General features: G+C 69.0%; 202 protein-coding genes, 4 tRNA genes and 1 other RNA gene (1 of these 207 running past the window's edge). 112 read left to right on the forward strand and 95 right to left on the reverse strand.

Features of this window, described 5'->3' with window-relative positions:
* Window positions 1–913 precede the first annotated feature (913 nt).
* Window positions 914–1003: transfer RNA gene (locus ACZ6ZD_RS09870), tRNA-Ser, on the reverse strand.
* A gap of 239 nt (window positions 1004–1242) precedes the next feature.
* Between ACZ6ZD_RS09870 and ACZ6ZD_RS09875 the strand changes: the two genes are divergently transcribed.
* The 5 genes from ACZ6ZD_RS09875 (at window position 1243) to ACZ6ZD_RS09895 (ending at window position 6165) form a co-directional block, all read left to right on the forward strand.
* Window positions 1243–2817, forward strand: a complete 1575-nt coding sequence (locus ACZ6ZD_RS09875) for an LCP family protein (protein ID WP_465670248.1) — start codon at window positions 1243–1245, stop codon at window positions 2815–2817.
* A 100-nt stretch (window positions 2818–2917) separates the two neighbouring features.
* Window positions 2918–3877: a hypothetical protein gene (locus ACZ6ZD_RS09880; RefSeq protein ID WP_465670250.1), complete on the forward strand. Its 960-nt coding sequence runs from the start codon at window positions 2918–2920 to the stop codon at window positions 3875–3877.
* Window positions 3878–3897: 20 nt separating this feature from the next.
* A complete protein-coding gene (locus ACZ6ZD_RS09885) occupies window positions 3898–4356 on the forward strand; it encodes a hypothetical protein (protein ID WP_465670252.1) in 459 nt (152 codons plus the stop codon).
* 31 nt (window positions 4357–4387) lie between these two features.
* Window positions 4388–5347 (forward strand): acetylxylan esterase, encoded by a 960-nt coding sequence (locus ACZ6ZD_RS09890; protein ID WP_465670254.1) that lies wholly within the window; start codon window positions 4388–4390, stop codon window positions 5345–5347.
* A 38-nt stretch (window positions 5348–5385) separates the two neighbouring features.
* Window positions 5386–6165, forward strand: a complete 780-nt coding sequence (locus ACZ6ZD_RS09895; protein ID WP_465672654.1) for an MBL fold metallo-hydrolase — start codon at window positions 5386–5388, stop codon at window positions 6163–6165.
* On the opposite strand, the gene ACZ6ZD_RS09900 is transcribed toward ACZ6ZD_RS09895, so the two are convergent.
* Window positions 6078–6452: a hypothetical protein gene (locus tag ACZ6ZD_RS09900; RefSeq protein ID WP_465670256.1), complete on the reverse strand. Its 375-nt coding sequence runs from the start codon at window positions 6450–6452 to the stop codon at window positions 6078–6080. The genes ACZ6ZD_RS09895 and ACZ6ZD_RS09900 overlap by 88 nt on opposite strands.
* Before the next feature lie 107 nt (window positions 6453–6559).
* Window positions 6560–7495, reverse strand: a complete 936-nt coding sequence (locus ACZ6ZD_RS09905) for an aminoglycoside phosphotransferase family protein (protein ID WP_465670258.1) — start codon at window positions 7493–7495, stop codon at window positions 6560–6562.
* Between the two features lie 22 nt (window positions 7496–7517).
* Between ACZ6ZD_RS09905 and ACZ6ZD_RS09910 the strand changes: the two genes are divergently transcribed.
* The gene (locus ACZ6ZD_RS09910) at window positions 7518–8384 is read left to right on the forward strand and encodes a DUF72 domain-containing protein (protein ID WP_465670260.1); all 867 of its coding nucleotides are present in this window, start codon (window positions 7518–7520) and stop codon (window positions 8382–8384) included.
* Here ACZ6ZD_RS09910 and ACZ6ZD_RS09915 read toward each other — a convergent pair.
* On the reverse strand, window positions 8377–9207 hold the full coding sequence (locus tag ACZ6ZD_RS09915) for a carbon-nitrogen hydrolase family protein (RefSeq protein WP_465670261.1): 831 nt from the start codon (window positions 9205–9207) through the stop codon (window positions 8377–8379). The genes ACZ6ZD_RS09910 and ACZ6ZD_RS09915 overlap by 8 nt on opposite strands.
* A gap of 347 nt (window positions 9208–9554) precedes the next feature.
* Here ACZ6ZD_RS09915 and fgd point away from each other — a divergent pair, with 347 nt between their 5' ends.
* Window positions 9555–10562, forward strand: a complete 1008-nt coding sequence (gene fgd, locus ACZ6ZD_RS09920; protein ID WP_465670263.1) for a glucose-6-phosphate dehydrogenase (coenzyme-F420) — start codon at window positions 9555–9557, stop codon at window positions 10560–10562.
* A gap of 51 nt (window positions 10563–10613) precedes the next feature.
* Window positions 10614–11189, forward strand: coding sequence for a hypothetical protein (locus tag ACZ6ZD_RS09925; RefSeq protein WP_465670265.1), 576 nt, complete (start codon window positions 10614–10616; stop codon window positions 11187–11189).
* Between the two features lie 105 nt (window positions 11190–11294).
* On the opposite strand, the gene ACZ6ZD_RS09930 is transcribed toward ACZ6ZD_RS09925, so the two are convergent.
* On the reverse strand, window positions 11295–11834 hold the full coding sequence (locus ACZ6ZD_RS09930; RefSeq protein ID WP_465670267.1) for a GNAT family N-acetyltransferase: 540 nt from the start codon (window positions 11832–11834) through the stop codon (window positions 11295–11297).
* Window positions 11835–11904: 70 nt separating this feature from the next.
* Here ACZ6ZD_RS09930 and ACZ6ZD_RS09935 point away from each other — a divergent pair, with 70 nt between their 5' ends.
* Window positions 11905–12672 carry an SDR family NAD(P)-dependent oxidoreductase gene (locus ACZ6ZD_RS09935; RefSeq protein ID WP_465670269.1) on the forward strand — a complete coding sequence of 256 codons (768 nt, stop codon included), beginning with the start codon at window positions 11905–11907 and terminating at the stop codon, window positions 12670–12672.
* Between the two features lie 32 nt (window positions 12673–12704).
* Here ACZ6ZD_RS09935 and ACZ6ZD_RS09940 read toward each other — a convergent pair whose 3' ends face one another.
* Both ACZ6ZD_RS09940 and ACZ6ZD_RS09945 read right to left on the reverse strand, forming a co-directional pair.
* Window positions 12705–13499 (reverse strand): ABC transporter permease, encoded by a 795-nt coding sequence (locus ACZ6ZD_RS09940; RefSeq protein WP_465670271.1) that lies wholly within the window; start codon window positions 13497–13499, stop codon window positions 12705–12707.
* Complete coding sequence (locus ACZ6ZD_RS09945; protein ID WP_465670273.1) at window positions 13496–14449, reverse strand: ATP-binding cassette domain-containing protein; 954 nt, start codon at window positions 14447–14449, stop codon at window positions 13496–13498. The genes ACZ6ZD_RS09940 and ACZ6ZD_RS09945 overlap by 4 nt, the downstream gene beginning before the upstream one ends.
* A 97-nt stretch (window positions 14450–14546) precedes the next feature.
* Between ACZ6ZD_RS09945 and ACZ6ZD_RS09950 the strand changes: the two genes are divergently transcribed.
* The gene (locus ACZ6ZD_RS09950; protein WP_465670275.1) at window positions 14547–15344 is read left to right on the forward strand and encodes a TetR/AcrR family transcriptional regulator; all 798 of its coding nucleotides are present in this window, start codon (window positions 14547–14549) and stop codon (window positions 15342–15344) included.
* 121 nt (window positions 15345–15465) lie between these two features.
* Here ACZ6ZD_RS09950 and ACZ6ZD_RS09955 read toward each other — a convergent pair whose 3' ends face one another.
* The 9 genes from ACZ6ZD_RS09955 to ACZ6ZD_RS09995 form a co-directional block, all read right to left on the reverse strand.
* Window positions 15466–16077, reverse strand: coding sequence for an FMN reductase (locus tag ACZ6ZD_RS09955; RefSeq protein WP_465670277.1), 612 nt, complete (start codon window positions 16075–16077; stop codon window positions 15466–15468).
* Window positions 16074–17186, reverse strand: a complete 1113-nt coding sequence (locus ACZ6ZD_RS09960; RefSeq protein ID WP_465670279.1) for an LLM class flavin-dependent oxidoreductase — start codon at window positions 17184–17186, stop codon at window positions 16074–16076. The genes ACZ6ZD_RS09955 and ACZ6ZD_RS09960 overlap by 4 nt, the downstream gene beginning before the upstream one ends.
* 80 nt (window positions 17187–17266) lie before the next feature.
* Window positions 17267–17779, reverse strand: a complete 513-nt coding sequence (locus ACZ6ZD_RS09965) for a hypothetical protein (protein ID WP_465670281.1) — start codon at window positions 17777–17779, stop codon at window positions 17267–17269.
* 13 nt (window positions 17780–17792) lie between these two features.
* Window positions 17793–18740 (reverse strand): hypothetical protein, encoded by a 948-nt coding sequence (locus tag ACZ6ZD_RS09970; protein WP_465670283.1) that lies wholly within the window; start codon window positions 18738–18740, stop codon window positions 17793–17795.
* Window positions 18741–18742: 2 nt separating this feature from the next.
* Entirely contained in the window at window positions 18743–19135 is a 393-nt protein-coding gene (locus tag ACZ6ZD_RS09975; protein ID WP_465670285.1) for a hypothetical protein, read from the reverse strand.
* The gene (locus tag ACZ6ZD_RS09980) at window positions 19135–20700 is read right to left on the reverse strand and encodes a hypothetical protein (protein ID WP_465670287.1); all 1566 of its coding nucleotides are present in this window, start codon (window positions 20698–20700) and stop codon (window positions 19135–19137) included. Before ACZ6ZD_RS09980 ends, ACZ6ZD_RS09975 begins: the two co-directional genes overlap by 1 nt.
* A 293-nt stretch (window positions 20701–20993) precedes the next feature.
* Window positions 20994–21476, reverse strand: coding sequence for a hypothetical protein (locus tag ACZ6ZD_RS09985; RefSeq protein WP_465670289.1), 483 nt, complete (start codon window positions 21474–21476; stop codon window positions 20994–20996).
* Window positions 21477–21507: 31 nt separating this feature from the next.
* A complete protein-coding gene (locus ACZ6ZD_RS09990; protein WP_465670291.1) occupies window positions 21508–22887 on the reverse strand; it encodes a type IV secretory system conjugative DNA transfer family protein in 1380 nt (459 codons plus the stop codon).
* On the reverse strand, window positions 22887–24311 hold the full coding sequence (locus tag ACZ6ZD_RS09995) for a M48 family metalloprotease (RefSeq protein ID WP_465670293.1): 1425 nt from the start codon (window positions 24309–24311) through the stop codon (window positions 22887–22889). Before ACZ6ZD_RS09995 ends, ACZ6ZD_RS09990 begins: the two co-directional genes overlap by 1 nt.
* Before the next feature lie 214 nt (window positions 24312–24525).
* On the opposite strand from ACZ6ZD_RS09995, the gene ACZ6ZD_RS10000 reads away from it, so the two are divergent.
* Complete coding sequence (locus ACZ6ZD_RS10000) at window positions 24526–26211, forward strand: glycosyl hydrolase family 28-related protein (protein ID WP_465670295.1); 1686 nt, start codon at window positions 24526–24528, stop codon at window positions 26209–26211.
* On the opposite strand, the gene ACZ6ZD_RS10005 is transcribed toward ACZ6ZD_RS10000, so the two are convergent.
* Window positions 26192–26527, reverse strand: a complete 336-nt coding sequence (locus tag ACZ6ZD_RS10005) for a tetratricopeptide repeat protein (RefSeq protein ID WP_465670297.1) — start codon at window positions 26525–26527, stop codon at window positions 26192–26194. The two genes, ACZ6ZD_RS10000 and ACZ6ZD_RS10005, sit on opposite strands and share 20 nt — an antisense overlap.
* 91 nt (window positions 26528–26618) lie before the next feature.
* Between ACZ6ZD_RS10005 and ACZ6ZD_RS10010 the strand changes: the two genes are divergently transcribed.
* On the forward strand, window positions 26619–27302 hold the full coding sequence (locus ACZ6ZD_RS10010) for a hypothetical protein (protein ID WP_465670299.1): 684 nt from the start codon (window positions 26619–26621) through the stop codon (window positions 27300–27302).
* A 21-nt stretch (window positions 27303–27323) separates the two neighbouring features.
* On the opposite strand, the gene ACZ6ZD_RS10015 is transcribed toward ACZ6ZD_RS10010, so the two are convergent.
* Together ACZ6ZD_RS10015 and ACZ6ZD_RS10020 are read right to left on the reverse strand one after the other, a co-directional pair.
* A complete protein-coding gene (locus ACZ6ZD_RS10015) occupies window positions 27324–28199 on the reverse strand; it encodes an aldo/keto reductase (RefSeq protein ID WP_465670301.1) in 876 nt (291 codons plus the stop codon).
* 76 nt (window positions 28200–28275) lie between these two features.
* Window positions 28276–29856, reverse strand: coding sequence for an alkaline phosphatase D family protein (locus ACZ6ZD_RS10020; protein WP_465670303.1), 1581 nt, complete (start codon window positions 29854–29856; stop codon window positions 28276–28278).
* A gap of 114 nt (window positions 29857–29970) precedes the next feature.
* Here ACZ6ZD_RS10020 and ACZ6ZD_RS10025 point away from each other — a divergent pair, with 114 nt between their 5' ends.
* Window positions 29971–30450 carry a GNAT family N-acetyltransferase gene (locus ACZ6ZD_RS10025; protein WP_465670305.1) on the forward strand — a complete coding sequence of 160 codons (480 nt, stop codon included), beginning with the start codon at window positions 29971–29973 and terminating at the stop codon, window positions 30448–30450.
* Here the strand turns inward: ACZ6ZD_RS10025 and ACZ6ZD_RS10030 are convergent.
* The 14 genes from ACZ6ZD_RS10030 to ACZ6ZD_RS10095 all read right to left on the reverse strand — a co-directional run bounded on the left by ACZ6ZD_RS10030 (window position 30431) and on the right by ACZ6ZD_RS10095 (window position 43639).
* Entirely contained in the window at window positions 30431–31516 is a 1086-nt protein-coding gene (locus tag ACZ6ZD_RS10030; RefSeq protein ID WP_465670307.1) for a hypothetical protein, read from the reverse strand. The two genes, ACZ6ZD_RS10025 and ACZ6ZD_RS10030, sit on opposite strands and share 20 nt — an antisense overlap.
* A gap of 54 nt (window positions 31517–31570) precedes the next feature.
* Window positions 31571–33004, reverse strand: coding sequence for a diguanylate cyclase domain-containing protein (locus ACZ6ZD_RS10035; RefSeq protein ID WP_465670309.1), 1434 nt, complete (start codon window positions 33002–33004; stop codon window positions 31571–31573).
* Window positions 33005–33060: 56 nt separating this feature from the next.
* Entirely contained in the window at window positions 33061–33801 is a 741-nt protein-coding gene (locus ACZ6ZD_RS10040; RefSeq protein ID WP_465670311.1) for a sugar phosphate isomerase/epimerase family protein, read from the reverse strand.
* An 18-nt stretch (window positions 33802–33819) separates the two neighbouring features.
* Window positions 33820–34635: a sugar phosphate isomerase/epimerase family protein gene (locus ACZ6ZD_RS10045; RefSeq protein WP_465670313.1), complete on the reverse strand. Its 816-nt coding sequence runs from the start codon at window positions 34633–34635 to the stop codon at window positions 33820–33822.
* The gene (locus ACZ6ZD_RS10050) at window positions 34632–35768 is read right to left on the reverse strand and encodes a dihydrodipicolinate synthase family protein (RefSeq protein ID WP_465670315.1); all 1137 of its coding nucleotides are present in this window, start codon (window positions 35766–35768) and stop codon (window positions 34632–34634) included. Before ACZ6ZD_RS10050 ends, ACZ6ZD_RS10045 begins: the two co-directional genes overlap by 4 nt.
* Window positions 35765–36928 carry a Gfo/Idh/MocA family protein gene (locus ACZ6ZD_RS10055; RefSeq protein ID WP_465670317.1) on the reverse strand — a complete coding sequence of 388 codons (1164 nt, stop codon included), beginning with the start codon at window positions 36926–36928 and terminating at the stop codon, window positions 35765–35767. The genes ACZ6ZD_RS10050 and ACZ6ZD_RS10055 overlap by 4 nt, the downstream gene beginning before the upstream one ends.
* A gap of 925 nt (window positions 36929–37853) precedes the next feature.
* Complete coding sequence (locus ACZ6ZD_RS10060; protein ID WP_465670319.1) at window positions 37854–38210, reverse strand: hypothetical protein; 357 nt, start codon at window positions 38208–38210, stop codon at window positions 37854–37856.
* 580 nt (window positions 38211–38790) lie between these two features.
* Window positions 38791–39789, reverse strand: coding sequence for an ImmA/IrrE family metallo-endopeptidase (locus ACZ6ZD_RS10065; protein WP_465670321.1), 999 nt, complete (start codon window positions 39787–39789; stop codon window positions 38791–38793).
* On the reverse strand, window positions 39767–40108 hold the full coding sequence (locus ACZ6ZD_RS10070; protein ID WP_465670323.1) for a hypothetical protein: 342 nt from the start codon (window positions 40106–40108) through the stop codon (window positions 39767–39769). The genes ACZ6ZD_RS10065 and ACZ6ZD_RS10070 overlap by 23 nt, the downstream gene beginning before the upstream one ends.
* Window positions 40101–40340 (reverse strand): colicin E3/pyocin S6 family cytotoxin, encoded by a 240-nt coding sequence (locus ACZ6ZD_RS10075; protein WP_465670325.1) that lies wholly within the window; start codon window positions 40338–40340, stop codon window positions 40101–40103. The genes ACZ6ZD_RS10070 and ACZ6ZD_RS10075 overlap by 8 nt, the downstream gene beginning before the upstream one ends.
* A gap of 705 nt (window positions 40341–41045) precedes the next feature.
* The gene (locus ACZ6ZD_RS10080) at window positions 41046–41675 is read right to left on the reverse strand and encodes a glyoxalase superfamily protein (RefSeq protein ID WP_465670327.1); all 630 of its coding nucleotides are present in this window, start codon (window positions 41673–41675) and stop codon (window positions 41046–41048) included.
* Window positions 41676–41811: 136 nt separating this feature from the next.
* A complete protein-coding gene (locus tag ACZ6ZD_RS10085; RefSeq protein WP_465670329.1) occupies window positions 41812–42051 on the reverse strand; it encodes a hypothetical protein in 240 nt (79 codons plus the stop codon).
* A gap of 63 nt (window positions 42052–42114) precedes the next feature.
* Window positions 42115–43008 carry a neutral zinc metallopeptidase gene (locus ACZ6ZD_RS10090; protein WP_465670331.1) on the reverse strand — a complete coding sequence of 298 codons (894 nt, stop codon included), beginning with the start codon at window positions 43006–43008 and terminating at the stop codon, window positions 42115–42117.
* 37 nt (window positions 43009–43045) lie between these two features.
* Entirely contained in the window at window positions 43046–43639 is a 594-nt protein-coding gene (locus ACZ6ZD_RS10095) for a TetR/AcrR family transcriptional regulator (RefSeq protein ID WP_465670333.1), read from the reverse strand.
* A gap of 79 nt (window positions 43640–43718) precedes the next feature.
* Between ACZ6ZD_RS10095 and ACZ6ZD_RS10100 the strand changes: the two genes are divergently transcribed.
* The 5 genes from ACZ6ZD_RS10100 (at window position 43719) to ACZ6ZD_RS10120 (ending at window position 49127) form a co-directional block, all read left to right on the forward strand.
* Complete coding sequence (locus ACZ6ZD_RS10100; RefSeq protein ID WP_465670335.1) at window positions 43719–44873, forward strand: DUF418 domain-containing protein; 1155 nt, start codon at window positions 43719–43721, stop codon at window positions 44871–44873.
* An 83-nt stretch (window positions 44874–44956) separates the two neighbouring features.
* On the forward strand, window positions 44957–46291 hold the full coding sequence (locus ACZ6ZD_RS10105) for a threonine/serine exporter family protein (RefSeq protein WP_465670337.1): 1335 nt from the start codon (window positions 44957–44959) through the stop codon (window positions 46289–46291).
* Window positions 46292–46303: 12 nt separating this feature from the next.
* On the forward strand, window positions 46304–47494 hold the full coding sequence (locus tag ACZ6ZD_RS10110) for a winged helix DNA-binding domain-containing protein (protein WP_465670339.1): 1191 nt from the start codon (window positions 46304–46306) through the stop codon (window positions 47492–47494).
* A gap of 246 nt (window positions 47495–47740) precedes the next feature.
* Entirely contained in the window at window positions 47741–48139 is a 399-nt protein-coding gene (locus ACZ6ZD_RS10115) for a cyclic nucleotide-binding domain-containing protein (RefSeq protein WP_171674591.1), read from the forward strand.
* Complete coding sequence (locus ACZ6ZD_RS10120) at window positions 48129–49127, forward strand: adenylate/guanylate cyclase domain-containing protein (protein WP_465670342.1); 999 nt, start codon at window positions 48129–48131, stop codon at window positions 49125–49127. The genes ACZ6ZD_RS10115 and ACZ6ZD_RS10120 overlap by 11 nt, the downstream gene beginning before the upstream one ends.
* Window positions 49128–49174: 47 nt before the next feature.
* Here ACZ6ZD_RS10120 and ACZ6ZD_RS10125 read toward each other — a convergent pair whose 3' ends face one another.
* The 3 genes from ACZ6ZD_RS10125 to ACZ6ZD_RS10135 all read right to left on the reverse strand — a co-directional run bounded on the left by ACZ6ZD_RS10125 (window position 49175) and on the right by ACZ6ZD_RS10135 (window position 52822).
* Window positions 49175–50395 carry a DUF1700 domain-containing protein gene (locus tag ACZ6ZD_RS10125; RefSeq protein WP_465670344.1) on the reverse strand — a complete coding sequence of 407 codons (1221 nt, stop codon included), beginning with the start codon at window positions 50393–50395 and terminating at the stop codon, window positions 49175–49177.
* On the reverse strand, window positions 50392–50724 hold the full coding sequence (locus ACZ6ZD_RS10130; RefSeq protein WP_465670346.1) for a PadR family transcriptional regulator: 333 nt from the start codon (window positions 50722–50724) through the stop codon (window positions 50392–50394). Before ACZ6ZD_RS10130 ends, ACZ6ZD_RS10125 begins: the two co-directional genes overlap by 4 nt.
* Window positions 50725–50884: 160 nt before the next feature.
* A complete protein-coding gene (locus ACZ6ZD_RS10135) occupies window positions 50885–52822 on the reverse strand; it encodes a Xaa-Pro dipeptidyl-peptidase (RefSeq protein ID WP_465670349.1) in 1938 nt (645 codons plus the stop codon).
* Between the two features lie 181 nt (window positions 52823–53003).
* Between ACZ6ZD_RS10135 and ACZ6ZD_RS10140 the strand changes: the two genes are divergently transcribed.
* A complete protein-coding gene (locus ACZ6ZD_RS10140) occupies window positions 53004–53984 on the forward strand; it encodes a LacI family DNA-binding transcriptional regulator (protein ID WP_465670351.1) in 981 nt (326 codons plus the stop codon).
* A 15-nt stretch (window positions 53985–53999) separates the two neighbouring features.
* On the forward strand, window positions 54000–54902 hold the full coding sequence (locus tag ACZ6ZD_RS10145) for a 1,4-dihydroxy-2-naphthoyl-CoA synthase (RefSeq protein ID WP_465670353.1): 903 nt from the start codon (window positions 54000–54002) through the stop codon (window positions 54900–54902).
* Window positions 54903–54909: 7 nt separating this feature from the next.
* Here the strand turns inward: ACZ6ZD_RS10145 and ACZ6ZD_RS10150 are convergent, their stop codons facing one another.
* Window positions 54910–55755, reverse strand: coding sequence for a ricin-type beta-trefoil lectin domain protein (locus tag ACZ6ZD_RS10150; RefSeq protein WP_465672656.1), 846 nt, complete (start codon window positions 55753–55755; stop codon window positions 54910–54912).
* Window positions 55756–56215: 460 nt separating this feature from the next.
* Here ACZ6ZD_RS10150 and ACZ6ZD_RS10155 point away from each other — a divergent pair, with 460 nt between their 5' ends.
* Genes ACZ6ZD_RS10155 through ACZ6ZD_RS10165 form a run of 3 tightly spaced genes read left to right on the forward strand, consistent with a single transcriptional unit; the run spans window position 56216 to window position 62225 of the window.
* Entirely contained in the window at window positions 56216–56683 is a 468-nt protein-coding gene (locus ACZ6ZD_RS10155; protein WP_465672658.1) for a sigma-70 family RNA polymerase sigma factor, read from the forward strand.
* Entirely contained in the window at window positions 56680–57735 is a 1056-nt protein-coding gene (locus tag ACZ6ZD_RS10160) for a hypothetical protein (protein WP_465670355.1), read from the forward strand. The genes ACZ6ZD_RS10155 and ACZ6ZD_RS10160 overlap by 4 nt, the downstream gene beginning before the upstream one ends.
* On the forward strand, window positions 57726–62225 hold the full coding sequence (locus ACZ6ZD_RS10165) for an FtsK/SpoIIIE domain-containing protein (RefSeq protein ID WP_465670357.1): 4500 nt from the start codon (window positions 57726–57728) through the stop codon (window positions 62223–62225). Before ACZ6ZD_RS10160 ends, ACZ6ZD_RS10165 begins: the two co-directional genes overlap by 10 nt.
* A gap of 230 nt (window positions 62226–62455) precedes the next feature.
* Here the strand turns inward: ACZ6ZD_RS10165 and ACZ6ZD_RS10170 are convergent, their stop codons facing one another.
* Window positions 62456–63958, reverse strand: a complete 1503-nt coding sequence (locus ACZ6ZD_RS10170; protein WP_465670359.1) for a peptide deformylase — start codon at window positions 63956–63958, stop codon at window positions 62456–62458.
* Between the two features lie 171 nt (window positions 63959–64129).
* On the opposite strand from ACZ6ZD_RS10170, the gene ACZ6ZD_RS10175 reads away from it, so the two are divergent.
* Complete coding sequence (locus ACZ6ZD_RS10175) at window positions 64130–65605, forward strand: class I SAM-dependent methyltransferase (RefSeq protein WP_465670361.1); 1476 nt, start codon at window positions 64130–64132, stop codon at window positions 65603–65605.
* Window positions 65580–66152, forward strand: coding sequence for a class IV adenylate cyclase (cyaB, locus tag ACZ6ZD_RS10180; RefSeq protein ID WP_465670363.1), 573 nt, complete (start codon window positions 65580–65582; stop codon window positions 66150–66152). Before ACZ6ZD_RS10175 ends, cyaB begins: the two co-directional genes overlap by 26 nt.
* Before the next feature lie 62 nt (window positions 66153–66214).
* Here the strand turns inward: cyaB and ACZ6ZD_RS10185 are convergent, their stop codons facing one another.
* Both ACZ6ZD_RS10185 and ACZ6ZD_RS10190 read right to left on the reverse strand, forming a co-directional pair.
* A complete protein-coding gene (locus ACZ6ZD_RS10185; protein ID WP_171678164.1) occupies window positions 66215–66523 on the reverse strand; it encodes a hypothetical protein in 309 nt (102 codons plus the stop codon).
* 35 nt (window positions 66524–66558) lie between these two features.
* Window positions 66559–67455, reverse strand: a complete 897-nt coding sequence (locus ACZ6ZD_RS10190; RefSeq protein WP_465670366.1) for a hypothetical protein — start codon at window positions 67453–67455, stop codon at window positions 66559–66561.
* A gap of 152 nt (window positions 67456–67607) precedes the next feature.
* On the opposite strand from ACZ6ZD_RS10190, the gene ACZ6ZD_RS10195 reads away from it, so the two are divergent.
* The 3 genes from ACZ6ZD_RS10195 (at window position 67608) to ACZ6ZD_RS10205 (ending at window position 86011) form a co-directional block, all read left to right on the forward strand.
* On the forward strand, window positions 67608–82484 hold the full coding sequence (locus ACZ6ZD_RS10195; protein WP_465670368.1) for an actin cross-linking domain-containing toxin: 14877 nt from the start codon (window positions 67608–67610) through the stop codon (window positions 82482–82484).
* Window positions 82481–85009, forward strand: a complete 2529-nt coding sequence (locus ACZ6ZD_RS10200; RefSeq protein WP_465670370.1) for a right-handed parallel beta-helix repeat-containing protein — start codon at window positions 82481–82483, stop codon at window positions 85007–85009. The genes ACZ6ZD_RS10195 and ACZ6ZD_RS10200 overlap by 4 nt, the downstream gene beginning before the upstream one ends.
* A gap of 162 nt (window positions 85010–85171) precedes the next feature.
* Window positions 85172–86011, forward strand: coding sequence for a phage baseplate protein (locus tag ACZ6ZD_RS10205; RefSeq protein ID WP_465670372.1), 840 nt, complete (start codon window positions 85172–85174; stop codon window positions 86009–86011).
* Between the two features lie 7 nt (window positions 86012–86018).
* Here the strand turns inward: ACZ6ZD_RS10205 and upp are convergent, their stop codons facing one another.
* Window positions 86019–86660: a uracil phosphoribosyltransferase gene (gene upp / locus ACZ6ZD_RS10210; protein ID WP_465670374.1), complete on the reverse strand. Its 642-nt coding sequence runs from the start codon at window positions 86658–86660 to the stop codon at window positions 86019–86021.
* A gap of 100 nt (window positions 86661–86760) precedes the next feature.
* Here upp and ACZ6ZD_RS10215 point away from each other — a divergent pair, with 100 nt between their 5' ends.
* The 5 genes from ACZ6ZD_RS10215 to ACZ6ZD_RS10235 all read left to right on the forward strand — a co-directional run bounded on the left by ACZ6ZD_RS10215 (window position 86761) and on the right by ACZ6ZD_RS10235 (window position 89765).
* A complete protein-coding gene (locus tag ACZ6ZD_RS10215) occupies window positions 86761–86955 on the forward strand; it encodes a hypothetical protein (RefSeq protein WP_465670375.1) in 195 nt (64 codons plus the stop codon).
* Between the two features lie 122 nt (window positions 86956–87077).
* Complete coding sequence (locus ACZ6ZD_RS10220; protein WP_465670377.1) at window positions 87078–87575, forward strand: tRNA adenosine deaminase-associated protein; 498 nt, start codon at window positions 87078–87080, stop codon at window positions 87573–87575.
* A gap of 31 nt (window positions 87576–87606) precedes the next feature.
* On the forward strand, window positions 87607–88035 hold the full coding sequence (locus ACZ6ZD_RS10225; RefSeq protein WP_465672660.1) for a nucleoside deaminase: 429 nt from the start codon (window positions 87607–87609) through the stop codon (window positions 88033–88035).
* A gap of 13 nt (window positions 88036–88048) precedes the next feature.
* Window positions 88049–88139, forward strand: a tRNA-Ser gene (locus ACZ6ZD_RS10230).
* A gap of 114 nt (window positions 88140–88253) precedes the next feature.
* On the forward strand, window positions 88254–89765 hold the full coding sequence (locus ACZ6ZD_RS10235; protein WP_465670379.1) for a potassium/proton antiporter: 1512 nt from the start codon (window positions 88254–88256) through the stop codon (window positions 89763–89765).
* 13 nt (window positions 89766–89778) lie between these two features.
* Here the strand turns inward: ACZ6ZD_RS10235 and ACZ6ZD_RS10240 are convergent, their stop codons facing one another.
* Window positions 89779–90342: a LytR C-terminal domain-containing protein gene (locus tag ACZ6ZD_RS10240; RefSeq protein WP_465670381.1), complete on the reverse strand. Its 564-nt coding sequence runs from the start codon at window positions 90340–90342 to the stop codon at window positions 89779–89781.
* 5 nt (window positions 90343–90347) lie between these two features.
* A complete protein-coding gene (locus ACZ6ZD_RS10245) occupies window positions 90348–90641 on the reverse strand; it encodes a type II toxin-antitoxin system VapB family antitoxin (protein ID WP_171678174.1) in 294 nt (97 codons plus the stop codon).
* A 202-nt stretch (window positions 90642–90843) separates the two neighbouring features.
* Between ACZ6ZD_RS10245 and ACZ6ZD_RS10250 the strand changes: the two genes are divergently transcribed.
* The 6 genes from ACZ6ZD_RS10250 (at window position 90844) to ACZ6ZD_RS10275 (ending at window position 96990) form a co-directional block, all read left to right on the forward strand.
* Complete coding sequence (locus tag ACZ6ZD_RS10250) at window positions 90844–91338, forward strand: PH domain-containing protein (RefSeq protein ID WP_465670383.1); 495 nt, start codon at window positions 90844–90846, stop codon at window positions 91336–91338.
* Window positions 91335–92819, forward strand: coding sequence for a PH domain-containing protein (locus ACZ6ZD_RS10255; protein WP_465670385.1), 1485 nt, complete (start codon window positions 91335–91337; stop codon window positions 92817–92819). Before ACZ6ZD_RS10250 ends, ACZ6ZD_RS10255 begins: the two co-directional genes overlap by 4 nt.
* A 29-nt stretch (window positions 92820–92848) precedes the next feature.
* Window positions 92849–94411: a helicase HerA-like domain-containing protein gene (locus tag ACZ6ZD_RS10260; protein WP_465670387.1), complete on the forward strand. Its 1563-nt coding sequence runs from the start codon at window positions 92849–92851 to the stop codon at window positions 94409–94411.
* Between the two features lie 337 nt (window positions 94412–94748).
* Window positions 94749–95999: a GGDEF domain-containing protein gene (locus ACZ6ZD_RS10265; protein WP_465670389.1), complete on the forward strand. Its 1251-nt coding sequence runs from the start codon at window positions 94749–94751 to the stop codon at window positions 95997–95999.
* 65 nt (window positions 96000–96064) lie between these two features.
* The gene (locus ACZ6ZD_RS10270) at window positions 96065–96589 is read left to right on the forward strand and encodes a SigE family RNA polymerase sigma factor (protein WP_465670391.1); all 525 of its coding nucleotides are present in this window, start codon (window positions 96065–96067) and stop codon (window positions 96587–96589) included.
* Window positions 96590–96591: 2 nt separating this feature from the next.
* Window positions 96592–96990: a hypothetical protein gene (locus ACZ6ZD_RS10275; RefSeq protein ID WP_465670393.1), complete on the forward strand. Its 399-nt coding sequence runs from the start codon at window positions 96592–96594 to the stop codon at window positions 96988–96990.
* Between the two features lie 32 nt (window positions 96991–97022).
* Here ACZ6ZD_RS10275 and ACZ6ZD_RS10280 read toward each other — a convergent pair whose 3' ends face one another.
* Window positions 97023–97502, reverse strand: a complete 480-nt coding sequence (locus ACZ6ZD_RS10280; RefSeq protein ID WP_465670395.1) for a hypothetical protein — start codon at window positions 97500–97502, stop codon at window positions 97023–97025.
* A 78-nt stretch (window positions 97503–97580) separates the two neighbouring features.
* Window positions 97581–98765, reverse strand: a complete 1185-nt coding sequence (locus ACZ6ZD_RS10285) for a hypothetical protein (protein ID WP_465670397.1) — start codon at window positions 98763–98765, stop codon at window positions 97581–97583.
* A 176-nt stretch (window positions 98766–98941) separates the two neighbouring features.
* Here ACZ6ZD_RS10285 and ACZ6ZD_RS10290 point away from each other — a divergent pair, with 176 nt between their 5' ends.
* A complete protein-coding gene (locus tag ACZ6ZD_RS10290; protein ID WP_465670399.1) occupies window positions 98942–99457 on the forward strand; it encodes a SigE family RNA polymerase sigma factor in 516 nt (171 codons plus the stop codon).
* Window positions 99457–100458 (forward strand): hypothetical protein, encoded by a 1002-nt coding sequence (locus ACZ6ZD_RS10295; protein WP_465670401.1) that lies wholly within the window; start codon window positions 99457–99459, stop codon window positions 100456–100458. Before ACZ6ZD_RS10290 ends, ACZ6ZD_RS10295 begins: the two co-directional genes overlap by 1 nt.
* Window positions 100459–100601: 143 nt before the next feature.
* Here the strand turns inward: ACZ6ZD_RS10295 and ACZ6ZD_RS10300 are convergent, their stop codons facing one another.
* Entirely contained in the window at window positions 100602–101381 is a 780-nt protein-coding gene (locus ACZ6ZD_RS10300) for a helix-turn-helix domain-containing protein (protein WP_465670403.1), read from the reverse strand.
* A 110-nt stretch (window positions 101382–101491) separates the two neighbouring features.
* Here ACZ6ZD_RS10300 and ACZ6ZD_RS10305 point away from each other — a divergent pair, with 110 nt between their 5' ends.
* Window positions 101492–102910, forward strand: coding sequence for an alpha/beta hydrolase (locus tag ACZ6ZD_RS10305; RefSeq protein ID WP_465670405.1), 1419 nt, complete (start codon window positions 101492–101494; stop codon window positions 102908–102910).
* 362 nt (window positions 102911–103272) lie between these two features.
* On the opposite strand, the gene ACZ6ZD_RS10310 is transcribed toward ACZ6ZD_RS10305, so the two are convergent.
* The 3 genes from ACZ6ZD_RS10310 to ACZ6ZD_RS10320 all read right to left on the reverse strand — a co-directional run bounded on the left by ACZ6ZD_RS10310 (window position 103273) and on the right by ACZ6ZD_RS10320 (window position 105460).
* Entirely contained in the window at window positions 103273–103590 is a 318-nt protein-coding gene (locus tag ACZ6ZD_RS10310; RefSeq protein ID WP_465670407.1) for a hypothetical protein, read from the reverse strand.
* A complete protein-coding gene (locus ACZ6ZD_RS10315) occupies window positions 103587–103781 on the reverse strand; it encodes a hypothetical protein (protein WP_465670409.1) in 195 nt (64 codons plus the stop codon). The genes ACZ6ZD_RS10310 and ACZ6ZD_RS10315 overlap by 4 nt, the downstream gene beginning before the upstream one ends.
* 287 nt (window positions 103782–104068) lie before the next feature.
* A complete protein-coding gene (locus ACZ6ZD_RS10320; protein WP_465670411.1) occupies window positions 104069–105460 on the reverse strand; it encodes an MFS transporter in 1392 nt (463 codons plus the stop codon).
* 67 nt (window positions 105461–105527) lie between these two features.
* Between ACZ6ZD_RS10320 and ACZ6ZD_RS10325 the strand changes: the two genes are divergently transcribed.
* The 4 genes from ACZ6ZD_RS10325 (at window position 105528) to ACZ6ZD_RS10340 (ending at window position 108384) form a co-directional block, all read left to right on the forward strand.
* Window positions 105528–105950, forward strand: a complete 423-nt coding sequence (locus ACZ6ZD_RS10325; RefSeq protein WP_465670413.1) for a winged helix-turn-helix transcriptional regulator — start codon at window positions 105528–105530, stop codon at window positions 105948–105950.
* Between the two features lie 75 nt (window positions 105951–106025).
* A complete protein-coding gene (locus ACZ6ZD_RS10330; protein ID WP_465670415.1) occupies window positions 106026–106802 on the forward strand; it encodes a GNAT family N-acetyltransferase in 777 nt (258 codons plus the stop codon).
* A gap of 59 nt (window positions 106803–106861) precedes the next feature.
* Window positions 106862–107374 (forward strand): SigE family RNA polymerase sigma factor, encoded by a 513-nt coding sequence (locus ACZ6ZD_RS10335; RefSeq protein WP_465670417.1) that lies wholly within the window; start codon window positions 106862–106864, stop codon window positions 107372–107374.
* A gap of 11 nt (window positions 107375–107385) precedes the next feature.
* Window positions 107386–108384 carry a hypothetical protein gene (locus ACZ6ZD_RS10340; protein ID WP_465670419.1) on the forward strand — a complete coding sequence of 333 codons (999 nt, stop codon included), beginning with the start codon at window positions 107386–107388 and terminating at the stop codon, window positions 108382–108384.
* 166 nt (window positions 108385–108550) lie between these two features.
* Here ACZ6ZD_RS10340 and ACZ6ZD_RS10345 read toward each other — a convergent pair whose 3' ends face one another.
* The 3 genes from ACZ6ZD_RS10345 to ACZ6ZD_RS10355 form a co-directional block, all read right to left on the reverse strand.
* Window positions 108551–110986 (reverse strand): Tex family protein, encoded by a 2436-nt coding sequence (locus ACZ6ZD_RS10345; protein ID WP_465670421.1) that lies wholly within the window; start codon window positions 110984–110986, stop codon window positions 108551–108553.
* Window positions 110987–111106: 120 nt separating this feature from the next.
* On the reverse strand, window positions 111107–112531 hold the full coding sequence (locus ACZ6ZD_RS10350; protein ID WP_465670423.1) for a DHA2 family efflux MFS transporter permease subunit: 1425 nt from the start codon (window positions 112529–112531) through the stop codon (window positions 111107–111109).
* Window positions 112532–112584: 53 nt separating this feature from the next.
* Complete coding sequence (locus tag ACZ6ZD_RS10355) at window positions 112585–113208, reverse strand: DUF624 domain-containing protein (RefSeq protein WP_465670425.1); 624 nt, start codon at window positions 113206–113208, stop codon at window positions 112585–112587.
* 81 nt (window positions 113209–113289) lie between these two features.
* Here ACZ6ZD_RS10355 and ACZ6ZD_RS10360 point away from each other — a divergent pair, with 81 nt between their 5' ends.
* The 9 genes from ACZ6ZD_RS10360 to ACZ6ZD_RS10400 all read left to right on the forward strand — a co-directional run bounded on the left by ACZ6ZD_RS10360 (window position 113290) and on the right by ACZ6ZD_RS10400 (window position 121762).
* Complete coding sequence (locus ACZ6ZD_RS10360) at window positions 113290–114375, forward strand: LacI family DNA-binding transcriptional regulator (RefSeq protein WP_465670427.1); 1086 nt, start codon at window positions 113290–113292, stop codon at window positions 114373–114375.
* Window positions 114376–114385: 10 nt separating this feature from the next.
* Window positions 114386–114796, forward strand: a complete 411-nt coding sequence (locus ACZ6ZD_RS10365) for a hypothetical protein (protein ID WP_465670429.1) — start codon at window positions 114386–114388, stop codon at window positions 114794–114796.
* A gap of 5 nt (window positions 114797–114801) precedes the next feature.
* On the forward strand, window positions 114802–115896 hold the full coding sequence (locus ACZ6ZD_RS10370; protein ID WP_465670431.1) for a hypothetical protein: 1095 nt from the start codon (window positions 114802–114804) through the stop codon (window positions 115894–115896).
* A gap of 20 nt (window positions 115897–115916) precedes the next feature.
* The gene (locus ACZ6ZD_RS10375) at window positions 115917–116330 is read left to right on the forward strand and encodes a hypothetical protein (protein WP_465670433.1); all 414 of its coding nucleotides are present in this window, start codon (window positions 115917–115919) and stop codon (window positions 116328–116330) included.
* Window positions 116327–117400 carry a hypothetical protein gene (locus tag ACZ6ZD_RS10380; protein WP_465670435.1) on the forward strand — a complete coding sequence of 358 codons (1074 nt, stop codon included), beginning with the start codon at window positions 116327–116329 and terminating at the stop codon, window positions 117398–117400. Before ACZ6ZD_RS10375 ends, ACZ6ZD_RS10380 begins: the two co-directional genes overlap by 4 nt.
* 180 nt (window positions 117401–117580) lie before the next feature.
* A complete protein-coding gene (locus ACZ6ZD_RS10385; protein WP_465670437.1) occupies window positions 117581–118861 on the forward strand; it encodes an extracellular solute-binding protein in 1281 nt (426 codons plus the stop codon).
* A complete protein-coding gene (locus ACZ6ZD_RS10390) occupies window positions 118858–119796 on the forward strand; it encodes a carbohydrate ABC transporter permease (protein WP_465670439.1) in 939 nt (312 codons plus the stop codon). The genes ACZ6ZD_RS10385 and ACZ6ZD_RS10390 overlap by 4 nt, the downstream gene beginning before the upstream one ends.
* Window positions 119789–120694, forward strand: coding sequence for a carbohydrate ABC transporter permease (locus tag ACZ6ZD_RS10395; protein ID WP_465670441.1), 906 nt, complete (start codon window positions 119789–119791; stop codon window positions 120692–120694). Before ACZ6ZD_RS10390 ends, ACZ6ZD_RS10395 begins: the two co-directional genes overlap by 8 nt.
* A 321-nt stretch (window positions 120695–121015) precedes the next feature.
* Window positions 121016–121762: a class I SAM-dependent methyltransferase gene (locus tag ACZ6ZD_RS10400; RefSeq protein WP_465670443.1), complete on the forward strand. Its 747-nt coding sequence runs from the start codon at window positions 121016–121018 to the stop codon at window positions 121760–121762.
* Here ACZ6ZD_RS10400 and ACZ6ZD_RS10405 read toward each other — a convergent pair.
* A complete protein-coding gene (locus ACZ6ZD_RS10405; RefSeq protein WP_465670445.1) occupies window positions 121753–122568 on the reverse strand; it encodes a nitroreductase/quinone reductase family protein in 816 nt (271 codons plus the stop codon). The two genes, ACZ6ZD_RS10400 and ACZ6ZD_RS10405, sit on opposite strands and share 10 nt — an antisense overlap.
* Before the next feature lie 162 nt (window positions 122569–122730).
* On the opposite strand from ACZ6ZD_RS10405, the gene ACZ6ZD_RS10410 reads away from it, so the two are divergent.
* From ACZ6ZD_RS10410 to ACZ6ZD_RS10420, 3 genes are all read left to right on the forward strand, one after another.
* Window positions 122731–123474 (forward strand): glycosyltransferase family 2 protein, encoded by a 744-nt coding sequence (locus ACZ6ZD_RS10410; protein ID WP_465670447.1) that lies wholly within the window; start codon window positions 122731–122733, stop codon window positions 123472–123474.
* 106 nt (window positions 123475–123580) lie between these two features.
* Window positions 123581–124063: a GNAT family N-acetyltransferase gene (locus ACZ6ZD_RS10415; RefSeq protein ID WP_465670449.1), complete on the forward strand. Its 483-nt coding sequence runs from the start codon at window positions 123581–123583 to the stop codon at window positions 124061–124063.
* On the forward strand, window positions 124060–124608 hold the full coding sequence (locus ACZ6ZD_RS10420; protein ID WP_465672662.1) for an SDR family oxidoreductase: 549 nt from the start codon (window positions 124060–124062) through the stop codon (window positions 124606–124608). Before ACZ6ZD_RS10415 ends, ACZ6ZD_RS10420 begins: the two co-directional genes overlap by 4 nt.
* Before the next feature lie 54 nt (window positions 124609–124662).
* On the opposite strand, the gene ACZ6ZD_RS10425 is transcribed toward ACZ6ZD_RS10420, so the two are convergent.
* Both ACZ6ZD_RS10425 and ACZ6ZD_RS10430 read right to left on the reverse strand, forming a co-directional pair.
* The gene (locus tag ACZ6ZD_RS10425; RefSeq protein WP_465670451.1) at window positions 124663–126447 is read right to left on the reverse strand and encodes a GmrSD restriction endonuclease domain-containing protein; all 1785 of its coding nucleotides are present in this window, start codon (window positions 126445–126447) and stop codon (window positions 124663–124665) included.
* Between the two features lie 254 nt (window positions 126448–126701).
* Window positions 126702–126786: transfer RNA gene (locus ACZ6ZD_RS10430), tRNA-Ser, on the reverse strand.
* Window positions 126787–126968: 182 nt separating this feature from the next.
* Here ACZ6ZD_RS10430 and ffs point away from each other — a divergent pair.
* Together ffs and nadE are read left to right on the forward strand one after the other, a co-directional pair.
* Window positions 126969–127065: signal recognition particle sRNA small type (gene ffs, locus ACZ6ZD_RS10435), an RNA gene on the forward strand.
* Window positions 127066–127113: 48 nt separating this feature from the next.
* Complete coding sequence (gene nadE, locus ACZ6ZD_RS10440) at window positions 127114–127932, forward strand: ammonia-dependent NAD(+) synthetase (RefSeq protein WP_465670453.1); 819 nt, start codon at window positions 127114–127116, stop codon at window positions 127930–127932.
* Here the strand turns inward: nadE and ACZ6ZD_RS10445 are convergent.
* Together ACZ6ZD_RS10445 and ACZ6ZD_RS10450 are read right to left on the reverse strand one after the other, a co-directional pair.
* A complete protein-coding gene (locus tag ACZ6ZD_RS10445; protein ID WP_465670455.1) occupies window positions 127929–128327 on the reverse strand; it encodes an SRPBCC family protein in 399 nt (132 codons plus the stop codon). The two genes, nadE and ACZ6ZD_RS10445, sit on opposite strands and share 4 nt — an antisense overlap.
* Before the next feature lie 2 nt (window positions 128328–128329).
* Entirely contained in the window at window positions 128330–128809 is a 480-nt protein-coding gene (locus ACZ6ZD_RS10450) for a MarR family winged helix-turn-helix transcriptional regulator (protein WP_465670457.1), read from the reverse strand.
* Window positions 128810–128949: 140 nt separating this feature from the next.
* Here ACZ6ZD_RS10450 and ACZ6ZD_RS10455 point away from each other — a divergent pair, with 140 nt between their 5' ends.
* The gene (locus ACZ6ZD_RS10455) at window positions 128950–130575 is read left to right on the forward strand and encodes a long-chain fatty acid--CoA ligase (protein WP_465670459.1); all 1626 of its coding nucleotides are present in this window, start codon (window positions 128950–128952) and stop codon (window positions 130573–130575) included.
* 201 nt (window positions 130576–130776) lie between these two features.
* Here ACZ6ZD_RS10455 and ACZ6ZD_RS10460 read toward each other — a convergent pair whose 3' ends face one another.
* Window positions 130777–131592 carry a hypothetical protein gene (locus tag ACZ6ZD_RS10460; RefSeq protein WP_465670461.1) on the reverse strand — a complete coding sequence of 272 codons (816 nt, stop codon included), beginning with the start codon at window positions 131590–131592 and terminating at the stop codon, window positions 130777–130779.
* 78 nt (window positions 131593–131670) lie between these two features.
* On the opposite strand from ACZ6ZD_RS10460, the gene ACZ6ZD_RS10465 reads away from it, so the two are divergent.
* From ACZ6ZD_RS10465 to ACZ6ZD_RS10490, 6 genes are all read left to right on the forward strand, one after another.
* Window positions 131671–135144 (forward strand): DNA polymerase III subunit gamma and tau, encoded by a 3474-nt coding sequence (locus tag ACZ6ZD_RS10465; RefSeq protein WP_465670463.1) that lies wholly within the window; start codon window positions 131671–131673, stop codon window positions 135142–135144.
* 648 nt (window positions 135145–135792) lie between these two features.
* Complete coding sequence (locus ACZ6ZD_RS10470; protein WP_465672664.1) at window positions 135793–136365, forward strand: LysE family translocator; 573 nt, start codon at window positions 135793–135795, stop codon at window positions 136363–136365.
* Between the two features lie 224 nt (window positions 136366–136589).
* The gene (locus ACZ6ZD_RS10475) at window positions 136590–136994 is read left to right on the forward strand and encodes a YbaB/EbfC family nucleoid-associated protein (RefSeq protein WP_465670465.1); all 405 of its coding nucleotides are present in this window, start codon (window positions 136590–136592) and stop codon (window positions 136992–136994) included.
* Window positions 136995–136996: 2 nt separating this feature from the next.
* Entirely contained in the window at window positions 136997–137596 is a 600-nt protein-coding gene (gene recR / locus ACZ6ZD_RS10480) for a recombination mediator RecR (RefSeq protein WP_171678221.1), read from the forward strand.
* Entirely contained in the window at window positions 137589–138221 is a 633-nt protein-coding gene (locus ACZ6ZD_RS10485) for a DUF5063 domain-containing protein (protein WP_465670468.1), read from the forward strand. The genes recR and ACZ6ZD_RS10485 overlap by 8 nt, the downstream gene beginning before the upstream one ends.
* A gap of 1 nt (window position 138222) precedes the next feature.
* A complete protein-coding gene (locus ACZ6ZD_RS10490; protein ID WP_465670470.1) occupies window positions 138223–138879 on the forward strand; it encodes a hypothetical protein in 657 nt (218 codons plus the stop codon).
* On the opposite strand, the gene dinB is transcribed toward ACZ6ZD_RS10490, so the two are convergent.
* Window positions 138876–140060 carry a DNA polymerase IV gene (gene dinB / locus ACZ6ZD_RS10495; RefSeq protein WP_465670472.1) on the reverse strand — a complete coding sequence of 395 codons (1185 nt, stop codon included), beginning with the start codon at window positions 140058–140060 and terminating at the stop codon, window positions 138876–138878. The genes ACZ6ZD_RS10490 and dinB overlap by 4 nt on opposite strands.
* Window positions 140061–140146: 86 nt before the next feature.
* Between dinB and ACZ6ZD_RS10500 the strand changes: the two genes are divergently transcribed.
* Window positions 140147–141358, forward strand: coding sequence for an MFS transporter (locus ACZ6ZD_RS10500; protein ID WP_465670474.1), 1212 nt, complete (start codon window positions 140147–140149; stop codon window positions 141356–141358).
* Here ACZ6ZD_RS10500 and ACZ6ZD_RS10505 read toward each other — a convergent pair.
* Both ACZ6ZD_RS10505 and ACZ6ZD_RS10510 read right to left on the reverse strand, forming a co-directional pair.
* Entirely contained in the window at window positions 141244–141864 is a 621-nt protein-coding gene (locus ACZ6ZD_RS10505) for a dihydrofolate reductase family protein (RefSeq protein WP_465670476.1), read from the reverse strand. The genes ACZ6ZD_RS10500 and ACZ6ZD_RS10505 overlap by 115 nt on opposite strands.
* A 32-nt stretch (window positions 141865–141896) precedes the next feature.
* On the reverse strand, window positions 141897–142232 hold the full coding sequence (locus ACZ6ZD_RS10510) for an ArsR/SmtB family transcription factor (RefSeq protein WP_465672666.1): 336 nt from the start codon (window positions 142230–142232) through the stop codon (window positions 141897–141899).
* 136 nt (window positions 142233–142368) lie between these two features.
* Between ACZ6ZD_RS10510 and ACZ6ZD_RS10515 the strand changes: the two genes are divergently transcribed.
* The 3 genes from ACZ6ZD_RS10515 (at window position 142369) to ACZ6ZD_RS10525 (ending at window position 145303) form a co-directional block, all read left to right on the forward strand.
* Window positions 142369–143637 carry an aspartate kinase gene (locus ACZ6ZD_RS10515; RefSeq protein ID WP_171678226.1) on the forward strand — a complete coding sequence of 423 codons (1269 nt, stop codon included), beginning with the start codon at window positions 142369–142371 and terminating at the stop codon, window positions 143635–143637.
* On the forward strand, window positions 143634–144716 hold the full coding sequence (locus ACZ6ZD_RS10520) for an aspartate-semialdehyde dehydrogenase (RefSeq protein ID WP_465670479.1): 1083 nt from the start codon (window positions 143634–143636) through the stop codon (window positions 144714–144716). The genes ACZ6ZD_RS10515 and ACZ6ZD_RS10520 overlap by 4 nt, the downstream gene beginning before the upstream one ends.
* Window positions 144717–144877: 161 nt before the next feature.
* Window positions 144878–145303, forward strand: a complete 426-nt coding sequence (locus tag ACZ6ZD_RS10525) for a hypothetical protein (RefSeq protein WP_465670481.1) — start codon at window positions 144878–144880, stop codon at window positions 145301–145303.
* Window positions 145304–145357: 54 nt separating this feature from the next.
* Here the strand turns inward: ACZ6ZD_RS10525 and ACZ6ZD_RS10530 are convergent, their stop codons facing one another.
* The gene (locus ACZ6ZD_RS10530) at window positions 145358–146350 is read right to left on the reverse strand and encodes a helix-turn-helix domain-containing protein (protein ID WP_465670483.1); all 993 of its coding nucleotides are present in this window, start codon (window positions 146348–146350) and stop codon (window positions 145358–145360) included.
* 1165 nt (window positions 146351–147515) lie between these two features.
* Here ACZ6ZD_RS10530 and ACZ6ZD_RS10535 point away from each other — a divergent pair.
* From ACZ6ZD_RS10535 to ACZ6ZD_RS10600, 14 genes are read left to right on the forward strand one after another with little or no spacing between them, the layout of a single operon-like run.
* The gene (locus ACZ6ZD_RS10535; RefSeq protein WP_465670485.1) at window positions 147516–148382 is read left to right on the forward strand and encodes an ABC transporter permease; all 867 of its coding nucleotides are present in this window, start codon (window positions 147516–147518) and stop codon (window positions 148380–148382) included.
* Between the two features lie 16 nt (window positions 148383–148398).
* Window positions 148399–149187, forward strand: coding sequence for an ABC transporter ATP-binding protein (locus ACZ6ZD_RS10540; protein WP_465670487.1), 789 nt, complete (start codon window positions 148399–148401; stop codon window positions 149185–149187).
* Between the two features lie 2 nt (window positions 149188–149189).
* Window positions 149190–150287, forward strand: a complete 1098-nt coding sequence (locus ACZ6ZD_RS10545) for a glycosyltransferase family 4 protein (protein ID WP_465670489.1) — start codon at window positions 149190–149192, stop codon at window positions 150285–150287.
* On the forward strand, window positions 150287–151618 hold the full coding sequence (locus ACZ6ZD_RS10550) for a glycosyltransferase (protein WP_465670491.1): 1332 nt from the start codon (window positions 150287–150289) through the stop codon (window positions 151616–151618). Before ACZ6ZD_RS10545 ends, ACZ6ZD_RS10550 begins: the two co-directional genes overlap by 1 nt.
* Window positions 151615–152376 carry a hypothetical protein gene (locus tag ACZ6ZD_RS10555; RefSeq protein ID WP_465670493.1) on the forward strand — a complete coding sequence of 254 codons (762 nt, stop codon included), beginning with the start codon at window positions 151615–151617 and terminating at the stop codon, window positions 152374–152376. Before ACZ6ZD_RS10550 ends, ACZ6ZD_RS10555 begins: the two co-directional genes overlap by 4 nt.
* 10 nt (window positions 152377–152386) lie before the next feature.
* Complete coding sequence (locus tag ACZ6ZD_RS10560; protein WP_465670495.1) at window positions 152387–153574, forward strand: hypothetical protein; 1188 nt, start codon at window positions 152387–152389, stop codon at window positions 153572–153574.
* Window positions 153571–154182 carry an acyltransferase gene (locus ACZ6ZD_RS10565; RefSeq protein ID WP_465670497.1) on the forward strand — a complete coding sequence of 204 codons (612 nt, stop codon included), beginning with the start codon at window positions 153571–153573 and terminating at the stop codon, window positions 154180–154182. The genes ACZ6ZD_RS10560 and ACZ6ZD_RS10565 overlap by 4 nt, the downstream gene beginning before the upstream one ends.
* Window positions 154179–155270 carry a DegT/DnrJ/EryC1/StrS family aminotransferase gene (locus ACZ6ZD_RS10570; RefSeq protein WP_465672668.1) on the forward strand — a complete coding sequence of 364 codons (1092 nt, stop codon included), beginning with the start codon at window positions 154179–154181 and terminating at the stop codon, window positions 155268–155270. Before ACZ6ZD_RS10565 ends, ACZ6ZD_RS10570 begins: the two co-directional genes overlap by 4 nt.
* 1 nt (window position 155271) lies before the next feature.
* Window positions 155272–156267, forward strand: coding sequence for a Gfo/Idh/MocA family protein (locus ACZ6ZD_RS10575; RefSeq protein WP_465670499.1), 996 nt, complete (start codon window positions 155272–155274; stop codon window positions 156265–156267).
* Window positions 156264–157316 carry a non-hydrolyzing UDP-N-acetylglucosamine 2-epimerase gene (gene wecB, locus ACZ6ZD_RS10580; protein WP_465670501.1) on the forward strand — a complete coding sequence of 351 codons (1053 nt, stop codon included), beginning with the start codon at window positions 156264–156266 and terminating at the stop codon, window positions 157314–157316. The genes ACZ6ZD_RS10575 and wecB overlap by 4 nt, the downstream gene beginning before the upstream one ends.
* 4 nt (window positions 157317–157320) lie before the next feature.
* Complete coding sequence (locus ACZ6ZD_RS10585) at window positions 157321–158481, forward strand: acyltransferase family protein (protein ID WP_465670503.1); 1161 nt, start codon at window positions 157321–157323, stop codon at window positions 158479–158481.
* A gap of 10 nt (window positions 158482–158491) precedes the next feature.
* On the forward strand, window positions 158492–159793 hold the full coding sequence (locus ACZ6ZD_RS10590) for a nucleotide sugar dehydrogenase (protein ID WP_465670505.1): 1302 nt from the start codon (window positions 158492–158494) through the stop codon (window positions 159791–159793).
* Window positions 159790–161700 (forward strand): glycosyltransferase, encoded by a 1911-nt coding sequence (locus tag ACZ6ZD_RS10595; RefSeq protein ID WP_465670507.1) that lies wholly within the window; start codon window positions 159790–159792, stop codon window positions 161698–161700. Before ACZ6ZD_RS10590 ends, ACZ6ZD_RS10595 begins: the two co-directional genes overlap by 4 nt.
* Complete coding sequence (locus ACZ6ZD_RS10600) at window positions 161690–162874, forward strand: glycosyltransferase (protein WP_465670509.1); 1185 nt, start codon at window positions 161690–161692, stop codon at window positions 162872–162874. The genes ACZ6ZD_RS10595 and ACZ6ZD_RS10600 overlap by 11 nt, the downstream gene beginning before the upstream one ends.
* Window positions 162875–162974: 100 nt before the next feature.
* On the opposite strand, the gene ACZ6ZD_RS10605 is transcribed toward ACZ6ZD_RS10600, so the two are convergent.
* From ACZ6ZD_RS10605 to ACZ6ZD_RS10615, 3 genes are all read right to left on the reverse strand, one after another.
* The gene (locus ACZ6ZD_RS10605) at window positions 162975–164927 is read right to left on the reverse strand and encodes a CocE/NonD family hydrolase (RefSeq protein ID WP_465670511.1); all 1953 of its coding nucleotides are present in this window, start codon (window positions 164925–164927) and stop codon (window positions 162975–162977) included.
* Between the two features lie 158 nt (window positions 164928–165085).
* Window positions 165086–165904, reverse strand: a complete 819-nt coding sequence (locus ACZ6ZD_RS10610; RefSeq protein ID WP_465670513.1) for an NAD(+)/NADH kinase — start codon at window positions 165902–165904, stop codon at window positions 165086–165088.
* Between the two features lie 121 nt (window positions 165905–166025).
* Window positions 166026–167021 carry an SPFH domain-containing protein gene (locus ACZ6ZD_RS10615; RefSeq protein ID WP_465670515.1) on the reverse strand — a complete coding sequence of 332 codons (996 nt, stop codon included), beginning with the start codon at window positions 167019–167021 and terminating at the stop codon, window positions 166026–166028.
* Window positions 167022–167097: 76 nt separating this feature from the next.
* On the opposite strand from ACZ6ZD_RS10615, the gene ACZ6ZD_RS10620 reads away from it, so the two are divergent.
* Together ACZ6ZD_RS10620 and ACZ6ZD_RS10625 are read left to right on the forward strand one after the other, a co-directional pair.
* The gene (locus ACZ6ZD_RS10620; protein ID WP_465670517.1) at window positions 167098–167781 is read left to right on the forward strand and encodes an NUDIX hydrolase; all 684 of its coding nucleotides are present in this window, start codon (window positions 167098–167100) and stop codon (window positions 167779–167781) included.
* A 34-nt stretch (window positions 167782–167815) separates the two neighbouring features.
* Window positions 167816–168496 carry an SDR family NAD(P)-dependent oxidoreductase gene (locus ACZ6ZD_RS10625; protein ID WP_465670519.1) on the forward strand — a complete coding sequence of 227 codons (681 nt, stop codon included), beginning with the start codon at window positions 167816–167818 and terminating at the stop codon, window positions 168494–168496.
* Here ACZ6ZD_RS10625 and ACZ6ZD_RS10630 read toward each other — a convergent pair.
* Window positions 168453–169298: a carbohydrate kinase family protein gene (locus ACZ6ZD_RS10630; protein ID WP_465670521.1), complete on the reverse strand. Its 846-nt coding sequence runs from the start codon at window positions 169296–169298 to the stop codon at window positions 168453–168455. The genes ACZ6ZD_RS10625 and ACZ6ZD_RS10630 overlap by 44 nt on opposite strands.
* A gap of 126 nt (window positions 169299–169424) precedes the next feature.
* On the opposite strand from ACZ6ZD_RS10630, the gene ACZ6ZD_RS10635 reads away from it, so the two are divergent.
* Complete coding sequence (locus ACZ6ZD_RS10635) at window positions 169425–170648, forward strand: alpha/beta hydrolase family protein (protein ID WP_465670523.1); 1224 nt, start codon at window positions 169425–169427, stop codon at window positions 170646–170648.
* 46 nt (window positions 170649–170694) lie between these two features.
* On the opposite strand, the gene ACZ6ZD_RS10640 is transcribed toward ACZ6ZD_RS10635, so the two are convergent.
* The 8 genes from ACZ6ZD_RS10640 to ACZ6ZD_RS10675 form a co-directional block, all read right to left on the reverse strand.
* Window positions 170695–173868 (reverse strand): S8 family serine peptidase, encoded by a 3174-nt coding sequence (locus ACZ6ZD_RS10640; RefSeq protein WP_465670525.1) that lies wholly within the window; start codon window positions 173866–173868, stop codon window positions 170695–170697.
* Between the two features lie 134 nt (window positions 173869–174002).
* Window positions 174003–174632: a CoA transferase subunit B gene (locus ACZ6ZD_RS10645; protein WP_465670527.1), complete on the reverse strand. Its 630-nt coding sequence runs from the start codon at window positions 174630–174632 to the stop codon at window positions 174003–174005.
* 2 nt (window positions 174633–174634) lie between these two features.
* On the reverse strand, window positions 174635–175393 hold the full coding sequence (locus ACZ6ZD_RS10650) for a CoA transferase subunit A (RefSeq protein WP_465670529.1): 759 nt from the start codon (window positions 175391–175393) through the stop codon (window positions 174635–174637).
* 67 nt (window positions 175394–175460) lie between these two features.
* On the reverse strand, window positions 175461–176372 hold the full coding sequence (locus tag ACZ6ZD_RS10655) for a hypothetical protein (protein ID WP_465670531.1): 912 nt from the start codon (window positions 176370–176372) through the stop codon (window positions 175461–175463).
* Window positions 176373–176407: 35 nt separating this feature from the next.
* Entirely contained in the window at window positions 176408–177112 is a 705-nt protein-coding gene (locus ACZ6ZD_RS10660; RefSeq protein WP_465670533.1) for a carbohydrate-binding family 9-like protein, read from the reverse strand.
* The gene (locus ACZ6ZD_RS10665; protein ID WP_465670535.1) at window positions 177105–177506 is read right to left on the reverse strand and encodes a hypothetical protein; all 402 of its coding nucleotides are present in this window, start codon (window positions 177504–177506) and stop codon (window positions 177105–177107) included. The genes ACZ6ZD_RS10660 and ACZ6ZD_RS10665 overlap by 8 nt, the downstream gene beginning before the upstream one ends.
* Before the next feature lie 58 nt (window positions 177507–177564).
* A tRNA-Pro gene (locus ACZ6ZD_RS10670) sits at window positions 177565–177641 on the reverse strand.
* 30 nt (window positions 177642–177671) lie between these two features.
* Entirely contained in the window at window positions 177672–178604 is a 933-nt protein-coding gene (locus tag ACZ6ZD_RS10675; protein WP_465672670.1) for a metallophosphoesterase, read from the reverse strand.
* 32 nt (window positions 178605–178636) lie between these two features.
* Between ACZ6ZD_RS10675 and ACZ6ZD_RS10680 the strand changes: the two genes are divergently transcribed.
* The 4 genes from ACZ6ZD_RS10680 to ACZ6ZD_RS10695 all read left to right on the forward strand — a co-directional run bounded on the left by ACZ6ZD_RS10680 (window position 178637) and on the right by ACZ6ZD_RS10695 (window position 182802).
* Window positions 178637–179104 (forward strand): GatB/YqeY domain-containing protein, encoded by a 468-nt coding sequence (locus ACZ6ZD_RS10680; protein ID WP_465670537.1) that lies wholly within the window; start codon window positions 178637–178639, stop codon window positions 179102–179104.
* A 375-nt stretch (window positions 179105–179479) separates the two neighbouring features.
* A complete protein-coding gene (locus ACZ6ZD_RS10685) occupies window positions 179480–181852 on the forward strand; it encodes a glycoside hydrolase domain-containing protein (RefSeq protein WP_465670539.1) in 2373 nt (790 codons plus the stop codon).
* A 49-nt stretch (window positions 181853–181901) separates the two neighbouring features.
* Complete coding sequence (locus tag ACZ6ZD_RS10690; protein WP_465670541.1) at window positions 181902–182291, forward strand: hypothetical protein; 390 nt, start codon at window positions 181902–181904, stop codon at window positions 182289–182291.
* A 79-nt stretch (window positions 182292–182370) separates the two neighbouring features.
* Window positions 182371–182802 carry a hypothetical protein gene (locus tag ACZ6ZD_RS10695; protein WP_465670543.1) on the forward strand — a complete coding sequence of 144 codons (432 nt, stop codon included), beginning with the start codon at window positions 182371–182373 and terminating at the stop codon, window positions 182800–182802.
* A 63-nt stretch (window positions 182803–182865) separates the two neighbouring features.
* On the opposite strand, the gene ACZ6ZD_RS10700 is transcribed toward ACZ6ZD_RS10695, so the two are convergent.
* The 4 genes from ACZ6ZD_RS10700 to bagA form a co-directional block, all read right to left on the reverse strand.
* Window positions 182866–185277, reverse strand: a complete 2412-nt coding sequence (locus ACZ6ZD_RS10700) for a penicillin-binding protein (RefSeq protein ID WP_465670545.1) — start codon at window positions 185275–185277, stop codon at window positions 182866–182868.
* Window positions 185278–185409: 132 nt separating this feature from the next.
* Window positions 185410–187761, reverse strand: a complete 2352-nt coding sequence (gene lon / locus ACZ6ZD_RS10705) for an endopeptidase La (RefSeq protein WP_465670547.1) — start codon at window positions 187759–187761, stop codon at window positions 185410–185412.
* An 88-nt stretch (window positions 187762–187849) separates the two neighbouring features.
* Window positions 187850–188965: an ATPase BagB gene (bagB, locus tag ACZ6ZD_RS10710; RefSeq protein ID WP_465670549.1), complete on the reverse strand. Its 1116-nt coding sequence runs from the start codon at window positions 188963–188965 to the stop codon at window positions 187850–187852.
* Complete coding sequence (bagA, locus tag ACZ6ZD_RS10715; RefSeq protein ID WP_465670551.1) at window positions 188962–189912, reverse strand: ATPase BagA; 951 nt, start codon at window positions 189910–189912, stop codon at window positions 188962–188964. Before bagA ends, bagB begins: the two co-directional genes overlap by 4 nt.
* A gap of 60 nt (window positions 189913–189972) precedes the next feature.
* Here bagA and ACZ6ZD_RS10720 point away from each other — a divergent pair, with 60 nt between their 5' ends.
* From ACZ6ZD_RS10720 to cynS, 5 genes are read left to right on the forward strand one after another with little or no spacing between them, the layout of a single operon-like run.
* Window positions 189973–190134, forward strand: a complete 162-nt coding sequence (locus ACZ6ZD_RS10720; RefSeq protein WP_132413438.1) for a DUF4177 domain-containing protein — start codon at window positions 189973–189975, stop codon at window positions 190132–190134.
* Entirely contained in the window at window positions 190131–190589 is a 459-nt protein-coding gene (locus ACZ6ZD_RS10725; RefSeq protein ID WP_465670553.1) for a RidA family protein, read from the forward strand. Before ACZ6ZD_RS10720 ends, ACZ6ZD_RS10725 begins: the two co-directional genes overlap by 4 nt.
* 55 nt (window positions 190590–190644) lie before the next feature.
* A complete protein-coding gene (locus tag ACZ6ZD_RS10730) occupies window positions 190645–191475 on the forward strand; it encodes an NUDIX hydrolase (RefSeq protein WP_465670555.1) in 831 nt (276 codons plus the stop codon).
* Window positions 191472–192248 (forward strand): MBL fold metallo-hydrolase, encoded by a 777-nt coding sequence (locus ACZ6ZD_RS10735; protein WP_465670557.1) that lies wholly within the window; start codon window positions 191472–191474, stop codon window positions 192246–192248. The genes ACZ6ZD_RS10730 and ACZ6ZD_RS10735 overlap by 4 nt, the downstream gene beginning before the upstream one ends.
* A 12-nt stretch (window positions 192249–192260) precedes the next feature.
* The gene (gene cynS, locus ACZ6ZD_RS10740) at window positions 192261–192566 is read left to right on the forward strand and encodes a cyanase (RefSeq protein WP_465672672.1); all 306 of its coding nucleotides are present in this window, start codon (window positions 192261–192263) and stop codon (window positions 192564–192566) included.
* On the opposite strand, the gene ACZ6ZD_RS10745 is transcribed toward cynS, so the two are convergent.
* A complete protein-coding gene (locus ACZ6ZD_RS10745; RefSeq protein WP_171678263.1) occupies window positions 192563–193240 on the reverse strand; it encodes a cyclic nucleotide-binding domain-containing protein in 678 nt (225 codons plus the stop codon). The two genes, cynS and ACZ6ZD_RS10745, sit on opposite strands and share 4 nt — an antisense overlap.
* 134 nt (window positions 193241–193374) lie before the next feature.
* On the opposite strand from ACZ6ZD_RS10745, the gene nth reads away from it, so the two are divergent.
* The 6 genes from nth (at window position 193375) to ACZ6ZD_RS10775 (ending at window position 197919) form a co-directional block, all read left to right on the forward strand.
* The gene (nth, locus tag ACZ6ZD_RS10750) at window positions 193375–194166 is read left to right on the forward strand and encodes an endonuclease III (RefSeq protein WP_465670560.1); all 792 of its coding nucleotides are present in this window, start codon (window positions 193375–193377) and stop codon (window positions 194164–194166) included.
* Window positions 194167–194384: 218 nt separating this feature from the next.
* Complete coding sequence (locus ACZ6ZD_RS10755) at window positions 194385–194786, forward strand: TlpA disulfide reductase family protein (RefSeq protein WP_465670562.1); 402 nt, start codon at window positions 194385–194387, stop codon at window positions 194784–194786.
* Window positions 194783–195538: an NUDIX hydrolase gene (locus ACZ6ZD_RS10760; protein ID WP_465670564.1), complete on the forward strand. Its 756-nt coding sequence runs from the start codon at window positions 194783–194785 to the stop codon at window positions 195536–195538. The genes ACZ6ZD_RS10755 and ACZ6ZD_RS10760 overlap by 4 nt, the downstream gene beginning before the upstream one ends.
* Complete coding sequence (locus tag ACZ6ZD_RS10765) at window positions 195535–196707, forward strand: MarP family serine protease (RefSeq protein ID WP_465670566.1); 1173 nt, start codon at window positions 195535–195537, stop codon at window positions 196705–196707. The genes ACZ6ZD_RS10760 and ACZ6ZD_RS10765 overlap by 4 nt, the downstream gene beginning before the upstream one ends.
* A gap of 50 nt (window positions 196708–196757) precedes the next feature.
* On the forward strand, window positions 196758–197255 hold the full coding sequence (locus tag ACZ6ZD_RS10770) for a SigE family RNA polymerase sigma factor (RefSeq protein ID WP_465670568.1): 498 nt from the start codon (window positions 196758–196760) through the stop codon (window positions 197253–197255).
* Between the two features lies 1 nt (window position 197256).
* Window positions 197257–197919, forward strand: coding sequence for a hypothetical protein (locus ACZ6ZD_RS10775; protein WP_465670570.1), 663 nt, complete (start codon window positions 197257–197259; stop codon window positions 197917–197919).
* On the opposite strand, the gene ACZ6ZD_RS10780 is transcribed toward ACZ6ZD_RS10775, so the two are convergent.
* From ACZ6ZD_RS10780 to ACZ6ZD_RS10795, 4 genes are all read right to left on the reverse strand, one after another.
* The gene (locus tag ACZ6ZD_RS10780) at window positions 197912–198757 is read right to left on the reverse strand and encodes an alpha/beta fold hydrolase (RefSeq protein WP_465670572.1); all 846 of its coding nucleotides are present in this window, start codon (window positions 198755–198757) and stop codon (window positions 197912–197914) included. The genes ACZ6ZD_RS10775 and ACZ6ZD_RS10780 overlap by 8 nt on opposite strands.
* A 53-nt stretch (window positions 198758–198810) precedes the next feature.
* Window positions 198811–199215 carry a phage holin family protein gene (locus tag ACZ6ZD_RS10785; RefSeq protein WP_465670574.1) on the reverse strand — a complete coding sequence of 135 codons (405 nt, stop codon included), beginning with the start codon at window positions 199213–199215 and terminating at the stop codon, window positions 198811–198813.
* A 34-nt stretch (window positions 199216–199249) separates the two neighbouring features.
* A complete protein-coding gene (gene nhaA / locus ACZ6ZD_RS10790) occupies window positions 199250–200416 on the reverse strand; it encodes a Na+/H+ antiporter NhaA (protein WP_465670576.1) in 1167 nt (388 codons plus the stop codon).
* A 69-nt stretch (window positions 200417–200485) separates the two neighbouring features.
* Window positions 200486–201433 (reverse strand): glutathione S-transferase family protein, encoded by a 948-nt coding sequence (locus ACZ6ZD_RS10795; protein WP_465670578.1) that lies wholly within the window; start codon window positions 201431–201433, stop codon window positions 200486–200488.
* A gap of 186 nt (window positions 201434–201619) precedes the next feature.
* Between ACZ6ZD_RS10795 and ACZ6ZD_RS10800 the strand changes: the two genes are divergently transcribed.
* A complete protein-coding gene (locus ACZ6ZD_RS10800; RefSeq protein ID WP_465670580.1) occupies window positions 201620–202378 on the forward strand; it encodes a GntR family transcriptional regulator in 759 nt (252 codons plus the stop codon).
* A gap of 506 nt (window positions 202379–202884) precedes the next feature.
* Here ACZ6ZD_RS10800 and ACZ6ZD_RS10805 read toward each other — a convergent pair.
* On the reverse strand, window positions 202885–203547 hold the full coding sequence (locus ACZ6ZD_RS10805) for an SIS domain-containing protein (protein ID WP_465670582.1): 663 nt from the start codon (window positions 203545–203547) through the stop codon (window positions 202885–202887).
* A 364-nt stretch (window positions 203548–203911) separates the two neighbouring features.
* Here ACZ6ZD_RS10805 and acs point away from each other — a divergent pair, with 364 nt between their 5' ends.
* The 4 genes from acs to ACZ6ZD_RS10825 all read left to right on the forward strand — a co-directional run bounded on the left by acs (window position 203912) and on the right by ACZ6ZD_RS10825 (window position 207480).
* A complete protein-coding gene (gene acs, locus ACZ6ZD_RS10810) occupies window positions 203912–205840 on the forward strand; it encodes an acetate--CoA ligase (RefSeq protein ID WP_465672674.1) in 1929 nt (642 codons plus the stop codon).
* A gap of 55 nt (window positions 205841–205895) precedes the next feature.
* Window positions 205896–206549 carry a type III secretion system chaperone family protein gene (locus tag ACZ6ZD_RS10815; protein ID WP_465670584.1) on the forward strand — a complete coding sequence of 218 codons (654 nt, stop codon included), beginning with the start codon at window positions 205896–205898 and terminating at the stop codon, window positions 206547–206549.
* Window positions 206549–206989, forward strand: a complete 441-nt coding sequence (locus ACZ6ZD_RS10820) for a hypothetical protein (protein WP_465670586.1) — start codon at window positions 206549–206551, stop codon at window positions 206987–206989. The genes ACZ6ZD_RS10815 and ACZ6ZD_RS10820 overlap by 1 nt, the downstream gene beginning before the upstream one ends.
* Before the next feature lie 74 nt (window positions 206990–207063).
* Window positions 207064–207480 (forward strand): MarR family winged helix-turn-helix transcriptional regulator, encoded by a 417-nt coding sequence (locus tag ACZ6ZD_RS10825; RefSeq protein WP_465670588.1) that lies wholly within the window; start codon window positions 207064–207066, stop codon window positions 207478–207480.
* Window positions 207481–207586: 106 nt separating this feature from the next.
* Here ACZ6ZD_RS10825 and ACZ6ZD_RS10830 read toward each other — a convergent pair whose 3' ends face one another.
* From ACZ6ZD_RS10830 to pseB, 9 genes are all read right to left on the reverse strand, one after another.
* Entirely contained in the window at window positions 207587–211162 is a 3576-nt protein-coding gene (locus ACZ6ZD_RS10830; RefSeq protein WP_465670590.1) for a discoidin domain-containing protein, read from the reverse strand.
* 200 nt (window positions 211163–211362) lie between these two features.
* Window positions 211363–213009, reverse strand: coding sequence for a solute symporter family protein (locus ACZ6ZD_RS10835; protein ID WP_465670592.1), 1647 nt, complete (start codon window positions 213007–213009; stop codon window positions 211363–211365).
* Window positions 213006–213347: a DUF485 domain-containing protein gene (locus ACZ6ZD_RS10840; protein ID WP_465670594.1), complete on the reverse strand. Its 342-nt coding sequence runs from the start codon at window positions 213345–213347 to the stop codon at window positions 213006–213008. The genes ACZ6ZD_RS10835 and ACZ6ZD_RS10840 overlap by 4 nt, the downstream gene beginning before the upstream one ends.
* 94 nt (window positions 213348–213441) lie before the next feature.
* Window positions 213442–214263 carry a class I SAM-dependent methyltransferase gene (locus ACZ6ZD_RS10845; RefSeq protein ID WP_465670596.1) on the reverse strand — a complete coding sequence of 274 codons (822 nt, stop codon included), beginning with the start codon at window positions 214261–214263 and terminating at the stop codon, window positions 213442–213444.
* A 38-nt stretch (window positions 214264–214301) separates the two neighbouring features.
* Complete coding sequence (locus tag ACZ6ZD_RS10850; RefSeq protein WP_465670598.1) at window positions 214302–215039, reverse strand: cytidylyltransferase domain-containing protein; 738 nt, start codon at window positions 215037–215039, stop codon at window positions 214302–214304.
* The gene (locus ACZ6ZD_RS10855; protein ID WP_465670600.1) at window positions 215027–215842 is read right to left on the reverse strand and encodes a hypothetical protein; all 816 of its coding nucleotides are present in this window, start codon (window positions 215840–215842) and stop codon (window positions 215027–215029) included. Before ACZ6ZD_RS10855 ends, ACZ6ZD_RS10850 begins: the two co-directional genes overlap by 13 nt.
* Window positions 215842–217194 (reverse strand): hypothetical protein, encoded by a 1353-nt coding sequence (locus ACZ6ZD_RS10860; protein ID WP_465670602.1) that lies wholly within the window; start codon window positions 217192–217194, stop codon window positions 215842–215844. The genes ACZ6ZD_RS10855 and ACZ6ZD_RS10860 overlap by 1 nt, the downstream gene beginning before the upstream one ends.
* Window positions 217195–217204: 10 nt before the next feature.
* Window positions 217205–218329, reverse strand: a complete 1125-nt coding sequence (locus ACZ6ZD_RS10865) for a DegT/DnrJ/EryC1/StrS family aminotransferase (RefSeq protein WP_465670604.1) — start codon at window positions 218327–218329, stop codon at window positions 217205–217207.
* 2 nt (window positions 218330–218331) lie between these two features.
* Complete coding sequence (gene pseB, locus ACZ6ZD_RS10870) at window positions 218332–219315, reverse strand: UDP-N-acetylglucosamine 4,6-dehydratase (inverting) (protein ID WP_465670606.1); 984 nt, start codon at window positions 219313–219315, stop codon at window positions 218332–218334.
* Between the two features lie 116 nt (window positions 219316–219431).
* Between pseB and ACZ6ZD_RS10875 the strand changes: the two genes are divergently transcribed.
* On the forward strand, window positions 219432–220451 hold the full coding sequence (locus tag ACZ6ZD_RS10875; protein WP_465670608.1) for a PseG/SpsG family protein: 1020 nt from the start codon (window positions 219432–219434) through the stop codon (window positions 220449–220451).
* On the opposite strand, the gene ACZ6ZD_RS10880 is transcribed toward ACZ6ZD_RS10875, so the two are convergent.
* Window positions 220436–222592 (reverse strand): hypothetical protein, encoded by a 2157-nt coding sequence (locus ACZ6ZD_RS10880; RefSeq protein WP_465670610.1) that lies wholly within the window; start codon window positions 222590–222592, stop codon window positions 220436–220438. The two genes, ACZ6ZD_RS10875 and ACZ6ZD_RS10880, sit on opposite strands and share 16 nt — an antisense overlap.
* 108 nt (window positions 222593–222700) lie before the next feature.
* Window positions 222701–225028: a hypothetical protein gene (locus tag ACZ6ZD_RS10885; RefSeq protein WP_465670612.1), complete on the reverse strand. Its 2328-nt coding sequence runs from the start codon at window positions 225026–225028 to the stop codon at window positions 222701–222703.
* A 57-nt stretch (window positions 225029–225085) separates the two neighbouring features.
* On the opposite strand from ACZ6ZD_RS10885, the gene ACZ6ZD_RS10890 reads away from it, so the two are divergent.
* The 3 genes from ACZ6ZD_RS10890 to ACZ6ZD_RS10900 all read left to right on the forward strand — a co-directional run.
* The gene (locus ACZ6ZD_RS10890; protein ID WP_465670614.1) at window positions 225086–225838 is read left to right on the forward strand and encodes an N-acetyltransferase; all 753 of its coding nucleotides are present in this window, start codon (window positions 225086–225088) and stop codon (window positions 225836–225838) included.
* A 65-nt stretch (window positions 225839–225903) separates the two neighbouring features.
* The gene (locus ACZ6ZD_RS10895) at window positions 225904–228171 is read left to right on the forward strand and encodes a glycosyltransferase (RefSeq protein WP_465670616.1); all 2268 of its coding nucleotides are present in this window, start codon (window positions 225904–225906) and stop codon (window positions 228169–228171) included.
* Window positions 228171–228440, forward strand: the 5' portion of a protein-coding gene (locus tag ACZ6ZD_RS10900) for a hypothetical protein (RefSeq protein ID WP_465670618.1). 552 nt of this gene lie beyond the right edge of the window; 270 of the gene's 822 nt are visible here — the first part of the coding sequence; it begins with the start codon at window positions 228171–228173; the stop codon falls past the right edge of the window. Before ACZ6ZD_RS10895 ends, ACZ6ZD_RS10900 begins: the two co-directional genes overlap by 1 nt.

Below are 228440 nucleotides of genomic sequence, written 5' to 3' on the forward strand. Positions count from 1 at the left end.
GCCGTCTCCGGGCCGAGTGCAGGCCCGCAACTCCCCGTCGTAGACAGCTCTTCGACGCGGAGTGCTGTGTTGCACGAGCCGCTTCCCGGAGGCGGGCGCAGGCCGCGAGTCCCCTTCGCAGACACCTCGGTCGAGACGGAGAAGCGGGAGCCTGGGGCGCCCCGAGCCGTTCGGGGCCGGGTGCAGGCCGCAACTCTTCGTCGTAGACAGCTCTCCCGAGGCGGAGGGCGTGCATCGCCAGGCCGTTTCCGGGGGTCGGCTGCAGGCCGCAACTCGCCGTCGCAACCAACTCTCCCGAGGTGGGTGGTGTGTCGCCCGAGCCGTTCGGGGCCGAGCGCAGGCCGCAACTCTTCGTCGTCGACAGCTCTTCGACGCGGAGAGGTGTTGGGGCCGTTCCGTTGTGCCAGTTCCGTGGGGTTGGGGCGTGGCAGGCGAATCGGGCGGGGACGCGCGGGGCGGGCGGCGAGCTGGGGGCGCGGCGGGCACGCGGGTAGGCGGAGTCGCGGGGTGGCGGGCTGGGGCGCGGCAAGTGAGCCGAGGAAGTCGAGCGGGACGGGGCGCAAACGGGTGGCGCGCAGGCGCTCGTGGTGCGGAGCCGCGGGGCTGGAGCTGCAACCGGGCGCGCGGCGGACACTCGGGGAAGCGGAGTCGCGTGGGACGGCGAGCTGGCGGCACGGTGGGTACTGGGGTGTGCGGAAGTGGTGCTGCGAGCTGGGGACGCGGAGGACACGCGGGTAGGTGGAGTCGCGTGGGACGGCGAACCGGGGGCGCGGCAGGTAGCCGGGGATGCCGGGGTCGCGGGCGGGGGTCCGGGGGCGGAGCCCGCCGGGCGGGGTCTGGGGGTTGCACCCCCAGAGGGAATGAACGAAGCGCCCCGGTCCACGCTTTTTGTGGACAGGGGCGCTCAGCGCTGCGGAGGCGGCGAGATTTGAACTCGCGAGAGGGGTTTACCCTCAACCCGCTTAGCAGGCGGGCGCCATCGACCGGACTAGGCGACGCCTCCTCCGACGGTCCTGTTAAGGACGCGACGAGGACTTAGGGTATCTGGTGAGGTGGGTCGGCGGCAAAGTGGGTTGTGGGTGGGGTTTGGGTGTGTCGGGTGTGCGGTGTGTAACCTGGCGGGCACGACGGGGGTCGCCAGCACATGTCAACCGGAAGGTGGGCGTGGGCGTCAGTTGTACCGTGGGCTGTCGGTGACGGTCCGCGGTAGGGCCGCCACGTCGTCGATCAGGGAACGGAGCCATGTCGCGGAGTACTCGCGCAGCCGGACGGAGGTCCGCGCCTCGTGCCAGCCGGTCGAAGCCCCGCTCGCACCGCACCCGGACGACGTCCAAGGCGATCGGTCTGACCCTGCTCAGCGCGCTGCTCCCGGGTTCGGGCCTGATCATGGGCGGCCGGAAGAAGCTCGGCTGGTTCGTGCTGACGATCAGTGTCGGCCTGCTGCTGATCGCGGGGTTCGTCGGTCTGACGCAGCGTGACTCGGTCCTCGAGCTCGCCGTCTCGCCGCGCCAGCTGCTGATCGCGACCGCGGCCGTCGTCCTGCTCGGCGTCGGCTGGATCTGGGTCGTCGTCGCCTCGCACAAACTGCTCCGCCCGGTCACCATGACGTACACCGGCCGCCTGGCCGGCTCGCTGTTCGTCGGACTGCTCTGCTTCGCGATCGCCGTCCCGACGACCGTCGCCGCGCAGACCGTGATGGCGCAGCGCGACCTGGTCGGCAGCGTCTTCCAGTCCGAGAAGGACTCCAAGAGCGCGACCCGCCCGAAGGTCGACAAGAAGGACCCGTGGGCCAAGACCCCCCGGCTGAACCTGCTCCTGCTCGGCGCGGACGACGGCGCCGGCCGCAAGGGCATCCGGACCGACACCGTGATCGTGGCCAGTATCGACACCAAGACCGGTAACACGGCCCTGATCTCGCTCAGCCGGAACTGGATGCGGATGCCGTTCCCCGAGGGCTCCCCGCTGGCCAAGGAGTACCCGGACGGCTACTGGAACCCGGATCTCGGCAACGTCGAGCAGCCCGAGTTCTACCTGGACTCGATGTACGAGAACGTCCCGCGCGACCACCCCGGCATCCTCGGCGCGACCGACAACGAGGGCGCGGACGTCGTGAAGCTGGCCGCGGGCGCCGCGCTCGGTCTCGACATCGACTACTACATGCAGGTCAACCTGGCCGGCTTCCGCAAGATCATCGACGCGCTCGGCGGGATCACCGTCAACGTCAGCTACAAGGTGCCGATCGGCGGCGACTACGGCCAGGGCCCGGGGACGCGCGGCTCGAAGAAGCCGTCCGGCTACATCCAGCCCGGCCCGAACCAGAAGCTCGACGGTTACCACGCGCTCTGGTTCGCCCGCGGCCGCTACGGCCTCAGCGACCCGTCGCGCCAGGAGCGCCAGCGCTGCACGATCCACGCCCTGGTGAACTCCGTGAACCCGGCGACCCTGGTCACGAAGTACCAGCAGATCGCCGCCGCCGGTAAGGAGCTGCTCCGGACGGACATCCCGCAGGAGATCCTGCCCGCGTTCATCGAGCTCGGCCTGAAGGTCAAGGGCGCCAGCGTCACGAACGTCGACCTGGACAAGAAGAAGAACTTCCCGAGCGGCAAGAACCCGGACTACGCGGCCATGCAGGAGCTCGTCGAGAAGGCGATCACCCCGAAGTCGAAGTCCGTTGCCTCGACGCCGTCGACGACCACCACCAAGCCGACCACCGGCACGACCACCCGCAAGCCGGTCAAGCCGAAGGCCACCCCGGGTGAGGCCCAGAACCTGAACGACGCCTGCGCCTACGACCCGACCCAGACCGGTACGAACTGACCGGCACGAACTGACAAGTTCCGGCCAGTAACGACTATCCCCACTCCGGTGGGGAACAATTGGCCCCGAAAACACACTTGGGGGGTCAACTGTGCGGCGAGTGATCGCGGTTTCGGTCGGTACGGCGTTGCTGGTGGTCGGGTGCGGCGGTGAGCCGGAGGCGAACGACCCGGCTCCGCAGCCGACGCCCAGCGCCACCTCGTCGACCCCACCGCCGAGCGTGCCCCCGGCGTCCGCGCCGACGCCGTCCACAGCGCCGGAGCTGAGCCCGGTCGCCTACCGGAACGCGCTCGGCCATGTCGACGCGAACCTGGCCCGCGGCGTCGCCCGGGTGATGAACGCGCCGACCATGGCGGCGTTCGACAGCGCTCGCGCCCAGCTGGCCGGCGCGGTCGCGCAGCAGCGCGGTGAGCTGGCCAAGGTCAACGGGCCGAAGAGTATGGGCAGCGGGCACACGCGCGTCCTGGCCGCGTTCGAGGCCTTCCCGACCAGCGTGACGACCAACCTGGCCGAGTCCGGTGAGACGAAGACGGGTTGCGGCCTGCCGAAGGCTGCGATCGTCCGGCTGTACCAGGCCAAGACCGGCATCCGGACGTCGGTCGTCCAGCTGGTCCAGGCCGTCAACAAGTCCGTCGGCAAGGGCTCGAACTTCGGCACCCGGATGACGCCGCCCGAGCTCAAGCCGCCCGCGGTGCTGACCGGCCGCGGTCAGAACGGCCAGATCATCCAGCGGGCCGGCGCGCGTGGCTCGGGCAGCCTGCAGATCAACAACAACGGCTCGGTGGACGTCGTGGTCGTGGTCGCGCCGAGCGTGCCGCGCAATCCGCAGGCGTCGATCTACGTCCGCCGCAACTCCAACACCACCCTGCGCGGGATCCGCGGCAGCTACTGGGTCTACTTCAAGTCCGGCGAGTCCTGGGACAGCGCGAGCCGCCAGTTCACCGAGGGTTGCTCGTTCTCCAAGTACGACGCCCGCTTCGACGGCAAGTTCGACTGGAAGATCACGCTCTCCCCGGTGATCGGCGGCAACGCGTCCACCTCGAACGTCGACCCGTTCTGAGTCGGTGAGACCATGTTCCGGTGCGAACGACGTACCGGATGCGGGCAGGGCGCTTCCTCGGGGTCCTGGCCGCAGGGCTGATTCTTCTCGGGGTGGCTGCGATCACGTGGGCGGTCGGGCTGCCGGGCGTTGTCGTCACGGTGTTCCTCGGCCTGGGCGGGCTCGTCGTCCTGGCCGGTGCGTGGGTGCTCGCGCGACCGCCGGTCGTCCTGCGGATCCGGGACGCCGAGGTCGAGGTCCGCGGGGTGAAGACGGTGTGGACCGATATCACCGAGGCCGGCCGGGTCGAGACGACGCACGGCGAGGCGCTCGCGCTGCGGACGAAGCGGGCCGATGACACGATCCTGCTCCCGCTGTCCTGGCTGGCGCCCGGGCAGGCCGCGGAGCTGGAGACCGCACTGCGCGACAAGCTGAACGCCGCGCACGGTTACACGATCTGGGACGGCACTGCCCCGGACGCCGACGATCACGCAGAATGAGTCAGCCGATCCGAGCCTGAGGAGTCGTTCCGTGCTGTCCTTCGATCTGTCGTACGACGAACTGCTCGCCTACCCGGGGACGAACCCGCGGCCGGCCGATTTCGACCAGTTCTGGGAGAAGGCGCTGCTCGAGCTGGACGGCACGGAGCCGGAGGTCGAATTCGCCGATGCGACCGACTTCCCGCTGACCACGGCGACCGCGCAGCACCTCTACTTCAACGGCACCGGCGGCTACCGCGTGCACGCCAAGGTCGTCCGGCCGAACGAGCCGACCGGCCCCGCCGTCCTGCTCTTCCATGGCTATGGCGGCGAGCAGCCCAAGTGGGTCGACCTGCTCGGGTACGCCGCGCGCGGCTTCACCGTCGCCGCCTTGGACGTGCGCGAACAGGTCGGCTACCGGACGCCGTCCCAGGCGCCGAACAACTTCTCCCTGCACAACCATCTCGTGCACGGCCTGGACGACGGCCCGGACGGCCTGCTCTACAAGCACGTCTTCCTCGACACCCGCCGGCTCGCCGACATCATCGGCGGTCTGCCCGAGGTCGACGAGACCCGGATCGCGACCACCGGCTGGAGCCAAGGCGGCGGTCTCAGCCTGGTCGCGGCCGCGCTGACGCCGTCCATCAAGTACGTCGCGAGCGTCTTCCCGTTCCTCTGCGACTACCGGCGGACGTGGGATCTCAACCTCGACACCGGGCCGTACGACGAGATCGTCACCTGGTTCAAGAAGCGCGACCCGCGGCACCTGCGTCAGGACGAGGTCTTCAACACGCTCGGCTACATCGACGTCCAGCACCTCGCGCCGCGGATCCGCGCCGAGGTCACCCTGTTCGTCGGTCTCGAGGACCAGGTCTGCCCGCCGTCCACCCAGTTCGCGGCGTACAACAAGCTGACGTCGGTCAAGGAAGCCCGGACCTATCCCGACTTCGGCCACGAGGACCTGCCGTTCGCGCACGACGAGATCTACCAGTTGATCGGCGCCAAGCTCTGAGCACGCTCACGGTCCTCGGCACGGCGGCCCCCTACCCGCTGCCGGACCGCCCGTGCTCGGGCTACCTGCTGCGCGGGGGCGGCGCCGAGGTCTGGGTCGACGCCGGGCCCGGCTCGCTCGCCGAGCTCCTTCGGCACACCACGCTCGACAGGCTCGACGCGGTTTGGCTGTCGCACCTGCACCTCGATCACATCGGTGACCTGCTGAACGCGTACTACGCGCTCGCGTACGGCGAGCTGCCCGTCCGGTCGGCGCCGCTACCGGTCTATGGACCGGCCGAGTTGGGGGCGCGGTTGGCCGGGTTCTTCGGGCTGCCGGACGCCGGGCCGCTCAGCGACGTCCTCGATCTTCGGCCGCTGTCGGATGGGCATCGGGTGCGTGTGCACAACCTCGAGCTGATTAGCCGGGCTGTGGAGCACGGGTGTGATGCTTATGCACTGCGGGCTGAGGCTGATGGGGAGTCGCTCGTGTACTCCGGGGACTGCGCACCCTGCCCGTCACTCGACGAGCTCGCCTCGGGGGCGGACCTGCTGTTGTGTGAGGCCAACGACCCGGAGCCGACGCCGGTTCACCACACCCCGGAGCAGGCCGGGGCGCTAGCCCGGCGTACGGGCGTGCGGCAGCTCGTCGTCACACACGTCGGGCCGCTCCTCGATCGCTTCGAGGCGACTACAGCGGCGGAGACCGCCTTCGGCGGGCCGACGAGCTGCGCCGAGGTCGGGACGACGATTCAGGTGGGGATCCACTCCGGCCACCAGGGTGGGACGTTGCCGGGGCAGATCCCGGGGGACGCGGCCGGGGTGCCCTGCCACGAGTAGAGGGCGAGGTCGGCGATCGCGATCGCGATGGCGGCGGCGATCAGGCCCATGAAGAGGGTCTTGCCGGCGTAGCGGTAGGCGATCGTGAACAGGACCAAGTTGACGATCAGCGCCAGCGGCAGCCCCAGGAACAACAACGTCAATCCGTTCGGCACCGACCCGGCGACGTCGACCTTGCACTCCTTCCACGAGCGGGACGTGATCACAACCAGCCCGAACGCCGCCCCGCCCCCGACCACGATCGCCAGGAACGACTCGGTCCGCCCACCTTTGGAAAACAGCGCCATGCTCCAACCGTAGGTGATGCGGACCGCCACCACTGCACAATCGCCGCACCCCCGCCGAGCCCACGCTCGGCGCGGCACCGCCGGCCCAATTGTGTAGCGCTGGCGATTCAGATCGGCGCGGGCTCGAGGAGGCCGAGCAGAGCCTCGGCGACGCCGGCGTCGCCGATCGAGGTGTTGTAGGCGCCGGGAAACAGCCGGGCCCAGGAGGCGGCGCGGCCGAGGGGGCTCAGCCGCCAGGCGAGGTGTGCGGCGCGGCGGAGTTCGGGGAGGGTGTGGCCGTCGGCAGTCCACGGTTCGAGGTAGGCGTCGCGGAGGCGGGCGTGGTCCGCGGCGGCGCGTTCGAGGGGGACGAGCAGGCTGCAGAAGGGGTGCGAGACGCTCGCGTCCCCCCAGTCGAAGAAGGTGAAGCGGCTGCCCGCGAAGACCTGGTTCTCATGCAGATCCGCATGGTCGAGCGTGTCCGGGACGCCGTACATCGCCAGCTCCGCACACCAGTTCACCAGCTGTGGACGAAGCTTGTGGAGAACCTCGCGCTGCTCAAAGGTCAGCGTCTGATTGGCCGCGACCATCCGGTCGAAGATCTGCGGGAGCAGCGCGAGCCGCGCATCCGGGACGCCGAGCGCGGCGAGCTCGTCGACGTGGTCGCGGAGCTTGCGCTGGAGTTCGGCGTACTGGCTGAGCAGCGCCTCCCAGTCGCGCTCGACGTCGCGGAGGAGCGTGCCGCCGTCCGGGCTGAGCGACCACGCGCGCTCGACGTCCACGGCGTACGGTCGGAGAACGTGCTCGGGCGCCAGCTCGGCAAGCCGCGCCATCAGCGCCGGCTCGAACGCGCTGCCGGGCGGATTCGCCTTGAACCACACAGGTTCCGCAGCCTCGACCCGCACAATCACCGACCAAGGCCGCAACCGCACCCGTCGCGGCCCGCTCTCGACAACCCCGAACTCGGCCAGCCGCGCGTCCAACCACGCCAGCGCCCCGGCCCGCCACCCGGCGTCCTCCCAGGGCGTGCGAGCCTCGTCGTAACTCCCGCGGTCGATGTGCATCCGGCGTACGATAGTCAGTCTCGTGGCTTATCGGGTGGGTATTTCTGGTTGGCGGTATGCGCCTTGGCGCTCCGTCTACTACCCCGAGGGTTTGCCGCAACGGGCTGAGCTCGAGTACGTGTCTCGGCGGTTGAACTCGGTTGAGCTGAACGGCTCGTTCTACTCGCTGCAGCGACCGACGTCCTACCAGCGTTGGTACGCCGAGACGCCCGACGACTTCGTCTTCGCCGTCAAGGGGCCGCGCTTCATCACCCATATGAAACGGCTCGCGGACGTCGATGCCCCGCTCGCCAACTTCTGCGCCTCCGGTTTGCTTGCGTTGGGCAACAAGCTTGGGCCGATTCTGTGGCAATTGCCGGGGAACTTCCGGTATGACGAGCGGCGGCTGGCGGAATTCTTCGAGTCGTTGCCGCGGACAACGGGTGCGGCGCTGGAGGTCGCGAACCGGCATGAGGATCGGATGCGGGACAAGGTGTTTCTCGAGGTGCTGTCGGAGCAGCCGCTGCGTTACGCGATCGAGGTGCGGCATGACAGCTTCGAGACGGCCGGCTTTGTCGAGTTGCTGCGTGAGCACGAGATCGCCTTGGTCTGCGCGGATACCGCCGGTAAGTGGCCGATGCTCGACGATGTGACCGCCGACTTCGTCTACGTCCGTCTGCACGGTGCGGACGAGCTTTACGTCAGTGGGTACGACGCTCCCGCGATCGAGCACTGGGCGGCCAAGGTCCGCACCTGGCATCAAGGGCGGACGCCGACGAACGGGAAGACCGTGTCGAAGGACCGGCCTTCGCGGCGGCGTCGTGACGTGTACGTCTACTTCGACAACGACGCGAAGGTTCGGTCCCCGTTCGATGCTGAGGCGCTGGCTCAGCGGCTTGGGATCAGCTGATTCGGTCTCGGGTGCGTTGGCGGAACTCGCGGCCGATCTGTGTGACGTCTTCGTGGTGGAGGTCAGTGTTGACGACTGCGGGTGAGCCGTCTGTGGGGGCTTGGATCGCCCAGGCGCCGCGGGGGTCGATGACGCCTGATTGGAGGCCGCCGTCCGGGTTGGCCGGTACGGCGAGGCTGATCCAGCAGGTGTTGTTGACCGCGGTTCCCCGGGCTTGGACGGCGATGTGCTCGTGGTGCGTTACGCCGGCGGTCGAGTAGGAGACCAGGACGCCGTCCGCGCCGAGTCGGTCGTATTCGGTGAACAGCTCGGGGAAGAGGACGTCGAGGCCGAGGGCGAGGCCGAATCGGAAGCCGTCGACCTCGAAGGTGACCGGATTCTTGCCTGGGGTGTACATCCAGGTGAGCTTCGTCGTCGAGAGTGTGCGCTCGTCGTACCGGGCGACCACCTTGCCCTGGTCGGAGACGACGTACATGCTGTTGTGCGGTCGCGCGTCGGGGAGTTGGTGGATGCTCGGGAGGACCGTCCAGACGCCCAGCTCGCCGGACAGTTCGACGATGCTGTCGAACTCCTGCTGCAGGACGTTCCAGTCGGCCTTGGTCCAGTCGGACGGGCCGATCTCGTCCGGGCCGAGCTCGGACATGATCTCCTTGCTCGGGAAGCAGAGCGCGCCTTCGGTGAAGTGGACGAGGCGGGCGCCTGCCGACGCGGCCTGCCGTAGCAGGGAGCGGACTTCGGTGCCGCTGGCGCGCAGCAACTGAGGGTTGGCGGGGTCTCGGTGGACCGTCGACTGGGCGACGGCGATGCGTAGGGAATCCGGCATTTCTGCTCCTGGAGGAGTCGGGCGGAAGTGCCGGAGGGCAGCCGTGTAGGACTCGCCGGTCTTGGCGGCGCGGGCACGGACCCGTCGTTTGAGATTCCGGTGCGCTGTCATCTGGCCTTCCGCGCGCGCGACGAGGATCCTCCGGCGATCTCGCCCGCGGTGGTTGACCAGGACGAGCGGCCCGAGACCAGATGTCCCTTTGCCTCCTGCGACGAGACCGGGCCGGAGCCGATCAACGGAGGTGCGGCGCGGGCCGCGCCGGGAACGACTATAGCGAAGCTCGGCATAAAGTCGGAGGGGGAAATGGTTGATCGAGGTACAACGAAATCGACGATTGGGAGCGCAGGGTGAGCATTCGCGTCGGGTACAAGGCTTCGGCGGAGCAGTTCGGGCCGCGGGACCTGGTGGAGTACGCCGTCCGGGCCGAGGAGCTGGGGCTGGACAGCGTCACGGTGTCGGACCACTTCCTGCCCTGGCGACACGAGGGCGGTCACGCGCCGTTCGCGCTGGCCTGGCTCGCGGCCGTCGGTGAGCGGACCAACCGGGTCCTGCTCGGGACGTCGGTGCTGACGCCGACCTTCCGCTACAACCCGGCCGTGATCGCGCAGGCGTTCGCGACCCTCGGCGAGCTGTACCCGGGCCGGGTGATGCTCGGCGTCGGCACCGGCGAGGCGCTGAACGAGATCGCCGTCTCCGGGCGGGAGTGGCCCGAGTTCAAGGAGCGGTACGCGCGGCTGCGCGAGGCCGTCAAGCTGATCCGCGACCTGTGGACGAAGGACGGCGTGACGTCGGAGGGGCCGTACTACCCGACCGTCGACGCGTTCATCTACGACCGGCCCGACGTCCCGCTGAAGGTGTACGTCGCGGCCGGCGGGCCGTTGGTCGCGAAGTACGCCGGGCGCGTGGGCGACGGGTTCATCGCGACGTCCGGCAAGGGGATGGAGCTCTACACCGAGAAGCTGATCCCGGCGGTTCGCGAGGGCGCGGAGGCGGCCGGGAAGAAGTTCGAGGACGTCGACCGGATGCTCGAGGTCAAGGTGTCCTACGACCGGGACCCGAAGCTCGCGCTGGAGAACACCCGGTTCTGGGCGCCGCTGTCGCTGACGCCGGAGCAGAAGCACAGCGTGACGAGCGCGACCGAGATGGAGCGGCTGGCCGACGAGCTGCCGATCGAGCAGGTCGCGAAGCGGTGGATCGTGGCGTCCGATCCGGAGGAGGTCGTGAAGCAGTTCCGGCCGTATCTGGAGGCGGGTTTCAACCACTTCGTCGTCCACGGGCCGGGGCAGGATCAGGAGCGGTTCCTGACCCAGTTCACCGAGGACGTCCTGCCGCTGCTGCGCAAGCTCGAGGGCTGAGCCGCGCCCAACGGGGTTGAGCTGATTGGTCGGGCATTCGACACTGGGTGAGTGCCCGACCTACAGATCGTCCAGGACACCGACCCGCGGTGCGCCGAGCTCGAAGCCGCCGGCTACCGCGTGGTGGGTGAGTCCTGGGCGGCCCGGCTCTTCGACCCGGACCGGGCGCTGCTCGAGTCCGCGGTCACGCGGGCGACGGCGTCCGGGCTGACCGTGCGCGAGGTCGGCGCCGAGTCGGCCGCGGCGCTGCACGGTCTGGAGAAGATCAACCAGCCCGACTATCCGTACACCCCGGCTACCTCGCATGTGGTCGGCGAGGTGAGCGACGTCCGGGCGCTGTGGGGCGAGAACCGCGTGTTCGGGGCCTTCGACGGGTCACGTTTGGTCGCCGCGACCGTGATCGGTCATCGGGACGGGTTCGGCGACACCAGGTTCACGTCGGTGCTCGCGGCGTACCGGCGGCGGGGCGTCGGGCAGGCAGTGAAGGCGGCCTCGATCCTCGCCTTTCTCGACCTCGGCGTCACCCGGTTCAGCACGGGCGGGGCCGCCGTGAACGACGGGAGTATCGGCGCCAACCAGGCGCTCGGCTACGAGCTGACCGAGCGCTGGCGCTCGTATCAGCTGTAGCCCGGACCTCCGCCACTCAGCAACTCCCGAGTAGCCGCGCGACACGCCGTCGCACACGGCGTGTCGGGGCGTGGCTGATGAGTTGGTGGGTGTTGGCGGTCCGCGTCAAACGGTCACGGTCACCGGGCGGCCCGGCGGCTCCAGGGGGTCGGGGGTCAGGCGGGCGTGGCGTTCTACGTCGTGGCGGGTGCCGTCGTAGGCGAGTTTGTGGCGTTCGATGCCTTCGGGGAGGAAGCCGGCCGCGGCGGCGACGGTGCAGGAGGCCGGGTTGTTGAGGCGGTGGGCCAGCTCAAGGCGGTAGAGGCCGGCTTCGTTGTGGGCCCAGGTGGCCAGGGCGCGGAGGGCGTCCCGGGCGACGCCTTGGCCGCGGACTTCGGCGAGCGTCCAGTACCAGGTCCAGCCGACTTGGTGGCGGTTGATGTTGGTGACGCCGACGCAGCCGATCGGGTGGTCGTCGGCGTCCGCGACGGCGTACACGTGGCCGTTGTCGAGGTCGGCGACGCGGCCGATCCAGTCCAGCGCGGTGGCGCGGTCGACGATGCCGCCCTGATAGACCATGTCCGGGTCGGAGTGCGCTTGTGCCAGGCGGAGCGCGTCCGCCGTCCGCCACCGCCGAAGATCGAGCCGCGCCAGCGCGTATCCCATCCATCGAATCTACCTCCGGGAACGGGCCCGAAACCGGCTCGCCCGGCGCGCCTTGGGGCAGGATGGCGGCATGGCTTATCTGGATTTCAGTGACCAGGTGGTGCTCGTGACCGGCGCGAGCAGCGGGATCGGCGCGGCGGCCGCGGTCGGGTTCGCCGAGACCGGAGCCACGGTCGCGGTGCACTACCACCGCAATGCCGACGGCGCGGCGCACACGGTGGCCGCCGTCCAGACCGCGGGCGGTACGGCGTCCCGGCACCAGGCCGACCTGGCCGACCCGGCGGCCGCGAGTGCCCTGGTCGACGAGGTGCTCGCGAAGCACGGGCGGATCGACGTCCTGGTGAACAACGCCGGTGATCTGGTCAGGCGGTCGCCGATCGTCGACGTCCCGGACGACGACTTCCAGCACATCCTCGACGTCAACGTGACCTCGGTGTTCGCGCTCAGCCGGCGGTTGATCCCGGTCTTCCGCGCCCAGGGCGGCGGCTCGATCGTCAACGTCACCTCGATCGCCGCGCGCACCGGCGGCGCCGGCGGCTCGGTCGTCTACGCGACCAGCAAGGGCGCGGTCAGCACTTTCACCCGCGGCCTCGCCAAGGAGCTCGCCCCCGACAACATCCGCGTCAACGCGATCTCCCCCGGCGTCATCAGCACCCCCTTCCACGACCGCCACACCAACCCCGACCAACTCGCCGCCATGGTCAACACCATCCCCATGGCCCGCACCGGCACCCCGCACGAATGCGTCGGCACGATCCTCTACCTCGCCTCCGACCGGATGGCGTCGTACGTCACCGGCCAAATCATCGAAGTCAACGGCGGCCAGCTGACGCCGTAGGGGCCCCGGCCGACGCCGGAGCCCCTGTCAGGTCAGCGGGAGAGGTTGCGGTAGCGGTAGGCGGAGAGGGGCAGGAAGATGGCGGTCAGCAGGAGTGGGCTGATGAGTGCCATCAGGATGGAGTGGCTGCCGACCCAGGTGGTGGTGATCGAGGCGTCGGGGTTGCCGAAGAGGGTGCGGGCCGCGGTGGCGGCGGCGGACAGTGGGTTCCACTGGGAGATGGTGCCGAGCCAGGCGGGCATGGTCGAGGTCGCGACGAAGGCGCTGGAGAGGAAGCCGATCGGCCAGACCAGGACCTGGACGACGGTGAGGCTCTGCGCGTTCCGGACGGACAGACCGATGTAGATGCCGATCCAGAGCAGCGCGAATCGCAGCAGGAGCAGCAATCCGAAGGCGGCCAGGGCTTTCGGTAGGCCTTCGTGCCAGCGCCAGCCGAGCGCGAGCCCGGTGCCGACCAGGACGGCGAGCGCGATCAGCGTGTCGAGCATGTCGGCGATGGCCCGGCCCATCACCACCGCGGCCGAGCTCATCGGGAGCGAGCGGAACCGGTCCGTGACGCCCTTCTCCTTGTCCTGGGTGACCGCGGTCATCGTGCCTTCCAGGCCGAAGAGCATGGTCAGCGCGAAGATGCCCGGGACCAGGAGTTCGTAGTACGACTGGCCTTCGGGGAGGTCCATCGCGCCGCCGAGCAGGCTGCCGAAGACGAGCAGCATCAGCACCGGGAAGAACCAGGAGAAGATGATCAGGCCGGGCTGGTTGCGCCAGTGGGTGAGCGTCCGCCGGGTGATCGTCCAGCTGTCGGCCAAGGTCCAGCCGAGGGTCGTCATACTGTCACCTTCGATCCGGTCAGGTGCAGGAAGACCTCGTCGAGAGTGGGTCTGCGCAACGTGATGTCCTCCGGTTCGATATTTGCCTCATGCAACGAGTTGGCCAGGACGACGAGGGCGCGGGTGCGGTCCTTGACCGGAACGCTGATCCGCGGTCCCTCGATTTTGATCTCGCCGTCCGCGAGCGGCTCGACCAGCCGCCGGACCAGCTGGAGCTCGGCCGGGTCGGTGAGGACCAGGTCGAGCCAGTCCGATCCGAGCTGGGTCTTCAGTTGGTCCGGCGTCCCCTCCGCGACCACTTTGCCGTCCTTGAGCATCGAGATCCGGTCGGCCAGCTGATCGGCTTCTTCCAGGTACTGCGTGGTCAGCAGCACGGTCGCGCCGTTGCTGACCAACTGCCGGACGGCGGCCCACACCTCGAGCCGCGCTGCCGGGTCGAGGCCGGTGGTCGGTTCGTCCACGAACAGCACGTCCGGCGCGACGATCAGGCTGGCCGCCAGGTCGAGTCGCCGGCGCATGCCGCCGGAGTACTTGCCGACCGCCTGCCCGGCCGCCGCGACCAGGTCGAACTGCTCCAGCAGCTCGTCGGCTCGCTTGACCGCTTTCGCGTGCGCGAGGTGGTTGAGCCGGCCGAACATGGTCAGGTTCTGCCGGCCGGTGAGTACTTCGTCGATCGCGGCGTACTGGCCGACCAGGCCGATCCGCCGCCGGACTTCGGCTCCTTGCCGGCGGACGTCGTACCCCGCGACGCTCGCCTGCCCGGAGTCCATCTCCAGCAGTGTGGACAGGATCCGCACCGCCGTGGTCTTGCCGGCGCCGTTCGGGCCGAGCAGGCCCGTCACGGTACCGGCGGTGACTGTGAGGTCGAAGCCGTTCAGGCCTGCCCCCGCCGTGCCGCCGCGGTAGTTCTTCCGGACGTCGGCCGCCTCGATCACCTTTTGGGTCGTCACTTCCCACCTCTCGCTCGGGTTGAGTCGTAGACTGTACCGTACACTGTACGACTCGGGTACCATTCGAGACAACGACGAGCGCTGGGAGTTTGTTCCGTTGGCTGGAAAAAAGGTGGCGGCGGCCGATCCGGGGCGCAGTCTGGCGCTGTTGTGGGGGAGTCACGCCAAACCCGGCCGCTCCGGGCTGACCGTGCGCGCGATCGTCGACGCGGCCATCGAGCTGGCCGACGCGAACGGCCTGGAGGCCGTCTCGATGCGGATGGTCGCCGAGCGCCTCAAGGTCGGCACGATGTCGCTCTACACGCACGTCCCCGGTAAGGCCGAGCTGACCGACCTGATGTTCGACCACCTGCACAGCGACCTGTACGCCGACGTCGACGAGCCGTCCCGGCAGCCGGGCTGGCGGGCGGCGCTCGAGTTCATCGCGCACCGCAACTTCGAGGTCGCCGTCCGGCACCCGTGGATCCATGAGATCCCGACCATGCGGACGGCGCTCGGCCCGCACATCACGCTCAAGTACGAAGCCGAGCTACGCCCCCTCGACGGCCTCGGCCTCACCGACGTCGAGATGGACTCCGTCCTGTCGCTCGTCCTCACCCACGTCCTGGGCACCGCCCGCGCCGGCGCCGAGCAACTCCGCACCCAACGCGACTCCGGCCTCACCGACGAAGAGTGGTGGCGTCAGATCGCCCCCGTCCTCACCACCGTCATGACCGGCACCAGCTTCCCCGTAGCCGGCCGCGTCGGCTCCTCCGTAGGCGAACACTTCCAAGCCGCCATCTCCCCCACCCACGCCCTCACCTTCGGCCTGACCCGAATCCTCGACGGCATCGGCCTCCTCATCGCGGACCGCCACCACCCACCAACCACCGACCAATCACCCGACACGCCGTAATCCACGGCGTGTCGACCCTCATCCCACAAGTTGCCGGGTGCCAGCGGTCCACACCTCACGAACCACCAGGGTCGCCGAGGTTGTCGGCGCGTTCTCGAGTAGCTGGTTCTCGGCGAAACGGTCAGCTGTTGAGGAGGGTTTCGAAGGGGGTGGGGTTGGCGTAGGGGTTGGGTTTGGTGGGGGTGTCTTGGTGGAGGGTGGCTACTAGTTCGGCGGCGGCGCGGGTGATGCGGGGGCGGAGGGTGGCGGCGTTGGGGCCCCAGTCGGTGGAGGCGGCGTAGACGGCGGTGGGGACGGGGACTGCTTTCAGGTAGGCGAAGAGGGGGCGGAGGGCGTAGTCGAGGACGAGTGAGTGCCGCTCGGTGCCGCCGGTGGCGCCGAGGAGGACGGGCTTGCCGGCGAGGGCCTGGTCGTCGAGGACGTCGAAGAACATCTTGAAGAGCCCCGAGTAGGACGCCGAGAAGGTGGGGGAGACCACGATCAGGGCGTCGGCGGTGGTGACGGTGTCGAGGACCTTCTGCAGTGCCGCGGACGGGAATCCGGTCAGCAGGTTGTTGGTCAGGTCGTGCGCGTGGTCGCGGACCTCGACCACCTCGGTCCGCGACATGACGCCGCGGGTCGAGAGCTCGTCGTGGACGGCGGCGGCCAGCTGATCCGCGAGCAGGCGGGACGACGACGGGGTCGTCAGCCCCGCCGTCACGACGGCGATCACCCGCTCGGACGGCGTACTCATCGGGCCGGCTCCTCGATCGTCTCCAGCGCCTGGGCGCGCTCGGCCGCCGTCTTCAAAGACTCGTGCGTCGGCGCGTCCGGCACGTGCGCGGGCTTGAGGGCCGCAAACTCCTTACGCAGCACGGGAACGACCTCCTCGCCGAGGATGTCGAGCTGCTCCAGCACCGTCTTCAACGGCAGACCGGCGTGGTCGATCAGGAACAGCTGCCGCTGGTAGTCGCCGAACTGCTCGCGGAAGGTCAGCGTCCGCTCGATGACCTCCTGCGGGCTGCCGACCGTCAGCGGCGTCTCGCGGGTGAAGTCCTCCAGCGAGGGCCCGTGGCCGTACACCGGCGCGTTGTCGAAGTACGGCCGGAACTCGCGGACGGCGTCCTGGGAGTTCTTCCGCATGAAGACCTGGCCGCCGAGCCCGACGATCGCCTGGTCGGCGGCGCCGTGACCGTAGTGCTCGAAGCGACGGCGGTACAGGTCGATCATCTGCTTGGTGTGCGAGGCGGGCCAGAAGATGTTGTTGTGGAAGAACCCGTCCCCGTAGTACGCCGCCTGCTCGGCGATCTCCGGTGAGCGGATCGAGCCGTGCCAGACGAACGGCGGGACGCCGTCCAGCGGTCGCGGCGTCGAGGTGAACCCCTGGAGCGGCGTCCGGAACTTGCCCTCCCAGTCGACGACGTCCTCGCGCCACAGGCGGCGCAGGAGTGCGTAGTTCTCGACGGCGAGCGCGATGCCGTTGCGGATGTCCTGACCGAACCACGGGTAGACCGGGCCGGTGTTACCGCGGCCCATCATCAGGTCGACGCGACCGCCGGCGAGGTGCTGCAGCATTGCGTAGTCCTCGGCGATCTTGACCGGGTCGTTGGTCGTGATCAGCGTCGTGGACGTCGACAGGATCAGCTTCTTCGTCTGGGCCGCGATGAAACCGAGCATGGTGGTCGGCGAGGACGCGACGAACGGCGGGTTGTGGTGCTCACCGGTGGCGAACACGTCCAGCCCGACCTCTTCGGCCTTCAGCGCGATGGCCACCATCGCCTTGATCCGCTCGGCCTCGCTCACCGTCGTGCCGGTGGTCGGATCCTCGGTCACGTCGCTGACGCTGAAAACCCCGAACTGCATCGCTCCTCCTCAACCTTGGTAGTTCACGATTAAACTACTTATCGAGGAAGAACGCCAATCATCGCGGTGGCATTCCGCGGTCAGATCCCGGCGTACTCGAGGACCGGGGCCGCGGCCTGGGCCGTCTGCCGCCACGCCTGGCGCCGGAACCCGAGCACGATCCCGGCCAGGACGACACTGCTCAGGACGGCGGCCGCGACGACCAGCGGGATGCTCCGGGTCAGCCCGCCCGTGACAACCACCGCCAACCCGATCCCCGCCGTACATGCGGCCAGCGTCACAGCAATCGGCTTCTGCTGCCAGAGCCAGCGGTCACCGGCTTCGAGCTCGGCGGTCAGCCCGGTCGCGAACGCGCGCAGCTCGCCGTCCCAGGGCGCCAGCTCCATGATCTGGGCCGCCGCCTGCCGACAGAGGTCGCGCTGGCGCTCGTTCGCGATCACCCGCACCTGGTAGACGGTGACGGCCAGCGACGCCTCGGTCATCCGGCGGATCGCCCAGGCGAGCTGAGCCCGCAGGTCGTTGTCCTCGGGCCGCGCGCGGAGCTCGCCGTACAGGCGGTCGACCTCGGCGGCCAGCGCGTCATCGGGGTGCACTACGGGTGTCCTTTCACGGGATGTAGACGACCTTGCCCTGATCGGCGGCGACCCGGCCGTCGACGTCGAACTGCTGGGTATCGGTGTACGGCGTGCCGTTGTAGCCCGGGCCGGTCACCGACACCACGCCGTCGGTCGTCGTCTCGACGAACAGCTCGCCGCCCTCGCCGAGGCGGACCTCGATCACCGGGTACTTGGTGATCTTCCACGTCTTGTCGTTCCCGCCGATCGGGCAACCGTCGCTGGCCGACTTCAGGCAGCCGGCCAGGTAGGTCTTGATCTGCGCGTCGGTCGCCGCGTTCGCGCTCGCCTTCACCCGCGGCTCGATCACGACCTCCTGATCGCCGAAACCGACGTCCGCGGTGACGGGCGGGCTCTCGAGCAGCGGGCTGTCGCCGGACGAGACGACGTACCGGCCGGGGAACACCGCGATCTGCGTGGTCACCTCCGGCGACGGCGCGGGCTTGCCGTTCACGAGTACGCCGGCGAGCGTCGGGCCGGACAGCTGCAGCGTCGGCCGATCGCTGGAGATCGCCCAGCCGCGGAACATCCCCGCGGTCAGCTCCCGCTTGCGGCTCAACCGCAGCTCACCCTCGGCGGTCGTGTCACCGACCTTGAACCGCACCTTCGCGACCCGCTGGTCGTCGTCGCTCCGCATCTCCAGCACCTTCAGACCGGACGGCGGGACGTACGCATCCGAGCTCAGGACGCCGTCGATCGACGTACCGGAGCTGTCGACGTACGACGCCGCGGTGGTCGCGTCGCGATCGGCGAGCGCGGCGAAGTAGTTCTCCACCGCGGCCTGCGGCGTGAACCAGATCCGCTGGACGGCGAAGGTCGCGATACTCACGGTCGCGATCGCCGCGACCACGATCGTCGTCCCGATCACACCGCGCGGTGTCGGCCGCCACGGCTCGACGAACGGGCTGAACTGCCTGTCCGGTCGCACACTCGTCTGCATTCTCAAGCCTCCTCGGCGGCTGTGTTCTGGGCCTGCGCCAGATACTCGTCCCGCTTGGCGTTCCGGTCCGCCATGATCTGCCCGTGGTGTCGCACCGGCGGCTCGTGCCGGCACGTCGCCAGCTCCTTCCAAGCCACCGCCGACCGCCGCAGCTCGTTGTGCCACCGCACCCCGTCGGCCGGATTCACCGCACTCCCCATCACCCAGCGATGCCAGTACCAGAACATCGCCAGCTCCACCCGCAACCCCTCATGCACCGGCCAGCACGGCGGCAACACCACCCACGGCGCGTGCGCCTCCTCCAACCACCCCACCCACTCCGCCAACCCCTGCCACCGAACCGCCCGCTCCTCGGCCCCCAACCCCTCCCAAACCCAAGCCGGCCTACCCGCCATCACTCCCGCTCCCTATCCGCCGAACCCGCAGCCGAGTCATCCCCCTCATAACCCCCACCCTGCTCCGACTCAGCCTCCATAGCCGCCGCCACCTCAGCATCCTCAGCCCCCATCCCCCCACCCGAACCCCCACCCTCATTCCCGGCCTCAGCCTGGTTCCCGGGTTCGTCGGTTTCGGTTCCGGCCCCGGCTCCGGCCTGGTTCCCGGGTTCGTCGGTTTCGGTTCCAGCGTCGGCTCCGGCCTGGTTCCCGGGTTCGTTGGTTTCGGTTCCGGTGTCGGCTCCGGCCTGGTTCCCGGGTTCGTTGGTTTCGGTTCCGGTGTCGGCTCCGGGCTGGTTCCCGGGTTCGTCGGTTTCGGTTCCGGCGTCGGCTCCGGCCTGGTTCCCGGGTTCATCGACCTCAGCCCCAGCGTCGGCCCCAGCCCCAGCCCCAGCCTCGGGCTCGCTCCCAGCACCGGCATCCGCTTCGCCTTCGACCCCGGCGTTCGACTCACTCTCGACCCCAGCCTCAGCCTCGCTCTCGGCACCCGGCGCCGGTTGACCCTCACCCCCCGCGTCAGCGGCACCCGCGTTCTCCGCCTCAGCCCCCGGCTCATTCCCGCCGTCCGCCTCAGCCTCGGACTCAACCCCCGGCTCAGCCGCCCCGTCGACCTCGTCAGCCTGAGCCTCGGTCTTGGCCTGCTCCTCGGCCTGAGTCTCGGATTCGACCTGGTCGGCCTGCGCCTGTTGTGCAGTCTCGGTTTCGATCTGTTCTTCGGTTTCGGTCTTGAGTTGTTCGTCGGTCTCCGACTGGGTTTGTTCCTCAGCGTCGGATTGGGCCTGCTGTTCGGCGTGGGTCTCGGTCTCGGACTCGAGTTGCTCGTTTGCCTCCGACTTGGCCTGCTCTTCAGCTTCTGCATCAGCCTGCTGCTGAGCCACATCGTCAGCATCCGCCTGCGCATCCTCCTCTGCCTCGGTCTCGGCCTGTTCCTGGACGTCGACGTCGGACTCGGCGTCCTCCTGCTTCCGCTTCTGCTCGTCGGCAGCAAGTACGTCGTCCGATTCGGCGAGGTCGACCTCCGCCTGCCCAGCGGCGTCCTGGGCTTCCCGCTCGGCTTTCTCGCGAGCGTCCTGCTCCTTCTGCAGCCGCAACGCCTCCTCTTCCGCGAGGATCGCGTCCTTGAACTCCTCGTCGACCGGACGCAGTGGTGCGGCCTTCAGGGGCGTTCCGATGTCCTGGTACCCCGGCGGCGTCGGCAGGTCGCCGTAACGCTCGGCCTGCAGATGCCGGATGGCCTCGCTCCGCTCGAGGTAGTACGGCCCGCTGGGATCCTCCACGCGACCCAGCTCGTAGAGCAGGTGGTTCTGGTGGTCCTTGACCTCGAAGCCCTCCGGGGTGTGGAACTGCACCTCGAACTTGTGTGACGCCTTCCCGTCCTCCCCGACCATTGCCCACGTCGTGTTGACGCCGCGGTAGTCGGGGTTCTCCCAGAGGTTCTTCTCACTGGTCCGGCGGTACCCCTGCAGCGTGAGGTAGTCGTAGCTCGCCAGCACACCGGCCGTGTACTTCGCGGTCGGGAACGTCACCGTGTACCGATTCAGGTCGTTGGTCGAGTACGCCTCGTCCTCCGCCGTGATGTCGCTGTCCCGGCGGGCGACCTTGCTCCGAAACGACTCCAGACTCTTGAGTGAGTACTCCAGCCCGACCAGGTTGCTCTGGTGCTCGGCCGTCGCCTCCCGAAGATCTTCCAGCTCGGCGTCGAGCAGACGGCGGCGTCTGGCCGCGCGTTTGTGCGCCAGCTCGACAGCATCGTTCTGCTCTTCGTCGAGCCGCAGTTCGCGTTCGTGGCCCTTGCCGCGCCACGGTCCGGGAGGGGGACTCACAACGCGGTGCCTCCGGTGATCCCGCGGGTCTCCTGGATCAGCCGCTCAGCGGTGGCCGCGTCGATCCGTTCGAGGTCGGGCATCTCGTGTGGTCCGGGGTTCTGGAAGTCCCGGATGGCGTACGTCGAGATCCACTCGTTGTCGCGCCCGAAGACCTCCTCGACCGCCTGCCCCGGGCTGCGGCGCTGCCGGTAGACCCGAACCTCGGTGACACCGGACTCGGCGGCTCTGCGCAGGACCCAGTACTTCGCGAACCGCTGCCGATCCGCCAGCAGCGTCTCGACCTGCTCGGGCGAGACCGGCACCCGAAGGTCCGGATGCGGGAGCCGGCGCTCGCCGGCCGCCTGCCAGCTCCACTCGATCAACGACAGGAACTCGCGCTCGTCGCCCCGCTGACGCCACAGGCTCGCCGGATGGTCGACCGATTCGCCGGCGCCCTCGAAGACCTCGGCGATGTACTCCCAGTCGTCGGTGCTCATGTCGTCAAACCCTTCGGGTCGCTGGGTGGGGTCATGGGGTGAAGCCTCGGAGGGCAGCGAATTCGGGGATGGCGCCGGCCGGGCGGGCCTCGGTTTGGAAGGGCGCTTCGGAGCGCCAGAAGAGCCAGGCGTGGAAGGGCGGCAGCATCTGGATCGAGCTGATCGGGAGCGCGGGCCGAAAGATGCTGGAGACGGTGTGGTTGGCGGCGCCGGTCGCGCCGCCGACGCCGACCGTGCCGGTGGACGACGCCACGACGCTGGGGTTGAGGCTGGTACTCGTCATGGACTGGCGTTCTTCGCCGGCCCAGGAGGAGATGTTGTGCAGGTCGTCGCCGTTGGAGAGGCCGCCGAAGATCAGTTTGGCGGTGGTGGCGGCCAGGATCGCGGCCTGTTGTTCGACGCCGTACCGGTTGCGCAGCTGGGCGAGGCTCTGCGTGGCCCACATCGTGACGATCCCGCGGCCGCCGCCCTCGCTGACCAGAGAGGGCAGGCTCTGCAGGGGCGCGATGTTGGCGATCTCGTCGAGGGCCAGCAGCAGCGGCGGGTCGAGGCGGCCACCGCGTGCGGCGGCGAGCTCGGACGCGCGTTGGGCGATGCTGTCGACCAGGCCGGCCATCAGCGGCGCGATCGCCTGCTGCTGGTGCGACGGGCCGATGATGAACAGCGAGGACCGTGTGTTCAGGAACTCGTCGATGTCCAGGTCGTTCGCCGAGCAGGACGCCAGGACGGTCGGTTCGGACGTCGCTTCGAGCGTGTTCCGAGCCACCGAGTAGAAGCTCCCGCGCTCCCGATCGCCGAGCAGCTTCACGGCGTCCAGATCGTCGGCCCACATCGCGCCCGGGCTCGACGACAACCGCAGGATCGCCGTGGGGTCACGTGTCTCCTGCGCGGTCAGCCAACGCCGGACGACGGACACCGGCAGCCCCTCGAGCGCCGCCGCGTGGAAGTAGGCCCGCAGGATCGCCGCCGCGCCGCCGCGCCAGTGGTCCCCGTCGGAGACGCCCTGTCCGGCGACCGCCGTCATCGCGGCCACCCGGCGATAGCAGACCGACGGATTCTCGCAGTCGGCCAACGGCGACCACCGCATCGACAGCTCGGGATACTCACTGCCGAACGGGTCGTAGACCAGCACCTTGCCCCCGTACGGCGCGGCCAGCGCACGCCGCCGATCGCCGGTGAACTGCAGGATGTCGCCACGCGTCGACGTACAGACCAGCGGACCCTCCCACCAGAGCACCGACGGGATGATCAGCCCGGACGTCTTGCCGTACCGCGGCGGCCCGATGATGCCGACCGAGTCCTCGGGGGCGCTCCAGCAGCGCTTGTACCCGCCGCGCGCGTCCCACCCGAGGAACACCTGGCGGCGTGGATCGGTCGTGAACGGCGGGATCGCGGGCCACTGGCTGCTCATCAGTCCCTCGCCAGGCCGCTCGTCACGATCACCGGAGTCGGCGCCGCCGGGGCGTCGGCGTCCGGTAGCGGGTACTCGACGCCGGGCTCCTCGATCGCCTCGAGGCGCAACTCGTTCGGCGGGTGGCTCGCCTGCATCGACAGCTCCCAGCTGTTGCGCGCGCCGTCGAAGTTGGTCCGGAACCGGGCGAGCGCCGTCCGTAGGCCGCCCCGCTCACCGGCGAACACCGCGCCCTGGTCGGCCTGGTACTCCATCGCCCGGCCACCGGCCGCCTGCATCGGGACGACGAAGTACTTGATCGTCACGACGATCGGCCACGTCATGATGACGATCGCGAACTGGACCACACCGCGGGTGGTCGCGAGCAGCCATGCGCAGACCCGGTACGAGATGTAGAGCGGCAGCGCGACGCCCTGGATGAAGGCGCCCGCCAGGGCGTCCGCGTTCCGCCAGTGGGTGAGCTCGTGACTCAGGACGCCGGCCAGCGGCTCGGGCGCATGGTCGAACTCGTCCAGGAAACCCTTGGTGACCATGATGTGCCGGGCGGAGGCGTAGGCGTTCGGGTCGCGGTCGTCCAGCATCAGCAGCGGCGGTACGAAGGCCAGGCCCATCTTGCGGGCGCACTCCTGCAGGATCGGCTCGATCAGCGCCTTCTCGCGCCGGCTCGGACGCCGGGCGCCCAGCAACTTCAGCTGCCAGCCGTCGGATGCGATCTGGTAAATCGTGTAGAGGAAACCGCACAGCGCCGCGGAGAGCAGCTGGGCGAGCAGTCGCCCGGCGGCCTCGAGTGGGCTGTCCGCAGTCAGCGCGAGCCACGGCAGCACCAAGCCGCCGAGGAAGCCGCCGACGGCTCCGGCCGCGGCGCCGACCAGCAGGCCGAGGATGCCGCCGCCCTGCAGCAGTGTGCCGCTCAGCAGACTGTCCAGCACCGGGATGTCGCCGAGCCACGAGTCGGCCGAACTGAACCCGCCGTACAGACCGCCGGCGAACCCGCCGATACCGCCGATGACCATGCCGAGACCGCCGAGCAGCACGGCGACCGGGAGGTTGAGCCAGGCGGCGAGCAGCGCGCCGACGAGACCGCGTTTGTTGCGCAGCATCCCGGTCATCAACCAGGAGAGCACGCCCGGGTAGCCCGGCGGCGGCGTGAAGGCGAACCGCCACCACGCAACGATCCGCGCGCGCTTGGAGCCCTTCGCGGGCTGCCGACTTGGAGCCGACGTCGGCGCCGGCTGCGGCCGCGGCGGACCGGTCGGGGGACCGGCGGTCTCCAGGAAGGACGCCGGCAGCGGGCTGCTCGGCACACCGATCGGGCCCGCGGGCGCATGCGTCGGGCCGGCGGGCGGGGCGCCGCCGGCACCACAGTGCGGGCAGGTCTGGCTGGCCGGATCTCGCTGGTTTCCACAGCGGACGCAGATCCCCACGCGGTCCTCCCGGTTCGGGCGCTCGAGGCCACTTGATCGTCACGGAGCGGAATCGACCCTAACGGCGGGCAGGCGCCGCTCGGAGCGGAAAGACCAGAAAAACCGTTGCAACAAGTGGCAAGTTCCGGAACCACAGGGCCTTGTCAGGGCGGGTCCGTGTGGTGAAACTGAGTGCCGTCACATGAAACCTCCCGCCCGCCTCGTGGAGTGCCGAATGTCCCCTGAACCCACTCGCCTGAGCCGCCGGCTGCTGCTCGGCTCCGCCGCCGCGGCTCCGGCCGCAGGTCTCCTCGCCGCCCCGGCCACGGCCAACGCCGTCCCGGTCGACAAGGCCCGCCGCGACCTCTCCACTCAACTGCTCGACGAGTGGGCCGCGGCGCCTGGCGCGCATCCGCTCATCCCCGACATCTCGCACGCCGGTTACCGCGGCGGCGAGCGCCCTCGGCGTCCGCGGACGGTCGCGAACGTCGTCGACTTCGGCGCCCGTCCGAACAGTCCGAACGACGCCGCGGCTGCGTTCACGGCCGCGCTCCGGTACGCCGGTGAGCGCGGCGGCGGGACCGTCGTCGTACCGGCCGGAACGTACCGGCTCGATTCTCCGCTCTGGATCCACTGGTCGAACGTCGTCCTCAAAGGCGCCGGCCGGGGCCGCACGATCCTCCACTTCACGAAGCCGCTGGAGGAGTCGTACCGGCCGAATCTCCAACCCAGTCTGCAAAGTCGCTGGTCCTGGACCGGCGGGCAGATCTGGGTGATGCCCGCCGAGCGCAAGGCGAAGTCGGAGGCCGAGGACTACGCGACGTCCGAGGGCTGGCTGCTCGGCGACACCCTCGCGGACGTCGGCGCCGCGTCCCGCGGTCAGCGCACCCTCCTGGTCAGCTCGACCGAGAACCTCAAAGCAGGCGACCTCGTCGTCCTCGAAACCGACAACCCCGCGGACGCCGGTGTGCTGCGGCACCTCGCCGGCGACGTCCCCGGTCTGCCCAGCTACGACTGGCGAACCAGAGCACCGCAACTGACCACCGGCTCAGGCGGTCAGTACGTGCAGTACGCCAGCCTGCAGTGGCCGGTCCGGATCGAGGCGGTACTTGGTGAACGCCTCGTCCGGCTGGCCCAGCCGCTCCGGTACGACCTGCGGCACAGCTGGCCGTCGCGGCTGCGGGAGATCGGACCGACCGTCCACGACGTCGGCATCGAGTCGCTGACGATCCGCAACGAGCTGCGCCCGATGACGATCCACAACCGGCACCCAGGCGCGAACGGCCTGTGTTTCCAGGCCGTTCACGACTGCTGGGCGGACGACGTCCGCGTCGAGAACTGCGATCTCGGGTTCGGATTCACGACCACGAAGGCGATCACGCTGACGAACGTCGCCGTCGGCGGCCGCTCCGCGCACCACAGCTTCGCGTGCCGGATGCAGGCGCACGACAACCTGGTCGACGGGTTCGAGATCGAGCCGTTCGCCGTGCCGCTGCCGTCCGGCGCGCTGCACCACGGCCTCAACCTCGAAGGCCTCTCGGCCGGCAACGTCTGGCGCCGCGGCAAGATGGCCGAAGGCACTTTCGACACGCACCGCGCGATGCCGTTCGAGAACGCCCGGACCGACATCACGCTGGTCAACAACGGCCGAGTCGGCGGCTCTGCGGCGTCCGGTCCGCTCTTCGGCGCGCGCATCGCGCACTGGAACGTCCGCATCACCTCAGGCAGCCCGTACGCCATCCATCTGACCGACGTGGCGCCCCGCAGCATCACTGTCGGGCTGCAGGGCCTCACGTCCACGGCGAGCGGTCTGCCGCGGGACTTCCAGGGCGACCTCGAGAATGCGACCTACCTACCCGACGCCCGCCCCGCCGTACCGGACCTGTACGCCGCTCAGCGGCTCAGGTGCGGTGAGGCCTGAGCAACTCGTCGTCGCCGGTGAGCGCCGCTGCGATACGGCGGTGCTTACCGGCTTCGTCCCGCCGGGACAGGCGTTCGAGCGTCCGCGCCAGCATCAGATGGGCGTAGTACTCCGTGGGTTCCCGATCGAGCACCTCGAGCAGGTGCTCCTCGGCCGGCTTCAACAGCGCCGCGTGGTAGTAGGCACGCGCCAGCAGCAGCCGGGTGCCGACGTCCTCCGGCGTCTCTTCGACGATAGGAAGGAGCGCCCGGATCGCACCGCGGTAGTCGCGCTCCTCGAAGTACTGCTGACCGATGCCATAGCTGAGTGCACGCATGTCCTCCATGCGCTCCACAACACCGGAGGCGCGCTTTGTATGCCCTATGTACCTGGTGGACGTCGGTCTGGTCACCTACGGTGCTGGACCGATGGCACATCCCGGAATGACCTCCAAGCGCCTGGCCGCTACCGCGTTCGCGGTCAACCTCGTCGTCTGCGGGGTAGTAGGCGCCGGGCTGCTCGTTCTCCGCGCGCCTGACGACGCGGCGGCCGACGAGCCCACTCCGACCGCCAGTACGCCGACCGCGAGTGAGACCCCGTCGACGAAGCCGTCGCCAGAGCCGTCGTCCGAGCAGCCGACGGTCTCGAAGCCGACCGCGCCGTCCACCACTCCGACCTCGTCAGGCGCCATCGGCGTCTCAGGTCCGGGTGGCATCGTTACGTCGATCCCGAAGGGCTGGCAGGGCAAGCCGCGCGCGAACGGCACCGATGCGCAGGCGAACGACCCAGCCGAGCCGACCAGCTTCCTCCGGTACGGCGGCTCGCCATCGCCGACCCGACCGCTGCTGCAGGTGATGCAGCAGGCCGAGGCGGGTTTCCGGGGCAACTACCCCGGCTACAAGCTGATCGCGCTGCGTTCGCAGTCCTGGCGTCAGCACGAGGCTGTGAACTGGGAGTTCGAGTTCGACACCGCGGACGGCCGTAAGCACGTCAACTCGACGTACTGGCGCGCAGGGCAGAACGACTACGTCATCTACGCCTCGTCCCTGGTCGCCAACTGGCCGAAGATGCAGGCCATCTACGCGACCGCTCTGGACACCGCCTCCCCCTGAGCGGAGGAGGCGGCGTACAGATCAGGCGGCGTCGAGTGTCGCGACCTGCTCCGGGGTGAGGGTGAGCTCGACCGCGGAGTAGGAGTCGCGGATGGTCTCGGGCCGGCTGGAGCCCGGGATCGGGATGACGACCGGCGACTTGTGCAGCATCCAGGCCAGCGTCAGCTTCTGCGCGCTGACGCCGAGCTCGCCGGCCAGCTGGTGGAAGGCCGGGTGCTTGTCGCCGAGATCGCCCGCGCTGGAGATCCCGCCGAGCGGGGACCACGGCAGGAACGCGATCCCGAGCTCGTCGCAGAGCTCGAGCTCCGGCTCGCTGGAGCGGAACTTCGGCGAGAACTGGTTCTGCACCGAGACCAGGCGGCCGCCGAGGATCTCGTTGGCGAGTTTGATCTGCTCCGGGTTCGCGTTCGAGATGCCGGCCTGGCGGATCTTGCCCGCGTCCAGCAGGTCGCGGATCGCGCCGACCGAATCGGCGTACGGCGTCTTCGGGTCCGGCCGGTGGAACTGGTAGAGCCCGATCGCCTCGGCGCCGAGCCGCTTCAGCGAGCCCTCGACGGCCTGCTTCAGGTACGCCGGGGAGCCGTCGAGCGTCCAGCTGCCGTCACCGGGACGCAGGTGGCCGCCCTTGGTTGCGACCAGCACGTTCGACGTGTCACCGCCGTACGACGCCAGCGCCTTGGCGATCAGGGTCTCGTTGTGGCCGACGTCGGTCGCGGTCAGGTGATAGGCGTCGGCGGTGTCGATCAGCGTGATCCCGGCGTCGAGCGCGGCGTGGATGGTCGCGATCGAGCGCGCCTCGTCCGGCCGTCCCTCGATCGACATCGGCATCCCGCCGAGGCCGATCGAGCTGACGGCGACATCGCCGATCGTCCGGGTGTGGTTGTTCGCAGTGGCCATACGTTCTAAGTTCCCGCAGCGAATCCCCAAACTCCAACAGGAATATCAGAACGGATTCACCACTCCGAGCGATCAATCAGGCGCTGTGGACGTGCGGGTCGCGATCCTCGACGACGTACGTCGCCCGCGTGCTGATCGGGGCGCCGGGCGTCTGGACGTAGGGCAGGACGCGGAAGTCGGAGCGCCACTGCCGCTGGTCGACGGTGACGCGGACGTAGCCGCGCTGGGCGTTGAAGAACTTCAGGTGCTCGTTCGCGGCCAGGAACTGCCGGCCCTGCTCGGTCATGTCGGCGCCGTTACCGCCGCTGGTGATCGACGTCCCGACGAACTCGGTGCCGACCGCCTTCGACTTCTCGTCGGCGTAGTCGGGTTTGAGTTCGAGGGCGTAGTTCTGGTGCCGGTCGCCGGTGATGACGACCAGGTTCCGGACGCCGCTGTCCCGCGCGGCGCCGAGCACCTTGTTGCGCTCGGCAACATAACCGTCCCAGGGATCGGTCCAGACGTGGGTCTCCGGGCCGGCCGCCCAGTCGGTCTGGCCCATCGGGGTCTGGTTGCCGATCACCTGCCAGCGCGCGGGCGACCGGCGGAAACCGTCCAGCAGCCAGGCCCGCTGCTTACCGCCGAGCATGGTGTTGTCGGGGTCGAAGCGGGCGTCGCAGTCCGAGGTGTCGGTATCGCCGCAGACCTGGTCGGAGCGGTACTGCCGGGTGTCCAGGATGGTGAAATCGGCCAGCCGCCCGTACGGAAGCCGGCGGTGGTAGCGGATGTCGGGGCCGGCCGGCATCTGCTCGTGGCGGAGCGGCATGTTCTCGTACAGCGCCTGGAAGGCCTGCGCGCGGCGGGCCCGGAAGACCGCGCGGTCCTGGTCGGGCTCGGTGTCGATCTGGGAGATGTCGGCGGCCCAGTTGTTCTCCACCTCGTGGTCGTCGAAGGTGTGGATCCACGGGTGCGCCGCGTGTGCGGCCTGCAGTGGCGCCTCGGTCTTGTAGAGCGCGTACTGCAGCCGGTACCGGGCCAGGTCGAACGTCTCGGTGTGGAACCGCGGGTCCGTCGTGACGCCGCGCTTGTTGGCCTTCACACCCGACTCGTACAGGTAGTCGCCGAGGTGGACGACGAGATCGAGGTCCTCCTGCGCCATATGGTCGTACGCCGTGAAGTACCCGTCCTGCCAGGCGTTGCAGGACGCGAACGCGAACCGCAGCTCGCGCGGGCTGGTGAACGGATGCGGCGTCGTGCGCGTGCGGCCGGTCGGAGAGACCTGGTGGCCGGTGCGGAAGCGGTAGTAGTACACGTGGTCGGGGAGCAGCCCGTGGATCTCCGGGTGCACCGAGTGCCCGAGCTCCGGCGTCGCGACCACGCTGCCGCGGCGGACGACGTACCGGAACCGCTCGTCGAGCGCGACCTCGTACTCGACGCGGATCTGGCGAGCGGGCATCCCGCCCTTGCCGTCGACGGCGTACGGGTCAGTGGCGAGCCGCGTCCACAGGACGACGCTGCTGTACTGCGGATCACCTGAGGCGACCCCGAGCGTGAACGGATTACCCGCGGACGCCGGGGCGGCGTACGTGGTCGAGGCGTCCCAGGCGCCCGTGCCGAGCAGTATGGCGGCCGAGCCCGCACCACCCACGGCGAGAAACCTGCGGCGGGAGACGGTCATGACAATTACCTCCTGGACGAGGCGGATTCAGGTAGGAAAGCGCCCAGTCAGTCTTCTGTCGCCGGGTGTCGAAGCCCTGGCCGCCAGGTGAACTCGCTGGTGCAGGATGACCGCATGACCGACGACCGCGTCCGCCGCGCCCGACCCGACGACGTCCCCGCCATCGTGGAGCTCGTCTACGCCCTCGCCGACTACGAGCGCGCCCCCGACGAATGCCACCTCACCGCCGACCAGCTGCACACCGCCCTCTTCGGCCCCTCCCCAGCCGTCTTCGCCCACGTCGCCCTCGCCGACGACGAAATCGTCGGCTGCGCCATCTGGTTCCTCAACTACTCCACCTGGCGCGGCGTCCACGGCATCTACCTCGAAGACCTCTTCGTCCGCCCCACCGCCCGCGGCACCGGCCTCGGCAAAGCCCTCCTCACCGCCCTCGCCCAAGAATGCGTCCGCAACAACTGCGAACGCCTCGAATGGTCCGTCCTCAACTGGAACACCCCCGCCATCGACTTCTACACCTCCCTAGGCGCCACCCCCCAAACCGAATGGACCACCTACCGCCTAACCGACAAACCCCTTACAAACCTGGGCTCCTGAGCCCCGGAAACGCCGTCCGCAGCCTGCTGACGACCTCGGCTCCCCGCGACTTGCCGTGCGCGCCGATGGCCGTCCAGAGCATCGTGAGCGCGGCGTCCAGCGGCTCGTCGTACGTGCCGTGCACGGCGAGCAGGGCTTGGACCGGCCTGGTCTGGCTGGCGTCCCAGCCCGGGAACGTCGCGATCAGCAGGTTGCCCTCGTGGTCGCCGAAGGCGCCCGGCGGCGGCTGCATGACCTCCTCCTGCCCGGCACCGCGGTCCATCCGGTCGAGGGCTTCGGCGACCCACTCCATCTGGTCCAGCTCGGCCGCGATGCACACCTGGCGAGCCGACCAGCGTGCCACCGCGACGAGCGTCTCGTCATCCGCGCGGTCCAGGTCATCCAGCAACGACCGGTCGAACGGGACCAAGGAACTCGCGCTGTAGGTCTCTCGGATGCGATCGCTCGGTAGCCGCCCACCCCAGGCCTTGAGTTCGTCGGCCCGCTGCTGCTCAGCCATCTGTTCTGCGCGTCGCGCTTCGGCCGCCGCGATCTCCGCAGCGGTCGGAGGCGGTGGCCGCTCCGCAGTCGCCCGATGCCAGTACGCCGCCTGCTTGCTGGTCACTTTGAGGATCCGGTCGGGCTGCTGCGGCGCCGGCCAGAGCTGCAGCAGGTACCGATCGACCACCGGCTCGTCGTCCATCGGTGGCCCGGCCTGGTGGCCGGCGTCCATACCCCAGCCGTGGTAGCGGACGCGATAGTCGATCGGCTCGAGACCTAGCTCCCACCAGTCGTTGGCATCGAGCCCGGCCAGCGTCACCTTGCCCGTCGGCCGAAAGGAGGCTTCGACAATCTCCTCCCAGAAGTCGTCGAGTGGCGGCTCGGCGTCGTGCACCTGCACCTCGAAGCCGACCTCGCCGGTGTGCAGACCGGTCAGCAGGCAGAGCGTGCCGTCGACGACCGCTCCGCACAGCCCGTTCTTCTGGCCGCGGAACGAACCGTCGAAGTCCGGCCACTCCCCGTCGCTCATGACGTAGACCTGACCGTACGACAACCACATCCGGCCCGCGGGCTCGACCAGCGCCATCCCCCACCCCTCTCAGCTCGTGTCCGAGGATCCAAACAGAGCCCACCGACAGAATCAGGTGCGGTGTTTCTTGGTGGCGTACATGGCTTGGTCGGCGGTGTGGAGGAGGGTGTCGAGGTCGGGGGAGTTGGGGGTGATGGGGGTGGAGCCGATGGCGGTGGTGACGGCGATGGTGATGCCGTCGAGGGGGCGGTTGACGGCGGTGGTGAGGCGGGTGATGAGGGTGGTGAGGGCTTCGGGGGTGATGTCCTCGGCGAGGATGGCGAACTCGTCGCCGCCGAGGCGGGCGACGGTGTCGCCGTGGCGGACGGCGCTCGACAGGCGGGTGGCGATCTCGCGGAGGGCGCGGTCGCCGGCTTCGTGACCGTAGCTGTCGTTGACGAGTTTGAAGTGGTTCAGGTCGCAGAAGAGCAGGGCGCCGGGGCGGCCGGAGGTGCGGGTGCGCTCCAGGACGAGGTCGAAGCGGTGCTGGAGCAGGCGGCGGTTGGGCAGGCCGGTGAGCGCGTCGTGCGCCGCGTGGTGGCGGAGCTCGCGTTCGGCGTCCTTGCGGGCGGTGACGTCGTCGATCTGGACGAGCAGGATGCGGCCCGGGTCGCGGCCGACGAGCGCCGCCGTACCGCCCAGCCAGATCTCGTTCCCGCTGGGCTGGGTGAAGATGCGCTCGAACCGGTACGGCGTGTTGCTGTGCGCGAGCCGGGCGAGCTCGCGACGGGTCTGCTCGGGCTCCTCGTCGCGCAGGAACGTCCCGGCGGGTGAGCCGACGAGCTGCTCCGCGCCGTACCCGGTGATCTGGCAGAAGGCGTCGTTGACCTGCAGGATCCGGCCGGACTCGGGCCCGTCGAGCGCGACCGTCGCCATCCCGTTCCCGGCGCCTTCGAAGACCATCCGGAACGTCGTCTCACTCGCCTCCAGCCGCGCCTTCTCGGCGAGCAGCTGGTCGGTCAGCCGGGCCTTGTCGATCGCCAGCCCGGCCTGGGTCGCGAAGATCTCGAGCAGCTCGCGGTGGATCGGCCCCGGCCGCCGCTGGTCCTCGGGGAGGTCGACCGAGAGCATCCCGACCAGCTCGCGATCCGGCGCGTAGAGCGGCGCGAACAGGGCATCCAGCGGGTGCCACGCGTCCGGATCGTCGGAGACCGGTACGTCGGGCACCCAGCCGACCACCTCACCCTCGGGGAGCCGCTCGTGCGGGACGAAGCGCAGCCCGCCCCAGGCGTCGGCGATGGCGAACTCGGCGTCGAAGATGTCCGCGGCGCTGATCGTGCCGAGCAGGGCCTCGCGGGCCTCCGGCGAACCGGAGACCGCGATGACCTCGAACTTCCCGTCCGGCTGGCGCAGGTTGAGCACCGCGATCCCGAAGCCGAGCCCGTCCACCACGCCGTCCACGACGGCCTGCAGCGTCTCGGCCAGGCTCCGCCCGGCGCCCATCCGCACACTCACCTCGTACAACCGCCGGACTGCGGTCAGCTGTACCGTCGGCTCGTTCTGCACCACTCGAGGATAGGCCGAACTCACCAACCGTGAGCAGCTGTATCCACAGGGCAGCGCTAAATCTCGGTCAGACCTCGGTAGCTGCGCTCCGCCGAGGCCCAGGAATCGGCCGGCTTGTCGTGCTCGACGAGGTACTGCTCGACTCCGCCGGACGCCGCGTGCGCGAACATCGCCGCGAAGTCGAGTTTGCCGGCGCCGACGTCCTCCCAGGAGCCGTCCGCGGCCATGTCCTTGACGTGCAGCGCGGGGAAGCGGCCCGGGTGTTCCTGGAACAGCTTCGCCGGGTCGTGCCCGCCGTCGACCGCCCAGTAGAGGTCCAGCTCGAAGCCGAGCAGCTCCGGGTCGACGTCCAGGAGGACGTCGTACAGGACCGTCCCGTCCTCCTCGGCGAAGTCGAAGCCGTGGTTGTGGAAGAGCAGCTTGAGCCCGGCGTCCCGCGCGGCCTTACCGGCCTCGGTGAACGCGGCCGCCGCCTGCTTGAACCCGGCGAGGTTGCGCTGCGCCTCCGGGATCGACGGGACGACGATCCACTGCGCGCCCAGCGTCCGGACGTCGTCCAGCGCCTTCGACCAGTCCTCGGCCATCCGCGCGTACCCGACGTGCTCCAGCACGATCCGCAGGCCGGCGTCGTCCGCGAACCCGCGGATCTGCTCGGCGCTGTGGTCGAACCGGCCGCTCACTCCCACTGTGCGGTAGCCGATCCCGGCCAGCCGCTTCAGCGTCCCTGCGTAGTCCTCGGCCAACACGTCCCGCATGGTGTAGAGGTGCATACCGATACCGTCGGCGGGGATGGTCATACTTTCGGCTCCTCGGGGCTAGACGACGTGCTCCTGGTAGCGGGCGTACGCGAGGTCGAAGACTTCCTGACCCGGCGCGTCCCACAGTTCCTGGTTGAAGATCTCGACCTCGATCGGACCGGTGTACCCGGCGTCGTCACACGCTTCCCGGAGCCGGCGCAGTTCAATCACGCCGTCGCCCATCATGCCGCGGCCGAGCAGGTTGTCGACCGGGAGCGGGACGGTCCAGTCGCTGACCTGGTACGAGACGATGCGCTCGCCGGCGCGCTCGATCTGCCGGTAGACATCGGCGTCCCACCAGAGGTGGTAGGCGTCGACGATCACGCCGACCTCGTTCGCCGGGAAGTGCTCGGCGAGGTCGAGTGCGCCGCCGAGTGACGAGACGACGCAGCGGTCCGAGGCGAACATCGGGTGCAGCGCCTCGATCGCCAGCTTGACCCCGCGCTCCTCGGCGTACGGCGCCAGTTCGGCCAGGCCGTCGCGAATCATGGCGCGGGCGCCGTCGATATCGCGGGAGCCTGGCGGGATACCGCCGCTGACCAGGACCAGGACGTCGGTGCCGACCGTGGCCGCCTCGTCGATCGCGCGGCGGTTGTCCTCGATCTTGGCCTGGCGCTCGGCGGAGTCGGTCGCGGTGAAGAATCCGCCGCGACACAGGGACGACACCTTGAGCCCGGCGTCCGCGACCAGCTTGGCGGACTTCTCGACGCCGTACTCCTGGATCGGCTCACGCCACAGGCCGATCCACTCCAGACCGGCCTTCGCGCTGGCCGCGACGACGTCCTCGAGCGGCCAGTACTTCGTCGTCGCCTGGTTCAGGCTGTAGCGGTTCACGCGTCGATCCCGCCGACCTTGAGCAGCTGCCGGAAACGCTCTACGGCCAGCTCAGGATCAGTGAGGACGCCGGCCTGGTCGGCCAGCCGGAACGTGTCCGCGAGATGCGGCAACGACCGCCCGGTCTGCAGGCCGCCGACCATCGTGAAACCGGGCTGGTGCCCGTTCAGCCAAGCCAGGAAGGCGATTCCGGTCTTGTAGTAGTAGGTCGGCTTGGAGAAGATCTGCCGGGCGAGCGGGACGGTCGGTGCGAACACGCGCTCGTACGTCGCGTCGTCGCCGTCGTCCAGCGCCTTCAGGGCCGCCGCGGCCGCGGGGGCGATCGCGGCGAAGATGCCGAGCAGCGCGTCGCTGTACTTCTCGCCGTCGCCGCGGATCAGCTCCGGGTAGTTGAAGTCGTCACCGGTGTAGAGGCGCACGCCCGCGGGGAGACGCTTGCGGAGGGCAACTTCCTTCTCGGCGTCCAGTAGCGACACCTTGATCCCGTCGATCTTCGCCACGTTGTCGTTGATCAGCTCGACGACGACGTCCGCGGCCTTGTCGACGTCCTGGTCGCCCCAATAGCCCTCGAGCGCCGGATCGAACATCGAGCCGAGCCAGTGCAGGACGACGGGCCGGGCGGACTGGCCGAGCAGCCGGTCGTACACCTTGCGGTAGTCGTCAGGGCCGGTCGCGGCCGCGCACAATGCGCGGGAGGCCATCAGAATCGGCTGGGCGCCTTGCGAAGCCTCCAACTGCTCCTCGTACGCACCCGCCACGTCTTCGAGCGAGTGGTTGCCGGGGGCAAGTTGATCGGTGCCGACGCCAACGGCGATCCGCCCGTCCGGCGCTTCCGCGACCGAGCGTCTGATCAGCTCCTGCGTCGCCGCCCAGTCCAGACCCATGCCGCGCTGCGCCGTGTCCATGGCCTCGGCCACCGACAACCCCAGCTCCCACAGGTGATGCCGAAACTCGAGCGTGTGCTCCCAGTCGACCACCGCCGGCGCGCCCGGCGAGTTGTCCCCCGCCGGATCCGCCACCACATGAGCCGCCGCAAACGCCAACCGGGACTTCGCCGGCGCGTAGGATCCGGCGGCCACCGGCGTACGGGTGAGCTGGTAGTCGACCAGCTCACCGTTCAGCGGCAGTTTCATGCCTGGTCTCCGAGGGTGAGGGCGGGCACCTCGAGCTTGCGGCCCTCGCGCCACGACTGCAGGCCGAGCTCGGCCAGCTGCACGCCCTTGGCGCCCTCGACGAAGTCCCAGGTGAAGGGCGCGTCGTCCACGATGTGCCGCAGGAACATCTCCCACTGCACCTTGAACCCGTTGTCGAACGTCTCGTTGTCCGGCACCTCGGCCCACTGCTCGCGGAAGTTCTCGGTGGCGGGGATGTCGGGGTTCCACACCGGCTTCGGCGTCGCCGAACGGTGCTGCACCCGGCAGTTCCGCAGGCCGGCGACGGCCGACCCCTCGGTCCCGTCGACCTGGAACTCGACCAGCTCGTCGCGGAACACCCGCGTCGTCCACGAGGAGTTGAGCTGCGCGATGATCCCGCCGTCCAGCTCGAAGACGCCGTACGCCGCGTCGTCCGCGGTCGCGGTGTACTCGCTGCCCTGCTCGTCCCACCGGGCCGGGATGTGCGTCGCGCCCTGGCAGTAGACCGACTTCACCTCACCGAAGATCTGGTCGAGCACGTACCGCCAGTGGCAGAACATGTCGACGATGATCCCGCCGCCCTCTTCGGACTTGTAGTTCCACGACGGCCGCTGCGCCTCCTGCCAGTCGCCCTCGAACACCCAGTACCCGAACTCGCCGCGCACCGACAGGATCTTCCCGAAGAACCCGCCGTCCACCAGCCGCTTCAGCTTCCGCAGCCCCGGCAGCGACAGCTTGTCCTGCACCACCCCGTTCTTCAGCCCGGAGTCCCGCACCAGCTTCGCCAGATCCACCGCAGCCTCAAGACTGTCGGCAATCGGCTTCTCGCAGTAGACAGCCTTCCCAGCCTCCACCGCCGCCCGCACGCCCTTCTCCCGCAACTGCGTCAACTGCGAGTCGAAGTAGATCTCCACATCCGGCTCCGCCAACGCCTCCGCGACGTCCGTCGTCCACCGGCTGATCCCGTACTTCTCCCCGATCCGCCGCAACTTCAGCTCGTTCCGCCCCACCAGAATCGGGTCCGGAACAATCATCGTCCCGTCCGCCGCCGCGATCCCGCCCTGCTCCCGGATCGCCACGATCGACCGCTCCAGATGCTGCCGCAACCCCATCCGCCCCGTGACCCCGTTCATCACGATCCCGACCCGTCGCTCACTCACGTCCCACGCCTCCCTACTCACCCTTGGAAAGGGCTTTCCAAGGCGTGACGCAACCCTAAAAGCTCCCCCACCCCCAGTCAACCCAAAACGGAAAGCGATTCCCCGAAAACGTTCCCAAACCCCCAAACACAAGAAGATCCGGAGACACACAAAGCCGGTCGACCCCACGCGCCGCCTACGCGCAGCTCCTCCGTCGCCGCGCTCGCGCCACTCCCACCCACCCCCTGCCGGCGCGTGCTCCGCCCGCCCCTACCGCTACCGCGCGAACTGCGGCAATCGCCGCCCACAACGCTGCCGCGTAAACCCCCTCCCGCGACCGCGTGAACCCGGCGCTACCGCGCCACCCCGCGCGCTACCGCGCGCCCCCGCGCGCTACCGCGCGCCCCCGCGCGCTACCGCGCGCCCCCGCCGCCCTCCGGGCTGGCGTCCGGCCTCGCCCCGCCGCGCGGACCCCACAAGTGACCCGTGGGTCGGATCGCCCAGGGGCCCGTGGGCCTCAGTTTCGCAACTGTCGTCGTCCCAAGCTCTCAACGCTTCGCCTCATCAGCAGCCGCCTGGAACACCTCATCGGAGGCCGCGTCATCCCCGCCACTACCCCTAATCCGGCGCGGCCGGCGTGCCGATCCCCGAGTCCGCGCCGGTCCCGCCCTCCACTCCGCGCCCTTGCCCTGGCCCCGTCCTCACACCTCTGGGCAAGGGCGCGGCCATGTCCAGACCCCACCGAACGGACACCCACGCCCAAACCAGCCACACCAAAACGCCAGCCATGCACCGGCTGCGGCGGCAAGGGATGGACTGTCGTGCAGAAGGCCCGCATCAAGAACGGCAAAGTCGTCATCGAACCGGAGCACGAACCATGTCCCGCGTGCGGAGGCTCTGGGTGGGCGGCAAGCTAGCGACCCTCGCCGACCGTAAACCCTTCCCATCACTTGGAGACCCGAAGCGAGTCGCGGCATGCCTGCTGGAACTGTTCACCAGCAGTCCGCAGACGTGTCACTGGTTCCCAACCTGCAGAGAGCGCCTCCATCGGATCGGACCCTTGCTGGCGAAAGCCCGGATTGTCCTGCTCAATGGAGAAGTCCAAACCTTCCTCCGCCTGCAAGAGCTCCAGCCAGGCATCGCGCACTTGCACATGCCCGAGCAATCGCATGCGAGCGGTGATCTTGTCCGGCACAGACTTCAACTCGTTACGCTGCTCAAGCTCGCGCGCCGTTGTGCTCGGCGTGCCTTCCGGGTCGGTTAGCCATCGCAGCATCTCTTCAACGAAGTGCGCATACAGCATGGCTTCCGCGTACAACGTCAGTCGCTCACTCCGCAGACTCGCCCGATCCGTCGACCGCCCTTGAAACCATGGGGCACCCAACGAACCGAGCAGCGCGCCGACTAGAGCAGTGCCAGCTCCCACCACGACGGTCGTGTCCGTTTTCGGGATCCTAGGGCGGCTCCAGAGCTACCGGTAGTAGCTGGCATTTGCGCGGTCCGGCGTCCACGACTGAATGGAACTCACCGAGCACCCCTCCGCCTGTCCCGACGCGGCCTGGCTGCCGGATTGACCTCTTAGGAATTCAAGGCGCGCCGCAAGCGGCGCGCAGCGCGGCCCGGGCTTACGACCTCCGGCCGACGCCCTCCGCCGCGCGCACCCCTGCGCTCCGTGGATCGTCAACCGCTCACCTCACCAACAGCTAGCGACAGGGCCGGCGGCTCGCCCATCCCCCTGGCCGCTCGATCGTACGGTCAACATGACACGCATCAAGAGCGCCTGCGGCGTCCCTACGGGATCGGACAAGCCGACACTTGACCCGCGCCGTGCTGACCGTGGTTGGCAGCTATCAGGGGATCGGGGAAGGGTGGCGACGGGATACCTAGCTCTCGCGTCGTTTCTCGGCGTACTGGAACGCGCGCTTGGTCAGATAGACGCCGAAGTCGGGGTCCTCAAGGAGTCCCAAATAGGCGGCGTCGTCTGCTAGGCGGTACCTCAACAGCGTCACGATGTCCTCTGCTCGCGACACATCGGGCGCCTGCGAGAGCAGCCCTGCGGTCTTTCCATTGACCTTTTGGACCATCGCCGCAACTAAGGCACTGCCGTGAACTGCCTCGATCGCATCACGCAAGTCATCGGTTGCTGACCGACTGTCGACCGGGTCGGCAAGGTCTCGCACAACCTCTGCCATCTGCCACCATCTGATCGCCTGTCCCTGATGGACCAGCGAGCCAGAGTCTACCGATGACTTTTTGAGAGCCGCCAAGTTGAAAGAGCCGAACTCGTCCGCGGATACGTACGCGCGGGTGCCACGGCTGCTGAGTACCGGCCTCGGAAGCCCAGGGACATGGAAGACATAGCCAGGGGGGAGATACTTGGTAAGAGCGATGATTCCTGCCGACGCCGACACCTCCGCGACCGCAAGATCCTTCAACAGGTCCGGGACGTCGCGGTAACCGGTGATCTCCTGCAAGAAGCGGTGCGGGAGGAGCAGCCTCGACGCGAACCGATTAGCCTCCCACTCCTGTCGCTGTGCGAGAGTGCGTCCGAGATCGCGATCGCTACCTTCCGGTACACCCGTAGCCAGGGCGGTGGGATCAGTCAGGCATTGCACAACGTCCACATGCCATGAGATGCGGATGTGGCCGTACTCGTGTGCAGCCGTGAACCGCTTCCGATACGGCGGGCTTTGCTGCTTTAGGAACACCTTTGGACGTTTGGAGCTCAGATCGACTGCTAAACCATCACAGTTGAAGGACCACTCCAACTCCTCAACGTCTGCAACCTCTTGAGTGAGTGCCAGGATGTCGACGGGAGGGTGCAGGTCGAGCCGTTCAACCAACGTGTCAGCTAGCTTCTCAACCTCGGTCGGCAGGCTCATACCGTCCGGATTGCTTAAGCCAAGCAAGCAGCTTCTTAGCCTCACCGTCATCTTCCGCACGCGCGGCAGCAGCCGCGGCGGTCGCAACATCGCTGATCTCCGCAACCGAGTGGCCGTGCTTCCGAGCCGCGAAGACGAAGCGAAGCGATTCTGGATGTTCAACCCACAGTGAGTACTCGGCTGGCGTCAGCCCAAGGAACTCAGAAATAGAGTTTGGGACATCGGGGGTGTCATGCCACTCGTCGATGTAGTCGTCGATGTCGGCCGGCAGCGCGCACCCTGCGAGGACAGCATCAACGAATGTTGCTGTCTTAGACATCGATCCTCCTCCCTTTGCGCGGCTCCTTTATCATAGTACCCGCCACTGCGTCCAGTACACCGATATGGCGGCCGCGAGCGTTGAAAACCTCGATCTCGCCGTGCAGGGCGTCCCACGTGTAGAGACGGCCGTCATCGGAGCGCCACCGCTTCTCGCCATTGAACGCCCCCAGGTAGTCCAGCTGGTCCAGGTAGCACGGGTTCGGTCTCGGCTTGTAGAAGCCCCCTACCAACCGCCCATCCTCCCTACCTTGAACGCATCCCCCGGATGCCCCACCCTAGCCCGGCGTTGCTCATCGCGCAGGGCTTCGAGGAGTGTCGTTCCGCCCGCTTTGCATTCATTCAATCGATCCATCGAGGGTGGTCGTACGCAGGGGACGCCACAGTGCGAGACGGCGGCAGTGTGGCCCCAGCCTGACCCCAACGGCCACTGTCGGAAGGCATCGTGCACACCCATTCAGGTCAGGACCGTCACTCAGGCCAGGCTGGTGTTAGTGCAGGGTCCTACGGATCAGAAGGTTGGGGTTCGAACGCCCGCCTGGGCTAGCTGTGAGTTCCGCGGGACCTTTCTCCCTACGGCTGTCCGAGCCCCTGATTAGGAGGACCGGCTCGCGTCGGAGCCAATGCCATGTCGTTCAGGCCGACTCTGACGGGTGATGACATGCTCCGTCCCACTCGTCGAGCTGCACTGCTAGCCACCCTCCTCCCTCCGCGCTAGGCCGGGTGACCTTGGGTTTGTCTGGCGCTGGTGATCGGGTTTGGTTGCAGCCTGGGTGTCCGTTTGCTCTCTGAGGAATCGAGTGTCTGCCCGGCGCAGCTGGCTCTCGACCGGAGTCGGGGTTGGCCCGTCCCGCTGGCTGATCGCAGGGGACGGGGCAACGGACGTCGCGCTGTTAGGTGGGTCGTGGATGGTTGGGTTGTTGGGTGCAGGGCGTTGCTCAGCCGGCGAAGGCGATTGCGTTGCCGTCTGGGTCGCGGAGGATGAAGTCGGTGCCGCCCCAGGCTTGTTTGGTGAGCTTTTGCAGGATGTTGGCGTTGGTGGTCAGGTATTCCGCGTAGAGGGCGCGGACGTTTGGCGTGTTGATGAAGGCCATGATTAGGCCTTCTCGTTCTGTGGCGCCGGGTGCGAAGACCGGCTCGTGGACGAGCTTCAGGTGCAGGGTTGCGCCGTCGCGTGAGACCGAGCCGTAGAAGGGTGGGTTGCCGTGTACGAAGTCGATGTGGAAGCCGAGTTGGTCACGGTAGAAGGTGGTGGCGGCGTTGATGTCGGCTACGTAGAGGACGGGGTTGGCGGTTGCGACTGCGGTGGCCTGGGGCTTTGGCTGATTGCTGGTTGGCGTGGCTGCTTCTGTGCTCGCCTTGAGTTCGGCCCAGTTGGCGAAGCCGGCTTCGAGGGCGATGATCTCTTGGGCTTCGGTGAGTGGGAACTTCAGCGCTAGTGCTTCGCGGTCGGACAATTCGCGGTAGCGCGTGAGTTGCCGGATGCGGCCGCCGATCGAGAAGTTCTCTTCGCGGTGCCAGCGAACGAGCAGTTTCGCTTGTTTCTTGTACGTTTCGAGCTTGGGCATGGCGCTCCTCTTCGGTCATGAAGTAGGTGGGCCTTGCCCTTTCGGCGACTGCCGTTGCGCCCTACGACCGGGATTGAACCCGCGCCTGCGATTTCGAGATTACCACAGTGATTTGGTCGCCAGCGGCGCGATCGGCTCAATCTTTGTTGTGTGGTTGGGTGTTCGGCGGCGCAGGGTTGCGCGACTTGACGATCAGGGTGGCCATGGCGAGGCCGAAGAGAGCGCCGGCGAGGCCGGCTCCAACGTAGCCGAGTGGCCACCATGAGGGGGCCAGTGTTCTGATGATCGAGGCGGTGATCCCGAACGGGACGCCGTTGATCAGTACGAGAAGCCACCAGGGAGCTTTCTCCTCCAGATACTTGCGATACTTGCGCATCCCCGGTTTATAGCTTGAGCGCGGGTCAACTCCGGCTCCAGCTGTCCAGTGCACGCCCTTCTGTCAGGCGATGGTGGGGGTGGGGGCGGTGAAGGTGTTGCAGGCGGCTGGGGTGGCGGTGGTGAAGCCTTTGCGGGACCAGTGGTTGTGGTTGGACTTGTTGCCGTGGGAGCGGGTTGGGTTCCACTCGTCGCCGCGGTGGGCGACTGTCCAGTTCCATTTGTTCAGCCAGGCGCCGTTGGCTGGGAAGTACTTGCGGTTGGCGCCCAGGTAGACGCCGCTGAAGCAGGAGGCCTGTAGCTCTAGGCGCCGGTTTTCTTGTAGCTGGGCGGCCGTGCCGGTGGTGTGGGTGGTCCGGGTCTGGGAGGCGTCCGTGATTCCGGTCAGCTGTTGGATGTGATGGCCGTATTCGTGGGCGACCAGGTAGGCCATCGTCGTCCGGGTCCAGAGCTTGTCGGAACGGCGCTGGTTGGTGAGGTCGAAGTTGGCTTTGAGTGAGATCACGCCACCGCAGTACGCGGCCGAGTCGGTGATGCTGCATTGTGAGCGTGGCTGGTTGCCGACGAGGATCTCGACTTTCGGGGCCTGGAATGTGTACCCGGCTTTGCGGACCACCGGCGCCCAGGCGCGGTCCAGGCAGCGCACGAACTTGGTGTAGTAGGCCCGCACCTGCGCTACTGAGGTGGCCCGTTCCGTGGGCTCCTTGCACCGCGAAGCGGGTAGCGCGCCGACCCGGTAGAGCCGGTTCTGCGCCACCGTCCGATTGGCGACCACCAGCGGCGACTCCGTTGGTGTCGTGCCGGTTGGTGTCGGAGAGGGGGGCGGAGTCTCGGAGCTGGTCGTCACAGAGGGCGTCGGCGTCGCCTCCAATGTCCCGCCACCCTTGTCGGAGCCGCCGATCAGCCCGCAACTCGCCGTCAGCAGCAGGACGCCCCCGACGGACACCGACCTTGCCATCCGAGGATTCACTCGCAGAACCTAGTCCGTGCGGATCTCACTGGCCAGTGCCGGGGTTTTGGACGGCTTGTTCTATGCCGGTGACTGTTTGGGCCAGGCGGGTGGGGGCTTCGGTGGGGTCGGGGCTGCCGTTGTCGAGCCAGGCGAGGATGGACTCGATGACGACTGTGGTGTTGAGATGGGCGCCCCAGTCGGCCCAGGCGGGGCTGGAGGCGAGGGTGGCTACGTGGGGGCGGGCGGCGGTGACCATGGCGGACCAGAGTTGGTTGATGTCGTGGCTGAAGTCGGGTTCTAGGCGGGCGTAGCGGAAGAGGAGGCGGAAGGCGGCGGGTTCGGCGCTGGCCCAGGTCAGCATTTGGGCCAGGCTGAATTCGGTCAGCTCGCCTTCGGCGTCGGTGGCGGATTGGAAGAGGCGCTCGCAGGCGCGGTCGATCGCGGCCTGGTAGAGCTCGGCCTTGGATGCGAAGTGCCGGTAGATGATCGCGGCCGTGACGCCGGCTTCGGTGGCGATCTCTTCCAGGCTGGTGCGCGCGTAGCCGCCGGTGCGGGCGAAGGCCGCGGTCGCGGCGTCCACCAGTTGCTCGCGCCGCTGTTCGCGCGGCATCCGCCGAGTCGCCGTTCTGCCGGTCATAGCACCCCATTGTCGCCGGTTCGGCCATGAGCTGATATACACCCTATCTTGTATAAGTCAGATTTACTTAGGAGGGGTGATGAGCACGAAGCAGCTGAGTGGGCCGGTGCGGTTGACGGAGCGCGCGGCGGGACCGGACGTCGCTCGTGGGGCCGTGCTGGCGCTGATCGCATTGGCACACGCGCCGGCGTACCTGAGCGGTCGGCCGCTGGCGGTCGGCGGCTATCCGGCCGATGGGTCTGGCGCCGACCAGGCAGTCGTCTTCGCCGAGACGGCAACGGTCGTGGGTCGCGGATACCCGATGTTCGCGGCGCTGATGGGGTACGGGCTGGTCCAACTGTGGAGTCGCCGGACGGAGGCCGGCCATTCCCCCGGTGAGACGCGTCGGCTGATCCGGCGTCGCGGGCTGTGGCTGATCGTTTTCGGGCTCGTCCATGCGGCCCTGCTCTGGGGTGGCGACATCCTCGGCGCGTACGGCGTACTGGCCTTGCTGCTCGGCGCCGGACTGATCACCGCTCGGGCCAAGTGGACCCGGCTCCTCGCGATCGCCTCCGTCCTGATCGTCGCATCCGGGGGCGCCGCGATGGCCCTGGCGGCCACCGCCGGTGGTACCAGCCCGCTGCCGTCGACAGGTGAGTCCGACGTCCTCGCCGCGGTTGGACTCCGGCTGGCGGAGTGGACGCCGAGCCTCATCCTCCAGCCGCTCGGCATGCTCGCCGCCGTCCTCGCCGGTGCCTGGGCCGCCCGGCGCCGCCTCCTCGACGAGCCCGAGCGGCAGTTGCAAACCCTGCGCCGGATCGCGGTCGTCGGCTTGCCGGTCGCAGTCCTCGGCGGACTCCCGTGGGCAGCGGCCGTGGCCGGCTACTGGACGAACCTGTCGGAGGGCCAGATCGCGGCAGCCGGCGCGCTGCACGCCGTGACCGGCTACGGCGGCGTGGGCTACGCCGCCCTGATCACTTTGCTCGTCGTCGGCAAGCAGGGCTGGCTGGTCACCGCACTGCGAGCCTGCGGCCGCCGCTCATTGACCAGCTACCTACTCCAGTCCGTCTTCCTGGTCGTCCTGCTGGCGCCGTACGCGCTCGGGCTCGGCGAACGCGTCGGAGTGGCGACAGTCGCGCTGCTCGGAATCGCCTCCTGGCTCGCCACGGTTGTCGTCGCCGTCCTCCTCGAACGTGCCGGACGCCGCGGCCCCGCCGAGTCCCTCCTCCGCCGGCTCATCTATCGGCGGGCTTGACCTCGACGAACCCAACTCCCGCCGCGACTGGAGGCATGCGTTGGCGGCGGGGGTGGGTGTGGTGTGCTGGTGGGGTGGATCAGTTGAGTGAGCAGCGGGAGGTTTATCGGACGTTGGATCTGGCGTTGCGGGTGGGGGAGGTGTTGCTTTCGAGTGGGGCCGGGACGGCGGATGCGACGGCGACGATCTTGGGAGTGACCGCGGCCGGAGGGCTGCGGGGGTGTGAGGTGGACATCACCTTTACGTCGATTGCGATCTCTTATCAGGCTTCGCCGGATACGGCGCCGGAGACGCATATGCGGGTGGTGCGGTACCGGTCGCAGGACTTCAGCCGGTTGAGTGAGGTGGATCGGCTGGTACGGCGGTTCGCGCGGGGCGAGGTGACGCGGGACGAGGCGAGCCGGGAGTTGGCTCGGTTGACGTCGGCGGGGCCGCCTTATCCGCGGTGGACGGCGGTGTTGGCGTGGGGCGTGATGGCCGGCGGGGCGACATTGTTGCTCGGCGGCGGGTGGCTGATCACGTTGGTGGCGGTGGTGACCGCGGTGGTGATCGAGCTGAGCAACCGGTGGTTCAACCGGCAGCGGTTGCCGGCGTTCTATCAGCAGGTGGCGGGCGCGTTCGTCGCGACGGCGGTGGCCTTGGTGCTGTACGCCGTCCACGCGCCGGTGAAACCTTCACTGGTAGTTGCCGCAGGCATCATTATGTTGCTGGCCGGGATCGCGTTGACCGGTGCGGTGCAGGACGCGATCACCGGCTACTACGTGACCGCGGCCGCCCGGAGTCTGGAGGCGATGCTGCTGACCGGCGGGATCATCGCCGGCGTCAGCCTCGGCCTCGCGATCGGCATCAAGCTCGGGTTGCACGTCGGCATCGAGGCGCAGACGATCCAGACGGCGAATCTGCCGATCATGACCGGGGCCGGTGCGTTGATGGCGGTCGCGTTCGCGTACGCGTCGTACGCGCCGCTGCGGTCGCTGATCCCGGTGGCGGTGATCGGCGGCGCCGGGTCGCTGGTGTTCACGTTGATGACGCGGGCCGAGTTCGGGCCGGCCTGGTCGACCGCGGCGGCGGCGTTCACGATCGGCTTCGGCAGCTACTCGCTCGGACGGCGCTTCGGCGTACCGCCGTTGGTGGTGGTCGTGTCCGGGACGGTGCCGTTGCTGCCGGGCCTGACCATCTACAAGGGCCTGTACGAGTTCGCCGGCCTCGGGAACCTGATCGGGATCGTCAGCCTGGCCACGGCGGTCGCGATCTCGATCGCCATCGCGTCCGGCGTCATCCTCGGCGAGTACGTCGCGCAGCCGATCCGCCGCGAGGCCCGCAAACTCGAGGACCGGTTGGCCGGGCCGCGGCTGGTCGGCCCCCGTCGTCCGGTCCGGCGCCGGAGCGGGACCTCCCGCCGGAGCCGCCGTTCCTGACAGGATGGCGGCGTGCCGCACCTCACCGATGCCGAACGCCGCCGCCGACTCGCGCTCCGACACGGGCTCGCCCAGCCGTTCGAGAACGTCGAGGACGCGACCCGCGCGATGACCGTGCTGCATGCGACCGAGGCGGCGTCCGTGCACCTCTCGCTGTGGGCGCGCGTCGCCGAGGTGAGCGTCGACGACGTCGACCAGGCCATGTACGCCGATCGCACGCTGATCAAGCAGATGGCCATGCGTCGCACGCTCTTCGTTTTCCCGCGCGACCTCATGCCGGCCGCGTGGGGGAGCGCCTCGCGGCGGGTCGCGGTACAGACCCGCACGCAGCTGACCAAGATGCTGACGGACGCCGGGATCGCCGACGGCGCCGCCATCCAGACCTGGCTCGACACCGCGACCGAGCAGGTGACCGAGCTGCTCTCGGACGGCGTCGCCCGGACGGCGCGCGAGATTCGCGATCACATCCCGGCGCTCGACGGCAAGGTCAGCTACGGCGGCCAGGGGACGAAGTGGAGCGGCGCGACCCCAGTCGGCCCGGTCGTCCTGACGCTGCTCGGCGCGGAGGGCAGGCTGATGCGCGCGGCCAACGCCGGCCACTGGCGCCTCAACAAACCCGCCTGGACCACGACCGAACACTGGCTACCGGATGTCGAGCCGCTCGACGAAACCACCGGCTACACCGAGCTGATCCGCCGCTGGCTCGCCACGTTCGGCCCGGGCACCGAGGCGGATATCGTCTGGTGGCTCGGTTCGACGAAGACCGCCGTCCGCCGGGCGCTCGCCGCCCTGGACGCCGTCGAGGTCGCCCTCGACCACGGCACCGGCTGGGTCCTCCCCGGCGACGATGCCGAAACGCCCGAGGTCGAGCCCTGGGTGGCCCTCCTCCCGGCCCTCGACCCGACGGTGATGGGCTGGAAGGAACGCGACTTCTACCTCGACCCCGCCGACAAGCCGTTCCTCTTCGACACCAACGGCAACGGCGGGACGACGGCCTGGCTGAACGGTCGCATCGTCGGCTGCTGGGTCCAGGACGCCGACGACCCGGCCGCCCCCGTCCGCCTCGTCATCCACGCGGACGTCGACACACCCGCCCGCAAACTCCTGGACGCCGAAGCGGATCGCCTGACCGAATGGCTCGACGGCGTCCGCATCGGCAACGTCTACGCCTCGCCGCAGATGCGCGGCCTGCGCCTGCCCTGAGCCGATACCGTCGGTAACGACAGGAGGTAGTGGCCGAATCGGCCCGCTCCCGTCCGGGGCCAGGCGGGCGGCGGCGGGTACGTACACGACTACGTCATGTCGCTACCGACGCCAAGCGGCGTGGCCGGGCCGCGGTGCGGGGGACTTGGGGGATGCTGGTGACCGGCGTGGGGTGGAGCCGTTAGAGTTACTGACTGGAAACATCGGCTGATCGCCGGGGTGGCCCGGCGGGCTCGGAGGATCGACGTGGCACTGGGTAGGACTTCTCCACGGGACCTGCCGCTGTTCGCGGATCTGTCCGGACGCGATATCCGGGACATCTTCAAGGCCGGCGAGGAGGTCTCGGTGCCGGCCGGGTGGTCGCTGATCCTCGAGCAGACCCCGCCCGACGCGGCGTACCTGATCCTGAGCGGGACGGCGGCGGTCCGGGTCAAGGGCGAGGAGATCGCCGAACTCGGCCCGGGTGATATCGCCGGCGAGGTCGGCGTCCGGAAGAACACGTTGCGCACGGCAACCGTCACCGCGAAGTCGCGGCTGCAGCTGCTGCACTTCACCCGCGAGAAGTTCGCCGATCTGACGAACCGCCTGCCCGCGTTCCGCGACGCCATCGACGCCACCATCGCCGAGCGCCGCGGTGCCAAGTAACGCCGGCGACGACAAGCCGGCCCCGGCGCCGGATCTGGCCGCCCTGCAGGCGGAGTTCGAGCGCACGCTCCTCGGCGGCGAGCGGAAGTTCACCCGGATCCAGGTCTCCGAGCGCGCCGGCATCTCCAGCGCCCGCGCCGAACGGATGTGGCACGCGCTGGGCTTCGCGACCGTGCCGGACGACGAGATCGCGTTCACCGATGGGGACGTCGAGGCGCTGCGGCTGGTAGCGGCTCTGGAGGACGACGACTTCATCGATCCGGCGATGGAGTCGTCGCTGGCGCGCAAGCTGGGTCAGACCCAGTCGCGGTTGGCGTCCTGGCAGTCCGCGATGTTCCTGGAGTTCCTGGCCGGCTCGTCGAAGCTGTCGGCCGACGAGGCGATCGAGGTGGCCGGGCTGCTGCTCCCGGCGATGGAGCGCCTGCAGAACTATGTCTGGCGCCGGCATCTGGCCGCCGCGGCCGGACGCGCGGTGGCCGGCTCGGACGAGCTGGCCCGCGGCATCCGGGCGGTCGGCTTCGCGGACATCGTCAGCTACACCCGGCTGACCCGCCGCCTGACCGAGACCGAGCTCGGCCAGCTGATCGAGCGCTTCGAAGGGATGGCCGCGGACGTCGTCGCGCTGAACGGCGGCCGGGTGATCAAGTCGATCGGCGACGAGGTCCTGTTCGTCACCGACACCGCGGCCCAGGGCGCCGCCGTCGCGCTCGCGCTCCAGGACGCCGTCCGCACAGCCGGTGATCTGCCCGAGCTACGGATCGGCCTCGCCTACGGCAGCATCCTGATCCGCCTCGGTGATGTGTACGGCGAGGTGGTCAACATCGCCGCCCGCCTCACCTCCGAGTGCAAACCGGGCCGCGTCCTGGCCGACCGTGAGGTCGCCGCCGCCCTCGACGGCCACGAGGCGTACCACCTGCACCGGCTACGCCGGGTCTCCGTCCGCGGGTACCGCCACCTCGTCCCGTACGCCCTGCAGCGCGCCGACTAAAAAACTGATGGCCGAGCGCGACCGTCGTCGCGCCCGACCACCAGGGTCTACCGGGTCGGCTGAATCGTCAGCGTCGCGCTCGGCTTACCGGACGCCGGCGGCGGCGTCACCTTCGCACTCGGCGTCGGCGTCGTCGACGCAGGCGGCGGGGTCACCCCAGGCGTCGGCGTCTGGAAGACGACGGGCGGCGGGGTGAACGGCGCGACGGTGGTCTCCCGGCAGTTGTCCGCGGAATCGACCATCGCGTCCGGCGGGATGACGCCGTACGGGAACTGGTTCTCGACGCGGGTCGTGGTGCCGTTGATCCAGTCGCAGTTCTCCCGGGAGTCGATCCTGATCGGATCGCCGTTCTGGTCGTACAGCAGCACCGACGTTTGCTTGCCCTGCGCATCGAACGGGTAGATGTTCGTGATCGGCGTACCGTTCAACCGCAGGCCGTCGGTCGCCGCGTAGCTCGACGACGAGGACGGGTAATCGTTGCCGAAGACACCGAACGACGCGCCCAGGTAGGCAGCCGACAGGACGGCCGGGACGGCGACCGCGGCGACCACGTTGAGCGGGACGACGTACCAGAGCCAGCGCTTGTCCTGCTGCGCGCGACGGGCGATCCAGACCGACACGATCGCGCCGACGATCGCGGCGACGGCGGCGACCGCGCCGGCCCCGAACAGCAGGAAGAACCCGCCGGCGCCGACCGCGCCGCGCAGCACCCACCACACCGGCTGGCCGATCGTGACCAGCTCCTGACGGAGCTTCGGCGGGATCTGGTCGATCATGTCCCGGATCAGGGCCGCGCCCTGCGCGCCGCGCGGGGTGTCGAGGACGACGGCCGGGTCCTGGCCACGGAGCGCCCGGACGCCGAGCCAGGCGGCGCCGAACAGGACCGCGAAGCCGATGAACGCGAAGAACGCGCCGACCTCCTCGGCGCCGGCGAAGATCGCGATCGCGACGAAGAACGGACCCACGGTGGCGGCGATCAGCCCCCAGCGCAGCGCGGCCTTACCCGGCTGCTTGACCTTCCCGGTCGGCGTGGAGCGCGGCGGGTAGCCGGCCGCGTTCCGCAGCTCGTCGGCGTACTGCCGCGGGGTGCCCAGTCGCTCCTGCAGGGCCGCGCCGGTCGGCTCACCGTCGAACTCGGCCGCGACCTCGGTCAGGTGACCGGTGACGTCGTCCAGGACGTCGGCCAGCTCGCCGGGCGGAAGATCGCTCAGCTCGGCGCGCACCTGAGCCAGGTACGTCGCGACCGCTCCGGTCAGTGTGCTGTTCACGCGGCCTCCTCCTTGGTCAGCAGCAGAACCGACATGGTGTCGGCGAAGTTGGTCCAGGTCCGGGTGGACTGCGCCAGTAGGTCATGCCCGGTCTTGTTGAGTCCGTAGTACTTGCGGTGCGGCCCCTCCTCACTCGGCTGCACGTACGACGTCAGCGCGCCGGCCGCGAACAGCCGCCGCAGCGTCCCGTACACCGAGGCATCTGCCACATCCTCGAGCCCAGCGGCCCGCAGCCGCCGCAGCACGTCGTACCCATATCCGTCGGCATCCCGCAACACCGCGAGCACCGCCAGGTCCAGCACTCCTTTGAGCAGCTGGCTCGTATCCATCCTGTTCCTCCTCGACTGCACCGGGAGGACGGGCCCCTCAGACCGCCCTCCCGGTGCTCTGCCGCCCACACTACTACACACTGCGGAGTACTCCGCAATGGCAACACGACCGGCAAAAGAACGGGCGCCTCACCAGGTGAGGCGCCCGCCGAGCTGCTGATCAGTTCTTGGGGTCGTGGAGGTCGGGGCGTCGCGTGGGGGTGGTGATGTCCACGTCGATGGGGGTCTGTTTGGTGGGGGCGGTGAGTTTGCCGGTGGTGAGGGGGAGATTGAGGCGACTGGCGGCGAGGTCGATGTCGATCGAGGCGCCGGTGTCGTTGGGGCTGGTCCACTCGACGTCGGAGAGGGTGACGGCGAGGCCGAGGATGCGGCCCTTGGGGATGATCTGGTCCTGGGCGCGGAGGGGGACGGTGACGTTCGTCCAGCGGCCGGGGGTGAGGGGTTTCGGCTTGCTCAGCGAGTTGCTGTGCGCGGCGTCGATCCAGCCGCGGCTGACGACGCCGTGGTCGGAGCGGGTGGTGAGCTTCTGGATCTTGAAGTAGCAGGCGTCGTCGTAGTCGGTCTGGGCGCCCTTGCAGTCGAAGTCCTTGGTGGTCTTCACGCCGGAGAAGCGCTGGGCGTCGCCGTACTCGACGAGGCGGGCGGTGATCGGCGTCGTGGCCGAGTCGGCCTTGACCCGCAGCGTCACGGTCGGGGTGCCGCTGACCCGGATGGCGGCCGGGAGCGGCGCGGACAGGAACATCTGCCGGCCGGCGATCTCGGTCGTCGGGTCGGCGACGATGTCGTCCTCGGTGAGCTCGGGGTCGTCGGTGACGGTGACCGTTCCCTTGCCCACGGCACCGAGTTTGCCGGCTGCCAGCGGGATCGGCAGCCCGGTCCTGGCAGCGGGCCAGGTCCGGTAGTTCTGCCAGACGTCCGGCGCGGTCTCGACCGTCGCCATCGGCTCCTTCATCACGTTGTTCTTCAGGTCCTGCAGCCAGTAGTCGAACCACTTGTGCAGCTCGTCGACCCACTTGTCCCGGCGGAACTCGAACGGGTCGACGTGGTCCTCGAGACCGAGCCAGATCTTCCGCGGGACGCCGCGCTTCCCGAGCGCGTCCCACCACTGGGAGAAGTGGTTGGTCTGCACGTTGTAGTCGGCCAGGCCGTGCGCCACGAAGACCGACGCCTTCACCTTGCGCACGTCCTTGACGTAGTCGCGCTCGGCCCAGAACTTCGTGTAGTCGCCGGTCTCGTCGTCGTCGTTGTCGCCAAGCTTCGCGCGGACGGCGTCGCAGGCGGGGGTGTCGTGGCCGACATAGCTGCCGAGCCAGGGCATGTAGTCCGCGCTGTACGGGACGCCGCCGGAGCGGGTGTAGTCGTACCACGAGGAAATCGCCGAGATCGGCACGATCGTCTTCAGGCCCTTGACGCCGGTCGCGGCCACGCCGTTGGCCAGCGTGCCGTCGTACGACTTGCCGATCATGCCGACGGCGCCGTTCGTCCAGGACGCCGAGACGGGCAAGCCGTCCGCGGTGTGCGCGGTGTTGCGGCCGTTCAGCCAGTCGATCACCGCGACGACCGAGTCGATCTCGTCCTTACCGCCGACGTCGCCGCAGCCGGTGGAACGCCCGGTGCCGACGATGTCGACGCCGACCACGGCGTACCCGCGCGGGACGAAGTAGTTGTCGTAGTACAGCGGCATCTTCTTGATGACGCCGTCCTCGTCGTAGGTCTTCTTCTCGCTCTCGTTCCCGCGGCCGCAGCAGGAGAAGTACGGCGAGGCGTCCATGATGACGGGGATCCGGCGACCGGCCAGCGCGGTCTCGCTCGGCCGCACGATGTCGACGGCGATCACGTCGCCCTCGCCGTCGGAGTCGGTGTCCATCGTGGTGTCGACGTACACCGACTCGCGGATCGCGTTCGCGTAGTCGTAGACGGGTTTCGTGCTCTGGGTGCGGGCGTCGACATTCGCCGGGACGGCGGCGGCGGGCGCCGCGGTCGGACCGCTGAGCGGGCCGTCCGGCATCGGCGCGGCCGTAGCCGTACTCACGGCGGCGCCGAAACAGAGCGCGGTGGACGAGACCAGGATCGTCACCCTGGCGCGGACGGTCGTCATGGATGGGAAGGCTAGCCACTCAGGGGTGGCAAAGCCAGGTTCTGGCGAGATTGACCGCGACTTGCCTGGCACACAGCGTGACGGCAAAGGTATTCCGATAAGGTGACCGCCACCGCCCCGGGGGGAAGAGGTACGAAAGGGTAGGCCAGTGAATCTGCGAGCACCGGTGACATTACTGGATGTGGCACAGCGTGCGGGTGTGTCGGTCGCGACCGCTTCCCGCGTGCTGAACGGCGGCGATCGCGTCCCGCGGCCCGAGTTGCAGGAGCGGGTGAAAGCGGCTGCCGAGGAGCTCGGCTACACGCCGAACGCCCAGGCCCAGGCCCTGGCCAAGTCGTCCACCAACGTGGTCGGCATCCTCGTCCACGACATCGAGGACCCGTACTTCGCCGCGATCGCGAACGGCGTCATGCGTGCGGCCGACGAGCGCAACCTGCTGGTGATGCTGGCCAGCACGTTCCGCGACGCCGAGCGTGAGATTGCTTACCTGGCCTCGCTGCGCGCCCAGCGCGCCCGCGCCGCGGTGATGATCGGCTCCCGCCGGACGGACGCCGAGAGCCTGGCCCGGACGGCGTCCGAGGTCACCTCGTTCCTGAACTCCGGCGCCGGGCTCGCGCTGGTCAGCCAGTCCGGGATGCCGGCGCACACGATCGAGCCCGACAACCGGGCCGGCGCGGCCGCGCTCGCCCGGGAGCTGGTCGGCCTCGGCTGGCGGCGGTTCGCCGTCCTCGGCGGGCCGGACACCCTCGCGACCGCGCGCGACCGGCGGGACGGGTTCCTGGCCGGGCTGGCCGATTCCGGTCACGAGCCGGTGGCGATCGAGGCCGGTGACTTCACGCGCGACGGCGGACACGCCGCCGTTGAGCGGCTGCTGGACCGCGGTATCGAGGCGGACTGCGTCTTCGCGGTGAACGACGTGATGGCGGTCGGTGCGATGTCGGCGCTGCGGCAGCGCGGCATCGACGTCCCGGGGCAGTTGGGGGTCGCCGGGTTCGACGACATCGCCACCCTGCGGGACGTGTGGCCCGGTCTGACGACCGTTCGGCTGCCGCTGGAGCAGATGGGCCGCCGCGCGCTCGAGCTGGCGATCCACGGCGGTCCGGCGACCACCGAGACCTTCCGCGCCGAGGTCGTCCTGCGCGAGAGCACCGCCCGCGCCTGATCTAGGCTCAGGCCCGTGACTGTTTCCGAGATCTTCGACCCGTCGGCCTGGAAACAGGTCGACGGCTTCGAGCTGACCGACATCACCTACCACCGGGCGGTCGACGCGGGCGTCGTGCGGATCGCGTTCAACCGGCCCGAGGTGCGCAACGCGTTCCGGCCGCACACGGTCGACGAGTTGTACCGCGTACTCGACCACGCGCGGATGTCGAGTGACGTCGGCTGCGTCATCCTGACCGGTAACGGCCCCTCACCGCGGGACGGCGGCTGGGCGTTCTGCTCCGGCGGCGACCAGCGGATCCGCGGCAAGGACGGTTACAAGTACGCCGAGGGCACCACGGCGGAGTCCATCGACCCGGCGAAGGCCGGTCGGCTGCACATCCTCGAGGTGCAGCGGTTGATCCGGTTCATGTCCAAGGTCGTGATCTGCGTGGTCCCGGGCTGGGCGGCCGGCGGCGGGCACAGCCTGCATGTCGTCGCGGACCTGACGCTCGCCTCGGCCGAGCATGCGCGGTTCAAGCAGACGGACGCCGACGTCGCGTCGTTCGACGGCGGCTTCGGCTCGGCGTACCTCGCGCGGCAGGTCGGGCAGAAGTTCGCCCGGGAGATCTTCTTCCTGGGCGACGAGTACTCCGCCGAGGACGCCTACCGGATGGGCATGGTGAACAAGGTCGTCCCGCACGCCGAGCTCGAGGCGGTCGCACTCGAGTGGGGCAAGAAGATCTGCGCCAAGTCGCCGACTGCTCAGCGAATGCTCAAGTACGCCTTCAACCTGATCGACGACGGCCTGGTCGGCCAGCAGCTGTTCGCCGGGGAGGCGACCCGCCTGGCCTACGGCACCGACGAGGCCGCCGAGGGGCGCGACTCGTTCCTCGAGAAGCGCCCCGCCGACTGGTCGCCGTACCCGTACGCGTTCTAGCGCGCACTCAGCGGTTGTGCCACTTCTGTACGGCGGCGTTGGCGCAGGGGCGGAGGATGAGCGCGGCGCCGTTGGATTTCGAGTCGGCGGTGACGCACTTCTGGGTGTTGGGGTTCATCAGCTCACGCTTCTCGGTGAGCTGGAACTTCTGCGCCCAGCCGCCGTTACAGTTGGCGAGCTGAACCCGGGTGCCGTCGGCGCTCTGCGCGTTCGCCAGGTCCATGCACAGACCCATCGAGCGGACCGAGCTGTCCGGCTGGAAAATCCAGCTCTGGTTGGCGTTTCCGGTGCAGTCCCAGGCCAGGAGCGGAGTGCCGTCCCGGCCGACGCCGTCGGCGGAGCCCTGGACGTCGATACAGCGATTCGACGCGTCACTCATCAGCTTCATCGGCTGCTGCGCCGCACCCAGTGCGGGCGGCCGGCTCTCGCCGGTCTTGTCGCCCTGCGGGACCTTCACCGTCGTGGTCGTCTTGGTGGTGGTCGTCGCGGTGGCGGTGGTGGTCGCCGTCGCCGTCGTGGTGGCGGTCGCCGTCCTGGTCGCCGGTGGCAGCGTGACGGTGGCGGTCAGGTTCTTCCCCGGGACGGTGACGACCATCGTGGTGTTCTTGCCCGGCACGGTGACAGTTGCCGGTGGCAACGTTACGGTCACCCCGGGTTTGAGCACCGTGGTGATGGACTTGCCCGGAGTGGGCAGCCCGGCCGGCGTCGTCCGCTGGTCAACGACTGGCAGATCCGCTGCATATACAGGTGAATTTCCGCCGCTGGGCTGCATCAGAGCCGATACGGTAAACGCAATCCCGGCCACGAAACCGGTCACCAGCAGGGTTGCCGACCAGGCGCGCCGGTCCGGCATTCTGGTCACTCGGGGAACGTCGGGGCGTTTGGCGAAAGTGTCCGCGAAGCGTGACGAGGTTTTCGCCGTCTTCCCGGGGTTTCGAGGTGACCTCACGTCAGCTCCTGAAGCTTTGGGGCGGAGGACTGCCGCTCATTTGAGCGTGCTCATATGAGCGCGACGCCATGCCTGCAAGGGTTTTGCGGCCGACGTCACTCCGCAGGATCACCCCAAGAATGCGTTCGCGTCAAACGATGGCGAGTCTGTGATACCGGTCACCGCACAAATTCGACCGGTCGTCGTATGAGACCTCATTGTTGCGGACTGTTCACCGTGCGTTGTTGCCATGAGAGCGTTCTCAGTTTACTTTGGCGACTGATCTGGGGGTCCTCCAACGAGTCGCCCACGAGGGAGATCCATCATCGACGAGTGCGCGCGCCGGACGATCGTCATCGAGCTCTGTCTGGCCGAACGAGACAGCCTGCGCAGGTATGTGACGAGCATCCTGGGCCGCGACAGCCATGCCGTCGAGGACGTCGTGCAGGAAACCCTGCTGCGCGCCTGGCAGTTGGCCGAGCGGATCGAGTGGCAGGACCGGCCGGTGCGGATGTGGTTGTTCCGCGTCGCCCGCAACCTGGTCATCGACCAGCACCGCCGCGAGGGGCGCGCCGTCCCGGTCGGTCTGGATGCCGCCGACTTCGAGCAGGCCCGCGCGTCCGACCCGGCGCAGGAGGTGATCGATCGGCGTCTGGTCGTCGACATGCTGGGCCGGTTGTCGCCCGCGCATCGTGAGGTGGTGGCCCGGATCCACCTGCTCGGGCACGCCGGCGAGGAGGTCGCGGCCGTGCTCGGCGTCCCGCTGGGGACGGTGAAATCACGGGCCCACAACGCCGTTCGGCAGATTCGCGCCGAGCTGACGCGAGGAGATTGGGCCGGAGCAGCTGCATGATGGGTTCGGGTAGCGGGGGCGTCCGGGCGGTGCTCGGGTACATCGGCCTGGCGCTGCTGGTGATCATCCTGATCAACCTGCTCGTCCGGCGTCTCGGCGGCTGGCGGCGACTCGGTCGCTGGATCAAGCGCGAGACCCGCCGTACGGTCAACGCCTTCGTCGAGCCGATCGCGGCCCGCCGGCGGTACAAGCGCCGGCTGCGCCTGCTCGGCCAGGTGTTACGCGATCCGGGCGCCTGGGCTGCCGCCGAGCAAGTGATTGTTGCCGCCGCCAACCTTCTGCCCGGGTTCGCCCCGTACGCCGTCGCCCTGACGCGTAAGCGGGTCGGCGTCCTGGTCGCCGGTCCGGAGGCGCACGCGCCGCTCCCGGCGCCCTGGCAGCACGACGATCAGGATCCGCGGCTGTGGTGGATCGACCGGGACAGCCTGCCCGAGCCCGCCGCCCGCCGCGCCGAGACGCCGCTGCTGGTCTGCCTCGGCACCGACAGTGGCGGTACCGCCGTGCTAATGATCGACCTGCTCTCCGGTCCGCGCAGCCTCTCGGTGTACGGCGTCGATCGGATCGCCCGGCCCGTCGTCCAGGCGATCGCGGCCCAGCTCGACGTCCGGCTGCCGGTCGGCGCGATCGAAGTTGCCGAGGGCATCCATTCGCATCACGACGGTCTGCCGCTCGCGCAGGCCGTCGTCCGGCTCGGCGCCTGGTTCATCGTCGGCGCCGAACCGCTGCACATCCCGCTACCGTCCGGACGCCGCCTGCTCAGCCTGGGCCCGGCCCGGGGCAGCAGCCGCCTGGTCGAAGCGCTACCGGACCAGAGCCTGCGGCTGCACGGCGCGGCCGAGTGGCTCCGGATCGATCCGTTGCCGTTGGCAAGGGCTGTCCAGCGCTCGATCCGTAGTCTGCCGCCGCACGACTTCGGTACCGATTCCTCGTTCACCACGGCCGAGCCGCTCGACGACCTGGACGACCTGCAGATGCCGGCCGGGCCGATCGGCGTCTCGGCGTCCGCCGCCGAAGCCGGTGAGCCGACCCGGAAGGCCGCCTCGTGGAGCTGAACCTCACCACCGTCGAAGCCCGCTCCGGCGAGCGTGCCGATCGGCTCGTACGCGTCCCGCGCGGCCTGTCGGTCGCGGGCCTGGCCGAAGGCCTCGGTCGTCCGGGGACGCCGTTGTTCCTCGGCCGTCGGCTGCTCGACCCCACGGCTCCGTTGGCCGGGTCCGGCGTCCGGACCGGTGGGGTGATCGGGCTCGGCGGGCCGATCGACGTACCGGATCTGTTGCAGCGGCGTCCGACTGGGCCTGCGCCCGTCGTCGTCGAGTTGCACGCGGTCTCCGGGCCGCAGTCCGGTCGGGTTTGGCGGGTCGGTCCGGGGAGTCACGAGATCGGGTCGGATCCGCTGTGCACGATCCAGCTAACCGGTGCCGAGGTGCCGGAGGGCGGCCTGTGGGTGACCGTCGGGCCGGCGGGTGAGGCGTTCTGGCACCGCACCGACGACCTGACCGGGGACGTCGCGAGCCGGCAGATCGGGCCGCCTGAGGACGACGCCGCGACGACCGCGATCCGGGTGCACGATGACGAGACCGTGGGCAATCCAGAGAAGCCGCAGCGGGTGATCAACCCGGGGCACGCCGCGGTCGGCGAGGTGCGTGAGTGGCCGGCCGACGAGGATCTGGCGATCGGAACGGTGTTGCTGCGCTGCAGCGGCGCGCTCGAGCCGCAGGCCGCCGTCCGCGTCGCCGACGACGGCTACACGCTGGACTACAACCGGCCGCCGCGGCTCGCGCCGCACTTGGACGACGAGAAAGTCCGGCTGCCGAACCCGCCGGCGCCGCCGCAGAAGCGGCCGTTCCCCTGGCCGGTCGTGATGGCGCCCGTGGTGCTCGGTCTGGTGATGGTCGGGTTGTTCAACTCGTACTACTTCCTCGTCTTCACGATGCTCAGCCCGATGATGATGGGGATGAACTACTTCAGCGCCCGGAAGACCGGTCGTGCTGACCACATCGAGGCCCGGAAGCGGTACTTCGCCCGGATGGCGGCGCTCGAGGAGGAGATCGAGGCGGCGGTCGGCCGCGAGCGGCTGATCCGGAACGTGACTGCGCCCGACCCGGTTCGGATCGCCCAGCTGGCGACGCGTCCGGGCAGCCGGCTGTGGGAGCGTCGGCGTACCGACCCGGACTACCTGCTGCTTCGGCTCGGGACGGCGGATCAGTCGTCGCTCAAGGAGCTCGACGACCAGGGCCGCGAGGAGAACCACCGGACGATTCGCTGGACGATCCCGGACGCGCCGATCGCGGTGCCGCTACGGCAGCACGGTGTGGTCGGGATCGCGGGGCCGGCGGCGACGATCCGCGGGGTCTCGCGGTGGCTGGCGATCCAGGCCGCCGTACTGCACTCGCCGCAGGCGTTGCGGATTGTCGTGCTGGCCGATGAGGACACCGTCGACGAGTGGGACTGGGTGCGTTGGCTGCCGCAGATGCAGCCAGACAAGGGCGGTGCCGCGGTTCTGATCGCGAACGACGAGACGACGACGTACGCCCGGATCAGTGAGCTGATCGCGCAGGTCCAGGGGCGGCATCGGCGGATCGCGGCGGAGGGACAGTCGGCGCAGAAGCAGCTGCCGGAGACCGAGATCGTCGTCATCGCGGATGGGTCGCGGCGGCTGCGCGACGTCCCGGGCTTCATTCAGGTGCTGACCGACGGGCCGGCTGTTGGCGTGTACTCCGTGTGTCTGGACCGGGACGAGCGGCTGCTGCCGGAGGAGTGCGGCGCGGTGATCGCGGCCGAGGCCGAGACGCTGACCGTGCGGCGTCCGGGGATTCCCGATCAGGAGGACGTGCGGGCCGACCTGGTCACGCCGCAGTGGTGTGAGCAGATCGCGCGGGCGCTCGCGCCGGTGCGCGACATCAGCCCCGACCACGACGCGGGTCTGCCGAAGCAGGTCAAGCTGCTCGACGAGCTCGATCTCGAACCGCCCGCGCCGACGACGATTCTGGAGCGGTGGCGTCGGCGTCCGGCCAGTACGTCGTTCGTCCTCGGGACGGACTTCGACGGCCGGTTCGTCGTCGACCTGGTCGCGGACGGGCCGCACGGCCTGATCGCCGGGACGACGGGCTCGGGGAAGTCGGAGCTGTTGCAGACCATGGTCGCGTCGCTCGCGGTGGCGAACCGGCCGGACGAGCTGACGTTCGTGCTGGTCGACTACAAGGGCGGTAGCGCGTTCAAGGAGTGTGCGGGTCTGCCGCACACGCTCGGGATGGTCACCGACCTGGACTCGCACCTGGTCGAGCGGGTGCTGATCTCGCTGGACGCCGAGCTGCGGCGGCGGGAGCGGATCCTGGCCGCGGCGGACGCGAAGGACCTGGTCGACTACCAGATCAAGCGGGCGGCCGACCCGTCGATCGCGCGGCTGCCGCGGTTGTTGCTGGTGATCGACGAGTTCGCGGCGATGGTGGCCGAGATTCCGGACTTCGTGCCGGGGCTGATCAGCCTTGCGCAGCGGGGGCGGTCGCTGGGGATCCACCTGATTCTCGCCACGCAGCGGCCGGCTGGCGTGGTGACCGGTGACATCCGGGCCAATACCAACCTGCGGATCGCGTTGCGGGTGACCGACCAGTCCGAGAGCCAGGACGTCGTCGATGTGAACGAGGCGGCGTCCATCAGCACCGGGATCCCGGGGCGGGCGTTGATCCGGCGGGGTCCGCGGCTGGCGGATCTGTTCCAGACGGCGTGGGTCGGCGCCGAGCGCAAGGACGAGGCGGAGCCGAGCGGGCCGGTCGACCCGGCCGGCGTCCAAGTCACTGAGCTGCCGTGGGAGTCGTTGGGGCGGCCGATCGAGCGGGAGGCGGAGGAAGAGGTCGAGGAGGCTGCCGCGACCGTTCCGGTGACCGACCTGCAGGTGCTGGTCGAGGCGCTGCGGGAGGCGTCGACCGAGTTGCCGGACTTCGCCGTCCAGCCGAAGCCTTGGCAGCCTGCGCTCGGTGTGCAGATTCTGCTGACGGATCTGCCGGACACGAGTGAGCGGGAGATGTTCGCGCCGTACGCGCTGGAGGACATTCCGGCGCTGCAGCAGCAGCGGGTCGCGGGGATCGACTTCGACACCTTCGGGCATCTGTACGTGATCGGTGCGCCGCGGTCGGGGCGGACGCAGACGTTGCGGACGATGGCCGCGTCGGCGGCGAAGTACTTGAGCGTGGCCGACGTGCACGTCTACGGGATCGACGCGGCCGGTGGCGCGCTGGCGCCGCTGGAGTCGCTGCCGCACTGCGGTGCCGTCGTCTCCCGGCATGACATGGAGCGGATGACGCGACTGCTGCGGCGGCTCAACCAGGAGCTGACCGAGCGGCAGGAGCTGGCCGGGCAGCACAACGCGACCGGTCTCACCGAGCTGCGCAAGGCGCTCCCGAAGGCGAAGCGGCCGGCGCACATCCTCGTGCTGATCGACGGCTGGGACGCCTTGTCGACGATGCTCGACGACCACGACAGCGGGAACCTGTTCAGCGAGGTACTGCGCTTGCTGCGCGAGGGCGGCGGTCTGGGGATCCACCTGATCGCGACGTCCGAGCGCTCACTGCTCGGCGGGCGGCTCTCGTCGCACAACGACCACAAACTGCTGCTCCGGCAGGCGGATCGGACCGACTACCAGGCCGCGGGACTGCGGCTGGCGAAGGTGCCGGCGATGGTCGCACCGGGCCGCGGCTGGCACGTGCTGACCGCGACCGAGACGCAGGTCGCCGTCCTCGCCGAGGGCGGCGGTTCGGCCCAGGTCGAGGCGATCCGCGCGATCGCCGCGGAGGCCGCGAAACGCGACTTCAAGGTCGCGCCGGCCCGGCGTCCGTTCACGATCGCGGAGCTGCCGACGTCCGTCGAGTTCGCCGAGGCGTACGAGAAGGTCGCGGCCGCGGAACGGCGTCCGCTCTGGGGCCTGGTCGGCCTCGGCGGTGACGAAGGCGGCGCGATCGGCGTCGACCTGGCCGGCGTCGGCTCGTCGTACGCCGTCCTCGGATCACCCGGCTCGGGCCGCAGCAACGCCCTCTCCTGCCTGGCCGTCTCCCTGCTCGCGGCCGGCTCGTCGCTGGTCGTCATCACCCCGCGCGAGTCGCCGCTGCGGATGCTCCAACGCCACCCCCAGGTCGCCCTGATGAGCCAGGCCGACCCACCCGAGGACGTCCTCCGCGCCGCCCTCGACACCCTCACCGGCCCCAAGGTCATCGTCATTGACGACGCCGACCTGCTGATGACCGCCGCCGCCGACAAGATCCTCAAGGACATCGTCGTCTCCGGCCGCGACCAGGGCCTCGCCCTCATCTTCGCCGCCACCACCGACGGCTTCCAGTCCGGCCTCTCCGGCTGGGCCTCCGCCGCCCGCCGCGCCCGCCGCGGCCTCCTCCTCGAAGCCCGCTCCATGTCCGACGGCGAACTCATCGGCGTCCGCCTCGGCCCCTCCGTCCTCCGCTCCACCCCCCGCCTCGGCCGAGCCTGGACCACCGGCCCCGCCGCCCAACCCCTAACCGTCCAGGTCCCCCTGACAATCCTCCGCCCCGAATAGCAACCGACGGAGAAAGCCCCCACGCGCCGCCTACGCAAGGCTCCTCCGTCGCCCCGCTCGCGCCGCTCCCACCCACCCCCACACGGTGCGTGCTACCGCCCGCGCCTACCGCTCCGCGCTACCGTGCGAACCCCCGCGCTACCGCGCGGAACTGCGCGCTACCGCCCGCGGCGGTCCCGCACCGCCACGCCGCGTGTGCCGCCGCGCCGGCGGTCGGATCGAGTGCTTGATCAGTACTGCCAGGTCTTTCCCGTACCGCGGTACTGCTCAACCGGGATGGGGTGTGTCCCGTCGCGCATGCGGTCGATGTAGAGATGACCATGCAGATGGTCCACCTCGTGTGCGACAAGTCGGGCTACAGCGCGTTCGAAGACGGTGATCTTCTTGTTCCCGTCGATCGTGGTGTGCTCGACATGAATCACGTGCGAACGAGGCACCTGGCCGCGAACGTCGAAGAAGGAGAGGCAGCCCTCGTACTGTTCGTCGGCGTCCCCGGCCTCTTCGATGATGCTCGGGTTGAACAGAGTGATCGCTTCGCCATCGGGGGTACGGACAATCGCGGCAGCTCGGTCGATACCGATCTGTGGCGCAGCGACACCCATACCCTTACCGAACGTATGAGCCTGAGCCACACGTTCGGCCGCCGAGTTGAGCTCGGTGATGACGCGACGAGCATCGTCAGCCTCGGCCGGCAGGTCGAAAGGCCGCGCGATCCGCCGGAGGGCTGGATCGGGGTCCTGGACGATGCCGAGGGCAGACATGGTCTCGCTCGGTCGAGGCGGCGTCCCGTCGCCTGCCGTGGCCCTGGCACGGAAATCCCATTCGAGCCGGTAGCGGGCGTGCAATGCCGGGTCTTCACAGGACCAGGAGAAGATGTGTCGATCGCCGGTGTCGTCGCGGCCGATCGCGGTGGCGAACGGCATGGCCTGGGCGGTCATGGAGGTGTGCAAGCCCCAGACCTGTACGCCGAGATCGGCGGGGAAATCCAGGCACACCGACAGCGTGCGGGTCGGCAGCCGGACAGCACGCTGGAACCAGTTGCCCCAGTGGGCCTCGCTGACGGTGTACTCGTACTCGATCCAGCACGATTCGCCGGGGTACAGGGGGAAGTGGCCGCTGTCACCTGAGAAGAGCAGCCAGACCTCTTTGAATGCGTCGCGATCGTGGTGCGCAATCCAGTTCATCGAGTCGCGGCGCTCTCGGCCGTGCCAGGCGCTGAGTCCGATCTCCTCCCAGGTGAGGGGGCTCTCGCTGTAGAGCTGGTTGGAGCGTTCCGGGTCGCCGGGGTAGCGGTCGACGGAGATCCGGATCAGATAGCGACTGATCGGTTCGCTGCCCTGATTCACCAATCGCCGGCGTTGAGTCAGTCGGTAGGTGCCGTCGGCGTAACGCAGTGTCGCGTCGTCGTGGTCAACGACCAGAATCCCGGAGCCGGTCGGCTCCGCAGCTTCGGAGGGGACCTGCGGACGAACTCGGGCTGGACGGGTGGACTCGTAGTCGCGGAACGCGGCACGTAGGGCGCCCCCGGCGCGCAGGACAGCCTCGGCCTGCGCGGCGAAGGCCTCCGACGGCCGTTCCGCACCTGACTCGACCTTCGACACGTACGAGCGGTCGTATCCCATCGCTTTGGCCAAGGTGGCGCGGGAATGGCCGCGGACATCGCGCCATCGCTTGAGCTCGGCTGCGAAAACGTTCATGTCGGTCCCCGCCGTCTCGATCGCGCCGGTGGTCATCGCTCGTCCTCCCACAGGTTCGGGACCGTGAGTGTGCGTGAGCGCACCGTGAGTCCTGACTCAGCCTAGTTGCCCAACCCCTCGCAGGGCTGTCCTTGAGTCGTCCAGCGTGCCGCCGCTGCTGTCATGAAGCGCGGGTCCGGTGCGATTGCCCACGACCGAGGTGAGCCCATGAATGTGTCACGACTCGATGGCCCGGCGACTGGTCTGCCTGCCAGCGGGGGCGCGTCCGAGTTACGGAATTTTGCGCACGAGTACAAATCGGACGCCGCTTATCTGGATCTGGCCGCCAATACGCACGGCGCGGAGAAAGGCGCGTTGATGTATCGCGCCCTCGGTCGAGTCGCCGGCCCCGAGCCCAGGATCGTCGAGATCGGGCCAGGTGGCGGAGCCGCGGTGTCTTTCCTCGCCGCACAACTCGCCGCCGAACGGCGCGCCGGCCTTGATCGTGATGTGCACCTTTCGCTGATCGAGGCGCCGGGAGTCACCTCGCACTCGCTCTCAGCTGCCGCGGCTGAGTTCGGCCAGATCGGACGATGCCAGCTGCGGCACGGGTTCGCGCAGGACATCGGGACGCTGCTGGCGGAGCCGGTCGACGTCATCAGTGCATCGGCGCTGCTGCATGAGGTCTACTCGTACGGCGGCGGCTACGCGGGCTTGCACGCCATGATGCGCACGTTGCCGACGGTGCTGAATCCCGGCGGATACTTCGCCTACCGCGACGTCTACGCAGTCGACGGTCCGTCCTTGCACGAGCGGATCGTCCAGTCCTATAACTCGCCGGCGTGGCTGACGTTCCTGCGACTCTTCACGCCGCAGTACCTTGCCCACGGAATCCACCCCTATCACCGCGATGGGGACGAGTTGGTGGCTCGCCAGAACTCCCGGATCGTGCCGCCTGCTGAGCTCGACGCGGCGACCTGTGCGGTCCTGACGGCGCCGGCCGGGCTGTTGCGCGAGATCCAGCGCCACTACCTCACCTTCCGCGACCATGTCTGGCGATCCGGTGCTCTTGGGTTCACCCCGGAGCTGGACGACGAACTCGCGGCAGACTGGATCGACTTTCGGGGCGGCCACAAGAGAGTCCACTACCGGGTCGGCAACGAGGTGCCGTGGGTCTCGGCCGGCCAGCGATTGATGATGGCGGCCCTGAGTGAGCCCTATGCGGGTCACCGTACGATCGACAGCGATATTTTCGACACCGTCACCGACGTCGCGCTGCTGGCATTCCTGAACGCTGCCGAGTCAAATGATCCGGACTGTCGTCAGGTCTGGGAATCGTGGCTGCTGCGAGAGGGACGAGAGACCTACGCCTATCTGACCCTCGATCAGTTGCTCGCCGCTTTCGCGGTTCACTCGGCCGAGGCCGGTACCGATACAGTGTTGATGCCGGTCCGGGCTGATGACATCAGCCGCGTGGAACGGCACTACTACAACCGGTTCCTGACCAAACAGCTGCCGAACCCATTGCGCGACGCCAAACAGCTCGTACTGTTCCAGAACATCCCGCGCAGCGACACTGGCACCTTACGGCAGGCATTCGACGCTTTGTCCGACCACTGCGGAAAGACAGCGTTGGCCTGCATTTACGCAGCGATCAACCAGGGAGACTACAAACACGATGGCACTGATAGAAGTCGAACGTAAACGGCAGTTGGATGATGCTGACGCGCTTCGCGGTCAGCTGTCCGACGCCGGGTACGACGAGGTGGGTACCAGCACCGAAGTCGACACCTACTACAGCCGGCCCGATGTGGACTTCCTTGTCACCGTTGAGTGTCTGCGAATCCGGCGTCGCGATGAGTTCGCCGAGGTCACGTACAAACCGGCGTCCGATGCAACCACGCACGGTTCGGATGGTGTGATTGCCAAGCCCGAAACCAATGTGATCCTGGCCGGGCCTGAGCAGGCCGTGGCGGCCGGGGCGCTGTTGGACGCGTTGGGCATGGTCGAGCTGTGTCGAGTCGAGAAGACCCGCACGAGCTATCGGGCTCACGGCTTGGACGGGGTCACGGTGGTCATCGATCACATCGCCGGGGTCGGAGCGTTTGTCGAGACCGAAGTCATGGCCGAGGAGCCGCGGGCGGCGGCGTCGTTGCTCGACGGGCTCGAGGAGCGGCTCGGGTTGAGCGGGCTTCCTGTGGTGAGCCTGCCCTATCGCGACCTCGTGCTCCGGCAGGGGGCGGTCGGGTAGTTCTTCAGGCGGAAGGGGCTCCAGGCTGGGGCGGGTGCCTGGAGCCCCTTCGGGGGGTGGGGTTACTTGGCCTGGTTGAGGCTGTTGCTGATGCCCTGGTCGAAGTCTTCGGCGTTCTTCTTGATGGAGTTGAACATCTCGCGGAAGTCTTCGATGCCCTTGACGGCGGCCTTGAGGCTGGTGTCGAAGTTGTTGTAGGTGTTGCGGATGACCTCGGAGGACTGTTTGAAGACGAGGCCGTCCTCGACCAGGGTGTTGACCCGGGTGCGGAGGTTCTCGACCAGGGGGACGATCTGGTCGTGGGCGTTCTTCATCACGTTGGTGACATCGACGATCTTGCCGTAGTCGAGGTTGATGCCGTCGTACGCCATTGCGGGTGTTCCTTTCGGTGGGCGTTCCGCTCGGTCTAGACGCCGATCGGGTAGGGGTAGTAGTCGTAGTCGTCCTCGGGTTTCGGCTTCTCGACCCAGTCGGCGGCGGTGCCGTCCTCGTTGTCGGGGCCCCGGGTGTACTCGGTGACCTCGCCGTCGGAGTCCGTGGTGGTCTTGGTGCCGCTGCCGTCGCCGCTCAGGTTGGTCACCGTGACGTCCTTCTTGCCTTCGGAGTCGGTGCTGGTGGCGGTCGAGGTGCTGCTGCCGTCGCCGTTCAGCTTGGTCTCGTCGTGGACCGTGCTGCCGTCGGGGTAGGTGCTGTCGGTGATCATCGTGTGCTTGTCGTCGCTGTACGTCGTCACCGAGTGGTAGGTCTTGCCGTCGTAGGTGACCGTGGTCTCTTCCTTGATCACATTGCCCTGGTCGTCCAGGGTCAGATGCGTCTGGATGTTGCCGCGGTCGGTGGTGATGGTCTGGTCCAGCGGGGCGGCGCCGGGGTCGGTGGCGCTGCAGAAGTCCGGGGCCTCGGTACCGGCCGGCAGGTTCTCGCACTCGCCCTTGTGGGCCTGGTAGTAGTCCCACTGCGACTTGTCGCGCTGCCAGTTCGACAGGGCCAGGTTGCTGTTGGTGACGTTCATGCCCTGGGCGATCTCGGCGTCGAACTGCAGGAACGCCTCACCGACCGACCCGAACGAGCCGGCGAGCTTCTTCAGCCCGTCCTCGGCCTTGGTCATCGTGCCCTGGGCGTTGGTGTGCAGCGACGAGATGGCGTAGTAGATCGAGCTGCTGCCGAGGACGTCGGAGCTGTCGGAGTTCGCCAGCGTGCTGAACAGGCTGTCGTTCAGCGTCGGCTTGATGTTCCCCGCGAGGTCCTCGAGGTCCTTCTTGGCGTCGTTGAGCAGGTTGTAGTTCATCTTGAGTTTGTCGGGCACCCAAACCCCTCCCTGACACGCTGGCTCGGCCTGGCCTACGTACTGACCACGCCGGAACCGCCTCCCGGGTTCACTCCGATTTCGGAATGAACTCCACGACTCCCTCGCGCGTGGTCAGTACGAGGGGCTGACCGAGCGTGAGGAGGGGACGAATGCCACGGCCGGGCGACTGGGACGCGATCGGACTGGGCAGCGACCCCACACCCGGTGAGCCCGAGACGATCGGTCAGCTGGCCGAGGTGCTGCAGAAGATCGGCGGCAAGGCCCGCGAGATCATGACCGCGGTCGACTCGGTGATGAACACCAACAACGACAGCGTGTTCGTCGGCGCCACCGCGGATGCCCTGCGCGGCAAGGTCGACGGCCGCCTGAAAGGCCACGTCGAGGACGTCGCCAACGCCTTCGAGACCGCTGCCACCGCCCTGCGCGAGTGGCGGACGGCGGTCGAGGGCTACCAGCGGACGGCGGACGCCGCGCTGAGCGCCGGTCGTGGCCTGGCCGAGGACGACCCGGAGCGGGAGCGCCAGAAGGGCGTCGCCGAGCAGGCCGGCCGGGACCAGTCGGACGCCGCGAGCGGCTACGCCGGCCGGATCAACGGCGTCTCGAACATCCAGCTGCCGATCTCGGAGTGCGAGGCCTTCTGGGAGGCCTTCAAGTGGCTGGCGATCATCCTGATCATCCCGGCGCTGATCTTCGGCGGCCCGATCGCGCTGATCGCGCTCGGCGTGAACCTGGCGCTGTTCATCAAGACGATCGTGGACGTCGCCAACGGCGACGCCAGCTTCCTGGACCTGTTCCTGGCCGGGCTCGGCCTGATCGCGCCGACCACCAAGGCGCTGCCGATCTTCTCCATCATCAAGGGCGTCGCGGGCGGCATCGCGGCCGGTGTGAAGGGGATCGCGCAGACCTTCCGGAACATCTTCAGCAAGAACTTCCTGATGTCGGGCCTGACCGGCCTGCGCGGGCTCGGCAGTCTGGTCAACCTCTCGATCCGCGAGACCGGCCTGTTCGTGATCAAGAACCTGCGCAACTTCCCGGTCAACGCGGCCAGTTTCGTGAACAACTTCGGCACCATCGCCCTCGGCGCGTTCAGCAAGATCTCGCTCACCTTCCAGGCCGGGATGTCCGCGATCGGCCGCGGTTTCGTGAACTTCGGCAAGGGCATCGGCACCGTCTTCACCGGCACCAAGCAGTTCGTCGGCGCGCATTTCGGCAACCTGCAGTGGACCCGGATCTTCCTGCCGGTCGCGGCCAACGACATCCGCGCCTTCCAGGCGATGGGGATGGGCAACTGGGCCTCGTTCACCCAGGCGCTGAAGGTCGGCGTGATCGGCCGCGGCGTCTTCGCCCAGAACGTGTACGGGATGCCGACGATGGCGGCGATCGGCCGCGGGATCAGCGCGGCCCCGATCCACACCGGCAACCTCTCGTTCGTCGACAATCTGAAGACCTTCTTCAACGAGGCGATGGACCCGCCGAAGCTGGTGCCCGCCGTCCACATCAACAACTTCGGCCTGGCCACGGACTCCGGGTTCGGCGCGGGTAAGGCGTTCACCGCGATCGACGAGATCAACCTCGCGCCGATGACGCCGATGCCGCCGACGAACGTCGGGGTCAGCGCGATCAACCCGCCGACCGTGCAGACCGCCGGCGGCCTGCACGTGCCGGTCACCGCGAACGTCGGCAACGTGTCGACCAACGTCAGCTCACTGCACGTCGGTACGCCGTCCCTGGGGAACGTCGGCAACGTCTCGACGAACCTGCCCGCGATGCACGCCGGGACGCCGTCCGTCGGGAACCTCACGACGAACATCTCCGGCCTGCACACCGGCTCGCCGACGGTGAACGGCGTGAACGGGATCGAGGGCCTCGTCCAGGGGATGCCGAACGGCCACCAGGTCGCGCTCCCGGCGCTGCCGACCAACGGGCTGACGCACGGCGCGACCGGCGCAGGCACGGGGAACTTCGGGCACCTGACCGGGAACGCGAACGTCGCCCAGCCGAATGTGAACGTCAGCTCGCTGCACGTCTCGGCCCCGGCGTCCAACGGCATCGGCGACCTGGTCAACTCCGGCATCCGGAACAACACCCCCACGGTCTCGCCGAACTTCGGCGCGACGATCGGGGACGGCGCCGGGCACGGTTTCCAGGCGCAGCACATCCGGACGTCGATCGACGAGATCCTGCACACGCCGACCGCGACCAACGCGAACCTGACGTCGGTCACCCCGCCGGCCGTCGACCGCGTCAACACCGCGCTGAACCTGGTCCACGGCGGGCCGGAGATCAAGGTCGGCGCCGCGCCCCTGAAGGTCGACAACCCCAGCCTCGCCGGCGCCCAGAACCTCGCCTCCCCGCCACCCGCAGCGCACGTCCAGCCGGTCAACATGCCGCGCACCGACGTCCCCATCCAGACGAGCCTGATCCCGAACACTCCAGGCGGGGCGCCAGGGCACGTCGGCAGCATGCCGGGCTCGATCGGTTCGCCGGGCGTCGGCGGCCTCCCGGGCAACGTCTCGACCCCCGGGCTCGGTGGGCTGCCGGGCAACGTTCCGACGCCGGGCGTCGGGTCGCACGTGGGTATGCCGGGCGCGCCGGGGCAGCTCGGGACGCCGGGCAATGTCGGGACGCCGGGTGGCGGGCACTCGTTCGCGCTCGGGAAGTCCGAGATCCCGCTGACCGGGCTGGACGGGCACCCGGGCGCGGTGATCAAGGTGGAGCGGTTCGACGGCGGGATGACGCAGTTCAACCTGCACGGCGGCGGCCCGAACGGCCGGCTCGACGTCTTGAACGGCGGCGGGGTGCGGTTCACCGACACCTCGACCGGCGCCACCACCCGGTTCGGCAGCGACGGCACCGTCATCGAGAACGGCATCCGGCTGACCAAGACGGACGGCGTCCTCCGCCCCAACGACCTGGTCCTGATCAAGGGCTCGGACGGCGGGTTCCGCGTCACCGGCCTGGACGGCAAACTCGTCCCGGACCAGCTGACCGTCCGCGGCCTGGACACCGGCGGCGTCCAGATCCTCGGTAAGGACGGCGCCTCCTGGAACTACGGCGCGACCGGCAAACTCGAGGGCCAGAACATCACCGCCGCCTGGGACAGCGACGTCGCGGCCAAGGCCGGCGTCTTCCGCAAAGCCGGCGACACCGACGCGATGGTCGACGCCAAGATGGACGACTTCCGCTCGGTCCAGAACGCCCAGAAGAACCTCGACATCGCCAACGAGAACGTGGCGATCCACGGTCAGCGCGCCGACGGTCCGTCGACCGCGCCGTCGGTCGGCGAGCAGGTCCACATCGACCTGCGCGGTGCGCAGAACGATCTGGCCAATGCGAAGCAGACGTTCGAGACCAAACACGGCGTCAACCCGGACGGGATCCAGCAGCAGCTCGACGACCTGCTGGCCGGCTCGCTCAAGGAGCGCCCGCGACTGCCCGGCGGCGCGCGGACGCAGACCTTCGAGCTGCCCGGCGGCAGCGGCGTCAAGTTCGATGTTGCCGACGGCAAGCGAATCACCATCCACAGCGACGGTTACGGCTCCGAGGTGGTCGGCAACACCGTCAAGATCACGCAGCACTCGACCGGCCACTCCTGGACGTACAGCGTCGGCTTCGGCAACCGCGTCAACCACATCGGGGAGTCGTTCCCGCTGAACGGCGGCCTGTTCGACGGCAAGCCGGTGTCGCTCCAGGGCACGCTCGGCCAGTTCGACCGCGGCGGCCTGGTCAGCGACGGCAAGGCGTTCCCGGTCAAGGTCACCGACGACACGATCACCGTCGGCTCGCCGCAGGGCCCGCTCAGCTACGACCGCAACGGCGTCTTCACCGGCGCCGGCGCCAACGAGGCCGGTCACCTGCCGAAGCCGACGCCGCCCGCGCACCTGCTCGACGACCCGGGCGCGCTGGCCCGCTGGCAGTCGCAGGTCGACCTGTCCCGTACGCACCTGACCGTGGCCGCGTCGGACAAGGCCGTCTCGAACCTGATGAAGGACGTCATGGGCGGCTCCTTCACCTCCAAGCGCGGTTACGACGGGTACGTGAACCCGACCGCGCTCGGCGACGGCACCCTGGTCGGTAAGGCGCGGCAGTTCGACACGATCACCCAGGACCTGCTGTTCAAGGGCCCGGCCGACGACATCACCGTGTACCGCGGCGTGAACATGGACCCGCGCGCGGCCGCGGCCAACAACTTCACCGAGCGGCTGCCGATCTCCACCTCGACGTCGATGAAGTTCCAGGACGACTGGGCCAAGAACGGCGTCCTGTCGAACCGGGTCGTGTTCGAGATCGACGTCCCGGCGAACCACGGCAAGCTCGCGATGTCCTATCCCGACGGCTACAAGCCGGGCGGCAGCGAGGCCCGGGCCTGGAACCAGGACCAGTCCGAGTTCACGCTGGCGCCGACCACACTCACCCGGACCGGCAAGCCGGACCGCTTCGAGAACGGGCTGCGGATCATCTCGGTCAAGGCCGACCAGATCCCGGCGTCCCGGCTCGAGTCGCTGATCACCGAACAGTGGAAGGGGCTGGACTCGGCGACCGCGTTCGACGATTTCGCGAAGTCGTTCAGCCAGTCGAACCTGCGCAACTTCGAGGGTTTCGACGACGCGATCACCCGCTCGACGACCAGCACCGACAAGATGCTGCACACCATCCACGTCCAGCGGCCGGGGTTCAGCGACGAGTTGACGATCACCGTGATGCGCAACGAGCAGGCCGATTCGGTCCGCGTCTCGATGGTGACCGATGGCAAGACGGTCTTCAACCAGACCTGGTCGAAGACCGATTTCCGCAACCTGGCCACGGATCTCCGCGGCAACGTGCTCTTCAACAACGAGCAGTTCACCAACCTGGCCAAGCCCGCCGAGTGGACCAAGGCGCGCCCGACCGGCCAGCAGATCGCCGATGCCTGGGACGCCGACAGCCTGGCCCGGACGAACGTGTTCCGGCAGCCCGGCGACGCCGATTCTCTCGTGAACCAGCGGGCCAACGACTTCGTCGCCGTCCAGAAGGCGCAGAACGACCTCGGCAAGGCGCTCGACAACTTCACCATCAACGGCAACCGGATCGAGGGCCCGTCGTCCGGGATGTCGATCGGCGACCAGGCCCGGGTCAGCCTGCAGCACGCGCAGGGCGAGTTCACGAAGGTCAAGGAGATCTTCGAGTCCAAGTACCCGGGGATGAATGTCGAGAGCGTCCAGCACCAGCTCGACGAGCTGCTGGTCGACTCGCTCCGCGACCGGCCGCGTTTGGTTGCCGGCGGCATCCAGCCGCGACCGGCGGCGATCCCGGACGGTAACGCGTTCTTCAAGGTGGACGACGGCGTCGTCACGTTCAGCGGCCCGAACGCGAACGCCTTCAGCAGCAGCTTCGACGGCCCGACGCTGAAGATCACCGAGACCGCCTTCGACGGGAACGTCACCCGCCAGCTCGAGTTCTCGATCAATCGGCGGACCAACATGCCGATCCTGAACCGAGACGAGTTCACGCTCACCGGCGGCCCGTTCCAGGGGCAGCGGATCGGCGCCGAGATCGAGGTCGGCCTGCCCGGGGCCTCGATCCTGGACGACGGCGCCGGTGGTCGCGTCCCGGTGCAGTACCTGTCCGGCGAGTTCCACGTCCCGTCGACGCTCGGCCCGGCGAAGTACACCCGGCAAGGCGATTTCATCGGCATCGGCAGCACCCGAACCGATCACCTGCCGCCGGTGACCCCGCCGGCCGGCCTGCTCGGCGACGACCTGGCCCGCTGGACCGCGCAGGCCGAGATCTCCCGCACGCACCTGACCGCCGCCAACCAGCTGGACGACGTCGGCGACATGATGCAGTCGGTTGCCGAGGGCGCCTTCACGTCCAAGCGCGGGTACGGCGGTTACGTCGACGACGCGTTCCACACCGGTTCGCTCGAGGAGCAGGTACTCGAGTTCAACACCGTCGCGAACTCGCTGCTCGTCGACGGCAAGATTGGTAAGACGACCGTCTACCGCGGTGTCGCGATGGACAAGGCGGCGGCGCAGTCCGATGTGTTCATCGAGCGGCTGCCGGTCTCGACGTCGAGTGAGTGGAAGTTCCAGCCCGAGTGGGCCAAGGGCGCGGACTTCGACAAGCGGGTCGTGTTCAAGATCGACGTCCCGGAGACGCACGGCAAGCTGGCGATGGCGTACCCGGACGACTACGTGCGGGGCGCCAATGATGCGCTGCCGAAGAACCAGGGCCAGTTCGAGGTGACGCTGTCGCCGACGATCCTGGAGCGGACCGGGCCGTCGTTCCAGCAGGACGGACTGACCGTCATCCCGGTCCGCGCCAAGCAGATGACCGACGAGCAGATCGGTCACTACCTGACCGAGCGCTGGTCCGGGCTGGACTCCGCCGATGCGTTCGACGACTTCGGCAAGGCGTTGAACCAGGGTTCGCTGCAGAAGTTCCCGGGGATGTCGGACATCACCGCGACCTCGACGAAATCCGCCGACAACCTGGTCAACGAGATCACCGTCAGCAAGGTCGGGTTCGAGGGCAACGACCTCAAGATCACCGTCACCCGCAACGTGGATGCCGATTCCGTCACGGTCAAGGCGACGGCGGACGGCCGGAGCACGTTCAACCACACCTGGAGCCGCGAGCAGTTCGCGAATATCGCGACCGACCTCAAGGCCGGGACGCTGCACGACAACGACCTGTTCGTCTCGATGTCGAAGCCGGCCGACTGGGCCTCGAAGGGTAAGTCCTTCAGCCCGCAGTGGGACGCCGATCTGGCCGCCCGCAGCCAGGTCTTCACCCGGGCCGGCGACACCGACGCGATCGTCAGCGGCCGGATGGAGGACTTCGCTCGCATCCAGCAGTCCCAGCAGAACCTCACCGCCGCGACCCGCAACGTCGAGCTGCACGGCGGCCGGCTGGACGGCGACTCGAACGGCCCGTCGATCGGTGACCAGGTCCGCATGGATCTCGACTCCGCACACGCCGACTTCGACGGGGCCCGGGCGGCGTTCAAGCGCAAACACTCGATGGAGTTCGAGCAGGTTCAGACCGATCTCAACGCGATCAAGCGGATGCGGCTGGACGGCACCGACGGCTCCGGCCGGTTGCCCGGCTCCGGCCGCCTGTACGACGTCCCTGGCGGAAACGTGTCCTTCCAGGTCGAGAACGGCCTGGTCAGCTTCGCCGGGAACCAGGCGGACCTGTTCCGCGGCGCGGTGAACGGCCGCGAGGTGACCATCACCCGCGTGGTCGACGGCCTCGCCGGTGACAGCTGGACCTTCCGGATGGGCTTCGGCCGCCCGAACCTGATCGGCCGGACGATGACGCTCACCGACGGCCCGCTGGCCGGCGAGCTGGTCACCCTGCGCGGGATGGCCGGCCAGCTCGACGGCTCGCTCGGGGACGCCGGGGTCTGGCCGCGCCAGCTCTCCGGCGACAACCTGTACGTCGCATCGCCGTCCGGTCCGCTGCATTACACGCGGGACGGCGGCTTCGTCGGCCCGGTGCAGACCGCGACCCGCGACCTCGGCCCGGCGACCCCGCCGCCGCATCTGCTCAACGACCCGGACGGCCTGGCCCGCTGGACCGCGCAGGTCGACTCGTCGCGCACCCATCTCGACGCCGCGCTGAACACCAAGGCCGTCGAGAACCTGATGAAGGACGTGATGGGCGGCGCCTACACGTCCAAGCGCGGCTACGAGGGTTTCGTGAAACCCGCCGCGCTCACCGACGGCACGCTCGCCGCCAAGGTGAACGACTTCAACACCATCACCAAGGACCTGCTGCTGAAGGGCCCGGACGAGCGGACGACGCTCTACCGCGGCGTCTCGATGGATCCGCACGCCGCCCAGGCCGACGAGTTCGTCGACCGGCTGCCGAGCTCGACCTCGAACAACCTCGGCTTCCAGGAGGAGTGGGCCAAGAACGGCGTCGCCAGCAACCGGTTCGTGTTCGAGATCGACGTCCCGGCCGGGCACGGGAAGCTGTCGATGGCCTACCCGAAGGGGTACGACGCCGGCGAGGGCGCGGCCAAGGCCTGGAACCAGAGCCAGTGGGAGGTCACGCTCGCGCCGACCGTGCTGAAGCGCACCGGGCCGGACCGGATCGAGGACGGGATGACGATCATCCCGGTCCGCGCCGAGCAGATCCCGCCGGGTCAGATCGCGGACGCGCTGAACGCCAAGTGGCCGGGGATGAACCTGAACACGGCGTACGACGATTTCGTCCGCGCCTTCGACAACGGCTCGGTCAACCGCTGGGAGGGCTTCGACAACGTCGCCGTCTCGACGACGAAGAGCGCCGATGGCAACCTGACCACGCTCACGGTCAGCAAGCCCGGGTATGGCGATCAGCTGACGATCCAGGTCAGCAAGGACGTCGACGCCGGGACGGTCTCGGTCAAGATCGACGGCGGCGACGCGGCGTTCAGCAAGGGCCCCTGGAAGGGCACCGACCTGACCGACCTGGCCGCCCAGCTGCGCGGCAACGTCCTGCACGACAGCGATCTGTTCCTGCAGCTGCCCAAGCCGTCGTCGTGGGACGTCAAACCCTCGGCAGGTAAGCAGATCGCGGCCGCCTGGGACGCCGACAGCGCGGCCCGGCTCAACGTCTTCCGCGGCCCGGGCGAATCCGACGCGATCGCCCTGCAGAAGGCCAACGACTTCACCTCCGTCCAGAAGGCGCAGGCGAGACTCGACTTCCAGCTCGAGAACCTGACCCGCAACGGCGGCCGCCTCGACGGCTCGTCGCGCGGGGTCTCGGTCGGCGATCAGGCCCGCGTCAACCTGACCCACGCGCAGGGCGAGTTCACGAAGGTCAAGGAGATCTTCGAGGCGAAGTACCCGGGGATGAACGTCGAGAGCGTGCAGCACCAGCTCGACGAGCTGCTTGACGCGTCGCTGAAGAACCGCCCGCGCCTGGTCGCCGGGATGGACGGCCGCGCGACGGACGACGCCGTACCGCCGCCCACCCACGCGGCCCCGCCGCCCCCACCGCCGCCGCCCACGCAGGCGGTCCCGCCGCCTCCGCCCCCACCGCCGCACACGGCCCCGGTGCCGCCGCCTCCGCCACCCGCGCTGGCCAACCAGGCCGGTACGGCGCCTGCGCCCGCTCCGGTCCGCCCGCAGCGGGCCGTCGCGCCGGACTTCCGCAAGGAGTTCGAGGGGCCATCCTTCGGGCACGAGAGCGAGCTCGGCGGCTTCGTGGTCGCGATGCCGGAAGGCACCAACCGGGCGTTCGCGTTCGTGAAGAACCTGGAGACCGACGAGGCCCTCGTCATGGTCACCAAGGACATGAGCAACGGCATCTACCGCAACCCGGGTGACCTGCCGATCGCGCGCAACGGCAACTGGACGACGCACACCGTCGAGCTGGTCAGCTACCCGTCGAAACTCGACGACCTCGGCGGCATCGCGCTCCGCGAGGACGCGACGCAGTTCCTGCTCGACACCTTCAAGACCCGCCTGATCGGCGCGAACCACCAGCCGATGGAGAGGATCGTCAGCGCGGACGGCCGGTTCGCGCTGGAGATCACCAACGGCCGGCACGCGATCGCCGGCGGCAGCGGTCTCGGCCTGGACGACGTCGGCTCGGTCACGATGCCGCGCGGCGGTCAGCAGCTCACAGTCGGCGTGAAGGCGACCGACTTCGGCAGCGGCGCCACGGACGAGCTGCGGGCACTGGAGAAGAACCCGTGGTTCAAGCCGGAGTTCGGCGGCGATGACGCCGTCCGCGGGCTCGACCACAGTCAGCTCGACAACCCGGCCCAGGTGGAGTCGGCGTACACGTACCTGAAGTCGATCATCAACTTCACCTCCAAGCAGGTCGACAAACACGGCATCCCGATCGGTAACCACGCGGGCGCGGCGCCGTACCGCGGGCTGACCGACCCGGCCGTCAAGAACGACTGGGTCGTGCTGCCGCGGACCAAGCCGAGCCTGCTGCTGGAGTCGCTCACGGATCTGGACCGCGCCGCGACGCTGAAGCTGCTGCGCGAGATGGAGCCGATCGGCAACCCGGCGATCTGGAACGAGTCGAAGCTCTACATCCTCGGCGGCGGTGAGGTGGCCGGGCACGGGATCAACAGCGCGGTGATCGCCGGCGAGAAGGCGATGCTGTTCGAGTTCCGCTCGGTGCCGGAGCAGCTCAAACACCTGGTGCCGAACCAGAAGGCGCCGACCGTCACGGTGACTGACGCGCTCGCGCAGCTCGGTGTCGGCGACAGCCGCAAGCTCGGCGTCCAGCACATCAACAATTTCGTCGGGGACGCCGACAACGGCAAGTCGTTCGCCACCTGGTTCCGCGAGCAGAACACGCAACACCTGGGCAAGACCGACGACCGGATCATCAGCATGGCCTCGGCGAAGGTCAAGGCCGACTGGATCGCGGGCCACCACCCCGGTGCATGGGATTCGATCGTCGCCGGCCAGCAGCCGATCGTCGTCCGCCCGGTGCTGATGCCGACGATCCAGACGCATCCGGTGACCGGCGCCTTCGACAACCATGTCGTCGTCCGGCCCGAGGGCGGCACGGCGCACGTCACCGGCCCGAACGCCCAGGCCATCACAATGCACGATTTCGGCGACGACGGCTTCCGTTTAGTCGGGCCCGACGGCCGGACGCAACGTTATGATGGCGCCGGCGTCCAGCTTGGTGACGGCATCCGTCTGCAGGATCCGAGCGGCACCCGGTTCACCGAGGGCGGCCAGATCGTCGACTTGCACGGGACGCCGGTCCCGAACGCCGTCGTGCAGCAGCTCGACAACGGGATCGCGGTCATCGAGGGCCGCGTCGGCCGCGGGTTCGATGCGAACGGCGTCCACATCGACAACCGCATCCAGCTCCAGGGCCAATTCGGTGACCGTTGGGTCGTCCAGCCGCTGAATGGTCGTCCGCATGTGGCCGGGCCGGACCAGCCGATGTTCACCGTCTTCGAAACCAATGGCGGCGGCTTCCGGGTCCTCGGCCCGCAGGGCCAGACGCACTTGTACGCCGCGGGTGGCGCTCACCTCGGCGGCGGCCGGGTGCTGTCCGACACGGTCTACCCGCGCGGCAGCCTGTTCACCGCGCCGGACGGCGCCGGTGGGCTGCGCGCCGTCGACGTCCATGGGACGCCGGTGCCGAACCACCGGGTCGTCGACCTCGGGAACGGGCAGTTCCAGCTGTTCGACGACTCGACCGGGACCGTGCGCTGGTTCGACCAGAACGGCGGCGGGCGGGCGCACGGTATTCAGGTCACGGATCCGGTCCACGCAGGGAACGACGTCTTCTTGTACCGGCCGCACGGCGGTCAGCCACAGCTCGTCGACAACACCGCGACCCGGCTCCCCGGCACGGTCGACCTGCAGACCGGCGGCTTCCGGATCACCGACGATCCGACCGGCGTCAGCCGGCACTTCGATGACTCCGGCACCTATCTGTCCCGGCACGTTCCGCTCCCGGACCCGGGGAACGCGGGTGTGCAGCGGTTCGTCGTCCACCAGGTCGACAACACCCTCACCCTGCAGAACGGCGGCGGCCGCAACGTCGAGCTGGCGCCCGGCGGCGGCTATCGAGTCGTTGACAATGGCAACTTCCAGCGGTTCGACACCGACGGCGTCTTCCAGGTGTTCGGCCGGGAGATCCAGCTGCCCGGTGAGACGGCCTGGCTGGAGATCGGCGGCGGGACCGCCCGCTGGCTGGACAACACCTACACGCCGGTCCAGGGCCGCACGGTCACGGTCAACGGCACCGAGATCACGGTCACCCGAGCCAACGGTCACGACGTCTTCGACCTGCAGGGCGCTCTGCTCCGCGAGGTCACCGACATCCCCGGCAACGGCGCGGCTCTCGGCGGGACGCGGATCACCCGCGACAACACCGGCGTCCATTGGACCGACAACGCCGGTACGCAGGTGCCGACGCCGCATACGGCGACGATCGACAACGCCGGGGTGATCCGGATCGAGATCAACACCCCCGGGCGGCCGCGGCACGGCGAGTACCACCAGTTCAACCGCGGCGGCGACATCACCGAGCAGGGCTTCCGCGTCGTCCGCGACAACCAGGCGACCGAGTTCAAGTACGTGGTGAACCGGACCGACAACACCTGGCAGCGGGTCCGCGACAACGGAACGCTCAGCGATCTCGGCTTCCACAAGGGCAAGGTCGACATCGTCGGCCTGGAGAACGGGCGGATCCGCCTGCAGAGCTCGACCGCGAAGGAGGTCGAGGTCTTCGAACGCCGCTGGTTGCAGGGCGGTGAGATCCTGGACAGCTTCCGGAAGACCGACACGTTGGGCTTCGGCCAGTACAACCGGCGGACGACGTGGGCGACGTACGACAACACCGGCGACCTGACCAACTGGGGCAAGCGGCACCACGCGACCGCCGGTAACGCCTGGCAGGACATCGACCACAACTGGCGGACGGTCCGCGACTACCAGCAGGGCCTGCAGAAGTACGACAACCCGATCGCCGACCAGCTCGGCCCGCTGGGCAAGGCCGAGGAGAAGATCACCGGCCATGTGCTTGCCATTCGCAACGGTGACAGCTGGACCTGGCATCGCTACCAGGCCGACTTCCTGCATGTTGCCCAGGGCAACCGCACCTTGGAGCGCGTCGGCGAAGGCTGGACCGACACCGTGCGCGTCATGGAGAACGGGAACGAGGTCAGCCGGGTCGCGCAGCAGAAGTTCGGCACCTGGCACGGGCCTGACACCGCGCGTCAGTACAAGGAGTTCACCCTCGAGCCGGGCGCGACGCATCCGACGCGAGACGGCTCGTTCGAGGTGCTGTCGCCGCAGCTGAAGCCGGTCGGCAAGGGCGAGCTGCTGCCCGACAAGACGACGCTGCTCACCTCGACTCGGCAGGGCGATCAGCGGCCGCCGATCTGGGTCCGGCAGAACTTCCTGGACAACCCGCCGACCACCGGCAGCGTTGCGCATATCGCCAACGACAACCGGTTCCAGATCTTCCGCTGGGAGACCACCGGCGGGACGAACCCGGGCCGCGGCGTCCGGTACGTCGGCACCGACGAAGCGTTCGTCGACGTCGACATGAACGGCGCGTTCGTCCGCTCGAAGGGCAAGCTGCACGACGGGACCGAGCTGAAGGTCGGCGACCACGCGGAGCGGCCCGCGAACCAGTACCAGAACGCGACCACGCCCTGGGAGGCCGACGACGTCAAGGGCTGGCGGGTGCACAACGGCGACGACTGGCAGGACTTCACCGAGATCGACGGCCACGGCTGGCGGATGGTCCGGGAGAGCCAGCCGGGCGGCGTCGTCCGCGAGTACCCCGAGCACACCGACCTGCGGATCTGGGTGAACCGTGATGCCCACGGCAACGTCGTCGGGATGTCGCACAAGGTCGACAACGTGGGCGCGACCGGCGGCGGACACAAGTACGTCGTCGGCACCGGGCCGGCCGACTCGTCGACCTGGCGCTGGCACGAGCTGAACGACCAGGGCGTGGCGATCGCGGGCCGCAACGGCGAGCGCTTCCACTTCAAGGGCTCCCGGGACGAATCCATCAGCTGGGACAACTCGTTCCGCGACTTCGACAACGCGGGCAACCTGGTCCGCGACCGGCGGATGCTCGACGAGCGGCGCTTCATCGAGTCCTGGAACGACGGCAGCGGGTGGGTGTCGAAGGAGTTCGACAAACTCGGCGTCGAGGTCGTCGGATCCACGCAGCTGAACCGGCGCTGGCTCGCCGCCGACGGCACCTGGCAGCAGAACTGGACGCCGGGCTCGACGCACTTCCGCGACAGTACGCCGGGTGCGACACCGCAGATCGTTCGCGAGACGCCGGCTCATATCGGCGACGGCCGGCCGGCCCGCGTCCGCGAGTACACGTTGGATGCCAACGGGCACACGGATTTCAAGCAGTGGAAGGAGTTCGACTTCGACAAGGTCGTCCGCGAGCGGGCGGCGTCGGGGAACAACTACCTCGAGACCGACAAACTGCACGGCCAGTGGAAGCTCTACGACAACACCGGCCGGGTGATCGGCGAGCGGTCCGACAACGGCCTGGTCTTCGAGCTGCGCGGCGACCGGCTCACGCTGAGCGGGAACGAGTGGGACTTCCGCGGTCAGATGACCGAGTTCCGCGGCTGGAACTCGCGGCTCGGCGACCTGCAGCGGCAGCCGTGGCTGATGCAGTCGGACTGGTCGTTCACGAACAAGACGCTGATGCCGGGCGGCGACGCGCTGCTCCGCGAGGCGAACTACGCGTCGTTCTCGCGGCTGTTCTCGCAGAAGATGCTGCTCACGATCACGACCGAGTTCATCCTCGACTACGCGGCCAGCCTGATGATCATGGGCATCATCGCCGAGGCGCAGAACAAGCCGTTCTCCGGTAACGACGCGCTGAAGGCGCTCATGAACGCCGCGGTCGGCACCACGCTGCGGACGGTGGCCGGCGCCGCGCTGACCGAGGCCAAGCTCGGTGGCGCGATGCGCACCTTCAAGCAGAACATGGGCAACCTGGACGGCGGCTCGCTGATCACCAAGCGGCCGAACAACAACGGCTCGCAGTGGGGTGTCGAGTGGGCCGGTAACACCAGCCCGACCAAGTGGCGGGCCGGTACCTTCGACTACGGCTTCGGCATGCTGATGCTGCCGCTGACCGGTTTCGTCAACGGAACGATGAACGCCGCGATCTTCGGCGTCACCGGGCCGGACGGGAAGCCGGTCAAGCTGGAGGGCTGGCAGGCGGTCGCCGAGGGCGGCATGGCGGTGGTCTCCGGGTACGTGGCCGCGAACAGCATCGGCCTGTTGCGGACGGTCGGGATGAACTTCGCCGGCGGGCGCTTCTTCCAGAAGGGCGGGCTTGGCGAGATCGTGCTCACGATGCCGCTGCGGTTGTTCGAGAAGGGCCTGGGCAGCCTGCTGGTGCCCGCGCTGCGGCAGCAGTTCGACCCGGCCTGGTCGCGACCTGCGCCGACGCCGGTCCCGGCACCGCCGCCGCCCGCTCCGGTCGCGCCGCCTACGGTTACCTCAGGCGGCGTCATCCTGCCGCCTGGCGTCAGCTCTGTACCCTCCGTCTCCGGCACCCAAGGAGCACCGTGACAACTCGCTACGTGAGCCCGAAGGGGCGCGGCAGTTTCCGCCGGATCGGCGATGCCCTGCGGGCCGCCGGCCCCGGTGACGTGATCGTCGTGGCTGGTGGCGAGTACGCCGAGCAGCTGCGCCTCGATCGGTCGGTCGCGGTGGTTGCCGAGCCCGGCGGCGGGCAGGTCACGGTCACCGGCGTCCCGGGCGGGGAGCCGACGGTGGTTGCCGAGGGCCTCGAATGCACGGTCCGCGGGCTGACGATCAAGGCGCCGTCCGATGACAGCGGGGCGCCTGCGGTCGGGGTGGCCGGCGGCGCCGGGCTGATGATCGAGGACTGCACGGTCTCCGGCGGGCGGATCCATGCCCGCGGCAACGAAAACACCGGGCAGAGCTCGGATCTGGCCGGGTACGGCGTGACGACGTTGATGCTGCGCGGCTCCCGGCTGGAGCAGGGGCGGCTGGCGGCGATCCATCTGTCGGGGCGGGTCCAGGCCAAGATCGAGGACTCCGTGATCGAGACGATCGACGGGATCGGGGTCGTCCTGTCCGGACCGGCGTACCTGGACGCGTCGCGGCTCCGGCTGAACCAGACCTCCGGTTACGGGTTCCGGTTGCGGGGGACGAGCAAGTTGGTGGCGACCGACGGGACGATCCGGCAGACCGGCATGGCCGGCGTGCTGCTCGAAGACGGCTCGACGGCGACGCTGACCGACGTCCGGATCGAGAAGGCCGGTGGGCCGGGGGTGCACGCGACCGGGTCGGCGCGGAGTGAGCTGACCGACTGCCGGGTTCGCGAGGCGCGGGCCAGTGGGCTGGTTGCGCAGGACAGCGCTTCGTTGGTGGCTTCGGACTGCGCGATCACCGACGCAGGCGCGAACGGCTTGCTGGTCTCGGATTCGGCGACTGCGACCGTGACGGCGACGCGGTTCGATCGGCCGGCGTACAGCGCCGTCCATCTGACCGGGACGGCGAACGTGAAGCTGACCGACTGCCAGGTGCGGGAGGGCGTCGAGCATGGAATCCACGTCACCGCGTCGGCGAAGGTCGAGCTGATTCGGTGCGGGATTCAGGACGTCGGGCTGACCGGGCTGTCGGCGGTGGACGCCGCGACCGCGGACGCCGAGGACTGCCGGATCGTCGGCGGCGGGACCGGGATTCGGCTGGAGAGTACGACGGCGACCAACGTGCGGACGTCGTCCGTCACCGGGACGATCGGGACCGGCGTCGAGCTGGCGGGGCAGGGGCTGTCGAGTCTGGACGCCGTCCGGGTCAGCGGGACGAAGGCGGCCGGGATCGTGGTCGGGACCGGTGCTGCGGCGGCGATCGGCGCGAGCTCGATCGAAAACTGCGCCGGGTCGGGGCTGGTGATCTGGTCGGAGGCGACTCCGACGGTGACCGGTCTGCGGGTGCGGACGGTCGCGAAGAACGGGATCTACGTGGCCGAGAAGGCCGGTGGGACGTACACGGACTGCGATGTGACCGGGACGAAGTACCCGGCGCTGCATCTGGCGAAGGCCGCGGCGCCGACGTTCAAGCATCTGCGGATCCGGGACTGCGCGGAGCCGATCGGGCAGGAGGACGGCGCCGTCCCGGTGTTCGAGGACTGCACGGTCGACGGCGTCGCGATGGTCAAGGAGACGCCGGTCGCCGCGGCGGCGACGGTCGGGGGCGGGCCGACTCCGGACGTGAGTGTCCCGGGGACGCTCGACGAGAGCATGCCGCCGGACGACGAGACGCTCGAGGACGTGCTGGCCGAGCTCGAGGAGCAGGTCGGGCTGGATCGGGTGAAACACGACGTCCAGTCGATGGTGAAGCTGATGCAGACGGTCCGGATGCGTGAGGAGGCCGGGCTGCCGGCGCCGCCGCTCAGCCGGCATCTCGTCTTCGCGGGGAACCCGGGTACCGGTAAGACGACGGTCGCGCGGCTCTACGGACGGATCCTGAAGGCGCTCGGGCTGCTGCGGAAGGGCCACCTGGTCGAGGTCGACCGGACGGCGCTCGTCGGCGAGTACGTCGGTCACACCGGGCCCAAGACCCAGGCCGCGGTCACGCAGGCGCTGGGCGGCGTGCTGTTCATCGACGAGGCGTACTCGCTGGCGCCGATCGGGATCGGCAACGACTTCGGCGCCGAGGCGATCGCGACCCTGGTCAAGCTGATGGAGGACCACCGCAACGACCTGGTCGTGATCGTGGCCGGGTACGTCAACGACATGTCCCGTTTCATCGGCTCGAACCCAGGTCTGTCCTCGCGGTTCACCCGGACGCTGCAGTTCGAGGACTACACCGCGGCCGAGCTGGTCGCGATCGTCGAGCACCAGGCGCGCGGTCACCAGTACGAGCTGACCGGGGACGCGCGCGGTGCGCTGACCACGCTCTTCGAGCAGCTGCCGCGCGGTGAGGGGTTCGGCAACGGGCGCTCGGCGCGGCAGATCTTCCAGGCGATGACCGAGCGGCAGGCGCACCGGATGTCGGAGCTCGCGACGCCGACGTCCGCTCAGCTGGTCGCGTTGGAGGCTGCCGACCTGCCGGAGTCCTTCTAACAGCTGTTGGTGAGTTGTTCACGGAAGTTATTGTTCGGTATGGACAATATTTCCCGCCGTGGGTTGCTCACGGGTGCCGCAGCGGTCGTGGCCGCCGGCTCCCTGGGTGCGCCCACCGCCTCCGCCCGGAGCCTTGCCCTGCCCGCCACCAAGCGTTTCAAGATGAGCGCGACCACGAACGAGTTCTTCCGGCACAAGCCGCTGTGGGGACCGCGCGTCATGCAGTCGTTCGCCTTCGACACCCCGAACAAGCGGCTCTTCACCGGCCAGCTGCGGTCCGAGACCGCCGCGAACAGCGGTGACATCACGCTCAGCCAGCTCGACTTCGCCGGGAACGTGCTCGGGCACATGTACCTGACCGGCTTCGGGCACGCGGTCTCGATCGGCGCCGAGGCGGTCGGGAGTACGACGTACATCTGGACCGAGACCGACGTCGACACCGCGGACGGGCGCGGGCAGCAGATCACCCGCTTCCCGTGGCAGAACGGCAAGACGCACACCACGGCGTCCGTCACGAAGTGGAAGCCGGTGGCGGGCGCGGCCAACTGCACCCCCGCGGTCGACCAGCGCTTCGGTCGCGTCGGCATCCGGCACCGGCGCTCGAACGGGATGCACATCAACATCTACTCACTCGCCGCCGCCCGCACCGGCGACTTCTCCACTGTCCTGGCGTCCTTCAAACAGCCGGCCCTCACCCCCGGCATCGACTTCCAGGGCTGGACCCTCTACGGCTCCTACGTCTACTTCTGGGAAGGCGAGCCCTACCCCGGCGCCCCCGACGAGACCAAAGCCAACTCCAAACTCTGGTGCTACGACATCAACACCAACCAGCTGGTCGACTCCTTCCTGACCCTCGCCGGCAAATCCCTCACCTACCGAGAAGCCGAAGGCATCGCCGTCTACGGCTCCACCGACGCCACCGCCCGCCTCTACTTCGGCTTCGCCTCCGGCCTCGAAGGCGACCGCCGAGCCAACCTCTTCTACCGCAACACCCTGGTGTAAGACCGCGCTACTGGGCGACGCCGTACAACCTGTCGCCGGCGTCGCCCAGGCCGGGGACGATGTAGCCCTTGTCGTTGAGGTGGGAGTCCATGGCGGCGACGACGAGGGTGCAGGGGACGTTGAGGTGGTCGAGTTCGCGCTCGATGCGCTCGACGCCTTCGGGGGCGGCGAGGAGGCAGATGGCGGTGATGTGGTCGGCGCCGCGGTCGACGAGGAACTGGATGGCGGCGGCGAGGGTGCCGCCGGTGGCGAGCATCGGGTCGAGGACGTAGCACTGGCGGCCGGAGAGGTCCTCGGGGAGGCGCTCGGCGTACGTCGAGGCGTCCAGGGTCTCCTCGTTGCGGATCATCCCGAGGAAGCCGACCTCGGCGGTCGGGAGCAGCCGCGTCATCCCCTCGAGCATGCCCAGACCGGCCCGCAGGATCGGCACCACCAGCGGCTTCGGCGAGGTGAGCTTGACGCCCTCGGCCGCCGAGACCGGGGTCTGCACGGTGGTCGGCCCGGTCCGCACGTCGCGGGTCGCCTCGTAGGCGAGCAGCGTGACGAGCTCCTCGGTCAGCCGCCGGAACGTGGGGGAGTCCGTGCTCTCGTCCCGCAGCGTGGTGAGCTTGTGGGCGACGAGCGGGTGGTCCACGACGAGGATCTGCATAACCCGGAACGCTACCGTCGGCGATTCCCCCCGCGAAACCACCAGCCGCCCTAGGCTTGGAAGTGCATTGGTTTGTGCCCTTCGCCCCGAGGGAGTGCCGATGACCGACGACTCGCCCGAGCAGCCCCGCCCGCGCCTGGTCGCGCCCCGCCGTGACCTCGACCGCCTGCACCGCCGCGCCGAGTTCCTCCGCGAACTCGAGGAGGCGAAAGCCCTCCGCGACCGCATTGCCCCGCGCCGCGCCCGCGTCCGTCGCCTGCGCGAGGCGATGCGGCGCGCGACCTACCACCACTGACCCGCGCCGCCAGGCCATCACAATCGCCCGTCGGCGGTGGGCGCCCGCCTGGGCGGGGTGCCGAGACGCAATCGTGATGGCCTGGACGACCGGGGTACTCCGGCGTCTGCGACGATGACGGGGTGTCCGACGTCACAGCGGGACCACTGACCACCGACCTCGACTTCGCGGTCGCCGCCTACACCGAGGACGGCGTGTGGACGGTGACGCCGTTGGTGCTGCGGGGGGAGCCCGGGCTGTCCGCGGTGGTGTCCGCGCTGCTCCGGTATCCCGGTGAGGCCGGCGTCCTCGGGATGATCTCGGTCGACGAGGACTTCTTCATCGTGATCCGGGTGGTCGGCGGGCGGGCCCGGTTGCTGATCTCCGACGTGACCGCGGCGACCGAGTGGCCGCTGGCCCGGCAGGTCGTCGACGAGCTGGACATCCCGCTGGCCGATGACGACGACGAGCAGGTGCCGGCCGGCGACCTGGCGATCGTCGCCGATCTGGGGATGAGCGCGATGGATCTCGGCGCGCTCTGCGACGACGTCGACCTCTACCCCGAGGAGATGCTCGAGGAGATCGCCGACGCGCTGGGCTTCGGCACCCAGTTCCAGGAGGCGATCGAAGCTCTTGGCTAGCCCGGCACTGCAGCGCGAATGGGCCCGGCTGATGACGCTGGCCCTCGAGGAGGCCGAGCTCGCGCTGCCCGACGTACCGATCGGCGCGATCGTGATCGATGCCGAGGGCACCGTGATCGGCCGCGGTCACAACGAGCGCGAGACCACCGGCGACCCGACCGCGCACGCCGAGGTGCTGGCGCTGCGCGACGCCGCCCGGCAGGTCGGCGAGTGGCGGCTCACCGGCTGCACGCTGGTCGTCACGCTGGAGCCGTGCACGATGTGCGCGGGCGCGATCGTGCTGTCCCGGATCGACCGGCTGATCTTCGCGGCGTACGACGAGAAGGCGGGCGCGGTGGGGTCGCTGTGGGACGTCGTCCGGGACCGCCGGCTGAACCATCGACCGGCCGTGACCGGCGGAGTGCTGGCCGATGTGGCCGGTGCCCGGCTGCGCGATTTCTTTTCTGGCCACAGGTCTTGATAGCCTCTGCGGCGGTGGCGTGTCCGAGCGGCCGAAGGAGCGCGCCTCGAAAGCGCGTGACGGGTACCCCCCGTCCGAGGGTTCAAATCCCTCCGCCACCGCCAACTGCTCGCAAGGGCGGGTGAAGGACCGAAGACCCTGACGCCGTGTGATGCGCCAGGGTCTTCGTTTCTCCAGCTGATGCTCGGGACCGAACCTCGACGAGAGGGGCCCCAACCGTGAACGTGGACGAGCTCGACCAGATTCTCCTCGGCGGGGCCGTGGTGCTGCTGGTCGCGGTGATCGCAGTGCGGCTGTCCGGCCGCCTGGGCCTCCCGTCGCTGCTGATCTATCTCGGGATGGGGCTGCTGCTCGGCGAGTCCGGGCCGGGGCACATCCAGTTCGAGGACGCCCAGATCGCGCACGCGCTCGGTTTCGCGGCGCTCGTCATCATCCTGACCGAGGGCGGTCTGACCACCCGCTGGAACGAAGTCCGCCCGGTGATGCCGCTCGGGCTCGTGCTGGCCACGGTCGGCGTCGCGATCAGCGTCGGCGTGGTGGCCTGTATCGCGCACTACGTTCTCGGCCTCGACTGGCAGATCGCCGTCCTGATCGGGGCGGTGACCTCGCCGACGGACGCGGCCGCGGTGTTCTCGGTGTTGCGCCGGGTCCCGATCAGACCGCGCTTGCGCGGCGCCCTGGAGGCGGAGTCCGGGCTGAACGACGCCCCGACCGTCCTCCTGGTCACCCTGGTCAGCACGGGCGCCACGAGCGAGCACGGCTGGCTCTACTTCACCGGCCTGGTCGCCTACGAGCTGGTCGTCGGCGCGCTGTTCGGGTTCGTGGTCGGCTGGATCAGCGTCGGCCTGATCCGCCGGGTGGCGCTCGGCTCGGCCGGTCTGTATCCGCTGGCCGTCGTCTCGCTCGCGATCATCTCGTACGCCGGCGGCACGGTCCTGCTCCATGTGTCGGGGTTCGCCGCGGTCTACGTGACGGCGCTGGTCCTCGGCCGCGCCGAGCTGCCGCACCGGATGGCGACCCGCTCGTTCGTCGACGGGCTGGCCTGGCTGGCCCAGATCGGCCTGTTCGTGATGCTCGGCCTGCTCGCGTCCCCGGGCCGGATCGGGCTGAACGACGTCCTGATCGCGCTGGTGATCGGGATCGCGGTCACGGTGGTCGGCCGGCTGCTCGCGGTGCTGGTCTCGGCGACGCCGTTCAAGGTGCCCTGGCGGGAGCAGGCGTTCATCTCCTGGGCGGGGCTGCGGGGCGCCGTCCCGATCGTGCTGGCCACCATCCCGCTGGCCGAGCAGGTGCCGGGGGCGACCCGGATCTTCGACATCGTCTTCGTCCTGGTGATGCTGTTCACCCTGCTCCAGGGGCCGTCGCTGCCGTGGCTGGCCAAGAAGCTCCGGGTGCTCGACGAGAACGCGTCGTTCGAGGTCGAGATCGACGTCGCCCCGCTGGAGTCGCTCGGCGCGGACATGCTCCAGGTCCATGTGCCGAGCGAGTCCCGGCTGGCGGGGGTCGAGGTCGGCGAGCTCCGGCTCCCGGCCGGCGTCTCGGTCTCGCTGATCATCCGCGACGACAAGACCTTCGTCCCGGAGCGGCGGACCGTCCTCCGGGCCGGGGACGCGCTGCTGGTCGTTGCCCCCAGCCCGCTCCGCGAGCAGACCGCGCGCCGGCTGCGCGCGATCTCCCGGGCCGGCCGCCTGGCCGGCTGGTTCGGCGAGCGCGGCCGCGAGAGCTACTGACCGTGGGAGCGGCTCAGCCCGGGTTCTGGCCCTTGGGGACCGGCTGCTTGGTGTAGATGACCGGCAGGCAGATCGTGCCGTCACCGGGGACGGCGACCGAGGCCGCGCCCTTGTCCTTGAGCTTGGTGTAGCCACGGCCGAGGACCAGGTCGACGGTGTGGTCGTCCCGGGAGTCGCCGACCAGGACGGGCTTCTGGGCCAGCTGGCCGACGACCAGCTGCAGCTCCGGCGCCTTGTCGGTGTTGCCGCGGACGGCGATCACGTCGATCTTGTCGCCCTTGGGCTCGTTGGCCACCTTGGCGACGTGGAAGCCGCGCTTCTCCAGCAGGTCGGCGACCCGCCGCGCGGTGCCGCTGGGGGCGCCGCCGTTGTAGACGTTCACCGAGACCTTGCTCGGCACCAGGCGGTTGTTGTCGACCTTCTGGTCGACGCAGGTCGGGCCGGCGCTGGAGTTGATCAGCGAGTTCCAGCCCCACCAGACGCCGCCGATCAGCACGACGAGCAGGATCACCATCGTGATCGGCGTCCGCCAGTGGATCCGCGCGAACGGGCTGGGCTGCGGCTGTAAGGCGCTCATCGTGATCAGTCCACGACCAGGACCCGGGCGTGCAGGACCAGACGCTGCTGCAGTGCGGCGCGCAGCGCGCGGTGCAAACCGTCCTCCAGGAACATCTCACCCCTCCATTCGACGACGTGGGCGAACAGGTCGCCGTAGAACGTCGAGTCCTCGTCCAGGAGCGCGTTCAGGTCGAGAGTCCCCTTGGTGGTGACCAATTGGTCCAGCCGGACCTGCCGTGGTGGCAGAGCAGACCAGTCCTTCGGCTTGAGCCCGTGGTCCGGGTACGGCCGTTCCTCCCCGACGCGCTTGAAGATCACCCCCCGAAGTCTAGCGGTCGCCGAGGTCTCGTGGTTGGTCGTTTACCTCACCGGCGCAGTCCGGAACAAGGATCAACCTTTTGGATGAGCCGGACGTCATACCCAGGTTGTAGGACACCGTGTCCCCCGGTCGCCGGACGGCGCCGCGGCCGCGCGTTCCTAGGATCGACAGGAGTCATCCACCGTCGATCTCTGGGGAAACATGTCGGGCACCGTGCGGCTCAGGCCGCCTTCCAACGCACTGGACCACCGCGTCGTCGCCGTCTGGCGGACGACGGCCGCGCTCGTCTTCGGCCCACCGATCCTGGTGCTGGTCCTGCTCGGGCTGCTCATCGCGCCCGCTCGGATCTGGCTACTCGCTCCGGCGGCGCTGATCGCGCTCGTCGCTCTTCCGTACCTCACCGCCCTCCCGCGCTGGTGGTACGGCGTCCATCGTTGGGAGGTCACCGAGGACGCCGTGTTCACCCGGACGGGCTACTTCTGGCAGGAGTGGCGGGTCGCCCCGATGTCGCGGATCCAGACCGTCGACACGCTCCGCGGGCCGATCGAGCAGGCGTTCGGGTTGTCGACGCTCGTCGTCACCACGGCCTCGGCCAAGGGCGCGCTGCAGATCCGCGGCCTCGAGCAGGAGGTCGCCGCCGACCTCGCCGAGCGGCTGACCGAGATCACCCAGGCGACGCCGGGTGACGCGACATGAGCGACTGGCAGCGGCTCGACGCCAAGGCGGTCACGGTTGCCGCCGTCCTCGGCGCCGGGATCGCGGTGACGGCCGGCGTCCCGACCGCGGCGGGGATCGCGAGTGGGACGTCGTGGTCCTTCGCGCTGCTCTGGGTCGTACCACCTGCGCTCTTGCTGATCGCCGGCGCCGCCGTCCTCGAGTACGTGCGGTGGCGGCGGACGCAGTACCGGATCAGCGCCGACCGGGCTGAGCTGCACTCCGGCCTCGTCGTACTACGCCGCCGGACGCTCACCCGGGACCGCATCCGCAGCGTCGACCTCACCGCGAACCCGATCCTCCGGATCTTCGGTCTGGTCGCCGTCCAGATCGGCACTGGTGAGCAGACGGACGCCGGTGAGGGCACGCTGACGCTGACTCCGGTGACCCGGGCCGAGGGGGAGCGGCTGCGGCAGGAGCTGCTGCGCGGTGCGAGCACCGAGACCGACGGGCTGCTCGCCGCGCTGGATCCGGCCTGGATTCGCTACGCGCCGACCTCGTTCGTCGTCCCGGCGCTCGGGTTCGCCGCCGGCGGCGCGGTCATGCAGGTGTCGCAGTGGTTCGGGCTGCAAGACGAGCTGATCGACTGGATCCAGAACCTGTTCGCCGGAGTGCCGCTGCTCCTCGTCCTGCTCATCCTGGCCGCGCTGCTGCTGGTCGTGGGGGTGATCGGCTCGCTCGGCTTGTTCGTCGAGATGTGGTGGAACTACCGGTTGGACCGGGAGCCCGGCACGCTGCGAGTAGGCCGAGGCCTGTTCACCACCCGGTCGATCTCGATCGAGGAGCGCCGGCTGCGCGGGGTGGACGTCATCGAGCCGCTGGGCGCTCGGCTGCTGGGCGCTGCCCGGGTCGACGCGATCGCGACCGGGCTGGCGCAGCAGAAGGAGGACGACAAGACCGACCACAAGACGATGTTGCCTGCGGCCCCGAAAGAGGTGGCTGACCGGATCGCGGCCGCCGTCCTGCGCGAGGAGGTCGCGCCGACCGCGGTCGCCCGGCTGACGCCGCACCCGCGGGCCGCGTTCGGACGGCGGCTGCGGATCTCGGTGGCCGTTGCCTTGGTCCCGGTTCTGGTCCTGGCCGGGCTCGGCATCTGGCTGACCGGCGTCCTGGTTCAGCTCGCCGTGCTGCTCGCCGTCTTGGCGCTGCCCGCGGCCGTGCTGCTCGCCCGGGATTCGTACCGGTCCCTCGGCCACGGCGTCACCGGCAACTACCTGGTCACCCGCTCCGGGACGCTGCGCCGCTCGACCGCGGCCCTGCAGCGCGACGGCGTGATCGGCTGGCGGATCCGGCAGACGGTCTTCCAGCGCCGGGTCGGCCTGGCCACCTTCAGCGCCGTCACGGCGGCCGGCTCCGGCGCCTACTCGATCCGGGACGCCGACGCCGACGAAGGGCTCGCCTTCGCCGAGAGCGCCGTACCCGACCTCCTCGCGCCTTTTACCACTAGCATCACGACCGGGTAGTTCCGTCAACCGGGGAAAGGCGCGCTGAGATGGCTGAGAAGGCCGACGTCGTGGAGACCGTCAAGCAGGGGTACGCGTTCGAAGGGGCCGCGGTCGAGCTCGGCGCGCTGCTGGTGGACGGCGAACCCGCGCCCGACGCGGCGGTGCGGATCCCGCTGTCGATGGTGAACCGGCACGGCCTGGTGGCCGGCGCGACCGGTACCGGTAAGACGAAGACGCTGCAGCTGATGGCCGAGCAGCTGTCGGCGGCCGGCGTCGCGGTGTTCGCGGCCGACATCAAGGGCGACCTGTCCGGGATCTCGCAGCCGGGCCAGAGCAGCGAGAAGCTGCTGGCCCGGACGAAGACGATCGGCCAGGAGTGGACGGCGTCCGGTTTCCCGACCGAGTTCTACGCGCTCGGCGGCCAGGGCGCCGGTGTGCCGATCCGCGCGACGGTGACGTCGTTCGGGCCGGTGCTGCTGTCCAAGGTGCTCGGGCTGAACGACGTCCAGGAGTCGTCGCTCGGGCTGATCTTCCATTACGCCGACAAGCAGGGCCTGACCCTGCTGGACATCAAGGACCTGCGCGCGGTCATCACGCACCTGACCAGCGACGAGGGCAAGGGTGACCTGAAGGAGCTCGGCGGCCTGTCCGCCGCGACCGCCGGCGTCATCCTGCGCGCGCTGATCGGGTTCGCCGACCAGGGCGCCGAGGCGTTCTTCGGTGAGCCCGAGTTCGACACCGCGGACCTGCTGGCCCAGCGCGACGGCAAGGGCGTCATCTCGCTGCTCGAGCTGCCGAACCTGCAGGACCGGCCGGCGCTGTTCTCGACCTTCCTGATGTGGCTGCTGGCCGACCTGTTCCACGACCTGCCCGAGGTCGGGGACGCCGACAAGCCGAAGCTGGTCTTCTTCTTCGACGAGGCGCACCTGCTGTTCAACGACGCCTCGAAGGCGTTCCTGGACTCGATCGCCCAGACCGTCCGGCTGATCCGGTCGAAGGGCGTCGGCGTCTTCTTCGTCACCCAGACCCCGAAGGACGTGCCGGACGACGTCCTCGCGCAGCTCGGCTCGCGCGTCCAGCACCAGCTGCGCGCGCACACGCCGAACGACGCCAAGGCGCTCAAGGCGACCGTGTCGACCTTCCCGAACTCGGCGTACGACCTGGGCGAGGTGCTCACCCAGCTCGGGATCGGCGAGGCGATCGTGACCGTGATGAACGAGAAGGGCGCGCCGACGCCGGTCGCGTGGACGCGGCTGCGCGCGCCGCAGTCGCTGATGGCGCCGGCGCCGGCCGACCAGCTGACGGCCGCGGTGGCCGCCTCGGCGAACAACGCGAAGTACGCGCAGGTGGTCGACCGGGAGTCGGCGTACGAGCTGCTGGCGGCGAAGGTCCAGGCCGGGGCCGCGCAGGCCGAGGCGGAGAAGCAGGCCGCCGAGCAGGCCAAGCAACAGCAGCAGGCGGAGCAGCCCGCGCCGCGCGGCCGGGCGCCGAAGCCGGAGAAGTCGATGGTCGAGCAGGTGATCGGCTCGTCGGCGTTCAAGCAGTTCGCGCGGACCGCCGGCCGCGAGATCGTCCGCGGCCTCTTCGGCGCCGCCCGTCGCCGCAAATAACAACTGGCGGTAATCAGAATGACCACTCGGTGGGGTTCGCTCAGCGGACCTCACCGCCGATCCTCCGGCTTTTGTCCGCATGCCCCGGAAACCTTTTCGAGACCGGGCAGTCCACGGATACTTGCGGAAATTAAGGCGCTCCCGCGTTTGATGATTGATCAAACGACTGAATCGGCGGCGCCGGCCATCGTTCCAAACTGGTTATCCACAGCACGCCGTCGCGGATTGGGACGAGACGCTCACACGTCGTACCGTGGGGGTAATGGTTGCGCAGAGTAGGCGGTCGGTACGGAAATGGGCGCTCTGGACCTTGACGGTCCCGGCGTTCACTCTTGTCGTGCTCGTCGACTTCGCCGCCATCGGGTACGCCGTCGAGGCGTTCACCGCGTTACCGAGCTGGCGCGGGATCGACGTGGTGCTCGCGCTCTCGATCGCGGCGCTGATCACCGTCGAGGGCGCCCGCCGGGTGGAGAACCGGCGCAGTCGCGGCGGCGCTCTGCACAAGGATCTCGCCCCGGCCTGGATGATCGCGGCCGCGATCGTGCTGCAGCCGGCGCTGGCGATCCTGGTCGTGCTGCTGCTCCGCATCTGGTGGCGGGTCCGGGCCGGGAAGTGCATCCCGTACCGCTGGGCCTTCTCGACCGCGGTGCATGTGCTCGCGGTCGGCGCCGCGCATGTCGCTTTCACCGCCGCCCGCGACCTCTTCGGCGGTAGTGAGCTCGCGCTGGTCGTGTCGATGGCGGCCGCCGCTCTCGCCTTCCTGGTGACCGACGCGGCGCTCTGCGCGCTGGCGATCCACCTGATCGTCCCGGGCAGCAGCCGGCAGGATCTGGTCGGCGGGCTCGACGACCTCTGTATCGACGGGACGTCCGCGGCGTTCGGGTGTCTGCTCGCCGGCGCCTGTCTGATCAGCCCGTGGTTCGCGTTCGTGGCCATCCCGATCACGCTGACCGCGCAGCGGGCGTTGCTGCTCGGCCAGCTGGAGTCCGAGGCGCAGACCGATCCGAAGACCGAGCTCACCCGGGTCGACTGGTGGCGCCGGCAGACCGAGGAGATGCTCCGCGGCGCCCGCGGCCAGGGTGAGCCGATGGCCGTGCTGCTGATCGACATCGACCACTTCAAGCAGGTCAACGATCGGCACGGGCATCTCGTCGGCGACGAGGCGCTGCGCGCGGTCGCGACGATCCTGCGCAGCGCGATCCGCGTCAAGGACGTGATCGGCCGGTTCGGCGGCGAGGAGTTCGTGATCGCGCTCCCCGAGACCGGGATCGACGAGGCCACCGTGACGGCGGACCGGTTGCGCAACGCGGTCGCCGCGAGCCCGCTGGCCGCGATGTGCGCCGGCGTCCTCGACGACCCGGAGCTGGATCCGGACACTTTCCACCTGACCGTGTCGATCGGCGTCGCGGTCTACCCGGCCGACGGCGTCACGGTCGACGACCTGCTGCAGCGCGCCGACCGCGCGATGTACGCCGCGAAGGCCGCCGGCCGGAACCGCGTCCGCCTGGCCGCCGATCTGACCGCGATCACGGCCCGGGCGCAGGTCCGCCCGGTGCCGAGCGGCGCCGCGCCGAACGACCTTTCTTGACCACCCGCAGAACCTTTCGCCGCGCCGCCGCGTCCTCAGCGGTGACACCTGCGGACGGAGAGCGAATGGCGACCTCGGGAAGTCGTGACGACGACTTCACGGCGTTTGTGCTGGCCCGGTCCGGGCGGTTGGTGCATTTCGCCCGGATGTTGTGCGGTGACGCCGCTCTGGCCGAGGACCTGGTCCAGGCCGCGCTGGAGAAGGCGTACCTGCGCTGGGAGCGGATCGAGCTGGCCGACCCGTTCGCCTACGTCCGGCAGGCCGTGGTGAACCAGCACCTGTCCTGGGTACGCCGACGCCCGTGGCGCGAGCGCCCGAGTGGCGCGGCCGCCGAGCTGGACCTGTTCATCGACACCCCGCCCGACAACTCGGGCGCGATCGACCGCCGGGTGTCGGTCGGCGCCGCGCTGGCTGCGCTGAGCCGCCGGGAGCGGGCGGTCGTCGTCCTGCGGTACGTCGAGGATCTGACCGAGAAAGAGGTGGCGGCCGTGCTGGGTGTCGCCGTCGGCACGGTGAAGAGCGCGAACGCGCGAGCCCTCGGGAAGCTGCGCGTCGCACCCGAGCTCGCCGGGGTGGGGGACCGAGGATGAACATGACCGAGGACGAGCTGCGCCGTGCGCTGGCGCCCGATGGCGAGGTCGAGGCGCTGGACCCGACGCAGGTGATCGCGGGCGCGCGCCGACGACGTACGCGCGGGCTGGTCGCCGTAGCCGCTTCGGTGGCGATCGCCGCCGTCGCCGCGGCCGGCGTCGCCACCGCCCAGCTCCAGGGCGGCCCCGGGCCCGCCCAGCCCGGCCCGGCGACACCGGTGGCTCCGCCCTCGCTCTCGACGCCGACGACACTGCAGCCCCCGCCGCTCACGCCGACCTCGCCGCCGGGCACGCCGACGAAGAAACCGTCGAGTGGGGAGACACCGCCGCCGAGCGCGACGCCAACCGGTTCCCCGGAGCTCCCACCGTTGCGGACACCGCCGCCAGGTACTCCGAACTGACGCAGAACCTTTTCGGCACGTGCTCGCGTCCTTCAGCCCGACCGATCGAACTGAAGGTTGCGGAGGGCAAGGATGGATGAGGTAAGCCGGAAGCGGCGGACGCTGCGGCTCGCGATTGCGGGCGTCGTGGCCGCGGTGGTGATCGTGGGTGGAGTCGCGGGGACGGCGATGGCGCGCAGCGGCGGTGGTAGTCCGACCCCGCCGCCGGGAACGCCCTCGACGCACCCCAAGCCCCCGCCGAACACGCCGACGAACACCCCCTCGGTGTATCCACCGCCCAGCACCCCGACCAACACGCCCTCGGTGTACCCGCCCCCGGGCACCCCGACGAAGAAGCCGTCGTACCCGGCCCCCGGGACCACGCCGACGAAGAAGCCGTCGTATCCGGCACCCGGGACCACGCCGACGAAGCGGCCGTCGGAGGCGACGCCGACTCCGATCGTGACGCCGCCGGCCGCAACGCCGACTCCGATCGCGACGCCGCCGGCCGCGACACCGACCCCGATCGTCAAGCCGCCGACGAAGTCGCAGGGTAAGTAGTAGGGCCGAGCTCCCGTCCGCCGGTTGAAGGCGGACGGGAGTTCGGGTGTTCAGCAGGCGGCGAAGGTGCCGGCGGCGACCCAGGCTTTGGCGACGTACATGCCGGGGTGGACGCGGAGCCAGATGTTGCTGGTGCCCTGGGATCCGCTGACGCTCTGCCCGGTGGTCTGGCACTGGACGGTCACCTGCGCCGACTTGCCGGCCATACCGACGACGGCGCCGCTGGAGCTGGCCGAGTTCCGCAGGTTCAGGTAGCCGGATGTGATCGAGACCGTGCCGCGGCCGCCGTCGCCGGTCCACAGGTAGGTGGCGTCGACCCAGGCGTTGTTGGTCAGGCCGAGCGCATCCCAGAAGGTGCCGTCGGCAAGGTCGATACCGGCCGGGTTGGCGACCGTGCGGCCGAACTGGTCCTTCCCGCCGTTGTAGCCGTTCTGGTATGCCGCCTGCGACTCCGGCCGGCCCTGCGGCAGGTCCTTCCACATCTCGCGGGTGGCGCTCGGGTTCCAGTAGTCGTCCTTGGTGTTCCACGGGCCGACGTCCCAGACCGGCTCGAACGCGCAGCGTGTCGCCGTACAGACCTTGACCGAGTACGTCCCGGAGCCGTTACTGGACAGGCCGCGCCGGGACGGCAGGGCGACGAAGTGGTCGCGGTTGACGATCACGTGCCCGTTGGCCGTCGTCCCGCCGACGAGCCCTTCGCGGGTCGCGAAGACGCGGGAGGTGAGCGGCGCGGCCTGCGTCGTCATCCGGCCGGCCGTGGTCTTGTCGGTGGGCTGCACGCGGACGTCGTCCACCCACGGCGCCTGGCCGGTCGGCGGCGCGCTGACGATGATGCGCAGCTGGACCTGGTCACTCGCGCCGGGCAGCGCGGTCGGTACGCCGGACGCCGCCGGCGTCCACTCCGACCAGCGGTCGTTGACCCAAGCGCGGACGTCGACGTCCGCAGAGGAGCCGTCCGGTGTGCTGACGGCGTACTCGACCACGACGGCCGAGGTCGCCGCCGGGAAGGTGACCGGCGTGAGCTCGGCGAGGCCCGAGCGCTGCTTGACCTCGGTCGAGCCGAGCGCGGCCGGGGCGTCGCCGAGGATGATCCGGTCCTTCTCGAGTTTCACATTGCTGGAATTGCTGATCGTCGCGCTGGAAATCGGCTCCGGCGGCGAGGCGGCGCTCGGCAGGCTGATCGTCAGCGCTGTGACCAGACAGGCTGCGAGCACGGCGGTGCGGGTGATACGCATGGGCTGAACCTCCGGGGCGGTGAGGTGCTGCGGCGTTCGCAGCACCAAATGTGACAAAGAAACCGCACATCTGTACAGCCTGTGAATAAATTTCTTCGAAGGAGTTGGTGACAGAACAGAACCTAGTCGGTCACCCAAAGGGTTTGGACCGGTGTGACAGAGGCAGAGGAGATTCGATGACCCGGACCGCGGACGCCGACTTCGAGCGCTTCGTGCAGACCCAGTCGACCCCCTTGCTCCGCTTCGCGGAGATGCTGTGCGGCGATCGGCACACTGCCGAGGACCTCGTCCAGCAGGCGTTGATGCGGTCGTATCCGAAATGGCACCGATTGGACGGCGATCAACTGCGCTACGTCCGCCGGGTGCTGGTCAACCGATTCCTCACCCAGGCCCGCCGGCGCTGGAACAACGAAGTACCCAGTGATCCGGTTGCGAACGATTGGGACCAGCGAGCGGTAGCGGACTTCGCCCAGCAGGTGCAGACCAGAGAGGCCGTGCTCTCGGCCTTGGCCGGTCTGACTGTTCGGGAGAGAGCCGTCGTCGCGCTGCGCTACTCGCAGGATCTCTCCGAGGCCGAGACCGCCGAGCTACTCGGTATGGCGGCCGGGACCGTGAAGAGCACGGCCTCCCGGGCGCTGGCCAAGTTGCGTCTGGCACCCGACCTGATCGACAGCGGAGTTGGAGGAAACTGATGAGTGACGAGCAGCTGCGGAGCGCGCTCGAGTACGACCTGGAGCCGTACACCCCGAACGCAGGTGAGCTGATGCGGCGCGGGAAGCGACTGGCCTGGGTCCGACGTGGACTGGCCGCGGCGGGCGTCACCGCCCTCGCCGGAACGGTGGCGACGGTGTCCGCCGCGGTCGGGGGACCGGCCCCCGTGAAGAACCTGTTCGCCGGCGCCCCGAAGCCGCCGGCGGTCGTCGTGCCGACCGACACCCCGAAGCCGTCGGTCGACCCGACGTGCCTGCCGGCCAAGCCGGTGCTGCCCAAGGTGAAGGTCTCGGTGGACAAGACCATCGACCCGAACCAGCAGCCGACGGTTCCGGCGGTGCCGAAACCCGACGTCCCGAAGCCGGACGTACCCACGCCGAGCGTCGGTAAGCCGAGCCTGCCGGGCAAGCCGTCGCTGCCGACGGCCAAGCCGTCCCTGCCGGGAAAGCCGTCGGTGCCGGGCATCCCGACGACGAAGCCGTCGTTCCCGAACCCGTCGGTGCCGACCGCCAAGCCGTCGCTGCCGGGTAAGCCGAGCCTGCCGACGACGAAGCCGTCGCTCCCGGGCAAGCCGTCGCTCCCGAACCCGTCGGTGCCGACGACCAAGCCGTCGCTGCCCGCGAAGCCGAACCTGCCCGCGAAGCCGACGTTGCCCGCGAAGCCGACGTTGCCGGGTAAGCCGGTCCCGACCACGCTGCCCGACTGCGTGGACGGCGTCCCGTCGGTTCCCTCGGCACCGAAGCCGTCGGCCCCCGCGCCGAACAAGCCCTCGGTGCCGACCGCCAAGCCGTCGCTGCCCGCGAAGCCCGCCGTCCCGACCGTCAAGGTCTCCGGCGGCGTCAAGGTGACGGTCGACCCGGGCAAGCAGCCCAAGCCGGGGATCCCGACGGCCAAGCCGTCGTTCCCGACCGCGAAGCCGAGCTTCCCGACGCCCAGCGTGCCGACTTCCTTCCCCACCGGCCAACCCTCCTCAGGCCGGTGATCCCAGTTCACCGGTGAGACAGGTCTCGGGCGGAGAAACCCTGTCTCACCGGTGATCCCATCGTCCCCGCACCCGCCGGGGCACCCGAAAGAACCCCGTACCGGCATCCTCCCCCCCGCTGCCGGTACGGGGTTTCGGTTTGGCTAGAAGCTCCGCAGGAACTCGGCGGTCGCTTCGTCGGCCGGGTAGAACGACTCGATCATCAGCTCGGACACCGTGACATCGAGCGGCGTACCGAAGGTTGCGATCGTGGTCAGGAACGACAGCTGCTGGCCCTCGTGACTGAGCTCCAGCGGGACGACGACGTCGGTCGGGCCGGGCCGGCTCGGGCGATCCGCGGCCGCGTAGCCGCGGATCTCGTCGTACAGGTCCTGGAGCTCGGGGTCGGCGGTGGCGGCGACCTGGCGCTGCAGACTCGCGAGGGCGGCCGCACGGACGTCGGCCAGGTTGCCGATCCGCCGGGCCAGGCCGCCGGGGTGCAGGGTCAGCCGGAGCGCGTTGATCGGGGCCTTGAGCAACGACGCGTCGACGTCCAGGGTGAACAGGCGGGCGCCGGCGTTCGACTCGACGATGTTCCACCAGCGATCGACGACGAGCGCCGGGTACGGCTGGTGGGCGTCGAGGAGGCGGCGCAGTGTGCCGCGGATCGCCAGCATGGCAGGGGAATGCAGCGAAGCCTCGCTGTAGATGGGCGCGTAGCCGCCGGCCAGCAGTAACTGATTGCGATCGCGCAGTGGCACGTCGAGCTGCTCCGCCAGTCGCAGCACCATCTCCTGACTGGGCCGGGACTTACCCGTCTCCACGAAGCTGACATGCCGGGTCGACACCTCCACCCGGTTCGCCAACTCCAACTGGCTAAGGCGTCGCTGCTCACGCCACGCACGCAACAGCTCACCCACTGGTCGCTGGAACGTCACCGTCATCCCCTGACAGTAGCTGTCCGCGCACGTGCCGCGAGCTTCGCGGATCGGTAAGAAAATAACGGACAGTAAAACGAGCTGAGTGAGCCCGGTCACGTCGTAGGTTGCGGACCATGTGGAAAAAGCTGAGTGGGGTGGGGGTTGTCGGCGTCCTGCTCGCGGCAGCCGTGCCGGGGGGTACGGCGGTTGCGTCCGGACCGAAGTGGGACAAGTGCACGCCGGAAGGTATCGAGCTGTGCACCACGCTGAAGGTGCCGCTGGACTGGTCGAAGCCGTCCGGCCCGACGACGAACCTGTTCGTCGTGAAGGTGCCGGCCCGGGACAAGTCGAAGAAGCGCGGCGCCGTCGTGTTCAACCCGGGTGGGCCGGGCGGCGCGGGCGGTTCGCTCTACGCGGCCGGCATGGCCGACCAGGTGATGGGCCCGCTGCGGGACAAGTACGACCTGGTGAGCTTCGACCCGCGGGGGACGGGCGCGAGCAGTCAGCTCGACTGCGGCCCGGTGCTGCGGCCCGGCGTACCGGTCTTCCCGAAGAACAAGGCGGAGTACGACGCGATGGTCGCCGCCAGCCGGGCGACCGGGCAGGCCTGCCTGAAGAAGCACGGCGACCTGATGCGCAACCTGGACACCCGGACGGCGGCGCGCGACGTCGACGCGATCCGGGCCGCGCTGGGCGAGCGCAAGCTGAGCTTCTTCGGGATGTCGTACGGCTCGTTCATGGGCACGGTCTACGCACAGCTGTTCCCGCACCGCGTCGACCGGATGCTGCTCGACGGCATCATCGACCACTCGCAGGGCTCGAAGCGCTTCATGCTCGAAGAGGCCCGGGAGATGGAGCGTCAGTTCAACTCCTTCATCAAGTGGTGCGCGACCGACAAGGCCTGTGAGCTGCACGGCCGCAACGTCGGCAAGCTGTGGGACGACACCGTCCGCAAGGCCGACAAGACGCCGCTGCCCGGCGGGGCCATCCCCGTCACCGGCGACGTGATGCGGATGGCGCTGCCCGCGCTGCTGCCCAAGATCGTCGACTTCGGCGCCGACTGGACCAACCTCGCCGGCGCACTGGCCAAGGCGGCCAAGGGCGACGGCTCCGGCTTCTACTCCAGCTACATCGGGTACGCCGAGACCGCGTACGCCGCCGTCTCCTGCATGGACCTCCCCGGCGAGCTCAAGGGCTACGCCGACGCCCGCGCCCGCATCGCCCTGGCCCGCGCCGTAGCGCCCCGGGTCGGCGCAGCCGTCGAGGGCTGGGTCATGGCAGCCGCCTGCTCCGGCTGGCCCATCCGCCCCAGCAACCCCTGGGCCCCGACCCCGATCAAGAACACCCCGACCATCCTGATCGCCACCGCGACCCACGACCCGTCCACCCCGATCGCCGGCGCCTACGGCCTGCACCGCCAGATCCGCAACAGCCACCTGCTCATCGCCGAGGCCAACGGCCACACGGCCTACTTCAACTCCCAGTGCGCCCGCGAAGCCGCCACCGCGTACTTCCTCAACGGCAAGCTACCGGCCAAGCGGGCCTGCCACTGAGCAGGCTCCGAGCTCGGCGGGCGCATCCTGGGAGAGATGCACCCGCCGGGGCCGGTCGTTCTCCCGCCCCTCAGTGGGAGAACTCGCGGCTCGGTGAGCATCACCCATGCCCGAATGACACCGACTGAACCGCGGGACGCACCTATAGGTACCCCAGGCGGGACGGATGTACACACTCCGGACCGGGGTGAGTCGCGGAATCTTTGCGTTGCTCGAACATCGACAAGGCCCCACCGGTAGCAGCCGGTGGGGCCTTGGTGGTCCACTACCGCCCGGGCATTCCCGGTGCAGCTGTGGAGGTGGAGAGCGGAACCGACGCCGATGCAGGGGTCAAGACGTCAGCTCCGCTTGTCTGTGTTGAGTTATCCCTTCGGATCCACGGCCCACACGTGGGCGTGGTGGAACTCCAGGTGCCGGCGCATGGCAGCCGGAGTGCCGACCGAACCGAGGTGGTGCATCGCGGGTACGACGACCGCCCGGACGTCGGACCGCTTCACCTCCTCGAGCAGTGCGTGGAAAGCCGCGGACTCGGCCGTGTCGCGCTCGGTGTAGACCGTGCCGAGGGTGAATCCCTCCGCGCTGGCGAAGGCGGCGAGCGAATGCGTCGCCGCGGCCAGCTCCTCCGCGCAACTGAGCGCGTCGGCCCGCACGTATCCGAGTAGCGTCGGCCGGGTCGTCATCGTCCCGGACCCGCCACGGCGCCCGCCGGCACCGGCTCGCTCGTCACCCGGAGGGAGGCGAACCGGCGCCGCATGGCTTCCTCGTACTGCGCTGCCTGCTCCGCTGTGGCGGTGTGGTCCGCGATCGGGTGAGCGCCGAACCAGACCCGCACGCGGTGCTGCGGGGCGGGGTTTTCCAGCGACTCGGTCATCAGCGGTCCTTCTTCGGCAGTGGTTCGATCGGCACCCCGGACGACTTTGTCCGGCGCTGAGAAAAGAACACATCACTTACCGCTACCTGAGGAACACTTCCGCAGGGACCTTTACACAGCCTTGACGCAGAGTAGGGAATGCCGGTGAATCCCCAGGTCAGGGCGGACTCATCGACTGCTTATCCGCCGTCCCGAATAGTCTGTCAAGAATGTTTGCACGGATTTACCAATAACGATTCGCGCAGCCGCCGGAGGTTTCGAGTCCGATGGAAATGTCGCCCTTCCTGCTAACCCTTTGCGGCCACCCGGTCACGCATCGGAGCGCGTAATCCACCGACCGCGACACCGACCCCGAGCACGGCCGCGACCAGCGGCACGACCAGCCCGTTGCGGAAGTCCGCGGCGGTCAATTCGTCGGCTGTCGCCAGGACGGCGGCGACCACCGCGAGCCCGAGCGCCGACCCGAACTGGAACGACGTCGTCAGCACGCCGCCGGCCAGCCCCTGCTCGTGCTCGGCGACCCGCTCGGTGGCCGCGATCGTCAACGGCCCGTAGGCCAGCGCGAACCCGAGCCCGAGCAACAGGAACGCGGGCAGCATCGCGGCGAACGTCGTACCGAGTGGGAGGAACGCGACGTACGCGAGGACGGCGGCCACGAAGCCGCCGAGGATCACCCGGCCGTTCCCGAAGCGGTTGACCAGCCACGGCGTCAGCGTCGGGGCCAGGACGGCGTCGATCCCGATCACCATCATCCCCAGGCCGGTGTGGAACTCCGACCAGCCGCGCAGCTCCTGCAGGTAGAGCACGGCGAGGAACTGGAAGCCCATGAACGATCCGATCAGCAGGATCGCGCCGAGGTTGGCCCGGATCAGCGGCGCGTTCCGCAGCAGCCCGAGCCGGATCAGCGGGTTCGCGACCCGCTGCTCGATCAGCACGAACGCGGTCAGCAGCGCCAGACCGGCCGCGGCCGTCACCACCGACTGCATGGCCGGCACCTCCGGGACGCGGACGACGGTGGCCACGAGCAGCAGCATCGCGCCGGTCAGGGTGAAGGTCCCGCCGAGGTCGAACCCGCCTCGGCGTACGGCGCTCGGCGTGTCCTTCGGCAGCAGGACGAGCGCGGCGACCAGGATGGCGGCACTGACGAGCACGGGTGCGAAGAAGACCCAGCGCCAGCCGATGCTGGTGAGCAGCCCGCCGGCGACCATACCCAGCGAGAACCCGGCGGCGCCGGTCCCGGCGTACACGAGGACGGCCTTGTTGCGCTGCGGGCCCTCCGGGTAGGTCGTGGTGATGATGGACAGGCCGGCCGGCGTCATGAAGGCCGCGGCAACGCCGGTGGCGAAGCGGGCCAGGATCAGCACCCAGCCCTCCTCCGCGAGCCCGCCGAGGCCACTGAACAACAGGAAGACGACCAGCCAGCCGACGAACATCCGGCGCCGGCCGAGCAGGTCCGCGGCGCGGCCGCCGAGCAGCACGAACCCGCCGTAACTGAGCGCGTAGGCGCTGACGACCCACTGGAGCTCGCTGGTCGGCAGACCGAGGTCCGCGCGGATGGAAGGCAGCGCGACGCCCATCATCGAGACGTCGATGCCCTCGAGGAAGATCGCGCCGCAGAGGATCAGCAGAACGGCCCAGGCGCGGCCGGTGAGTCGCGCCGGGGTAACGGTTGTCGACACGCAAACTCCCAGGTGGTTGATGGTTCTCTCTTGTAACTGACCCCATCTTCAGGAACCATCTGGAAACATGGAAGAAGGCACTTTGGAAGAACCGGGTTACTGCTGCGATACCTCCGACGCCTTCCAGTGGGACAGTCGCGAGGACTGCGACGTCCGCCAGATCCTGGACCGGATCGCCGACAAGTGGTCGCTGCTCGTGATCGCGCTGCTCGACGACCGTTCGATGCGCTTCACCGAGCTCAAGAAGACCATCGACGGCATCAGCCAGCGGATGCTCACCGTCACCCTTCGCCAGCTCGAGCGCGACGGCCTCGTGAGCCGGACGGTCCACCCCGTCGTCCCACCGCGCGTCGACTACGCCCTCACGCCCCTCGGCGTCGGCCTGCACGCCACCATCCAGTCCCTCGTCACCTGGACGGAGACCCACCAGGCCGAGATCGCCGGCGCCCGAGCCCGCTACGACGCCGCCGCGGCCTCGCCGGTCAACTGAACGCCGGCTGCTTGCTGGTTCTGCCTGCGGAAATGCGGTCGAAGATGGTCCGCGGGGCGGATTAGGGTCGGGGGTATGCAGATCGGGGCGCGGATCGCGCGGGCGCAGTTGGACGGGTTGTCGAGGTCGCGGCGGCAGATCGTGGTGGGGCCGTTGGTGGGGCTCCTGCACGACGACGACGCCTGGTACCTGTCGACGATGGTGGCTGCTGAGCCCGGTAAGCCGTTCGATCCGGACGAGGTGCGCGAGGCGCTGGCCGTGCTGCGGCAGGCATTCGGGGCCGAGGGGCGCTGGCTGAGCGCCGAGCTGATCGAAGAGGCGAACCCGGGGCTCGCCGATGAGCTCGAGACGCACGGGATGACGATCGTGTCCCGGCCGCCGCTGCTGGTCGTCGAGCCGGAGGAGCTGGTCGACCCGACGCTGCCGGCCGGCGTCACTGCGCTGGTCGTGAGCTCGGACGCCGAGCAGGCCGAGGCGAACGCGGTCGCCGCTGACGCCTACGAGGACGACAGCGTCGGCTTCACGTTCCAGCCCGTGCCCGCGAACGGCGGCTGCGTACTCCTTCGCGTGGACGGCGTCCCGGCCGCCAGCGCCTCCTGGACGGCGGTCGCGGACGGCGTGACCGAGGTCGCCGGCGTCGGCACGATCCACAGCCACCGGCGGCGCGGGCTCGCCGGCATCGCCACGGCGTACGCGACGCAGCAGGCCTTCGAGCTGGCCGGCGCCACGCTGGCCTGGCTGACCCCGGGCGACGACGGCGCCGACCGCGTCTACCGCCGCATCGGCTACAGCCCGCGGGCGACCGCCGTCCACCTCGGTGACCCCGGCGGTCACCTGGCCGATCTGCGCTAGATGCAACCCCGGCCACTCGCCTTCTCGTATCCCAGGAGACAGAGGAGAGTGGAGGGCCGATGGTGAACCGGGACCAGGAGTACGTCGACTTCGTCGCCGCCGCGAGTAGCGCGCTGCGGCGGACGGCGTATCTGGTGTGTGGCGACTGGCATCGCGCCGACGACGTCGTACAGGACGCTTTGTGCAAGCTGTACCGCTCGTGGGCGAAGATCGATCGCGACGGAAACCCGCTCGCCTACGCCCGCCGAGTGGTCGTCAACGCGGCCGTGGACAACGGTCGGCGCCCCTGGCGCCGGGAAGTGCCGACCGTTGACCAGCTGACGGACCAGGTGGGGGACGCCGATCCCGCCGTCCGGCACGCCGATCGGGACGAAGTCCTCGCCGCGCTCGCACTGCTGGCCCCGCGGCAGCGGGCCTGCGTGGTGCTGCGGTACTACGAGGACCTGTCCGTCGAGCAGACCGCCCAGATCCTGGGCTGCTCGGAGGGCACCGTGAAGAGCCAGACGGCGCGGGCCCTCGACACTCTCCGAACCGCCATCGACCAGACCCGCTTGGCCGGCTGGCTCGCATGAAGGAGAACCTGATGGACAACGAACGCGTTGTCGGCGTCGAACTCGAACGACTCGCCGCCACCGACCCGCTCGACCCGATCGACCCGCACGCGATGCTGGCCCGCGGTCGCCGCAGCCGCCGCAACCGCCGCCTCGCCGGCGCCGGCGGCAGCATCGCCGCCGTAGCCGTAGTCGCCCTCGGCGCCACCCTCCTCCCCAACCTCAACGCCACCGGCACGGACGCCGACGCCGCCGGCGCCTCCGCAGACTTCTCCGCCGTCCCCGGCGTCCCCCGCGGCGAAGCCGCCCTCGGCGTCGACCTGACCGCCGCCGAGGCGAACCGCCGCTGCGCCCTGCGCTACCCGGATATCAAGCGGCCGCTGAGCAAGCCCATCAAGTTCCGGGCCGGGGAGCTGCACGGGTACGACCTGAAGCCAGGCGATCATGTGTCGTGGGCGTACTGCATCATCCCGGGTGGCGACAAGCCGTCGGCGGCACTCGTCGAGGCCACTCGCCGCGACCCGGTGCCGACCACAGTGGCAGGCCAGCTGCGTAACTGCTCGGTGGGGAACTGGACGGACATGACCAAGTGGCGGGTGCTGGCGTCGGACACCGAGCCTGGCAAAACGGCCACGCTGCTGGCGGTCTCGCCATCCGGTCGCTCCTTCGCCGATTGCTCGTTGTGGGCGAAGCAGTCGGCGAACGATGTCGATCGGATGAACCCGAACTCCACGATTCTCCGGTCACCGGTCAAGCGAGGGACCTTCCGGGCCACCTTCAAGCTGAACGCCGGAATCACGGGTCTCTGCGACGGCAACAGGTGCTTCGACCGGCACAACCGGATCGGACGGGTGGAGTCGAGCATCACCCGGATCACCGTCGAGCGGCCCGGTGGCGGCCGGCACGCGTTCGAGGTCAACGACGGCTGGTTCGCGTTCGCCTGGATCGACACCAACCCTCCGGGAAAGGACGGTGGGCTCAAGTTCACCGCCCACTTCAAAGACGGCCGCACCGAGATCGTCACCACGTAGCTCCGGTCGATCGGAGCCGAACCGCCGGCGCTCCACAATTGCGTCCGGCCCCGACCCCTCAGGCGTGGAGCGCCTTGCGGGCGCTGATTGTGATGCACTGGCGGTACCAACGAAGAGGCCCCGGCCACACCAGCGTGGTGTGAACCGGGGCCTCCGGGTTTGAACCTCAGCGAACGGTGAAGCCGGCTTTGCGGAAGGCGTCGGCGAGGGAGCCTTCGTCCATCGGGGTGTCGGCCTTCGGCGCGCCCTGACCGCGACCGCCTTGGCCGCCCTGGCCGCCGCGACCGCCCGGCCCGCGACCACCGCCGCCACCCGGCCCGCGGCCCTGACCGCCGGGACCGCGACCGCTGCCGCCCGGCCCACGGCCGCCACCGCCTTGACCGCCGCCGCGGGACTGGCCCTGGCCGCCGCCCGACGTCCGGCCGCCGCCGACCTCGTCGTCCAGGCGGAGGGTGAGGGAGATGCGCTGGCGCGGGATGTCGACCTCGAGCACCTTGACTGTGACGATGTCGCCGACCTTGACGACCTCACTCGGGTCCTTGACGAAGTTCTTCGAGAGCGCCGAGACGTGCGCGAGACCGTCCTGGTGGACGCCGATGTCGATGAACGCGCCGAAGGCGGCCACGTTGGTGACCTGACCCTCGAGTTTCATCCCCGGCTTCAGGTCGGCGATCTTGTCCACACCCTCGGCGAAGACCGCGGTCTTGAAGGCCGGCCGCGGGTCGCGCCCCGGCTTCTCCAGCTCGGCCAGGATGTCGGTCACGGTCGGCAGGCCGAACATGTCGTCGACGAAGTCGGCCGCCTTGAGCCGCTTCAGCTCGGCCGAGCCGATCAGGGCCCGCACGTCCTGGCCGGTCGCGTCCAGGATCCGGCGGACGACGGGGTAGGACTCCGGGTGCACGCTGGACGAATCCAGCGGGTCGTCCCCGCCGGGGATCCGGAGGAAGCCGGCCGCCTGCTCGAACGCCTTCGGCCCGAGCCGCGCGACGTCCTTCAACGCCGTCCGGGACGCGAACGGGCCGTTCACATCACGGTGCTGGACGATGTTGTCGGCCAGCCCCTGCGTGATGCCGGAGACCCGCGTCAGCAGCGGCGCGGACGCCGTGTTCAGGTCGACGCCGACCGCGTTCACGCAGTCCTCGACGACGGCGTCCAGCGAACGGGACAACGCGTTCTCGGCGAGGTCGTGCTGGTACTGGCCGACGCCGATCGACTTCGGGTCGATCTTCACCAGCTCGGCCAGCGGGTCCTGCAGGCGGCGCGCGATCGAGACCGCGCCGCGCAGCGACACGTCCATCCCGGGCAGCTCCTGCGAGGCGAACGCGGACGCCGAGTAGACCGACGCGCCGGCCTCGGAGACGACCGCCTTGGTGAGCTTGAGCTCCGGGTGCTTGGCGATCAGCTCGGCGGCCAGCTTGTCGGTCTCCCGGGACGCCGTACCGTTGCCGATAGCAATCAATTCGACCTGGTGCGCGGCGGCCAGGGCGGCCAGCGTCGCGATCGACTTGTCCCACTGGTTCTGCGGGACGTGCGGGTAGATGACGCCGGTGTTGACGACCTTGCCGGTGGCGTCGACGACGGCCACCTTGACGCCCGTCCGGAAACCCGGGTCGAGGCCCATCGTCGCGCGGGTACCGGCCGGGGCGGCCAGCAGCAGGTCGCGCAGGTTCGACGCGAAGACCCGGATCGCCTCCTCCTCGGCGACCTGGCGCAACCGCATCCGCAGGTCGATCCCGAGGTGGACGAGGATCTTCGTCCGCCAGGCCCAGCGCACCGTCTCGACCAGCCACTTGTCGGCCGGGCGGCCGGCGTTCTCGATCCCGACCTTGCGGGCGATCGTCGTCTCGTACTCCGTCGGCCCGTCCGGCTCGACACCGGCCGGCAGCGGCTCGATCGACAGCGTCAGGACGTCTTCCTTCTCACCGCGGAACATCGCCAGGATCCGGTGCGAGGGCATCTTGGTGAACGGCTCGTCGAACTCGAAGTAGTCCGAGAACTTGGCCCCGTCGGTCTCCTTGCCCTCGCGGACGGCGGACGCCAGCCGGCCCTGCGACCAGACCCGCTCGCGCAGCTCGCCGATCAGGTCGGCGTCCTCCGCGAACCGCTCGACCAGGATCGCGCGGGCGCCGTCCAGCGCGGCCTGCGGGTCGGCGACCTCGGCGTTCACGAAGACCGCCGCCGCCGCGAACGGCTCGACGTCCGGATCGGCCATCAGCCCGTCGGCGAGCGGCTCCAGGCCGTTCTCCCGGGCGATCATCGCCTTCGTCCGCCGCTTCGGTTTGAAGGGCAGGTAGATGTCCTCCAGCCGCGACTTCGTGTCGGCCGCCAGGATCGACGCCTTCAGCGCGTCGTCCAGCTTGCCCTGGCTCTCGATCGACTCCAGCACCGTCTTCCGGCGCTCCTCGAGCTCGCGCAGGTACCGCAGCCGCTCCTCGAGCGTGCGCAACTGCGCGTCGTCCAGCTCGCCGGTGACCTCTTTGCGGTACCGCGCGATGAACGGCACCGTAGATCCCTCGTCCAGCAACGCGACCGCTGCCCGCACCTGGTTCTCGCCGACCTCCAGCTCCTCGGCGATCCGCTGCTCGACCGACAACACCACCACGTTTGGTTCCCCTCTACCGATTCCACTCCAACGAGCCCAAGACCCGCTCCCCACATCCTTCCCCATCCCACCCCCCACCCCGAAACCCACCACCCCACCCTGTGGACAACTCGGCCCGGATCAGCTGGTCCTGGCCGGGCGCATCAGGAAGATCGCGATCGCGACGGCGGCGGCGACGATGGCGGCGGCGACCGCGAAGGCGAAGTGGTAGCCGTTGGTGAGGGCTTGGAGCGGGGTGGGGCCGGTGGTGTTGGTGGCGGCCAGGGTGGCGAGGACGGCGAGGCCGAGGGCGGCGCCGACTTCGGCTGTGGTGCCGATCAGGCCGGAGGCGAGTCCGGCGTCCTCGGGCTGGACGTCGGCCATCGACAGACCCATCAGGGCCGGGAAGGCGATTCCGCCGCCCAGACCGAGCAGAGTGAGCACGGGGAGGACGTGGACGACGTAGCTGCCGCCGACCGGCGCCTGGGTGAAGAGGACCAATCCGAGAGTGACCAGGGAGAGTCCGGCGATCAGCGGACGCCGGGGGCCGAAGCGGGTGACCAGCTTCTCGGAGTACTTCACTGAGAGCAGTCCCATCACCAGAGTGGTCGGCAGGAACGCCAGTCCGATCTCCAGAGCGTCGTACCCGAGGACTCGCTGCAGATAGAGCGAGCCGAGGAAGAAGATGCCGAACATGCCCGAGCTGGACAGCGCCTGGACCAGGTTGGCGCCGGTCAGGTTGCGGGAGCGGAAGATGCGCAGCGGAACGAGCGGGTTGGCCGCAGTGGCTTCCCGGACGACGAATCCGGCCAGCAGCGCGACAGTCAGCAGCCCGAGCAGGACAGTCCGGCTCGCAGTCCAGCCCAGCTCCGCAGCGGGCTTCACGATCGTGAACACGCCCAGCATCAGCGCAGCGGTGATCAGAACCGCGCCTGGTACGTCGGTGCCGCGGCCCATCCCGAGTCCCTTGTCCTTCTCGATCAGCTTCATTCCGGCGGCCACGGTCAGCGCGCCGATCGGGAGGTTGACGAAGAAGATCCAGTGCCAGTTGATGGCCTGCGTCAGGACGCCGCCCGCGAGCAGGCCGATCGACCCGCCGGCCGACGCGACGAACGCGTAGACGCCGATCGCCTTCGCCTGCTCTCGCGGCTCCGGGAACAGCGTCACGATCATGCCCAGGATGACGGCCGACGTCAGCGCGCCGCCGACGCCCTGGATGAACCGGGCGATCACCAGCACCTCCTGCGACGTCGCCAGCCCGCAGAACACCGAGGCGATCGTGAAGACGACCAGACCGGCGGTGAAAACGTTCCGCCGACCGAGGAGGTCGCCCAGCCGACCAGCCAGCAGGAGGAGCCCGCCGAACGCGATCAGGTACGAGTTGACCACCCAAGCCAGTGACGAGCTGGTGAAACCGAGGTCGTCCTGGATCGCGGGCAGCGCCACGTTCACGACCGTGACGTCGAGGACGATCATCAGCATCCCCGCGCACAGCGTGTAGAGGGCCAGCCACCGAGAGCGCCCGCTCTTCGTGGCCGGGGGGATCGATTCGGTCAGCGCGGACATCGCGGTCTCCTTAACGAGAGGGCATCTACACCTCTACGTCGAACCGCGAAGGCTCAGATTGACACCTCGGCCGAATCTTTTTCGGTACGCCGCCCCGGCGCGCCCAGCCAGTACGCGATCAGCGCCGGCACCAGCCCGGACCCGATGACCAGCAGTGTCGGCAGCTGCGACGCCAGCGCGAACCAGGTGAGCAGCCCGACCACCCCACCGGCGACAGGAAGCGACCTGCGCAGCAGAAACAGGTTGGCCTGCCGGAACACCGATTTGAAGGTGGCGTCCGCCCCGGCGTCCGTCAGCACGGCCAGACCGCTCAGATAGAGCCCCAGGATCATTCCGGTCAGCGGAATGAGCACTGCGAGCGCGAAGTACCGCACTGGGCCGCCCGTGAACGCCCAGAACGCCAGACCGAACGCGAGCATCCCGCCCCCGACGTACAGGGCCAGCCCGGACAGCCAGAACCGCTTGAACGCCCAGACGAACTCCCGGAAGTACCGCCGCATCAGCTGCGGGCGGTCCTGGCTGATCGCATCCGGCAGCACCCGCTGCAGCGCGAACGCCGCCGGGAACAGCGTCACGATGCCCACGCTCAGCACCAAGGTCACCAGCTGCAGCATCAGCAGATCGCCGACCACCGTCAGTTTCGCCAGTACGGCGTTGGTCCGGCCGGCCTGTTCCACCGCTTCGCCTCCTCGTTCCGCCCGAGTATCGGTTGATCGTATGATCACAAACAATCACCCGAGATCCCAGGGGACGTCGCCATGCTTGCACCGGAGCGCCACGAGCTCATCCTGCGCGGCCTGCGCCGGCACGGCCGGCTCCGGGTGGCCGAGCTGGTCGCGGAGCTGGGCGTCTCCGCGATCACAGTACGCCGGGATCTCGCCGAGCTGGACGCCGCCGGCCTGCTCCGCCGCGTCCACGGCGGCGCGATCGGCGCCGGTCCCGCCGACGACAACGCGCCCGGGACCAGGCTCACGATCGGCATCGTCGTCCCGCGGGCGTCGTTCTACTACACCGACGTCATCCGCGGTGCCGAGGCGATGGCCGCCCGCTACGGCGCGCGCCTCATCCTCGGCATCTCCGGGTACGACCCCGCCGTCGAGCTGGAGCGGATCGAGAAGGTGCTCGGCATCGGCGTCGCCGGTCTCCTGCTCAGCACCGCGTACGGCGACGGCGAGGCCGAACGGCTCGGCTCCCGGCTCGACGACATCGACGTCCCGGTCGTCCTGATGGAGCGCGCCTTCGGCTTCCCGCACGTCGGCCGCGAGTACGACCACGTCCGCACCGACCACGCCTACGGCGCCATGCTCGCCCTGCGCCACTTCACCCAGCTCGGCCACCGCCGCATCGTCGTCAGCCTCCAGCCCACCGTCACCGCCCACTGGCTCCGCCGCGGTATCGAACAAGCCGCCGCCACCCTCGGCGCCGACGTCTTCCTCTCACCCACCGGCCTCCCCCAGACCGGCGACGACCCAGCCTCCCTCGCCCAACTAGACGCCTTCCTCGCCGAGTGCCGGGCCCACGACTCCCGCGCCGTCCTCATCCACTCCGACGAACACGCCGCCCGCCTCGTCGAACGCGCCATGGAACGCGGCCTCCGCGTCCCCGAAGACCTCGCCGTAGTCGTCTACAACGACGTCACCGCCGCCCTCGCCGTAGTCCCCCTCACCGCCGTCAGCCCCCCACGCCAAGCCCTCGGCGAAACCGCCTGCGACCTCCTCATCCGCAAACTCCAATCCAAACCCGCCGCCCCCACCCACCCCACCCCCACCCAACACCTCTCCCTCCTCCCCACCCTCAACATCCGCTCTTCCTGCGGCGCCCAACCCACAACCCTCACCCGATAGATTGCCCGCCATGGAGTTCGAAGAGTTCGACACCGAGTACCGGAAGGTCCTCGAGGCAGTCCGCACCGGCGCGAGTGCCGCCCAGGCCCGCCCGGAGATCGATCGACTCCGCGCGCTGGCAGCCGACCTCACCGACCCGAACGACCGCGCTGACGCCGCCCACGACCTCGAACTGCTCGAAGACATCCTCGCAACGCCCCCCGCGGCCGCCCGCTCACCTCGCCTCCAGCAGGCCTACGAACTACAGGCCGCCGCGGTCGCCGAGACCGGCACGCCGGCGGAACGCATCCAGCGGCTGGAGCGCGCGTTGGCGGAGCTGGCCGAGCTCGTGGACGGCGCCGACCTTCCGGATCAGGACGAGATGCGCGGTATCGGACACACCCTCAGCCTGCTGGTCGGTGCACTCGAAGCTGAACGCTGAGCCTCGTGCCTAAGGCCACCACCTACCGACAGCTCCTGGCGGAACAGGCACCTGCCGCCGTCCGGATCTCCGGGGCTCATCGTTCGATCTGGAACGGCCGGACCGAACTGACGGATCCTGCCAAGGCGGTTGACGGAGAGGCCGAATGGCACGGCACGGTCCGCTACAACGACCGGCGGATCCTCGAGCCGATGCGGGAGATGTTCCGCAACGCGCGCGTCCACCTGCAGGACGCCGCGACGCTGCGCAGCTACCGCAAGGCGATCAAGACCATGCTGCACGAGAACGTGCACATGCTCGCCGGGGAAGGCTCCGACCCGCGACGCAACCAAGCCGAGTACAACACTCCGCACGGCAAGGCGGCCGAGGAGGGCTTCACCGAGCTCTACGCGATTCAGAAGACCGATCAGTACATCGACGAACTCGGTCTCGAGGAGATCGCGCCCGGCATCAAAGCGGCCGGGAAGCACGAGATCTATCCCGACTACGTTCAAGGCGCGGATGCGTTCGCCCAGACGATCGGCAGCCGGAGCGGGCTGGGCAGTGAAGAGGTCGTGCGCAGGATCGCGACCGTCAGCGCCGGGCAGAAGTTCGAGGCGGCCGCGGCGGCGATCTACGACACGAGCGACCTCCCAGGCCTCGTCCCCGACGACCAGCGTGCGGCCGCCGTCCAGCAGATCGCCGACGCGATGAAGAAGGACTACGCCCAGATCGAGCAGGCGCAGCAGATCAAGGATCCGGACCTACGCCGCAAGGCCGCCCGCGCCGCAGGTGGAGCCGCCGCCCGCGCTGGTTACGACGCGGTGCGCGACATCCGCCGCCAGTGGTCGATGCCGGCCCCCGAAGCCCGCGTGGAGCGAGGAGTCAGTGCCGAGCAGACCCGCTCGAACGACTCACTCGCCCCCCAGGCCACAGCCCCCGAAACCACCACGGCCCCCGCACCCCAGTCCCTCCCGCCCGACCTCGCCACCGCCGCCCACGCCAGCCGCGCCGGCACCGAACCCCTCACCTCCGCCACCCGCCTCGACGAGTCCAACATGGGCTCCCGCCGCGACGGCAGCTCATCCGGCCCGGAACGAGGCTCCGAAGTTCAGCGCTGAATGGCGCTAGCGTTCTCGGTATGGACTACGACCAGTTCGACGTCGAGTACGACCGGGTTCTTGCGGCTGTCAAGGCGGGCTTGCGCGGGGCTGAACTGGCTTCGGAAGTTGAGCGTCTACGTGGCTTGGCCGACAGCATCGAGGACCCTTCCGACCGCCGGAGCGCCGGGCTCGACATCGACATCATCCTGGACATCACCCGCCCACGGCCCGCGGACGCCTTGTCCGAGCGGATGTTGGAGATCCGGCGGGTGCATGGCGCGGCGACCGGCTACGACGGTACGACGGAGGAGCGCATCGCCCGGCTCGAGGCAGGTCTCACGCAGTTGGACCGGATCGCCGACTCCGCCGCGCCCGACGAGGTACGCGAGATCGAGGCCTACAGTCACACGATGACGATGCTGCTCGACGCATTGCGATCTGACGTGACATGAAGGTCACCAGCTTTCGGGAGCTGATGCGTGAGCAGGCGGGCGCCGCCGTCCGCATCTCGGGAGCGCATCACTCCTCATGGAACCAACGGCTCCGCGCGCTGCCGCGGGAGGGGCGCACCGGCGGGGTCGCCGCGTGGGACCACGCGATCGCCTACAACCCGCGAACCGTCGACGAGCCGTTGCAGGAGATGTTCAGCAACGCCCGCGTGCACAACCAGCCGAAGAGCGATCTTCGCCGGTACCGGGACGCGCTCCGGATCGTCCTGCACGAGAACGTCCACATGCTGTCGTCCCAGGGGCGTGAGCACGCGCAGGCTCAGCGGGCTTTCCAGCACACGCCCGGCGTACGGGCAATGGAAGAGAGCATCACGGAGCTCTACAGCCACCAGGTGCTCAACGACTACATCGACGAAATGGGCCTCGAGGAGATCGCCCCGGGCATCAAGAACGTCCGGTCGGGCACGGTCTACCAGGAGTACCTGCCCGCTGCCGAGACGTTCGCGGAGGCAACCGCTCGGCGGTCCGGAACGAGCCGCGCCGAGATGATTCAGCGGATGGCTGTCGTGCCCGCCGACCAGAAGTTCACGGCTGTCGCGGAGGCGATCTACGACAGCAGCGATCTTCCAGGCCTGGTGCCGTCCGATCAGCGCGCGCAAGCGGTCAATCGGATCGCGGAAGCGATGCGTGTGTCCTTCGCGCGGATCGACAACCTACCGGAGAATGCTTCGGAAGAGGATCGGCGCGCGGTCGGCGGCGAGGCGGCGCATCAAGGATTCCGCGCGGTCAGGGAGCTCAAGAAGCAGTGGCAAATGCCGCCCTCGAGTCAGCAAGTGCAGCGTGCTGCTGGAGTTGGTACGGCGGCTCAGCAGGATGCAGACCGGAAACCGGCTCCAGGTGCCCCGTCTGTCAATGTTTCCGCGCTCCCACCCGACCTCGCGACCGCCGTCCATGCCAGCCGTTCCGGGGCCGAACCCCTCACCTCCGCCACCCGCCTCGACGATGCTGACATGGGCTCCCGCCGCGGCGGGAGCCAGCCTGGGCCGGAGCGTGGGTCTGAGGTGCAGCGGTAGGCGAAAAGTGGGGTGCTGCGCGGAACTTTGATCGGTTGAGTTCCGGAACTGATCGAAAGTGATCGTTCGAGCGCCAGGGTATTGACGAGGAAAGCCCTTTCCCATACCTTCGCTGCACTTGATGGTGGTCCGGTCGTTCGGGCCCGGCCGGAACCGGTTCGGCAGTGAAGGAGTTCCCCTGTGAGACGTAGCGTGGGACTGACGTTGCTGGCCGCGGCGCTCGCCGTGGTGGCCAGCAGTTGTGGCAGCGGGGTGATCGACAAGACCACGGACGGCGTGCCGCCGGCCGAGGCGACCGGGACGCTGCGGGTGCTGCTCCCGTCGTTCCCGCCCAGTAACGAGGGGCGGGCGCAGTTCCAGAAGGTCGTCGACGACTTCCAGAAGAAGTATCCGAAGATGAAGGTCGAGCCGGACTTCGCGACGTACAACAACCTGAACGAGAAGATGTCGACCTCGATCGCGGCCGGTATCCCGTACGACGTGATGGTCACCGGTGTCGGCTGGATCCAGCCGTTCGCGTCCAAGCGCATCTTCGCCGACCTCGGCGACTACGGCCTGACGCCGGACGTGATCAAGGAGAAGAGCATCGCCGCGCTGATCCCGGCGGTGACATACGACGGCAAGATGTACGGCTACCCGTTGCTCGCCGACGCGCGCGCGGTCGCGCTGCGCAAGAGCGCGTTCATCGAGGCGGGCCTGGATCCGGAGAAGCCGCCGGCGTCCCTCGCGGAGCTCAAGATCGCCGCGGAGAAGCTGACCAAGCGGGACCAAGACGGCAACATCACCCGGAGCGGCTTCGACCTCGCGTCGGCGTCCGGCTTCCGGCAGTCGTTCACGACCTTCCTGGCTTCGACCGGGACGACGCTCTACGAGGACGGCGAGCCGAACTTCGACAACCAGGCCGGGCTCGACACCCTGCTCTGGATCAAGTCGATGATCAACAACGTCCAGCCGTACGGTCAGGTGAACGCCGCGCAGCAGCCGCTGGTGTACTCCGGCGAGGCCGCGATGGGCATCGTCGGCGGCGCCGTCGACTGCGGGACCGGCGGTAAGGGCATCGGCCAGAAGAACTGCGACGACCTCAAGTTCTTCCGCTTCAACAGCGGCAAGGAGATCGAGTACCTCGGCGGCGACCTCGCGTCGATCGGCTCCCGCAGCGTGCACAAGGACGCCGCGTGGTCGTTCATCCAGTCGCTGACCCAGCCGAGCTCGCTGGACGCGATGGCCAAACTGAACCGCAAGCTCCCGGCGTACAAGGACGCGAGCAACTCGCCGCAAGCGAAATCCAACCCGTTGAGCAAGTTCGTCGCGGACGGCCTGGTGTACGCCGCGAACGAGAACGAGGTCCCGGCCAACTGGCTCGAGATGCGGGGCAACTTCGACATCCAGCTCACCCAGGCGGTCCTCGGTCAGAAGGATCCCGCGAAGGTGCTGCGCAACCTGGCAGGACAGAGCCGATGAGCACAACACTCGAGCGTCCGGCGATCCCCGCGAGCCGCAAGGCGGACGTCGCCAAGGACAAGGGCACCCTGACCCGTAATCAGGTCCGCACCGGCTGGGCCCTGCTGGCCCCGGCGCTGCTGCACTCAGGCGTATTCATCGTGATCCCCGTCGTCGCGGTGCTGGTCCTGAGTCTGACCGACTACAGCTTCGGCGACACCTGGTCGTGGGTCGGTTTCGGCAACTACACCGAGCTGTTCCGTGACGTCGACTTCCTGGCGTCGTTGTGGCACACGGTCCTGTACGCGATCATCGTCATCCCGATCTCGATGGCGATCTCGCTCGCCGTCGCGCTCGGCCTGAACCAGAAGATCCGCGGTCTGGGCTTCTTCCGGACGGCGTTCTACATCCCGACCGTCACCGCGACGGTCGCCGTGGCGACGATCTGGCTGTGGATCTACAACCCGGGTTCCGGCCTGGCCAACGGCTTCCTCAGCCTGTTCGGGTTCGCGCCGAACCGCTGGCTGGCCGACCCGGGCACCGCGCTCGGGTCGCTGATGGTGGTCGGCATCTGGCAGGGGCTCGGCACCAAGATCATCATCTACCTGGCCGCGTTGCAGGGCGTCTCCCGCGATCTGCTCGAGTCGGCCGATATCGACGGCGCGAACCGGTGGCAGAAGTTCCGCAACGTGACGCTGCCGGCCCTCGGCCCGGTGCAGTTCTTCGTGCTGATCACGTCGATCGTCGGCACCTTCCAGGTGTTCGACCTGGTCTACGTGATGACCCGCGGCGGGCCCGGTAGTGAGACGCGCGTCCTGGTGCTGGACATCTACCAGAACGCGTTCCAGGACCTCAAACTCGGTTACGCGTCCGCCGAGACCGTGATCATGATGATCGTGATCGCGCTCTTCATCGGCGTCGGACGCATGCTTCAGAAGGCGGACACCAATGACTAGCGCCACGCTGCCGGCGGTCGCCGCCGCGGGGAAGCCGTCCGCGCTGCGGCCCGGCCGGATCCTGTTGTACGTCGCACTGGTGATCGGCGCGTTGCTGATGATCACGCCGTTCCTGTGGATGGTGCTGACCGCGTTCAAGAGCGAGCTGGAGATCCTCAAGTTCTCCTGGTTGCCCGGCGAGCTGCGGTGGAGCAACTTCACCGAGGCGATGCAGACCGCGCCGTTCCTGCGCTACTTCCGCAACAGCGCGCTGATCGCGCTCGGCGAGACCGCGTTCACGCTGGTCGTCTGTACGACGGCCGGTTACGCGCTGGCGAAGATGCCGTTGCGCGGCGGCAAGCTGATGCTCGGGTACTTCATCGTGCTGCTGCTGGTGCCGTTCCAGATCATCCTGGTGCCGCTGTTCATGATCGTGAAGTCGATTCCGCTGTTCGGCGGGAACAACATCCTCGGTCAGGGCGGTATCGGATGGCTGAACTCCTGGTGGGGGCTCATCATCCCGCTCGGCGCGGCGCCGTTCTTCACCTTCCTGGCCCGCCAGTTCTTCGTCTCACTGCCCGACGAGCTGGCCCAGGCGGCCCGCGTCGACGGGCTCGGTGAGTTCGGCATCTTCTGGCGGATCATGCTGCCGCTGATCAAGCCGGCGCTGATCACGATCGGCGTCTTCCAGATCGAAGCGGCCTGGAACGGGTTTCTCTGGCCACTGATGATCACCACCTCGGACGAACTCCGTCCGCTCCAACTGGGGCTGGCGATCTTCTCCCAGAACCCGGCCGAGATCCAGTGGCCCTACCTGATGGCCGGCACCGCGCTGGCGACCCTGCCGATGATCGTGCTGTTCGTCTTCGCGCAGAAGCGGTTCATCGAAGGAATGGCGAACGTCGGCATCAAGGGCTGAGCCCCCTGGAGTCGTGGGCCGACCTCGAGCAGATGCTCACCCCGCCCCGGGTGAGCATCTGCGAGGCCCCCTCCCACATGCGGTGGTCCCGAAGAAACACCGGAGTGTCCCGCGTAGTCCCCCCACCCGGCACACTCACCCGTTTATCGGCGCACTGTGCCCTGCGTTACACGTACGTCCCGTTTTTTCGCCGACTACCCGAACGATTTCTCCCGGGACCCGGCAAATTCCAGAAAATGTCACATCACGCAGTGTGACGATCACCTTCTGTAGTCAAAATCTCGGTGGCGCGGGTAACCAACCGGTTGGAAGACTCGGAGGATGGACGAACGGGTCGCGGCCAATCGGGTCGTCTGGGAGCAGGCTTCGGCGAAGCACGTGCGCGAGTACGACGAACTGCTCGTCCAAGCCCGGGACGGCGAGCTGTTCCCGCAGGAGGTCGCGTTACTTGCACCAGTGCTGGCCGCCGGCCCACTGGTCGTGCACCTCCAGAGCGGGCATGGAGTGGACGACGCTGCGCTCGTACGGGCGGGTGCGCGTCAGGTGGTCGGTGTCGACTACAGCTCGGTCGCTGCGACGGCCGCACAACGTCGGGCCGCCGACCTCGGCTCGCCTTGTCGCTATGTGGTCGGAGAGGTGCCCGGCGTACCGGTCCGGGATGGTTGCGCCGATCTGGTGTACACGGGCAAGGGTGCGCTGATCTGGATGCGCGATATCGACGCCTGGGCCCGCGACGCGGCGCGCGTACTACGTCCGGGCGGCAGCCTGTTTGTGTACGAAGCGCACCCAGCCGTGCCGCTGTGGTCGTGGGACGCCGACGAACCGCGCATCCGAGCTGACCGGAGCTACTTCGCTGAGTCGCACGTGAATGACACCTTCCCCGGCAACGGCGCGCGCGAATGGCAGTGGACCCTCGGCCAGCTCGTCACCGCCATCACCCGCGCCGGACTGCGGCTCGACGTACTAGAGGAGTACGCCGAGCCGTTCTGGCGACCCGCCGACGGTACAGCCGCGGCCGCGTGGTCCGGCCGCCTACCCAACGCCTACGCCCTACTGGCTCACAAGTAGGCCAGCAACGCCGCCTCCTCATGGTCGAGGTGTGCGGTCAGCAGACTGACGAGCCGGTCCACCTCTGGCAGCAGCTCCGGTGTGGGGTCGCTGAGCAGTTTCTCCAGCTCCTCCAGTCGGACGGCGATCTGGTCGTGCTCGGCCTGCAGTGCGTCGATTTCCGTGGCCAGCTCGGGGTGCAGCTCGCGCAGTCCGGGGAGCAGGCCCATCGACTCCCCGGTGTGGTGGTTGTGCATCCCCTGGCACAGGGTGAGACAGCTGATCCGCAGCTGCGCACCGAGCCCCGCCGTACCGGACCCAGCAACCTCCGACCGGATCAGCTCCAGCTCACGCCGAAAAGTCTTGTGGACCTTGATCAGCAGCTCCCCAAACGACCCAGCGCCCCCAGGCGGCCCAGCCTCTCGCTGCTCCAACGCAACCACTGGAATCGTCCGCGTCGTCTTGGCCTGGTACTCGCCCCATCCGGCGTCCGCCTCGACCAGCCGCGCGAACACCTCGTCCCGCTCTGCGCCCGCGAGCGGTACGGCGTCCGCCTCGTACGTGAACACCCCGGTCTCGACCGTCACCTCGGCGTTCGCCTGCAGGTTGTGAAACCAGTCCGGATGCCGGTCGGCCCCAAGAGCCGACGCGACCACCAACAACCGCTTGCCGTCCGGGTAGTACCCGAGTACGGCGGTGTGCGGACGCCCGGTACGCCGTCCAGTCGTTGTCAACAGCAACATCCGCGCATCGGCGAACGGCCCGCTCAGCCGTCCCTCCTGCGCTCGAAACTCAGCAATCAGCGCATCAGTAAAAGGGTTCGTCATTCTCTTCTCTCGGTAGATGATCTGGAATCAGTGAGAAAGAGAAGACAAGGCGGCCCGCGGGCCGGCCAGGCGCTCAGAAGTCGCCCGGGAACCCAACTCGTGCATGGCCCAAGGCCGACCCGGTAGTCACGTTCCAGACCCTAGCCGATCAGACTGAGCCCCGTGAAGGTGTCCGTAGTGATCCCGACCCGCGGCGACGCGGACCTACGAGGTGTCCTGGACGCACTGGCCGCGCAGCGCGACGCACCGGCGTACGAAGTCCTCATAGAGGTGGACAGCGCCGGCGAAGGCGTCAGCGTGGTGCGCAATCGCGCGGTGTCCAAGGCATCTGGTGAGCTGCTCGGCTTCCTCGACGACGACACCGTCCCCGACGCGGACTGGCTCCGGACTCTGGTCGACGCGCTGTCTGGTCCACACGCCGCCGTAGCCGGCCGCATCACCGAATCCGGCACCACAACCCTCAACCGACTCAGAGCCCTCGCCTTCAACCACCGCCACGCCACCAACGGCGTCCTCGTCGACTACCTCAACGGCGGCAACTTCGGCATCCGCACCGACGTCTTCCAAGCCCTGAACGGCTTCGACCCCACCTGCCGCAAGTCCCAAGACCGCGAACTGGCCCGCCGCACCCTCCAAGCCGGCCACACCATCACCTACCGCCCCGACCTCCACATCACCCACCAAGCCCACTACACCCTCAAATCCCTCTACCAAGGCCGCTACCGAGCCGGCGCCGCAGCCACCACCATGCGCCGCACCAGCCCCCTCTCCCTAGGCCCAACCACCCTACGAACAACGTACGGCGCCTCCCTCCCGCAGCTCGCCCGTACGCACGGTCCACGCCTGGCCGCGGCCGCACTGCTGTCAATTACCGCGCACCGGCTCGGTAGAGCCTCTAAGCTCTGAGCCATGGAGTGTTACCCCGCGGGGCGCACCCGCAACTGAGGGCACAGCTGGCCGGCCGACTAGTACGTCGGCTGATTCCGCATACCTTCAGTTGAAAGGCACTCCTATGGACCTGCGTCCGTACAGTCCGCATGACCTCGACGAGCTCATCGCGTTGACCATCGAAACCTTCGGGCCGTTCTACGAGCAGTCGTACCGCCCTGTCGTCGGTGAGCTCGTCTTCACCAACACGCACGGCCAGTGGCGCGACGACTACCACCGGCACGTCGCCAAGATCCACAACCCGTCCGAGAACCGCTACGCCGCAGTGGCCGAGGACGGCGGCGTCCTGGTCGGCTACGTGGCCTGGGACTTCGATCCGGCCAAGCGACACGGCGGAATCGACATCCTCGCCACCGCCGCATCGCACCGCCGCCAGGGCCTCGCCAGAACCCTCTGCGAACACGCCTTCGCCCACCTCAAGTCACAAGGCATCGAAACCGTAGAGATCGGCACCGGCGGCGACCCGTTCCACACCCCCGCCAGAGCCCTCTACGAGTCCCTAGGCTGCACCCCCTTCCCAACAACCAGGTACTACCGACAACTCTGACCCCCCGGGCCGGACGCCACGGCGTCCGGCCCGCACATGTCCCATCCGGCCGGCACGTAGTAGACGTACTGCGAGAGCGCGGACACCTGGCCGTCGTTCTGTCCAGAAGCCGTGGAGTCGACCTGACAACAGGTGCCGGCCTAGAGGCGGCACTGGCCGGCGCAGAGGTGGTCATCGACGTCAGCAACGTCACCACCAACCGCAAGTCCGTAGCCATCAACTTCTTCGAGCAGGCGGCCGGCAACCTCCTCCAAGCCGCCCAGTACGCCGGCGTCCGCCACCTGGTCGCCCCCTCCATCATCGGCGTCGACAAAGTGCGCCACCCCTACTACGCCGGCAAACTCCGCCACGAAGAGCTCATTCGCGCCGGCTCCATCCCCTGGACCATCATGCGCGCCACCCAGTTCTACGAGTTCGTCGGCCAAGCCGTGAACACCGTCCCCGGCGCCATGCGCCAAGGCGCCCTCCTCCCCACCACCCCAGCCCCCCGAGGCACCCGAACCTTCACCACCTGGCTCAAAACCCAGGACTTCACACCCCGCTGAGGTGCTGCGAACCTGCGGATGGGCCGGATGGCTAGCCACCCGGCCCATCCGCAATCAGGACTTCGCGAAGCGTTTGGACGCCGCCAGCGCCTCATTGGTGTTCATCTTGCGAAGATCTTCACCGTCGCGGACGTAGTACTCGTCGTCGTAGCCGGTGAGGTCCGTCTGGGCCGGGATCCGGATGACGACGTACGCGCGCCCGGAGTAGGTCACCGTGTCGACGTTGGCCAGGACCGCACTCTTCAGCGGCTCGCTCAGTGGGGCGCTCTGAATTGCGGTCAGGAATTTCCGCGTGTAGTCACTGAGCTGAATTCCGAGGACCTGACATTCCCGATCCACGCCGACCAGGAGTTGTCGGCCTACGCGAAGCGGCACGATGGAGTCGAGCTGCTCGATACGTTCCGCGTCTTTGCTGTTGTCGGGAACCCCGAACACGATGTATCCATCGGCCTCAGGTCCAACATTTGCAATGGCTGAGACAATCTTAGGCAGCTTCTTCAGGAAGGCGGCGTCGATTTCGCGTCGTGGGCCCAGCGAGACGATGCCTTGCTTGAACTCGTACCGCGCGCTCTCGATCGGCGCCCGCCGAATGATGTTGGGGAACTCGATCTCCATGGCCGGACCATGAGTGAGGGCCGGACGAGGTGCGCTCGAGAAGTGCTTCTCCAGGAGCCCCCGAACGATGTCGATGTTCTCCTGGCGCTGCTGCTCTGTGGTCGTGTTCCGGCTGGGGGTCAGGCGCGCTGAGATCTTTTTGATGGCGGCGAAAGCGGACTTCGGATCAGTCAGCTGTTTCTGGTGCTTTATCATCAGGTCGAAGAAGGCCATGAAGACCGCATAGAACGGTGTCTTCGCCGATGTGAAACTGCTGGTGCTGACATGTGAGCGGAATGCTCCGCTGATTCCCGGACGCTCGGATTCGACCATCTTCTTCATGGCGCCGAGGACGTCTTTGACGTCGCTTGCCAGAACCTCGGTCCCGTACGTGTTCAGATCGATCGCCAGCGAGGCGCTCTCCGCCGTGGTTGGGTCGAAATACTTGTCGAGAACGTCCGAACTGACACTGAACGTGTTTCCGCGGACGACCGAGATGCAGATATCGGCCAGCAGCTGCTCGTCTTCGCTCTGCTGCAGCTGGCGAGGGTTCAGAATGCCGAGGCTGCACCAAAAGGTCTCCTCGGCGGCGATTCCGTAGCCCAGGCGCTCGCGTGCCGAGTCGACGGACACAACCGGCATCTTGGTCAGCGGGAGAACATCGGGCGAACCGTCGTACCGAAAATCTGAGGCCAGCTTGCGGACCATCCGCACGAAGTCGCTGACGACGCCGGCCTGTCGCTTTTCCTGAGCGCTGAGTTGGCGTCCTCTTGAGTTGATTCGCCGGAAGACCTCAGTGATCTGCTCCTCCTCCTTCGAGTCGAAGATGGTCACGGCGAGCTGGTAGTCGAGGAGATCGGCACACTTGCTGGCTGCGAGCAGATCCGGATTGTCGGTCTCGGCGTCGAAGGCCCCGGCTTCGGCCAGCTGGCGGGCGCGCGAGAACTCGCGGAGATCGAAGTAAGTTCGGGTTTCGCCGTTCGCGATCGCGTATCGGTGCTCGATGTAGCCGAAGATCGCATCCAGCCGCTGCATGCCGTCGATGATCTCGAAATCCCCGTCCGCCTTCTCGGCGAGCAGGAACAACGGAATGGGGAAGCCTTTCAGAATGCTGTCGATCAGATGGATCTTTTCGTCGACACCCCAGACCAGTTTTCGCTGGTAGTTCCGATTCACGATGAGCTTTTCCCCGCGATACAGACTGTAGGCTTCTTGGATCGACATACCGCGAGGTGTGATGGACATCAGAGCTGCTACTCCTATTTGCTAAAACTTGTTCTGCGCTTCCTGGAACCGCTCGATCGACGATCGGGCTTCGATCAGCAGCGGGCTGGTCCGCCGATCCGCCGTACGTCGAGGTCGCGGCGCTCCATTCTCCGGCATCGGGCGACTACGCGCGGTCACTCCCGGCGAGGCGTCGAACCTTTTCGCCGAACCCCGAGACAAAGAAGTCCCGACAGAAACAAGAAGGGCCGGACGCCAAGCGCCCGGCCCTGCTGCGGAGGATACGAGATTCGAACTCGTGAGGGGTTGCCCCCAACACGCTTTCCAAGCGTGCGCCCTAGGCCTCTAGGCGAATCCTCCAGGATGGTGAGGATACGTGAGGGGGGCTGGGTTGTGGAAATCGGGGGTTGGGTGGGGTGAGGGTGTGCTGGTGGGGGGACGGGGCGGGGCGGGTGGGGGAGCTGAGGAGGGTCGGGCGGTTGGGGTGGCTTGGGTCGGGCGGGGTGGTTGTTGGTGGGGGGTGGGGATCACGTATGCTTGGGGCTGGTTCCCCGCGTGGCGGTATCTCGCCCAACTCCCCCAGGGCCGGAAGGCAGCAAGGGTAAGTGAGCTCTTCCGGGTGCGCGGGGAATCCTTGTGTCCAGGACCATTTCGGGGTCCAGCTTTGGGCCCTTTCGGGGAGGCTCGATGAGCGCCGAGCGCCGCTATCTGCAGGAACTGATTGTCGCCGAGTTGGGTGTGTCGGCGTCGTTCAATGCGGCGGTCGAGGTCGAGCGGCGGGTGGAGTTCCTCGCGGAGAAGCTGCGTACGTCGGGGGTGACGTCGTACGTGCTCGGGATCAGTGGTGGGGTCGACTCTGCGACGGCTGGGCGGTTGTGTCAGCTTGCGGTGGAGCGGGTGCGTGGTGAGGGCGGTCAGGCGACGTTTGTGGCGATGCGGTTGCCGTACGGCGTCCAGGCGGATGAGGCGGATGCGCAGCGGTCGCTGGAGTTCATCAAGCCGGATGAGACGCTCGTGGTGGACGTGAAGCCGGCTACGGACGCGATGGTCGAGTCAGTGCGGCACGCTGGTCTGGGCGACCGTGAGGACTTCCACGTCGGCAACATCAAGGCCCGTCAGCGGATGGTGGCTCAGTACGTCGTTGCCGGCGCGCGCGGCGGTCTGGTGGTCGGGACGGACCACGCTGCTGAGGCAGTGATGGGCTTCTACACCAAGTACGGCGACGGTGCGTGCGATCTGACGCCGCTGTCGGGGCTGAGCAAGCGTCGGGTCCGTGAGGTCGGCGCTCAGCTTGGTGCGGCGCCGGAGATCACCGGAAAGGTGCCTACGGCCGATCTGGAGACCAACAACCCCGGTGTGCCTGATGAGGCCGTTCTGGGTGTTACGTACGACGAGATCGACGACTTCCTCGAGGGGCGCGAGGTCAGCGACGAGGCGGCGTCGAAGATCATCGCGACGCACCGGCGGACCGCTCACAAGCGCGTCATGCCGTACGCCGTCGACTAGGAGCTGTGGGCGAGCTGCCGGGCGCGGTTGGCGAGGCGGGCCAGCCGGATGGTGGCGATGTTGCGGTAGGCGGGGCGGAGGACTGTCGCCAGAGGACCGGTCTGCTCGAAGGTGTGGGTGACCTGGCTCTCGGGGCCGATGCTCCAGACGGCGACCTCGCGGAACCCGGGGACCTGCCAGGTGATCTCGATCCGGTCGGGCTCGACGGCGGTGTACTGCAGCTCGCCGGTCAGGCCGGGGCGGACGCGCAGCCCGTAGCGGCTGCCCTGCTCCGCGGCGGCGGGGCCGTCGATCGCGAGGAATGCCTCGTTCCACTCCGGTAGCGCGAGGGCGTCGAGCAGGATGTGCCTGATCGCGGACGGGCCGGCGGGGATGGCGTCGGTGGCTTGCTCCATGGCTATCTCTCCTGGGCGAGTTCGTGGGCGCGGCCGCGGCGGCGGGCCAGGGCCGCTCCGGCCGGGAAGCCGTCCGCGACGGCGCGCAGCGTCGCGATGGTCTCGTCGAGCGACCGGTCGGCGACCAGGCCGTCGATCGCTCGGTGCAGCCGGTTCTCCGCGGTGACGATGCGGCGGTGCAACGCGCGGCCGCGCGCGGTCAGGCTGAGCGCGAGGTAGCGCCGGTCGACCTTGTCGACGCTGCGCTGCACCAGGCCCTGCGCGACGAGTCGATCGACCAAACGACTCGGGCTGTTACCTGTCTCACAGACCAGCAGGCCGCCCAACGCGTTCAGCGTGAGGGGGCCGTGGTCCCGCAACACCCGCAGAACTTCGGCCTGCGAGGGCGTGATCCCCAGCGGGCGCAGCTCTGCGGCGAGCAGCCGGTTGCCCTCGCGCTGGATCGCCAGCACGAGATAACGCAGCTCCTCCAGTACCTTCATGACTAATAGATTACACGACACGTATGTCATGTCATCTGTTTCGGACGCCGCCGCGCGGTGCTGAAAGTTCCGGAAAAGGGCCGGAGAAAGTCCTGCTGAGGTCCTGGGCAAGGCGACATCGGGACTGGCACAGTGTCTGCATGAAGGGTCTGATGCAGGACTACCAGCTGTCCCTGGACAACATCTTCCGCCGGGCCGAGCAGTTCTACCCGGACCGGACGGTCCACACCGGCGGGCCGGCGCCGGTCACCATGACGTACGGCGAGTGGGCCGCGCGGACCAGACGCCTGGGCGGCGTACTGGACACGCTCGGGATCACCGCCGACGGCCGGGTCGGCACGTTCGCGTGGAACTCGGGGCGCCACCTCGAGCTGTACTTCGCGGCGCCGTGTACGGGCCGCGTGCTGCACACCCTGAACATCAGACTTTTCCCCGACCAGATCGTCTACATCGCCAACCACGCCGAGGACGAGGTCGTCTTCGTCGACCGATCGTTGCTCGGGCTCTTCCTGCCGTTGCTCGACCGGCTCCCGTTGCTGAAACACGTCGTCGTGATGGACGACCTGCCGCCGGGCGCTCCCGGGGTCGAGGTGCCGAGCGACCCGCGTTTCCACGACTACGAGGAGCTGCTGGCCGCGGCGGAGCCGGTCGAGTTCCACGTCGCCGACGAGAACCAGGCCGCCGCCATGTGTTACACGAGCGGGACGACGGGGAATCCCAAGGGCGTCGTGTATTCGCACCGCTCGACCTGGTTGCACTCGATCGGCGTCCTGACGAACTCCGCGATCGGTCTGGCCGAGACCGACACCGTCATGCCGGTCGTACCGATGTTCCACGCGAACGCTTGGGGCCTCGCGCACGCCTCGCCGATGGCCGGCGCGAGTCTGGTCTTCCCAGGGCCCGACATGAGCCCGCAGGGCATCCTCAAGCTCCTGCAGGAGCAGGAGGTCACGCTGACCGCTGGCGTACCGACGATCTGGCAGGGGCTGCTCCCGCTGCTGGACGGCGTGGAGCTGCCCAAGCTGCGGCGGATCCCGTGCGGTGGTTCGGCCGTCCCGGCAGCCCTCTCGGAGGCCTTCCGGGAGAAGCTCGGCAAGCCGATCCTGCAGGCCTGGGGGATGACCGAGACCAGCCCGGTCGCAACGGCCGCGCACGTCCCGCCGCGGCATGCGGATCTCCCCGAAGAGGAGAAAGCCAAGCTTCGCGCCCGCCAGGGCGTGCCGCTGCCCGGCGTCGAGGTCCGCATCGTCGAACCTGGCTCGATCACCGAGCTCCCGTGGGACGACGAGGCCACCGGTGAGCTGCAGGTCCGCGGGCCGTGGATCGCCGCCGAGTACTACCGCCCCGACGAGGGCGTCCAGCTCAGCACCGAAGACGGCTGGATGAAGACCGGCGACGTCGCCGCGATCGACCAGTTCGGCTCGGTCCGCCTGGTCGACCGCACCAAGGACCTGGTCAAGTCCGGCGGCGAGTGGATCAGCTCGGTCGAGCTCGAGAACCTCCTGATGGCCCACCCCGACGTCAAGGAGGCCGCCGTCATCGGCGTCCCCCATCCCAAGTGGGACGAGCGGCCGCTCGCCTGCATCGTCGTCCAGGAAGGCTCCAGCGTCACCCCCGAACAAATCCTCGCCTACCTCGAACCCCAGGTCGCCAAATGGTGGCTCCCCGACGCCGTCGAATTCATCGACGAAGTCCCCAAAACCTCAGTCGGCAAGTTCTCCAAGAAAGACCTCCGCACCCGCTTCGCCAACTACCACCTCAAGTGACGGTCCAGCTCGGGCCGGGTCGAGGGGCGGCTGTGCTGGATCGTCGTTCCTGAAAGTGGTTGCTGTCAGCACCAACGCTCTCCTGCCGATCGCCGAAGTTGTACCTGGTAAGGCTTTCCGACGTTTCTGGACGCCGGGTGGCGAGGGTTCGGCGGGGAGGAGTTGGGGCTGGTCGGCGTCGCGCCGATCGGGTAGTTGGTTTCAGTCGAAGGGGAGGCCGAAGTGTCGGTGTAGGTGGGCGAGGGTGGCGTTGACGAAGTCGGTGGGCCAGGTGGCGCCGGTTTGCTTGGCGAGGGCTTGGCCTCGGCGGAGGACTTCGCGGGCGATGTATTGATTCGCGGCGATGAGGTCGGTGAGGTTCGAGCCGGCGGGTGGGATGTTCTCCAGGACGGCGCGCTGGTCCGGGCTCAGGAGGGCGTTGAGGTGTTTGGCGCCCGTCGTACGGCGGACTCCGCGTTCGGCGAGCATCACCCGGATGAGGAGGTCGCGGACGGCGTTGAGGCCCTGGTTGGCGACGATTCGTTCGTCGCGGCCGAGGGCTGTGACGAGGTTGCCCAGGAAGTAGAAGAACAGTGGGACGACGCCGTCCGGCCAGTACGGCGTCCCGGGTCGGCCGTGCTCTCGGGGCTGATCGCCGTCCGGGAAGAGGACGCCGTCCCGGTCGTAGAGGACGCGGACGCCGTCGTACTGGAAGCGGTCGAAGGAGCTCAGCGGGTGGGCGATCAGGTCGATATGCAGCCAGTCGGCGGTGATGCCGAGGCCGCCGGCGAGCCCGGGGAGGCGGTCGCTGAAGACGACCAGGCCGGCGACCTGCCGGAGGATGTCGTCCCAATGGGCCTCGAACCAGCCGAGGCTCTCGTCCGTGACGACCAGGTGCAGGTCGAGGTCGCTGAAGCGATCGGCCTCGCCGGCGCCGTAGCTGCCGATCAGATAGACGGCCAGGATCCGGCCGTCGGCGGGCAGCTGCTCCCGGGCGCGCTGGATCATCACGTCGTACCGCGGGTCGCCGTTCCCCATCCGGTCACCCTAGGGCGCGCGGCGGGGCGGGATCGGTCGGAGATGGTTTTGTCGGTCGGCGGCGCTAGGGTTGCGGGCGTGGAAGCACCCCTTGCGTTGTACCGCCGGTATCGCCCGGAGACGTTCGCCGAGGTCATCGGGCAGGATCACGTCACCGCGCCGCTGCGGAACGCGCTGAGCAACAACCGGGTCAACCACGCCTATCTGTTCTCCGGGCCGCGCGGGTGCGGTAAGACCACCAGCGCCCGGATCCTGGCGCGCGCGATCAACTGCGAGAAGGGCCCGATCGCCGAGCCGTGCGGGGTCTGCAAGTCCTGTACCGACCTGGCCCGCGGCGGCCCGGGCAGTATCGACGTGATCGAGATCGACGCCGCGTCGCACGGTGGTGTCGACGACGCGCGTGACCTGCGCGAACGGGCGTTCTTCGCGCCGGTCGAGAGCCGCTACAAGATCTACATCATCGACGAGGCGCACATGGTGACCACGCAGGGCTTCAACGCCCTGCTGAAGCTGGTCGAGGAGCCGCCGCCGCATCTGAAGTTCATCTTCGCGACGACCGAGCCCGACAAGGTGATCGGGACGATCCGGTCCCGGACGCATCACTACCCGTTCCGGCTGGTCCCGCCGAAGGCGCTCGGCGATTACATGGCGACGCTGTGCCAGTCCGAGGGTGTCTCGATCGAGTCGGCCGCGCTGCCGCTGGTCGTCCGCGCAGGCGCCGGCTCGGTGCGTGACTCGCTGAGCGTGCTGGATCAGCTGATCGGCGGCGCGGGGCCCGAGGGCGTCACGTACGAGCTTGCCGTCGCGCTGCTCGGTTTCACGCCGGATTCGCTGCTCGACACGTGCGTCGACGGCTTCGCGGCGCATGACAGCCGGGCTGTTTTCGAGACGGTCGAGAAGGTCATCGAGACCGGCCAGGATCCGAAGCGGTTCGCCGAGGACCTGCTGCGGCGGCTGCGTGATCTGGTGATTCTGTCGGCGGTGCCGAATGCCGTTGCGTCCGGGCTGATCGAGGCCGCTGAGGACCAGGGGCAGCGGCTGCAGACGCAAGCGGCGGGGATTGGCGCTGCGGAGCTGACTCGGGCGGCGGACATTGTTGCTGCCGGGCTGTTGGAGATGCGCGGTGCGACTGCGCCTCGGCTGCAGCTGGAGCTGATCTGCGCGAAGGTGTTGCTGCCGGGCGCGGATGATTCGACGAACGGGATTCAGGCTCGCCTGGACCGGATGGAGCGTCGGCTCGCGATCGCTGGTGGTCCGGAGTCGGGTGCGGCGTACGCGCCGGTGCCTGGTGCCCCGGCGCCCGACGCGGCGTCCAGTCGCGCGGCGGCGCGGGCGGCCGCAGGAGTCGGGACGGCGGAACCCGGTGGTGGCGGGGTTGCGGCTAGCGGTGGTGTAGCGGGTGCGGCGTCCGGTGCGGCTGGTGGTTCTGTGGCTGGTGACGCGCAGGGCGGTGGGGCCGGGGCGGTAGTGGACGCCGGTGGGCAGGACCAAGCTGGCGGTGAGGACGGGGCTGGTGCCGCCGAGGCGGCGGCTGGGTCGGCGGCCGCGGAGTCTGGCGGCGGGCATGGTGTGGGCAGTGCTGGGGGTACGGCGGACGGTGGCGCGTCCGCTAGTGGGACGACTGCCGGTGGGACGACGGCTGGCGGTGCGACTGCCGGTGGCGCGACAGCTGGCGGTGCGGTGGCCGGTGGTGCGGTGGCGTCGGGGAGCCGGCAAGGCGCTTGGGGGGATGAGCCTGCGGGCGGTGGTGGTTCGGGGGTAGAGGCGGCTGGGGCGCCGGCGGTTGGTGGTGCGGATGTCGCTGGTGGCGGTGCGGGTGGTGCTGTTGCTGGGGGTGCGTCGGCGGGTGGGGTCAGTGCGCCGGTGGGGTCGCCTTCGGCTGGGGCCGTTGGGTTGGGGGATGTGCGGCGGTTGTGGCCGCAGGTGTTGGAGGCGGTGAAGACCAAGCGGCGGTTCGCGTGGATCATGCTGAGCCAGAACGCGCAGGTCATTGCTGTTGATGGTCAGACTTTGACGTTGGGGTTGGTGAACGCGGGGGCTCGGGAAAGTTTCGCGCGGTCCGGCAGTGATGAGATCTTGCGGCAGGCGATGATCGACACGATCGGGCTGAATCGGCGGATCGAGGCTGTGGTGGATCCGTCTGCCGATCCTGGGGCGGGCGGTGGGTCCGGCGGTGCGCCTGCGGCTCCGCGCGGGCCGCAGGGTGGGGCTGGTACGGCGGGGTTCGAGGCGCCGGGTGGTTCGGCGGGAGCGGGTGGGGCTGCGCCGGGTTACGGTGGTGCTGGGGCTGGCAGTACCGGGCCGGGCAGCGGTGGTGGCTCTGGTAGCAGCGCGCCGGGCGGTTCGGCTGAGGGCGAGTTCGTCGGCGGCGCTGGGAATGGGCAGGTTGGTGCCGGGGCCGCGGCGGCAGTGGGTGGGGCTGCGGCGGGTCTCGGTGGTTCTGGGTCTGGCGGCACCGGGACGGGTAACGGTGGTGGTGTTGGTAACGGCGCGCCGGGTGGTTTGGCTGGGGGCGAGTTTGCCGGCGGCGCTGTGAGTGGTGATGTGGGTGCTGGGGCTGCGGCGGGTGTGGGCGGGGCTGCGCCGGGTCTCGGTGGTTCTGGGTCTGGCAGCACCGGGCCGGGCAGCGGTGGTGGTGTTGGTAACGGCGCGCCGGGTGGTTTGGCTGGGGGCGAGTCTGTCGGCGGCGCTGTGAGTGGTGATGTGGGTGCCGGGACTGCAGCGGGAGTGGTCGGGGCTGCGGCGGGTGGTGCGGGGCTGGGTAGTGCCGGCTCGGGTGGGGCTGGGGGGAGCAACGCTGGGCCGGGCAATGCTGGGCCAGGTGGTGCGGGGATGGGTCACGGCGGGTCGGGCAACGCCGGGCCGGGCAACCCTGGGACCGGGAACGCCGGGACCGGGAACGCCGGGACGGGGAACGCCGGGACGGGCAACCCTGGGACCGGGAACGCCGGGACCGGGAACGCCGGGACGGGGAACGCCGGGACGGGCAACGCCGGGCCGGGCAACGCCGGGCCGGGTAACGCTGGGCCGGGTGGTGCGGCGATGGGGCATGGCGGGTCGGGTAGCGCGGGTCCGGGTGGGGCTGGGCTGGGCAGTGGTGGGGCTGGTGGTTCGGGGGCGGGCGGTGCCGGGCAGGTGGGCTCGGGTGGTGGGGGGCGGACTGGGGCTTGGGGGGATGAGTTGGGGGCGGTGGCGCTTCAGGAGCCGCCGGACTCGGAGTACGACGTGCCTGCGGAGCAGGATCCTTGGGAGGCGGGTGGGGCGGCGCGTCCTCCGGCTGGGTCTGTGCAGGAGGCGCCTGGGCAGGCGGCGCCGGAGGATCGGCGGCAGCAGGCTGCTAGTAAGCGGCGGGCTGCTGAGGCTGCTGTCGCGGCTGAGCAGGCGTTGCGGAACGCGGCTGCGCCGACGGCGGCTGAGGTGCCGTTGACTCCGGAGCAGGAGGCTGACGCGATCGGTGAGGATGATGTTGTCCTCGAGGAGGACTCGCGGTCGCATACCGATCTCCTGCGGGACACGCTCGGCGCGCAGATCATCACCGAAGAAGTGAACTGACCTGATTTACACGACGGTGCGCGGGCTGGGTAGGCCCGCGCGACCCGCGACGTAGTCCCGCACGGCCTGCGATGTAGTCCCGCACGACCCTGTGGTGTGGTCCTGCACGACCTGCGGCTGTTCTGCCGCAGGTGATTTGTGCTGCGGTGGGCACGCTTGGTCGATTCCACCGCTGGGCCGTCGGCCGCGGGGCCGGGCGGGGGCTGTGGCGTGCGCGTGGTGGGACGGCGGGAGGGCGGCTGGGGCTCGGGGCTCAGGAGCAACAGGTGAGGGCGCCGTCGTGGGCGCTCAGCGTGGGTGAGACGCCGGTGAGGGGTGCGGTCGGCGCGGCTGGCTCGGCGTGGGTGAGGTGGCGGTCAGCTCGGCGAGGCTGTGGCATGCGCTGGGGGGACGGTGGAGCGTGGCCGGGAAGCCCAGGTGAGAGTGCGGTCGGCGCGGCTCGGCGGGGGTGAGGTGGCGGTCAGCTTGGCGGGGCTGTGGCATGCGTTGGGGGCGGCGGAGGGTGGCCGGGGAGCACAGGTGAGGGGGCGGCTGGCTTGGCGTGGGGGAGGGTGAGGGGGGTGGGGGCGGGTACTTGGGTGGGGGTGGAAGGGGTGCGGTGTGGATGAGCGGGTGTTGTTGGCGTTTGTGGTGACTACTGCGGTGGCGATGGTGGTGCCGGGGCCGGACATGTTGTTTGTGTTGGGGTGTGGGGTTCGGGGTGGGCCTCGGGCTGGGTTGTTGGCTACGGCGGGGGTGGCTACCAGTGAGGTTGTGCATGTGGTGTTGGCGGCGGCTGGGTTGGTGGCTTTGTTTGCGGCGGTGCCGGCGGCGTTTGCGGTGACTCGGGTGCTGGGCGGGATGTATTTGGTGTTTCTGGGCGTCCAGATGATTCGGAAGCGCGGGCGCGGCGTGGATGTGGACGGCGTGGGTGGGGTGTCTGGGCGGCGGGCCTATTCGATGGGGCTGCTGACGAATCTGGTGAATCCGAAGATGGTGACGTTCACGTTGGCGTTCTTGCCGCAGTTCGTGGATCCGGCGCGGGGGCAGCTGTGGTTGCAGTTCGCGGTGCTGGGGGCGGTGCTGGTGGTGATCGAGTTCGTGGTGGACGGGACGGTGGGCGTGGCTGCCGGGCGGATTGGGGGCTGGTTGCGGGCGCGGGAGCGGGCTCGGCGCAGGTTGGACGTGACTACCGGCGGGCTGTTCATTGGGCTCGGGGCGCGACTCGCGCTGCAGCGCTGATCCCCAGCGGGTGGAGTGGGCTGTGGGTGAGGGGCGCGGGTGTCCACAGTTTCCACAGGGCTGTGGACAAAGTTCTGGACAGGGTTGTGGATAACTCGGGGAGACCGGCTGGTTTCTGGGGGTTACGTGGGGGGTGTGCGGGACCGGCTAGGGTTGGTGGCGTCCAGGTGGCGGCTCGATGAGGAGATCGCGTGTTCGACGGTGGCGGGTCCGGCGGGTTTGACATGTCCAATCTGCTTGCGCAGGCGCAGGCGATGCAGGACCAGCTCATGCGCGCGCAGGCGGATCTGGAGAGCCAGGAGGTCACCGGGTCGGCCGGTGGCGGGCTGGTGACGGCTGTGGTGTCGGGGACGGGCGAGCTGTTGCGGCTGGAGATCGGGAAGGACGTCGTCGATCCGGAGGACACCGAGACGCTGGCCGATCTGATCGTGGCCGCGGTCCGGGACGCCTCGGAGAACGCGAAGGCCGAGGCCGCCAAGGCGATGGGTCCGCTGGCCGGTGGGATTCCCGGTCTGGGGTCCGAGGGGCCGGGTGCGCCCGGTGGTCTGCCGGGGTTGGGCGGCGGCCCGGGGATCGGGTTCTCGAACCCGGGTAGCGCGACCGGCCAGCCCGGTCAGAACCCGGGTTAGACGTGTACGAAGGGGCCGTTCAGGACCTGATCGACGAGCTCGGCCGGTTGCCGGGTGTGGGCCCCAAGTCCGCGCAGCGGATCGCGTTCCACTTGCTGGCCGCCGATGAGACCGACGTCCGGCGGCTGGCGCATGTACTGGTGCAGGTCAAGGAGAAGGTCAAGTTCTGCGAGATCTGCGGCAACGTCTCGGAGGAGACGCAGTGCCGGATCTGCCGCGACCCGCGCCGGGACCTGAGCCTGATCTGCGTGGTCGAAGAGGCCAAGGACGTGGTCGCCATCGAGCGGACCCGCGAGTTCCGCGGCCGGTACCACGTACTCGGCGGGGCGATCTCGCCGATCGAGGGCATCGGGCCGGACGAGCTGCGGATCAAGGAGCTGATGCAGCGGCTGGCCAGCGGTGAGGTGATGGAGATCATCCTCGCCACGGATCCGAATCTCGAGGGTGAGGCGACCGCGACGTACCTGAGCCGCCTGCTGCGGCCCATGGGGTTGCGCGTCACCCGATTGGCTAGTGGACTTCCTGTAGGCGGTGATCTCGAGTACGCCGACGAGGTCACACTCGGACGGGCGTTTGAAGGGCGACGATCGATCGATGACTGAAATTGATATGACTGAGCGGACGGACGCCGAGGACCTGACGGAGTTCGCGGAACAGATCGCCGACCAGGTGCGGAGCTTCCTGATCTCGGTGCGCGACATCGCCGCGCAGCCGGATGAGGACGGCGTCGACGAGGGGCTCGCCTCGCTGCCGTACCTGCTGCTGGAGGTCAGCCAGCTGCTGCTGGCCGGCGGCCGGCTCGGCGCGTTCGAGGACTTCGTGCCGGAGGAGCGGTTCGAGTCGGACGCCGGCCCGGATCCGGATCTGGACGCGATGCGCGACCGGCTGGCCGTGCTGTTCGAGGGGCTCGACGAGTACGCCGAGGTCTTCGACCCGTACGCGCTGCCGCCGGAGATCACCGTCAACCGGCTCTCCGACGACCTGACCGCGATCGCGACCGACCTCGTGCACGGGCTGGCCCACTACGAAGAGGGCCGGGTCGTCGAGGCGCTGTGGTGGTGGCAGTTCTCCTACGTCTCTACCTGGGGCGCCGCGGCGAGCGCCGTCCTGCGGGCGATCCAGTCGCTGATCGCGCACGACCGGCTGGAGCCGGCGCACGACCCGGAGACCGAGGCGACCGACCGCGAGCTGGTCGAGGTCGCCGAGGAAGCCGTTCAGCGCCGCTGAGGTGTCCGTTCACGAACTGATCCGGCGACTGCCCGATATCCGAGCGGTCCGCCGGGTCAGTCGCGCGCTCGCCGTCCTCGATCTGGTGCTGAACGGCGATGACGACGCCCTGCCGTACTTCGCCTTCGACGCGCGCTGGTCGGCCACCGAGGAGGCCGCGTTGATGCGCGACGGCTCGGGGAACGAGTACTCGATCGTGTTCTCGGCCGCGGGCGCCTTCGCCTACGGGTTCGACCACGAGTCGCCGATGTCGCCGTACGTGAACGAGCTGCAGCTCTGGCCGGGGCTGCGGGACGGCGTCCCGGAGGTGTTCGACGCGGCGCGAGACGAACCGGCCTTCGCCGACGAAGAGGGGATCCCGCGCGCGACGGTCTGCTTCTGGCGGACCACCGCGGACGACGGCTGGCGCGCGGGCCCGGTGCGGGGCGTCGAGCAGGACGGCGCGGAGAAGCTCTTCGAGCTGCTGGCCGACGGGAGCCCCGAGGCCTACCTGACCTTCGCCGAGGACTACTACGAGCTGGCCCTCGACCTCGAGCCGATCCGGCACATCTACGCGCTGATGCCGCTCACCGAGTACGTCGTGACGTCGCTCAACCGGGAGCGTCGGCTGAGCGATTTGGGGGAAGGGATCGCCGAGATCGGCTACCCGCGCTCCTAGTCCGGGAGCATCGGCATCGTCAGACCTTGATCGCGGCCGAGGAGGACGCCGCGGGTGATCGCGTTGGCGCCGAACTTGTCTTTCACCTTGTCCAGAGCGGAATCCAGCTCGTCGTTGGCCGCTTTGTCGAAGGGGAGCGCGAGCTGCAGGTCGGCCTCGTTCTCCAGGTTGCCGACCGAGATGCCGATCATCGTCAGGCCCTGCGCGGTGACGAGCGGCTCGGCCGCGGCCAGCAGCGCGCGGGCGGTGATCAGCACCGCGCGCGTCTGATCAGTTGCCTGCGGCAACGTGTGGGAGCGGGTCGCGCGGGTGAAGTCGTCGAACCGCAGCCGCAGCGTCACCGTCCGCCCGGAGCGACCGGCGGAACGCATCCGCCGGGTGACGCGATCGACCAGCCCGGCCAGGATCGCATCCAGCGTCGCCGGGGACTTCGGCGATCGGCCCAGCGCGCGCTGCGAGCCGATCGAACGCCGGCGCCGGCCGACCTCGATCGGCCGCGGGTCGCGGTTGTGGGCGAGCGCGTGCAGATGCCGGCCGGAGGCGCGGCCGAGCATCGCGACCAGGGCCGCCTCCGGGAGCTGGGCGACGTCGCCGACCGTCGTCAGCCCGCGCGTCCGCAGCTTCTCCGCGGTCACCGAACCCACGCCCCACAACCGCGAAACATCCAACGGATGCAGGAACTCCAGCTCATGCGCCGGCGCCACCTCGAGCAGCCCGTTCGGCTTGGCGACCCCGCTGGCCACCTTGGCCAGGAACTTCGTCCGCGCGACGCCGACCGTGATCGGCAGCCCGACCTGGGACAGCACCTCGGCCCGCAGCCGGGTCGCGATCTCGACCGGCGTCCCGGAGATCTTCGCGAGGCCGCCGACGTCCAGGAACGCCTCGTCGATCGACAGCCCCTCGACCAGCGGCGTGGTGTCCTCGAAAACCTTGAAGACGGCCTTGCTGGCCTCGGAGTACGCCGACATCCGCGGTTCGACCACGATCGCGCCGGGGCAGCGTTCGCGCGCCTGCCGCCCGTTCATCGCCGTCCGGACGCCGCATGCCTTGGCCTCGTAACTACACGCCAGGACGACGCCCGCCCCCACGATCACCGGGCGCCCGCGCAGGCGGACGTCGTCCCGCTGCTCGACCGACGCGTAGAACGCGTCCAGGTCGGCATGCAGAATCGTCGCGAGCACGAACATATGTTCGCATAGACTCAGCCCGGCAAGATAGGGAGAAATCCCGAGGCGCCGCCCGACTTTGTCAGGACAGAATCACCTTCATGGACCTGACGTCGTACCGCGACCTGTGGCGCACGCCCGGCGTGATGGTGCTCCTCGCGGCGGCGCTGGTCGCGCGGATGCCGGTGATGGCGACGATCGTGCCGCTCGCGTTCCTGGCCAAGGATGCCTCCGGGAACTTCGGCTGGGCCGGCGTCGTGGCCGGTGGCTACGCCGTCGGGACGGCGGTCGCGAGCGTGATCTGGGCGCGCCTGGTCGACCGCAAGGACGCCCGCTGGGTGATCATCAGCACCGGTATGGCGTGGGCCGTGCTGATGGCCGTGGTCGCATTGCTCCCGGACAGCTGGTTCCGGCTGCTGCCGGTAGCCGCCGCTCTGTCCGGTCTGTTCGTCTCACCGGTCGCATCCTCTGTCCGAGCCGCCTGGCCGCGGCTGGTCCAGGGCGCCCGGCTCAGGGCGATCTACGCGCTGGACGCGTCCGCTACTGAGCTCTTGTTCGTCATCGGCCCGATGCTGGGCGCCATCGTGGTCAGTGTCGCCAGCCCGCGCGCAGGTCTGTTGGCCTGCGCCGCGGCCGCCGCTGTGTCTATCTGGTGGTTCGGCCTGAAGCAGGAGCCGCATGCGCCGAAGGACGAGACCGAAGAGGGGCCGCGCCCGAATGTGCGGGTACTCCTGCTGCATCGGCACCGGCTGCCGTTACTGATCGCCTTCGCCTGCATGGTGATGGGCTTCGCCTCGATGTCGATCGGCATCGTCGCGTTCGCTGACCACCACGGCAATCGGCTGATCGCCGGCGTCCTGGAGACCGTGGTCGCGCTGGGCAGTCTGATCGGTGGTCTGATCGGCGGTGCGCTGCCCGGCCGCCACGACTCGTACGTCTGGCGTCGCATGCTCGCCTTCGCCGTACTGACTGCAGGTTGTGTGTTCGCGACCGCATCGGTGGTGGCGCTGGCGGTGATGCTGTTCGCAGCCGGCTGTCTGATCGCACCGACCGTCGGTGCGCTGTACGAGCGGCTAGGCGTGATGACGCCGGCGTCCGCACGGACTGAGATCTTCGGCTGGATGCTGAGCGGCGGCATGATCGGCTCAGCCGCCGGCTCGGCTATCGGTGGTGGAGTGGTGGAGACGCTCGGCGTCCGTTACGCGTGGGCCCTGATGGCCGGCCTGGCAGTGGTCGGAACGCTCGCAGTCCTCCGGGTGCCGCCCCATCGAGCCGTCGAGTCGGCAGTGGCGAGTGCGCCGGTCACGGCGTAGTGCACCTTGTAGCCGGCCTCCAGCGTCCCGGAGGCCCCGGCGCACAGTGAGATCAGCTTGAACGACCGCCGGTCCAGCACAGTGCCCTGACCGGCGCGCATCGGGTGGATCTGGATCGACACGTCGTCCAGCAGCCGCCACCGCAGGAGTGAGCGGATCAGACCGAGGCTGCCCAGGACATGCAGGTCCGGGCCCGGGATCTGCTTGAGCGCCGTCAGCACCCGCCGCGGATCGCCCTTCAGGACTTCGCTGTGCGGGTGATAGGCGACCGGAGTCGAGGCGATCACGAGTTTGCGGACCGACTGCAGCCCGGCGACCGAGCCGGCGTACTGCTCGTAGGTCCGGCGGCCGAGCAGGACGGTGTTCGTCCCGGCGGCGAGGTCCTCGATCACACTGCCCAGCGCCGGCGCCGGGAGCCACCGCTCCGGCCGGTCCACGATGCCGTCCTCCGACATGCACAACTTGGCGATGATCGCGCGCATCCGCCCCTCCTCCATGGTCGTCATCAATCACGATGCAGACAGCGGGCGGAAGGTTGTTACTTGTTCTCGCGGCGTCCTCGGCGGATCTCGGTCTCGAGCGCGTCGAGCCGGTTGACCCAGAACTTACGGTACCGGTCCAGCCAGTCGTCGACCTCGCGCAACGGGCCGGGCGCGACGGCGTACAGGCGCCGGGTGCCGGCCACGGTGACGGTGGCGAACCCGTTGTCGCGCAGGACCTTCAGATGCTGGGAGACGGCCGGCTGGCTGATGCCGAACTCGTCGCCGATGGTCGCGGCGATACTCCCGGCCGGGAGCTCGCCGTCGGCCAGCAGCTCCAGAATCCGCCGCCGGACCGGGTCGCCGAGGATGTCGAACGCATGCACACCGAGCATTGTTTCCGTCCGCACTTATATCAACAAGTGGTTCACCGGTAGGCAACGACGAGGTCACGGCTAAGATGGGGCGAACGACTACGCCTGGTGCAGCGCCGCACGGCGTACCGCAACCAGTGGTTTGAGGAGACACCCTGTGGGACGCGTCGTGCACAAGTACGGCGGTTCTTCGGTCGCCGATGCCGATTGCATCAAGCGTGTGGCCCAACGGATCGTCGCGACGAAGAAGGCCGGCAACGACGTGGTCGTCGTCATCTCCGCGATGGGCGACACCACCGACGAACTGATGGACCTGGCTCAACAGGTCTCCCCGCTGCCGCCCCCGCGCGAGCTGGACATGCTGCTCACCTCCGGTGAGCGCATCTCGGCCGCGCTGCTGGCGATGGCGATCGCGAACCTCGGTTACGAGGCGCGCAGTTTCACCGGCTCGCAGGCCGGTGTGATCACCACGTCCGCGCACGGCAACGCGCGGATCATCGACATCACCCCCGGCCGCCTCGAGGAGGCGCTGGCCGAGGGCCATGTCGCGATCGTGGCCGGTTTCCAGGGCGTCGCCCAGGACACCAAGGACATCACCACGATGGGCCGCGGCGCGTCGGACACCACCGCGGTCGCGCTGGCCGCCGCGCTGGAGGCCGACTACTGCGAGATCTACACCGATGTGGACGGCATCTTCACCGCGGACCCGCGGATCGTGCCGGCCGCGAAGCAGATCCCGAAGATCTCCTACGAGGAGATGCTCGAGATGGCCGCCTGCGGCGCCAAGGTGCTGCACCTGCGCTGTGTGGAGTACGCGCGGCGCTACAACGTCCCCGTCCACGTGCGTTCCTCCTTCTCGCAGAAGGAAGGCACCTGGGTCGTCGATGCGAAGGAACTGGATCAGATGGAACAGGCGATCATCACCGGCGTGGCCCAGGACACCAAGGAGGCCAAGATCACCGTGGTCGGGGTTCCGGACAAGCCCGGTGAGGCCGCCCGGATCTTCGAGACCGTCGCCGGCGCCGAGACCAACATCGACATGATCGTCCAGAACGTGTCGGCCGTGGCCACCAACCGCACCGACATCTCGTTCACGCTGCCGCGCGCCGACGGCGCCCGGGCGATGTCGGCCCTGGCCCGGATGAAGGACGAGGTCGGCTACGAGCAGCTGCTGTACGACGACCAGATCGGCAAGGTCTCCGTGGTCGGCGTCGGGATGCGCTCGCACCCGGGCGTCTCCGCGAAGTTCTTCTCCGCGCTCGCGGACGCCGGCGTGAACATCGAGATGATCTCCACCTCCGAGATCCGGATCTCGGTCGTCGTCGACGAGAACCTGGTGGACGCCGCCGTCACCGCGGCGCACACCGCCTTCGACCTGGACGACCAGCACACCGGCGCGGTCGTGTACGGCGGAACCGGCCGGTGAGCGCTGACGAGCGAGCCGGTCTGCCGTCGCTCGCGGTCGTCGGCGCGACCGGCGCCGTCGGCTCGGTGATGCTGGCGCTGCTCTCGACCCGGGAGAACGTCTGGGGTGAGATCCGGCTGATCGCCTCCGAGCGGTCCGCGGGTAAGCGGCTCAAGGTCCGCGGCGAGGAGGTCGAGGTGGTCGCGATCAGCGAGACCGCCTTCGACGGGATCGACGTCGCGATGTTCGACGTCCCGGACGACGTGTCGGCGCAGTGGGCGCCGATCGCGGCCGCCCGGGGCGCGGTCGTCGTCGACAACTCCGGCGCCTTCCGGATGGATCCGGACGTCCCGCTGGTCGTTCCCGAGGTGAATGCCGAGGCGGCCCGGAACCGGCCCAAGGGCATCATCTCGAACCCGAACTGCACGACGCTGTCGATGATCGTGGCGATGGGTGCGCTGCACCACCGCTACGAGCTGGAGCAGCTCGTCGTCGCGTCGTACCAGGCCGCCTCCGGCGCCGGGCAGGACGGGATCGACGCGCTCTACGACCAGCTGACCAAGGTGGCCGGCAACCGCGAGCTCGGGACGACGCCGGGCGACGTCCGCCGGGTCGTCGGGAACGCGCTCGGCCCGTTCCCGGCCCCGCTCGCGCTGAACGTCGTCCCGTGGGCCGGCTCGCTGCAGGACGCCGGCTGGAGCTCGGAGGAGCTCAAGGTCCGGAACGAGTCCCGCAAGATCCTCGGGCTGCCGGACTTGAAGGTCTCCGCGACCTGCGTCCGGGTGCCGGTCGTGACGACGCACTCGTTGTCGGTGCACGCGCGATTCGCCCACGAGGTGGACGCCGACGAGGCCCGCGAGGTCCTGCGGGACGCGCCGGGCGTGCTGCTGTTCGACAACCCGGCCGAGGGCGAGTTCCCGACGCCGGCCGATGTCGTCGGCACCGACCCGACCTGGGTCGGCCGGGTCCGTAAGTCGCTCGACGACCCGAACGCGCTGGAGCTGTTCGTCTGCGGGGACAACCTGCGCAAGGGCGCGGCGCTGAACACCGCGCAGATCGCCGAGGTCGTCGCGAAGGAGTTCATCGCGGCGAAGAGCTGAACACTTCTCAGCTTATTACGGAATGTAGCGTGACGCACACCACGCGTTAAGTGCGGATTTGCGGACTCCTGGGTCTGGTTGGGCTGATTTACCAGGCGGTAACGTCGTTAGCGGTAGCTGCCGCGCGATGTCATCCGCCCCCTCCCTCCCAGGAGTTCGCCATGCGCTTCCGTACGCCTGCCCTGTCTGCCCTCGCCGCCGCGGCCGTCGTCGCCGCCGGGATCACTCCGGCCTACGCGGCCACCGGAACGGGTTCGATCACGTTCCAGAGCACCACCTGCGCCTTCACCCTCAACTACGCCGGCGGCCCGCCGCCGGCCGCGGTCGACCTGCAGTCCTTCGTCCTCGACAGCAGCTGCTCCGCCGCGGGCACCGGCTCCGGTCAGCTCACGTTCGGTCCTGGTGACCAGGCGACGCTGACCGGGACGGTCTCGGTCACCCGGCCGATCAGCTGCACGTACGCCGCCGCCCTCAAGGGCACCTACTCGGGCAACGCCGTGACGTTCCCGACCCAGGCCGTCCCGAAGAAGAGCGGCAGCTTCCTCTGCCCGAACCCGGCCAACATCGCCATCTCGCTGAACCTCTGACGATCTGACCGGATGGTCGACCCGCAAACCAACTGGGGATTTGCGGGTCGACTGTCAGAGCCAGCTCTCTCGAGCGGCGTGCAGGGCGAGCTGGAAACGGGTGCTGGCGCCGGTGCGGTTCATCAGCCGCTCCAGGTAGCGGAAGAACGTCCGGCGGCTGATGCCGAGAGTACGGGCGATGGTGTCGTCGGCCGCGCCTGTGGCCAGCAGTGCGAGCAGACGGCGTTCGATGGGCTCCAGTCGGTCGTCCTCCGTGCCGACCGAGGCGTGCAGCGGTAGCGCGTTCCGCCAGCAGAGCTCGAACATGCCGATCAGCGCGGTCAGCAGACTGCTCGGCCGGATGATCAGGAGCGAGCGGTTCACGTCGGTGTCGCGCACCGACATCGACACGAACGCCATCGAGCCGTCGATGATCGTCAGCTTGGCCGGGACGTCGGGCAGCACGCGAGCCTGCTCACCGGCCTCGACGCAGGGCAGGATGTTCTCGGTCAGATAGCCGGGCACCTCGACCGACTCCGGTGAGTACACGACCCGGTAGGCGACGCCGCGGCGGAGCTGGTCGATCTCCTCCTGGTTCGGGCCGCCGATGTAGTACGGCGGGGAGTCGATCGCGAGGATCTCGCGTTGCGCGCTGCCCTTGATCTGGTGGATCCGCTCGACGATCGCGTTCCCGGTGACGACCTCGATCAGGTGCGTGGTCGACTCGTTGTGCACGGTCCGGCGGAACTCGTCGTACGCGTTCAGGACCTCGATCCGGGCCTGCTTGAGCTCGGACTCCCGGCGTAGCGTCATCGCCTCCAGACCGGCGTCCGGAGGGACCGGCAGGAAGCGCGAGTGGTCCGAGCCCGAGCGGCGGGCCAGACCGGCCTGGACGAGCCCGGCCAGCGTGCTGTCGATCCCCGCCTGGCGGTCCGCGATCGCCTCGTCCAGCTCGGTGATCGTCGACGGACCGATCCGCAGCAGATGCTGGTAGACCCTGATCTCGTCGTCGCTGAGCCCGAGTACCCGCAGATGCTCGACACGCTCCGTGTTCGACGTGCTCGCCACGCCTGCCTCCCTTCCCAAAGCCGTCACCGTCCGCTACCGCCTCTCCAGCCTAGGATGGACGATCCAGTGCGATCCGCACTGTCCGTGTCCTGATGAATGCGGGCAGCGATAATTGTTGTCCTGTCAGCATTCTTGTGCCGTGTCACCATCTGGCCACCATTTCCGCGCAGTTGTGAGCGAGAATTGAGGTCCAGCAGCCCGGCGACGGACCACCTGAGCGCCGCCGGGCTGCTGTTCCAATTCTGGCGCTTGATCGCTGTTCCGTCAGCGGAGCCCGTTTCGGTTGCATCTCGATCCCGGCGGATCGGTGCCCTCGCACTCCCGTGCCATCACCGGCTGTGCCGGAGGGTGTACAAACTGTTGCATCTCCATCGTGAGGCCGATGAGGAGGACAGTCCGATGCGAACCGTGCCGCGCCGCCAACACCGCGACACCGTACGCCTCGGCTCGACCGTCCCCGGTGCTGTTGCAGCGGCGCCGCCTTCGCGTCCGGCCTCTGGTGCGATGACCGCCGCCCTGGTCATCGTGCCCGCCGATCCGGTGCCCGCCCGGCCCCGGTCCGCCCATCAGGGCCGGGCCGGCATCGGATCTCGCGTGGGGGCCCAGGAGGTGCCGAGCGGAGCTCCGTGGATGGTGAGGCTGTCCACGGGACGCGGGGGCACGACGTCCGCCGCCCGGTTCCCCACCGGCCAGGACGCACCCCTGGGGCCCCGCCGATAGTCGTCCGGCCGGTCCGGATTCCGGTTTTCGGATGTGACTCCAGGCACGGCGTCCGGGCCGATTCCGAACTTCCGGAACGGCGATCGCGTCGAATCCGTTGAATTGACACGGATTTGACCTTGTTCACTGGTGCTCCCCGAAGCCGCCGCCGAGCATCGAGAGCGCGGGATTTCCGTGCGCTGGAAGGCGTTTTGGCCGTCACCAGCGGTCAAATGTATATTCCGGATAACGATCGGAGTCAGGTGGCGCGGCGAACGGCGGTTGCGGTGCGTACGTCGGTGCTCACTGTCGAGGACCGCTGAGTCGTCGGTGCCGGAGTCGATCCGCTACTCTGCTTCCCGGTCTGCGTGGCCCGCCGTCGTACCAGGGAACGGCGGAGTTCGGTCAAAGAACACCAGCGGCTGAACGTGGACAGGACTTCATGGCAGAGAGAGGCGTCGCCTGAATGAACGCGACTAGCGTCGACGAGGAATTCAACCCGTCGGTGCACGTGTACGAGCCGCACAAGGCCGGCTTGCCGCCCTTGCGTCCCTACTTCCGGGCGCTCTGGGAGCGCCGGGTGTTCGCGGCCGAGATGTCGCGGACCGGTATCCGCGCGGCCAACACCAACACCTTCTTCGGGCAGATCTGGTTGGTCATCAACCCGTTGCTGCTCGCCGCGGTCTACTACTTGCTGACCCAGATCATCGCCGGCGGCTCCGGCCGGCAGGGCGCGGCGGCGACGTTCGCGCACCTGTGCGGCGGTCTGTTCGTCTTCTACTACTTCCAGGGCGCGGTCTCGACCGGCGCGGGCAGTGTGGTCGGCGGCGGCAAGCTGCTGATGAACATGGCCTTCCCGCGGATGCTGCTCCCGCTGTCGGCGCTGCGGACGGCGTTCTTCCGCTTCGTCCCGACCTTGTTCGTGTACGCCGTCATCCACGTGGTCGTCGGCGGGCCCTTCGGCTGGGTGATGCTGCTGGCGCCGGTGTTCCTGGGCCTGCTGACGATGTTCGCGGCCGGGATGAGCATGATCTTCGCGGCCCTGCAGGTGTACTTCCGCGACACCGCCAGCTTCCTGCCGTACTTCATGCGGATCTGGCTGTACCTGTCACCGGTGCTGTGGTTCGCGGAGGTCGCGCCGGACAAGTTCAAGCCGTTCCTGCCGTTCAACCCGCTGACCTCGCTGATCGGCGGCTGGACCGACCTGCTGGTCCGGGCCAAGATGCCCCCGCTGGAGATGTGGATCGGCGGCGTGATCTGGGCCGTGGCGGCGCTGGTGATCGGTTCGTTGTTCTTCATGTCGAGGGAGCGTGAGTTCGCTGTCCGTCTCTGAGGCCGAGAAGAAGACCATGTCAAATACTTCGTCCACCCCCGCGGTGCGGGTCCAGGACGTCTCGATCACCTACCGGACGACGTTCGAGCGGGTGCCGACCTTCAAGACCGCGATCGTCCGGTTCGGCCGCGGCGAGCGCGCGATCCGCGAGGTCAAGGCCGTCCAGAACATCTCCTTCGACGTCGACCACGGTTCCACGATCGGCATCATCGGCGCCAACGGCGCCGGTAAGTCGACGCTGATGCGGGCGATCGCCGGCATCCTGCCGCCGACGTCGGGCCGGATCGAGGTGCACGGCCGGGTCAGCACGCTGCTGTCGCTGGGCGTCGGCTTCAACGCCGCCCTGTCCGGTAAGGAGAACATCGTTCTCGGTGGTCTCGCGGCCGGCCTGACCCGCAAGCAGGTGCAGGAGCGGTTCGAGGAGATCGAGGCCTTCGCCGAGCTCGGCGAGGGGTTCATGGAGATGCCGATGCGGACGTACTCGTCCGGCATGTTCCAGCGCGTCGCCTTCGCGGTCGCCGTGCACATGGACCCCGACATCCTGATGATCGACGAGGCCCTGTCGGCCGGTGACGCGCAGTTCAAGACCAAGGCTGCCGCCAAGATGAAGGAACTCGTCGAGAACAGCCGGACGATGTTCCTGGTCAGCCACGCGATGAGCAGCGTTCGCGAACTCTGCAACGACTGCATCTGGATCGACAAGGGGAAGGTGATGATGCGCGGCGAGCCCAAGGAGGTCATCGACGCGTACACCCACTTCCTCAAGGTCGGCGCCACCGAAGCTGTATCTCTCGAGGACCTCTGACCGTGTCGAACACCCGCCGTACGGCGCCGGACGTGGGCATCATCACGACCGGGCACGACGTCGCCGACGCGCGCCTGCACAAGATCACCGCGGCCCTGCAGCACCGTGACCTCACGGTCGAGCTGTGGGGCCTCGGCGAGCCGGACGGCGGGCCCGCGGGCGCCGTCGTCCACGCGGGCCCCCGCGGGAACCTGGTGCAGCGACTGGCCCGGACGGCGGTGCTGCCCTGGCGGACCAAGGCCAGGGTGGTGATGACCGTCGATCCGGACATGATCCCGGTGACCCGGCTCGTCACCACGCTGCGCCGGCGCAAGATGGTCGCCGACATCCACGAGGACTACACCCGCCTGCTCGCCGACCGCGCGTGGGCGAAGGGGCCGGCCGGGTTGCCGGCCCGGATGATCGTCCGGGCCAGCTCGAAACTGGCGGCCGGCGCCGACCTGACGGTCGTCGCCGATTCCCACCTTGCCCCGCACGAGGCCAAACAACGCCTCGTCGTGCAGAACTTTCCCTACGTGCCCTTCCTCGCGCTGACCCCGCCCACCGGCGAGCCGCGCGCGGTGTACGTCGGTGACCTGCGGGCCAGCCGCGGGCTGTTCGACATGGTCGAGACGGTCGCCGCCGCCCCCGGCTGGTCGCTGGACCTGATCGGTCCGGTCGCCCCGAGCGACCGGGACGCCCTGGAGGCCCGGATCGAGCAGGCCGATCTGGCCGGGCGGGTCCGCCTGCACGGCCGCCAGCCACCGGCCGACGCCTGGCAGCTGACCCAGGGCGCCTGGGCCAGCCTGGCCATGTTGCAGCCGACGCCGGCCTTCGTGGAGGCGATGCCCTCCAAGATCTACGAGTACCTCGCCAGCGGTCTTCCCGTGCTGTCGACCCGGTTGCCACGGCAGACTCGGGTCATCGAGGAGTCCGGTGGCGGAGTCCTGGTGGACTCGGTGGCCGAGGCGTCGGAGACCCTGCGGCGCTGGTCCGCGGATCCCGGGGAACTCGAGAAGTTGCGCGACCACGCGCTCCAGTGGGCAGCCGCCAATTTGCCCACGACCACGCCGTACGACGAATTGGCCGACGCGATTCTCAATTTGCTAAGAGGAAGTTGATGACGGACCGCCCTCATATGTTGTATGTCGCCTGGGGCTTTCCGCCCTGCCGGGGTGGCGGTGTCTACCGGGCGCTGGCCACAGCGAACCGGTTCGCCGCGCTCGGCTGGAAGGTGACGGTGCTGACGGCCGAACGAGAGACCTTCTACCGGTTCACCGGAGCCGACCGGACGCTCGAGGACCGGGTCGACCCGTCCGTCGAGGTGGTCCGGGTGCCCTTCGACTGGCCGGTCATGGAGACCGACCTGCGGCGCTGGCCCAAGGCGCGGGCGCGTAACCCGCGGCTGTGGAGCAAGTGGCGTAACAAGCAGGACCTGATCCCGTTCCCCGAGCATGGCTACGGCCCCTGGCGATCGGTGATCGAAGAGGCGGCGGACCGGATCCACGCCGAGCACCCGGTCGACCTAACGGTCGCCACCGCGAACCCGCATGTCGCGTTCACCGCCGCGTACCACCTGCACGAGAAGGCCAACGTGCCGTACGTGATGGACTACCGCGACGCGTGGCTGCTCGACGTCTTCAGCGGTGACCGGCTGCACGAGCCGAACAGCCGGGCCGCGAAGTGGGAGAAGAAGCTCGTCGACGCCGCCCAGGAGGTCTGGTTCGTCAACGACCCGATCAAGGAATGGCACGTCGAGCTCTACCCCGAGCAGGCGGCCAAGATGCATGTCGTGGCCAACGGCTTCGACCCCGAGCTGGTCCCGGACACCCATGACCGCGGCCCGGTCGGCGACCGCCCGCTCGTCTTCGGGTACGTCGGTACGGTGTCGCCGAAGGTCCCGCTGCAGGACTTCGTCGACGGCTGGAAGGTCGCCGTCGAGGAGTCGGCCGAGCTGGCCGGCGCGAAGGCCAAGATCCACGGCTACCTCGGGTACTACGCCGTCCCGCGCCCGGACATGCTGGCCGCGATCAACTCGGGCGCCGACGAGGGCGTCTCCTACGAGGGCCCGGTCGGCAAGGCCGAGATCGCCAAGGCGTACGACGAGTTCGACGTCCAGCTGCTGATGCTGGGCAAGGGCAAGTACGTGACCAGCGGCAAGGTCTTCGAGTACCTGGCGACCGGGCTGCCGGTCGTCTCGGTGCACGACCCGGAGAACGCCGCGTCCGACGTCCTGCGCGGGCACCCGCTGTGGTTCCCGGTCACCGACGTCACGCCGGAGGCGATCGCCGCCGCGCTGGTCGAGGCCGCGCACGCGGCCCGGACGGCCGACGAGGGCATCCGGCAGAAGGCGCGCGAGTTCGGCGCCGGCTACCGCCGTGACCTGGTGATGGACCCGCGGATCACGGCCCTGGCCGAGGTCGTCAAGAGCAAGAGTGGAGTCTCCGCATGACCGGGGCCAAGGTCGTGCTGCTGAGCACCAAGCGGCTGCAGCCGGACTACTTCGACACCATCCGCGCGGATCTCGGCGGTGACGCCGAGCTGGTCCTGGACGTCGTCGGCTGGCTGCCGCCGATCGATGTCGTCGACGAGAAGGTGCACACCTTCACGCTGATCGGCCCGGGCAAGATGCCGACCGGCGAGACCGCTGGTGACGACACCGACGAGTTCGACGACGGCGACTTCGACGACGCGGACGACGAGTTCGACGAGTCCCCGGACGCCGTCATCGCGCCGGAGTCCGTCTCGGATCCGGCGTCCGTCACCGGGCAGAGCCTGACGCCGGCCTCGGCCGAGCAGCACGCCGGCCAGGGCGCCGACCATGCCGCCGACCAGGCCCCGGCCAAGCTGCCGCGGAAGCGGCCGGAGCCGATGCCGTGGGGGACGGCGCGGGTGCAGCAGGCGGTGCGCTGGCGGTACCGGCGCGCCCGCCGGACGATGGGCCGGGCCGTGATGAAGGTCGGCCCGGTGAAGTTCGTCCGGACGTCGCGGGTCAGCAAGAACCTCAGCAAGGCGTACTGGAAGCGGGTGCAGACCCGTCCCGACGTCCGTGAGCTGCTCTCGCACGCCGATGTCGTGATCGCCCTGGACGCGAACGCGATCTGGGCCGGTTGGCACCTCGGGCAGGAGCGGCCGGACCGGCCGGTCGTGCTCGGTCTGCCGGCCGCCCGCCGCGAGCTCGACGCGCTCAAGGTCCCGGCAGGTCACTGAGGTCATGTCCATGACGGTGTCGCGTTCGATGCGTGACCACCTGCCGGCGCCAGTTGCCCGGACCGCGAAGGCGGTCCGGGCGCGTCTGCGTGGTCTGCGTTACGCGTACGCCCCGTTGCCGGAGTTCCCGCCGGCGAGTGCGGCTCCGGTGCGGCTGCTGGTCGGCCCGACCAACTCCGCCGGTCAGGGCTATGCCTGGGCTCGTGCGGCCCGTTCGTTGCCCGGCGTCGACGCGCTGTCGTTCGCGCTGCGTAAGTCGAGCGGGTTCCGGTTCGCCGACGACTACGGCGTACCGCTGCCGTGGTGGAGCCAGTCGCGCTGGGCCCGCGCGCAGCGCGACCACGTTCTCGGCACGTACACCCACGTTCTCGTCGAGTCGCTGCGTCCGTTGCTCGGCTACCACGGCCACCCGGATGCCGCCGCCGACATCGCGGCCATGCGGGCCGCCGACATCGACGTGGCGCTGCTGTTCCACGGCTCCGACATCCGGCTGCCCAGCCGGCATGCGGCCCGCGAGCGGTTCTCGCCGTTCGTCCCCGGTGACGAGCTCACCGACAAGCTGGAGGTCCAGGCCCGGCAGCACGCCGAGCTGATCGAGCGCCTCGGCCTGCCGGTTTTCGTCTCCACCCCCGACCTGCTGATCGACGTCCCGGGCGCGACCTGGCTGCCGGTCTCGATCGACCCCGTGCCCTGGGCCCAGGCGGCGCAGCCGCTGTTCGCCGGTGACCGCCCGGTCGTCGTCCACGTCCCGTCGAACTCCAAACTCAAGGGCTCGGCCCGGATCGACGAGGTGCTGACCGGTCTGCAGGAGCGCGGCCTGATCGAGTACCGCCGGGTCACCGGCGTACCGCACGATCGGATGCCGGCCGTGATCGGCGGCGCCGACATCGTTGTGGACCAGCTGGGAATTGGCCTGTACGGCGTCGCCGCGGCCGAGGCCCTGGCCGCGGGCCGGATCGTCGTCTCCTACGTCGGTTCGGAGCTACGCAAAAGGGTGCGTAGTCTGACTGGGCGAGAGGTACCGATCGTGGAGGCGGACGACGACACGCTGAGTGACGTCGTCGGCGATCTCGTCGCGAACCCGCAGGCCGCTGCCGCCCAGGCAGCGGCCGGGCCCGGTTTCGTGGCGGAGCTGCACGACGGCCGCCGCGCAGCCGAAGTCCTCAGCCACTGGCTGACCGAGAAGGAGACCCTGTGAGCACCCGAATCGCCCCGACGGCCGATGTCGACGAGCGCGCCCAGATCGGCGACGGCTCGTCGGTGTGGCACCTGGCCCAGGTCCGCGAGAACGCGGTGCTGGGCAAGAACACCATCGTCGGCCGCGGCGCCTACGTCGGGACCGGGGTCCGGATGGGCGACAACTGCAAGATCCAGAACTACGCCCTGGTCTACGAGCCGGCGTCCCTCGAGGACGGCGTGTTCATCGGCCCGGCCGTGGTGCTGACCAACGATTACTTCCCCCGCGCGGTGAACCCGGACGGCACGCCGAAGAGCGGCCACGACTGGGAGCCCGTCGGGGTCACGCTGAAGGAGGGCTGCTCGCTGGGCGCGCGCAGCACCTGCGTGGCGCCTGTCACCGTGGGCCGCTGGGCGACTGTCGCCGCGGGCGCCGTGGTGGTCAAGGACGTTCCGGACTTCGCGCTGGTCGCGGGCGTCCCGGCACGGTTCCTCAAGTGGGTCGGCAAAGCCGGCGTACCCCTGCTCGACGTGGGCAACGGCGAGTTCAAGTGCCCGCAGACGGGCGCGATGTACATCGAAACCGACGGACGGCTGCGGCCGGCCGATGAAGCACAGGAGGAGAACTGATGGTGCAGCCGATTCCGGCCGCGAAGCCGATCATCGGGAAGGAGGAGCGCGAGGCTGTCGACCGTGTCATGCAGTCCGGCATGCTCGCCCAGGGTCCTGAGGTGGCGGCGTTCGAGCAGGAGTTCGGCGCAGCGCTGGTCTCCGGCCGGGCGTGCGTCGCGACCAACTCCGGGACGTCGGGCCTGCACCTGGGCCTGCTGGCCGCGGGTGTCGGTCCGGGTGACGAGGTCATCGTCCCGTCCTTCACCTTCGCCGCGACCGCCAACAGCGTCGCGCTGACCGGCGCGACCCCGGTCTTCGTCGACATCGAGCCGACGTACTTCTGCCTGGACCCGGCCGCCGTCGAGGCCGCGATCACCGAGAAGACCAAGGCCGTCATGCCGGTGCACCTGTTCGGGCACCCGGCCAACATGACCGCGCTGCAGGCGATCGCCGACAAGCACGGCATCGCCATCTACGAGGACGCCGCGCAGGCGCACGGCGCGACCTGGAACGGCGCGCCCGTCGGCACCTTCGGCGACTTCGCGATGTTCAGCCTCTACCCGACCAAGAACATGACGTCCGGTGAGGGCGGCATGAACTCGGTCGCGAACGAAGAGCTCGAGCGCCGGATGCGGCTGTTCCGCAATCAGGGCATGCTCAAGCAGTACGAGAACGAGGTCGTCGGCCTGAACAACCGGATGACCGACCTGCACGCCGCCATCGGCCGCGTGCAGCTGACCAAGGTCGGCGGCTGGACCAAGCAGCGGCAGGAGAACGCGGCCTTCCTGGACGCGAACCTGGCCGGCGTCGGTATCCCCGCGGTCGCCGACGAGGCGTCGCACGTGTACCACCAGTACACGATCCGCGTCACCGAGGACCGCGACGGTTTCGCGAACGCGCTGCGCACCGAGTACGGCGTCGGCTGCGGCGTCTACTACCCGATCCCGAACCACCGGCTCCCGTCGTTCCAGCGCGAGCTGGAGCTGCCGGAGACCGAGAAGGCCGCTCAGCAGGTGCTCTCGCTGCCGGTCCACCCGTCCCTGTCCGAGGACGACCTGAACCGGATCGTGGCCGCGGTGAACACCGTGGCGAAGGCTGGTGCGTGAGATGGCGAACCTGAAGGCGGGCCTGATCGGCCTCGGCATGATGGGCCGGCACCACGCCCGCGTGCTGGCTTCCCTCGAAGGCGTCGACCTGGTCGCCGTCGCGGACCCGGGCGGTGACAAGTTCGGTGTCGCCGGCGGTCGTCCGGTGCACTCCACCATCGAGCAGTTGATTGCCGAAGGCATCGACTACTGCATGGTCGCGGTGCCGACCCAGTACCACGCCGAGATCGCCAAGGCGCTGGCCGAGGCCGGCGTGCACGCGATGATCGAGAAGCCGCTGGCCGGCTCCTCGGCCGAGGCCACCGAGATCGCCAAGGCGTTCGAGGCGGCCGGCCTGGTCGGCGCGGTCGGTCACATCGAGCGCTACAACCCGGCGCTGCAGGCGCTCCGGGTCCGCCTCGAGGCCGGCGAGCTGGGCGACATCTACCAGATCACCACCCGCCGGCAGGGCCCGTTCCCGGCCCGGATCGCGGACGTCGGCGTCGTGCTCGACCTGGCCACGCACGACATCGACCTGACCGCGTGGGTGACGCAGTCCCCGTTCGTCACGGTCTCCGCGCAGAGCGCGCACAAGTCGGGCCGCCAGTACGAGGACCTGATCGCCATCACCGGCAAGCTCGCCGACGGCACCGTCACCAGCCACCTGATCAACTGGCTGTCCCCGATGAAGGAGCGGCTCACCGTCGTCACCGGTGAGAAGGGCGCGTTCATCGCCGACACCCTGACCGCCGACCTGACCTTCCACGCCAACGGCACGGTCGCCACCGCGTGGGACGACGTCGCGCACTTCCGCGGCGTCAGTGAGGGCGACATGGTCCGCTACGCGATCAGCAAGCCCGAGCCGCTGCGCACCGAGCACGAGCAGTTCCGGGACGCCGTCCTCGGCAAGGACGCCGATATCGTCACCCTGGCCCAGGGCCTGGCGACCGTCGCCGTCGCCGAGGCCGTCATCCAGTCGGCCGCCGAGGACCGGATGATCAAGGTCACCAGCGCATGAAGGTTCTGAGCATCGTCGGGGCGCGTCCCCAGTTCGTGAAGCTCGCGCCGATCGCCGAGGCGTTCGCCGCGACCGACCACGAGCACGTGATCGTGCACACCGGTCAGCACTACGACAAGAACATGTCCGACGTGTTCTTCGCCGACCTGAAGATCCCGGCGCCGGATGTCCACCTGGGCGTCGGCTCCGGCAGCCACGGCGTCCAGACCGGCGCGATGCTGTCCGCGATGGACGCCGTCCTGGACGAGCACCGCCCGGACTGGGTGCTCGTCTACGGCGACACCAACTCGACGGTCGCCGGCGCGCTGTCCGCGGTGAAGATGCACCTCCCGGTCGCGCACCTGGAGGCCGGTCTGCGGTCGTTCAACCGGCGGATGCCGGAGGAGCACAACCGCGTCCTCACCGACCACGCGGCCGACATCCTGCTGGCCCCGACCCAGGTCGCGATGGACCACCTGGCCAACGAGGGTCTGAAGGAGCGCTCCCGGCTGGTCGGCGACGTCATGACCGACGTCTGCTTCCGGGTCCGGGACGCCGTCCAGGACAAGCCGTTCGACCTGCCGTTCAAGCAGGGCGAGTACCTGGTCGCGACGATCCACCGGCCGGACAACACCGACGACCCGGAGCACCTGGCCGGCATCATCGAGGGCCTGGCCAACGCCGGGCGCCCGGTGGTCCTGCTGGCGCACCCGCGGCTGGTCGCCAAGTGCGCGGAGCACGGCATCAAGCTGGAGCGTCCGGACGGTTCGCTGCACGTCCGCGAGCCGCTGGCCTACCCGGAGATGGTCCAGGCCGTCCTCGGCTCGGCCGGTGTCGTCACCGACTCCGGTGGTCTGCAGAAGGAGGCCTTCCTGCTGGGCCGCGTCTGCACCACGTTGCGCCCCGAGACCGAGTGGGTCGAGACCGTCGAGTCCGGCTGGAACGTCCTGACCATGGACGTGAGCAAGCTCCCCGAGCTGGCGGCCCGGACGGCGCCGTCCGGCGAGCGTCCGACGCCGTACGGCGACGGGCACGCGGCCGACCGCGTGGTCGCCGCCCTCGCCGAGTAGTTCGATGACGATGGCTGCCGGGGACCGGGTGCGGCCTGTTCAGGACAATCCTGAACAGGCCGCCTCGGCCACGGCAGCCAACGTCGTTTCACCGCGCGTCGAGTCGCTGACCGGCCTGCGCTGGTGGGCGGCGTTCTTCGTGTTCACCCACCACATGGGGAACCTGGCGCCGCTGCCGATCCGCGAGTTCCTGAAGCTCGGCACCTCCGGGGTGACGTTCTTCTTCGTGCTCTCGGGGTTCGTGCTCACCTGGTCGGCCCGGCCGGGGACGTCGGCGGCGACGTTCTACCGCCGCCGGTTCGCCCGGATCGTCCCGGCGCACGTGGTCGCGCTGATCCCGGCGCTGTTCGTGTTCTACCGGTTCGATCCGCCGGAGAACCTGTTCTGGATCAAGCCGGTCGCGATGACCGCGATCGTGTTGTCGCTGTTCCTGCTGAACGGCTGGTCGAACGACCCCAACATCCTGTACGGCGGTAACCCGGCGTCCTGGACGTTGTCGATCGAGGCGTTCTTCTACGCCTTCTTCCCGTTCCTGTACCGGATCACCGCGCGGATGAAGCTGATCGGCGCGCTCGTCCTCGCGGCGGCCGCGCTCGCGATCGCGGCCGCCTACCGGCTCACGCAGTACCACTGGGCCGAGCTGCCGACGCTGCCGCCGCCGTTGCTGCACACGGTCGCGTTCCTGGTCGGGGTCGCGCTGGCGATCGCGTTGCGCTCCGGCTGGACGACGCGGCTGCCGGCCTGGCTGGGCTACCTCGCGATCGGCGCCGGCCTGCTCGTCCTCGCCTACACCTTCCGGCACCCCGGCAAGGTGCCGTTCGGGACCGAGATCAGCCTGCTGCAGAAGGAGATCCTGACTCTCCTCTACGGTTTCCTGATCCTGGTCGTCGCCGCCCGGGACCTGCGCGGGGGCCGGTCCCTCCTCCGGAGCAAACCACTGGTCGCACTCGGCCAGTGGTCGTACTCCTTCTATCTGGTGCACGCCACCATCCTGTACGGGATCAGGGAGCTGCACGGGTCCGCGGAAGCGGTCTCGTGGTCGAACCTGATCTGGTACGCCGGTGTCGGCGCCGTATCGATCCTCGCCTCGTGGCTGCTCTACCGGTTCGTCGAGCATCCGCTGGAACTGAAGCTCCGAGGCTCCCGTTCAAGAATCACTACCTAGTGGAGTTGTCGTGCGAGTCAGTGTTGTTGCCTTAGGCAAGATCGGCCTGCCGTTGGCGGTCCAGTTCGCGTCCAAGGGTCACCAGGTCGTCGGTGTCGACATCAACGAGAAGTTCGTCGAGCTGGTGAACGCCGGCCAGGAGCCGTTCCCGGGTGAGGACCACCTGCAGGAGCTGCTCGCCGAGACCGTGGCCGACGGCCGCCTGCGGGCGACCACCGACTACGCGGACGCGATCCCGAACAGCGACGCCGTCGTGATCGTCGTCCCGCTGTTCGTGGACGAGAAGACCGGTGAGCCGGAGTTCGGCTGGATGGAGAACGCGACCCGTTCGCTGGCCGAGCACCTGACCCCGGGCACCCTGGTCTCCTACGAGACCACGCTGCCGGTCGGCACCACCCGGAACCGCTGGAAGCCGATGCTGGAGGAGATCTCCGGCCTGACCGAGGGCACCGACTTCCACCTGGTGTTCTCGCCGGAGCGGGTGCTCACCGGCCGCGTCTTCGCGGACCTGCGCAAGTACCCGAAGCTGGTCGGCGGCCTGTCCGACGAGGGCGCCAAGCGGGCCACCGAGTTCTACGAGGCCGTGCTGGACTTCGACGACCGTCCGGACCTCGAGCGGGGGAACGGCGTCTGGGACCTGGGCTCCGCCGAGGCCGCCGAGCTGGCGAAGCTGGCCGAGACGACGTACCGCGACGTGAACATCGGCCTGGCGAACCAGTTCGCCCGCTTCGCCGGTCAGAACGGGATCGACGTCACCCAGGTGATCGACGCGTCGAACTCGCAGCCGTACAGCCACATCCACCGGCCCGGTATCGCCGTCGGCGGCCACTGCATCCCGGTCTACCCGCGGCTGTACCTGTACACCGACCCCGACGCGACCGTCGTCCGCGCGGCCCGCGAGGCCAACGCCGGCATGCCGGACTACACCATCGGCCTGCTCGAGGGCGCGTACGGCGACCTCAAGGGCGCGAAGGTCGTCGTCCTCGGCGCGTCGTACCGCGGCGGTGTCAAGGAGACCGCGTTCTCCGGCGTCTTCCCGGCCGTCGACGCGCTCAAGGGCCGTGGCGCCGAGGTCTTCGTGCACGACCCGATGTACACCGACGAGGAGCTCACCGGCCTCGGCTTCACGCCGTACGCGCTGGGCGCCCCGGTGGACGCCGCCGTCCTGCAGGCCGACCACGCCGAGTACGCCGAGCTGACGCCGGCCGAGCTGCCGGGCGTGCAGGTGCTCGTCGACGGCCGTGACCGTACGGACGCGGCGAAGTGGGCGGGCGTCCGTCGGATCGTGATCGGAAGGTCCGTTCGGCAGTGAGCCACCCCGACCTGCGGGTCGTGATGCTGGTGGCGGACGACGTCACCGGTGACAGCAGAGTCCGCAGGGAGGCTGCGGTGTTGGCCGAGACCGGGGCACAGGTCACTGTGCTCGGGGTCTCGGCCACCGGGGAGCCGTCGAAGGAAGTTCTCGACGGCGCCCTGATCGTCCGGGTGTCGGTCCCGTACCGGCTCCGGGACGAGCGGTCGCGCCGCCGTGCCGCCCGCCGGGACTGGCGTCCCCCGCTGGTCGGGTACAAGCACCAAACGACGTACACGGCGCGTTCTCTGCGCGCCAAACTCGGCGTCGCCGAGCTCCAGGCCGACGCCGGGCACGAGCAAGCTGGCAACCAGGGCGGCAGCGCGGCCGGCCGGATCTCTCGGCAGGTTCGGGGCGCCGGGTGGTTCTTCTTCCGTGCGGCCAAAGGTCTGCGGAACGCCGTCGGCCGGCAGGCTGACGTGCCGTTCCGCGGCGGCTGGCGGGCCTACGACTCACTCGTCGATCGGCTGAGCTGGCCGGCGCCCTGGCAGCGCATCCACCCCGAGGCACTCGACCTCGAGCTCGCCTTCGGCAATCTGGTCGATCGGCTGGAGCCGGATGTCGTCCACGCCCAGGGCGTCCAGGTCCTCGGCGTCGCCACCCGCGCGGTCGGTCGCGCGAAGTTGAGCAAGCGGTCGCTGCAGGCCGTGTACTCCGCTGGCGACGGGCCGACCGGGAGCCGTCGGGCCGTGCGGGCCTGGGCCAATCACGAGCGGCAGTACCTCGGGCGGGTCGACCGCGCGCTGAAACCGGGGGAGGAGCTGCGCGCGGTGTACGCCGAGCTGACCGGCCGCCCGATCGCGGCGGTCGAGCGGCCCGAGCCGTCGGCGCAGTCCCGGCGGTTGCTGATCGGCCCGGCCAACGTCGCCGGGCAGGCCTGGATGTGGTCGCAGGCGGTGGAGCGGGCGGTGCCCGGCATCGCGGTCGAGACGCTGGCGACGAGCGACACGAAGTACGCCTTCCCGGCGCATCGGCGCGGTACGTACGAGCAGTACCGGTCCGATCTGCGCTGGCAGTTCGAGCTGACGGCGTACGCGCTGTCGGAGGTCACCCACGTGCTGTTCGAGCGCGGCCGACCGATGTTCGGTCAGCTGCCCGGGCAGAGCTGGCTGGTCGACGTCCCGACGCTGGATCGATCGGGGATCGCGCACGGGCTGGTTTTCCACGGCTCCGAGATCCGGGATCCGGCGCGGCACCGGCAGCTGTTCGAACATTCGCCGTTCCAGGATCCGAGCGATCCGCTGACGGCCCAGCTGCAGGCGGAGGTGGACCGGACGCGCGCCCAGCTGGCGACGTACGACGGCCCGGTCTTCGTCACCACCCCTGACCTGCTCGACTTCGTCGACAACGGCAGCTGGCTGCCGCTGACGGTCGATGTGACGGCCTTCGCGTCCAGCCGGCCGGTGTTGGAGCGCGACGTCCCCGTCGTCCTGCACGCGCCGTCCAGCAGCGCGCTGAAGGGCTCGGCGTACGTCGACCCGGCGCTGACCGCGTTGCAGGAGCGCGGCCTGATCGAGTACCAGCGCGTCGAAGGCGTGCCGCACGCCGAGCTGACCGAGCTCGTCCGGGAGGCCGACATCGTGATCGACCAGCTGACGCTGGGCTCGTACGGCGTTTTCGCGTGTGAGTCGATGGCGGCCGGGCGCGTCACGGTCGGCCATGTCGCCGCCCGCGTCCGCGCGCAGCTGCCGACCGAGCTGCCGATCGTGGAGGCGAATCCTGGCGACATCGGCGCGGTGATCGAGCGGCTCGTCGCCGAGCGGGAAACCGCCCGGAAACTGGCTGACGGCGGCCCGGCGTACGTCCGGGACGTACACGATGGGCGCAGAGCGGTCGACGCGCTGCTACCTTTCCTCGGTGGCAGGTGACATGCGGGTATTGATGATCGCTCAGTCCCCCATCGCGGGGGACTCGCGAATCCTTCGGGAGGCGACCGCGCTGGCGGACGCCGGACACACGATTCACATCATCGGGCGCGACGTGCCCGAGGGGTTCTCGATCGGGAGCGGGATCACCGTCGAGTCGGTCTCGCGGTCCGCCGGGCTGCGGGCCGGTGGCGGCGGTCTGTCGGTCGGGCACGGGCGGCGCGGGCCGAAGGTGCTCGCGAAGCGCTTCGGGCGCTGGCTGCTACTGCCCGAGCACCGGAACCGGACCGAGAAACAATGGCGGATGGACGCCACCGCGGCGGTCGCGGCCTCGGGGCCGTTCGACGTTGTGCACGCGCACGACTTCAACACCCTCGAGCTGGCCGCAGAGTTCGCCGAGCGGTGGCAGGCGGTGCTGGTCTACGACAGTCACGAGCTGTGGTTCGACCGCGCGCTGCCCGGCCGGCCGACGCCGTTGTGGCGGGCCCGTGGCCGCCGTTTCGAGGCCGAGCTGGCCGCGAAGGCGCGGGTCGTCTTCACCGTCTCCGACGGCATCGCCGCTCGGCTGCGCGACCGCGGCCTGGCCGACGTCCGCGTCGTCCGCAACACCTTCCCGCGGCCGGACTTCATCCCCACGCCGCTGGACCACCCCGAAGGCCTGCTGTACGCCGGTCGCGTCGGCGCCGGCCGGGACCTGCCGACCGTGGTCGGGGCCGCGCGCCAGCTCGCGCCGTTCAAGACCGTGCTGATGGGGTCGGTGGATCCCAACTACCGCTTGGACCTGGGCACGGTCGAGGTCGTCGCGGAGCGTTCGATCGACGAGGTCGACGAGACCCTGCGCTCGTACGGCATCTCGCTGGTCACGCTCACGAACACCTGTGAGAACCACCGGCTGGCCCTGCCGAACAAGCTCTTCCACGCCGTCCGGGCCGGCGTCCCGGTCGTCGCCGCCGACCTCCCCGAGCTGCGCTCGGTCGTCACCGCGCACGACCTCGGCACGCTGTACCAGCCCGGCAACCCCGGCTCGCTCGCGGCCGCCGTCCGGGCCCTGATCGACTCCTACTCGACGTACACGGCCGGCATCCGCGCCGCCGCCGACGAGCTGAACTGGGAGCACGACGCCGAAACCCTCGTCACCGCCTACGCCGAGCTGGCCAACACCCGCACCACCGCCTGAGGCCTACGTTCCGCCACGCCATCACAATCACACCGCGGCGCCCCGACGCAGCCTGCGTCGGGGCGCCGAACGGCGATTGTGATGGGCTGGCGGAACTAGCTCAGCGGGACGCCTCGACCATCTGCTCCATCAGTTTGAGCGGGTCCTTCTCCGGCTCGGGCTGGGCCAGGGAGTCGGCGGCTACCCGGGCCTGGGGGGATCCCGCGGTGTCCAGGGCGGCGGTGTAGCCGGTGAGCGGGAGCGTCAGGGACGAGTGCTTCGGGTCCAGGGTCAGCGTCGCGCCGGTGAACGGCGTCGACGGGTTGTCGGACTCGACCGTCAGGACGAGGCCGAGCCGGTGGCCGGCCTTGAAGACGATGTCGTCCGCGTTCAGCTCGAAGCTCAGGTCGTACCACTTGTTCGACTGCAGGTACTCCTTGCGGTTGAGCGTCTTGTAGTGGCCGACGTCCGCGAGGGTGCGGATGACGACCGCGGTGTCCGAGACGCGGGTGTTGATCTGCGTCTGGGCGTAGCAGCCCTTGTCGAGCTCGTTGCCGTCACCCCAGCAGACACTGGTGTTCGGGACGTTGCTGACGTTGGCGTAGCGGGTGTCGGTGCCGTAGTCGACGATCCGGGCCTTGATCCCGGACGCGACCTTGTTCGACTTCAACCGGACCGAGACCTTGCCGGTGCCGCTGATCCGGACGGCCTTCTCCAGCTCGTCGCTGAGGAAGACGGCGCGGTCGGCCCGCGTCGCGGTCGGGTCCAGGACGACGGAGTCCTGGGACGGCTGCGCCGTACCGGTGAAGCTGACCGGGTCGCTGGACGCGGCCGCGATCGACAGGCCGCCGGCCTTGGCGCCCTTGGCCTTGCTCAGGTTCAGCTTGGTCTGCTTGACGCCGGCGGCCGGCCAGCGGGCCTCGGTCGTGTAGCTGCCGTCCTCACGCATGATCGTGGCCTGCGGCTGCTTCATGACGTTGTTCTTCAGGCCCTGCAGCCAGTAGTCGAACCACGGGTGCAGCTGGTCGACGTAGGCGTCGCGGAAGCTGAAGCCGTCCAGGTGCACGCCCTGGTGCAGGAAGATCTTCCGCGGCACGTTGCGCTTGGCGATCGCCTCCCACCACTCGCCGAAGTGCCGGGTCTTCACGTTCTCGTCGTCCAGGCCGTGGATCGCGAAGACGCTGGCCCGCACCTTGCTCGCGTCCAGGTTGTAGTTCCGCGGATCCCAGAACTTGCTGTAGCTACCGGTCGGGGTGTCGGAGTCCGCCTCGACCTCGGCGTTGTGCTCGACGCAGCGCGGTTCCTTGTCGTTGCTGACGTAGTCGTACAGGAACTCCATGTACGCGTCGTAGAACGGGACGCCGTGACCGCGGGTGTAGTCGTACCAGCTGGAGATCGCGGCGATCGGGACGATCGTCTCCAGGCCGCGGACGCCGGTCGAGGCGACCGAGTTGGCGATCGTGCCGTTCCACGACGTACCGATCATGCCGGCCTTACCGGTGGACCAGTCGGCCTTCGCCTTGCTGCCGTCCGGGTTGTAGCCGGGCACGCGGTTGTTCAGCCAGTCGATCACGGCCTTGGTGCCGAGCACCTCGTAGTCGCCGCCGACGTCGGTGCAGCCGGTCGAGCGGTGCGTCCCGGGCATGTCGACGAACGCGACGGCGTACCCGCGCGGGACGAAGTAGTTGTCCAGCCAGCTGCCGTAGATCTGCCGGACGCCCTTGTCGTCGAAGTAGTTCCGCGGGTCGCCCGCGTAGTACGGCGACGCCTGGATGATGACCGGGACGTCGATCCCGGCCGCCGCGGCCTCACCCGGCCGGATGATGTCCACGGTGATCTGGTCGGTGACGCCGTTCGCGTCGTTGTCCGTCTTCGGGACGTCGACCGCGATCCGCTCGCGAATCGCGTTGTCGTAGTCGTACGCCGCCACCGTCTTCGTCCCCTCGACGAACGGCTTCGCCGGCGGCCTGGCCGCGGTCTCGGCCGGGCGTGCGGTCGCGGTCAGCGCCGCCGCCGGCACCAGCGCGGCCGCGGCAAGCAGGATGGTCCCGGTCCGGAACCGACTTCTGCGCATGCGTGTCTCTCCCCTGTGAGCGGTTGGGTCGAAACCACGGCCCTCCCCTCGAAAGGGCCGTTGTCGTCCCCGCACCTTAAGCGGGGATGGCGATCGTTGTCAGCACGCTTCTCGTTCGGGTGATCACTTCTCGTGCACAGCACGGGTAATACTTCGCCTCAGACCACCAGGTGGAGTTTGACCGGGGCGACCCCGATCTCGAGGCGCTGCCCCCAGGTGATGGTCAGGGTGTCGGACTCCATCCCGTCGCCGAACACCACCAGATCGGACTCCGCGGTGAGCGTCAGCGTGTCCGGCGCCTTCAGTAGGCCCTCGGTCTGGTCGGTCCCGGTCGCCGGCGACGGCCAGGCCTCCCGCACGAACCAGCACAACACCGGATCGGTCGCCGTCGGCAACACCATCGGGCTGCGCCGCTCCTGCCAAGCTGACCGGCACCACCCCGTCGCGCCGGTCCCCGTGCCCACCAGAACCCCGGACGACGACTGCCGCTCCGGTAAGCCGTCAGGCGAGTGCAGCCGGTACCGCGCCGACTGGTGCGTCCGGTCCCCGACGTACACCTCGTTCAGCGCGATCAACTGCTGCCCGTCGTCCGCCGTGGCCACCACCATCGTCCGCTCGGTCACCTCCCGCGTCGCCAGCAGTCGCCCGATCTCCCCGGGCGCATGTGGCACCAGTACCCCCGGATTCCGCTCCGGCTCCGGGTTGATCCCCACCACCGGCTGCCCATCCAAGTACTTGGCCACATTCGCCACCAACCCGTCCTGCCCGACCGCCACCACCACGTCCTCCGGCCCGAACCCGAACCGATCCAGATCCCCCCGCTCCACCACAGCCCGCCGCCAGTCCAACGGCACCGCCCCCAAAACCCCCGCCAACGCCTCCTGCTGAGCCAGGTGCCGCCCGTCCAGCTCCCCCAGATCCCGCCCCCGCCCCTTCAAGAAGAACCCCGCCTGCTGCCGAGTCCCATGCCGCGCCACCAACTCACTCAACTCAGTAGCCCGATGCACCAAAACCACCCGCGGCGGCAAACTCACCCCACACCTCCACCCTGAGCAGTCGAGGCTGCCCCGTGACGGCCCCGCCCGTTCGGCTGCTTGTTCATGACGAGTGGTCGGTGAGTTTGGCGAGGAGGGGGGTGAGGAGGTCGGGGGTGAGGTTGAGGGTGCCGATGTCGGGGAGGGCGCCTTCTTTGATGGCGAGGGCGAGGATGGTGGACTGGGGGAGGTCGGCGTAGGCGTCGAGCATCGCCTGCTGGGCTGCGGCTTCGGCGGCGCCGAGGGCGCGTTTGGCGTCGGCTTCGGATTCGGCGAGGGCGCGCTGGCGGGCAGCGGCGGCCTGGGTCTCGATCTGGCCGGCGGCCGCGGCTTCGGTGGCGCGGGTGCGTTCGTTCTGGCCGCGCTGGTTGACGAGTTGCTCTTCGCGGCGGGCGAGCTCGATCTGGTTCTGGAGCTCGTTCTCGGCGATCGAGCGCTCCCGCTCGACCGCCATCGCGCGGCGTTCGTACGTCGCCTTGTCCGCGGCCTGCTGGACCATCTCCCGGGTGGGAGTCTGCAGCGCCTTCTCGACGTCCCGCTCGGCCCGGACGGCGACCACCCGGACATCCTCGACGCCGATCCCGAGCCCGGTCAGCCGCTGGTCCTCGCGCAGTCCGGCGCCGACCGCGCGCCGGAGCTCGGTCATCCCCTCGGAGAGCGCCTCGGTCAGGCTCATCCGCGCCAGCAGATCGAGCGCGGTCTGCTGGGCCAGCTCGGTCAGCAGACCGCCGAGCTGCTCCAGCGGGGTCGCCCGCCACTGGCCGGTGTCGGGGTCGATCCCGAAGTCCAGCCGGGTCGCGGCCAGCGCCGGGTCGACCACGCGGTAGGTGACTGTCGCCTGGACCGCGACGTCCTGGAAGTCCTGCGTCCGCCCGTGGAACAGCAGCGGCTGCTCGCGGTCGTCGATCGGGATCTCGCTCAGCGAGGAGTTCAGCGCGCGGAACCAGAACGCCTGCCCGGCGCCGTCGTGCGCGACCCGCCCGTTGCGCAGGTGCCGGACGTGCGTGGTCGGGTTGGCCCGCAGGTGGCTGATGAAGCGGAAGCGGGTGATGTCTGCCATCGTCGTACTCCTTGTCGTCACTTTGACGATAAGGCCTGAGGTGACTTTTCGTCAAGGTGACGATTAGAGTGGGGTGATGGACTTCCAGCCCCTCGGCCTGGCCACCGACCTGGTCATCCTGACCGTCCGCGACGGCGCCCTGCAGGTGTTGCTGATCCGCCGCGGGATCGCGCCGTACCAGGGCCGCTGGGCGCTGCCGGGCGGGTTCGTCCGCCCAGCCGAGGATCTCGAGGCGACCGCCCGCCGCGAGCTCACCGAAGAGACCGGCCTGGACGCCACCGGCATCCACCTCGAACAGGTCGCGACGTACGGCGCTCCCGACCGCGACCCCCGCGGCCGCGTCGTCAGCGTCGCCTACCTGGCCCTCGTCCCCGACCTCCCGGCCCCCGTCGCCGGCACGGACGCCGAATCGGCCCGCTGGGTCGCCGCCCCCGACCTGCTGGCCGACCCGGCCCGCCTGGCCTTCGACCACCACCGCATCCTCACCGACGCCGTCGAACGCGCCCGCGCCAAACTCGAGTACTCCCCGCTGGCCGCCGCCTTCTGTCCCCCCGAGTTCACGATCTCCGAACTCCGCACCATCTACGAAGCCGTCTGGGGCGCCCCCCTCGACCCCCGCAACTTCCACCGCAAGGTCACCAAGACCCCCGGCTTCGTCGAGCCCTCCGGCGCCACCACCACCCGCGACGGCGGCCGCCCCGCCCAACTCTTCCGCCGCGGCGCCGCCACCACCCTCCACCCACCCATGACCCGAGGTTGACTTCGAGCGAACTTGAGGTGCTTGAGTTCCTCGGGTGAACCTGGATGGACTGCGGGTATTGGTGACTGGAGCCGGGCGAGACACCGGGCGGTTGTTGGCGACGGCGTTCGGGGCGCGGGGTGCGCAGGTGTTGGCTACCGCACGGACGCTGGCGGCGGCAGAGCAGACGGCGGAGCTGGTTCGGGCTGCCGGCGGGTCAGCCGCAGCTGCCGTGCTGGATCTGTCGGACCCGGAATCCGTTGCTGGGTTGGCAGTTGAGCGCCTCGACGTACTGGTGAACAGCGGGGCGCAGTACCTGGGTGAGACCGCGGAGCCGGCGGAGATCGCGGATGCGATCGCAGGCGCCGCAACGGGGACGGTGTTGTTGACCGAGCGCCTGCTGCCACTGCTACGGACGTCGGGCCGCGGCGACATCGTCAACCTGATCTCGGCCGCAGGTGAGGTCGGCCAGCATCGGTCGAGTGCGCATGCGGCGTTCTACGCGGCCAAACACGCCCAGGCCGGGTACGCCGAGATCCTGTCCGAGCGCCTCCGGCCGGACGGCGTCCGCGTCATCTCGCTCTTTCCACCGGACTTCGTCCAGGAGGGTCCGCGGGAGACCGGTGCGGAGCTGACTGCGCAGTCCGTCGTCGACTGTGTGTTGTTTGCGGTTGGCCAGCCGCGGGACTGCTTTATCCGGGCGTTCCACTTCGAGCAGCTAGCTGCTCGGCGGTGATCAGGTTGGTGTGGGTGCCGAGGGAGCCGCAGGCCCAGGCGCCGGCGATGGCTCCGGCGCGGGCGGCGTCGTGCCAGCTGACGCCGTCCAGCCAGCGGGCGAGGAAGGCGGCGACGTAGGCGTCTCCGGCGCCGTTGGTGTCGACGACTGGGCGGTCCGGGAGCTGGACGGCGGGGATGTGTTGTGGCGGCTCGCCAGGGAGGTGTAGGTAGCTGCCGTCCGCACCGGCCAGGACGACGACCAGCTGTGCGCGGCCGTGGCCGAAGATCCAACTGACCGCGTCGTCCGGTAGGGCGCTTGCGGAGACGAAGACGATGTCGGCCGCGGTCGCGAAGTCGCGGTGGTAGTCGTTGCGGCCGTCCCAGTCGTGCAGGTCGGTGGAGATCGAGCAGCCGGTCGCGAGTGCGTCGGGGAGTGCGTGGCGGGCGAAGTCCATGATCGAGACGTGCACGTGCCGGGCGTGCGCGAGGCCCGGCCGCCACAGGTCGGGGTGGACGCGCAGACCGCTCGGATGCCGGCCGTCGTAGTACGACATCCGTTGGCCGTCCGGAGTGACCAGGTTGACCGATCGGCGCGTCCCGCTGGGATGGAGGACGACGTTCAGCGGCAGCTGGAGCTCTTCGTACAGGCGTCGTACCTGATAGCCCTCGGCGTCGTCGCCGAGCACATCGACCAGACCGGCCCGTAGCCCGAGCAGATCACACCCCAACGTCACTCCGTGCCCGGTGTGCCCCACATAGACCTCTATCGGCTCCACCGGCACGGTCTCCCGCGTCCAACCCGCCTCCGGTACCCGCACCACCGTGTCAACCCCAGCACCACCCACCACCAACACATCCACCCCACCCGTAATACCCGACTTTCGTCACCCACAACAGGCATCTCTCGCCAGATGTGCGGAACCCTCACCTCAGGTGACAGTCGACGCATGCTCACACGACGCGGCGTACTGACCGCAGCCCTCGCCCTCCCCGTCTCGCAGGCCTTTGGCACACCGGCCCTCGCCACTCCCGGCAAGCGTCCGCCGGTCCAGCTGCGGTTTCCGCGGCCGACCGGCCCGTACGCCGTCGGTACGACCGAAATGCACCTCGTCGACCACAGCCGGCGCGACCCATGGGTAGGCGGAGTCCGAGAGTTGATGGTGAGCGTCTGGTACCCAGCCCGGCCCGTAGGTGAGCGGGCGGCCTACCTGCCGCCGCTGACCGCCGAGGCATACGGACGCGACGCAGCAGGGGCCCTGCAGCAGCCGGTCGGAACGGTCGATTGGGCCGGAGCTCGGAGTCATGGACGGCTGGCCGCACCGGTCCGGACGGGCCGGTATCCGGTAGTGCTCTTCTCACATGGCTTCGGCGTACCGCGCGGGCTGGCTTCGGTAGTAGTGACCGAGCTGGCCAGCCGTGGGTACGTCGTCGTGACGGTGGACCACACCTACGAGGTCGGCGTGGTGGAGTTCCCCGGCGGCCGCCTGGCGGTCCAGACCCTGCCAGAGGACGGCTACGCGCGGACGGCGATGGCCACCCGAGTGGACGACGTACGGTTCGTCCTGGACGCGCTGACCCGGCTGCAGCACGGTGTGAACCCGGACGCGGCGAACAGGCGACTCCCGCGCGGCCTCGGCGCCATCCTCGACCTCAAGCGAATCGGCGCGTTCGGACACTCCGCCGGCGGCATTACCGCAGCCGAAGTCATGCACGTCGACCGCCGCGTCCGCGCCGGCGTCAACCTCGACGGCACCCTCGGCTACGGGTACGCCGACCCCGCCCAATCACCCACCGTCGCCGCCGGCACCGACCGCCCGTTCCTCCTCTGGGGAACCGGCAAGACCGGCCCGAACGGCGGCCCGCAGTCCCACCGCACCGACCCGTCCTGGCGAATGTTCTGGGAACGCTCGACCGGCTGGCAACGCGACCTCAACCTGCCCAACGGCGCCCACTACAGCTTCATCGACCACCAAGTGCTGATCCCCTGGTTCCAGCGCTTCTTCACCGTCCCGCCCGCACTCGTCGCCAACACGATCAGCACCGCCAACCCCAACCACGTCCTCCAAGCCCTGAACACCTACCTCCCCGCCTTCTTCGACCAGCACCTCCGCGGGCTCCAGCGCCCCGCCATCTGGCGGCACCCACTCCCCGAGACCCGCTTCATCCCCTGATCGGTCTGCCGGGAGCCGATCAACCGACCGGCTCCCGGCATCCGAGCTACTTCAGCAAGAACGCGTCCACGATGGTCTGGTCGACCGTGTTGCCGTCGGCGTCGTTCGCCGTGGCCCGCAACGAGACCGACTTAGCGCCGGCCGGATGCTTGATCAGGACGACGGTCTTGCCGCCGGCCGTGTGCAGCTTCGCCGGCGTCCACGTCGTCCCGCCGTCATGCGATACCGACAGCGTCCGAACGGTCGCCTTGCCGCCGGCGTTGTGCTCGACGCTGATCGGCACCACCGTCGGCACGTTGGCCTTTGCCTTGGCCGGCGGCGCAAACCGAACCGCCATCAGCGGCAACGGCGCCTGCTCGTCACCCGGAACGGTGTCGGAACGGAACGTCCAGTCGACGACGATCTTCGAGCTCAACGGATGTTCCCGCGTCGCCTCGGTGTGCAGCCGGTACATCCCCGGCCCCGCCGGCACCGGGCTCGTCGGCAGGTGACCGCCGTGTTCACTTGTCGCCAACTCCTTCCCGTCCTTCGACAGCACCGTCTGCCCGGTGTCTTGGGCGCTGCCGGAACCACCGGCCCGCTGATCGGTGAACATGCCGATGCTGACATGCAGGAGATCACCGCGGCGGCCTGCCACCAGCGCCTGGACCTCGGACGGGAACGCCGGGCCGAAGGTCGGCAGATTCCAGCGCTCGGTCACTGTCGGCCCCAGCCGGTAGATCCGCGGATCGTGGGTGACCTGCGAACCGATCGGCTTCGCTTCCAGGGTCTCGGCTTCGTCGAAGTACGGGCTCCAGGCGACACCTGGCGTGTAGTACTCCTCGAGCGTGAACGGGAGCTTACGAGCCACGGTGTACCAGCGGATGCCGTAAGTGCCGGGCTTGGTCCCGAAATGCTCGGAACGCACCCGGGCCAGGGAACGGTCCCGCACCCGCTCCAGCAGCTTGGCCGGAATCTTGCCGGTGTGCGTTCGCCGCAGGTTGTAGAGGTACGGCGTCTCCTCCGGCGCGGCCAGGACCTGCTCGATCCGGTAGGTGAAGTCGCCGGGGACAGTGGTTGCCGTGCGGCCCGGGGCGAGTCCGATACCGTCGAAGGTGGAACTGATCCAGAAGCTGCTCACCGACCCCCGGGGCGTCTGTCGAATCGAACCGCGAATGGCGAGCTGCGACACCGCGTCCGGCTTGTCGACCTGATACCCGATCGGTACCCCGGACCTGACGTCGAAGGTGAACTCGGCCGGTCCGTCGACCTGCAGGTTCGGTTCGTGGAACTCTGTGACCCGCGAGCGATCGTCCACCCCGGCTACCGCCTCGAGGTACTGCGCGCCCTTCGGTACCCGCACGGTCGCCCGCGGGCCCGACTCGGGATCGGGATGCGCCACCGTCGGCTGTTCCATGCTGACGAGCTGGAACCAGTTGTTCGGTGTCGGCTTGCCGTCGAAACCGATGAAGTTGAGGGTGACGTCGTAGCTCTCCACCTCACGCGTCACCGCGACCGGCGTCCGCAGATTGCCTGCGAGGACGACGCCGCCGTACAGCCCGTCGGCTCCCGGGACCGCGGTGTTGGTGGTGAAGGTCGCCGACGCCGAGCCGCCCGCCGGAACGGTCAGCGAAGCCGGTGACACCAAGAACATACCCGCCGGCGCGGGCTTTCCGTCCGGCCCTCGAACATCTGTGGACAACGCCAGCGTCACCGGCGCCGAACCGGTGTTCGTGTAGGTGATCACCCGATCGATCGGCTTGTCGTCGTCGTGCGGCCACTGCACCAGCCCGTTGTTGATACTCGCGACCGAGGCCCGCACCGGCGTCCGAACAGCGGCAGCGACGTCGACCCGGCCGGCGCCCTGGTCGAACACGCTCGACGTCGAGTCGGCCTTCGCCGTACCCATCAGCGCGGCCTTCAACTCATCGGCCTGCCACTCCGGGTGCTGCTGCGCCAGGATCGCCGCCGCACCGGCCGTATGCGGAGCAGCCATCGAGGTCCCGGACAGCTGGAGGTGATGCTCGCCGACGTTCGGCGCCTCGCCGCCGAGGAAGCTGTCCTTCGCCTTGGCCGCGACGATGTCGACCCCAGGCGCCGTCAGATCCGGCTTGATCGCATTGTCACGCGAGCGCGGACCGCGACTCGACCATTCGGCCAGCTTGTCGTCCCGGTCGACCGCGCCGACTGTCAGGGCGGCATCGGCGGCTGCCGGGCTACTCACCTCGCGGCCGTCGTTGCCCGACGACACCACGAACAACGCGCCGGTCTCCCGGGTGAGCCGATTGAGGGCCTGAGACATCGCATCGGTGCCGTCGCTGGGGAAGGAGCCACCCAGGCTCATGTTCACGACATCCGCGCCGGACGCCGTCGCCCACTCCATCCCCGCGATGATGCCGGACTCCCAGCCTTCGCCGTCATCGTTGAGAACCTTGCCGTTCAGCAGTTGCGCATCCGGAGCCACGCCGCGGTACCGGTCGTGGTCGCCGGTCACGATCGACGCGACGTGCGTCCCGTGGCCGAACTTGTCGGCAGTGCCGCTCTCGCTCTCGGTGAAGTCCTGGGCGGCGACGACGGCGTCGTCCAGATCGGGGTGGGCGGTGTCGATCCCGGTGTCCAGGACCGCGACCTTCGTGCCCTTACCGGTCAGCCCGGTCTTCCAGGCCTCCGGCGCGCCGATCTGCGGGACGCTCTTGTCCAGCGACGCGCGCACCGGCCCGTCCAGCCTGATCCATTGCTTGCCTTTGGCCCGTAACGCGGGCTGGGCGGCGGTCCAGTACGCCGTCGACTTCGGCACCCGGACAGCGGTTCCCCCGATACTCGCCAAGCTCCGCTGGTGGGTCGTCCCGGACCGCAGGCTCACGGGACCACTCACCACCAACGGGATGTCCGACCGCGAACGATCGCCGTACCCGTGTTTCAGCAGTTGCGTGATGTTGAACAGCCGGTCATCCAGCTCACCGGACCGGACCGCGGCCTCGGCGTCCACCGGCATCACGGTGATATCGCCGCCGACCTCCTTGCGCTGCACGAACCGGATCTTCTCCCGGCCTTTCGCCCGGGTGATCTTCGCCGGCTCGTCACCCTGCAGACTGACCCGGTCGCCGGTGATCAGCGTGATCTCGCCGCTCGCCTTCGGCGCGTCCGGCGCCGCCGGTGTCGAAGGCTCGCTCGCGACCGCCGTACTGCCGCTCCCGAGGAGGCTGCTCCCGGTGACCATCAGCACCAGTGCAGCCGCCAAGGGACGACTTCTTCTCTTCCTCATATCTTCCTCCGCGGAGATCTCTCGAACAGGAGATATGAGGTGATTGCCCGGACCTGGCCGGGCCGTTCATCCGCGGCGGCGGGTTTCGGCGGACGTCGAAAAGCCTTCTGTCAGCGACCGATCGGGGCGCCCGTCTTTTCCTGCAACTCCTCGAACGTGACCCCGTCGGCGAGCTCGACCAGCTGGAGCCCGTCGTCGGTGACGTCGAGGACGGCGAGGTCGGTGATGATCCGGTTGACGACGCCGCGGCCGGTGTAGGGCAGGTCGCACTCGGTCAGGATCTTGTGCGACCCGTCCTTCGCGACGTGCTCCATCAGTACGATCACCTGTTTCGCGCCGTGCACCAGGTCCATCGCGCCGCCCATCCCCTTCACCATCTTGCCGGGGATCATCCAGTTCGCCAGGTCGCCGGACGCCGACACCTGCATGGCGCCCAGGATCGCCGCGTCGATGGCGCCGCCGCGGATCATCCCGAAGGACAGTGACGAGTCGAAGAAGCTTGCCCCCGGCAACGTTGTGACGGTTTCCTTGCCGGCGTTGATCAGATCCGGGTCCTCGTCGCCGTCGGCCGGGTACGGGCCGACGCCGAGGATGCCGTTCTCGGACTGCAGGACGACGGTGACGCCGTCCGGGATGTAGTTCGGGACCAGGGTCGGCAGGCCGATCCCGAGGTTCACGTACGAGCCGTCCTCGAGTTCGGCCGCGGCCCGGGCCGCCATCTGCTCACGGGTCAACGGCATCGTCAGGCCTCCTTCTTCTGGACCGTGCGCTTCTCGATCCGCTTCTCAATATCCTTGCCAACGGCAACCACGCGCTGGACGTAGACGCCGGGCAGGTGGATCGAGTCCGGATCCAGCTCACCGGGCTGGACGAGCTCCTCGACCTGCGCGATCGTGATCCGGCCGGCCATCGCGGCCAGCGGGTTGAAGTTCCGGGCGCTGCGGTCGAAGACCAGGTTCCCGTGGGTGTCGCCGCGCAGCGCGTGGACGAGCCCGAAGTCGGTGGTGATGGACTCCTCCAGGACGTACGTCGTCCCGTTCAGCTCGCGGGTCTCCTTCGGGGCCGAGGCCTTGGCCACCGAGCCGTCGGTGTTGTACTTCTGCGGCAGGCCGCCGTCCGCGACCTGGGTGCCGACGCCGGCGAGGGTGAAGAACGCCGCGATCCCGCAGCCGCCGGCCCGCAGCTTCTCGGCCAGCGTGCCCTGCGGGGTCAGCTCGACCTCGAGCTCACCGGACAGGAACTGCCGGGCGAACTCCTTGTTCTCCCCGACGTACGACGAGGTCATCTTCGCGATCCGCTTGTCCGCGAGCAGGATGCCCAGGCCCCAGTCGTCGACGCCGCAGTTGTTCGACACCACGCTGAGCCCGCTCACCCCCTTGGCGTGCAGCGCGCTGATCAGCTGCATCGGGTTTCCGCACAGGCCGAACCCGCCGACCGCGAGGCTCGCTCCGTCCTCGATGTCCGCGACCGCCGCTTGCGGCGATTCGTACGTCTTGTCCATGGCGTCGACTCTAACGACCGGTCCACTATTCGGGACAGACCCGCGATCTGTGGGCACGGCCACAGGCTCAGGCGGTTGCCTCCGCGGCGTTCAGGACGCCGAGCTCGTGCAATGCCTCGTAGTGCGCGTCCTCCAGCTCCGGCAGCTCCAGTACGGCGGCCAGATGCGCCCGTGCGGTTTGTGCGTGCCCGCAGCAGCGCGCTGCGCGGGCCAAACCGATCCGAGCGGCCGCAGCGGTCTCCGGAAGGTCCGCACGCTCGCCCAGGGCCAGCGCCATCGCGTAGTCCTGCCGGGCGGCGTCCAGATTGCCCTGGGCCCGGTAGAGGTCACCACGGCGACACAGCAGGACGCCGGTCTCCTCGTCGAGCCCGAGTTGGTCCGCCAGGGCGAGCGCCTCGGTCGTCAGCTCCAGCGGAGCGTCGGTGGTCTGCTGCAGCGCGTTCAGCGCCAGGAACGTGCCCCAGGCGTCCCCCAGCATCCGGAACCGGCCCAACGCCGTCCGCAGCGCCTGCGCGGCCTCCTCGGGCTCTGCGCGGGTCAGCCCGGGGTAGCCGCGGCACAGCTCGACAGCGGCCCGCATCCAGGCGTCACCGGCCTCGTTGCGCTTCAGGACGTCCTCAACGACGTCCACCGGTTCGAACGGGCCGAACACCAGACACCACAGCAGCACGGTCGCCGAGTACCGGAAGGGTCCGTCGGTGACGTCGACGATCTGCTGCGCCAGCTCGATCTGCTCCTGCTCGGCCGAGGCCGCGCCGTGCAGCACGGCGAGCAGGTACTCCTCGTCCAGCCCGACCGGGACCGTCCGCCCCAGCATGCTGAGGACGCGCTCGGCCGCCGCGGCCGCCTCGTCCTCCAGGCCACGCGACCACCAGTACGCCGAGTAGCGGGCGACCAAGCGGAGTGCCGTTCTCAGATCGGTCTCGCAGGCGCGTTCGACCGCGCTGACGACTCCGCCCCCGAACTCCACGTACTTCATTGTCACCTCGGCACCCAAATCCCGGGTACGCGGGGTCAGAAGCGCAGAACACCCCACTGCTTCGGGACGTGCATGTCGAGGACGTACTGCGGCGACCAGACCCAGAACTCGCTCTCCGCGCCCTTCACGTAGCCGCCGTCGTCGGCGATCTCGTGCGGCCACTGACAGCGCATCAGGTTCATCCGCCACTCGTCACCCGGGCTCGGCGGAGTGGCGCGGCCGCGGTTGTACGCCGCCAGATCGGCCCAGGGGATCGCCACCTCGGTCGACCAGCCGGTGTCGGTGTCGGACGGGTCGTTCAGCGTGCCGTCGACGTGGATCGCCGTCCGCAGGCCGGGCAGGTTGGTCGGGTCGATCGGGACGCCGCCGTCGGAGTACGGCTTCGGCAGCGTCAGCTCCCAGATCGTGCCGAGCGGGTTGATCTCGAACTCGTAGTAGTTCAGGCCGTCGCCGTCCGGGTCGAGGAACAGCTCGAAGTTGTTCTCGAAGTACAGCCGGCTGTTGTGCTCGGTCATCGTCGACCAGACATGCGGCTCCTCGAGCAGGCCGCCGAGGTACAGGTACTCGTCGTCGTACATCAGCTTGACGCGGGTCCGGTACCGCGGCGCCGGGCCGGCGCCGGTGATCTGGACGAAGTCCGTGCTCCAGGGCGCGACCGCCCACGCGGGATCGGTCAGTGTGCCGTCGAGGCTCGGGGCGGTCGGCGTCCGCGGGCAGTCGTAGACGGGCAGATCAGGCATCAGCGCGCTCCAGGAGTCGGGCGACGAGATTGGCGAGCAGGAAGGTGATCGCGGTCAGCACCGGGACGACGGCCAGCGTCCACACCGACGACAGGCTGCCGGTCAGGAAGGCGAGCACGACGGCGAGCATGAACGCGACCCCGAGGAACGCCACCAGCCGCGGATGCGGCATCGCGAGCCGCCGCAACGCGACCGCGCCGGCGACCATCGTCGCCACCACGATCACCAGCAGCAGCGGCAACCCGAGCGCCCCGCAGTTCGTCGTGTCCCGGAACCGCTCGCACCCGCGCTCACTCACCCACACCAGCCCGATGGTGGCGAACCCGCACAGCAAGCCCACCACCGCCAGAATCAGCACCGGCGGCAGCGGTGGCTCAGCCTCCGACTCACCCATAACGGCACAGTATCGGGGAAACAAGAAGGGCGGCGACCGGAGTCACCGCCCTGCATGTTGGTCGGGCTGACAGGATTTGAACCTGCGACCTCTTCGTCCCGAACGAAGCGCGCTACCAAGCTGCGCCACAGCCCGAATTCGCCGTTAGCTTACATGCGCCCGGCCCTACCGCGAAATCGGGTTTACCCGCGGGACCAGGGTGAGCAATGTCGCCTCGGGGCGGCAGGCGAACCGGACCGGCGCGTACGGCGAGGTGCCGAGGCCGGCGGAGACGTGGAGGGCGGCCTGGCGGCCTTCGGCGCCCCAGGTGGTGAGGCCCTTGACGCGGGAGGCGTCGAGGTCGCAGTTGGTCACCAGAGCGCCGTAGAACGGGACGGCGAGCTGGCCGCCGTGGGTGTGGCCGGCCAGCACCAAGGGGTAGCCGTCGGCAACGAACGCGTTCAGGACGCGCTGGTACGGCGCGTGGGTCACACCGATCGAGAGGTCGGCGGACGGATCCACCTCGCCGGCGATCTCGGCGTACCGGTCGCGTTTGATGTGCGGGTCGTCGGTGCCGGCGAAGTCGAGGCGCAGGCCGTTCAGCTTGAGCGACGCCTTGGCGTTGTTCAGGTCGGCCCAGCCGGCGTCGGTGAAGGCGCGGCGCATGTTCTCGAACGGGAGATCCGGGCCGTGCGGCTTGTGCCGCTGTTTGTGCGCGGGCAGCAGGTACTTGGCCGGGTTCTTGAAATGCGGCTTCCAGTAGTCGTTGGAGCCGAACACGAACACGCCGGGCAGGTCGAGCAGATCGCCGAAGGCGCGCAGCAGCGGGGGAACGGAGTCCTCGTGGGAGAGGTTGTCACCGGTGTTGACGACCAGATCGGGCTCCAGCGCGATCAGGTCGTTGACCCAGCCGATCTTCTTCTCCTGGGTCGGCATCAGGTGCAGATCGGACAGATGCAGCACCTTCAGCGGCGCGGACCCCTCGGGCAGCACCGGGACCGTCACCCTGCGCAGTGTGAACCAGCGCACCTCGACCACCGCCGCGTACGCGACACAGGCCGCCCCCACGGCGCCGACGGCAGCCGTGGCCTTCAGGGTGGTGGTGGCAATCCTGCGCAAACTCATTGCTCCAGCCTGCCACAATCTCACGTATGTCCAACTCCGGAATGAAACAACGCCTGCACGACGACATGACCGCCGCCCTCAAGGCGCGCGACGACGTCCGCAAGTCCACCCTGCGGATGGCGCTCACCGCCGTCACCAAGGCCGAGGTCGCCGGTAAGGAGGCCCGCGAGCTGTCCGACGCCGAGATCCTCGACGTCCTCGGCTCCGAGGCCAAGAAGCGCCGCGAGTCCGTCATCGCCTACCGCGAAGCCGGCCGCGCCGAACTCGCCGACAAGGAGCAGGCCGAGGCCGACGTCCTCGCCGAATACCTGCCCACCCAGCTCACCGACGCCGAGATCGCCGCCCTGGTCACCGAAACCATCGCCGCCACCGGCGCCGCCGACCTCGGCCCCCGCGGCATCGGCAAAGTCATGGGCGCCCTCCAACCCAAAGTCAAAGGCAAAGCCGACGGCGGCGCCGTCTCCGCCGAAGTAAAACGCCAACTCGGCGCCTGAAAGCCGCCGGGCCCCGGTCAACCGGACGGGGCCCGGTGGCTTCTGCACGAAGCTGCAATGTGAGCGGAAGCCGTTGCCCGGCTTGCGATGCCGTCGGTAAAATCTGTTCGACGAACTGCATTCACCGATCCGCCCAATCGCTCGCATGAACGTCGCCGCCTTCGCCGTCTCCGGTTCTCGGTCGACGCGATTTCCTGTGCATTCCAGGAATTCTCCGCGCCGTGACGTTTGCTGCTGCATTTGAATGGAGACGCACCTGTGGGGGAACTACCCGGCGACGACCTGTCCAGGCGAAATCTGCTCCGATTGTTCGGCGCAACTGCCGGTGCCACCGGGGTAGCGGCGCTGGTCCCAGAAATTGCCGCTGCACAACCAGTGGCACCCCCACCACCGGCGCCGCCGATGGGCGCGCTGGCCGACTCGGCTGCAGCAACGCCAACAGCGGCCGCGCCGCTGGCACAACTGCAGGGAGACCAGCGGGTCTTCCAGGCCAACTTTTCCGGGCGCGGGCTGCTCGCGCCTCAGGTCGACCAATGGGTGCTGAACGCGCAGCAGTGGGTGAACCGCGCGTACAACGGGCGCCCTGGGTTCGTTCCGGCACCCGAGACCGGCCGGACCGGCTGGCCGACGATGTTCGCCCTGACCCGCGCACTGCAGTTGGAGCTCGGTCTGTCCGGCAGTCAACTTTCGGACACCTTCGGGCCGACGACGATGTCATTGCTCACCAGCAAGTTCGGCGAGATCAAGCCGGGCGCGACCGGTAACGTCGTCCGGATCCTGCAGAGCGGCTTGTACTGCAAGGGATATCCGGGCGAGGCGATCAGCGGCACCTACGGCGCGGCCACCGGGGATGCCGTGGCTCAGATGCGATCGAACATGGGGTTCACCGACGGCCGTCGTACGCTGGCGCCGAAGGAGTTCAAGGCGCTGCTGACCATGGATGCCTACGTGGTCGTGGAGAACGGGTCCGCCCTGGTGCGCTCGGTCCAGCAGTGGATGAACCGCAAGTACGTCGATCAGTCGTGGTTCTTCATCATCCCGACCGACGGACATTCGTCCCGTGACGTGGCCAAGGCGCTGATTTACGCCTTGCAGATCGAGCTCGGCGTCAGTGGGCCCAACGGTACCTATGGGCCAGGCACCAGGGCGGCGGTCAAGGCGCGAACTCCGCTGAGTGTCGGCGCGTCCGATTCCGGTACGGCGTCGTACGTGCGGCTCTTCCAGGCGGGGATGATCTTCAACAAACAAGACCTCGTCTTCGACGGCGTCTACTCACAAGCGGTCGCCGACCAGGTCCGCAGCTTTCAACTGTTCGTCGGCCTGCCGCTGACCGCGAAGGGCGACTATCAGACCTGGTCGTCACTCTTGGTCAGCAATGGCGATCCGGAGCGCCGCGGCGACGCCTGCGACTGCGTCACCGAAGTCACCGCCGCCCGCGCGGCGGCTCTCCACCAAGCGGGCTACCGCGTTGTGGGCCGCTACCTCTCGAACGTCCCCGGCAGCACCCTCGACAAGAAGATCAAGCCCGGGGAGCTGTCCCGGATCTTCGCCGCGGGCCTCCGGGCCTTTCCGATCTACCAGACGTACGGCGGCGCTGCCTCCTACTTCAACGAGCCGCAAGGGGCGCGAGACGCCAGCCTGGCACTCGAGGCAGCCAGTGACTACGGTTTCGAACGCGGCACCACGATCTACTTTGCCGTCGATTTCGACGCCCTAGGCAATGATATTTCTGACAACATCATCCCGCACTTCCGCGGGATCAACCGCGCTATGGACCGCTACGGCAATCCTTACCGGATCGGCGTCTACGGTCCCCGAAACGTCTGTAGCCGGCTCTTTGCGCAGGACCTGACCACCACAAGTTTCGTCTCCGACATGTCGACAGGCTTCAGTGGAAATCTCGGCTTCCCGATGCCGGTCAACTGGGCCTTCGATCAGATCTCCACCATCACTGTCGGCACCGGAACCGGCGCGATCCAGATCGACAACAACATCTACTCAGGCCGCGATTTCGGCCAAACCAGAGTCGTTACTCGCGCCAAACTCGACACCTACTTCAACCCAGCCCACCGCCCGGCCATGGACGAGCGCTTCACTGCGTACAAGGACCAGGTCGAGTCCAACACCTCGAACCTGGTCCACTCGATCGGCGAGACTCTCGACATGATCGTGGCCTACGACGAGCAGATCACCAACCTCAGCCGCTCGTACGGCGTCCGCAAGGCCTTGGTCCAGTCGGAGATCTACTGGGAGTACTGGAAGCGTGACATCACCGACCCGGCCGTCGACGCGCTGGTGAAGTCCTGGTACATCTACAAGCACCAGTACGAAGCCTGGCAGGAGGTACCGGTCGGTCCGCCGCCGACTCCGCCGATCGTCGTGCGCGAGGACTGCAGCACTGGGATCGCGCAGATCTTTGCCGCAACCGCGATCCGCGCCCGGAACTGGGCCGTGCTGCGCAATCTGATCCCCGGCGGACTGCAGAACGGCGACGACTGGCATGTCGTCGAAAGCGTCTGGAACTCGCTCCATGACGACGGCACCTACAACGTCGGCACTGTCCCGCTGGTGCTCTTCGAGGGAGCGAACGACGTAGGAGTCACCGGTTTGCGACTCGACTACACCGAAGCCGAGCTCAAGAAGATCTTCGCGCGCTACAACGGCACGGGTCCGGGTGCGGAGTTGCACGGCCGCGAGGTCTTCGGTGTGTATCAGATCTTTGAGTCCTTCAACGCGAGCATGCGCTAGATCGGTTGTAGTGTTGAACATCCGATGTGACGCAGGAAGTGAGTGGGGAATGACCGGTCCGGCCATCGATTCCGCGCCGACGCAGTCCAACCGGCGGCGGCTCCCGGTTGTCGCCGCCGGCTACGCGACGCTGGCCGTGACCGGCCTCCTCCTCGGTTACCCGGCAATGTTCGGGGAGTTGGCGGCTCGTCAGTTGGTCGGCCAGGCTCTGAGCGCCCCCTGGGCTCCGTTCGGGGACGACCCAGAGGGAAAGACCGGGCTGAGCATCCTCGTCGTGGTTGTCTTGGGGCTCCCGCTGCTACTAGGCGCCCTTTTCGTCGCTCGCGCCGTCCGTCGTCGGCTCTCTCCCGGACGCCGCACAACCATCATTCACACTGCGGTGTCCATCGTGCTTCTGCTGATCCCGATTCTCTGCGTCCGCGCCGCGCTCAACCACTGATCAGCTCAGTCACGCTCTGATCGGAATGCCCTGCGGCATTCCTGTCTGTTGTCCTGCCCACTATTCGTGAGGATCTGAGATGAGATTTCTAAGGTTTTTCCTGTGTGCTGTTGTGACGGCCGCCGGAGTGTTCGCGCTCGGGGTGCCTAGCGCTTATGCAGTCGGCTGCTACGGCGAAACTTGTAACAACAAGGGGCCGGTTGCGATGGGGTGCACTCGGGATCAGCGATTGATCACCGCTCCCGGACAATCGGTACAGGTGCGGTTCTCGCCGGCCTGCAATGCGGCCTGGGCATGGTCGGACTCACCGCCGAACTTTTGGGCGATCTTTGTCGAGATCGAGCGTGCGCGGAGCGACAAGATCGTCAAGGCGAGGCTCGCCATCGAGTTTGATACAGATGAAACTATCGAATGGACCAACATGCTCGGTGGCCAATGGCATTTTCGGGCGGTATGGAACGATCGTCAGCCAGGTGGAGAAGACACCTATACCGAATGGGTCTACCGCTGATTGATGGCGCTTTGACTGCGTGACGAAGGGCCTCGTCCGGGTGTGTGACGAGGCCCTTCGTGTTCAGCAGTTGGGGTACTTCGGGTTCCAGGGCTGGCAGGTGTTGGTCGGCCCGCCGTTGCCGTTGCCATTACCCGGTGGGCGGGTGCTGTTCGGCGGCTGGTTCTCGTCGCCGTCCTGGTCGTTGTCGCCGTTGTTGTTACCGCGGCTGCCGTTGGAGACGTAGATGGTGACGAGTGAGCCCTCGGGAGCGCCGTCGCGGCGCCGGGGGTCGGTGTAGGCGACGGTGCCGGCGGCCTCGTCCGAGTTGACCGGAGTCGGGTCGATCGCGGCCTCGAAGCCGTTCTGCCGGAGCTTGTTGGCGGCGTCCTCGGGGTTCATCCCGTTGATGTACGGAAGCTCCTTGGTGTCGCCGCGCCGGGTCTTGTCGGTCGGAGCGGTGAACTTGGTGGTCGGCTTGCCCTTGAGTGCGCCGCGCATCGCGGTCTCCCAGAGCGGACCGGCGGTCTTCGAGCCGGAAGCGTCGTTGATACCGCGGCCGTCCAGCGTTTGGCCTGCCAGCGTTTCGTACGGCGGGGAGGCGTCGGCGACGACGGCCGAGGCGGCCAGGCTGCTCGAGTAGCCGGAGTACCAAACGGCCTTGGCCTTCTGGATCGTTCCGGTCTTACCGGCGAGGTCGCTGTTGCCGAACTTCAGGGCCGAACCGGTACCGCCCGACTCCATCACCTGGTGCAGGACCTCGTTGACGCCGTCCGCGACCTCGGGGGCCAGGACCTGCTTGCAGCTCTGGCCCGGGATCTTCACGGCCTTGCCGTTGGCGTCGCGGACCGAGGTCACGACCCACGGGTTGCAGAACTTGCCGCGCGCGGCGAAGGCGGCGTACGCCGAGGTCAGCTGCAGCGGGGTCATGTAGTCGATGCCCAGTGTCATCGAGGGGACCTGCTCCAGCGGATCGCCGGTCTGCGCGTTGTTCAGCCCGAGGCTCGCGCCCAGCTTGGCGATCGAGCACAGGCCGACCTGCTGGGAGAGCAGCAGGAAGTAGGTGTTGGTCGACTTCTGCGCGGCCTGGACCATCGTCGGCACCGGCACGTTCTTCGTCGAGTTGCTCGGTGTGTACTTGGGGGCCGACGTCGTCCCGTCGCAAGTGCTGAACTTCTTGCCGCTCAGGTTGATGGTGTCCGGCGACGCGATCTTGTGGTTGATCGAGAAGCCCTTCTGGATCGCGGCGGCGACCGTGAAGGCCTTCATCGTCGAACCGATCTGGAACCCGCCGAACCCGCCGGCGTACGTCTTCTCGACGTTGTAGTTGTACGCCGTCTCGTTCTTCTTCGCGCCGTACGGCTTGCTCTGCGCCATCGCCTTCACCAGGCCGGTGCCGGGCTCGACGATGCTGATCGCGGCGATCGCCTCGTCGGTGGGCCGGGAGTGCTGGTTGATCGAGGCCTGCGCCGCGGCCTGGATCTTCGGGTCCAGCGAGGTCCGGATGGTCAGGCCGGCGGTCTTGAGGAAGTCGGAGCGTTCCTTCTCGTTCTTGCCGAAGGCCGGGTTGTCCTTGAGCTGGGCGACGACGTACTCGCAGTAGAAGGGGTACGGCGAGTTGGCGCAGCCGACCTTCGTCTTGCGGACGATGTTCAGGTTGACGACCGGCGTCTTCAGCGCGGCGTTGGCCTGGTTGAGCGAGACGACCTTGAGCTCGAGCATCCGGCGGATGACGACGTCGCGGCGGTCCTTGGCCTTCTTCATGTTGTTGGTCGGGTCGTAGGCGGTCGGGCTCTTCACCAGCCCGGCCAGCATCGCGGCCTGGGCCAGCGTGAGGTTCTTCGCGTCGACCCGGAAGTAGTGCTGCGCGGCGGCCTGGATCCCCCAGGCGCCGTCGCCGAAGTTGGCCAGGTTCAGGTACTTCTCGAGGATCTCGTTCTTGCTGAACTGCTTCTCGGCGGCGATCGCGTAGCGCAGCTCGGCGATCTTGCGCTGCGGGGTGGACGCCGTCGCGGCCTGCACCTCGGCGACCGAGGTCGCCTTCTCGATCAGGCTCATCTTGATGTACTGCTGGGTGATACTCGAGCCGCCCTGCTGGACCGAGCCCTCGGCCTGGTTCACGGCCAGGGCGCGCAGGGTGCCCTTCAGGTCGAGTGCGCCGTGCTCGTAGAAGCGGTCGTCCTCGATCGCGACGATCGCCTTCTGCATGATCGGCGCGATCTGGCTCAGCGACACCGGCGTCCGGTACTTCTCGGCCAGCGTGGCGATCACGGAGCCGTCGGCGGCCCGGATCGTGCTCTTCGCCTTGACCGTGACCTCGTCGAACTTCTGCGGCAGGCTCTCGATCGACTTGTAGGTCTGCTCGGTGGTGAAGCCCGCGAGCCCCGCCAGCGGCATCGCCAGACCAGCTGCCAGCGCGCCCGACAGCACACTCACTCCGAGGAACAGAATCACCGACTGGACGACTCCCCGGTCGCCCTTCTCCCTGACGCGCATGGTTATAGAGACTACGGGACGCCGTTTCCGGATTACCGCTCCGAGTGTGAATTGCGTCACGGTCGCTGGACAAGAATCATCCAAAAGGACGAGGGCCCGAGCACGCGCTCGGGCCCTCGCCGTACTGCTCGGTCAGGCAGCGTACTGACGGGCGTCCAGCTGGGCCGGTTCGAGGGCCAGCTCCAGCACCTCGCGGACGTCGCTCACCGGGTGCACGGTCAGCTCCGCGAGCACGGACTCCGGGACGTCGTCCAGGTCCGGCTCGTTCCGCTTCGGGATCAGGATCGTGGTCAGCCCGGCCCGGTGCGCGGCGAGCAGCTTCTGCTTCACGCCGCCGATCGGGAGCACCCGGCCGGTCAGCGACACCTCGCCGGTCATCGCGACCTCCGAGCGGACCGGTCGCCCGGACAGCAGCGACGCGAGCGCCGTCGTCATCGTCACACCGGCCGAAGGTCCGTCCTTCGGGACGGCGCCGGCCGGCACGTGGATGTGGGTGTTCCGCTCGGCCAGATCGCCGACCGGGAGCCCCAGCTCCGCGCCGTGCGAGCGCAGGTACGACAGGGCGATCTGCGCCGACTCCTTCATCACGTCACCCAGCTGCCCGGTCAACGTGACTCCGGTCGGGCCGGTCTCCTTGTCGGCCAGCGATGCCTCGATGAAGAGGACGTCGCCGCCCGCGCCGGTCACCGCGAGCCCGGTCGCCACGCCGGGCAGCGCCGTCCGCTCCGCCGACTCCGGCGTGAACTTGGGTGAGCCCAGGTAGCCCTTGAGGTCGCTGTCGCTGATCGTCAGCTTGCCGGCCTCTTCGCCGAGCGCAATGCGAGACGTCACCTTGCGCAGCACCCGAGCGATCCCGCGCTCGAGCTGCCGGACGCCGGCCTCCCGGGTGTACTCCCCGGCCAGCAGCCGCAGTGCCGAGTCCTCGACCGTCACCTCGTCCGCCGTCAGGCCCGCCCGCTCCAGCTGGCGCGGAAGCAGGTGGTCACGGGCGATGGTGACCTTCTCCTCCTCGGTGTACCCGTCGAGCTGCACCAGCTCCATCCGGTCCAGCAGCGGGCCCGGGATCGAGTCCAGTACGTTCGCCGTGGCCAGGAAGACCACGTCGGACAGGTCCAGCTCGACCTCCAGGTAGTGGTCCCGGAAGGTGTGGTTCTGCGCGGGGTCCAGGACCTCGAGCAGTGCGGCCGTCGGGTCGCCCCGGTAGTCCGCGCCGACCTTGTCGATCTCGTCGAGCAGGACGACGGGGTTCATCGAGCCGGCCTCGCTGATCGCCCGGACGATCCGGCCCGGCAGCGCGCCGACGTACGTCCGGCGGTGCCCGCGGATCTCGGCCTCGTCCCGGACGCCGCCCAGCGCGACCCGGACGAACTTGCGGCCCATGGCCCGCGCGACGGATTCACCCAGCGAGGTCTTACCCACACCAGGCGGACCGACCAGCGCGAGGACGGCGCCGCTTCGGCGTCCGCCGACGACACCCAGGCCGCGGTCGGCCCGACGGCGTCGGACGGCCAGGTACTCGGTGATGCGCTCCTTGACGTCGTCCAGACCGGCGTGGTCGGCGTCCAGGACGGCGCGCGCTTCGCGCAGGTCGTAGCTGTCCTCGCTGCGCTCGTTCCACGGCACTTCGAGGACGGTGTCGAGCCACGTCCGGATCCAGCCGACCTCGGGCGACTGCTCCGCCGTCCGCTCCAGCTTGTCGACCTCGGCCAGCGCGGCCTTCTTGACGTGTTCGGGCAGGTCGGCGGCCTCGACGCGGGCGCGGTAGTCCTCTTCCTCGGACTCCGCCTTCCCGTCCAGCTCGGCCAGCTCCTTGCGGATGGCCGCCATCTGCTGGCGCAGCAGGAACTCGCGCTGCTGCTTCTCCATCCCCTCCTGGACGTCCTTCTGGATCGTCTCGGAGACCTCGAGCTCGGCCAGGTGGTCCTTGACCCAGCCGATCAGCTTCTCCAGCCGCTCGGAGACGTTCGCGTTCTCCAGCAGCTCCGACTTCTGCTCGTTGCTGAGGTACGACGCGTATCCGCCCAGGTCGGACAGCTCACCGGGGTCGGTGACCTGCTTGACCGAGTCGATCACCTGCCAGGCGCCGCGGCGCTCCAGCACGGACGTCGTCAGGGACTTGTACTCGCGGGCCAGCTCGGCCGACCGCGCGTCGGTGATCTCGTGCAGGCGGGTCGCGCCGACCCACAGTGCGGCACCCGGACCGGTGGTCCCGGCGCCGATCAGGACCCGCGCGGTTCCGCGGATCACGGCCGCCTGGGCGCCGCCCGGCAGCCGGCCGATCTGCTCGATCTCACCGAGCGTCCCGGCCTTTGCATATTTCCCGTCCAGCCGCGGTACCAGCAGCACCTGGTCGGCACCCGAGGCCTGCGCGGCATCGATGGCCGCTCGCGCCTCGCTGTCGGCGAGGCGGACCGGCACGACCATACCCGGCAGGACGACGATGTCGTCCAACGGCAGAACCGGAAGATTCAACGTATCGGTCACGCTGTCACACCCTTATCCAAAGATTGAGTCTGACTGGCTCAACCAGGGGTGTGACCAGGTCATTCCCGGCGTTCGCTGAGGGTGAAACTCACGCTGTGAGTAGCTCGCCGATCCGGCGTAGACCGGAAATGTCGTGGACGTCGTCCGCCAGCGCGGGGACCTCGACGGTCGGGATCGAGCGGTGGCCGCGTTTGAACCGGTCGGCGCGTTTCCGGTCCGCGACGACCTGCTGCATCTTGTCCGCGTGCAGCCGGAGCAGGGCGGCGGTCAGCGGGGACTTGTCCGCCTCCTCCAGCTTCTCCGCGGCGGCGAGCGACCGCTCGGCGGACAGATCCGGCGCCTGGGTGGTCGTCACGCGGTTGAGGACGACGCCGGCCAGCGGCATGTTCTCCGCGCGCAACCGCTCGGTGAAGTACGACGCCTCCCGCAGCGCGTCGTTCTGCGGGGCGGCCACCACGAGGAACGCCGTGTGCGGCTCCCGCAGCAGCGCGACCGTCTTCTCGGCCCGCTGCCGGAACCCGCCGAACAGCGTGTCGAACGCCGCGACGAACGTCTGCACATCGGTCAGCACCTGCGCGCCGAGCACCTTGTTCAGCACCGACATCGCCATGTTCACCGCCGTCGACATCAGCCGGAACGGCCCCTTCGCCGGTGCCAGCAGCAACCGCAGGAACCGCCCCTCCAGCAACGACGCCAACCGCTCCGGCGCGTCCAGGAAGTCCAGCGCCGAGCGCGACGGCGGCGTGTCCACGACGATCAGGTCCCAGTCGCCCGAAGCCTCGGCCTGCTTGTGCAGCTGCCCCAGCTTCTCCATCGCCATGTACTCCTGTGTCCCCGCGAACGACGACGACAGCGCCACATAGAACGGATTCGCCAGGATCTGCTCCGCCTTCTCCGGCGTCGCATGCGCCAGCACGACCTCGTCGAAGGTCCGCTTCATGTCCAGCATCATCGCGTCCAGCCGACCGTCCCCACCCACCCCCGCCACCGCCCGCGGCGTGTTGTCCAGCTCCGTCAGCCCCAGCGACTGCGCCAACCGCCGAGCCGGATCGATCGTCAACACCACGACCTTCCGCCCCCGCTCAGCAGCCCTCAACCCCAACGCCGCCGCCGTCGTGGTCTTCCCCACCCCACCCGACCCACAAGTCACCACGATCCGAGTCCCCGGATCATCGATCAACCCATCCAAATCCAGCCCGTTCATGCGGTGAACTCCTCGGCGAGGTCCAGTAGGGCGCCGTGGTCGATACCTTCGGGCTGGAGGGCGAGTTCGGTGACGTGTTTGCCCAGGGCATCTATTCGGTCGCGGTTCTCGCGTTCGAGGCCGACGCGGACGGCGTGGTCGCGGGCTTCGGTGGCGAGGGTGGCGACCATGTCCTTGCCGTAGGGGACGCCGGCGGCGCGGAGGCCCTTCGTGAGTTCGGCGGCGGGGAGTTTCTCCTTCACGGCAAGGGCGATGGCGTCGTCGTCCAGCGGACTGTGCCGGACCATGTTGACGACGACGGAGCCGATCCGCAGGTCGAGGGCTTCGAGTTGCTCGACGGCGTCCAGGGTTTCCTGGACCGGCATCTCCTCGAGCAGCGTGACGAGGTGCACCCGGGTCACGTCCGAGCGGAGCATGCCCATGATCGCGTCCGCCTGGTTGCGGACCGGGCCGACCTTGGCCAGATCCGCGACTTCGTGGTTCACGTTCAGGAACGGGCCGATCCGGCCGGTCGGCGGTGCGTCCACGACGACGGCGTCGTACGCGAGTTTGCCGTGCGCCTTGCGCCGGGTCGCCTCGTAGACCTTGCCGGTGAGCAGGACGTCGCGCAGCCCGGGCGCGATCGTGGTGACGAAGTCGATCGCGCCGACCTTGTCGAGCGCCTTCCCGGCCCGGCCCAGGTGGTAGTACATGTCGAGGTACTCCAGCAGCGCGGCCTCGGCGTCCACGGCCAGCGCGAACACCTCACCGCCGCCGACCCCGGTCGCGATCTTGCGCTCGACGTACGGCAGCGGGGGTGAGTCGAAGAGCTGGGCGATCCCCTGCCGCCCCTCGACCTCGACGAGCAGTACCCGCTTGCCCGGCCCGGCCAGCGCGAGCGCCATGGCCGCGGCAACGGTCGTCTTCCCGGTGCCTCCCTTGCCGGTGACCACGTGGAGTCGCGCCATAGGACCAGGGTAGGACGTGGCCCACACCACACCGCTCAGGCCTTCGTTAGAGTCCACCCCATGAAGAAGTTCGAGTACTTCACCGCGCCGCTGCTGGTCCACTCGACCAAGGAGATCCTGGACAACTTCGGCCAGGACGGCTGGGAGCTGGTCCAGGTCGTCCCGGGGATGAACCCGGAGAACCTGGTCGCCTACTTCAAGCGGGAGATCGAGTCCAAATGAGCCACCCCGAGGAGAAGCTGGCCGAGCTCGGCCTGAAACTGCCTGAGGTCGCCAAACCGGTCGCCGCCTACGTCCCCGCCGTCCGCACCGGCAACCTGGTCTACACCTCGGGCCAGCTGCCGCTGCGCGAGGGCACGCTGATCGCCACCGGCAAGGTCGGCGACGCCGTCACCGCCGAGGTCGCCAGCGAGTGCGCGCAGCAGTGCGCGCTGAACGCCCTGGCCGCGATCAAGGCCGAGATCGGCGACCTGGCGAATATCAAGCGGATCGTCAAGGCCGTCGCGTTCATCGCCTCGACGCCGGAGTTCACCGGTCAGCCGCAGGTCGCGAACGGCGCCTCCGAGCTGTTCGGCCAGGTCTTCGGCGACCTCGGCCAGCACGCCCGCAGCGCGGTCGGCGTCCCGGTCCTCCCGCTGGACGCCCCCGTCGAGGTCGAACTGATCGTCGAGGTCTGACGCCTCTGCCCGGATCCCGCCCAGCGCGGATCCGGGCCGAACAGCTTGGAGAGTCATGGTCCGGGACCTGAGGGCAGAGCCGCTGACCGGCCGGATGGCCGAGGCGGCGCTCGCGCACGTCCGCGAGTCCCGGACGCCGTCCGCGCCGCGCCCGGCGGCGACCGTGATCCTGCTCCGCGACACCCCGGCCGGGCCCGAGGTCTACCTGCTGCGCCGGCAGCGGTCGATGGCGTTCGCGGCCGGGATGACGGTCTTCCCGGGCGGCCGGGTCGACCCGACCGACGCGACCGTCGCCGACTCGTGGTCCGGCCCGGCGCCGTCGGAGTTCGCGGCCCGGTTGGGGTGTGATGCGGCGACCGCTTCGGCGTACGTCGCGGCCGCCGTCCGCGAGACCTTCGAGGAGTCCGGCGTCCTGCTCGCCGGGCCGTCGGCCGAGACCGTCGTCGGCGACACCAGCGGCGATGACTGGGAGGCCGACCGGGTCGCGCTGGAGTCGCGGGAGCTCGGGTTCGCCGACTTCCTGCACCGGCGCGGGCTGGTCCTGCGGGCCGACCTGCTCGGCGCCTGGGCGCACTGGATCACCCCCGAGTTCGAGCCGAAGCGCTACGACACCGCCTTCTTCGTCGCCGCGCTGCCGACCGGGCAGATCACCCGGGACGTGACCAGCGAGTCCGACCAGGTCGCCTGGCTCCGCCCGGCCGACGCGGTCGCCGCCGCGGATGCGGGCGAGGTCCTGATGCTGCCGCCGACGTACCTGAGCTGCGCCGACCTGACGCCGTACGCCGATGTCGCGGCCGCCCTGGCTTCGGCGTCCGATCGGGAGATCCCGCTGATCATGCCGAAGCTGCGGATCGAGAACGACCTGGCCTACCTGGAGACCACATGACCGGCGCCGAACGAGTCACCGACTACGCGACCCGGGTGCTCGCCGCGAACCCCGGGCTGATGACGCTCGACGGCACCAACACCTGGATCCTCCGCGCGCCCGGCGCCGAGCGGTCGATCGTCGTCGACCCCGGCCCCCTCCTCGAGGACCACCTCCGCGCCGTCCTGGACGCCGCCGGCCCGGTCGCCGTCGTCCTCCTCACCCATCAGCACCCGGATCACACCGAAGGTGCCGCCTGGTTCGCCAACCAGGCCAACTGCCCGGTCCGCGCCGTCGATCCGGCGTTCCGGATCCCCACCGACCACGCCCACGGCCTCGCCGAAGGCGACGTCATCACCGTCGACGGCCTCCGCGTCGAAGTCCTCCCCACTCCCGGCCACACCCTCGACTCGGTCTGCTTCTGGCTCCCCCAGGACGGCTCCCTCCTCACCGGCGACACCGTCCTCGGCCGCGGCACCTCCGTCGTCGCCCACCCCGACGGCGCCCTCCGCCCCTACCTCGAGTCCCTCGAAAAGCTCCTCAGCTTCGCCAACTCACCCGCCGGCCCCGACCGCCTCCTCCCCGGCCACGGCCCCGTCGTCACCGACCCCGGCAAAGTCCTCGCTCACTACCTCAAACACCGCAAAGACCGCCTCGACCAAGTCCGCCAAGCCGTAGCCGCCGGCCACACCACCCCCCAAGCCGTCGTCCAACACGTCTACGCCGACGTCGACCAAGCCCTCTGGCCCGCCGCCAAACGCTCCGTCCAAGCCCAACTCGACTACCTCGCCTGAATCGAATACTGTATACACCTCCGAGCGGCGCAGGTCGGCAAGTTGCTGGCGCTCGAGCCGGCCGTGGTCGAGGCGCTGCAGCTGCCGCCGGTGCGCGGCGCCGGGGTCGTGGACACGACGGAGCCCGCGATCTACCGGCTGGAGGAGATCGTGCAGGTCTACGGGAGCGCGATCAACGAGCTCATCCGGGAGGAGTTCGGCGACGGCATCATGAGCGCCATCGACTTCGAGGTGGACCTGACCCGGGTCGCCGACCCCAAGGGCGACCGGGTGCAGATCACCCTGAACGGCAAGTACCTGCAGTACCGCGAGTTCTAGCGGGCGCGGCGCTGGAGGCGGTCCACGTCGAGGAGGACGACGGAGCGGGGCTCCAGGCGGACCCAGCCTCGGGAGGCGAAGTCGGCGAGGGCCTTGTTGACGGTTTCGCGGGAGGCGCCGACGAGTTGGGCCAGCTCCTCCTGGGTGAGGTCGTGGTGGACGTGGACGCCGTCGTCCGCGGTGCGGCCGAAGCGGCTGGCCAGGTCCAGGAGGGCCTTGGCGACGCGGCCGGGGACGTCGGAGAAGACGAGGTCGGCGACGACGTCCGAGACCTTGCGCAGGCGGGAGGCCAGCTGGAGGAGGAGGCCGCGGGCCACCTCGGGGCGGCCGGCCAGCCAGCGGAGGAGCTCGTCGTGGGTCAGCGACATCATCGAGGCGTCGGTGACGGCGGTGACGGTGGACGAGCGCGGTCCGGGGTCGAAGAGCGAGAGCTCGCCGAACATCTGGCCCGGGCCGAGGACGGCGAGCAGGTTCTCCCGGCCGTCGGCGGAGGTGCGGCCGAGTTTGACCTTGCCCTCGACGACGATGAACAGCCGGTCCCCGGAGTCGCCTTCGTGGAACAGCACCTGGCCACGGCGCAGCCGGCTCTCGGTCATCGACGCGGCCAGCGCGTCGGCTGCCTCGTCGTCGAGCTGACTGAACAGCGGCGCCTGTTTGAGCACTGCGGCATCCACTTTGGGGCCTCCTAGGACCTTCGACCACGTCTTCGGCCGGGGGATCGCCCCGCCCGGCGAGGTGAGCGTATCCACCCGCTCGCCCCAAAACCGTAGCCCCTCCAGTGTCGGCCCCGCCACGTAGGCTGGCCTGCATGCCATCGCAGCGTGTCGCGGAACCGGTCGGCCAGCCCCTTCCCGGGGCTCTGGAGACGGTGACGCTGAAGGTCCCCCGCAAGGCCCCGGTGTTCGCCGACGAGACGTCCAGTCAGCTCGTCCGGCGGGCCCGGAAGATCCACAAAGTGCTCACCGAGACGTATCCGGACGCTCACTGTGAGCTCGATTTCCGGACGCCGCTGGAGCTGCTGGTCGCCACCATCCTGTCGGCCCAGACCACCGACGTGACCGTGAACAAGGTGACCCCGACGCTGTTCGCGAAGTACCCGACGGCGCAGTCGATGGCCGAGGCGGACCGGGAGGAGATGGAGGCGATCCTCAAACCGACCGGCTTCTTCCGGGCCAAGACCAACAGCGTGATCAAACTCGGCCAGGCGCTCGTCGACGAGTACGACGGCGTCGTCCCGGGCAAGCTCGAAGAGCTGGTCAAACTCCCCGGGACGGGCCGTAAGACCGCGAACGTCGTCCTCGGCAACGCCTTCGGCGTCCCCGGGATCACCGTGGACACCCACTTCGGCCGCCTGGTCCGGCGCTTCGGCTGGACCACCGAGGAGGACCCGGTCAAGGTCGAGCACCTGATCGGCGCCCTCTTCCCGAAGAAGGACTGGACGATGCTCTCGCACCGCCTGATCTTCCACGGCCGCCGCCGCTGCCACGCCAAGAAACCCGCCTGCGGCGCCTGCCCCATCGCCCAGTACTGCCCCTCCTACGGCGCCGGCCCCACCGACTACGCCACCGCCGCAAAGCTGGTGAAGGTCCCCGCCGCGTGACCCCACCCCCGCACCACCCCACCCCCCACGCCCCCGCCACTGCGCGGCTGCGGCGTGCGGTGGCGGGTGGGATGTTCGTGGTGATGTTGGCGGCTTGTGGGGCGGGGCCTGGTGAGGAGGCGACAGGGGGTGGGCGAGCGACGGTTGCGGGGGCTGAGCGGTTGGCGGCTTGTCCGGTGGTGGAGTCGCGGCCGCCGGTCGCGGGTGGGTTGCCGGATGTGAGCTTGCCGTGTCTGGGGGAGGGGCCGGATGTGCGGCTGGCCGATCTGCGGGGGCCGCTCGTGATCAACGTGTGGGCCCAGTGGTGTCCGCCCTGCCGGGACGAGGCGCCGTACCTGGCGGCTCTGCAGCAGAAGGCCGGCGACAAACTGAGGATCATCGGGATCGACTACACCGACCCGCGGCCCGAGCTGGCCGTGAAGTTCGCGCTGGACAACAAGCTCGACTACCCGCATCTGATCGACTCCGACAAGCAGGTCCGCAAACCCTTCAAGGTCGGCGGGCCGCCGGTGACGGTGTTCGTCGACAAGACCGGCAAATTCACCCTGCACAACGGAGCGCTGACCTCCCAGGAGCAGCTCGACCGCCTGGTGCTGGAGAAGCTCGGAGTGCAGGTATGACGTTCGACGTCCAGATCCCGGATTGGCTGCACCCGTTGGCGAAGGCCTCCGCGGACGTCGACCCGAACCTGCTGTCCCGCTTCCTCCCGCCCGACGACCCCTCGGTGCGGAGCTCCGCCGTCCTGATCCTGCTTGCCGAGGGCAACGAAGGGCCCGAGGTGCTGCTCACCGAGCGGTCCTGGACGCTGCGCAAACACGCCGGCCAGGTCGCGTTCCCCGGCGGCGGCGTCGACCCCGAGGACGGCGTCGGCGACGAGGGCCTGATCCGGACGGCGTTGCGCGAGGCCGAGGAGGAGACCGGCCTCGACCCGGCCGGCGTCGTACCGTTCGCGATCTGGCCCGCGCTCTGGGTGCCGGTCAGCAACTTCGGCGTCTCCCCGGTGCTGGCCTGGTGGCGGACGCCGTCCCCGGTCGCGGTCGTCGACCCGGCCGAGGTCGCCTCGGTGCACACCGTCTCCGTCCAGCTGCTCGCCGACCCGGCGAACCGGGTGAGCTGTCTGCACCCGTCCGGCTTCACCGGCCCTGCCTTCCTCGTCAACGATCTGTTCGTCTGGGGCTTCACCGCGGGCCTCCTGGACAAATTGCTGCTGCTCGGCGGCTGGGCGCGCGACTGGAACCCCTCGAACGTCGTACCGTTGCCCGACCGACTGGTCGAGGCGGCCTGGCGGAGCGAGGGCAGCCGGCCGGCCGACGTCCGGCGGATGACCGCCATCGAGCACGACCTGAGCCAGGACGCGGAAGGTGTGGAGTGAGCAAGCTCGACTACGCGCTGCTGATCATCACCCTGCTGGTGGCGATCTCCGGCTATATCGAGGGCTTCGTCCTGGGCGCGTGCGCGACGCTGGGGCTGCTCGGCGGCGCCGCGGTCGGTGTCTGGGGCGTCCCGCGGGTGCTCGACAACTTCGAGCCGAGTGTGACGGTCTCGTTCGCCGCGCTGGTGCTGGTGGTGATCCTGGCCTCGATCGGCCGGACGATCGGGGCGCTGATCGGCTCCAAGATCCGGAACAAGATCTCCTGGAAACCGGTGAAGGCCGTCGATGCGCTCGGCGGCGCGGCGCTGGCGGCGGCGTCCGTCCTGATCGTGTCCTGGGTGCTCGGCGTCGCGGTCAGCGGCGCGCGGATCCCGAGTGTCACGTCCGCGGTCCGCGGCTCGGAGGTGCTGGCGAAGGTCGACGAGGTGCTGCCGAGCGGTGCCGACAACGCTCTGCAGGCGTTCAACGATGTCGTCAACACCGATCTGTTCCCGCGCTTCCTCGACCCGTTCGTCCCCGAGCGGATCCGCGACACCCAGCCACCGGACAGCGCGATCGGCCGGCAGCCCGCCGTCCGGCAGACCTACAGCCGGATCGCGAAGATCACCGGCGTGGCCAACTGCTCCCGCGGCCTGGAGGGCAGTGGTTTCGTCTACGCCCCGCAGCGCGTGATGACGAACGCGCATGTCGTCGCCGGCGTCAGCTCGCCGGATGTCGAGATCAACGGCCGCGAGTACGACGCCCGCGTCGTCCTGTTCGACCCCGAGGTCGACGTCGCGGTCCTGTACGTGCCGGGTCTGGACGTCAAGCCGCTGCAGTTCGACTTCACCGCCAAGGCCGATGACCCGGCCGTCGTCCTCGGCTACCCGGAGAACGGCCCGTTCGACTCCGAGCCGGCCCGGATCCGCTCCGAGGAGCGCCTCCGCGGCCCGGACATCTACGGCGACCGCACGGTCACCCGGCAGGCCTTCTCGATCTGGGCCTCGGTCCGCCCGGGTAACTCCGGCGGTCCGCTGATCTCCGCGAAGGGCACGGTGTACGGCGTCGTCTTCGCGGCCTCCGTCGAGGACAACCGGACCGGCTACGTCCTGACCGCCGACCAGGTCGCCGCCGACGCCCGCGCCGGCGCCTCCGCCACGCAGGACGTCTCCACCAAAACCTGTACCTAGGCTGCAGCAGATCTACCCGCCCGCCGCGTTCAAGAGATGTGACGGCAACCATGAGCGGGGACGAGATGGTGACGTACGACGGCCTCGTACGAGCCAGCGAGCAGCGGCTGCTCCGGCTCGGGCTGATGCTGTCCGGCAATCGGCACAGCGCCGAGGACCTGGTCCAGACGGTCCTCGTGCGCGCCCATCGGCGCTGGGACAAGATCCGCGACCTGGAACATCCCGAGGCCTACCTGCGCACGATGGTGGTCAACGAGTTCCTCAGCTGGCGGCGGATCCTCAAGAACCGTGAGCTGCCGCTGGCCGAACCGATCGACCACCCCTCGGACGAGGACATCGGCTCGCGCCAGGCGTTGAAGGACGCGACCTGGCAGCTGCTCACCCGGCTGCCCCGCCAGCAGCGCGCCGTCCTGGTACTCCGCTACTACGAAGACCTCTCCGACGACGAGATCGCCGCCGTCCTCGGCGTCGTGCCGGGCACCGTCCGCTCGAACGCCGCCCGCGCCCTGGCGACCCTCCGCGACCACCTCTCCCAGGAGGACGACTGACATGCCCAAACTCACCGACGACCAGCTCGGCGACCTCCTCCGCGAAACCTTCGCGGACCACCGCGCCGACGTCGACACCTTGCCTGAAGCAACCAAATCCCCGCGCCGCCTGCTCACCCCCGTCCTGGTCGCCGCCGCCGTCCTGAGCGTCGTGGCCGGCTCCGTCTACGCCGTCCGCAACGCCGGCCCGGACGCCGATCCACCGGTCGCGGCCCCCACTTCGCGGACCGCGGCCGACCAGGCCGTGATCGATGACGACGCCAAGGTGTGGTCGGTGGCGGCGCAGTTGCTCGCGGGGCAGCTCAAGCCGAAAGCGGGCTGGGAAAGGCTGATCGTGCAGGGGCTGCGCGAGCCGAAGGACGGACCGGAGCCGGTCATCACGCCGGAACAGCGCCGGGCGATCGTCCGGGCTGCGTCGGTCGTCGGCCCGGCGGAGTGGCGCGGTTCGTCCCCGCTACCCCCTGGATTCGATCGAGAATGCACCGAGGACCGGATGGGATTGATCGAACTCGGCAAGATCGTCAAGGCCGGAGACTCCCGGGTCCTACGCGTCCAGATCGATCAGTCCTGTCATCGCGACTACGCCGCGACCTACACCGTGGTGCAGAAAGACGGTGCATGGACGATCACGTCCGTCAGTGACGTCGTACAGCGCATCAGATAGCGCGTAGCCAGTCCAGCAGTTGGGCGTTGAAGAGCTCTGGGGTCTCCTCGTGGGGGAAGTGACCGGCGGGGGTGATGACCTCGTGCCGCAGCGGCGCCGCGACCAGGTGGGGCGGCGTGGTTGCGGTGGGGGAGATGGCCGGGTCGAGGGCGCCGTGCAGCTGCAGGACCGGGACGGCGACCGGCGTCCGCATCTGGGCGGTGTATTTGCGGCCGTCCGGCCGGAAACGGGAGCGGGCGAACCAGCGGTGGTACTCCAGCGCGCAGTGCGGCGCCGGCCAGACCTGCAGGGCGGCGCGGTAGCGGCGGGACGCTTCGGCGTCCGGGAAGAGACCGCCCGGTGCGGCCCAGTCACGGAGGAGGCGTTCGATGTGGACGCCGTCCTGCGCGAGCAGCCGCCGTTCGGGGAGGACCGGCAGCTGGAACCACGCCGTCCGAGCTACTGCCTTCGGCTGGCCGGAACGGGCCAGCAGCAACGGATGCGGCGCGGAGACCGCCGCTAGTGCGCGCACCTGTCGGGTGGCGAGGACGGCGGCCGACCAGCCGATGAAACCGCCCCAGCCGTGTCCGACGACCACGGCATCCGTCGCGCCCAGGGAGCGGATCACACCGGAGACGTCGGCGGCCGCGGTGTAGGGGTCATAGCCGCGCGGGGTCTTGTCGCTGGCGCCGTACCCGCGCAGGTCCATCGCGACGGCGCGGTAGCCGGCGGCCGCGACGACCGGCAGCTGATGCCGCCAGGCCCACCAGAACTCCGGAAAGCCGTGCAGGAAGAGGACGAGCGGGTCATCGGCCGCTCCGCACTCGGCGACGTGGAACCGGGCCCCGTTGGCCGCCACCAGGGAGTGCGACCAGGGGCCGTCGACCAGCAGGTCGACGACGCCGGCCGGGCTCAGTCGCCCTTGCCGATCGCCTTGAGCGCCTCGACCGACTCCTTCGAGGTCTCGATCGCGCGCTGCGGACCTTTGGCCTTGCCGAGCATCTTCTTACCGACCAGCACCAGGACGCCGGCGATCAGCAGCAGGATCACCGCGGTGATCAGGAAGGCCAGCGCCGGGTGCAGACCGAGCGCGGTGAACGCGTAGGCCAGCGAGATGGTCAGCAGGATGATCGCCAGCAGACCCAGGAAGGCCGCGCCGCTGAACATCCCGGCGCCCGTCCCGGCGGCGACCGCGGTCTTCTTCAGCTCGGTCTTCGCGAGCTCCAGCTCGCTGCGGACCAAACTCGACAGGTCCTTGCTGACATTCGCGACCAGCTGACCGACCGTGGGCTCGTCACCGTTCTGCCCCAATGACATGGCACTCCTTCCACACGCGTCCCGTGCCTTGACACTACCGTGCGTACGAACGGTTCCGGCGCAGGAGGAGAGCCGAGGCGATCAGCGCGGCCAGCACCGACGCGATCAGGACGGCGGCCTTCGCACGCTCGACCTGGGCGACGTCGTCCGCGAACGCCAGCTGGGCGATCAGCAACGCGACGGTGAACCCGATCCCGGCCAGCACCGACACGGCGCCGACGTCCCGCCAGGACAGGTCGGAGTTCAACTCGGCGCGGGTGAAGCGCGCGGTCAGCCAGGAGCCGCCGAACACTCCGAGCGCCTTACCGGCGAGCAGGCCGGCGGCGATCCCGATCGCGACCGGATCGGTCAGCAGCTGCCGGACGGCGTCGCCGCTCAACGTGACGCCGGCGGCGAACAACGCGAACACCGGTACGGCGACGCCCGCCGACCACGGCCGCAAGCGGTCGTCGATCCGCTCGGCCGACTCGACCCGCGTGACGAGACCGAGCGCGACCCCGGCGATCGTGGCGTGGATCCCGGACTCGTGCATGAACCACCAGGCCGCGATCGCGATCGGCACGTACAGGAACGGCGTCCGGATGTTGCGGCGCTGCAGCACGTACCAAGCGGCGATCAGCGCGACCGAGGCCAGCAACGACCACAGGTGGAAGCCGTGCGAGAAGAAGACCGCGATCACCAGGATCGCGCCGAAGTCGTCGACCACCGCCAACGTGAGCAGGAAGGCGCGGAGCGCACTGGGGAGGTTCGAGCCGACGATCGCCAGCACGGCCAGGGCGAACGCGATATCCGTTGCCGTCGGCACCGCCCAGCCGTGCGGTTTCCCGTCGTCCGACAGCAGGTTCACGCCGAGGTAGATGATTGCCGGGAGCACCATTCCGCTGATCGCGGCGGCGACCGGCAGGACGGCCTCGCTGAGCTTCGACAGCGACCCGACCACGAGTTCGCGCTTCAACTCGAGCCCGGCGAGATAGAAGAAGATCGCGAGTGCGCCGTCCGATGCCCACGCCTCGACCGTCAACGGGCCGAGCGGCAGCTCGCGGAGGTGGTGGTAGCCGTCCTGCCAGGGTGAGTTGGCCCACACCAGCGCCACAACAGTGGCCGCGAGCAACAAAAGCCCGCCGGTGGTCTCGGTGCGTAAGGTGTCGGCCAGGACGGCGCGCTCGCGCGGGAGGATCCGGGGGAACATCTGCCGGGTCATGGTTCGGCCCTTCGTCGGGGGTCGCTGAAACGATCGCCGACCAGACTTCCCGGCACACCTGAGGACAGTTTAGCTGAGCCAGGCTGCCGGGTCCGGGCCCTTGGGGACGATGCCGGTGGGGTTGATGGTGTCGTGGGTGACGTAGTAGTGGCGCTTGATCTGGTCGAAGTCGACGGTTTCGCCGAAGGCGGGGAGCTGGAACAGGCGCCGGGCGTAGGCCCACAGGTTGGGGAACTCGGTGAGCTTGTTGCGGTTGCACTTGAAGTGGCCGTGGTAGACCGCGTCGAAGCGGACGAGCGTGGTGAAGAGGCGGATGTCGACCTCGCGGAGCTCGTCGCCGAGGAGGTAGGCGCGATCGGCGAGGCGCTGCTCGAGCAGGTCGAGCCGGGCGAACAGGACGTCGTACGCCGCCTCGTAGGCCTCCTGGCCGGTCGCGAAACCGCAGCGGTAGACGCCGTTGTTGACATCGCGGTAGATCTCGTCGATCAGGGTGTCCATCTCGGCGCGGTCGGCCGGGACGAGCTGCGGCGCGCCGGCGCGGTGGTGGTCGGTCCACTCGGTCGACAGGTCGAGGGTGATCTGCGGGTAGTCGTTGGTGACGACGAGACCAGTCACGGTGTCCACGATCGCGGGCACGGTCACGCGGCCGTCGTACGCCGGGTCCGTCCGCAGGTAGGCCTCGGACAGGTACTCGATGCCGAGCACCGGATCGCGACCGTCGGGGTCGAGCGTGAACCGCCAGCCGCGCTCGTCGCGGATCGGGTCGACGACGGCGAGGCCGATGACGTCGTCCAGGCCGAGCAGCCGGCGGACGATCACCGAGCGGTGCGCCCAGGGGCAGGCGAGGCTGACGACGAGCCGGTACCGGCCCGGCTCGACCGGCCAGCGGCCCTGGTCGTCGGGGCCCTCGCCAACCGACGCCGTGGAGGCGCGCGAGATCCGGTCGGTGAACCGGTTCCCCTGGCGCTTCCACTCGCCGTTCGATCCGCTTTCGGCTACGAACTGTGCGCGATGCATAACGTTAAAACTACCCTGACTCGTCACTGGCCGTGAGTCGGCGGCAGAGGTTACAGTCGGGCTGAGAGGTCTACCGCGCCAACGCCGTCGCGGTCGCCACAAGCACCGGTCGCCGAGCCTCGAGTGACCGCGGTCAGCGCCCCCGGCAACCGGTTTGCCGGCCACAATTCCAGGGATACTGAGCACATGGCCCGCCCACGGAACAACCCCGGTGACCTCGCCGATCTCCCCACGGAACTGCGGCCCGATCGTCCCAAGGGCGACCAGATCCGCGAGATCCTGGAGAACCTGACCAAGTCGCTGGCCGTCGGCACCGTCCTGCCCTCGGAGCGGGTCCTCGCCGAGCGCTTCGGCGTCGCCCGGATGACGGTCCGCCAGGAGGTCGATCGCGTCGTCGCCGACGGTCTCGCCGCCCGTCGTCCCGGCGGTGGCACCTTCGTCGCCGAGCCCCGTCCGTCCAAGCTGCTCGCCTCGTCGTTCAGCCAGGACATGGTCAACCGCGGGATCACCCCCGGCGCCCGCGTCCTCGAGCACCACGTCGGCGCGGCGGACGACGTCCTCGCCCGCGAGCTCGAAGAGCCGCTCGGCACCCCCGTCCTGCACCTCGTCCGCCTCCGCACCGCCGACGGCGAACCGATGGCGATCGAGCGCACCGCGCTCTCGCTGCGCCGCTACCCCGGCCTCGACGAGATCGACCTCGCCGCGAACTCCCTGTACGGCGTCCTCGCCGACCGCTACGGCGTCGCCCTCGGCATGGTCTCCGCCTCCATCGTCGCCGCCCCACCCGAACCCGGCGACGCCGAACTCCTCGAGATCGACCCCACCACCCCCTGCCTCATCATCACCTCCGCCCCCCGCACCGCCTCCGGCGAACCCATCGAGTTCGGCCGCTCCACCTACCGCTCCGACCGCTACGACATAACAGTCGCCTACCGAGCCACCTAACCCCCGCGACGCCGCTCACGTCGCCCCCGCGACGACGTCTCAGGTTGCTCCCGCGACGACCTCTCTCATGGCGCCTCCGGCGACGAGGTCTGGCGGCGCCCCCGCGACGCCCCCTCACGTCGCCCCCGCGACGGCGCCCCTCACGTCGCTTCCGCGACGGTGTCTCACGGCACCTCCGGCGACTACGTCTCTTGCGGCGCCTCCAGCGCGACCTCGGCCGGCCACGATCGCCCGACCAGCCACCTCGTGAGGTCCCCCGGACACGCCCGTCGGCTCCGTCCTCGGACGCCGCCGGCTCCGCGCCTGCGCGAATACCCCCCGCGACTGCGGGCGCGCCGCGTCTTACCTCCTCCTCTGCCGGTAGGTGGAAAGAAAGTGGCGCTGGGTGGCTCGTAGTTTCCGGGGAGCGACTCGAGCGTTCGGACGCCGCCGCCGACTCCGCCCGGGCGAGTGCTTCCGCGACCGCGGGCGTCGTGCGTTTACCGCTCCGCCTCAGTAGCTGGGGGTTAGGCGTTGAGGCTGCGGAGGACGTTGGGGGTGTCCAGGCGGGTGACGATTTCTACGGTGAGGGCTTGGGCCAGGAGGGCGCCGACGACGGTGGAGGTGGCGCCGGTTTTCTCGGGGGTGGTGGGGACGGTGATGAGGGCGTCGCCGGGGACGCCGCAGTTGTCGAGGACGACGTCGGCGGTCTCGAACAGGCGCTGGCCGCTCGGCACCCGGGAGTCGACGGCTGAGGTGTGCGCCATCGAGGTCAGGGCGATGACGGCGGCGCCGCGGGCGCGGGCGCCGAGGGCGAACTCGACCGGGACGGCGTTGCGGCCGGAGTTCGAGGCGATCAGGACGACGTCGCCGGCGGCGATCGGGTGCGTTCGGAGGAGGACGTCGGCCAGGCCGGGGAGCCGTTCGAGATGGGAGCTCTTGGCCAGCCCTTCGTGCAGCATCAGCCCGGGTTCGAGGATCGCGCGGACGTCGGCGAGACCGCCGGCGCGGCCGTAGACCTCTTCGGCGATCAGGTGACTGTGACCGGTGCCGAAGACCCAGAAGGTGTGACCGGCGGTCATCGCGTCGACGACCAGACCGGCGGCGACGCGGATCGCGCCGACCTGGGACTCCGCCGCGCGGTGGGCGACTTTCAGTGCTGCCTGCAGGTACTCCTCAGCGCCATCCATGCGCCCGAAACTACTCGCCGCGCGCCCGGCCCGGCGAGAAGTCGAACTAGACCACTCGGACGAGATCAGCGCGGACGCCGAAGCGGCGACCGACACCCGGTCCAGCTCGGACGCCGCGAAGCCTGACTCCGCGGCGGTAGACCAGTGTGTCGAGTGGCGTCCGACCAGCTGGGAAGTGGGCTCTCGACCGTCCGTCTCGCGGGGAGTTCGGTTCGGCGCAGGAGGCGGGCTGTTCGGCGATACCACGCTTCCGTGGCCGTGTTCGCCTTGGTAGAAAGGGGTCGGGCGCTCCGACGCGCCGAAGCCACGAGGAGGAGTCGCCGACGTGACAGAGTCACCGCAGTCCGAAGCCCTGTCGAACCTGATGCACGAGGAGCGTCGGTTCGAGCCGCCGGCCGAGCTCGCCGCGAACGCGAACCTGAAGGCGGACGCCTACGAGCGCGCCGCCGCCGACTTCGAGGGGTTCTGGGCCGAGCAGGCCAAGCGGATCACCTGGGCCGTCGAGCCGACCGAGACGCTGGACTGGAGCAACCCGCCGTTCGCCAAGTGGTACGCCGACGGCAAGCTGAACGCGGCGTACAACTGCGTCGACCGGCACGTGGAGAACGGCCTCGGCGACAAGGTCGCCTACTACTTCGAGGGTGAGCCCGGTGACACCCGCGAGATCACCTACGCCCAGCTCAAGGACGAGGTCAGCAAGGCCGCCAACGCGCTGCTCGAGCTGAACGTCCAGCCCGGTGACATCGTCGCGATCTACATGCCGATGATCCCCGAGACGGTCGTGGCGATGCTCGCCTGCGCGCGGATCGGCGCCCCGCACACCGTGATCTTCGGCGGCTTCTCCTCCGAGGCCCTCAAGGACCGCATCCTGGACTGCGACGCCCGCGTCGTCATCACCTCGGACGGCGGCTACCGCCGGGGCGCCCCGGCCGCGCTGAAGCCCGCGGTGGACGCCGCTCTGGTCGACTGCCCCGACGTCCGCAACGTCCTGGTCGTGAAGCGCACCGGCCAGGAGACCGACATCGTCGAGGGCCGCGACCTGTGGTGGGAGGAGTTCGTCGGCAAGCAGTCGGCCGAGCACACCCCCGAGGCGTTCGACGCCGAGCACCCGCTCTACGTCATGTACACCTCCGGCAGCACCGGTAAGCCGAAGGGCATCCTGCACACGACCGGCGGCTATCTCGTCGGGACGGCGTACACCCAGTGGGGCGTCTTCGACCTGAAGCCCGAGACCGACGTCTACTGGACGGCGGCCGACATCGGCTGGGTCACCGGCCACAGCTACATCGTGTACGGCGCCCTCGCGAACGCGACCACCTCGGTCCTGTACGAAGGCACCCCGGACACCCCGCACCAGGGCCGCTGGTGGGAGATCATCGCGAAGTACAAGGTCTCGATCCTGTACTGCGCGCCGACCGCGATCCGGACGTTCATGAAGTGGGGCGACGACATCCCCGCGAAGTTCGACCTGTCGACGCTGCGGGTGATCGGGTCGGTCGGCGAGCCGATCAACCCCGAGGCCTACGTCTGGTACCGCAAGCACATCGGCGGCGACCAGGCGCCGGTCGTCGACACCTGGTGGCAGACCGAGACCGGGATGCACATGATCTCCCCGCTGCCCGGCGTCACCGCCGGCAAGCCGGGCGCCGCGATGAAGGCGATCCCGGGCGTCAGCGTGGACGTCGTCGACGACGCGGGCAAGTCGGTCCCGAACGGCTCCGGCGGTTACCTGATCATCGACAAGCCCTGGCCGTCGATGCTGCGCACGCTGTGGGGTGACGACCAGCGCTTCAAGGACACCTACTGGTCGCGCTGGGAGGGCGTCTACTTCGCCGGCGACGGCGCCAAGAAGGACGAGGACGGCGACATCTGGCTGCTCGGCCGCGTCGACGACGTCATGAACGTCTCCGGCCACCGCCTGTCCACCACCGAGATCGAGTCGGCCCTGGTCTCGCACCCGAAGGTCGCCGAGGCGGCCGTCGTCGGCGCCACCGACCCGACCACGGGTCAGGCGATCGCGGCGTTCGTCATCCTCCGCTCGGAGGCCGGCGACGGCGGTCCGGACGTCGTCCAGGAGCTGCGCAACCACGTCGCCAAGGAGATCGGCCCGATCGCGAAACCGCGCCAGATCATGGTCGTGGCCGAGCTGCCGAAGACCCGCTCCGGCAAGATCATGCGCCGCCTGCTCCGCGACGTCGCCGAGAACCGCGAGGTCGGTGACGTCACCACCCTGGCCGACTCCACCGTCATGGACCTGATCAAGACCAACCTGAGCAAGTCCGACGAGGACTGACCGACCGGCGTTTCGGGCCCCCGGGAGCGACCTCCCGGGGGCCTACGCTTTGCCCGTGCTCGAAGCGAAGCGGATGATGCAGACGAATGAGGAGCGGCAGGCGCTGGCCCAGCAGTCCGGGTGGCGCTTCCGGGAGCAGGCGCCGGAGCTCACGGACTACTGGCGGGTGCCGCCGTTCACGTCACACGGTGACCAGCGGATCGCGTTCGGTGTCGTGGACGGCCAGCTGAACGGCGTACCGTTCGTCGCCTTCGACTTCCATCGGCGGCCGACGGTGACGCACGTGCACACCGCCTGGACGAACAAAGAGGTCAACCAGCTGGACGAGGTGAAGATCGACACCGTCTGGGTGGTGAAGCTGCCGCGCCCGATGCCGTACTTCTCGATCGTGTCCAGCACCGAGCCGGAGCTCGAGGTCGAGCACTACCCGGAGCCCCCGACGCCGGACTCGAAGTTCAACCGCTGGTACAAGATGATCGACACCGACCCGAACGTGGCCGGCTACTACCTGCACCCACAGCTGATGCAGTTCATGCGTAAGCAGAAGGTGAACACCTGGTCGGTGGTCGGCGACGACCTGGTCTGCATGGAGCACCCGATCTTCGGCCGGACCAAGCCCAAGGACCTCACCGAGACCCTGGGCAAGCTCGTCCAGCTGGCCGGGATGCTGCCCTACAACGCGTTCCCGCCGCCGCCTCCGCAGCAGTGATGACCGCCGTCCTCGCGATCGTGCACGCCGGGCTCGCCGCGGCCTGGGTCGGGGGGATGGCGTACTCGCTGTTCGTCGTCCAGCCGAAGCTGAAGCGGTACTTCGGCGCCGACCAGGCCGGTCGCGAGGCGCTCACCACGGTCATTGCCGCGGGCAACCGGTACAAGGTGCTCGGCCTGATCGCGGTGATCGCCCTGACCGGCGCCGGCCTACTGCTCCTGGACTCCGCGCACTGGCCGATCCACGTGGTCAAGGCCATCCTGTTGCTCGGGGCAACCGGCATCTTCTGGTACGTCTCCTGGAAACACTGGCCGCAGCGCGTCTTCGCCACCGCCGCTGAGCTCCCCGCCCTGCAGCGCCGGCTGATGACGCTGGCGATGGTGATGCTCGGGCTGGCCGGAACCGCGTTCGCTCTGGGAGTCATCACCGCCCAGCTATGACCTTCACCACTGGGACCTGGGCGAACGCCGTTCGATGTGCCAGGATCAGTGCTTCATCAGGGGAGGTGGTCACCGTGGCGCAGGAGGAGACTCTGCAGCTGCTGGTCAGCATGCATCGGATCGTCCGGTATCTGCGGCGCAGCCGGACCGCGGTCTTGCACCCGACCCAGTTCCTCGCGCTGATGCTGGTCGCCGACGAGCAGCCGATCCGGATCGGCGAGATCGCCGCCCGCGTGCCCTGTTCGCAGCCGACCGCGACCACGACGGTCGCCGCCCTCGAAGAGGCCGGGCTGGTCCGCCGGGAGCCTGACCCGGTCGACGGCCGCGCGACCGCCGTCGTCCTCACCGACGCCGGCCGGACCACCGTCGAGGACTCCGGCCGTCAGGCCGCCGACGAGCTCACCAAACTCCTGCACCGCCTGGACGACGCCGACCGCGAACACGTCCTGAAAGCCGGCGAACTCCTCGACCGCATTGCCCGCGACCTGTAACCCGTGCCGAAGAACGGGTAGTAGTAGGCCGCTCGGCGGCCCGGCTACGCTCAGCCCACGATCCGCGGCTGCGGGAATCGCGACTACTACCCGTTCGTCTGTTCAGCTAGTTCCGGTTGATGGTGAACCCAGTCGTATTGCGGATGTCGACGGCGTTGTTGCTCAGCGACAGGTTGTTGAACTGGACCGAGCCGACCGGCGGGCCCTGGCCGGGCTCGGGCAGCTCATTGGCCCAGATCCCGAAGCCCGACTTCACGTCGAAGGCGTCCCCGGACTTGCGGGCGCCGGAGATCGACGTGTTGGTGAAGATCGTGTCCGCGACCGGGAACTGCGGCTGGCCGCCGACGTAGTTGGTCTGGAACATGATCCCGCTGTACGTCGGATCGACGATGTCCAGATCGGTCACCCGGATCCCCTGGAAGACCTTCGAGGCCGAGAAGATCCACAGCCCGGGGAAGGTCTGGTTCCCCCAGAAGTGCCCACCCGAGCGGACGATCGACACGTTCTCGAAACGCGTCGTCGGTGTGGCCCCGAACCCGTTCATCGGGATGCCGAAGTCCAGTGAGCTGATCGTGACGCCGGGGTAGGTGAGCATGTCCGCCGCGTACAGGTTGCGGAAGACGTTGTTCGTCCCGCCGTACACCGCGAACCCGGCGGCCCGCCAGGTCAGCGTCGCGGACAGGTTCTCGAAGACGTTGTCCCGGACCTCGCCGCCGCCGTTGTCGGTGGCGTTGAAGAGCGCGAAACTGTCGTCACCCGTGGACCGCGCGTCGTTGTTGCTGACGGTGTTACCGGCCGACCCGTTGGTCATGTTGATGCCATCGGCGAAGGCGTTCCGGATCCGCGAGTTCTTGATCGTCGAGTTGTCGGTGTTCGCACCCCAGTACAGGCACATCTGGTGCTCGGCCCAGATGTTGTCGATGGTCATGTTCGACGTCCCGGAGAAGTTGAACACCTTGCCCGGCCCGTCGTTGCGGCTGTCGTAGTTGCCGAAGTACGCGAACCCGCTGAACGTCGATCCGTTCGCCGACGACTGCGCGTCGAAGCCGATATCGGTGTTCGACTGGGACTGCGGCGCCACGAACTTCGTGAACCACGGCCCGGCCCCGACCACCTTGGTCGCCTTGCCGTACACGTTGAACTTGGACTGCGTCGGGTACTCACCCGCGGGCAGGTAGACGCCCTGGAGCGTGCTGTCCTGCCGGACCCGGTCGAGCGCGTTCTGCACGTCCTGGTGGGTGAACCCGGCCGGCGTCACGAACCCGGCGCCCGGGTTGCCGATCGGCGTCACCTGCTCGGTGTCGATGAAGTCGATCGAGTACGTCGTACTGTTCGCCGGGTCCTTCTGGAGCTTGATCTTCGACCCGGCCGGGACGGTCGAGTCGAGCATGATGCTCGCCTCGTCGTAGATGTGCCGGGCCGGGCCGGCGCCCGGCGAGTTGCTCGGGCCGGCCTCCGCGCCGTACAGCCACGCGTACTTCGAGGTCAGCGGCAACGCCTTGTGGAACGTGCCGTTCACGTACACGTTGATCGTCGAGTTGATCCCGCCGCCGCCGGCGGAGTCCGGGATCGAGAAGCGGGTGACGAGGGTGTTCGTCGACGCCCGGGTGGTGAACTCGACGAACGAGCCGTTCGAGTTCAGCGTGACCGCGCGCCGTCCGGAGGCCTCACCGGCGAGGTCGCCGATGGTCCGGTTCGGGCCGATCACCTGGGCGCCGCCGCCGACCGCGGCGTCCTCGGCCTCCAGGTGGTCGTAGGGCATGTTCGCGCCGCGGCCCACGAAGAACGGCCGCTCGCTGGTGTTGTTGGTGCGCTTGACCGGGAGCTCGTTGGCGTCGTCGGCCAGGACGACGCGGACGGTGTAGCGTCCGTTACCCGCCGTCCAGTTGCCAAGGGCAACCGCTGCGGTACTGGCGCCGGCCGCGATCGCGCCGTTGTGGCTCCCGGTCAGGGTGGCGACCGTGGAGCTGCCGTTGAGGATGGTCAGCGTGATCCCGTGTGCGCCCGCGGCCGAGGCGATGCTGCCCTGGTTCTTGAGCACGACGGAGAAGGCGACGCTGTTCCCGGCCGAGGGGTTGCCCGGCGTCCAGTTGACCGCCGCGGCGATCAGGTCCGAGCTGGCGACCGGGGTCACCACGAGTGCGGTCCCGGCGGTGGCAGAGTTGTTCGCGTCGTTCTGCTCGATGATCGTGTTGGCCTCGTCGACCTTCGCGTTCAGCGAGTAGCTGCCGGCGTCCCGGGCCCCGATCGAGGCGCTGACCGTGGCCGAGGCTCCGGCCGCGAGCGCGCCGACGGCCGCCGTCCCGACCTTGGCGGTGCCGAGGTAGAAGTTGACGTCGGTCGCCGCCGAGGCCGCGTTACCGCTGTTGGTGACGGTCCCGCGGACGGTGATCGTGTCGGTCTCGACCGGGGACGTCGGCGTCCAGGACAGGCTGCCGAGGGTGAGATCCGGGTTCGGGGCCGGGACGCCCATCACCTGGAACTCGGCGACCTGACCGGCCGGCGCACCGGTGTTCGCGGTGAAGTTCAGCCGGACGTCGGCGACCCGCGCGCTGACCGGGATCGAGACGGTGTTCCCGGACGACGGGGTGAAGTTGTACGCCGCGCTCGCGACGATCGTGCTGAACGTCGACGAGCCCTGCTCACGGCCGAGGATCGAGAACGTCTGCGTCCGCGGACCCCAGGCCGAGTCCGGATTCAGCCGGATCACGATCGAGCTGAGGTCGGCGTTCGAGCCGAGCTGGGTGGTCAGCGTCGCCGGGTTGCCGTTGCCCTCCCAGTACGTCGTCACGTTGTCGTCGTTCGCGTTCGCCGCGACGAACGTGTGCACGAAACCGGACGCCGTGATCGGCTTGCCCTGGGCAAGGTTGTTCCCCGGGCCCTGGCTGCCGTTCCGGGTCACCGTGTTGCTGTTCGGCGACTGGTTGCCAGCGGCATCTTTCGCGCGGACGAAGTACGCGATCGTCGAGCTGGTCGGCTGGGTGTCGGTGTAGGTCAGTACGTTCCCGGCCACGCTGGTCCGCAGCTGACCGTTCGCGTAGACGTCGTACCCGGTGACGCCGACGTTGTCGGTGGCCGCGTTCCAAGCGAGCCGGATCTGGCCGGCGCCGGGCTCGGTGAAGGACAAGCTGCCCGGGGCGGTGGGAGCTTGGGTGTCACCGGTGGCCGGGCCGTAGACCTCGAGCTCGGAGAGCTGACCGGCGGGCCAGCCGGTGTTCGCGGTCACCCGGACCCGGAGGTAGCGCGCGGTCGAGTTGCCGTAGTCGAGCGTGACGGTGTTGTCCGGGGCGTTGAAGGCCCGGCCCGCGGACGCCGACAGGTCGTTGAAGTTCTGGCCGTCGGTACTGCTCTGGAGCGCGAGCGTCTGGGTGCGTGAGCCCCAGCCGTTCGGCAGTTTGAGCACGACCTGGTTGGTGGTGACCGAGGCGCCCAGATCGACCTGGACCCACTGCGGGAACGCGTTGTTCGCGCTCTCCCAGTACGAGCCCTGGTTGCCGTCGGTGACATTGGCGGCGGTGTAGTTCTGGGTGACGCTACTGGCCGTCGCGGTCTTGCCGGCGGCCAGGTTCGGCCCGGCCAGTACGGCGGCGTGGGCGCTGGGAAGGGACGGGGCGACTAGGGCGCCGGCCGCGAGACTCGCGGCGAGCAAGGCGGTCAGCAACCGCCATCGGGGAATTCGCATGGCCTCTCCTGTTGGGCGGGAGTGGTGAGGACGCAGAGGAGCAGCCGCCACGCGAGAGTCCAAAACTTTCGTCGACTTGCCAATATCTTGCGTAGCGCTGGCTCATTGTTACGGCAGTGCTACGAGGGCGTCAACGGTTCGAGAAAAACCCAAAAGGGCCGACCCGCGTGCTGCGGGTCGGCCCTTTCGAGGAGTTCGGGTCAGTGTTTGGTGGCGCCTTCCGCGCCCGCGCCGGTGAGCGCGCGGACGGAGAGCTCGTTGTACCGCTCCTCGCTGGAGCGGTCCTTACCGAGGTAGGTGCCGAGGACGCCGAACAGGAATCCGAGCGGGATCGACACGATGCCCGGGTTCGACAGCGGGAACCAGGCGAAGTCGGCGCCGGTGATCATCGACGTCGGCTTCCCGGAGACCACCGGCGAGAAGATCACCAGTACGACGGCCGAGACCAGACCGCCGTAGATGCTCCAGGTCGCACCGGAGGTGTTGAACCGCCGCCAGAACAGGTTGAACAGCAGCGACGGCAGGTTCGCCGAGGCGGCCACCGCGAAGGCCAGCGCGACCAGGAACGCGATGTTCAGCTTCTGCGCCGGGATCGCCAGCGCGATCGCGACCGCGCCGATCCCGATCGCCGCGAACCGGGCCACCCGCAGCTCGCTCTTCTCCGACGGCTTGGTCTTCGCGATCACGTTCGCGTACAGGTCGTGCGCGAACGAGGACGCCGAGGTCAGCGTCAGGCCCGCGACCACCGCGAGGATCGTCGCGAACGCGACCGCCGCGATCAGCGCCAGCAGGATCGAGCCGCCGAGCGAACCGGCGCCGCCGCCGACCGCCTCGGCCAGCTCCGGCGACGCGACGTTGCCCTTCGACGCCTCGACCGCCGAGCCCTTGGCCGTGTTCAGCAGCGCCGCCGCGCCGAATCCGAGGGCCAGCGTCATCAGGTAGAACGCGCCGATCAGGCCGATCGCCCACTGCACCGAACGCCGCGCGGACCGCGAGTCCGGCACGGTGTAGAACCGGATCAGGATGTGCGGCAGACCCGCCGTCCCGAGGACGAGCGCGAGGCCGAGGGACAGGAAGTCGATCTGGCCGATCAGGTCCTTGCCGTAGAGCAGACCGGGCTGCAGGAACGACTGCCCCTTACCCGACTTCTCCGAGGCGGCGCCGAGCAGGTCGGAGATGTTGAAGTTGAACTTCAGCAGCACCAGGAACGTGATCAGCACGGTACCGGTCATCAGCAGCACGGCCTTGACGATCTGCACCCAAGTGGTGCCCTTCATCCCGCCGATCGTCACGTAGACGATCATCAGCGCGCCGACCAGGATGATGACGGCCGCCTTGACGGCGTCCCCCTGCACCCCGAGCAGCAGCCCGACGAGCGAGCCGGCGCCGACCATCTGGGCCAGCAGGTAGAAGATCGACACCACGATCGTGGACGTCGCGGCCGCCGTCCGGACCGGCTTCTGCTTCATCCGGAACGCGAGCTGGTCGGCCATCGTGAAGCGGCCCGAGTTCCGCAGGAGCTCGGCGACCAGCAGCAGCGCGACCAGCCAGGCGACCAGGAAGCCGATCGAGTACAGGAAGCCGTCGTACCCGTAGAGGGCGATCTGGCCGGAGATCCCGAGGAAGGACGCCGCCGACATGTAGTCGCCGGCGACAGCCAGGCCGTTCTGCGCGCCGCTGAAGTTGCGGCCGCCGGCGTAGTAGTCGGCGGTGCTCTTGTTCTGCCGGGACGCCCACCAGGTGATGTACAGCGTCACGGCGACCACGGCCGAGAACAGCGAGATGGTCAGCGTGCGGTTGCCGGGCTCGCCGTCGGCGAGCGGGATCAGCAGGGGGACGAGGCTCACCGGCGGCGCTCCCTCTTGAACTTGGCGTTCAGTCCGGCGGCCAGCGGGTCGAGTTTGCGGTTCGCGAACCGGCCGTAGAGGGCGGCGATCACGAACGTCGACACGAACTGCAGCAGGCCGAAGACCAGCGCGACGTTGATGTTGCCGATCACCTCGGTGTTCATGAAGCCGCGGGCCCAGTTGTTACAGGCCACGTAGGCCAGGTACCAGACCATGAACGCGATCGTCCACGGCACCACGAAGTTCTTGTACCGGCGCTTCAGCTCCTGGAAGTCGGCCGCGTCGTGCACGGCCTCGTAGGCGCGGGCGTCCCGCTCGCGTACGGCGTCCTCGTCCATGCGTTCCCCTCATGCTCGGCGACGCGAACAGATGCACGTTAGCGTTTGGGAACCCATTTGTGACTTATAGGGCGTGTCCGCAACCAAAATGTTTCTACAGGTGCGGGGCGACCGGGGCGTCGAGCGTGCGGCGGTAGTTGGCCAGGTCGCTCGGGCGGGTCCGGTAACAGCCGGTGATGTACGGCATCCGCAACGGCTCCGGCGGGCGGGCCGACGTCTCGTAAACGGAGTCGACCTGCTCGAGAACGGAATCCCGGCGGGATTCGGTCAGCACCGCAACTCGCGAGTGTGACAGCGCGAGCTGGCGCAGACCGCCGCGGTCGAGATCCTGCCAGTGCTTGAACCGGGCCGTCTCGACCCCGGCGAACAGATCGGACTGGAGCAGGATCGGCATCGGGTCGAACGCGTCCGCGCCCGGGGCGCCGAAGTCCTCGCCCATGATCGCGCGGTGCACCCGGCGGACCCACGGGACGACGGTGTCGTAGTTGTTCCAGAGCAGACCGAGGACGCCGTTCGGGCGCAGGATCCGGGCGATCTCGGGGAGTGCGCGGGAGTGGTCGAACCAGTGGAAGGCCTGGCCGACGATGACCGCGTCGACCGAGGCGTGCGCGAGCGGGATCGACTCCGCGGCGCCGACCATGGTGTCGATCCCGGGCCGCTGCCGGCAGACCGACAGCATCTCCTCGGACGGGTCGACGGCCACCACGTCGTGCCCGAGCCCGGCCGCGACGGCGGCCAGCTTGCCCGTCCCGGCGCCCAGGTCGAGCACCTGCAGCCCCCGGCCCGGACCCAGGATCCAGGTCAGCGCGTCGACCGGAAAAGTCGGGCGGCCGGCGTCGTACGCGCTCGCGACAGCGCCGAACGACGTCGCGCGGGCCGCGTCGTTCGGGCTCAGAGCCGGCTCATCGGTGGTCATCACCGTAAATCATGCCGTAGCCGCGAGCCTGCGCGCTGTTACTCGCCGAGCTTCTTCTGTTCGATGTGCGCGTTGAGCGCGGCCAGCTCCGGATGCCGGTCCAGCAGGTGGACGAGTTCGGCGCAGGTCAGCGCGCTGCCGCCGTGCTCCTCGATCAGGGCGTCCAGCAACTTCCAGTCGTCGGGGGTGTCGAGCGTGAGCCGGTACTGCGCCCCGCCGCCGGACCAGGGCAGGTTCAGCAGACGCATCTCGCCGGAGCGGTTCTGGTGCAGGTACGGCGTCACGTGCTCGCGGTCGGCCTGGAGGGTCGCCTTGGCCTCGGCGTCGTACAGCCGGGCCGCGGAGAAGATCTCGTAGTCCATCCCGCGCGGGTAGCTGCGCTCCAGGCAGTTCGACAGGTAGAGGTCGGGGTCGCCCTCGGCCCGCCATCGGTCGACGCCCGCGGCAACGACCGCCGGGTCGATCAGCGGGCAGTCCGAGGTGACGCGGACGACGGCGTCCAGGGCGTGCTCTCGGGCCGCTCCGGCGAAGCGGCTGAGGACGTCGTCCTCGGAGCCGCGGAAGACCGGGACGTCGGCCTCCTTCGCGACGGCCAGGACGACGTCGTCGTTGAAGTTCGTGGTCGTGGCGACGACGACCGGCAGGCCGGTCGCACGCAGGCGGTCCAGGTGGTGCTCGAGGAAGGTCCGGCCGGCGGCGGTCAGCAGCACCTTGGCCGGGAGGCGTGAGCTCGTCACCCGGACCTGGGTGACGATGCCGATCTTCAGTCGTTCCATCGGAACAGCTCCCGGATCTCCGCGGGGCAGACGACGTGGTCGACCCCGAGCTCGGTGTCGGTGAACTCCCGGGCGGTCGAGAGCGGGACGAAGGGTTGGTCCATTTCGGGCCACAGCCGTTTGATCCGGGCCTGGCCGCCGAAGGACGGGTGCTCGTTCTCCAGGACCATCGGATCGCCGTACACGCCGGGCTGCAGGCCGATCGAGGCGCCGTACAGGACGGCGGAGCTGAGCCGGTTGGAGGCGACGCGGGTGTGCCCGCGCAGCTCGCGCAACTGTTTGACCAGGAACTTGGCGTCGGTCTTGCGCCAGTGCAGGCCGCGGTATCCGTGAGTGATGACGCGGAAGCCGGCGTCCGCGTAGACCTTGCGGATGGCGGGCTGCTGGTACTCGTTCCAGTACAGGCAGACGGTCACCGGGCCGGTCTCGTGCTCGTTGATCGAGGCAACGATTCGGCCGTGGTCGCCGAGGACGTGCTGGCCTTCCCAGCCGTGGAACGGGTAGAACAGCGTGCCGTTCGCCTTCTTGGCCGGGCTCGCCAGCTCCGGGTGCACCTTCAGCAGGTACAGCCAGACCGAGCCGATCACCGAGTAGTTCCGCAGGCCCATCGACTGGCCGCGGCGCCGGACGCCGTCCGACCACACGTACTTCGGCATCCCGGGCGCGAAGTTCGTCCCGTGCGCGAAGCCGTCGAGGATGTTCCAGCCGTGCTGCAGGTAACCCCAGATCCGCGGCGGCTTACGCAGGCCGGCGTACGCCGCCAGTACGTTCGCGTGGCCGTAGAAGTGATTGGCGTGGTGCATCAGCGCCTCCGCAGTACGCGCTTGATCCGCCGCCGGATCACCCGCGCCGGATTCAGCACCGCATGCCCGACCCGATATGCCACCGACCGCCGAATACCGCTCACGGTGCCCTCGAACAGGATCGCCCGCGCGCTCGCGTGCGCCAACTCGTCCGCCAGCCGAGCCACCGTCGCCAGCTGCTCAGCACTCCCCAACGGCCTGATCACCTCGCGGTTCACCGGCGTGCTCAGGGTGATCCCCGCCATCGACGCCAACCGCGCCGTCAGCTCCTGCCCGTCCCCACCCGCCGGCCAAGGCACCCGAACCCCAGCCCGCAACACCCGCTCCACGAACCGCTCGAGCGCGGCCTCAACCCCCGCCACCCCTTCACCATGCAGCCGATAACCGCCGTCCACCACAATCACGTTCTCCGGCGACCCAGGCGTCTCCGTCGTCCGCAACCACTCCACATACCCGACAACCTCACGCCGCAACGCCGCCTGGTCATCCACCCGCAAAGCCCGCACCAACCGCTCCTCGAGCAGTTCCCCCACTCGCGGCTCGAACCCCGCCACCGCACCGACAACCACATACCAAGCCGGCGCCAACTCCACCAACAACCCACCAGCCGCCGCATCCATCACCACCCGATACGGATCCCTGAGCACCGGCCCCCCGTTGCCCTCCGCAACAACCCGCCCAGCCTCCCCAGCCCCGACCTCATGATCACCCTCAACAACCACCCGAGCATCCGTCAGTGCCGGAAAAACCCCGTAGGTTGCAGTTGGTGTGATACCTGCCGCGGCCAACGCCTTCAGCAAAGGTTTGAAACCCGCGGGCGCGGTGTCGCGGACGTCTCGGGCCCAGTCTTCGTCTCGGGGGAGGGCGGCGGTGATGTCGGGTTGGATGAGGTTGTTGACGCTGAAGGGGTTTGTTGCGCCTAGCAACAGACGGCCGTTCGGGGTCAGGTAGGAGGTGAGTTTGGTGAGGGCTTCGGACCAGGGGAGGGTGGGGGTGTCGGGGCCGACGAGGCGTTCGAGGCCGTCGAGGGCGACGATCAGGTCGTAGGTCTCGGTGGTGGTGAAGCGGTCGAGAGAGCCGCAGTAGACCTGGGTCTTGTCGGCGCCGAGGGTTTCGGCGAGTTCTTCGGCGTCCGGGGCGGAGCGGACGAGGATGTCGACCGAGGCCGCGGGTGCGAGGTCGGCGTACAGGTGGTGCGCGTGCGGGCCGGCGACGAGGACGGTGTCGCCGGGCTGGACAGCAGCGGCGAGGAGGGCCGCGGCTGCGGGGCCGGTGGCTGCGGGGCGGGCGTCCCCCGGGTGCAGATCCGACCAGTTGAGCATCTCTCCGCCGACCAAGTTCGATCGGGTCACATCTGTCACGTTAGCCAACCAGTCTGAGTAGCGTGTCGATCACCCGGTCGACGTCGTTGTCGGTGAGGTCCGGGTAGAGCGGGAGGGAGAGCTCCTCGGCGTAGAAGGCCTCCGCGTTCGGGCACAGGCCGCGGCGGTAGCCCTGCCGTGCGAAGACAGGATGCCAGTAGACGGGGATGTAGTTCACCTGGACGCCGATCCCGGCCGCCCGCATCGCCTCGAACACCTCCCGCCGCCGGCCGCCCAGCACACGCACCGGGTACAGATGCCACATCGGGTCGACACCGGCCCGCTGCACCGGCGTCCGCAGTCCGTCCACCCCGGCGAACGCCGCGTTGTAGCGCGCAGTGATCTCGGCCCGCCGGCGTTTGAACCCCTCCAGCCGCGCGAGCTGCGACAACCCGAGCGCTGCGCCCAGGTCCGTCAGCCGGTAGTTCACGCCGTACTCGTGCACCTCCTGGTGCCACGGCCCCTCATCTGCGATCTCGAACCGCTCCGGATCCCGCACCAGCCCGATGAAGTGGAACTCGTGCGCCCGCTGCCCCACCTCCGGGTCCTTGCAGACGACAGCCCCGCCCTCACCCGTGGTCAGGTTCTTGGTCGGAAAGAACGACATAGTCGTCACATCAGCCAGATCACCGACCGGACGCCCGTCCGCGCTACCACCGACCGAGTGCGCCGCGTCAGCCACAGTCCGCGCGCCTACCGCGTCAGCGACCGCCTGCAGCGCCGTGTAGTCAGCCGCCTGACCCGCATAGTCGACCGCAGCGATCACCTTGGTCCGCTCAGTAGCCACCGCGGCCACCGCGGCCGGGTCAATCAGCGCAGTGTCCGCGTCGACGTCCGCAAACACCACCTTCGCGCCCAGCAACGCCGCACACGACGCAGTGGCGACGAACGTCATCGGAGTGGTCACCACCTCGTCCCCAGGACCGACACCGAGCGCGGCGTACGCGACGTGCAGCGCAGCCGTCCCAGACGTGCAGCTGACGGCCCGGTGCCCACCTGCCAGCTGCGACACCGCCTCCTCGAACGCCGTCACCGCCGGCCCGGTCGTGAGCCAGTCCCCCCGGAGGACGGCGGCGACCGCAGCAATGTCCGCCTCCGAGATCGACTGCCGTCCGTAGGGCAGCATGCTCAGTGGTCCACTTCGAGGATCTTCCGGATCTCCTCGATCGAGTACCACTGGTCGTTGGTGTCCGACGCGTAGTGGAACCCGTCCGGGAGCTGCGTGCCGGCGGTCGGCGCGACGTAGCCCCAGGTCGCGAGGTCCGGCTGCAGGACGTAGCGGTTGCCGACGGCGAGGACGCGGCGGCCCTCCTCGGGGCTGATCATCTCCTCGTGCAGCTTCTCGCCCGGGCGCAGCCCGACGTCGTGCATGGCCGCGCCGGGCGCGATCGCCTCGGCCAGGTCGGTCACCTTCATCGACGGGATCCGCGGCACGTAGAGCTCGCCGCCGGTCATCAGCTCGAACGACTCGACCACGAACTCGACCGCCTGCGGCAGCGTGATCAGGAACCGCGTGCAGCGCAGGTCGGTGATCGGCAGCGACTGCCCGGCCGCGTGCAGCGCGCGGAACTTCGGGATGATCGAGCCGCGGCTGCCCATCACGTTGCCGTACCGGACGACGGCGAAGCGGGTGTCGTACGCCGCCGCGTAGTGGTTGCCGTTGATGAACAGCTTGTCGGCGGTCAGCTTGGTCGCGCCGTACAGGTTGATCGGGCTGGACGCCTTGTCGGTGGACAGCGCGACCACGCGCTTCACTCCGGAGTCGATCGAGGCCTCGATCACGTTCTGTGACCCGATCACGTTCGTCTGGACGAACTCCCACGGGTTGTACTCACCGCTGTCGACCTGTTTGAGCGCGGCCGCGTGGACGACGTAGTCCACCCGGTGCATCGCCCGCAGCAGCCGGGAGCGGTCGCGGACGTCGCCGAGGAAGAACCGCAGCCGCGGGTCGTCCCCGAACAGCTGCCGGACCTCCCACTGTTTCAGCTCGTCGCGGCTGAAGACGATGATGCGGCGCGGGTTCAGGCGGTCCAGCGCGTGTCTCACGAACGCCCGGCCGAAGGATCCGGTGCCGCCGGTGACGAGGATGTCGGAGCCGGTGAGGATGGTCACGGTCGAGCGGAACCCCTTCTTGACGGACAGTTCCGGACACCACACCCGCGGTGTCCGACACGAAACAATAGCTGCCCGGTTAGCGACCTCCTCAATCCGCTGGATACGGTCACTCTGTGGAACGCGTCGGGGTGCGCTGCGATGTCGGGCCGGGCCGTGGGATCGGGCACGTGATGCGCTGCCTGGCTCTGGCAGAGGAGTTGCGACTCCGGGGGACTGCGGTCGAATTCGTCTGTGACGCGCACACCGTGCCCTGGGCGGCCGGTCAGATCGCCGCCCGCGGGATTCCGGTCCTTCCGGCAGTCTGGACGCCGTCCGAGCATGTGGAGCTGCTGCAGCGGTACGACGGCGTCGTCTTCGACTCCTACGACCTGGATGCGGCCGTCTACCCCGCAGTCCGGGCCACCGGTGTGCCGACACTCGCCATCGTGGACGGCGACCTCCGGGGCGCCGACGCGGACATCCTGGTCGACCAGAACCTCGCTGCCGAGCTGGACCGCCCGATTCTGCGGTCAGGCACGACCAGACTCGCCGGTCTGGACTACGTGCTGATCCGGGACGAGATCCGCGCGCTACGCCCGTCCGAACCGCCTGCGCTGCGCCCGGCCGGCGTACCGAAGGTGTTTGCGTTCTTCGGCGGTACGGATGCTTTCGGCGCCGGTCCGGTGGTGACACAGGCTCTGGTCGCGACCGGCGTCCCGTTCGCTGCCACCGTGGTCGCACCGACGCCGGAGCTGGCTCGGCAGATCGCTGCGGTTGAGGTCGGTGCGCACCAGCGCGTCGACGTCGTCGGCCCGACCGACCAGCTGGCTGCCGCCGTCCGTTCGGCTGACGTGACGATCAGCGCCTCGGGTACGTCGACGTGGGAGCTCCTCTGTCTTGGTGCAACTGCCGGTTTGGTGTGTGTCGTCGACAACCAGGTGATGGGGTACGAGCGGGCGATCGCTACGGGGACTGCGGCCGGCGTCGGCGTCCTGTCCGAGCTGGCTGCCGATCCGTCGGGTGCCGCGGCCGTGCTCAAGCGGCTGCTGACCGACGCTGCGGAGCGGGCTCGGTTGGCGGCCGCGGGCTGGCGGCTCGTGGACGGTCAGGGGCGCGCCCGGGTCGCGGACGCGCTCCTTCACTTGAGCTCGTAGATCGTCACGTCCAGCGTCGCATGCCGGATGTTGACGAAGTCCTTCAGTGCCGGCGAGATCTCCCCGGCCCGCCGGTCGGCGAACAGCCAACGCACACCCGCCGTCCGCAGCCGCTGCATGGCCGCGTCGCTCGGCGCCTTGAACGCGGCGTCGTTGGCGACCATCACCTCGCGGTTCCAGAATGGGACCTGGACCGGGTCGGCGTTGTTGATGAGCGCAGTCCGGTTCGCCTGGCTGGTGTAGGCCCAGCCCTCGAGTAGCACTCGACGCTCGGAGAGCGCAGCGATCCAGAAGTGCCGACTGTCGCAGATACCGTCCCGCTGGACGATGCAGTGCGCGTTCGTGGCCACCAGGTCATCAGGGTGGCTGTTCTGCTGCAGCCACCGCGCAGCATCCGCCTCGGCCGTAGTGGCGCCACCGCTCAACGGCTTCGGGAAGATGCCGCGGGTCGCCTCGTCGGAGTAGATCGTCTGCAGGGGGACCAGAGTCGCGCCGACCATGCCGGCAGTCACCGCAGCAGCCACAAAGGCCACACCCAGGTTGCCTGGACGCCGGAAACCCTTCCAGGCCAGGGAAACCAGCACACCGACCGCCGCGACGGCCGCCAGCGTCCACAGCCACCCACTCTTGATGCCGGCCGCATCTGCGGTCTGCGAGCGCGCAATCGCGAAGCCGATCAGGCCAAGCAGCCCTGCGGCCCCGACGAGCGCCACTCCGCGGCGATCGCCCAGCCGACCGACCAGGTTCGCCAGCCCGACCGATGCCAGGACGGCGGCCAGCGGGAAGCCCGTCCGGACGAAGTACAGCTGACTGCTACTCGCCTGCGTCGTCAGTAGCGTCGCCAGCAGCCCAGCAACTGCACAGCCCATCAGAAAGGCGACACCGACGTCCCGCCATTTCCGGCCCAGGAACCACAGGCCGCCGACAGCCAGCGCCCAGCTGAGCAACATGGTCAATGCCGACAGCAACTGTGCATTCGAGCTCGACTGGATCGTTGCGTACGGCGCCAGCTGTACAAAGGTGTGGAACGGCTTCACAACCGTGCCCCAGGTGTTGCCGCCGAAGATCGCCAGTAGCGCGGCCAGAAACACCCCGAACGTCAGCAGCCCACCGAGCATCGCCGTCCGCGTCTGCTGCCGCACCATGCCGAGGTGGACGAACGCAAACGCGAACCCGAGCCCCACCAACGGCAGAACCGTCGACTTGGCCCCGGCCGCGATCAGAACGAACAAGACCAGTAGCACCCACCGACTCCGCGGTGAGTTGGACCGCAGTAGGTCCACAGCGACGATGGAGATCGCGACGATGACCAGAATGCCCAGATTCTGCGTCGGGTTCATGTACGCCGTGGCGGCAGTCGAGATCGCGCTCAGACCGACAGTCTCGAACGGCTGGACCACACCGCCCAGCCCGGCGACCAGTACGGCGAGCGGGCCCGCCCACGTCGCACCGGTCTCCGCTGTCGGGGCGAAGCGGGTGGTCAGCGCAAAGATCAGCCCACACCCGGCCAGGAACAACGGTAACCAGGTCAGCGAGTGAATGAGATCGGTCAGGTCGATCCGCGTTCCCCAAGCGGTTGCGGCCGCTGACTGGTGGAAGAACGTGTGGTACTCCATCCGCTCGCCGCCGAGCCACAGCGCCTCAACCGGCACGTCGTACTTCGCACTGGCGGTCAACGCCTGCTGGAAGGCCAGATCCGGGTAGGAGCGGAGCGGATCGGTGTACGCCGGCAGGAAGGCGCCCGGACCGCGGCGAAAGGTGATCAGCGCAACGGTCATCGTCCCCAGCGCGAGCAGCCAGGCCTGGAGTGGCCGGACCGGAGTCTCGACCCGACGCCACACCCGGGCGCGGACATCCCGGTCGATCAATGCGATGACCAGGGCAACCGGCGCCCAGACCCACGACCAAGCCTGAAGGCCGATCGACGCACTGGCCAGGTAGACGATGATCTGCACGGCAGTGCCCACTGCGAAGCCGGCGGCGAGGTCCTCCACCAGGTTGCGGCTGTAGTTGCCGATCAGCCGCCAGAGCGCGAAACCGGGCAGCGTGACCACGAGCGCGGTGAAGACCGTGAACCGGGTGACCGCGAAGATATTGGCGTGCTGCAGCAACAGCACGATCGCGAAGAGACCTACTGTCACTCCGGCCAGAAGTCCGGAAAGGGAGGGCCCCGACGTTCTCGGCCCCCGTCGCCTAGCCCGTGCGCGCATGCGCACACCCTAGTGTGAAAACGCGTCTGCCAAACAGGTCTATCGGAGCTCGTAGACCAGTGCGTCCGGCGCGCTGAACCGCAGCGTCGCGAGGGCGTCGAGCTCGGGGGACACGGCCCCTTGTCCGGGGTCGGCGTACAACCATCGGACGCCGTACTTGGCGCGCAGGTTCTGCAGGTTGTCCCGGGTCGGCGCGGTGAAGACGAGGTCGTTCTCGGCCAGCTTCGCCTGGTCCCAGAACGGGAGGATGTTCGGGTTGAGCGCGGTCGAGACGACCTGGTCGTTGATGGTGTTGGTGTAGGCCCAGCCCTCGACGAGCACGTGCCGCTCGCTCAGCCCGGCGATCCAGAAGTGCCGGGCGTCGCAGCCCATCGCACTCCGCTCGGCGCAGTGCGCATTGGTGGCGATCAGCTCGCCAGGAGAGGTGTGGTCGCGCAGCCAGCGCGCAGCGGCCGTCTGAGTGGCAGACGGCCCGAGCAGCATCTCTTCGGTCAGCGGACGATCCAGCTGTGCCCGCGTCACCTCCGGAATCTCCGGTAGCCCACGCAGCGGCAGGAACAGCCCCGCCCCCATCGCAGCGAGCACGAAGGCGGCACAGGCGACCCGCACCGGCTGTTTCCGCATCAACAACGCGGCAACCAGGCCAACACCGACCAGCAGAACCAGGGTGAGCACCCACGGCAGGACGATCCCGGTCAGCGTGGCGTCAGGTCGCCGGAACGGCTCACCGTCGCTTGGGATCGCCTTGACGATCCGCCGCGCGACCAACGTCGCCGCCATCCCGCCGAGCACGGCCCCCAGCACCAGCCGACCGGACCGTCGACCGGCGACCAGTTGATGCGCGCCGACCGCGGCCAGCACGGCGATGATCGGCACGGCGGTCCGGTGGAAGTACATCTGGCTGGAGCCGGACTGGTCGGTCAGGGCCATCCCGAAGAAGCCTGCGATAGCCACCCCGACCAGAAAGACCACTCCGGTGTCGCGCAGCCACCGCTTCGGCGTACCCGCCAGGACGAGCAGGCCGGCCGCGCCGAGCAGCCAAGCCAGGCAGGTGACCGTCGCACTGATCCACATCGAGCTGTGGTCGTAGACACCGGTCTCGTAGTCGCGCTGCCAGACGATCAGCGGGTAGATGCCTGTCTTGGCGAAGGTTACCCACGGCTTGAGCGACAGCCCGGTCGAGTGGTTGCCGAACACGACCGCGATCGCGGCCAGAATCACGCCGGTCACCCCGACCGCCAGCACCAGGGCGCGGCGCGCGATCCGGCGCCGGCAGAGCTGCACGAAGACGACCAGGCCGAGACCGCAGAGCACCAGCGGCAGGATCGTCGCTTTCGCGCCGGACGCCGCCGCAGCGATGAGCAGAGCGAGCAGCCAGGTGCCTGGGCCGTTCCGGCCACGTAGTAGATCGACGACCAGGACTGCGAGCAGCACGGTCAGTCCACTGCCCAGGTTCTGGGTCGGGCTGCCCCACAGGTACGCCGTCAGGCTCTCCTGCGGCAGGCCGATCCCGGGGTAGGCGTTGACGGTGCCACCGACCGCAGCGACCGCGATCGCCAGCGGACCGACCCAGCGCGAGCCCGGTGCGAGGCGGTCGGCGAGCGCGAAGATCAGTGCGCAGCCCGCGAGCGTCAGCGGGATCCAGCCGATCGTGTAGATCAGGTCGGTCAGGTCGACGCCGGTCGCCCACGCGACCGCGGCGGTGAACTGGTGGAAGAAGTAGTGGTAGTCCATCTGCTCGCCGTGCACGTACGGCGCCTGCAGCGGGAAGTCGTACTTCGCGCTGGCCGACAGAGCCTGCTGATAGGCCATGTCCGGGTTGTTGTACCCAGGATCCGTGTACGGCGCCGGTGCGATGTTTCTGGGCAGTGCGATCACATACACCGGCAGCGCACAGGCCGCAGCGATCAGCCACGCAGTCACCGGGCCCACCGGACGCTCCACCCGACCCAGGACGCGCCGACGCCATCGCGGCACGCCGAACGCCGTGAGTACGACCGGAACGGCCCAGAGCCAGGCCCAGCGCTGCAGGCCGAGCGGCGACACGCCCATGTAGACCAGCAGCAGCGCAGCGACGCCGACCAGCGTGCCCGCGGCGGCATCCTCGATCAGGCTGTGCCGGAACGGTGAGCCCAGCCGCCACAGCACGACACCCGGCAGGGTGATCCCGAGCAGCCAGAAGCGCACCAGGGCGACAATGCTGTCGGCGGAGCTTGCTCCTGCCATCAGCCACAACACCAGCGCGGCAAGTGCGACACCGGCTGCTGCTTTCACAAGGTGGTTCACGGCGGTCCGCCGGCCGGGGCGGGCGGTCGGACGTGCCGACGTGCCCACTCCCCACGGCGCGAGGCCGGTCAAGGTCGGCACCTGACGCACCTTAGGCATCGAGCGACTAAGCTGCCAACTCATGCCGGTGGGTTCACTATGAGTTGGTACGAGGCTCTCGAGTCCGGTGAGCTGACGGTCCGTCCCTCTGTGGACGCGGCCAAACGCTTCGGGATCTCGATCGACCGCATGTCGGTTTCAGCCTCCGCGGGTACGCTGTTGGCCGAGGTGCTGGCCGCTGTCGAGCGATCGACGGCGGACGTCGTCGTCCTGCGGTATCCAGCGCGTGAGATGACCTGGTTCGCCGCTCTGGCGAGCGGGCCGCGCCGGGCGCTGCTGGCCGACACCGTCGTCTACTGGTCGCTCCCGGTCGGCAAAGGACGGCGTCCGGCGCCGCTGGCCGGTTTCACCGCGAAACACGAGGAGACCGCGGACGACGTCCTGGTGGACGACCTGGTCGCGGATGTGTTCGGCGACTCCGGGAACCACTACTGTGCCAACCCGCTCTTCGACCGGTCGGTGGCGCTGGCCGGGCGGCAGGAGTGGGCCCGGCGGCGGATCCAGGCGACGGGCGCCGTCGTACTGCGCGGTCCGGACCGTCGGGTGCTCGCACTCGCCTCGATCGACGAGCAGCGGTCCTGGACCGAGGTCCAGCTCGCCGGCGTCGTACCGGCCGAACAGGGCCGTGGGCGGTACGGGCACCTGCTGTCGGCCGTCGAGGACGCCGCCAGCACCCGGCGACTCGTCGTCTCCACCCAAGCGCACCAGACCGGAATCCAGCGCATCTGGGCCCGGTACGGCTTCGAACCCGTGCATAACCTCCTCACGGTCCACCTCGTTGCCGCTACGTAGGGCGCGCGGCCAGGGCGCGCCCCTCGCGCGAGGAGAGTGCCATCGCTGTTACGCCGCGGTTGAGCGTGGTGGTGCCCTTCTACAACGTCGGTGAGTACATCGGCGACTGTCTGGACTCGATCGCCCGGCAGACCTGGACGGATTTCGAGGCGATCCTGGTCGACGACGGGTCTCCCGACGACAGCGCGGTGATCGCCAAGGAGTTCTGCATCCAGGACTCCCGCTTCCGCATCGTCGAGCAGGACAACGCCGGTCTCGGCCCGGCGCGGAACACCGGCGCCCGCCAGGCGACCGGTGAGTACCTGACGTTCGTCGACAGCGACGACCTGGTCACCCGGCACGGCTTCGAGAAACTCATCCGTTCCCTGGACCGGACGGGCTCCGACTTCGCCGGCGGCAACGCGCGGCGGTTCAACAACAGCTCCGGCGTCCGGCCGTCCTGGCTGCACCGCCAGCCCTTCATGCGGGACCGGTTCGCCACCCACGTCACCGAGGTCACCGACCTCGTCCTGGACCGGATGGTCTGGAACAAGGTCTACCGGCGCTCCTTCTGGGCGGAGCGCGGCTACGAGTTCCCCGCGATCCGCTACGAGGACTACCCGGTCACCCTCCAGGCGCACCTGGACGCCGTCACCGTCGACACCATCGCCGCACCGGTCTACTACTGGCGTGAGCGCGAGTCCGGCGAGTCGATCACGCAGCAGAAGTTCCAGCTCGGAAACCTGCGCGACCGGGTCACCTCGGCCGGAATGGTGATGGACCTCGCGGAAACGGCGCTCCCCGCCGTCCGCAGCCGTCTGCACGCGCACTTCACCCAGATCGACCTGCTGACGCTGATGATGGCGTTCGGCGCCGTACCGGCCGGCGAGGAGGAGCCGCTGGTCGAGCTGGCCAGCGAGCTGCTGACGCGCCTCGACCCGGCGGCTCTGGAGCGGGCGCACCGCTACGACCGCATCCAGCATGCGGCGCTACGAGCCGGTGACGTCGACCTGCTCCGGCGGCTGGCGATCTTCCGCGAGGACGGCGGGCTGCGCGGCGGTGCGCGCGTTCTGCCGCGGCGGCGCAAGGTCTACGACTTCAACTACCCGGGCCTGCGGGACGGCGTCGTACCGCAGGACCTCTATCGGGTGGCCGAGCAGGACCTGACGCTGGCAACCAGTGTGCGTTCGGTGTCCTGGGCCGACGGGAAGCTGTCAGTACAGGGCACGGCCGAGATCCGGCATCTGCAGACCTGTGCGTCGTCCAGTCTGCGCATTGACCTGGTCATTGCTGGAGTGCCCTACCCGCTGCAGGTGCGCCGCTTCGACGCGACCGACCTGCACGGCGAGACCAGCCGGGTCGGCTTCGAGGTGGTCCTCGACGAGGAGCTGCTCGGTCGCTGCACGGCTGGTCCGGCGCATTTCGACGTCCGGATGAAGCTGGGCCGGTTGCGTCGTCAGGACAAGCTGCGCGGGCAGGGGCCGGGGAGCCCCGGCTGGCCGCCTGGTGCGTGGCTGGGGGACAGCTGGGTCCAGCCCGGCCCGGGGAAGGACGGGTGCTTCGCCGTCCGCCGGCTGCACGACCCGAGCCGGTTGACCGCGATCGAGCACACGCCGGACGCCCTGGTGCTGCATGGCCGCTCGTCGTTCGACGAGCCGTCGTTGTTCGTCACCCGGCCGGTGGCAGGCGGTGAGGAGAAGGTGCCGATCAAGGTCGACGGGCGTGACTTCGTCGCCTGGCTGCCGATCCGGCCGATTCTCGACGAGATCAACCCGGATGATCCGTTCAGCCAGCGGACGACGCGCGCCTTCCGGCTGCGCGGTCCGGCCGGCGAGGAGAAACTGCTGCTCTGGACGGCGGGGGAGCGGGCGATCTCGCACGCCGAGCGCGGCCGGGTGATCACGATGACGCGGTCCACCGGCGGCTACGTGAACCTGCACGAGTCGCCGATCCGGTTCGCGGCCACCTCGGTGGTTGCTGCGGGCAACAAGATCGTCGTCCGCGGACCGGACTGGGGCGACGTGACGTTCGCCTGGCGGCGCTTCCTGCCGGAGTCGGACGACCACGTCGACGTCCAGTGCCGTCGAAGCTTCTCGGACGACGGATGGTCCGCTGCGGCTGATCTGGACGCGTTGTCTGCCGTTGGCGACCGAGTGAGCGAGCGGCGCGTCTCGGTGGACCCGCTGGCCTCGCTGGCCGACTGGGTCCTGTTCGCGGTCGCTCCGGACGGCTCGGCCCACGCCGTCCAGTGCGAGCCCTTCCTGTGCAGCCGGCTGCCGTTGGTCGTCGACAGTGGTGCGCACACGCTCGCCGTCCGGCCGCATGCGGGCACGCTGCACGTCGAGGTGCGCTGATGCATCACCACAACCACTACTACGGTCAGGCGCACATCCTGGCGCGGTACGCCGGTCTGGAGTACGACCAGCCGCCGCGGCTGCGCGGCTACCTGCAGCACGGCTGGAACATCGGCTGCGGGTGGAACCCGGTGCATGAGTTCTACGACGGCGCCTGGCGGTTCACCTGGAGCGATGCGCCGCGGCGGCGTGGCCATGCGCTCGGCCGGCGGAACTACCACAGCATCGGCGCCCCCTTCCTCTATCTGCTCGATCTGGTGCCGCCCGTC

The organism is Kribbella sp. NPDC104218 (assembly GCF_055584105.1).

Coding starts and splice junctions, on each gene's coding strand:
- ACZ6ZD_RS09875 (WP_465670248.1), top strand. CDS start 1,243: ATGTCGCGGAGTACTCGCGCAGCCGGACGGAGGTCCGCGCCTCGTGCC.
- ACZ6ZD_RS09900 (WP_465670256.1), bottom strand. CDS start 6,452: ATGGCGCTGTTTTCCAAAGGTGGGCGGACCGAGTCGTTCCTGGCGATC.
- ACZ6ZD_RS09905 (WP_465670258.1), bottom strand. CDS start 7,495: ATGCACATCGACCGCGGGAGTTACGACGAGGCTCGCACGCCCTGGGAG.
- ACZ6ZD_RS09915 (WP_465670261.1), bottom strand. CDS start 9,207: ATGCCGGATTCCCTACGCATCGCCGTCGCCCAGTCGACGGTCCACCGA.
- ACZ6ZD_RS09930 (WP_465670267.1), bottom strand. CDS start 11,834: ATGGGATACGCGCTGGCGCGGCTCGATCTTCGGCGGTGGCGGACGGCG.
- ACZ6ZD_RS09935 (WP_465670269.1), top strand. CDS start 11,905: ATGGCTTATCTGGATTTCAGTGACCAGGTGGTGCTCGTGACCGGCGCG.
- ACZ6ZD_RS09940 (WP_465670271.1), bottom strand. CDS start 13,499: ATGACGACCCTCGGCTGGACCTTGGCCGACAGCTGGACGATCACCCGG.
- ACZ6ZD_RS09955 (WP_465670277.1), bottom strand. CDS start 16,077: ATGAGTACGCCGTCCGAGCGGGTGATCGCCGTCGTGACGGCGGGGCTG.
- ACZ6ZD_RS09960 (WP_465670279.1), bottom strand. CDS start 17,186: ATGCAGTTCGGGGTTTTCAGCGTCAGCGACGTGACCGAGGATCCGACC.
- ACZ6ZD_RS09970 (WP_465670283.1), bottom strand. CDS start 18,740: ATGCAGACGAGTGTGCGACCGGACAGGCAGTTCAGCCCGTTCGTCGAG.
- ACZ6ZD_RS09975 (WP_465670285.1), bottom strand. CDS start 19,135: ATGGCGGGTAGGCCGGCTTGGGTTTGGGAGGGGTTGGGGGCCGAGGAG.
- ACZ6ZD_RS09985 (WP_465670289.1), bottom strand. CDS start 21,476: ATGAGCACCGACGACTGGGAGTACATCGCCGAGGTCTTCGAGGGCGCC.
- ACZ6ZD_RS09990 (WP_465670291.1), bottom strand. CDS start 22,887: ATGAGCAGCCAGTGGCCCGCGATCCCGCCGTTCACGACCGATCCACGC.
- ACZ6ZD_RS10000 (WP_465670295.1), top strand. CDS start 24,526: ATGTCCCCTGAACCCACTCGCCTGAGCCGCCGGCTGCTGCTCGGCTCC.
- ACZ6ZD_RS10005 (WP_465670297.1), bottom strand. CDS start 26,527: ATGCGTGCACTCAGCTATGGCATCGGTCAGCAGTACTTCGAGGAGCGC.
- ACZ6ZD_RS10010 (WP_465670299.1), top strand. CDS start 26,619: ATGGCACATCCCGGAATGACCTCCAAGCGCCTGGCCGCTACCGCGTTC.
- ACZ6ZD_RS10015 (WP_465670301.1), bottom strand. CDS start 28,199: ATGGCCACTGCGAACAACCACACCCGGACGATCGGCGATGTCGCCGTC.
- ACZ6ZD_RS10020 (WP_465670303.1), bottom strand. CDS start 29,856: ATGACCGTCTCCCGCCGCAGGTTTCTCGCCGTGGGTGGTGCGGGCTCG.
- ACZ6ZD_RS10025 (WP_465670305.1), top strand. CDS start 29,971: ATGACCGACGACCGCGTCCGCCGCGCCCGACCCGACGACGTCCCCGCC.
- ACZ6ZD_RS10030 (WP_465670307.1), bottom strand. CDS start 31,516: ATGGCGCTGGTCGAGCCCGCGGGCCGGATGTGGTTGTCGTACGGTCAG.
- ACZ6ZD_RS10040 (WP_465670311.1), bottom strand. CDS start 33,801: ATGACCATCCCCGCCGACGGTATCGGTATGCACCTCTACACCATGCGG.
- ACZ6ZD_RS10050 (WP_465670315.1), bottom strand. CDS start 35,768: ATGAAACTGCCGCTGAACGGTGAGCTGGTCGACTACCAGCTCACCCGT.
- ACZ6ZD_RS10060 (WP_465670319.1), bottom strand. CDS start 38,210: ATGCTGTATGCGCACTTCGTTGAAGAGATGCTGCGATGGCTAACCGAC.
- ACZ6ZD_RS10065 (WP_465670321.1), bottom strand. CDS start 39,789: ATGAGCCTGCCGACCGAGGTTGAGAAGCTAGCTGACACGTTGGTTGAA.
- ACZ6ZD_RS10070 (WP_465670323.1), bottom strand. CDS start 40,108: ATGTCTAAGACAGCAACATTCGTTGATGCTGTCCTCGCAGGGTGCGCG.
- ACZ6ZD_RS10080 (WP_465670327.1), bottom strand. CDS start 41,675: ATGCCCAAGCTCGAAACGTACAAGAAACAAGCGAAACTGCTCGTTCGC.
- ACZ6ZD_RS10085 (WP_465670329.1), bottom strand. CDS start 42,051: ATGCGCAAGTATCGCAAGTATCTGGAGGAGAAAGCTCCCTGGTGGCTT.
- ACZ6ZD_RS10090 (WP_465670331.1), bottom strand. CDS start 43,008: ATGGCAAGGTCGGTGTCCGTCGGGGGCGTCCTGCTGCTGACGGCGAGT.
- ACZ6ZD_RS10095 (WP_465670333.1), bottom strand. CDS start 43,639: ATGACCGGCAGAACGGCGACTCGGCGGATGCCGCGCGAACAGCGGCGC.
- ACZ6ZD_RS10100 (WP_465670335.1), top strand. CDS start 43,719: ATGAGCACGAAGCAGCTGAGTGGGCCGGTGCGGTTGACGGAGCGCGCG.
- ACZ6ZD_RS10130 (WP_465670346.1), bottom strand. CDS start 50,724: ATGGATACGAGCCAGCTGCTCAAAGGAGTGCTGGACCTGGCGGTGCTC.
- ACZ6ZD_RS10135 (WP_465670349.1), bottom strand. CDS start 52,822: ATGACGACCGTCCGCGCCAGGGTGACGATCCTGGTCTCGTCCACCGCG.
- ACZ6ZD_RS10150 (WP_465672656.1), bottom strand. CDS start 55,755: ATGCCGGACCGGCGCGCCTGGTCGGCAACCCTGCTGGTGACCGGTTTC.
- ACZ6ZD_RS10160 (WP_465670355.1), top strand. CDS start 56,680: ATGATGGGTTCGGGTAGCGGGGGCGTCCGGGCGGTGCTCGGGTACATC.
- ACZ6ZD_RS10170 (WP_465670359.1), bottom strand. CDS start 63,958: ATGACCACCGGCGCGATCGAGACGGCGGGGACCGACATGAACGTTTTC.
- ACZ6ZD_RS10175 (WP_465670361.1), top strand. CDS start 64,130: ATGAATGTGTCACGACTCGATGGCCCGGCGACTGGTCTGCCTGCCAGC.
- cyaB (WP_465670363.1), top strand. CDS start 65,580: ATGGCACTGATAGAAGTCGAACGTAAACGGCAGTTGGATGATGCTGAC.
- ACZ6ZD_RS10185 (WP_171678164.1), bottom strand. CDS start 66,523: ATGGCGTACGACGGCATCAACCTCGACTACGGCAAGATCGTCGATGTC.
- ACZ6ZD_RS10195 (WP_465670368.1), top strand. CDS start 67,608: ATGCCACGGCCGGGCGACTGGGACGCGATCGGACTGGGCAGCGACCCC.
- ACZ6ZD_RS10205 (WP_465670372.1), top strand. CDS start 85,172: ATGAGCGCGACCACGAACGAGTTCTTCCGGCACAAGCCGCTGTGGGGA.
- upp (WP_465670374.1), bottom strand. CDS start 86,660: ATGCAGATCCTCGTCGTGGACCACCCGCTCGTCGCCCACAAGCTCACC.
- ACZ6ZD_RS10215 (WP_465670375.1), top strand. CDS start 86,761: ATGACCGACGACTCGCCCGAGCAGCCCCGCCCGCGCCTGGTCGCGCCC.
- ACZ6ZD_RS10225 (WP_465672660.1), top strand. CDS start 87,607: ATGACGCTGGCCCTCGAGGAGGCCGAGCTCGCGCTGCCCGACGTACCG.
- ACZ6ZD_RS10240 (WP_465670381.1), bottom strand. CDS start 90,342: ATGAGCGCCTTACAGCCGCAGCCCAGCCCGTTCGCGCGGATCCACTGG.
- ACZ6ZD_RS10250 (WP_465670383.1), top strand. CDS start 90,844: ATGTCGGGCACCGTGCGGCTCAGGCCGCCTTCCAACGCACTGGACCAC.
- ACZ6ZD_RS10255 (WP_465670385.1), top strand. CDS start 91,335: ATGAGCGACTGGCAGCGGCTCGACGCCAAGGCGGTCACGGTTGCCGCC.
- ACZ6ZD_RS10260 (WP_465670387.1), top strand. CDS start 92,849: ATGGCTGAGAAGGCCGACGTCGTGGAGACCGTCAAGCAGGGGTACGCG.
- ACZ6ZD_RS10270 (WP_465670391.1), top strand. CDS start 96,065: ATGGCGACCTCGGGAAGTCGTGACGACGACTTCACGGCGTTTGTGCTG.
- ACZ6ZD_RS10275 (WP_465670393.1), top strand. CDS start 96,592: ATGACCGAGGACGAGCTGCGCCGTGCGCTGGCGCCCGATGGCGAGGTC.
- ACZ6ZD_RS10285 (WP_465670397.1), bottom strand. CDS start 98,765: ATGCGTATCACCCGCACCGCCGTGCTCGCAGCCTGTCTGGTCACAGCG.
- ACZ6ZD_RS10290 (WP_465670399.1), top strand. CDS start 98,942: ATGACCCGGACCGCGGACGCCGACTTCGAGCGCTTCGTGCAGACCCAG.
- ACZ6ZD_RS10295 (WP_465670401.1), top strand. CDS start 99,457: ATGAGTGACGAGCAGCTGCGGAGCGCGCTCGAGTACGACCTGGAGCCG.
- ACZ6ZD_RS10300 (WP_465670403.1), bottom strand. CDS start 101,381: ATGACGGTGACGTTCCAGCGACCAGTGGGTGAGCTGTTGCGTGCGTGG.
- ACZ6ZD_RS10305 (WP_465670405.1), top strand. CDS start 101,492: ATGTGGAAAAAGCTGAGTGGGGTGGGGGTTGTCGGCGTCCTGCTCGCG.
- ACZ6ZD_RS10310 (WP_465670407.1), bottom strand. CDS start 103,590: ATGACGACCCGGCCGACGCTACTCGGATACGTGCGGGCCGACGCGCTC.
- ACZ6ZD_RS10315 (WP_465670409.1), bottom strand. CDS start 103,781: ATGACCGAGTCGCTGGAAAACCCCGCCCCGCAGCACCGCGTGCGGGTC.
- ACZ6ZD_RS10325 (WP_465670413.1), top strand. CDS start 105,528: ATGGAAGAAGGCACTTTGGAAGAACCGGGTTACTGCTGCGATACCTCC.
- ACZ6ZD_RS10330 (WP_465670415.1), top strand. CDS start 106,026: ATGCAGATCGGGGCGCGGATCGCGCGGGCGCAGTTGGACGGGTTGTCG.
- ACZ6ZD_RS10335 (WP_465670417.1), top strand. CDS start 106,862: ATGGTGAACCGGGACCAGGAGTACGTCGACTTCGTCGCCGCCGCGAGT.
- ACZ6ZD_RS10340 (WP_465670419.1), top strand. CDS start 107,386: ATGGACAACGAACGCGTTGTCGGCGTCGAACTCGAACGACTCGCCGCC.
- ACZ6ZD_RS10350 (WP_465670423.1), bottom strand. CDS start 112,531: ATGTCCGCGCTGACCGAATCGATCCCCCCGGCCACGAAGAGCGGGCGC.
- ACZ6ZD_RS10360 (WP_465670427.1), top strand. CDS start 113,290: ATGCTTGCACCGGAGCGCCACGAGCTCATCCTGCGCGGCCTGCGCCGG.
- ACZ6ZD_RS10365 (WP_465670429.1), top strand. CDS start 114,386: ATGGAGTTCGAAGAGTTCGACACCGAGTACCGGAAGGTCCTCGAGGCA.
- ACZ6ZD_RS10375 (WP_465670433.1), top strand. CDS start 115,917: ATGGACTACGACCAGTTCGACGTCGAGTACGACCGGGTTCTTGCGGCT.
- ACZ6ZD_RS10380 (WP_465670435.1), top strand. CDS start 116,327: ATGAAGGTCACCAGCTTTCGGGAGCTGATGCGTGAGCAGGCGGGCGCC.
- ACZ6ZD_RS10390 (WP_465670439.1), top strand. CDS start 118,858: ATGAGCACAACACTCGAGCGTCCGGCGATCCCCGCGAGCCGCAAGGCG.
- ACZ6ZD_RS10395 (WP_465670441.1), top strand. CDS start 119,789: ATGACTAGCGCCACGCTGCCGGCGGTCGCCGCCGCGGGGAAGCCGTCC.
- ACZ6ZD_RS10400 (WP_465670443.1), top strand. CDS start 121,016: ATGGACGAACGGGTCGCGGCCAATCGGGTCGTCTGGGAGCAGGCTTCG.
- ACZ6ZD_RS10405 (WP_465670445.1), bottom strand. CDS start 122,568: ATGACGAACCCTTTTACTGATGCGCTGATTGCTGAGTTTCGAGCGCAG.
- ACZ6ZD_RS10415 (WP_465670449.1), top strand. CDS start 123,581: ATGGACCTGCGTCCGTACAGTCCGCATGACCTCGACGAGCTCATCGCG.
- ACZ6ZD_RS10425 (WP_465670451.1), bottom strand. CDS start 126,447: ATGTCCATCACACCTCGCGGTATGTCGATCCAAGAAGCCTACAGTCTG.
- nadE (WP_465670453.1), top strand. CDS start 127,114: ATGAGCGCCGAGCGCCGCTATCTGCAGGAACTGATTGTCGCCGAGTTG.
- ACZ6ZD_RS10445 (WP_465670455.1), bottom strand. CDS start 128,327: ATGGAGCAAGCCACCGACGCCATCCCCGCCGGCCCGTCCGCGATCAGG.
- ACZ6ZD_RS10450 (WP_465670457.1), bottom strand. CDS start 128,809: ATGAAGGTACTGGAGGAGCTGCGTTATCTCGTGCTGGCGATCCAGCGC.
- ACZ6ZD_RS10455 (WP_465670459.1), top strand. CDS start 128,950: ATGAAGGGTCTGATGCAGGACTACCAGCTGTCCCTGGACAACATCTTC.
- ACZ6ZD_RS10460 (WP_465670461.1), bottom strand. CDS start 131,592: ATGGGGAACGGCGACCCGCGGTACGACGTGATGATCCAGCGCGCCCGG.
- ACZ6ZD_RS10470 (WP_465672664.1), top strand. CDS start 135,793: ATGGTGGTGCCGGGGCCGGACATGTTGTTTGTGTTGGGGTGTGGGGTT.
- ACZ6ZD_RS10475 (WP_465670465.1), top strand. CDS start 136,590: ATGTCCAATCTGCTTGCGCAGGCGCAGGCGATGCAGGACCAGCTCATG.
- ACZ6ZD_RS10485 (WP_465670468.1), top strand. CDS start 137,589: ATGACTGAAATTGATATGACTGAGCGGACGGACGCCGAGGACCTGACG.
- ACZ6ZD_RS10500 (WP_465670474.1), top strand. CDS start 140,147: ATGGACCTGACGTCGTACCGCGACCTGTGGCGCACGCCCGGCGTGATG.
- ACZ6ZD_RS10505 (WP_465670476.1), bottom strand. CDS start 141,864: ATGACGACCATGGAGGAGGGGCGGATGCGCGCGATCATCGCCAAGTTG.
- ACZ6ZD_RS10510 (WP_465672666.1), bottom strand. CDS start 142,232: ATGCTCGGTGTGCATGCGTTCGACATCCTCGGCGACCCGGTCCGGCGG.
- ACZ6ZD_RS10525 (WP_465670481.1), top strand. CDS start 144,878: ATGCGCTTCCGTACGCCTGCCCTGTCTGCCCTCGCCGCCGCGGCCGTC.
- ACZ6ZD_RS10535 (WP_465670485.1), top strand. CDS start 147,516: ATGAACGCGACTAGCGTCGACGAGGAATTCAACCCGTCGGTGCACGTG.
- ACZ6ZD_RS10540 (WP_465670487.1), top strand. CDS start 148,399: ATGTCAAATACTTCGTCCACCCCCGCGGTGCGGGTCCAGGACGTCTCG.
- ACZ6ZD_RS10550 (WP_465670491.1), top strand. CDS start 150,287: ATGACGGACCGCCCTCATATGTTGTATGTCGCCTGGGGCTTTCCGCCC.
- ACZ6ZD_RS10555 (WP_465670493.1), top strand. CDS start 151,615: ATGACCGGGGCCAAGGTCGTGCTGCTGAGCACCAAGCGGCTGCAGCCG.
- ACZ6ZD_RS10560 (WP_465670495.1), top strand. CDS start 152,387: ATGACGGTGTCGCGTTCGATGCGTGACCACCTGCCGGCGCCAGTTGCC.
- ACZ6ZD_RS10575 (WP_465670499.1), top strand. CDS start 155,272: ATGGCGAACCTGAAGGCGGGCCTGATCGGCCTCGGCATGATGGGCCGG.
- wecB (WP_465670501.1), top strand. CDS start 156,264: ATGAAGGTTCTGAGCATCGTCGGGGCGCGTCCCCAGTTCGTGAAGCTC.
- ACZ6ZD_RS10585 (WP_465670503.1), top strand. CDS start 157,321: ATGACGATGGCTGCCGGGGACCGGGTGCGGCCTGTTCAGGACAATCCT.
- ACZ6ZD_RS10605 (WP_465670511.1), bottom strand. CDS start 164,927: ATGCGCAGAAGTCGGTTCCGGACCGGGACCATCCTGCTTGCCGCGGCC.
- ACZ6ZD_RS10615 (WP_465670515.1), bottom strand. CDS start 167,021: ATGGCAGACATCACCCGCTTCCGCTTCATCAGCCACCTGCGGGCCAAC.
- ACZ6ZD_RS10620 (WP_465670517.1), top strand. CDS start 167,098: ATGGACTTCCAGCCCCTCGGCCTGGCCACCGACCTGGTCATCCTGACC.
- ACZ6ZD_RS10635 (WP_465670523.1), top strand. CDS start 169,425: ATGCTCACACGACGCGGCGTACTGACCGCAGCCCTCGCCCTCCCCGTC.
- ACZ6ZD_RS10645 (WP_465670527.1), bottom strand. CDS start 174,632: ATGCCGTTGACCCGTGAGCAGATGGCGGCCCGGGCCGCGGCCGAACTC.
- ACZ6ZD_RS10650 (WP_465670529.1), bottom strand. CDS start 175,393: ATGGACAAGACGTACGAATCGCCGCAAGCGGCGGTCGCGGACATCGAG.
- ACZ6ZD_RS10655 (WP_465670531.1), bottom strand. CDS start 176,372: ATGAAGTACGTGGAGTTCGGGGGCGGAGTCGTCAGCGCGGTCGAACGC.
- ACZ6ZD_RS10660 (WP_465670533.1), bottom strand. CDS start 177,112: ATGCCTGATCTGCCCGTCTACGACTGCCCGCGGACGCCGACCGCCCCG.
- ACZ6ZD_RS10665 (WP_465670535.1), bottom strand. CDS start 177,506: ATGGGTGAGTCGGAGGCTGAGCCACCGCTGCCGCCGGTGCTGATTCTG.
- ACZ6ZD_RS10680 (WP_465670537.1), top strand. CDS start 178,637: ATGTCCAACTCCGGAATGAAACAACGCCTGCACGACGACATGACCGCC.
- ACZ6ZD_RS10690 (WP_465670541.1), top strand. CDS start 181,902: ATGACCGGTCCGGCCATCGATTCCGCGCCGACGCAGTCCAACCGGCGG.
- ACZ6ZD_RS10695 (WP_465670543.1), top strand. CDS start 182,371: ATGAGATTTCTAAGGTTTTTCCTGTGTGCTGTTGTGACGGCCGCCGGA.
- ACZ6ZD_RS10700 (WP_465670545.1), bottom strand. CDS start 185,277: ATGCGCGTCAGGGAGAAGGGCGACCGGGGAGTCGTCCAGTCGGTGATT.
- bagB (WP_465670549.1), bottom strand. CDS start 188,965: ATGAACGGGCTGGATTTGGATGGGTTGATCGATGATCCGGGGACTCGG.
- bagA (WP_465670551.1), bottom strand. CDS start 189,912: ATGGCGCGACTCCACGTGGTCACCGGCAAGGGAGGCACCGGGAAGACG.
- ACZ6ZD_RS10720 (WP_132413438.1), top strand. CDS start 189,973: ATGAAGAAGTTCGAGTACTTCACCGCGCCGCTGCTGGTCCACTCGACC.
- ACZ6ZD_RS10725 (WP_465670553.1), top strand. CDS start 190,131: ATGAGCCACCCCGAGGAGAAGCTGGCCGAGCTCGGCCTGAAACTGCCT.
- ACZ6ZD_RS10730 (WP_465670555.1), top strand. CDS start 190,645: ATGGTCCGGGACCTGAGGGCAGAGCCGCTGACCGGCCGGATGGCCGAG.
- ACZ6ZD_RS10735 (WP_465670557.1), top strand. CDS start 191,472: ATGACCGGCGCCGAACGAGTCACCGACTACGCGACCCGGGTGCTCGCC.
- nth (WP_465670560.1), top strand. CDS start 193,375: ATGCCATCGCAGCGTGTCGCGGAACCGGTCGGCCAGCCCCTTCCCGGG.
- ACZ6ZD_RS10760 (WP_465670564.1), top strand. CDS start 194,783: ATGACGTTCGACGTCCAGATCCCGGATTGGCTGCACCCGTTGGCGAAG.
- ACZ6ZD_RS10770 (WP_465670568.1), top strand. CDS start 196,758: ATGAGCGGGGACGAGATGGTGACGTACGACGGCCTCGTACGAGCCAGC.
- ACZ6ZD_RS10775 (WP_465670570.1), top strand. CDS start 197,257: ATGCCCAAACTCACCGACGACCAGCTCGGCGACCTCCTCCGCGAAACC.
- ACZ6ZD_RS10785 (WP_465670574.1), bottom strand. CDS start 199,215: ATGTCATTGGGGCAGAACGGTGACGAGCCCACGGTCGGTCAGCTGGTC.
- nhaA (WP_465670576.1), bottom strand. CDS start 200,416: ATGACCCGGCAGATGTTCCCCCGGATCCTCCCGCGCGAGCGCGCCGTC.
- ACZ6ZD_RS10795 (WP_465670578.1), bottom strand. CDS start 201,433: ATGCATCGCGCACAGTTCGTAGCCGAAAGCGGATCGAACGGCGAGTGG.
- ACZ6ZD_RS10800 (WP_465670580.1), top strand. CDS start 201,620: ATGGCCCGCCCACGGAACAACCCCGGTGACCTCGCCGATCTCCCCACG.
- ACZ6ZD_RS10805 (WP_465670582.1), bottom strand. CDS start 203,547: ATGGATGGCGCTGAGGAGTACCTGCAGGCAGCACTGAAAGTCGCCCAC.
- acs (WP_465672674.1), top strand. CDS start 203,912: ATGCACGAGGAGCGTCGGTTCGAGCCGCCGGCCGAGCTCGCCGCGAAC.
- ACZ6ZD_RS10820 (WP_465670586.1), top strand. CDS start 206,549: ATGACCGCCGTCCTCGCGATCGTGCACGCCGGGCTCGCCGCGGCCTGG.
- ACZ6ZD_RS10830 (WP_465670590.1), bottom strand. CDS start 211,162: ATGCGAATTCCCCGATGGCGGTTGCTGACCGCCTTGCTCGCCGCGAGT.
- ACZ6ZD_RS10840 (WP_465670594.1), bottom strand. CDS start 213,347: ATGGACGAGGACGCCGTACGCGAGCGGGACGCCCGCGCCTACGAGGCC.
- ACZ6ZD_RS10845 (WP_465670596.1), bottom strand. CDS start 214,263: ATGACCACCGATGAGCCGGCTCTGAGCCCGAACGACGCGGCCCGCGCG.
- ACZ6ZD_RS10850 (WP_465670598.1), bottom strand. CDS start 215,039: ATGGAACGACTGAAGATCGGCATCGTCACCCAGGTCCGGGTGACGAGC.
- ACZ6ZD_RS10855 (WP_465670600.1), bottom strand. CDS start 215,842: ATGCACCACGCCAATCACTTCTACGGCCACGCGAACGTACTGGCGGCG.
- ACZ6ZD_RS10865 (WP_465670604.1), bottom strand. CDS start 218,329: ATGCTGCCCTACGGACGGCAGTCGATCTCGGAGGCGGACATTGCTGCG.
- ACZ6ZD_RS10890 (WP_465670614.1), top strand. CDS start 225,086: ATGAGTTGGTACGAGGCTCTCGAGTCCGGTGAGCTGACGGTCCGTCCC.